Source organism: Azonexus sp., assembly GCF_041909095.1.
Lineage (GTDB): Bacteria > Pseudomonadota > Gammaproteobacteria > Burkholderiales > Rhodocyclaceae > Azonexus.
The window spans coordinates 164,982-386,440 of record NZ_JAYREB010000001.1 but is presented as its reverse complement, the minus strand read 5'-3'; the positions used below and the strand labels follow the sequence as shown (position 1 = coordinate 386,440).

The 221,459-nt window shown below is 65.2% G+C and carries 222 protein-coding genes, 2 tRNA genes and 3 pseudogenes (2 of these 227 cut by a window edge); 120 read left to right on the top strand and 107 right to left on the bottom strand.

The genetic code is table 11. The features are described 5' to 3' along the window. From ACE3OV_RS01935 to ACE3OV_RS01845, 19 genes are all read left to right on the top strand, one after another. Nucleotides 1-379, top strand: partial view of a UbiH/UbiF family hydroxylase gene (locus ACE3OV_RS01935; RefSeq protein ID WP_374324480.1) — the 3' portion only. 785 nt of this gene lie to the left of the window's left edge; the window shows 379 of its 1,164 coding nt (coding positions 786-1,164); the start codon falls outside the window, past its left edge; its stop codon occupies nt 377-379. An 11-nt stretch (nt 380-390) separates the two neighbouring features. Beyond that, a complete protein-coding gene (locus ACE3OV_RS01930) occupies nt 391-1,122 on the top strand; it encodes a DsbC family protein (RefSeq protein WP_374324478.1) in 732 nt (243 codons plus the stop codon). 333 nt (nt 1,123-1,455) lie between these two features. Further along, the gene (mraZ, locus tag ACE3OV_RS01925; protein WP_374324476.1) at nt 1,456-1,902 is read left to right on the top strand and encodes a division/cell wall cluster transcriptional repressor MraZ; all 447 of its coding nucleotides are present in this window, start codon (nt 1,456-1,458) and stop codon (nt 1,900-1,902) included. After that, nucleotides 1,899-2,825: a 16S rRNA (cytosine(1402)-N(4))-methyltransferase RsmH gene (rsmH, locus tag ACE3OV_RS01920; RefSeq protein ID WP_374324474.1), complete on the top strand. Its 927-nt coding sequence runs from the start codon at nt 1,899-1,901 to the stop codon at nt 2,823-2,825. Before mraZ ends, rsmH begins: the two co-directional genes overlap by 4 nt. Then, nucleotides 2,825-3,094, top strand: a complete 270-nt coding sequence (gene ftsL, locus ACE3OV_RS01915; RefSeq protein ID WP_374324472.1) for a cell division protein FtsL — start codon at nt 2,825-2,827, stop codon at nt 3,092-3,094. Before rsmH ends, ftsL begins: the two co-directional genes overlap by 1 nt. Continuing rightward, complete coding sequence (locus ACE3OV_RS01910) at nt 3,094-4,842, top strand: peptidoglycan D,D-transpeptidase FtsI family protein (protein ID WP_374324470.1); 1,749 nt, start codon at nt 3,094-3,096, stop codon at nt 4,840-4,842. The genes ftsL and ACE3OV_RS01910 overlap by 1 nt, the downstream gene beginning before the upstream one ends. After that, the gene (locus tag ACE3OV_RS01905) at nt 4,839-6,317 is read left to right on the top strand and encodes a UDP-N-acetylmuramoyl-L-alanyl-D-glutamate--2,6-diaminopimelate ligase (RefSeq protein ID WP_374324468.1); all 1,479 of its coding nucleotides are present in this window, start codon (nt 4,839-4,841) and stop codon (nt 6,315-6,317) included. The genes ACE3OV_RS01910 and ACE3OV_RS01905 overlap by 4 nt, the downstream gene beginning before the upstream one ends. Then, entirely contained in the window at nt 6,311-7,684 is a 1,374-nt protein-coding gene (gene murF / locus ACE3OV_RS01900) for a UDP-N-acetylmuramoyl-tripeptide--D-alanyl-D-alanine ligase (RefSeq protein ID WP_374324466.1), read from the top strand. Before ACE3OV_RS01905 ends, murF begins: the two co-directional genes overlap by 7 nt. After that, nucleotides 7,684-8,787, top strand: coding sequence for a phospho-N-acetylmuramoyl-pentapeptide-transferase (gene mraY / locus ACE3OV_RS01895; protein WP_374324463.1), 1,104 nt, complete (start codon nt 7,684-7,686; stop codon nt 8,785-8,787). Before murF ends, mraY begins: the two co-directional genes overlap by 1 nt. Next, nucleotides 8,788-10,140: a UDP-N-acetylmuramoyl-L-alanine--D-glutamate ligase gene (gene murD, locus ACE3OV_RS01890; protein ID WP_374324460.1), complete on the top strand. Its 1,353-nt coding sequence runs from the start codon at nt 8,788-8,790 to the stop codon at nt 10,138-10,140. Then, a complete protein-coding gene (gene ftsW / locus ACE3OV_RS01885; RefSeq protein WP_374324457.1) occupies nt 10,137-11,300 on the top strand; it encodes a putative lipid II flippase FtsW in 1,164 nt (387 codons plus the stop codon). Before murD ends, ftsW begins: the two co-directional genes overlap by 4 nt. Nucleotides 11,301-11,432: 132 nt before the next feature. Next, complete coding sequence (gene murG, locus ACE3OV_RS01880) at nt 11,433-12,491, top strand: undecaprenyldiphospho-muramoylpentapeptide beta-N-acetylglucosaminyltransferase (RefSeq protein WP_374324455.1); 1,059 nt, start codon at nt 11,433-11,435, stop codon at nt 12,489-12,491. Next, entirely contained in the window at nt 12,488-13,879 is a 1,392-nt protein-coding gene (murC, locus tag ACE3OV_RS01875; protein WP_374324453.1) for a UDP-N-acetylmuramate--L-alanine ligase, read from the top strand. Before murG ends, murC begins: the two co-directional genes overlap by 4 nt. 121 nt (nt 13,880-14,000) lie before the next feature. Next, complete coding sequence (locus ACE3OV_RS01870; RefSeq protein ID WP_374324452.1) at nt 14,001-14,906, top strand: D-alanine--D-alanine ligase; 906 nt, start codon at nt 14,001-14,003, stop codon at nt 14,904-14,906. 8 nt (nt 14,907-14,914) lie between these two features. Continuing rightward, nucleotides 14,915-15,655: a cell division protein FtsQ/DivIB gene (locus tag ACE3OV_RS01865; protein WP_374324450.1), complete on the top strand. Its 741-nt coding sequence runs from the start codon at nt 14,915-14,917 to the stop codon at nt 15,653-15,655. Nucleotides 15,656-15,659: 4 nt separating this feature from the next. After that, nucleotides 15,660-16,889 (top strand): cell division protein FtsA, encoded by a 1,230-nt coding sequence (gene ftsA, locus ACE3OV_RS01860; protein WP_374324447.1) that lies wholly within the window; start codon nt 15,660-15,662, stop codon nt 16,887-16,889. A gap of 35 nt (nt 16,890-16,924) precedes the next feature. After that, a complete protein-coding gene (ftsZ, locus tag ACE3OV_RS01855) occupies nt 16,925-18,106 on the top strand; it encodes a cell division protein FtsZ (RefSeq protein WP_374324445.1) in 1,182 nt (393 codons plus the stop codon). Between the two features lie 88 nt (nt 18,107-18,194). Beyond that, nucleotides 18,195-19,109: a UDP-3-O-acyl-N-acetylglucosamine deacetylase gene (lpxC, locus tag ACE3OV_RS01850; protein WP_374324443.1), complete on the top strand. Its 915-nt coding sequence runs from the start codon at nt 18,195-18,197 to the stop codon at nt 19,107-19,109. 7 nt (nt 19,110-19,116) lie between these two features. Beyond that, a complete protein-coding gene (locus tag ACE3OV_RS01845) occupies nt 19,117-19,305 on the top strand; it encodes a hypothetical protein (RefSeq protein WP_374324442.1) in 189 nt (62 codons plus the stop codon). On the opposite strand, the gene ACE3OV_RS01840 is transcribed toward ACE3OV_RS01845, so the two are convergent. Beyond that, a complete protein-coding gene (locus tag ACE3OV_RS01840; RefSeq protein ID WP_374324441.1) occupies nt 19,292-19,726 on the bottom strand; it encodes a DciA family protein in 435 nt (144 codons plus the stop codon). The two genes, ACE3OV_RS01845 and ACE3OV_RS01840, sit on opposite strands and share 14 nt — an antisense overlap. Nucleotides 19,727-19,736: 10 nt before the next feature. Between ACE3OV_RS01840 and ACE3OV_RS01835 the strand changes: the two genes are divergently transcribed. The 4 genes and pseudogenes from ACE3OV_RS01835 to ydiK all read left to right on the top strand — a co-directional run. After that, nucleotides 19,737-20,660 carry a M23 family metallopeptidase gene (locus ACE3OV_RS01835; RefSeq protein WP_374324440.1) on the top strand — a complete coding sequence of 308 codons (924 nt, stop codon included), beginning with the start codon at nt 19,737-19,739 and terminating at the stop codon, nt 20,658-20,660. A 104-nt stretch (nt 20,661-20,764) separates the two neighbouring features. Then, complete coding sequence (secA, locus tag ACE3OV_RS01830; RefSeq protein ID WP_374324439.1) at nt 20,765-23,470, top strand: preprotein translocase subunit SecA; 2,706 nt, start codon at nt 20,765-20,767, stop codon at nt 23,468-23,470. A 57-nt stretch (nt 23,471-23,527) separates the two neighbouring features. After that, the gene (gene argJ / locus ACE3OV_RS01825; RefSeq protein ID WP_374324438.1) at nt 23,528-24,754 is read left to right on the top strand and encodes a bifunctional glutamate N-acetyltransferase/amino-acid acetyltransferase ArgJ; all 1,227 of its coding nucleotides are present in this window, start codon (nt 23,528-23,530) and stop codon (nt 24,752-24,754) included. Nucleotides 24,755-24,757: 3 nt separating this feature from the next. Then, a pseudogene (ydiK, locus tag ACE3OV_RS01820) lies at nt 24,758-25,798 on the top strand (AI-2E family transporter YdiK); the annotation flags it as partial. Nucleotides 25,799-25,813: 15 nt separating this feature from the next. Here ydiK and ACE3OV_RS01815 read toward each other — a convergent pair. Further along, a complete protein-coding gene (locus tag ACE3OV_RS01815; RefSeq protein WP_374324436.1) occupies nt 25,814-26,419 on the bottom strand; it encodes a class I SAM-dependent methyltransferase in 606 nt (201 codons plus the stop codon). Nucleotides 26,420-26,555: 136 nt separating this feature from the next. On the opposite strand from ACE3OV_RS01815, the gene ACE3OV_RS01810 reads away from it, so the two are divergent. Both ACE3OV_RS01810 and ACE3OV_RS01805 read left to right on the top strand, forming a co-directional pair. Further along, nucleotides 26,556-28,646 carry an autotransporter outer membrane beta-barrel domain-containing protein gene (locus tag ACE3OV_RS01810; RefSeq protein WP_374324435.1) on the top strand — a complete coding sequence of 697 codons (2,091 nt, stop codon included), beginning with the start codon at nt 26,556-26,558 and terminating at the stop codon, nt 28,644-28,646. After that, a complete protein-coding gene (locus ACE3OV_RS01805) occupies nt 28,552-29,520 on the top strand; it encodes an alpha/beta hydrolase (RefSeq protein WP_374326244.1) in 969 nt (322 codons plus the stop codon). The genes ACE3OV_RS01810 and ACE3OV_RS01805 overlap by 95 nt, the downstream gene beginning before the upstream one ends. On the opposite strand, the gene apaG is transcribed toward ACE3OV_RS01805, so the two are convergent. Continuing rightward, nucleotides 29,517-29,900 carry a Co2+/Mg2+ efflux protein ApaG gene (gene apaG / locus ACE3OV_RS01800; protein WP_374324434.1) on the bottom strand — a complete coding sequence of 128 codons (384 nt, stop codon included), beginning with the start codon at nt 29,898-29,900 and terminating at the stop codon, nt 29,517-29,519. The genes ACE3OV_RS01805 and apaG overlap by 4 nt on opposite strands. A 35-nt stretch (nt 29,901-29,935) precedes the next feature. Between apaG and rpe the strand changes: the two genes are divergently transcribed. The 15 genes and pseudogenes from rpe (at nt 29,936) to ACE3OV_RS01725 (ending at nt 39,351) form a co-directional block, all read left to right on the top strand. Continuing rightward, nucleotides 29,936-30,637, top strand: a complete 702-nt coding sequence (rpe, locus tag ACE3OV_RS01795) for a ribulose-phosphate 3-epimerase (protein WP_374324433.1) — start codon at nt 29,936-29,938, stop codon at nt 30,635-30,637. Between the two features lie 228 nt (nt 30,638-30,865). Further along, nucleotides 30,866-32,341, top strand: coding sequence for an anthranilate synthase component I (trpE, locus tag ACE3OV_RS01790; RefSeq protein WP_374324432.1), 1,476 nt, complete (start codon nt 30,866-30,868; stop codon nt 32,339-32,341). 10 nt (nt 32,342-32,351) lie between these two features. Next, nucleotides 32,352-32,936, top strand: coding sequence for an aminodeoxychorismate/anthranilate synthase component II (locus ACE3OV_RS01785; protein ID WP_374324430.1), 585 nt, complete (start codon nt 32,352-32,354; stop codon nt 32,934-32,936). 42 nt (nt 32,937-32,978) lie between these two features. Further along, complete coding sequence (locus ACE3OV_RS01780) at nt 32,979-33,206, top strand: hypothetical protein (RefSeq protein WP_374324429.1); 228 nt, start codon at nt 32,979-32,981, stop codon at nt 33,204-33,206. Next, entirely contained in the window at nt 33,203-33,613 is a 411-nt protein-coding gene (locus tag ACE3OV_RS01775; protein ID WP_374324427.1) for a type II toxin-antitoxin system VapC family toxin, read from the top strand. Before ACE3OV_RS01780 ends, ACE3OV_RS01775 begins: the two co-directional genes overlap by 4 nt. Then, complete coding sequence (gene trpD / locus ACE3OV_RS01770; protein WP_374324425.1) at nt 33,610-34,635, top strand: anthranilate phosphoribosyltransferase; 1,026 nt, start codon at nt 33,610-33,612, stop codon at nt 34,633-34,635. The genes ACE3OV_RS01775 and trpD overlap by 4 nt, the downstream gene beginning before the upstream one ends. Nucleotides 34,636-34,665: 30 nt before the next feature. Further along, nucleotides 34,666-35,256, top strand: coding sequence for a Uma2 family endonuclease (locus ACE3OV_RS01765; RefSeq protein WP_374324423.1), 591 nt, complete (start codon nt 34,666-34,668; stop codon nt 35,254-35,256). Between the two features lie 45 nt (nt 35,257-35,301). Continuing rightward, nucleotides 35,302-35,562, top strand: coding sequence for a type II toxin-antitoxin system Phd/YefM family antitoxin (locus ACE3OV_RS01760; RefSeq protein ID WP_374324420.1), 261 nt, complete (start codon nt 35,302-35,304; stop codon nt 35,560-35,562). Continuing rightward, nucleotides 35,552-35,806, top strand: a complete 255-nt coding sequence (locus ACE3OV_RS01755; protein WP_374324418.1) for a Txe/YoeB family addiction module toxin — start codon at nt 35,552-35,554, stop codon at nt 35,804-35,806. Before ACE3OV_RS01760 ends, ACE3OV_RS01755 begins: the two co-directional genes overlap by 11 nt. A 2-nt stretch (nt 35,807-35,808) precedes the next feature. Beyond that, nucleotides 35,809-36,597, top strand: a complete 789-nt coding sequence (gene trpC / locus ACE3OV_RS01750) for an indole-3-glycerol phosphate synthase TrpC (protein ID WP_374324416.1) — start codon at nt 35,809-35,811, stop codon at nt 36,595-36,597. A gap of 64 nt (nt 36,598-36,661) precedes the next feature. Continuing rightward, nucleotides 36,662-36,853 carry a hypothetical protein gene (locus tag ACE3OV_RS01745; protein ID WP_374324414.1) on the top strand — a complete coding sequence of 64 codons (192 nt, stop codon included), beginning with the start codon at nt 36,662-36,664 and terminating at the stop codon, nt 36,851-36,853. Further along, entirely contained in the window at nt 36,853-37,161 is a 309-nt protein-coding gene (locus ACE3OV_RS01740) for a type II toxin-antitoxin system RelE/ParE family toxin (RefSeq protein ID WP_374324412.1), read from the top strand. The genes ACE3OV_RS01745 and ACE3OV_RS01740 overlap by 1 nt, the downstream gene beginning before the upstream one ends. A gap of 2 nt (nt 37,162-37,163) precedes the next feature. Beyond that, nucleotides 37,164-37,454: pseudogene (trpC, locus tag ACE3OV_RS01735) on the top strand (indole-3-glycerol-phosphate synthase TrpC); the annotation flags it as partial. 173 nt (nt 37,455-37,627) lie between these two features. Next, nucleotides 37,628-38,746: a porin gene (locus tag ACE3OV_RS01730; protein ID WP_374324410.1), complete on the top strand. Its 1,119-nt coding sequence runs from the start codon at nt 37,628-37,630 to the stop codon at nt 38,744-38,746. A gap of 101 nt (nt 38,747-38,847) precedes the next feature. Further along, the gene (locus ACE3OV_RS01725; protein ID WP_374324408.1) at nt 38,848-39,351 is read left to right on the top strand and encodes an acyloxyacyl hydrolase; all 504 of its coding nucleotides are present in this window, start codon (nt 38,848-38,850) and stop codon (nt 39,349-39,351) included. Between the two features lie 132 nt (nt 39,352-39,483). On the opposite strand, the gene proB is transcribed toward ACE3OV_RS01725, so the two are convergent. The 4 genes from proB to rplU all read right to left on the bottom strand — a co-directional run bounded on the left by proB (nt 39,484) and on the right by rplU (nt 42,337). After that, on the bottom strand, nt 39,484-40,602 hold the full coding sequence (gene proB, locus ACE3OV_RS01720; protein WP_374324406.1) for a glutamate 5-kinase: 1,119 nt from the start codon (nt 40,600-40,602) through the stop codon (nt 39,484-39,486). Further along, the gene (gene cgtA, locus ACE3OV_RS01715; protein ID WP_374324403.1) at nt 40,599-41,672 is read right to left on the bottom strand and encodes an Obg family GTPase CgtA; all 1,074 of its coding nucleotides are present in this window, start codon (nt 41,670-41,672) and stop codon (nt 40,599-40,601) included. Before cgtA ends, proB begins: the two co-directional genes overlap by 4 nt. A gap of 68 nt (nt 41,673-41,740) precedes the next feature. Further along, nucleotides 41,741-42,004, bottom strand: coding sequence for a 50S ribosomal protein L27 (gene rpmA / locus ACE3OV_RS01710; protein ID WP_076092045.1), 264 nt, complete (start codon nt 42,002-42,004; stop codon nt 41,741-41,743). A 21-nt stretch (nt 42,005-42,025) separates the two neighbouring features. Continuing rightward, nucleotides 42,026-42,337 (bottom strand): 50S ribosomal protein L21, encoded by a 312-nt coding sequence (gene rplU, locus ACE3OV_RS01705; RefSeq protein WP_374324401.1) that lies wholly within the window; start codon nt 42,335-42,337, stop codon nt 42,026-42,028. Nucleotides 42,338-42,462: 125 nt separating this feature from the next. On the opposite strand from rplU, the gene ACE3OV_RS01700 reads away from it, so the two are divergent. After that, entirely contained in the window at nt 42,463-42,807 is a 345-nt protein-coding gene (locus ACE3OV_RS01700; RefSeq protein WP_028994363.1) for an FKBP-type peptidyl-prolyl cis-trans isomerase, read from the top strand. After that, a complete protein-coding gene (locus ACE3OV_RS01695) occupies nt 42,804-44,144 on the top strand; it encodes a pseudouridine synthase (RefSeq protein ID WP_374324398.1) in 1,341 nt (446 codons plus the stop codon). The genes ACE3OV_RS01700 and ACE3OV_RS01695 overlap by 4 nt, the downstream gene beginning before the upstream one ends. A 77-nt stretch (nt 44,145-44,221) precedes the next feature. Here ACE3OV_RS01695 and ACE3OV_RS01690 read toward each other — a convergent pair whose 3' ends face one another. The 6 genes from ACE3OV_RS01690 to ACE3OV_RS01665 form a co-directional block, all read right to left on the bottom strand. Continuing rightward, entirely contained in the window at nt 44,222-44,659 is a 438-nt protein-coding gene (locus ACE3OV_RS01690) for a MaoC family dehydratase (RefSeq protein ID WP_374324396.1), read from the bottom strand. 52 nt (nt 44,660-44,711) lie between these two features. Further along, nucleotides 44,712-45,911: an ABC transporter permease gene (locus ACE3OV_RS01685; protein ID WP_374324394.1), complete on the bottom strand. Its 1,200-nt coding sequence runs from the start codon at nt 45,909-45,911 to the stop codon at nt 44,712-44,714. Between the two features lie 102 nt (nt 45,912-46,013). Further along, nucleotides 46,014-47,222, bottom strand: coding sequence for an ABC transporter permease (locus ACE3OV_RS01680; protein ID WP_374324392.1), 1,209 nt, complete (start codon nt 47,220-47,222; stop codon nt 46,014-46,016). Continuing rightward, nucleotides 47,209-47,898, bottom strand: a complete 690-nt coding sequence (locus tag ACE3OV_RS01675) for an ABC transporter ATP-binding protein (protein WP_374324390.1) — start codon at nt 47,896-47,898, stop codon at nt 47,209-47,211. Before ACE3OV_RS01675 ends, ACE3OV_RS01680 begins: the two co-directional genes overlap by 14 nt. After that, on the bottom strand, nt 47,899-49,035 hold the full coding sequence (locus tag ACE3OV_RS01670) for an efflux RND transporter periplasmic adaptor subunit (RefSeq protein ID WP_374324388.1): 1,137 nt from the start codon (nt 49,033-49,035) through the stop codon (nt 47,899-47,901). A 7-nt stretch (nt 49,036-49,042) separates the two neighbouring features. Further along, nucleotides 49,043-49,660 carry a hypothetical protein gene (locus ACE3OV_RS01665; protein ID WP_374324386.1) on the bottom strand — a complete coding sequence of 206 codons (618 nt, stop codon included), beginning with the start codon at nt 49,658-49,660 and terminating at the stop codon, nt 49,043-49,045. Between the two features lie 276 nt (nt 49,661-49,936). Between ACE3OV_RS01665 and ACE3OV_RS01660 the strand changes: the two genes are divergently transcribed. Next, nucleotides 49,937-50,299: a RidA family protein gene (locus tag ACE3OV_RS01660; protein ID WP_374324384.1), complete on the top strand. Its 363-nt coding sequence runs from the start codon at nt 49,937-49,939 to the stop codon at nt 50,297-50,299. On the opposite strand, the gene ACE3OV_RS01655 is transcribed toward ACE3OV_RS01660, so the two are convergent. Beyond that, nucleotides 50,290-50,598 (bottom strand): hypothetical protein, encoded by a 309-nt coding sequence (locus ACE3OV_RS01655; RefSeq protein WP_374324382.1) that lies wholly within the window; start codon nt 50,596-50,598, stop codon nt 50,290-50,292. The genes ACE3OV_RS01660 and ACE3OV_RS01655 overlap by 10 nt on opposite strands. Before the next feature lie 95 nt (nt 50,599-50,693). On the opposite strand from ACE3OV_RS01655, the gene ACE3OV_RS01650 reads away from it, so the two are divergent. Then, nucleotides 50,694-51,374 carry a DUF3334 family protein gene (locus ACE3OV_RS01650; protein WP_374324380.1) on the top strand — a complete coding sequence of 227 codons (681 nt, stop codon included), beginning with the start codon at nt 50,694-50,696 and terminating at the stop codon, nt 51,372-51,374. Between the two features lie 9 nt (nt 51,375-51,383). Here the strand turns inward: ACE3OV_RS01650 and ACE3OV_RS01645 are convergent, their stop codons facing one another. After that, a complete protein-coding gene (locus tag ACE3OV_RS01645) occupies nt 51,384-52,214 on the bottom strand; it encodes a peptidoglycan DD-metalloendopeptidase family protein (RefSeq protein WP_374324378.1) in 831 nt (276 codons plus the stop codon). A gap of 176 nt (nt 52,215-52,390) precedes the next feature. On the opposite strand from ACE3OV_RS01645, the gene paaX reads away from it, so the two are divergent. Then, on the top strand, nt 52,391-53,311 hold the full coding sequence (paaX, locus tag ACE3OV_RS01640; protein WP_374324376.1) for a phenylacetic acid degradation operon negative regulatory protein PaaX: 921 nt from the start codon (nt 52,391-52,393) through the stop codon (nt 53,309-53,311). A gap of 5 nt (nt 53,312-53,316) precedes the next feature. Here the strand turns inward: paaX and ACE3OV_RS01635 are convergent, their stop codons facing one another. Next, nucleotides 53,317-53,940, bottom strand: a complete 624-nt coding sequence (locus ACE3OV_RS01635) for a phenylacetic acid degradation protein PaaY (RefSeq protein ID WP_374324374.1) — start codon at nt 53,938-53,940, stop codon at nt 53,317-53,319. Nucleotides 53,941-54,004: 64 nt separating this feature from the next. Here ACE3OV_RS01635 and ACE3OV_RS01630 point away from each other — a divergent pair, with 64 nt between their 5' ends. Further along, nucleotides 54,005-54,805: an IclR family transcriptional regulator gene (locus ACE3OV_RS01630; protein ID WP_374324372.1), complete on the top strand. Its 801-nt coding sequence runs from the start codon at nt 54,005-54,007 to the stop codon at nt 54,803-54,805. Nucleotides 54,806-54,810: 5 nt separating this feature from the next. Here the strand turns inward: ACE3OV_RS01630 and ACE3OV_RS01625 are convergent, their stop codons facing one another. From ACE3OV_RS01625 to paaN, 9 genes are all read right to left on the bottom strand, one after another. Continuing rightward, nucleotides 54,811-55,593, bottom strand: a complete 783-nt coding sequence (locus ACE3OV_RS01625) for an enoyl-CoA hydratase/isomerase family protein (protein WP_374324371.1) — start codon at nt 55,591-55,593, stop codon at nt 54,811-54,813. A gap of 12 nt (nt 55,594-55,605) precedes the next feature. Continuing rightward, nucleotides 55,606-56,379 (bottom strand): enoyl-CoA hydratase, encoded by a 774-nt coding sequence (locus ACE3OV_RS01620; protein ID WP_374324369.1) that lies wholly within the window; start codon nt 56,377-56,379, stop codon nt 55,606-55,608. A 78-nt stretch (nt 56,380-56,457) separates the two neighbouring features. Then, nucleotides 56,458-57,603, bottom strand: coding sequence for an ABC transporter substrate-binding protein (locus ACE3OV_RS01615; RefSeq protein ID WP_374324367.1), 1,146 nt, complete (start codon nt 57,601-57,603; stop codon nt 56,458-56,460). A 42-nt stretch (nt 57,604-57,645) separates the two neighbouring features. After that, nucleotides 57,646-58,851 (bottom strand): 3-oxoadipyl-CoA thiolase, encoded by a 1,206-nt coding sequence (gene pcaF, locus ACE3OV_RS01610; protein WP_374324365.1) that lies wholly within the window; start codon nt 58,849-58,851, stop codon nt 57,646-57,648. A 10-nt stretch (nt 58,852-58,861) separates the two neighbouring features. Further along, nucleotides 58,862-60,187 carry a phenylacetate--CoA ligase PaaK gene (gene paaK / locus ACE3OV_RS01605; protein WP_374324362.1) on the bottom strand — a complete coding sequence of 442 codons (1,326 nt, stop codon included), beginning with the start codon at nt 60,185-60,187 and terminating at the stop codon, nt 58,862-58,864. Nucleotides 60,188-60,214: 27 nt separating this feature from the next. Then, on the bottom strand, nt 60,215-60,685 hold the full coding sequence (paaI, locus tag ACE3OV_RS01600) for a hydroxyphenylacetyl-CoA thioesterase PaaI (RefSeq protein ID WP_374324359.1): 471 nt from the start codon (nt 60,683-60,685) through the stop codon (nt 60,215-60,217). After that, nucleotides 60,678-62,201, bottom strand: coding sequence for a 3-hydroxyacyl-CoA dehydrogenase PaaH (gene paaH / locus ACE3OV_RS01595; RefSeq protein ID WP_374324357.1), 1,524 nt, complete (start codon nt 62,199-62,201; stop codon nt 60,678-60,680). The genes paaI and paaH overlap by 8 nt, the downstream gene beginning before the upstream one ends. A 2-nt stretch (nt 62,202-62,203) precedes the next feature. Beyond that, entirely contained in the window at nt 62,204-62,998 is a 795-nt protein-coding gene (gene paaG / locus ACE3OV_RS01590; protein WP_374324355.1) for a 2-(1,2-epoxy-1,2-dihydrophenyl)acetyl-CoA isomerase PaaG, read from the bottom strand. A 130-nt stretch (nt 62,999-63,128) separates the two neighbouring features. Further along, complete coding sequence (gene paaN / locus ACE3OV_RS01585) at nt 63,129-64,796, bottom strand: phenylacetic acid degradation protein PaaN (protein WP_374324354.1); 1,668 nt, start codon at nt 64,794-64,796, stop codon at nt 63,129-63,131. Between the two features lie 373 nt (nt 64,797-65,169). On the opposite strand from paaN, the gene ACE3OV_RS01580 reads away from it, so the two are divergent. The 6 genes from ACE3OV_RS01580 (at nt 65,170) to ACE3OV_RS01555 (ending at nt 71,384) form a co-directional block, all read left to right on the top strand. Further along, entirely contained in the window at nt 65,170-66,198 is a 1,029-nt protein-coding gene (locus ACE3OV_RS01580; protein ID WP_374324352.1) for a hypothetical protein, read from the top strand. Nucleotides 66,199-66,276: 78 nt separating this feature from the next. Continuing rightward, a complete protein-coding gene (locus tag ACE3OV_RS01575) occupies nt 66,277-67,335 on the top strand; it encodes a 2Fe-2S iron-sulfur cluster-binding protein (RefSeq protein ID WP_374324349.1) in 1,059 nt (352 codons plus the stop codon). Between the two features lie 157 nt (nt 67,336-67,492). Beyond that, a complete protein-coding gene (locus tag ACE3OV_RS01570; RefSeq protein ID WP_374324347.1) occupies nt 67,493-68,368 on the top strand; it encodes a branched-chain amino acid ABC transporter permease in 876 nt (291 codons plus the stop codon). Nucleotides 68,369-68,370: 2 nt separating this feature from the next. Continuing rightward, nucleotides 68,371-69,303 (top strand): branched-chain amino acid ABC transporter permease, encoded by a 933-nt coding sequence (locus tag ACE3OV_RS01565; RefSeq protein ID WP_374324345.1) that lies wholly within the window; start codon nt 68,371-68,373, stop codon nt 69,301-69,303. 1 nt (nt 69,304) lies between these two features. After that, nucleotides 69,305-70,066, top strand: a complete 762-nt coding sequence (locus tag ACE3OV_RS01560) for an ABC transporter ATP-binding protein (protein ID WP_374324343.1) — start codon at nt 69,305-69,307, stop codon at nt 70,064-70,066. A gap of 10 nt (nt 70,067-70,076) precedes the next feature. After that, entirely contained in the window at nt 70,077-71,384 is a 1,308-nt protein-coding gene (locus tag ACE3OV_RS01555) for an ATP-binding cassette domain-containing protein (RefSeq protein WP_374324341.1), read from the top strand. Between the two features lie 4 nt (nt 71,385-71,388). Here the strand turns inward: ACE3OV_RS01555 and ACE3OV_RS01550 are convergent, their stop codons facing one another. The 11 genes from ACE3OV_RS01550 to ACE3OV_RS01500 form a co-directional block, all read right to left on the bottom strand. Next, nucleotides 71,389-71,925, bottom strand: a complete 537-nt coding sequence (locus tag ACE3OV_RS01550; RefSeq protein WP_374324339.1) for a protein disulfide oxidoreductase — start codon at nt 71,923-71,925, stop codon at nt 71,389-71,391. A 1-nt stretch (nt 71,926) separates the two neighbouring features. Continuing rightward, nucleotides 71,927-72,799, bottom strand: coding sequence for a neutral zinc metallopeptidase (locus ACE3OV_RS01545; RefSeq protein ID WP_374324337.1), 873 nt, complete (start codon nt 72,797-72,799; stop codon nt 71,927-71,929). Between the two features lie 11 nt (nt 72,800-72,810). After that, nucleotides 72,811-73,623, bottom strand: a complete 813-nt coding sequence (gene pyrF, locus ACE3OV_RS01540; protein ID WP_374324335.1) for an orotidine-5'-phosphate decarboxylase — start codon at nt 73,621-73,623, stop codon at nt 72,811-72,813. Further along, a complete protein-coding gene (locus ACE3OV_RS01535; protein ID WP_374324333.1) occupies nt 73,620-74,789 on the bottom strand; it encodes an Eco57I restriction-modification methylase domain-containing protein in 1,170 nt (389 codons plus the stop codon). The genes pyrF and ACE3OV_RS01535 overlap by 4 nt, the downstream gene beginning before the upstream one ends. Then, entirely contained in the window at nt 74,789-75,217 is a 429-nt protein-coding gene (locus ACE3OV_RS01530; RefSeq protein WP_374324332.1) for a DUF86 domain-containing protein, read from the bottom strand. The genes ACE3OV_RS01535 and ACE3OV_RS01530 overlap by 1 nt, the downstream gene beginning before the upstream one ends. Beyond that, nucleotides 75,207-75,602 (bottom strand): nucleotidyltransferase domain-containing protein, encoded by a 396-nt coding sequence (locus ACE3OV_RS01525; protein WP_374324330.1) that lies wholly within the window; start codon nt 75,600-75,602, stop codon nt 75,207-75,209. Before ACE3OV_RS01525 ends, ACE3OV_RS01530 begins: the two co-directional genes overlap by 11 nt. Further along, complete coding sequence (locus tag ACE3OV_RS01520; protein WP_374324328.1) at nt 75,599-75,790, bottom strand: hypothetical protein; 192 nt, start codon at nt 75,788-75,790, stop codon at nt 75,599-75,601. Before ACE3OV_RS01520 ends, ACE3OV_RS01525 begins: the two co-directional genes overlap by 4 nt. A 1-nt stretch (nt 75,791) precedes the next feature. After that, nucleotides 75,792-77,588, bottom strand: coding sequence for a glutamine--tRNA ligase/YqeY domain fusion protein (locus ACE3OV_RS01515; RefSeq protein ID WP_374324324.1), 1,797 nt, complete (start codon nt 77,586-77,588; stop codon nt 75,792-75,794). Nucleotides 77,589-77,695: 107 nt separating this feature from the next. Beyond that, the gene (locus ACE3OV_RS01510; protein WP_374324323.1) at nt 77,696-78,703 is read right to left on the bottom strand and encodes an anion permease; all 1,008 of its coding nucleotides are present in this window, start codon (nt 78,701-78,703) and stop codon (nt 77,696-77,698) included. A gap of 8 nt (nt 78,704-78,711) precedes the next feature. Continuing rightward, nucleotides 78,712-79,356 (bottom strand): DUF47 domain-containing protein, encoded by a 645-nt coding sequence (locus ACE3OV_RS01505; protein WP_374324321.1) that lies wholly within the window; start codon nt 79,354-79,356, stop codon nt 78,712-78,714. Between the two features lie 108 nt (nt 79,357-79,464). Next, nucleotides 79,465-81,036, bottom strand: a complete 1,572-nt coding sequence (locus tag ACE3OV_RS01500) for an inorganic phosphate transporter (RefSeq protein ID WP_374324320.1) — start codon at nt 81,034-81,036, stop codon at nt 79,465-79,467. A gap of 172 nt (nt 81,037-81,208) precedes the next feature. On the opposite strand from ACE3OV_RS01500, the gene crcB reads away from it, so the two are divergent. Beyond that, complete coding sequence (crcB, locus tag ACE3OV_RS01495; RefSeq protein WP_374324318.1) at nt 81,209-81,598, top strand: fluoride efflux transporter CrcB; 390 nt, start codon at nt 81,209-81,211, stop codon at nt 81,596-81,598. Here crcB and ACE3OV_RS01490 read toward each other — a convergent pair whose 3' ends face one another. Together ACE3OV_RS01490 and ACE3OV_RS01485 are read right to left on the bottom strand one after the other, a co-directional pair. Continuing rightward, the gene (locus ACE3OV_RS01490) at nt 81,599-83,227 is read right to left on the bottom strand and encodes a nitroreductase family protein (RefSeq protein WP_374324316.1); all 1,629 of its coding nucleotides are present in this window, start codon (nt 83,225-83,227) and stop codon (nt 81,599-81,601) included. Nucleotides 83,228-83,467: 240 nt separating this feature from the next. Beyond that, nucleotides 83,468-84,451 carry a hypothetical protein gene (locus ACE3OV_RS01485; RefSeq protein WP_374324314.1) on the bottom strand — a complete coding sequence of 328 codons (984 nt, stop codon included), beginning with the start codon at nt 84,449-84,451 and terminating at the stop codon, nt 83,468-83,470. Between the two features lie 113 nt (nt 84,452-84,564). On the opposite strand from ACE3OV_RS01485, the gene hrpA reads away from it, so the two are divergent. After that, complete coding sequence (gene hrpA / locus ACE3OV_RS01480; RefSeq protein ID WP_374324312.1) at nt 84,565-88,509, top strand: ATP-dependent RNA helicase HrpA; 3,945 nt, start codon at nt 84,565-84,567, stop codon at nt 88,507-88,509. Between the two features lies 1 nt (nt 88,510). On the opposite strand, the gene ACE3OV_RS01475 is transcribed toward hrpA, so the two are convergent. Further along, nucleotides 88,511-89,287 (bottom strand): hypothetical protein, encoded by a 777-nt coding sequence (locus tag ACE3OV_RS01475; RefSeq protein ID WP_374324310.1) that lies wholly within the window; start codon nt 89,285-89,287, stop codon nt 88,511-88,513. Nucleotides 89,288-89,484: 197 nt separating this feature from the next. On the opposite strand from ACE3OV_RS01475, the gene ACE3OV_RS01470 reads away from it, so the two are divergent. From ACE3OV_RS01470 to ACE3OV_RS01460, 3 genes are read left to right on the top strand one after another with little or no spacing between them, the layout of a single operon-like run. Next, the gene (locus ACE3OV_RS01470; RefSeq protein WP_374324308.1) at nt 89,485-90,219 is read left to right on the top strand and encodes an EI24 domain-containing protein; all 735 of its coding nucleotides are present in this window, start codon (nt 89,485-89,487) and stop codon (nt 90,217-90,219) included. Continuing rightward, nucleotides 90,216-90,986: a competence/damage-inducible protein A gene (locus tag ACE3OV_RS01465; RefSeq protein ID WP_374324306.1), complete on the top strand. Its 771-nt coding sequence runs from the start codon at nt 90,216-90,218 to the stop codon at nt 90,984-90,986. The genes ACE3OV_RS01470 and ACE3OV_RS01465 overlap by 4 nt, the downstream gene beginning before the upstream one ends. Next, entirely contained in the window at nt 90,983-91,468 is a 486-nt protein-coding gene (locus ACE3OV_RS01460; protein WP_374324304.1) for a YbaK/EbsC family protein, read from the top strand. Before ACE3OV_RS01465 ends, ACE3OV_RS01460 begins: the two co-directional genes overlap by 4 nt. 66 nt (nt 91,469-91,534) lie before the next feature. Here the strand turns inward: ACE3OV_RS01460 and ACE3OV_RS01455 are convergent, their stop codons facing one another. The 5 genes from ACE3OV_RS01455 to ACE3OV_RS01435 all read right to left on the bottom strand — a co-directional run bounded on the left by ACE3OV_RS01455 (nt 91,535) and on the right by ACE3OV_RS01435 (nt 95,126). Further along, on the bottom strand, nt 91,535-92,101 hold the full coding sequence (locus ACE3OV_RS01455) for a phasin family protein (RefSeq protein ID WP_374324302.1): 567 nt from the start codon (nt 92,099-92,101) through the stop codon (nt 91,535-91,537). Nucleotides 92,102-92,182: 81 nt separating this feature from the next. Continuing rightward, nucleotides 92,183-92,734: a phasin family protein gene (locus tag ACE3OV_RS01450; protein ID WP_374324301.1), complete on the bottom strand. Its 552-nt coding sequence runs from the start codon at nt 92,732-92,734 to the stop codon at nt 92,183-92,185. A gap of 190 nt (nt 92,735-92,924) precedes the next feature. Further along, nucleotides 92,925-93,524, bottom strand: coding sequence for a lipopolysaccharide transport periplasmic protein LptA (lptA, locus tag ACE3OV_RS01445; protein WP_374324300.1), 600 nt, complete (start codon nt 93,522-93,524; stop codon nt 92,925-92,927). Further along, the gene (lptC, locus tag ACE3OV_RS01440; RefSeq protein ID WP_374324298.1) at nt 93,521-94,105 is read right to left on the bottom strand and encodes an LPS export ABC transporter periplasmic protein LptC; all 585 of its coding nucleotides are present in this window, start codon (nt 94,103-94,105) and stop codon (nt 93,521-93,523) included. The genes lptA and lptC overlap by 4 nt, the downstream gene beginning before the upstream one ends. 22 nt (nt 94,106-94,127) lie before the next feature. Next, on the bottom strand, nt 94,128-95,126 hold the full coding sequence (locus tag ACE3OV_RS01435) for an SIS domain-containing protein (RefSeq protein ID WP_374324296.1): 999 nt from the start codon (nt 95,124-95,126) through the stop codon (nt 94,128-94,130). A gap of 53 nt (nt 95,127-95,179) precedes the next feature. Between ACE3OV_RS01435 and ACE3OV_RS01430 the strand changes: the two genes are divergently transcribed. Then, complete coding sequence (locus ACE3OV_RS01430; protein ID WP_374324294.1) at nt 95,180-97,132, top strand: monovalent cation:proton antiporter-2 (CPA2) family protein; 1,953 nt, start codon at nt 95,180-95,182, stop codon at nt 97,130-97,132. Nucleotides 97,133-97,138: 6 nt separating this feature from the next. Here ACE3OV_RS01430 and ACE3OV_RS01425 read toward each other — a convergent pair whose 3' ends face one another. Together ACE3OV_RS01425 and rpiA are read right to left on the bottom strand one after the other, a co-directional pair. Continuing rightward, complete coding sequence (locus ACE3OV_RS01425; protein ID WP_374324292.1) at nt 97,139-97,687, bottom strand: hypothetical protein; 549 nt, start codon at nt 97,685-97,687, stop codon at nt 97,139-97,141. A 60-nt stretch (nt 97,688-97,747) separates the two neighbouring features. Further along, nucleotides 97,748-98,416, bottom strand: a complete 669-nt coding sequence (rpiA, locus tag ACE3OV_RS01420) for a ribose-5-phosphate isomerase RpiA (RefSeq protein WP_374324290.1) — start codon at nt 98,414-98,416, stop codon at nt 97,748-97,750. A gap of 110 nt (nt 98,417-98,526) precedes the next feature. On the opposite strand from rpiA, the gene ACE3OV_RS01415 reads away from it, so the two are divergent. After that, complete coding sequence (locus ACE3OV_RS01415) at nt 98,527-99,036, top strand: hypothetical protein (protein ID WP_374324288.1); 510 nt, start codon at nt 98,527-98,529, stop codon at nt 99,034-99,036. 22 nt (nt 99,037-99,058) lie between these two features. Here ACE3OV_RS01415 and ACE3OV_RS01410 read toward each other — a convergent pair whose 3' ends face one another. The 10 genes and pseudogenes from ACE3OV_RS01410 to ACE3OV_RS01365 all read right to left on the bottom strand — a co-directional run. Further along, a complete protein-coding gene (locus tag ACE3OV_RS01410; protein WP_374324286.1) occupies nt 99,059-99,991 on the bottom strand; it encodes an MBL fold metallo-hydrolase in 933 nt (310 codons plus the stop codon). 33 nt (nt 99,992-100,024) lie between these two features. Further along, nucleotides 100,025-100,255: a thioredoxin family protein gene (locus ACE3OV_RS01405; protein WP_374324284.1), complete on the bottom strand. Its 231-nt coding sequence runs from the start codon at nt 100,253-100,255 to the stop codon at nt 100,025-100,027. Nucleotides 100,256-100,267: 12 nt separating this feature from the next. After that, nucleotides 100,268-101,308 carry a permease gene (locus tag ACE3OV_RS01400; RefSeq protein WP_374324282.1) on the bottom strand — a complete coding sequence of 347 codons (1,041 nt, stop codon included), beginning with the start codon at nt 101,306-101,308 and terminating at the stop codon, nt 100,268-100,270. A 75-nt stretch (nt 101,309-101,383) separates the two neighbouring features. Continuing rightward, nucleotides 101,384-101,932, bottom strand: a complete 549-nt coding sequence (locus tag ACE3OV_RS01395; protein WP_374324280.1) for a sigma-70 family RNA polymerase sigma factor — start codon at nt 101,930-101,932, stop codon at nt 101,384-101,386. Continuing rightward, nucleotides 101,925-103,670, bottom strand: a complete 1,746-nt coding sequence (arsA, locus tag ACE3OV_RS01390; protein ID WP_374324277.1) for an arsenical pump-driving ATPase — start codon at nt 103,668-103,670, stop codon at nt 101,925-101,927. Before arsA ends, ACE3OV_RS01395 begins: the two co-directional genes overlap by 8 nt. A gap of 10 nt (nt 103,671-103,680) precedes the next feature. Next, entirely contained in the window at nt 103,681-104,043 is a 363-nt protein-coding gene (gene arsD / locus ACE3OV_RS01385; RefSeq protein WP_374324275.1) for an arsenite efflux transporter metallochaperone ArsD, read from the bottom strand. Between the two features lie 15 nt (nt 104,044-104,058). Further along, nucleotides 104,059-105,129, bottom strand: a complete 1,071-nt coding sequence (gene arsB / locus ACE3OV_RS01380) for an ACR3 family arsenite efflux transporter (protein ID WP_374324273.1) — start codon at nt 105,127-105,129, stop codon at nt 104,059-104,061. Further along, nucleotides 105,126-105,614 carry an arsenate reductase ArsC gene (locus tag ACE3OV_RS01375; RefSeq protein ID WP_374324272.1) on the bottom strand — a complete coding sequence of 163 codons (489 nt, stop codon included), beginning with the start codon at nt 105,612-105,614 and terminating at the stop codon, nt 105,126-105,128. Before ACE3OV_RS01375 ends, arsB begins: the two co-directional genes overlap by 4 nt. An 11-nt stretch (nt 105,615-105,625) precedes the next feature. Then, nucleotides 105,626-106,126 carry an arsenate reductase ArsC gene (locus ACE3OV_RS01370; RefSeq protein WP_374326215.1) on the bottom strand — a complete coding sequence of 167 codons (501 nt, stop codon included), beginning with the start codon at nt 106,124-106,126 and terminating at the stop codon, nt 105,626-105,628. A 180-nt stretch (nt 106,127-106,306) separates the two neighbouring features. Further along, a pseudogene (locus ACE3OV_RS01365) lies at nt 106,307-106,489 on the bottom strand (ArsR/SmtB family transcription factor); the annotation flags it as partial. Between the two features lie 152 nt (nt 106,490-106,641). Here ACE3OV_RS01365 and pstS point away from each other — a divergent pair. The 9 genes from pstS (at nt 106,642) to ACE3OV_RS01320 (ending at nt 117,399) form a co-directional block, all read left to right on the top strand. Beyond that, nucleotides 106,642-107,679 (top strand): phosphate ABC transporter substrate-binding protein PstS, encoded by a 1,038-nt coding sequence (gene pstS, locus ACE3OV_RS01360; protein ID WP_374324270.1) that lies wholly within the window; start codon nt 106,642-106,644, stop codon nt 107,677-107,679. A gap of 103 nt (nt 107,680-107,782) precedes the next feature. Continuing rightward, a complete protein-coding gene (gene pstC / locus ACE3OV_RS01355; RefSeq protein WP_374324268.1) occupies nt 107,783-108,736 on the top strand; it encodes a phosphate ABC transporter permease PstC in 954 nt (317 codons plus the stop codon). A gap of 10 nt (nt 108,737-108,746) precedes the next feature. After that, complete coding sequence (gene pstA, locus ACE3OV_RS01350) at nt 108,747-109,589, top strand: phosphate ABC transporter permease PstA (protein ID WP_374324266.1); 843 nt, start codon at nt 108,747-108,749, stop codon at nt 109,587-109,589. Between the two features lie 29 nt (nt 109,590-109,618). Next, nucleotides 109,619-110,404 (top strand): phosphate ABC transporter ATP-binding protein PstB, encoded by a 786-nt coding sequence (gene pstB, locus ACE3OV_RS01345; protein WP_374324264.1) that lies wholly within the window; start codon nt 109,619-109,621, stop codon nt 110,402-110,404. A 13-nt stretch (nt 110,405-110,417) separates the two neighbouring features. Further along, on the top strand, nt 110,418-111,107 hold the full coding sequence (gene phoU, locus ACE3OV_RS01340) for a phosphate signaling complex protein PhoU (RefSeq protein WP_374324262.1): 690 nt from the start codon (nt 110,418-110,420) through the stop codon (nt 111,105-111,107). Next, nucleotides 111,104-111,790: a phosphate regulon transcriptional regulator PhoB gene (phoB, locus tag ACE3OV_RS01335; RefSeq protein WP_374324260.1), complete on the top strand. Its 687-nt coding sequence runs from the start codon at nt 111,104-111,106 to the stop codon at nt 111,788-111,790. The genes phoU and phoB overlap by 4 nt, the downstream gene beginning before the upstream one ends. 5 nt (nt 111,791-111,795) lie before the next feature. Further along, complete coding sequence (gene phoR, locus ACE3OV_RS01330; RefSeq protein WP_374324258.1) at nt 111,796-113,076, top strand: phosphate regulon sensor histidine kinase PhoR; 1,281 nt, start codon at nt 111,796-111,798, stop codon at nt 113,074-113,076. An 80-nt stretch (nt 113,077-113,156) separates the two neighbouring features. Beyond that, nucleotides 113,157-114,290 (top strand): toxic anion resistance protein, encoded by a 1,134-nt coding sequence (locus ACE3OV_RS01325; RefSeq protein ID WP_374324256.1) that lies wholly within the window; start codon nt 113,157-113,159, stop codon nt 114,288-114,290. A gap of 4 nt (nt 114,291-114,294) precedes the next feature. Continuing rightward, a complete protein-coding gene (locus ACE3OV_RS01320) occupies nt 114,295-117,399 on the top strand; it encodes a DEAD/DEAH box helicase (protein ID WP_374324254.1) in 3,105 nt (1,034 codons plus the stop codon). Here ACE3OV_RS01320 and purT read toward each other — a convergent pair. Both purT and ACE3OV_RS01310 read right to left on the bottom strand, forming a co-directional pair. Continuing rightward, entirely contained in the window at nt 117,389-118,588 is a 1,200-nt protein-coding gene (gene purT / locus ACE3OV_RS01315) for a formate-dependent phosphoribosylglycinamide formyltransferase (protein ID WP_374324252.1), read from the bottom strand. The genes ACE3OV_RS01320 and purT overlap by 11 nt on opposite strands. Before the next feature lie 426 nt (nt 118,589-119,014). Further along, nucleotides 119,015-119,329, bottom strand: coding sequence for a hypothetical protein (locus ACE3OV_RS01310; RefSeq protein WP_374324251.1), 315 nt, complete (start codon nt 119,327-119,329; stop codon nt 119,015-119,017). Between the two features lie 209 nt (nt 119,330-119,538). Between ACE3OV_RS01310 and ACE3OV_RS01305 the strand changes: the two genes are divergently transcribed. The 9 genes from ACE3OV_RS01305 (at nt 119,539) to ACE3OV_RS01265 (ending at nt 128,623) form a co-directional block, all read left to right on the top strand. After that, on the top strand, nt 119,539-120,063 hold the full coding sequence (locus ACE3OV_RS01305; RefSeq protein WP_374324249.1) for a cytochrome b: 525 nt from the start codon (nt 119,539-119,541) through the stop codon (nt 120,061-120,063). Continuing rightward, the gene (locus ACE3OV_RS01300) at nt 120,063-121,241 is read left to right on the top strand and encodes an efflux RND transporter periplasmic adaptor subunit (protein ID WP_374324247.1); all 1,179 of its coding nucleotides are present in this window, start codon (nt 120,063-120,065) and stop codon (nt 121,239-121,241) included. Before ACE3OV_RS01305 ends, ACE3OV_RS01300 begins: the two co-directional genes overlap by 1 nt. Beyond that, nucleotides 121,238-122,431, top strand: coding sequence for an ABC transporter permease (locus ACE3OV_RS01295; RefSeq protein ID WP_374324245.1), 1,194 nt, complete (start codon nt 121,238-121,240; stop codon nt 122,429-122,431). The genes ACE3OV_RS01300 and ACE3OV_RS01295 overlap by 4 nt, the downstream gene beginning before the upstream one ends. 2 nt (nt 122,432-122,433) lie before the next feature. Then, entirely contained in the window at nt 122,434-123,174 is a 741-nt protein-coding gene (locus ACE3OV_RS01290; protein WP_374324243.1) for an ABC transporter ATP-binding protein, read from the top strand. Beyond that, the gene (locus ACE3OV_RS01285; RefSeq protein ID WP_374324241.1) at nt 123,171-124,496 is read left to right on the top strand and encodes a TolC family outer membrane protein; all 1,326 of its coding nucleotides are present in this window, start codon (nt 123,171-123,173) and stop codon (nt 124,494-124,496) included. The genes ACE3OV_RS01290 and ACE3OV_RS01285 overlap by 4 nt, the downstream gene beginning before the upstream one ends. After that, on the top strand, nt 124,496-125,218 hold the full coding sequence (locus tag ACE3OV_RS01280; protein ID WP_374324239.1) for a response regulator: 723 nt from the start codon (nt 124,496-124,498) through the stop codon (nt 125,216-125,218). The genes ACE3OV_RS01285 and ACE3OV_RS01280 overlap by 1 nt, the downstream gene beginning before the upstream one ends. Next, a complete protein-coding gene (locus ACE3OV_RS01275) occupies nt 125,218-126,513 on the top strand; it encodes an ATP-binding protein (protein ID WP_374324237.1) in 1,296 nt (431 codons plus the stop codon). Before ACE3OV_RS01280 ends, ACE3OV_RS01275 begins: the two co-directional genes overlap by 1 nt. A 126-nt stretch (nt 126,514-126,639) precedes the next feature. Beyond that, nucleotides 126,640-127,440, top strand: a complete 801-nt coding sequence (locus ACE3OV_RS01270; RefSeq protein WP_374324235.1) for a UDP-2,3-diacylglucosamine diphosphatase — start codon at nt 126,640-126,642, stop codon at nt 127,438-127,440. 1 nt (nt 127,441) lies between these two features. Beyond that, a complete protein-coding gene (locus ACE3OV_RS01265) occupies nt 127,442-128,623 on the top strand; it encodes a glycosyltransferase (protein WP_374324233.1) in 1,182 nt (393 codons plus the stop codon). Between the two features lie 243 nt (nt 128,624-128,866). On the opposite strand, the gene ACE3OV_RS01260 is transcribed toward ACE3OV_RS01265, so the two are convergent. Next, nucleotides 128,867-129,244 (bottom strand): Crp/Fnr family transcriptional regulator, encoded by a 378-nt coding sequence (locus tag ACE3OV_RS01260; RefSeq protein ID WP_374324231.1) that lies wholly within the window; start codon nt 129,242-129,244, stop codon nt 128,867-128,869. Nucleotides 129,245-129,404: 160 nt separating this feature from the next. Between ACE3OV_RS01260 and ACE3OV_RS01255 the strand changes: the two genes are divergently transcribed. Both ACE3OV_RS01255 and ACE3OV_RS01250 read left to right on the top strand, forming a co-directional pair. Next, nucleotides 129,405-129,821, top strand: coding sequence for a diacylglycerol kinase (locus ACE3OV_RS01255; RefSeq protein ID WP_374324230.1), 417 nt, complete (start codon nt 129,405-129,407; stop codon nt 129,819-129,821). Further along, a complete protein-coding gene (locus tag ACE3OV_RS01250) occupies nt 129,818-130,942 on the top strand; it encodes a glycosyltransferase family 4 protein (RefSeq protein WP_374324228.1) in 1,125 nt (374 codons plus the stop codon). Before ACE3OV_RS01255 ends, ACE3OV_RS01250 begins: the two co-directional genes overlap by 4 nt. Before the next feature lie 5 nt (nt 130,943-130,947). Here the strand turns inward: ACE3OV_RS01250 and gloA are convergent, their stop codons facing one another. The 6 genes from gloA to glyQ are packed head-to-tail and all read right to left on the bottom strand — an operon-like array spanning nt 130,948 to nt 136,419. Continuing rightward, nucleotides 130,948-131,331 carry a lactoylglutathione lyase gene (gene gloA, locus ACE3OV_RS01245; RefSeq protein WP_374324226.1) on the bottom strand — a complete coding sequence of 128 codons (384 nt, stop codon included), beginning with the start codon at nt 131,329-131,331 and terminating at the stop codon, nt 130,948-130,950. Nucleotides 131,332-131,342: 11 nt separating this feature from the next. Continuing rightward, nucleotides 131,343-132,059, bottom strand: coding sequence for a M48 family metallopeptidase (locus ACE3OV_RS01240; protein WP_374324224.1), 717 nt, complete (start codon nt 132,057-132,059; stop codon nt 131,343-131,345). Continuing rightward, nucleotides 132,040-132,789, bottom strand: a complete 750-nt coding sequence (locus tag ACE3OV_RS01235; protein ID WP_374324222.1) for a lysophospholipid acyltransferase family protein — start codon at nt 132,787-132,789, stop codon at nt 132,040-132,042. Before ACE3OV_RS01235 ends, ACE3OV_RS01240 begins: the two co-directional genes overlap by 20 nt. Continuing rightward, entirely contained in the window at nt 132,786-133,346 is a 561-nt protein-coding gene (gene gmhB, locus ACE3OV_RS01230) for a D-glycero-beta-D-manno-heptose 1,7-bisphosphate 7-phosphatase (protein ID WP_374324221.1), read from the bottom strand. Before gmhB ends, ACE3OV_RS01235 begins: the two co-directional genes overlap by 4 nt. 6 nt (nt 133,347-133,352) lie before the next feature. Continuing rightward, nucleotides 133,353-135,461, bottom strand: coding sequence for a glycine--tRNA ligase subunit beta (gene glyS, locus ACE3OV_RS01225; RefSeq protein WP_374324218.1), 2,109 nt, complete (start codon nt 135,459-135,461; stop codon nt 133,353-133,355). Nucleotide 135,462: 1 nt separating this feature from the next. Continuing rightward, nucleotides 135,463-136,419: a glycine--tRNA ligase subunit alpha gene (glyQ, locus tag ACE3OV_RS01220; protein WP_374324216.1), complete on the bottom strand. Its 957-nt coding sequence runs from the start codon at nt 136,417-136,419 to the stop codon at nt 135,463-135,465. A 372-nt stretch (nt 136,420-136,791) separates the two neighbouring features. On the opposite strand from glyQ, the gene ACE3OV_RS01215 reads away from it, so the two are divergent. Together ACE3OV_RS01215 and ACE3OV_RS01210 are read left to right on the top strand one after the other, a co-directional pair. Continuing rightward, a complete protein-coding gene (locus ACE3OV_RS01215; RefSeq protein ID WP_374324215.1) occupies nt 136,792-137,493 on the top strand; it encodes a transglycosylase SLT domain-containing protein in 702 nt (233 codons plus the stop codon). A 68-nt stretch (nt 137,494-137,561) separates the two neighbouring features. Beyond that, entirely contained in the window at nt 137,562-139,085 is a 1,524-nt protein-coding gene (locus ACE3OV_RS01210) for a YiiX/YebB-like N1pC/P60 family cysteine hydrolase (RefSeq protein ID WP_374324213.1), read from the top strand. A gap of 4 nt (nt 139,086-139,089) precedes the next feature. On the opposite strand, the gene lnt is transcribed toward ACE3OV_RS01210, so the two are convergent. From lnt to miaB, 6 genes are read right to left on the bottom strand one after another with little or no spacing between them, the layout of a single operon-like run. Continuing rightward, nucleotides 139,090-140,547: an apolipoprotein N-acyltransferase gene (gene lnt / locus ACE3OV_RS01205; protein ID WP_374324211.1), complete on the bottom strand. Its 1,458-nt coding sequence runs from the start codon at nt 140,545-140,547 to the stop codon at nt 139,090-139,092. Continuing rightward, on the bottom strand, nt 140,534-141,382 hold the full coding sequence (locus ACE3OV_RS01200; RefSeq protein ID WP_374324209.1) for an HlyC/CorC family transporter: 849 nt from the start codon (nt 141,380-141,382) through the stop codon (nt 140,534-140,536). Before ACE3OV_RS01200 ends, lnt begins: the two co-directional genes overlap by 14 nt. A 4-nt stretch (nt 141,383-141,386) precedes the next feature. Further along, a complete protein-coding gene (ybeY, locus tag ACE3OV_RS01195; protein WP_374324207.1) occupies nt 141,387-141,752 on the bottom strand; it encodes an rRNA maturation RNase YbeY in 366 nt (121 codons plus the stop codon). A gap of 55 nt (nt 141,753-141,807) precedes the next feature. Beyond that, entirely contained in the window at nt 141,808-142,788 is a 981-nt protein-coding gene (locus tag ACE3OV_RS01190; RefSeq protein ID WP_374324205.1) for a PhoH family protein, read from the bottom strand. Further along, nucleotides 142,785-143,831 (bottom strand): peptidoglycan-binding protein, encoded by a 1,047-nt coding sequence (locus tag ACE3OV_RS01185; RefSeq protein ID WP_374324203.1) that lies wholly within the window; start codon nt 143,829-143,831, stop codon nt 142,785-142,787. Before ACE3OV_RS01185 ends, ACE3OV_RS01190 begins: the two co-directional genes overlap by 4 nt. Nucleotides 143,832-143,852: 21 nt before the next feature. After that, nucleotides 143,853-145,190: a tRNA (N6-isopentenyl adenosine(37)-C2)-methylthiotransferase MiaB gene (miaB, locus tag ACE3OV_RS01180; RefSeq protein ID WP_374324201.1), complete on the bottom strand. Its 1,338-nt coding sequence runs from the start codon at nt 145,188-145,190 to the stop codon at nt 143,853-143,855. 121 nt (nt 145,191-145,311) lie between these two features. On the opposite strand from miaB, the gene ACE3OV_RS01175 reads away from it, so the two are divergent. After that, a tRNA-Met gene (locus ACE3OV_RS01175) sits at nt 145,312-145,388 on the top strand. A gap of 62 nt (nt 145,389-145,450) precedes the next feature. Here ACE3OV_RS01175 and ACE3OV_RS01170 read toward each other — a convergent pair. Continuing rightward, on the bottom strand, nt 145,451-146,620 hold the full coding sequence (locus ACE3OV_RS01170) for a multidrug effflux MFS transporter (protein WP_374324199.1): 1,170 nt from the start codon (nt 146,618-146,620) through the stop codon (nt 145,451-145,453). A 267-nt stretch (nt 146,621-146,887) separates the two neighbouring features. Between ACE3OV_RS01170 and ACE3OV_RS01165 the strand changes: the two genes are divergently transcribed. The 3 genes from ACE3OV_RS01165 to ACE3OV_RS01155 all read left to right on the top strand — a co-directional run bounded on the left by ACE3OV_RS01165 (nt 146,888) and on the right by ACE3OV_RS01155 (nt 149,830). After that, complete coding sequence (locus tag ACE3OV_RS01165) at nt 146,888-147,922, top strand: TRAP transporter substrate-binding protein (RefSeq protein WP_374324197.1); 1,035 nt, start codon at nt 146,888-146,890, stop codon at nt 147,920-147,922. A gap of 65 nt (nt 147,923-147,987) precedes the next feature. Beyond that, a complete protein-coding gene (locus ACE3OV_RS01160) occupies nt 147,988-148,512 on the top strand; it encodes a TRAP transporter small permease (RefSeq protein ID WP_374324195.1) in 525 nt (174 codons plus the stop codon). After that, nucleotides 148,505-149,830, top strand: a complete 1,326-nt coding sequence (locus ACE3OV_RS01155) for a TRAP transporter large permease (RefSeq protein WP_374324193.1) — start codon at nt 148,505-148,507, stop codon at nt 149,828-149,830. The genes ACE3OV_RS01160 and ACE3OV_RS01155 overlap by 8 nt, the downstream gene beginning before the upstream one ends. Nucleotides 149,831-149,875: 45 nt before the next feature. On the opposite strand, the gene ACE3OV_RS01150 is transcribed toward ACE3OV_RS01155, so the two are convergent. Next, nucleotides 149,876-150,748: a helix-turn-helix domain-containing protein gene (locus ACE3OV_RS01150; protein WP_374324191.1), complete on the bottom strand. Its 873-nt coding sequence runs from the start codon at nt 150,746-150,748 to the stop codon at nt 149,876-149,878. A gap of 341 nt (nt 150,749-151,089) precedes the next feature. Here ACE3OV_RS01150 and pobA point away from each other — a divergent pair, with 341 nt between their 5' ends. Beyond that, entirely contained in the window at nt 151,090-152,259 is a 1,170-nt protein-coding gene (gene pobA / locus ACE3OV_RS01145) for a 4-hydroxybenzoate 3-monooxygenase (RefSeq protein WP_374324189.1), read from the top strand. A 22-nt stretch (nt 152,260-152,281) separates the two neighbouring features. On the opposite strand, the gene ACE3OV_RS01140 is transcribed toward pobA, so the two are convergent. Together ACE3OV_RS01140 and ACE3OV_RS01135 are read right to left on the bottom strand one after the other, a co-directional pair. Further along, nucleotides 152,282-153,178 carry a LysR substrate-binding domain-containing protein gene (locus ACE3OV_RS01140; RefSeq protein WP_374324187.1) on the bottom strand — a complete coding sequence of 299 codons (897 nt, stop codon included), beginning with the start codon at nt 153,176-153,178 and terminating at the stop codon, nt 152,282-152,284. A 28-nt stretch (nt 153,179-153,206) separates the two neighbouring features. After that, nucleotides 153,207-153,710, bottom strand: coding sequence for a MarR family winged helix-turn-helix transcriptional regulator (locus ACE3OV_RS01135; protein WP_374324185.1), 504 nt, complete (start codon nt 153,708-153,710; stop codon nt 153,207-153,209). A 208-nt stretch (nt 153,711-153,918) separates the two neighbouring features. Between ACE3OV_RS01135 and ACE3OV_RS01130 the strand changes: the two genes are divergently transcribed. The 19 genes from ACE3OV_RS01130 (at nt 153,919) to ACE3OV_RS01040 (ending at nt 175,030) form a co-directional block, all read left to right on the top strand. Then, nucleotides 153,919-154,755, top strand: coding sequence for a p-hydroxycinnamoyl CoA hydratase/lyase (locus ACE3OV_RS01130; RefSeq protein WP_374324183.1), 837 nt, complete (start codon nt 153,919-153,921; stop codon nt 154,753-154,755). Nucleotides 154,756-154,820: 65 nt separating this feature from the next. Continuing rightward, entirely contained in the window at nt 154,821-156,275 is a 1,455-nt protein-coding gene (locus ACE3OV_RS01125) for an aldehyde dehydrogenase (RefSeq protein WP_374324181.1), read from the top strand. Nucleotides 156,276-156,350: 75 nt separating this feature from the next. Then, entirely contained in the window at nt 156,351-158,135 is a 1,785-nt protein-coding gene (locus ACE3OV_RS01120; protein ID WP_374324179.1) for an acyl-CoA dehydrogenase, read from the top strand. Nucleotides 158,136-158,170: 35 nt separating this feature from the next. Beyond that, a complete protein-coding gene (locus ACE3OV_RS01115; RefSeq protein ID WP_374324177.1) occupies nt 158,171-160,030 on the top strand; it encodes a feruloyl-CoA synthase in 1,860 nt (619 codons plus the stop codon). Nucleotides 160,031-160,038: 8 nt separating this feature from the next. Continuing rightward, nucleotides 160,039-160,788, top strand: coding sequence for a crotonase/enoyl-CoA hydratase family protein (locus ACE3OV_RS01110; RefSeq protein ID WP_374324175.1), 750 nt, complete (start codon nt 160,039-160,041; stop codon nt 160,786-160,788). Continuing rightward, entirely contained in the window at nt 160,785-161,675 is an 891-nt protein-coding gene (locus ACE3OV_RS01105) for an amidohydrolase family protein (protein ID WP_374324174.1), read from the top strand. The genes ACE3OV_RS01110 and ACE3OV_RS01105 overlap by 4 nt, the downstream gene beginning before the upstream one ends. After that, nucleotides 161,672-162,421, top strand: coding sequence for an electron transfer flavoprotein subunit beta/FixA family protein (locus ACE3OV_RS01100; protein ID WP_374324173.1), 750 nt, complete (start codon nt 161,672-161,674; stop codon nt 162,419-162,421). The genes ACE3OV_RS01105 and ACE3OV_RS01100 overlap by 4 nt, the downstream gene beginning before the upstream one ends. 2 nt (nt 162,422-162,423) lie before the next feature. Further along, entirely contained in the window at nt 162,424-163,356 is a 933-nt protein-coding gene (locus tag ACE3OV_RS01095) for an electron transfer flavoprotein subunit alpha/FixB family protein (RefSeq protein WP_374324171.1), read from the top strand. 443 nt (nt 163,357-163,799) lie between these two features. Further along, nucleotides 163,800-164,888 carry a 4-oxalomesaconate tautomerase gene (locus tag ACE3OV_RS01090; RefSeq protein WP_374324169.1) on the top strand — a complete coding sequence of 363 codons (1,089 nt, stop codon included), beginning with the start codon at nt 163,800-163,802 and terminating at the stop codon, nt 164,886-164,888. Between the two features lie 48 nt (nt 164,889-164,936). Beyond that, nucleotides 164,937-166,331 carry an MFS transporter gene (locus ACE3OV_RS01085; RefSeq protein ID WP_374324167.1) on the top strand — a complete coding sequence of 465 codons (1,395 nt, stop codon included), beginning with the start codon at nt 164,937-164,939 and terminating at the stop codon, nt 166,329-166,331. Between the two features lie 162 nt (nt 166,332-166,493). Further along, on the top strand, nt 166,494-167,636 hold the full coding sequence (locus ACE3OV_RS01080) for a porin (protein WP_374324166.1): 1,143 nt from the start codon (nt 166,494-166,496) through the stop codon (nt 167,634-167,636). 223 nt (nt 167,637-167,859) lie between these two features. Next, nucleotides 167,860-168,885: an amidohydrolase family protein gene (locus tag ACE3OV_RS01075; protein ID WP_374324165.1), complete on the top strand. Its 1,026-nt coding sequence runs from the start codon at nt 167,860-167,862 to the stop codon at nt 168,883-168,885. Nucleotides 168,886-168,895: 10 nt separating this feature from the next. Beyond that, nucleotides 168,896-169,591: a 4-carboxy-4-hydroxy-2-oxoadipate aldolase/oxaloacetate decarboxylase gene (gene ligK / locus ACE3OV_RS01070; protein ID WP_374324163.1), complete on the top strand. Its 696-nt coding sequence runs from the start codon at nt 168,896-168,898 to the stop codon at nt 169,589-169,591. A gap of 2 nt (nt 169,592-169,593) precedes the next feature. Then, nucleotides 169,594-170,535, top strand: a complete 942-nt coding sequence (locus ACE3OV_RS01065) for an amidohydrolase family protein (protein ID WP_374324160.1) — start codon at nt 169,594-169,596, stop codon at nt 170,533-170,535. A gap of 3 nt (nt 170,536-170,538) precedes the next feature. Further along, on the top strand, nt 170,539-170,982 hold the full coding sequence (ligA, locus tag ACE3OV_RS01060; RefSeq protein WP_374324159.1) for a protocatechuate 4,5-dioxygenase subunit alpha: 444 nt from the start codon (nt 170,539-170,541) through the stop codon (nt 170,980-170,982). Next, nucleotides 170,983-171,837 carry a class III extradiol dioxygenase subunit beta gene (locus tag ACE3OV_RS01055; RefSeq protein WP_374324157.1) on the top strand — a complete coding sequence of 285 codons (855 nt, stop codon included), beginning with the start codon at nt 170,983-170,985 and terminating at the stop codon, nt 171,835-171,837. It begins immediately after the preceding gene. Then, on the top strand, nt 171,834-172,790 hold the full coding sequence (locus tag ACE3OV_RS01050) for a Gfo/Idh/MocA family oxidoreductase (protein WP_374324155.1): 957 nt from the start codon (nt 171,834-171,836) through the stop codon (nt 172,788-172,790). The genes ACE3OV_RS01055 and ACE3OV_RS01050 overlap by 4 nt, the downstream gene beginning before the upstream one ends. A gap of 12 nt (nt 172,791-172,802) precedes the next feature. Further along, nucleotides 172,803-173,798: an aldo/keto reductase gene (locus ACE3OV_RS01045; protein ID WP_374324153.1), complete on the top strand. Its 996-nt coding sequence runs from the start codon at nt 172,803-172,805 to the stop codon at nt 173,796-173,798. Further along, nucleotides 173,795-175,030 carry an MFS transporter gene (locus tag ACE3OV_RS01040; RefSeq protein ID WP_374324150.1) on the top strand — a complete coding sequence of 412 codons (1,236 nt, stop codon included), beginning with the start codon at nt 173,795-173,797 and terminating at the stop codon, nt 175,028-175,030. Before ACE3OV_RS01045 ends, ACE3OV_RS01040 begins: the two co-directional genes overlap by 4 nt. Here the strand turns inward: ACE3OV_RS01040 and ACE3OV_RS01035 are convergent. After that, complete coding sequence (locus ACE3OV_RS01035; RefSeq protein ID WP_374324148.1) at nt 175,002-175,910, bottom strand: LysR family transcriptional regulator; 909 nt, start codon at nt 175,908-175,910, stop codon at nt 175,002-175,004. The two genes, ACE3OV_RS01040 and ACE3OV_RS01035, sit on opposite strands and share 29 nt — an antisense overlap. Nucleotides 175,911-176,031: 121 nt before the next feature. On the opposite strand from ACE3OV_RS01035, the gene ACE3OV_RS01030 reads away from it, so the two are divergent. Together ACE3OV_RS01030 and ACE3OV_RS01025 are read left to right on the top strand one after the other, a co-directional pair. Next, nucleotides 176,032-176,388 carry a protocatechuate 4,5-dioxygenase subunit alpha gene (locus ACE3OV_RS01030; protein ID WP_374324146.1) on the top strand — a complete coding sequence of 119 codons (357 nt, stop codon included), beginning with the start codon at nt 176,032-176,034 and terminating at the stop codon, nt 176,386-176,388. A gap of 3 nt (nt 176,389-176,391) precedes the next feature. Then, nucleotides 176,392-177,228 carry a class III extradiol dioxygenase family protein gene (locus ACE3OV_RS01025; protein WP_374324144.1) on the top strand — a complete coding sequence of 279 codons (837 nt, stop codon included), beginning with the start codon at nt 176,392-176,394 and terminating at the stop codon, nt 177,226-177,228. 112 nt (nt 177,229-177,340) lie between these two features. On the opposite strand, the gene ACE3OV_RS01020 is transcribed toward ACE3OV_RS01025, so the two are convergent. Further along, nucleotides 177,341-177,691, bottom strand: coding sequence for a hypothetical protein (locus ACE3OV_RS01020; RefSeq protein WP_374324142.1), 351 nt, complete (start codon nt 177,689-177,691; stop codon nt 177,341-177,343). A 403-nt stretch (nt 177,692-178,094) separates the two neighbouring features. Here ACE3OV_RS01020 and ACE3OV_RS01015 point away from each other — a divergent pair, with 403 nt between their 5' ends. The 6 genes from ACE3OV_RS01015 to ACE3OV_RS00990 all read left to right on the top strand — a co-directional run bounded on the left by ACE3OV_RS01015 (nt 178,095) and on the right by ACE3OV_RS00990 (nt 184,158). Next, complete coding sequence (locus ACE3OV_RS01015; protein ID WP_374324140.1) at nt 178,095-178,736, top strand: hypothetical protein; 642 nt, start codon at nt 178,095-178,097, stop codon at nt 178,734-178,736. 90 nt (nt 178,737-178,826) lie between these two features. Beyond that, on the top strand, nt 178,827-180,023 hold the full coding sequence (locus ACE3OV_RS01010; RefSeq protein WP_374324138.1) for a cyclic nucleotide-binding domain-containing protein: 1,197 nt from the start codon (nt 178,827-178,829) through the stop codon (nt 180,021-180,023). 70 nt (nt 180,024-180,093) lie between these two features. Next, nucleotides 180,094-181,227 carry a glycosyltransferase family 4 protein gene (locus ACE3OV_RS01005; protein WP_374324136.1) on the top strand — a complete coding sequence of 378 codons (1,134 nt, stop codon included), beginning with the start codon at nt 180,094-180,096 and terminating at the stop codon, nt 181,225-181,227. After that, on the top strand, nt 181,212-182,036 hold the full coding sequence (gene rfaP / locus ACE3OV_RS01000; RefSeq protein WP_374324133.1) for a lipopolysaccharide core heptose(I) kinase RfaP: 825 nt from the start codon (nt 181,212-181,214) through the stop codon (nt 182,034-182,036). The genes ACE3OV_RS01005 and rfaP overlap by 16 nt, the downstream gene beginning before the upstream one ends. After that, entirely contained in the window at nt 182,033-182,800 is a 768-nt protein-coding gene (locus ACE3OV_RS00995) for a lipopolysaccharide kinase InaA family protein (protein ID WP_374324131.1), read from the top strand. The genes rfaP and ACE3OV_RS00995 overlap by 4 nt, the downstream gene beginning before the upstream one ends. Next, nucleotides 182,797-184,158, top strand: coding sequence for a lipopolysaccharide kinase InaA family protein (locus ACE3OV_RS00990; RefSeq protein ID WP_374324129.1), 1,362 nt, complete (start codon nt 182,797-182,799; stop codon nt 184,156-184,158). The genes ACE3OV_RS00995 and ACE3OV_RS00990 overlap by 4 nt, the downstream gene beginning before the upstream one ends. On the opposite strand, the gene msbA is transcribed toward ACE3OV_RS00990, so the two are convergent. Continuing rightward, nucleotides 184,155-185,948: a lipid A export permease/ATP-binding protein MsbA gene (gene msbA / locus ACE3OV_RS00985; protein WP_374324126.1), complete on the bottom strand. Its 1,794-nt coding sequence runs from the start codon at nt 185,946-185,948 to the stop codon at nt 184,155-184,157. The genes ACE3OV_RS00990 and msbA overlap by 4 nt on opposite strands. Nucleotides 185,949-186,077: 129 nt before the next feature. Between msbA and ACE3OV_RS00980 the strand changes: the two genes are divergently transcribed. The 4 genes from ACE3OV_RS00980 to ACE3OV_RS00965 are packed head-to-tail and all read left to right on the top strand — an operon-like array spanning nt 186,078 to nt 190,996. Then, on the top strand, nt 186,078-186,677 hold the full coding sequence (locus tag ACE3OV_RS00980) for a toluene tolerance protein (protein ID WP_374324124.1): 600 nt from the start codon (nt 186,078-186,080) through the stop codon (nt 186,675-186,677). 2 nt (nt 186,678-186,679) lie between these two features. Next, nucleotides 186,680-188,872, top strand: a complete 2,193-nt coding sequence (locus ACE3OV_RS00975; protein ID WP_374324122.1) for a hypothetical protein — start codon at nt 186,680-186,682, stop codon at nt 188,870-188,872. 58 nt (nt 188,873-188,930) lie between these two features. After that, nucleotides 188,931-190,466, top strand: a complete 1,536-nt coding sequence (locus ACE3OV_RS00970; RefSeq protein WP_374324120.1) for an acyltransferase family protein — start codon at nt 188,931-188,933, stop codon at nt 190,464-190,466. Next, a complete protein-coding gene (locus ACE3OV_RS00965; RefSeq protein ID WP_374324118.1) occupies nt 190,433-190,996 on the top strand; it encodes a hypothetical protein in 564 nt (187 codons plus the stop codon). Before ACE3OV_RS00970 ends, ACE3OV_RS00965 begins: the two co-directional genes overlap by 34 nt. Here ACE3OV_RS00965 and hisF read toward each other — a convergent pair. From hisF to rpsU, 21 genes are all read right to left on the bottom strand, one after another. After that, the gene (gene hisF / locus ACE3OV_RS00960) at nt 190,969-191,724 is read right to left on the bottom strand and encodes an imidazole glycerol phosphate synthase subunit HisF (RefSeq protein WP_374324116.1); all 756 of its coding nucleotides are present in this window, start codon (nt 191,722-191,724) and stop codon (nt 190,969-190,971) included. The genes ACE3OV_RS00965 and hisF overlap by 28 nt on opposite strands. Beyond that, nucleotides 191,718-192,335: an imidazole glycerol phosphate synthase subunit HisH gene (gene hisH, locus ACE3OV_RS00955; protein ID WP_374324113.1), complete on the bottom strand. Its 618-nt coding sequence runs from the start codon at nt 192,333-192,335 to the stop codon at nt 191,718-191,720. The genes hisF and hisH overlap by 7 nt, the downstream gene beginning before the upstream one ends. After that, nucleotides 192,332-193,486, bottom strand: coding sequence for an N-acetyl sugar amidotransferase (locus ACE3OV_RS00950; protein WP_374324111.1), 1,155 nt, complete (start codon nt 193,484-193,486; stop codon nt 192,332-192,334). Before ACE3OV_RS00950 ends, hisH begins: the two co-directional genes overlap by 4 nt. 125 nt (nt 193,487-193,611) lie before the next feature. Further along, the gene (locus tag ACE3OV_RS00945) at nt 193,612-194,976 is read right to left on the bottom strand and encodes a hypothetical protein (protein ID WP_374324109.1); all 1,365 of its coding nucleotides are present in this window, start codon (nt 194,974-194,976) and stop codon (nt 193,612-193,614) included. Nucleotide 194,977: 1 nt separating this feature from the next. After that, nucleotides 194,978-196,045, bottom strand: a complete 1,068-nt coding sequence (gene pseI / locus ACE3OV_RS00940) for a pseudaminic acid synthase (RefSeq protein ID WP_374324106.1) — start codon at nt 196,043-196,045, stop codon at nt 194,978-194,980. A gap of 25 nt (nt 196,046-196,070) precedes the next feature. Next, nucleotides 196,071-196,571 carry a UDP-4-amino-4,6-dideoxy-N-acetyl-beta-L-altrosamine N-acetyltransferase gene (gene pseH, locus ACE3OV_RS00935; RefSeq protein ID WP_374324104.1) on the bottom strand — a complete coding sequence of 167 codons (501 nt, stop codon included), beginning with the start codon at nt 196,569-196,571 and terminating at the stop codon, nt 196,071-196,073. Nucleotide 196,572: 1 nt separating this feature from the next. Then, entirely contained in the window at nt 196,573-197,661 is a 1,089-nt protein-coding gene (gene pseG, locus ACE3OV_RS00930) for a UDP-2,4-diacetamido-2,4,6-trideoxy-beta-L-altropyranose hydrolase (RefSeq protein WP_374324100.1), read from the bottom strand. Between the two features lie 7 nt (nt 197,662-197,668). After that, on the bottom strand, nt 197,669-199,696 hold the full coding sequence (locus ACE3OV_RS00925; RefSeq protein ID WP_374324098.1) for an aminotransferase class III-fold pyridoxal phosphate-dependent enzyme: 2,028 nt from the start codon (nt 199,694-199,696) through the stop codon (nt 197,669-197,671). Next, nucleotides 199,693-200,583: an aldo/keto reductase gene (locus ACE3OV_RS00920; protein WP_374324096.1), complete on the bottom strand. Its 891-nt coding sequence runs from the start codon at nt 200,581-200,583 to the stop codon at nt 199,693-199,695. The genes ACE3OV_RS00925 and ACE3OV_RS00920 overlap by 4 nt, the downstream gene beginning before the upstream one ends. Next, on the bottom strand, nt 200,558-201,103 hold the full coding sequence (locus ACE3OV_RS00915; protein WP_374324093.1) for a GNAT family N-acetyltransferase: 546 nt from the start codon (nt 201,101-201,103) through the stop codon (nt 200,558-200,560). The genes ACE3OV_RS00920 and ACE3OV_RS00915 overlap by 26 nt, the downstream gene beginning before the upstream one ends. 58 nt (nt 201,104-201,161) lie before the next feature. Beyond that, nucleotides 201,162-202,325: a UDP-4-amino-4,6-dideoxy-N-acetyl-beta-L-altrosamine transaminase gene (gene pseC, locus ACE3OV_RS00910; RefSeq protein WP_374324091.1), complete on the bottom strand. Its 1,164-nt coding sequence runs from the start codon at nt 202,323-202,325 to the stop codon at nt 201,162-201,164. Nucleotides 202,326-202,328: 3 nt separating this feature from the next. Then, a complete protein-coding gene (gene pseB, locus ACE3OV_RS00905; RefSeq protein WP_374324090.1) occupies nt 202,329-203,327 on the bottom strand; it encodes a UDP-N-acetylglucosamine 4,6-dehydratase (inverting) in 999 nt (332 codons plus the stop codon). A gap of 11 nt (nt 203,328-203,338) precedes the next feature. Beyond that, nucleotides 203,339-204,433: a hypothetical protein gene (locus ACE3OV_RS00900; RefSeq protein WP_374324088.1), complete on the bottom strand. Its 1,095-nt coding sequence runs from the start codon at nt 204,431-204,433 to the stop codon at nt 203,339-203,341. 8 nt (nt 204,434-204,441) lie between these two features. Further along, entirely contained in the window at nt 204,442-206,193 is a 1,752-nt protein-coding gene (locus ACE3OV_RS00895; protein ID WP_374324086.1) for a carbamoyltransferase, read from the bottom strand. A 78-nt stretch (nt 206,194-206,271) separates the two neighbouring features. Next, complete coding sequence (locus tag ACE3OV_RS00890; protein WP_374324084.1) at nt 206,272-206,934, bottom strand: lipopolysaccharide kinase InaA family protein; 663 nt, start codon at nt 206,932-206,934, stop codon at nt 206,272-206,274. A 17-nt stretch (nt 206,935-206,951) separates the two neighbouring features. Further along, nucleotides 206,952-207,839 (bottom strand): lysophospholipid acyltransferase family protein, encoded by an 888-nt coding sequence (locus tag ACE3OV_RS00885; RefSeq protein ID WP_374324082.1) that lies wholly within the window; start codon nt 207,837-207,839, stop codon nt 206,952-206,954. Nucleotides 207,840-207,897: 58 nt separating this feature from the next. After that, nucleotides 207,898-207,974: transfer RNA gene (locus tag ACE3OV_RS00880), tRNA-Ile, on the bottom strand. Between the two features lie 7 nt (nt 207,975-207,981). Next, nucleotides 207,982-209,958 carry an RNA polymerase sigma factor RpoD gene (gene rpoD, locus ACE3OV_RS00875; RefSeq protein ID WP_374324080.1) on the bottom strand — a complete coding sequence of 659 codons (1,977 nt, stop codon included), beginning with the start codon at nt 209,956-209,958 and terminating at the stop codon, nt 207,982-207,984. Between the two features lie 46 nt (nt 209,959-210,004). Beyond that, nucleotides 210,005-211,747, bottom strand: a complete 1,743-nt coding sequence (gene dnaG, locus ACE3OV_RS00870; RefSeq protein WP_374324078.1) for a DNA primase — start codon at nt 211,745-211,747, stop codon at nt 210,005-210,007. Nucleotides 211,748-211,757: 10 nt separating this feature from the next. Continuing rightward, nucleotides 211,758-212,204: a GatB/YqeY domain-containing protein gene (locus tag ACE3OV_RS00865; RefSeq protein WP_374324076.1), complete on the bottom strand. Its 447-nt coding sequence runs from the start codon at nt 212,202-212,204 to the stop codon at nt 211,758-211,760. An 83-nt stretch (nt 212,205-212,287) separates the two neighbouring features. Further along, nucleotides 212,288-212,500 carry a 30S ribosomal protein S21 gene (gene rpsU, locus ACE3OV_RS00860; protein WP_374324075.1) on the bottom strand — a complete coding sequence of 71 codons (213 nt, stop codon included), beginning with the start codon at nt 212,498-212,500 and terminating at the stop codon, nt 212,288-212,290. 138 nt (nt 212,501-212,638) lie between these two features. Between rpsU and tsaD the strand changes: the two genes are divergently transcribed. After that, nucleotides 212,639-213,661: a tRNA (adenosine(37)-N6)-threonylcarbamoyltransferase complex transferase subunit TsaD gene (gene tsaD / locus ACE3OV_RS00855; RefSeq protein ID WP_374324073.1), complete on the top strand. Its 1,023-nt coding sequence runs from the start codon at nt 212,639-212,641 to the stop codon at nt 213,659-213,661. A gap of 147 nt (nt 213,662-213,808) precedes the next feature. Here tsaD and ACE3OV_RS00850 read toward each other — a convergent pair whose 3' ends face one another. From ACE3OV_RS00850 to plsY, 3 genes are all read right to left on the bottom strand, one after another. After that, the gene (locus ACE3OV_RS00850) at nt 213,809-214,090 is read right to left on the bottom strand and encodes a cupin domain-containing protein (RefSeq protein ID WP_374324070.1); all 282 of its coding nucleotides are present in this window, start codon (nt 214,088-214,090) and stop codon (nt 213,809-213,811) included. 8 nt (nt 214,091-214,098) lie between these two features. After that, a complete protein-coding gene (gene tpx, locus ACE3OV_RS00845) occupies nt 214,099-214,599 on the bottom strand; it encodes a thiol peroxidase (RefSeq protein WP_374324068.1) in 501 nt (166 codons plus the stop codon). 278 nt (nt 214,600-214,877) lie between these two features. Next, a complete protein-coding gene (gene plsY, locus ACE3OV_RS00840; RefSeq protein WP_374324066.1) occupies nt 214,878-215,474 on the bottom strand; it encodes a glycerol-3-phosphate 1-O-acyltransferase PlsY in 597 nt (198 codons plus the stop codon). Between the two features lie 67 nt (nt 215,475-215,541). Here plsY and ACE3OV_RS00835 point away from each other — a divergent pair, with 67 nt between their 5' ends. Then, nucleotides 215,542-215,892 carry a dihydroneopterin aldolase gene (locus ACE3OV_RS00835; RefSeq protein ID WP_374324064.1) on the top strand — a complete coding sequence of 117 codons (351 nt, stop codon included), beginning with the start codon at nt 215,542-215,544 and terminating at the stop codon, nt 215,890-215,892. Here ACE3OV_RS00835 and ACE3OV_RS00830 read toward each other — a convergent pair. The 3 genes from ACE3OV_RS00830 to ybaK all read right to left on the bottom strand — a co-directional run bounded on the left by ACE3OV_RS00830 (nt 215,889) and on the right by ybaK (nt 217,957). Beyond that, nucleotides 215,889-216,161, bottom strand: a complete 273-nt coding sequence (locus ACE3OV_RS00830) for a hypothetical protein (protein ID WP_374324062.1) — start codon at nt 216,159-216,161, stop codon at nt 215,889-215,891. The genes ACE3OV_RS00835 and ACE3OV_RS00830 overlap by 4 nt on opposite strands. Before the next feature lie 72 nt (nt 216,162-216,233). Next, complete coding sequence (locus ACE3OV_RS00825) at nt 216,234-217,109, bottom strand: ZIP family metal transporter (RefSeq protein ID WP_374324059.1); 876 nt, start codon at nt 217,107-217,109, stop codon at nt 216,234-216,236. A 356-nt stretch (nt 217,110-217,465) separates the two neighbouring features. Further along, complete coding sequence (gene ybaK, locus ACE3OV_RS00820) at nt 217,466-217,957, bottom strand: Cys-tRNA(Pro) deacylase (protein ID WP_374324056.1); 492 nt, start codon at nt 217,955-217,957, stop codon at nt 217,466-217,468. Nucleotides 217,958-218,262: 305 nt separating this feature from the next. Between ybaK and ACE3OV_RS00815 the strand changes: the two genes are divergently transcribed. Next, nucleotides 218,263-218,616, top strand: coding sequence for a FlxA-like family protein (locus ACE3OV_RS00815; RefSeq protein WP_374324054.1), 354 nt, complete (start codon nt 218,263-218,265; stop codon nt 218,614-218,616). Here ACE3OV_RS00815 and ACE3OV_RS00810 read toward each other — a convergent pair. Together ACE3OV_RS00810 and ACE3OV_RS00805 are read right to left on the bottom strand one after the other, a co-directional pair. Beyond that, nucleotides 218,607-220,952 (bottom strand): ATP-binding protein, encoded by a 2,346-nt coding sequence (locus ACE3OV_RS00810; RefSeq protein WP_374324052.1) that lies wholly within the window; start codon nt 220,950-220,952, stop codon nt 218,607-218,609. The genes ACE3OV_RS00815 and ACE3OV_RS00810 overlap by 10 nt on opposite strands. Next, a protein-coding gene (locus ACE3OV_RS00805; RefSeq protein ID WP_374324049.1) for a PhnD/SsuA/transferrin family substrate-binding protein crosses the window boundary here: on the bottom strand, nt 220,949-221,459 show its 3' portion. The gene runs 398 nt beyond the window's last position; the window shows 511 of its 909 coding nt (coding positions 399-909); its start codon lies off the right edge, out of view; the stop codon is at nt 220,949-220,951. The genes ACE3OV_RS00810 and ACE3OV_RS00805 overlap by 4 nt, the downstream gene beginning before the upstream one ends.

Here is a 221,459-nt window from a genome sequence, read left to right as displayed (position 1 = left end):
GGCTTTCCCGCTGCGTCTGATGCGAGTGCCGGAAATCGTCGCCCGGCGTCTGGCGCTGGTCGGTGATGCCGGGCACGGCATCCATCCGCTGTCCGGGCATGGCATCAACCTCGGTTTTCAGGATGCGCAGGCGCTCGCCGAGCGTCTGCTGGCCGCCAGGGCCTGGGAGGACATCGGCGACTTGCGCTTCCTGCAGGGCTATCAGCGGGCGCGTCGCGAGGAAATCGCCCTGTTGCAGACGACGACCGATGCCTTGCGCCGTCTTTTTGCTGCGCCATCGCCGCTGTTGCGGCCCTTGCGCAATCTGGGGCTGAACTTTACGAACCGCTTGCCGGTCGCCAAGAGTGTCCTTGTTCGTTATGCCCTCGGGGGCTTCTAGGAGAGTTTTTTATGTTGTTGAAGGTTTGGTCCACCGTATTGCTCTTGCTGATCTCGACGGTCTGTTCGGCGACTGAAGCCGAAATCCAGAAGGCCATCGAGTCCCGGCTCGGGGTCAAGGTCGAAAGTGTGACCAAGGCTGGCTATTTCGGCTTGTATGAGATCTACGCCGACGGCAATCTCTTCTATACCGACGAGAAAGTCACGGCGATCCTGATCGGCGGTGACCTGATCCGCTCCCAGCATGCCCTCAACCTGGTTGACCTGAAGACCAACCGCAACATCACCGAGGAACGCTTGCGCAAGCTGACGGCGATCAAGTTCAGCGACCTGCCGCTTGATCGCGCGATCAAGCAGGTGCGCGGCGACGGCAAGAGGGTGCTGGCCACCTTCGAAGACCCCAATTGCGGCTACTGCAAGCGTCTGGCCAAGGACATGCAGAAGCTGGAAAACGTGACCATCTACACTTTCCTCTACCCCATCCTGTCCGAGGATTCGGCAAAGAAGTCGCGTCAGGTCTGGTGTTCCGCGGATCGAGCCAAGGCCTGGAACGACTGGATCATCGAAGGCAAGACGCCGGGGGGCAGGGATAACTGCGATACCTCGGCGATCAAGGGCAATCTCGAATTCGGGCGCCGCCTCAACATCACCGGCACGCCGACGATCATCTTCGCCGATGGCGAGCGGGTGCCGGGCGCGGTGCCGCTCAATGTGCTGGAGCAACGTCTGAACCAGCAGAAGTAAGGTATTTTCCGCCGCGCATTGGCGGACGCCGCAGACGGTACATGACTCCCCGAAAAGGGAGTGATGTACCGTTTTTTTCATGCGCCTTGGGCTGGCGCGAAATGTCATCGTGATGGTGCGGCGCGGTCTTGTAAAACTCCTAATGTTTAACTTTAACTAACGTTTTTCGTGCTTTGATTTTTAAGTGTTTTTTTAGCGTTTTTACCCAGCATTTTGTCTTCAAAAACCCCGGTAAGTCATTGTTGCGTAAGAAAAAATCCCCCGTTTTTCTATTGACGCCCATCGGTGCATGCTCTAAAGTGGGAAAACGTGTTGAAAAGTGGGTAAACGGGGATGTTCGAGGGGGCTACGGCACTCAGTCTGGATGCGAAAGGGCGGCTTGCCATTCCGGCAAGGCATCGCGACGCCCTGCTCGCGGCCGGCGCTGGTTCGCTGGTCCTGACCGCGCATCCGCACCGTTGCCTGTTGCTCTATCCGGCGCCGGCCTGGCAACCGATCCGCGACCAGATCCTCAAGGCGTCCAGCCTCGATCCGCGGGCGGCCGCAATCAAGCGGGTGATGGTCGGCAATGCCCGGACCGAAGAGCCCGATAGTGCCGGGCGCCTGCTGGTTGCGCCTGAGTTGCGCACCTATGCGCAGCTGGAAAAGACGGTCTATCTGGTTGGCATGGGCAGCCATTTCGAAATCTGGAGCGAGGCCGGCTGGCAGCAACAGAATGATCTGGCGGCCGAGGCGCTGACCGGCGACCTGCCGGCGGGACTGGGGGATCTTGTCCTGTGAGTTCCGGCGGCGCCCATGTCACGGTGCTGCTCGAAGAGGCGGTGGATTCCCTGGCAATCAAAAAGGACGGCGTGTATGTGGACGCGACCTTCGGTCGCGGCGGCCACAGTCGGCGCATTCTTGAAGCGCTGGGCGAGCATGGCCGGCTGATTGCGCTCGATCGCGATCCGCAGGCGATCCGCGCCGGCGCGGCGCTGCTCGATGCGCGTTTCCGTTTGGTACACCGCGCCTTCGGCGAACTGGCCGAGGCGGCGGCCGAGGTTGGTGTGGCGGCGGTGGATGGGGTGTTGCTGGACGTAGGGGTGTCGTCGCCGCAAATCGACGATGGGGAGCGCGGCTTCAGCTTCCGCCACGACGCGCCGCTCGACATGCGGATGGATACGACGCAGGGAGAGACGGCGGCCGAGTGGCTGGCGCGGGCCGAATTGAAGGAAATAACGGAGGTCATCAGGGATTATGGCGAAGAACGGTTTGCTTTCCAGATTGCAAAGAAGGTTGTGTCTGCTCGGCTCGAACAGCCCATTGTCACGACAGGGCAGTTCGCTGCCCTCGTACGCGAGGCCGTGCGCACCCGTGAGCCAGGGCAGGACGCGGCGACGCGCAGCTTTCAAGCTCTACGGATTCATATCAATCAAGAACTCCGCCAGCTGGAGGTAGTCTTGCCGCAGGCTTTCGATCTTCTGAAACCCGGGGGGAGGCTGGTGGTCATCGCCTTCCATTCGCTGGAAGATCGCATCGTCAAGAATTTCATGCGCGCCCAGTCGACTGCCGATGCCTTGCCCAAGGGGCTGCCGCTGCGCGCCGACCAGTTGCCGCCGCCGAAGATGCGCCTGATCGGCAAGGCGATCAAACCCTCGGCTGCCGAAGTGGCGGCGAATCCGCGCGCGCGCAGCGCCGTGATGCGGGTGGCGGAGAAGCTGTGATGTTCCGCGTCAATCTCGTCCTGCTCTTCGTCGTCGTGATCTGTGCGCTGGCTGTGGTCACCGCCCAGCATCGCGGCCGCAAGCTGTTCCAGGCGCTGGAGGCGGAACAGGAAAAAGTGCGCCAACTCGACATCGAGTTCGGCCAGTTGCAGATCGAGATGTCCACCTGGGCGACCCATCCGCGCATCGAGAAGACGGCGCGTGAGCGTCTGCACATGGTATTGCCGCCGGTGGCTGCAGTGCCGGCGGCCGCGGCGGGAGCGCACTGATGGTCGTCCGCCGCCGGCCGCAACGCGGTCACCGCTACACCGAAAGTCCGCTGCTGCAACTGGCTTTGCAGGGCTGGCGTTCGCGCATGGTCGGCCTGCTCCTGATGGCGGCTTTCCTTGTCCTGCTGCTGCGCGCCTTCTACCTGCAGGTGATCAACAATGATTTTCTGCAGGAAAAGGGCGACTCGCGTTATCTGCGCGATATCGAGATTTCCGCGTCGCGCGGCAAGGTGACCGATCGTCACGGCGACATGCTCGCCGTATCCACGCCGATGCGCTCGATCTGGGCGATCCCGGCTGACGCCCGGACCATGAGTGCGGAACAGAAGCGCCAGCTGGCGGCCTTGGTTGAGCTCAAGCCGCGCGAACTCAATGCCCGGCTGGCTTCGGAAAAGACCTTCGTCTTCCTGCAGCGCCAGGTGCCGCCTCAGGTGGCCGAGCAGGTGCGGGCGCTGAAGCTGCCCGGCGTGCATCAGGAAAAGGAATATCGCCGCTATTACCCGTCGGGCGAAATGACGGCGCATCTGGTCGGTTTTACCGGGGTTGATGACAAGGGGCTGGAAGGGGTCGAACTGGCCTTCCAGCAATCGCTGCGTGGCCACCCCGGGGCGCGCACGGTGATTCGTGACCGCCGCGGCAACATCATCGAGGACGTCGGCGCCACCCGTCCACCGCGTGACGGCAACGACATCGCGCTGGCCATCGACGCCAAGATCCAGTACCTGGCCTACAGCCACCTCAAGGCGACGGTCGCCGAACACGAAGCCAAGGGCGGCGGGATCATCGTCCTCGATACGCGGACTGGCGAAGTGCTGGCGCTCGCCAACTGGCCGACCTACAACCCGAACAACCGCGCCAAGCTGTCCGGCGAGCAACTGCGCAACCGCGCGGTGACCGACACCTTCGAGCCCGGTTCGACCCTGAAGCCGTTTACCGTCGCGCTCGGCCTCGAACAGGGCAAGTACCGCTACGATTCGCTGATCGACTGCGGGCCGGGACGGATCACCGTCGGTCGCTCGGTGATCAGCGATACCCACGCCAACGGCGAATTGACCGTCGCCGAGGTGATCCAGAAATCCTCGAACGTCGGCACCACCAAGATCGCCCTCAGCCTGCCGCGCGAGTCGATGTGGGAAATGTTCGACAGCCTCGGCCTCGGCCGCCAGCCGGCGCTCGGTTTCCCGGGCGAAGCCGCCGGCCGGGTGCGGCCGTGGAAGAACTGGCGGCCGATCGAGCAGGCGACGATGTCCTACGGGCACGGCATTTCGCTCAGCCTGATCCAGCTGGCGCGAGCCTATTCGGTGTTTGCCCGCGACGGCGATCTGGTGCCGGTGTCGCTGCTGCGCGTCGATGCGCCGGTGGTACGCGGCACGCCGGTGTTCTCGGCGCAGACGGCGCGCGAGATGCGCGCCATGCTCGAACTGGTGGTGCAGCCCGGCGGTACCGCGCCGAAGGCGGCGGTGCCGGGCTACCGGGTCGGCGGCAAGACCGGTACCGCGCACAAGCTGGAAGGGGGGGCGTATGCCAACAAGTACATCGCCTCCTTCGTCGGTATCGGGCCGATGTCCGATCCCCGCCTGATCGTCGCCGTGATGATCGACGAGCCGGGGGGTAAACAATATTACGGCGGCCAGATTGGCGGCCCGGCGTTCTCGCAGGTGATGGCCGGCGCCCTGCGCACGCTCGGCGTGCCTCCCGATGCGCCGCTGCAGGTGGCTACCACCAACGACGGAAAGGGACGCCTGTGACGACGCCGCGCGCCCTGCTCGATCAACTGGAAGCCCTCGGCGTGACGCCCACCGGCGTCGCCGACGACAGCCGTCAGGTGCGGCCGGGCGATCTCTTCCTGGCCTATCCCGGCGATCTCGCCGACGGCCGGCGTTTCATCCCGGATGCGCTGGCGCGCGGCGCGCTCGCCGTCCTCTGGCAGGCCGGTGGCGACTTCGCCTGGAATGCAGCGTGGCCGGTGCCGCAACTGGAAGTCGCAGCGCTGCGCGAACTGGCCGGTCCGCTGGCGCACGCCGTGTACGGTCATCCGAGTGAGGGTTTGTCGCTGATCGCCATCACCGGCACCAACGGCAAGACGACGATCAGCCAGTGTATTGCCCACGCCCACCCGCGTCCCTGCGCCATCATCGGCACGCTCGGCGCCGGTTTTCCGGATCGTCTGGAAGAAACCGGCTTCACGACGCCCGAGGCGACGACGCTGATGCGCTACCTGGCCGACTTCCGCGCCCACAAGGCCGCCGCCTGCGCCCTCGAAGCCAGTTCGATCGGCATCGAGGAAGGGCGGATGAACGGCGCGCGCGTCGATGTCGCGGTGTTCACCAACCTGACCCGTGATCACCTCGACTACCACGGCGACATGGCCGCCTACGCCGCCGCCAAGGAAAAGCTCTTCCTCTGGCCGCGGCTGCGTACCGCGGTGATCAACCTTGACGATGAATTCGGCATCCATCTGATGCGCGAGACGACGGCGATGCGCGTCATCGGCTATTCGGCGCAGCCGCCGCGCCGCGACTTCCCGGCCCTGGTACGCGCCGAAAACCGGGCTGACACGCCCTGCGGCCAGCGCTTCGACCTCGTCCTGCCGAATGGGCGGACCCTGGTCGACACCGCGCTGGTCGGTGCCTACAACGTCTCCAACCTGCTGGCGGTAGCCGCCGTGCTGCACGACGCCGGCGTGATGCCGGCCGAGGTCGGCCGCCGTCTCTCCGAACTGCAGCCGCCGCCGGGGCGGATGGAGCGTCTGGGCGGCGTCGGCGAGCCGCTGGTCGTCGTCGACTACGCGCACACGCCGGATGCCCTGCACAACGCTCTCGCCGCGCTGCGGCCGGTCGCCGCGGCGCGCGGCGGTCGCCTGACCGTGGTGTTCGGCTGCGGCGGCGACCGCGATCCCGGCAAGCGGCCGCAGATGGGCGCGGTGGCCGAGGCCGGCGCCGACCACGTCATCGTCACCAGCGACAACCCGCGCCGCGAGGCGCCGTCGGCGATCATCGCCGACATCGTCGGCGGCATGGAAAAGCCGGAAATCGAAGCCGACCGGGCGACGGCGATCCGGCGCGCCGTGAGTGCCGCCGACATTGCCGACATCGTCCTGCTCGCCGGCAAGGGACATGAAAACTATCAGGAAATCGCCGGCCAACGCCTGCCGTTTTCCGATCTGGCCCAGGCCCGTGCGGCGCTGGCCGGACGCACTGCCCCGCAGGAGGAAGCATGCTGAACTGGTCCTTGTCCCGTGTCGCCGCCGCCGTCGATGGTCGCCTGTGCGGCGCCGACGTCGCCTTGCGCGGCGTGTCCACCGATACCCGGGCGGTTGCCGCCGGTCAGCTTTTCGTTGCCTTGCGCGGCGAGCGTTTCGATGCTCACGACTTTCTCGACGCCGCCGTTGCCGCCGGTGCCGCGGCGCTGCTGGTGGCCGACGAAAGCCGTCTACCGGCCGGCGTGCCGGCGATCGTTGTCGCCGACACGCGGCTCGCGCTGGGCCGGCTGGCGCAGGCCTGGCGGGCCGAGTTCACGCTGCCGGTGATCGCCGTCACCGGCTCCAACGGCAAGACGACGACCAAGGAAATGATCGCCGCCGTCCTCGCCGCCGCCTTTGGCGACGCGGTGCTGGCGACGCGCGGCAACTTCAACAACGACATCGGCCTGCCGCTGACCCTGCTCGGCCTCACCGCTGAGCATCGCGCGGCGGTGATCGAGATGGGCATGAACCAGCCCGGCGAGATCGCCTACCTGGTCGGCATCGGTGCGCCCAGCGTGGCACTGGTCACCAATGCCCAGCGCGCCCACCTCGAAGGCATGGGCGACCTCGACGAAGTGGCGCGCGAGAAAGGCAGCATCTTCGCCGGCCTGCCCGCCGACGGCATCGCCGTCATCAACGCTGACGACAGCTACGCCGGGTTGTGGCGCGAGATGGCCGGCGAGCGGCGCGTGCGCAGTTTCGCCATCGACCATCCGGCCGATGTGCGCGGCAACGTGCACCAGCACGGCCTGGAAATTTCCCTCGGCCTGACCGCGGCGGAAGGCGCGATCCAGTTCACGCTGGCGATTCCCGGCCGCCACAACGCGCGCAACGCGGTGGCCGCCGCCGCCGCCTGCCTGGCTGCCGGCGTGCCGCTGGCTGCCGTGGCCGAGGGCCTGTCCAGATTCGCCGGCGTCAAGGGGCGTTTGCAACGGCGCGTCGGCCGCAACGGCGCCGAAATCCTCGACGACACCTATAACGCCAATCCGGATTCGGTGCGTGCCGGGATCGACGTGCTGGCCGCGACCATCGGTCGCAAGCTGCTGGTGCTCGGCGACATGGGCGAAATCGGCGAGGCCAGCGGCCAGTATCACGACGAGATCGGCGGCTACGCCAAGAGCCAGGGCATCGACCGTCTGTACGCGCTCGGTGAGGCGAGCCAGCAGGCGGTGCGCAATTTTGGCGAGGGCGCCCGTCACTTCTGTCATATCGACAAGCTGGTTGCCGCCGTCGACAAGGAACTGGGTCCGGACACCACCGTGCTGGTCAAGGGCTCGCGCTTCATGAAAATGGAAAGGGTGGCCGATGCGCTCGCCGCCATCGCCGCCACCGGGGAGAACCACTGATGCTTCTGGAACTTGCCCAATGGCTGGCGCAGGACATCCGCTTTTTCAATGTCTTCAATTACATCACGCTGCGTACCGTGCTGGCGATGATGACCGCGCTGGTCATTTCCTTCCTTGCCGGCCCGGGCGTCATCCGCTGGCTGGCGGCCAAGAAGATCGGCCAGGCGGTGCGCACCGACGGCCCGCAGACGCACCTGGTCAAGTCGGGAACGCCAACCATGGGCGGCGTCCTGATCCTGATCGCGATCGGCGTCACCACGCTGCTCTGGGGCGATCTGTCCAACAAGTACGTGTGGACCGTGCTCGTCGTCACGCTCGGCTTCGGCATCATTGGCTGGTACGACGACTGGAAGAAAGTCGTCTACCGTGACCCGAACGGTCTGGCCAGCCGCTGGAAATTCTTCTGGCAGTCGGTGCTCGGCGCCGGCGCGGCGCTCTTCCTCGCCTTCTCGGCGACGTCGACGGCGCAGACCGAACTGATCGTGCCCTTCTTCAAGAGCGTCGCTTACCCGCTTGGCATCGTTGGTTTCATCGTCCTGACCTATTTCGTCATCGTCGGCACCAGCAACGCGGTCAACCTGACCGATGGCCTCGACGGCCTGGCGATCATGCCGACGGTGATGGTCGCCTCGGCCTTCGCCATCTTCGCCTACGTCACCGGCAATGCGGTGTACGCCAAGTACCTGCTGATTCCCTACGTGCCGGGGGCCGGCGAGCTGTGCATCCTGCTCGGCGCGATTGCCGGCGCCGGCCTCGGCTTCTTGTGGTTCAACGCCTACCCGGCCGAAGTCTTCATGGGCGACGTCGGCGCGCTGGCGCTCGGTGCGGCGCTCGGCACCGTCGCCGTCATCGTTCGCCAGGAAATCGTCCTTCTGATCATGGGCGGCGTCTTCGTCGTCGAGACGCTGTCGGTGATGCTGCAGGTGTCGTGGTTCAAGTACACCAAGAAGAAATACGGCGAGGGCCGGCGCATCCTGCGCATGGCACCGCTGCACCACCATTTCGAACAAACCGGCTGGAAGGAGACGCAGGTTGTCGTCCGCTTCTGGATCATCACCATCATGCTGGTCCTGATCGGACTGGCGACCTTGAAGCTGCGCTGAATGGAACTGACGGGCAAACGCGTACTGGTGATCGGACTCGGTGAGTCCGGACTGGCGATGGCCAAGTGGCTGCATCGCCAGGGTGCGCTGGTGCGCGTCGCCGACTCGCGCGACAACCCGCCCAACGTCGACGCGCTGCAGCAGGTCGCGCCCGGCGCCGAACTGCTCGCCGGTGCGTTTGCCGCCGCCACCTTCGCCGGCTGTGAAGTGGTCGCCCTGTCGCCGGGCGTGGCCAAGGCGACGCCGGCGATCGCCGCTTGCGGCCTGCCGCTGATCTCGGAAATCGAACTGTTCGCCGCCGGCGTGCGCGAGCAGGTGGTGGGCTCGCAGATCGTCGCCATCACCGGCAGCAATGGCAAGACCACGACCACCGCACTGACCGCGCACCTGCTCAACGGTGCCGGCGTGCCGGCAATCGCCTGCGGCAACATCTCGCCGTCGGCGCTCGACGCGCTGATGGACGCGCAGGATGCCGGGACGCTGCCGGCGGTCTGGGTCGTCGAACTGTCGAGTTTCCAGCTCGAAACGACGCATCACCTGAACGCCGCGGCGGCGACCGTGCTCAATGTTTCCGAGGATCATCTCGACCGCTACGACGGCAGCCTGGCCAATTACGCCGCCGCCAAGTCGCGCGTCTTCCAGGGCAAGGGAACGATGATCCTCAACCGCGACGACGACTGGTCGATGGCCAACGGCCGCTGCGGGCGCAAGATGGTGACTTTCGGCCTGTCGCCGGCACCGCGCGCGGTCGATTACGGTTACGTTGACGGCGCCATCGTGCGCGGCAAGGAAGTCCTGGTCGCCGCTGCCGACCTGCAGCTCTCCGGTCTGCACAACGTTGCCAACGCGATGGCGGCGCTGGCGCTGGCCGAGGCGGTTGGCGTTGCGCCGCAGCGCCTGGTCGAACCGTTGAAGGCATTCCGTGGTCTGCCGCACCGCGTCGAGACGGTGGCCGAAATCGGCGGCGTCCTCTACGTCGACGATTCCAAGGGCACCAACGTCGGCGCCACGCTGGCAGCGATCGAGGGCATGGGGCGCAAGGTCGCCATCGTCCTCGGCGGCGACGGCAAGGGCCAGGATTTTTCGCCGCTGAAGGCGGCGCTCGCCGCGCACGGTCGCGCCGTGGCGCTGATCGGCCGCGACGCGGCGGTGATCGGCATGGCCATCGAAGGCTGCGGCGTGCCGACCTGTATCGTCGGTGACATGGACGGCGCCGTGCGCTGGCTGGCCGCCCGCGCCGAGCCGGGCGACTGCGTACTGCTTTCGCCGGCCTGCGCCAGCCTCGACATGTACCGCAACTACGCGCACCGGGCGCAGGCCTTCATCGATGCTGTCGGAGGCCTGCGGTCATGATGCTCTCCGCGCTCAACTCGCCGCGTCAGCAACTGGCGGAAATCGACCACGCCCTGCTCTGGTCGGCGTTGCTGCTGCTGCTCGGCGGGCTGGTGATGGTCTATTCGGCGTCGATCGCCACCGCCGAAGCCGGCCGCTTCACCAACCACCAGCCGGCCTATTACCTGATCCGCCACGCCATCTTCCTGTGCATCGGCCTGGTGGCCGCCGCGGTCGCCTTCCAGTTGCCGCTGACCGCCTGGCAGAAGTATGCGCCTGTCCTTTTCCTGGTCGGCGTTGTCCTGCTGGCGATCGTCCTCATTCCCGGCATCGGCCGCGACGTCAATGGCGCCCGCCGCTGGCTGCCGCTCGGCTTCGCCAACCTGCAGCCGTCGGAGCTGATGAAGCTGTTCGCCGTGCTCTACGCCGCCGACTACACGATGCGCAAGATCAACGTCATGCACGACCTGAAGCAGGCTTTCCTGCCGATGTTCGGGGCGATGGCGCTGGTCGGCATCCTGCTGCTCAAGGAGCCGGACTTCGGCGCCTTCGTCGTCATCATCTCGATCGCCATGGGCATCCTCTTCCTCGGCGGGCTGAAGGCACGCATGTTCGTGCTGCTGATCGTCGGCCTGCTGATCGCCTTCGCAATCATGATCATCGTCTCGCCCTACCGGCGTGACCGCATCTTCGGCTTCATGGACCCCTGGTCCGATGCCTTCGGCCGCGGCTACCAGTTGTCGCACTCGCTGATCGCCTTCGGGCGCGGCGAACTGTTCGGCGTCGGCCTCGGCGCCAGCGTCGAGAAGCTGTTCTACCTGCCGGAAGCGCATACCGACTTCCTGCTCGCGGTGATCGCCGAGGAACTCGGTTTCGTCGGCGTCCTGACGGTGATCGCCCTGTTCGCCGTACTGGTCCAGCGCGCCTTCGCCATCGGCCGCCAGTGCGTCCAGCTCGATCGCCTTTACCCGGCGCTAGTGGCGATGGGCATCGGCATCTGGCTGGGCGTCCAGTCCTTCATCAACATGGGCGTCAACGTCGGCCTGCTGCCGACCAAGGGCCTGACCCTGCCGCTGATGAGCTTCGGCGGCTCGGGCATCCTCGCCAACTGCGTGGCGCTGGCCATTCTGCTTCGGGTGGATTGGGAAAACAGGCAATTGATGCGCGGGGGAAAATTATGAAACCGAAAGCGCAAATTCATCAATTGCCTGTTTCGTCGCAGGCTAACTTGCGCAGCAAGTTAAGCGCGCAGCGCGGCCGGAGACAAAACAGGCTGTGGCAAACCGCAGGCGCTAAATGCGAAGGGGGCTGCCATGTCTAAAACCATCATGATCATGGCCGGCGGTACCGGCGGCCATATCTTCCCCGCCCTGGCCGTCGCCCACAAGATGCGTGACGCAGGCTGGCGCGTGGTCTGGCTTGGCAATCCGCAAGGCATGGAAGCACGCCTGGTGCCGCAGCACGGTTTCGAGATGCTCTGGCTCGACTTTGCCGCGTTGCGCGGCAAGGGGCTGGCGCGCAAGCTGCTGCTGCCGGTGAACCTGCTGCGTGGTTTCTGGCAGGGCCTCAAGGCGATCCGCCAGGTCAAGCCGAACGTGGTGCTCGGCATGGGCGGCTACATCACCTTCCCCGGCGGCATGATGGCGGCGCTGAGCGGCGTGCCGCTGGTGCTGCATGAGCAGAATTCGGTCGCCGGACTGGCCAATCGGGTGCTGGCCGTTGTCGCCGACCGCATCGCCACCGGCTTCCCGGAAGTGCTGAAGAAGGGCGTCTGGCTGGGCAATCCGGTGCGTCCGGAAATCGCCGCCGTGGCGCCGCCGGTCGAGCGCTTCGCCGGCCGCGACGGGGCGCTGCGCCTGCTGGTGATCGGCGGCAGCCTGGGCGCCCAGGCGCTCAACGAGACGGTACCGCAAGGCCTGTCGCAGCTCACCGCCGAGCAGCAGCCGCAGATCGTCCATCAGGCCGGCGAAAAACATATCGACGCGCTGAAGGCGGCCTACGCAGCAGTCGGCGTGCAGGCGCACTGTGTGCCCTTCATCGAAGACATGGCCGGCGCCTTCGAGTGGGCCGATCTGGTGATCTGCCGTGCCGGTGCCCTGACCATCGCCGAACTGGCGGCGGTCGGCGTGGCCAGCATCCTGGTGCCCTTCCCGCATGCGGTGGACGACCACCAGACGGCCAACGCGAAATTCCTGGTCAATGTCGGCGGCGCCTTCCTGCTGCCGCAAAGCCAACTGACGCCGGATGCGATCGCGCTGATCCGCAACTACTCGCGCAGCCAGCTGCTGGAAATGGCCGAAAAGGCCCGCAGCCTGGCCAAGCCGGATGCCACGCTGGACGTGGTCAATCTCTGTATCGAAGCAGCCAAATGAGACACAAGGTCAAACACATCCACTTCGTCGGCGTCGGTGGCTCGGGCATGAGCGGCATCGCCGAAGTGCTCGCCCACCTCGACTACACGGTCAGCGGTTCCGACATCGCCGCCAGTGCGACGACGCGCCGCCTGGAAGGCGAGGGCGTGCGGGTGACCATCGGTCACGCCGCCGAGAACATTGCCGGGGCCGACGCGGTGGTCGTGTCGACAGCGGTCAAGGAAGACAACCCGGAGGTCGTCGCCGCCCGCGAGAAGCGCATTCCGGTGGTGCCGCGGGCGCAGATGCTGGCCGAATTGATGCGCCTGAAGCGCGGCATCGCCATCGCCGGCACCCACGGCAAGACGACGACGACCAGCCTGGTCACCAGCATCCTGGCCGAAGGCGGTGTTGACCCGACCTTCGTCATCGGCGGCCGCCTCAACGCGGCCGGCGCCAACGCCCGCCTGGGTAGCGGCGACTTCCTGGTGGCCGAGGCGGATGAATCCGACGCCTCCTTCCTCTTCCTGTCGCCGGTGATTTCGGTGGTCACCAACATCGACGCCGACCACATGGAGACCTACGGCCACGACTTCGAGCGGCTCAAGGGCGCCTTTGTCGATTTCCTCAACCGGCTGCCCTTCTACGGTGTCGCCGTGCTCTGTGCCGACGATGCCAACGTGCGGGCGATCATGCCGCAGGTGAGCAAGCAGATCGTCAGCTACGGGTTGAGCCCGGACGCCAACTTCCGCGCCGAGAATGTTGTCGCCGACGGCGCGCAGATGCGTTTCACCTGCGTTCGCGTGAACGGTTCGGAGTCGCGTCTGGAAATCACGCTGAACACGCCGGGCATGCACAACGTACTCAACGCGCTGGCGGCGATCGCCGTTGCTACCGAAGTCGGGGTCGCCGACGCGGCGATCGTCAAGGCGCTCGCCGAATTCAAGGGCGTCGGCCGCCGCTTCCAGCGCTACGGTGAAGTCGCGCTGCCGGCGGGGGGCAGCTTCACGCTGGTCGATGACTACGGGCATCACCCGGTCGAGATGGCGGCGACGCTCGCCGCCGCCCGCGGCGCTTTCCCCGGTCGTCGCCTGCTGCTCGCCTTCCAGCCGCACCGCTACACGCGCACCCGCGACTGTTTCGAGGATTTCGTCAAAGTTCTGTCGACGGTAGATGCGCTGTGCCTGGCCGAGATCTACGCCGCCGGCGAGGCGCCCATCGTCGCCGCCGACGGTCGTTCGCTGGCACGCGCCCTGCGCGTTAGCGGCAAGGTCGAGCCGGTGTTCGTCGAGGATATCGCGGCGATGCCGCAAACGATCATGGATGTCGCCCGCGACGGCGACGTGGTTCTGACCATGGGCGCCGGTTCGATCGGTGCGGTGCCCGGCAAACTGGTGGATGTGCAATGAAAAGCTTCACCGCAGAGGCGCGGAGTGCGCAGAGGGTCGCAGAGGAAATGCGGGAAGGGTTTTTGCCTTTCTCGGCGACTCCTCGCGTTCTCTGCGCGTCTGCGGTGAATGGAGAATTTGTATGACTGATTTCGGTAAAGTTGCCGTCCTTTTCGGTGGTACTTCCGCCGAGCGCGAGGTTTCCCTGAACAGTGGTTCGCGGGTGCTGGCTGCGCTGCAGGGCCAGGGGATCGACGCTCACGCCTTCGATCCGGCCAGCCAGCCGCTCGACGCGCTGAAGGGCTACGACCGCGCCTTCATCGCGCTGCACGGCCGCCATGGCGAGGACGGCACGATCCAGGGGGCGCTCGAAGTCATGCACATCCCCTATACCGGCTCCGGCGTGCTCGCCTCGGCGCTGGCCATGGACAAGTTCCGCACCAAGCTGATGTGGCAGGCGGCAGGTTTGCCGGTGCCGGAATACGCGCTGCTCAATGCGGCGTCCGACTTCGCCGAAATCGAGGAAGAACTCGGCCTGCCGCTGTTCGTCAAGCCGGCGCGCGAAGGTTCGTCGATCGGCGTGACCAAGGTCAAGGCGCGTGGTGAATTGAAGGCGGCCTACGCCGAGGCGGCCCGCCATGACCCGCTGGTGATCGCCGAAAAGGGCGTCATGGGCGGCGAATACACGGTCGGCATCGTCGGCGACCAGGTGTTGCCGATCATCAAGATCGAGCCGGCCACCGAGTGGTACGACTACGAAGCCAAGTACAACCGCGATGACACCCGTTACCTTTGCCCCTGCGGTCTGCCGGAAGCGAAGGAAATACAGATCCGCGCCCAGGCGCTGGAGGCCTTCCGCATGCTCGACGGGCGTGGCTGGGGGCGAGTCGATTTCCTGATGGACGAAGACGGCAATCATTACTTCCTGGAAGTGAACACCGCGCCGGGCATGACCGACCACTCGCTGGTGCCGATGGGCGCGCGGGCGGCGGGCATGGATTACGCCGCGCTGGTGCGCCGCGTCCTCGAACTGGCCGCCAACGACTGAGACGATGAATGTGGCACAAACCGCAACTCCTCAACGCGATCGCCGACCTGCTGCTGCTGGTCGGCGCCGCCGCCTTGCTGGCGGCCGGTGCGGTCTGGGTGGTGCGCGTGCCCTCCTTGCCGGTCAAGCAGGTGATCTTCGTCGAGCCGTTGGCGCATGTGCGGCGTGGCGAGATCGAGCAGGTGCTGCCGTCGGCGCTGCGCGGCAACTTCTTCAGTCTCGATCTGGAAGCCGTGCGCGTCGCGCTGGAACAGTTGCCCTGGGTGCGCAAGGCGCATGTCCGGCGCGTCTGGCCGGCCAGTCTGGAAGTGAAGATCGAAGAGCACCAGCCGGTGGCGCGGTGGGGCGAGGGCTATGCCGAAATGGTCAACAGCTACGGCGAGGTATTTGCCGCCTTGCTGCCAGAGAGCGAGATGGCGCGTCTGCCCTTGCTGGTCGGTCCACCGGGCACCGCCCAGGAAGTCCTGCAGCGCTTCGCGGCCTTCGGCAAGAGCTTTGCGGCGATCGGCGAGACGCCGGTGCAGGTCAGCTTGTCGCCGCGCCTGGCCTGGCAGGTCAGGCTGGGCAACGGGATGCGCATCGAGGTCGGGCGCGAGCATCCGAAATTCACGGTGGGCTCGCGCCTGCAGCGTTTTGTCGAGGTTTATCCGACGCTGGTCGGGAATTTGCCGGTACTGCCGGCAGTCGTGGATTTGCGGTATCCGAATGGTTTCGCGATGAAGGTCGCGGGCGAGGGGAAGGGAAAGTAAGACTATGAGCAGGGACAACAAGGATCTGGTGGTTGGCCTGGATATCGGAACGTCGAAGATCGTCGCGCTGGTCGCCGACATCGACAACGAGGGACGGCTGAGCGTGATCGGCATGGGCTCGCAGGATTCGCGCGGGCTGAAGAAGGGGGTCGTGGTCAACATCGAGGAAACGGTGCACACGATCAGCCGCGTCATCCAGGAAGTCGAACTGATGGCCGACTGCAAGGTGAGCAATGTCTACACCGGCATCGCCGGCAGCCACATCAAGAGCTTCAACTCGAACGGCATGGTGGCGATCAAGGACAAGGAAGTGACGCAGGCCGACGTCGAGCGCGTGATCGAGACGGCGCGGGCGATGCCGATCCCGGCCGAGCAGGAAATTCTGCACATCCTCACCCAGGAATTCGTCATCGACGGCCAGGACGGCATCCGCGAGCCGATCGGCATGAGCGGCATGCGCCTGGAAGTGAAGACGCACATCGTCACCGGCGCCGTGTCGGCAGCACAGAACATCGTCAAGTGCGTGCGCCGCTGCGGCCTCGAAGTGAATGACCTGGTGCTGCAGCCGCTGGCATCGAGCTACGCGACCCTGTCCGAGGACGAGAAGGATCTCGGCGTCTGCCTGATCGACATCGGCGGCGGCACCACCGACATCGCCGTGTGGACGCAGGGCGCCATCCGCCACACCTCGGTGATCCCGATCGCCGGCGACCAGATCACCAACGACATCGCCATGGCGCTGCGCACGCCGACGCGCGAGGCCGAGGACATCAAGTGCAAGTTCGGCTGCGCCCTGGCGCAACTCGCCGACCTTTCGGAAAACCTCGACGTTGCCGGCGTGGACGACCGGCCGAGCCGCAAGCTGAGCCGCCGTGCCCTGGCCGACGTGATCCAGCCGCGCGTCGAGGAGCTCTACGAGCTGATCCAGCACGAACTGCGCCGCGCCGGCTTCGAGGACGTCCTGTCGTCCGGCATCGTCCTGACCGGCGGCGCCAGCGTGATGCCGGGGATGGTCGATCTGGGCGAGGAAATCTTCCACATGCCGGTGCGTCTCGGTAACCCCAAGTACGAGGCCAGCCTGTCGGACGTCGTCCAGAACCCGCGCTTCTCGACCGCTTTCGGCCTGCTGCTGGAAGCGCAGGCGCAGCGCAAGCGCGGTTTGAAGATTCAGGAGAAGCAGGGCATCAAGGATGTCTTCTCCAGCATGAAGCAGTGGTTTTCCAAGAATTTCTGATTGTTTGTTGAAAAGTCTTTTCAGAGGAGGTCGTCATGTTTGAAATCATCGAGAAGGAAGAGGAACTCGGCACCGTGATCAAGGTGTTCGGGGTGGGTGGTGCCGGCGGCAATGCCATCGAGCACATGATCCGCGAAGGGGTGAACGGCGTCGAATTCATCGCCGCCAACACCGATGCCCAGGCGCTGGCGCGCAACGCCGCGTCGAGCAAGCTGTCGCTCGGCAAGACCGGGCTGGGCGCCGGCGCCAAGCCGGAAGCCGGCAAGGCGGCGGCGGACGCGCACCGCGACGAAATCCGTGAAGCGCTGACCGGCGCGCACATGGCCTTCATCACCGCCGGCATGGGCGGTGGCACGGGTACGGGCGCTGCCCCGGTGGTGGCCGAGATCGCCCGCGAAATGGGCATCCTGACCGTCGGCGTGGTGACCAAGCCGTTCAGCTTCGAAGGCGGCAAGCGGATGAAGTCGGCCGAGGCCGGCATTTCCGAGTTCTCCAAGCATGTCGATTCGCTGATCGTCATTCTTAACGACAAGCTGATGGAAGTCATGGGCGACGACGCCGACGTCGACGACTGCTTCAAGGCGGCTGACGACGTGCTGAAGAACGCGGTCGGCGGCATCGCCGAAATCATTACCTACCCGGGCCTGATCAACGTCGACTTCGAAGACGTGCGCACGGTGATGGGCGAGATGGGCCGCGCCATGATGGGGTCGGCCGCTGCGGCCGGTGTCGACCGGGCGCGCATCGCTGCCGAGCAGGCCGTCGCTTCGCCGCTGCTTGAAGGCGTGAACCTGTCCGGCGCGCGCGGCGTGCTGGTTAACATCACGGCCGCCAAGGGCAACCTGAAGATGAAGGAAGTCAATGAAGTGATGAACACCGTCAAGGCTTTCGCCGCCGAGGACGCGCACGTCATCTTCGGTGCCGTGTACGACGAACTGATGGGCGATGCGCTGCGCGTCACCGTCGTCGCCACCGGTCTCGGCCAGGCGGCAGCCAAGCGCCAGAGCTTCGAAGTGATCAACACGCCGATGGTCGAGGCAGTCGCCACCGGCACGCACGATGCCGTTTCCTTCAGCAGCGGCGCGGCGATCGACTACAACCAGATTGCCGATGTGCCGGCCGTGGTCAGGAAGCGCAACGTCACCGTCGAGGCGCTGGCCAACAGCGGGGTCGATCGTTACGACATTCCGGCATTCCTGCGCAAGCAGGCGGATTGACCTGTAACAAAAGCTCTCTCTGAAAAGGGCGGCGGCGCATTGTGTTAGAATGCGCCGCCTTCCCCAGTAATTTCAATCACTTGCCAACATGCTAAAGCAACGCACGCTGAAGACGGTCATTCATGCCTCGGGCGTCGGTCTGCACGGCGGTGTCAAGGTCAATCTGACCCTGCGCCCGGCCGCACCGGATACCGGCATCGTCTTTCGTCGCGTTGATCTGCCGCAACCGGTCGACATTCCCGCGCAGGCGGTTTTGATCGGCGACACCCGCATGTGTTCCTGCCTGGAGCGCGATGGGGTCAAGGTCGGCACCATCGAACACCTGATGTCGGCGCTCTGTGGCCTCGGCATCGACAATGCCTGGATCGACCTTGATGCACCGGAAGTGCCCATCCTCGACGGTTCGGCAGCGCCTTTCGTGTTCCTGATCCAGTCGGCGGGGATCGAGGAACAGAATGCCGCCAAGAAATTCATTCGCGTCACCCGCCCGATCGAAGTCCGCGACGGCGACAAGTGGGCGCGCTTCGAGCCTTACGACGGCTATCGCCTGAGCTTCTCCATCGTCTTCCACCATCCGGCGATCGATCGTTCGGCGCAGCAGGCGGAAATCGATTTCGCCGAACATTCCTATGTCCGCGAAGTCTCGCGGGCGCGCACCTTCGGCTTCATGCAGGAGGTCGAATATCTGCGCGAGAACGGCCTGGCGCTTGGCGGCGGACTGGAGAACGCGATCGTCCTCGACGAGTTCCGCGTCCTCAATCAGGATGGACTGCGTTACGGCGACGAGTTCGTCAAACACAAGATCCTCGATGCGGTCGGCGACCTCTACCTGCTCGGCCATCCGCTGCTCGCCGCCTACGCTTCGCACAAGGGCGGTCATGCCCTGAACAACCAGCTGGCGCGCGCTCTCCTGCAGCAGCAGGAGGCCTGGGAGCTGGTCAGCTTCCCCGAGCCGGCGAGCGTGCCGCAAGGCGTCACGCGTTGGCTGGCGCAGACCGCCTGATACCGCGATGTGGCTGCTGCGCCTGCTGGCAGTCGTTCTCGTCATCGCCGTCGGGGTCGGGGTCGTCCTCTACGCCTTCACCGGGCGCCGTGAATATCTCGCCTTCAGCTGGCGCCTGCTGCGTTACGGCATCCTCTTCGCGTTGCTCGTCTTTGCGCTGATGTTCGTCGAGCGTCTGGCCATCATTCCCGTCTAGCCGCCCGCTGCAACAGGGTGTCCAGCGCGCTGCGCAGCGGCCCCGGCGGTAGGGCGGCCGTCGTCCTGGCGAGTGTTGCCGCCGCTGCGCCGGAAATCGGCTTGATCGTGGAAGTGCTTGATCGGCCGAGATTTTGTCGAGGTTGAACTTTGACCTCGATATCGTTACACTCGGGCGCTTTCTTGGATAACTCGTCGCACAGCCGTCGGTGCATCTGGCGGATTTTGGCGGCGACCGCGCCGTTATCGGCGTGGATAACGAGCTTCCCCGACTTGTAGTTGGCGACATGCGCGGCATGGCGCAGGGCGGCGGGGGCGACCGCGTCGAACCGGCTGGACAGCTTCATCAGCAGTCGGGCATGGGCCATGATGCGGCCCGCGGCAGCATCGGCGTCGAGGTAGTCTTGCGGCGCTTTGTACATAGGAGCTTACGTGCAGATCATCTTGGTTTCGCGCCATCTCAAGTCGGCGCGCACGATTACCATTATGCCCCGTCACGTGGTGGCTGCGGTGCTGGTATTTCTGTTGCTGGTCCTCCTTTCGTCGGCATTGTTCTCGATGATGTCGCTGCATTTCCGGCTGCCGATCGTCGAGCGCATCCTGGTTTCCATCCAGCAGCAGGAATCCCGCGAAACGCGCAATTACATCACCAACAACCTGAATCTGATGGCAACCCGCCTTGGTGAGTTGCAGGGTCGTCTGCTGCAACTCGATACGCTGGGCAATCGCGTTTCCGATCTCGCCGGCATCAAGAAGACGCCGCCTACGGAAAAGGAAAGCAGGTCGGGGCAGGGCGGGCCGTTCATCCCCGCTCCCCTGTCAGCCGCCGAGCTGCAGCAGGAAATCGAGCGTCTGGCAGCGGAGGTCGATCGCAAGGCCGACGATCTTGCCTTCATGGAATTCAAGTTGCTGGAAAAACGGGTCGAGGAGCGCCTGATGCCGACCACGCTGCCGGTGAAGAATGCCGTCATGGGGTCGGCGTTCGGCTATCGCAGCGATCCTTTCTCTGGCTTGCGCTCGCGCCACGACGGCTTGGATTTCTCGGCGCCGAACGGCACGCCGGTGCTGGCGGCGGCTGATGGCGTGGTCGTCGTGGCTTCCTTTCACCCGGAATTCGGCAACATGGTCGATATCGACCATGGCGAGGGGCTGCTGTCGCGTTATGCCCACCTTTCGGAGATCAAGGTCACTGAGTCGCAGATCGTCCGCCGCGGCGAGAACATCGGTGCGGTCGGCAGTACCGGCCGTTCGTCGGGGCCGCATCTGCATTTCGAGGTGCGGATGCTGGGCGTGCCGCAGAATCCGGCGACTTTCCTCAAGCGGGGCGAGCATTTCGCCAGCCTGAAGCGGCGCTGATTCCCTCCTCGCCAATACGATGCTGTGCTGCCCGTCGCTCTCGGCGGGCATGCTAGAATCCCGGCTCCATTGCGCCTGTCGGCGCAAGAATCTATTCCAGTGCGATGATATCCGGCCTACTCAAAAAGATTTTCGGCAGCCGCAATGACCGGCTGATCAAGCAATACTCGCAGACCGTCAAGCGCATCAATGCGCTCGAACCGCAGATTGCGGCCTTGTCCGATGCGCAGTTGCAGGCAAAGACCGAGGAGTTCCGTAAGCGGCATGGCGACGGTGAATCGCTCGATGACTTGCTGCCGGAAGCCTTCGCCGTCGTCCGCGAAGCCGGCAAGCGGGTGCTCGGCATGCGCCACTTCGATGTCCAGCTGATCGGCGGCATGGTCCTGCACTACGGCAAGATCGCCGAAATGCGCACCGGCGAAGGCAAGACCCTGGTTGCTACGCTGCCCGCCTACCTCAACGCGATTTCCGGCAAGGGCGTGCATGTCATCACGGTCAACGACTACCTGGCCAGCCGCGACGCCGAATGGATGGGGCGCCTGCACCGTTTCCTCGGCCTCTCCGTCGGCATCAACCTGTCGCAGATGGATCACGAGGCCAAGCAGGCCGCCTACGCCGCCGATATCACCTACGGCACCAACAACGAATTCGGTTTCGACTACCTGCGCGACAACATGGTCTACAGCGCTGGCCAGCGTGTGCAGCGCGGCCTGGGCTACGCCATCGTCGACGAAGTCGACTCGATCCTGATCGACGAGGCGCGCACGCCGCTGATCATCTCCGGCCAGGCCGACGATCACACCGACCTTTACGTCCGGATGAAGAGCGTGGTGCCGCAACTGTCGCGCGCCGCCGAGGAAAACGCCGAGGGCGATTACTGGGTCGACGAGAAGGGCCATCAGGTCCATCTTTCGGAAGCCGGTTACGAGCATGCCGAGCTGTTGCTGGCCGATGCCGGCATGCTGGCCGAAGGCAGCAGTTTGTACGACGCCGCCAACATCACGCTGATGCACCACCTGAACGCCGCCCTGCGCGCGCTGACGCTGTTCCACAAGGACCAGCACTACGTGGTGCAGAACGGCGAGATCATCATCGTCGACGAATTCACCGGTCGACTGATGGTCGGTCGCCGCTGGTCGGACGGTCTGCACCAGGCGGTCGAGGCCAAGGAAGGCGTCGCCATCCAGTCGGAAAACCAGACGCTGGCGTCGATCACCTTCCAGAACTACTTCCGCATGTACGGCAAACTGGCCGGCATGACCGGCACCGCCGATACCGAAGCCTACGAATTCCAGCAGATCTACGGCCTGGAAACCGTCGTCATCCCGACCCATCGGCCGATGGTGCGCAAGGACATGAACGACCTGGTGTACAAGACTGCCGACGAAAAGCACGCGGCGATCATTGCCGACATCAAGGATTGCGCCAAACGCGGCCAGCCGGTGCTGGTGGGTACCACTTCGATCGAAGCGTCGGAACTGCTGTCGTCGCTGCTCGACAAGGAAAAACTGTCGCACCAGGTGCTCAACGCCAAGCAGCACGCCCGCGAAGCCGAGATTGTCGCCCAGGCCGGCCGCCCGGGGATGATCACGATCGCCACCAACATGGCCGGTCGCGGTACCGACATCGTCCTCGGCGGCAACATCGAGAAGCTGCTCGACGCCGTGCGCGGCGACGAAGCGCTGACGCCGGAAGCGCGTGAGGCCAAGGTCGCCGAGATGAAGGGCGAGTGGCAGAAGGTGCACGATCAGGTGCTGGCCGCCGGCGGCCTGCACATCATCGGTTCCGAGCGTCACGAGTCGCGCCGCATCGACAACCAGTTGCGTGGCCGTGCCGGTCGCCAGGGCGATGCCGGCTCGTCACGCTTCTATCTGTGCCTTGACGATTCGCTGCTGCGCATCTTCGCCGGCGAGCGCCTGCGCGCCATCATGGACAAGCTGAAGATGCCGGAAGGCGAGGCGATCGAGCATCCGCTCGTCACCCGCTCGCTGGAATCGGCGCAGCGCAAGGTCGAAGCCCGCAACTTCGACATCCGCAAGCAGTTGCTGGAATACGACGACGTCGCCAACGACCAGCGCAAGGTGATCTATCAGCAGCGCAACGAACTGCTGGAAACCGAAGACATCGCCGAGACCATCGCCGCGATGCGCGACGGTGTCATCACCGACATCTTCCGCAAGCATGTGCCGGCCGAGTCGGTCGAGGAACAGTGGGATCTCGATGGCTTGCAGAAGGAACTCGCCGCCGACCTGCTGATCGCGCCGCCGGTCGCCGACTGGGTCAAGGCCGAACCGACGCTGAGCGACGAGGAAATCCTTGCCCGCATCCTTGAGGGCGCGGCCCAGGCCTACCAGGCCAAGGTCGAGATGGTTGGCGGCGAAACCTTCCGCCAGTTCGAACGCAACGTCATGCTGCAGAGCCTCGACTCCTTCTGGCGCGAGCATCTGGCGGCGCTCGACCACCTGCGCCAGGGCATCCACCTGCGCGGTTACGCGCAGAAAAACCCGAAGCAGGAATACAAGCGCGAAGCCTTTGAACTGTTCGAGACCCTGCTCGACCAGGTGCGAACCCAGGTCACCCGCGTCGTGTTCACGGTGCAGATCCGTTCGCCGGAAGACGTCGAGGAAACCGCGCCGCACGCCGATGTCAGCAACGTCAAGTACCAGCATGCCGGTTACGACGAGGCGCTGGCCGACGAAGGTGGCGAGGCCAATCAGCCGGTCGAGAACGGACCCAAGGTTGGGCGCAACGATCCCTGCCCCTGCGGTTCCGGCAAGAAATACAAGCACTGTCACGGTAAACTGTCCTGAATATCGAAAACCCCAAGGCACCCTACGCGGTGCCTTGATGCTGTTGGAGCCCCTAGCATGCCCGTCAATTACGCCACCCCGACCGCCGACCAACTGTTCGCCGTGGCCGGCGTCCGTCTCGGCGTCGCTGAAGCCGAAATCCGCAAGAAGAACCGCCGCGACCTGACGCTGGTCGCGCTCGATGCCGGCTGCACGGTGGCCGGCGTGTTCACCCAGAACCGTTTCTGTGCGGCGCCGGTCCAGCTCTGTCGTCAGCATCTGGCCAGCGGCAAGGAAATCCGCGCCCTGGTGATCAACACCGGCATTGCCAATGCCGGCACCGGCGAACCCGGTCGCCAGACCGCCAGCCAGACCTGCGAGGCGGTCGGCGAACTGCTCGGCGTCGCAGCGGATCAGGTGCTGCCGTTCTCCACCGGCGTCATCCTCGAACCGCTGCCGGTCGAACGCATCAAGGCCGGCCTGCCGGCGGTCTTCGCCGACCTCAAGGCAGACAACTGGCACGCCGCCGCGCATGGGATCATGACTACCGACACGGTGGCTAAGGCGGCCTCGCGCGTGGTCGAGGTCAATGGCAGGAAAATCACGATTTCCGGCATTTCCAAGGGCGCCGGCATGATCCGGCCGAACATGGCGACCATGCTCGGTTTCCTCGCCACCGACGCCGGCATCGCCCAGTCGCTGCTCGACAAGCTGGTCAAGGAAGCGGCCGACGCTTCGTTCAACTGCATCACCGTCGATGGCGACACCTCGACCAACGATTCCTACGTGATGATCGCCTCCGGCCAGTCGGGCGCCAGCTTCGCAGCGGAAAGCGACGCCGGCTGGGCTGAGGTCAAGGCGGCGATCATTGCCGTGTCGGTTGAACTGGCACAGGCCATCGTCCGCGACGGCGAGGGCGCGACCAAGTTCATCACCGTTGCCGTCGAGGGTGGCAAGTCGGTCGAGGAGTGCCGCCAGGTCGGCTACGCGATCGGCCACTCGCCGCTGGTCAAGACCGCCTTCTTCGCTTCCGACCCCAATCTCGGCCGCATCCTCGCAGCCGTCGGTTACGCCGGTATTGCCGACCTCGACGTTGATGCCGTCAAGGTCTGGCTCGACGACGTGCTGGTCGCCGAAAACGGCGGCCGTGCCGCTGCCTACCAGGAAGCCGACGGTGCCCGCGTGATGGCGCAGGCCGAGATCACCGTGCGCGTCGCACTCGGTCGCGGCAATGCCGCAGCCAATGTTTATACCTGCGACTTCTCGTACGACTACGTCAAGATCAACGCCGACTACCGCTCGTAAGCGATGCGTGCCATTCACCGCGACCTGACGCGCAACACGCTGGCGATCTTTTTCGTTGTCGCGCTGGTTGCTTTGTCGCTATGGGTGCTGCGTCCCTTCCTGGCCGCCGGCGTGTGGGCAGCGATGATCGTCGTCGCCACCTGGCCGGCCTTCCTGGCGCTCGAAGCGCGGCTGGGTGGCCGCCGGGCGCCGGCGATCGCGCTGATGACGCTGGCCATGCTGCTGCTCCTGGTGCTGCCGCTGTGGCTGGCGGTCGATACCATCGCCGGCAACGCCGGGACGCTGACAGCGCTCGCCGATCACCTGATCGCCAACGGCCTGCCGCCGCTGCCGCAGTGGGTCGCCGAACTGCCCTTGGTCGGCGCCACGCTGGCCGGGCTGTGGACGCAGCTGGCAGCTGGCGGCACCGACGGCATCATCGCTCAGGTCACGCCCTATGCGGCCGATACCGGCAAGTGGGTACTTGCTCAGGTCGGTGGTCTGGGCGGCATGCTGGTGCAGTTCCTGCTGATCGTCACCATCGCCGCCATCATGTATTCCGGCGGCGAACCCGCGGCTCGCCTGGTGCGCCGCTTCGGTCGTCGCCTGGCTGGTGCACGCGGCGAGAATTCGGTGATCCTCGCCGGTCAGGCGATCCGCGGCGTTGCGCTTGGCGTTGGCGTCACCGCGCTGGTGCAGACGGTGTTGGGCGGGCTTGGCCTAGCGCTGGCCGGCGTGCCCTTCGCCGCCCTGTTGTCGGCACTGATGCTGATGCTGTGCATTGCCCAGGTCGGTCCGGTGCTGGTCCTGTTGCCGGCTGCCGGCTGGCTGTTCTGGACGGGCGATACCGGCTGGGCGGTGTTTCTTGTCGTGTGGAGCGTGATCGTCGGCAGCCTCGACAACTTCCTGCGCCCGATGCTGATCCGTCGCGGCGCCGATCTTCCCCTGCTACTGATCTTTGCCGGCGTCATCGGCGGCATGCTCGGCTTCGGCCTGATCGGCATCTTCGTCGGGCCGGTTGTGCTGGCCATTACCTGGACGCTGCTTCAGGCGTGGATCGCCGACGCCCTTGGCGAAGATTCAGCGACGGACCAGGCGGATGCGGCGGAACCAGCCACCGGCGAGCGCCGGACTGTCGTCACGCAGGGCGAGGTCGGGGCTGGCGTCGAGCAGGTCCTCGAAAACCACGTCGAAGCGGGTGGCGATACGCCGCGCTAGCGGGTTGAGAAGGCGCCGTAGCGGCGCCTTCTGCTGGCGGCGCAGGAACTTGTCGAGGATCAAGGCCTCGCCGCCCGGCTTCAGCACCCGCGCAATTTCCGCCAGGCACAGCGCCGGCTGCGGCACCACAGCGAGGATCAGATGCGCGACGACGGCGTCAAAACTGGCGTCGGCAAACGGTAGATGGTGCACGTCCCCCTGCACCGGACGAAAATCGAGCCGGCCAGCGCGCGGCAGGCTGCGCCGGAGCATGGCGCCGGTCAGGTCGACACCGATGTAGCGGTGCTGTGCCGGCAGATGTGGCAGGTCGAGTCCCGTGCCGACCCCGGCGAGCAGGATCGTGCCTGGCCGCGAAGGCAGACCGTGCAGGCTGTGCCGGCGCATGCCGCGCGTCGCCTGCTCCACTGCCAGGTCATAGAAGGGCGCGATCAGGCGGTAGCTGCGTTTAAGTGAGCTTGTGGCGGTCATTCCGTGAGATGGGGTATTTGATCGGCATTCCTGGTTATGCCTTTGGTCTGTCTTGTTCGAGATGTAAATCGATGCAAAAATCCTGCGGGTCTGTCGCCCGCCGGTGGCGACATTTTGCATTGATCAAGGAGTTTTCATGAAGGGTTTCAAGCGTAATCTGCTTTTTGCAGCAGTGGTTTCGGCATTGGGCGGCGCAGCGCATGCCGCGAGCACCATCGACATGGTGGTCGCGATTGACGAAAGCGGCTCGATGTCCGGAGAGCACAACCAGTTCATCGGCTCGTACATCGAAAACCTCGACAACGTGCTCAACGCCCAGAGTGTGACGGTCAACCGTTACGGTCTGGGTGGTTTCGGTGGAAGTGCCTCCCAGGGTATTTCAGCCAACGAAGCTGGGCGTGAAACCAGTAGTAGGGCGCTTTACCGGCACCTTGATCTGTCCAGCGGTGTTGATGCCGTGTGGGGGGATGCTGCCGAGTTCAAATTAGTGACGCCGCAGCTGGATACTTCTGGCGGTACCGAAGACGGTTACCGGATGATCGATTACGTGTTGCGCAACTATCAGTTCCGTAACAACGCCGGGGCATCGATTCTGCTGATTACCGACGAGGATCGGGATGTCGATGCTGGCGGTACGCCGGTTACCAGCGGATTGCCGCAAGGGCAGACGATTTACGATACGAACACGGCCAACAATACCGCAACGATGCAGCAGATGCTGGCGCAGAAGCACATCGTCCTGCACAGCGTGGTCAATCAGCGCTTCACCGACAGCCAGGGCCGCACCGCGATCGCCATCGTCGGTGCCGATCCGGCGACGGGTTTTGCTTTCGTCAAGGACCCGGTAACCGGCGTGGTGAGCAAGGTTCAGGGCTACGCCATCGTGCCCAATTCCCCCAATAGTATTGGCGCTACTACGGAAGCCGATTACACCAAACTGTCGTTGGCAACTGGTGGCACCGTGATGGATATCGACCAGTTGCGCAGCGTGTATCACGATTTGACGGCCTTGGGTTCGTTGTCGCAGGAGTTGGCCAAGATCGTGGCGGCGATTTCGCAGGGGCAGGGGACCGTGGTCGGTATCGATTGCAGCGTGGCAAGCGGTCAGGCGGCCCGGCTTTGCCGGGCGCTGGGCCAAACCAGCAATAACAGTCTGCTGACGCTGCTTCCTTCGGGCAACGCTGCTGCTGTCCGCGCCGGTCTTGATCGGATGTTGCCGCATTCCATCATGGCGGCGCGTAGTTCGGTCATCCGAGGGGCCAGCCAGTACCGGCGTCAGATCTTCAGTCGGCTGGCCAAGATTCGTGGCAATTACAACCCTTCCGCCCATCACATCTCACTGGCGCCGACTCCGATGGGCGCAACGGGGCTTAGCGGTGGTGCCGCCAGTGCCGACGACATGGATGACACCGGGTTCTTCATCCGGGGCAGTTACGGCGAGGCGCGCCAGTCGAGTGACGACGGGATCAATGGCTATCGCTCGGATACCTACAGTGTGGCAGTCGGCGCCGACCGGCGGATCAACAGCAAGCTGTTGCTCGGCGCGTCGTTCGGCTACGTGCATGGCGATTCCGATGTAAGCGGCATGTCGGGAACCGGTGCGGAGAACAGCATGTACATGCTTTCCGGCTTCGGTTCCTACGAGTTCTCGCCCTCCTGGTTCGTCGAGGGTATGCTGGGCTACGGGCGCGTTGTCATCGATACGCAGCGGACGGTTGCTGGAACCCGCCTTTCCGGCGACACCCATGCCAATCAATGGAATATTTCGCTCGGTTTGGCCAAGGAGATCGCGCTGAATGAAGCGACCACGTTGAAGCCTTTCGGTCAGTTGCACTACACCAATGTCGCGATTGATGGCTATCGTGAAAAGGGCGGTGCGCCGGCTTTGCTCTATAAGGACAATACGATCGATTCCCTGGTGTCCGAGATCGGCCTTGCTGCCGAGCGCAAGCTGAACAATGGTTGGGCGGTTAACGGCAGCTTGGCTTGGGAACACGAGTTCAGCAACGATAGCCGCTCGATCCGTACGGCATTCGTCGCCGATCCGGCCAATACCGTGTTCCGCGTCAAGGGCGTGGACGGCCAGCGTGACTATGGCCGTGTTGCCGTCGGCGTCAGCAAGGAGATCGATCGTGACCGCTCCTTCTTCGTCAACCTCGATGGCGTCGTCGGTAACAGCGATTACCGCGATTACACGCTGGAATTCAAGTATCGCCAAAGCTTCTGATCCGGCGAGCATGTCGCGGTTGAAAAATACGCTGGCGGGGTTGCTCCCGCCAGTTTTTTTGTCTCTCCTGCTGGCGTTTTCCGCCAGTTGCTTGCTGGGCGCTTGTGCCGGTTCGCAGGCACGCTTTGAAAGCTTGCGTGACAGCGCTTCCTTGCGTCAGGAAGTTGTTTCGGCGCAAGGGTTTCGCCTCTTGCTGCTCGAGCGTTCGAAGCCGATCGAGCAAGGGGGGCACGTTCATGTTTACATCGAAGGTGATGGGCGTCCCTGGATTGCAGGGGGCGAGGTGGTCGCCGCCGACCCGACGCCGCGCAAACCGATGGCGCTGGAACTGCTTGTTCAGGACGAGCGCGCCGCGCTATATCTGGGCCGGCCCTGTTATTTCGTCGGTAACGGTGATGCCGCGTGCGCGCCGCAATGGTGGACCAGCCAGCGTTATGCGGACCGAGTGGTCCAGGCAATGGCTGATGCACTTGCCGATTGGCTGAGGCGCCAGCCAGCAATCAGCAGCGTCAGTCTGATCGGGTATTCGGGCGGTGGGGTTCTCGCCATGCTGCTCGCCGAGCGCGTTCCGCAAGTCCGGCGAGTGGTGACGATCGCTTCGCCACTGGATCATGAGCGCTGGACGGCCTTGCACGGATATTCACCGCTTGCCGGCTCCCTGAATGTGGCCAAGATAAGTCACTGGCGCGCAGATGTGTTGCGGCAGGCGATATTCGGTGCCGAAGACCGGAATGTTCCCGCCGCGGCAATGCAGCATGCGCTACCGCCGGGAACGGAAGTTCTGGTCCTGCCGGGAATGGCGCATGAATGCTGCGGCGATCATGCCTGGACCAGCCTCCTGGGGCGCTTGAACAGCGCGGTCGCTTTGCCTTAGTGCAGCGCCCGCGGAATCGCCAGCACGAACTCGGGAATCTCGGCGTCGAAATGCGTGCCGTCCTCGGCCACCATCTGGTAGCTGCCTTTCATTGTCCCAATCGGTGTCGTCAGCGGAGTGCCGCTGGTGTATTCGAAACGCTCGCCCGGTTGCAGTAGCGGCTGCTTGCCGACGACGCCGAGGCCGCGCACTTCCTGTACCTGATTGTTGGCGTCGGTGATGATCCAGTGCCGTGACACCAGTTGCGCCGCCACGCTGCCGACATTGCGGATGGCGATGGTGTAGGCGAAGACGTAGCGGTTGTCGTCGGGGTCGGACTGGTCGGGGATGAATTGCGGGGTGGGGATGATTTCGATGCGGTACTTGTCGGGGGCGCTCATGGGATAATTTGGTCTCTTGTTTTCAGGGAAGCATCATGTCAGCCAGGGATTTCGTCATTGCACCGAGCATTCTGTCCGCCAATTTCGCCAAACTGGGCGAGGAAGTGGCCAACGTCATCGCCGCTGGCGCCGACTGGATTCACTTCGACGTGATGGACAACCATTATGTTCCCAACCTGACCATCGGCCCACTGGTTTGCGAGGCGATCCGCCCGTGTACCGACGCGCCGATCGACGTACACCTGATGGTCAAGCCGGTCGACCGCATCGTGCCCGATTTCGCCAAGGCGGGCGCCAACATCATCACCTTCCACCCGGAAGCCTCCGAGCACATCGACCGCACGCTGTCGCTGATCCGCGACGCCGGTTGCCAGGCCGGCCTGGTCTTCAACCCGGCGACGCCGCTCGATTACATGGACTACGTCATGGACAAGCTCGACGTCGTCCTGCTGATGAGCGTCAACCCCGGCTTCGGTGGCCAGAAGTTCATCCCCGGCACGCTGGCCAAGGCGCGCGCAGCCCGGGCCAGACTCGACGCCTACGAACGCGACAGCGGCCGGCGCATCCGCCTGGAAATTGATGGTGGCGTGAACACCGGCAACATCGCCGAAATCGCTCGCGCCGGGGTCGATGCCTTCGTCGCCGGTTCGGCCGTCTACGGCGCCGGCAAGGACAGCGATGCGCATCGCTACGACTCAATCATCGCCGCCCTGCGCGGCGAACTGGCCAAAGTCTGAGGCGCTACCGGGTGGACAGCGGCAAAGCGCATGCGCTAGACTGCGTTCCACCCGCTGCCTCCGGCCGGGACTTCTCTACACCTCACGACAAATGACTGCTTCCCGCAACTGGATCATCGAGCTTCGTTGGCGCCCCTGGCGTCCATAATCTCTCGCCCGTCTGGCGCCGAGTCTGTCGGCGCACCCAGTTGCAGCACCCCGTCATCGTTGTCGTACCCGAGGTATCCCATGACCGAAACCGAATTCAACGCGCTCGCCGCGCAAGGCTACAACCGTATTCCCGTCACGCTGGAAACGTTTGCCGATCTCGACACGCCGCTGTCGATTTACCTGAAGCTGACCAACGGGCCGTTTACCTATCTGCTCGAATCGGTGCAGGGCGGCGAACGCTTCGGCCGCTATTCCATCATCGGCCTGGCCTCGCCGACGCGCATCGTCGTCACCGGCCACGAGGTGCTGGTGCTGACCGGCAACCGCATCGCCGAGCGCGAGAACGACGCCAACCCGCTCGATTTCATCGACAGCTACATGAAGCGCTTCCGGGCGCCCGAGGCGACCGGCCTGCCGCGCTTCCTGGGTGGTCTGGTCGGCTGCTTCGGCTACGACACGATCCGCTACATCGAGACCAAGCTGACCAAGACCCAGCGCCCGGATGAAATCGGCACGCCTGACATCCAGTTGCTGCTGTCCGAGGAAATCGCCGTCGTCGACAACCTGTCCGGCAAGCTGACGCTGATCGTCTATGCCGAACCCGGCTTTCCCGGCGCTTACCAGAAGGCGCGCGCCCGGCTCAAGGAACTGCTCGCCAGGCTGCGCCAGCCGGTGAGCATTCCCGCCGAACAGCCGGCGCACTCGGAACCGGCGGTGTCGGTGTTCGGCGAGGCGGCGTTCAAGCAGGCGGTGAAAAAGGCCAAGGACTACATCACCGACGGCGACATCATGCAGGTGGTGCTGTCGCAGCGCATGACCAAGCCCTTCCACGCCAGCCCGCTGGCGCTGTACCGGACGCTGCGCAGCCTCAACCCGTCGCCCTACATGTTCTATTTCGACTTCGAGGACTACCACGTCGTCGGCGCCTCGCCGGAAATTCTGGTCCGCCTCGAAGGCGACCGCGTCACCGTGCGTCCGATCGCCGGCACGCGCAAACGCGGCGTCTCGCCGGAAGAGGATGCGGCGCTGGCCGAAGATCTGCTGTCGGACGCCAAGGAGCTGGCCGAGCACACCCAGTTGCTCGACCTTGGCCGCAACGACTGCGGTCGCGTCGCCAGGATCGGCAGCGTCAAGCTGACCGAGCGCATGGTCATCGAACGCTACTCGCACGTGATGCACATTGTCTCCAACGTCGAAGGCCGGCTGGAGAAAGGCCTCGATGCGGTCGACGTACTTAAGGCAACTTTCCCGGCCGGCACCGTCTCCGGTGCGCCCAAGGTGCGGGCGATGGAAATCATCGACGAACTGGAACCGGTCAAGCGCGGCATCTACGCCGGCTCGGTCGGTTACCTCGGCTTCAACGGCGACATGGACCTGGCCATTGCCATCCGTACCGCCGTGGTCAAGGACGGCAAGCTGCACGTCCAGGCCGGCGCCGGCATCGTTGCCGATTCCGATCCGCAGTCCGAATGGGAAGAAACCCGGAACAAGGCGCGCGCCGTGCTGCGCGCCGCCGAACTGGCCGAGCAGGGCCTGAACACGCGGATGGATTGAGGGAGCAGCCATGTTATTGATGATCGACAACTACGACAGCTTCACCTACAACCTGGTCCAGTATTTCGGCGAGCTCGGGCAGGAGGTCAAGGTCTTTCGCAACGACGCCATCACGCTGGCCGAGATCGCCCGCCTCAAGCCCGACTACCTCGTCATCTCGCCCGGCCCCTGCGCGCCGGCGCAGGCCGGCGTGTCGCTGGCGGCGATCAAGGAATTCGCCGGCAAGATCCCGCTACTCGGCGTCTGCCTCGGCCACCAGTCGATCGGCGAGGCCTTCGGCGGGCGCATCGTGCACGCCAGGACGCTGATGCACGGCAAGGTGTCGCCGGTGCACCACAAGAACGAGGGCGTTTTCCGCAATCTGCCCAATCCGCTGACCTGCACCCGTTACCACTCGCTGGCCATCGAGCGTGCCAGCCTGCCCGATTGTCTCGACGTCACGGCGTGGACCGAGGACGGCGAGATCATGGGCGTGCGTCACAAGACGCTGGCCGTCGAAGGCGTCCAGTTCCACCCGGAATCGATCCTGACCGAGCGCGGTCACGACCTGTTGAACAATTTCCTGCAGGAACATCGTCTGCCGGCCAAGGTCTGAGCGTGTAATATACGTGGGAGTATAAGTGTCTGGAGGTGAGGCATGGCGCAACTGACCCTGTATCTCGACGAAAACACGGAACGCCTGGTCAAGGCCTCGGCCGAGGCGGCCGGGCTGTCGCAAAGCCGCTGGGTGGCGGAAGTCATCCAGCGTGCCGCTGCACCCGCTTGGCCACCGGGGGTCAGCGAAGCGCTCGGCAGCTGGCCGGACTTCCCGGAAGCTGAATCCCTGCGTGCCGGCACCGTCGATTTGCCACGTGAGTCGCTGTGATCCACGCGCCTGATACCAACACCGTCGCTTATGCTTTCAAGGGCATGGGCGGCGTGCGCGAACGATTGCTGGCAACGCCGCGCGACCAGGTGGCCTTGCCCGCCATCGTCGTGTACGAAATCGAATATGGACTGGCCCGCCTGCCGGTCGGCGAGCGTCGCCGCCAGCAATGGGCTGAATTCGTCAACAGCATCCGCATTCTGCCGCTCAACGCCGAGGCCGCGCGCCAGGCCGCCCTGATCAGTGCGGAGCTGGAGGCGAGCGGCCAGGGTATCGGTCCGCAGGATGTTCTGATCGCCGGCATCGCCGTCGCCCACGGCGCCACGCTGGTCACCCGCAATCTGCGCGAGTTTGGTCGCATCGGCCGGCTCGCCACCATCAACTGGTACGAGGAACCCACCCCATGACCCCGCAAGCCGCCCTCCAGCGCGTCATCGAGCATCGCGAAATCTTCCACGACGAAATGGTTTCGCTGATGCGCCAGATCATGAGCGGCGAAGTCTCGCCGGTGATGATCGCCGCCATCGTCACCGGATTGCGCGTCAAGAAGGAAACCATCGGCGAGATCGCCGCCGCCGCCAGCGTCATGCGCGAGTTGGCGACGCCGGTCAAGGTGCCTTACGACAAGCATTTCGTCGATATCGTCGGCACCGGCGGCGACGCCGCGCACAGCTTCAATATCTCCACCACCTCGATCTTCGTCGCCGCCGCCGCCGGCGCCAAGGTGGCCAAGCACGGCGGGCGCAGCGTGTCGTCGAGCTCGGGCAGTGCCGACGTGCTCGAGGCGCTCGGCGCTAACATCAACCTGTCGCCGGAAAAAGTCGCTGCCTGCATCGAGCAGTGCGGCATCGGTTTCATGTTTGCGCCCAACCACCACAGCGCGATGAAGCACGTCGCGCCGGTGCGCCGCGAGATGGGCGTCCGTACCATCTTCAACATCCTCGGCCCGCTGACCAACCCGGCGGCCGCGCCGAATACGCTGATGGGCGTCTTCCACCCCGACCTGGTCGGCATCCAGGTGCGCGTCATGCAACGCCTCGGCGCCGAGCGCGTGCTGGTCGTGCATGGCAAGGACAATCTCGACGAAATCTCGCTCGGCGCGACGACGCTGATCGGCGAACTGAAGGACGGCGAAGTCCGCGAATACGAAGTGCATCCGGAAGACTTTGGTCTGCAGATGATGTCGCTCAGGAACCTGCGCGTTGGCAGCGCCGACGAGTCCAAAGCGATGATGCTGTCCGCGCTTGACAACCAGCCGGGCGCCGCCCGCGAGATCGTCTGCCTCAACGCCGGCGCCGCACTCTACGTCGCCAACGCTGCCGACAGCATCGCTGAAGGCATCGCCAAGGCTCGCGAAGCCATCGCCAGCGGTGCCGCGCGCGCGAAGCTGGCGCAGTTCGTCGAATGCACGCAGGCTTTGGCGGCATAATCCGGGAACCGCAGATTGCAGGAGTTCGTCATGGCCCTGGCTCAGGAAAAAGCGAAGTTCGATGCCGCCGCCTACCTTGCGTGGGAGGCGGAGCAGCCAAACCGTAACGAATACATCGCTGGCGAAGTCTTTGCGATGGTTGGCGTGCGCTTGTCCCATAACGTCGCTACCGGAAATTTGTACAACGCCTTGCGCAATGCTCTCAAAGGCAGCCCCTGCCGGGTGTACATCGAATCGGTCAAAACCCGCATCGAGGCGGCAGACTGCTTCTTCTACCCTGACATCGCGGTCACCTGCGATGCCCGCGACCGTGCCACGCCCGACTTCATCAGCCACCCGCTGCTGGTCGTCGAAGTGCTCTCCGAATCGACCGCCGCTTTCGATCGCGGCGACAAGTTTGCTGCCTACCGCAAACTGCCGAGTCTGCAGGAGTACGTCCTCGTCGACCTACCAGCCAAACGGGTGGAAATCTTCCGCCGCAACGCCGAGCAGCACTGGGTGCTGTATGAATATTTCGACGGTGACGAAATCAACTTCGCCTCGCTATCGCTGAAGCTCCCCGTCGCTACAGTGCTGGAAGATACCGAGGAAATCGTCGATCTGCCGGCGCCGCAGGCTTGACGCAAGCCAGCTATTGTACGAGTATTTGTACAAAGGAGTTTGCCCATGGAAGCCATGACCTACAGCTACACCCGCCAGCATTTCGCCGACGTGATGGATCGCGTCAATGAAGATCGTGCGCCCTTGCTGATAACCCGTCAGCAGGGCAAGCCGGTGGTCATGATGTCGCTCGACGATTTCAATGCGCTGGAGGAAACTGCCTACCTGTTGCGCAGTCCTGCCAATGCCGCCCGTTTGATCGAAGCTGTGGGGCAGTTGCGTGCCGGTGGCGGTCAGGTCCGGGAACTGCGGCCTGATGCAGATTAGGTTTTCCGATCGTGCCTGGGAGGATTGCCTGTACTGGCAACAGTCCGACAAAATCACCCTGAGGCGCATCAACAGTCTGATCAAAGAGATACAACGCAGCCCGTTTGAAGGGATCGGCAAGCCCGAACCCTTGCGTCACAATCTTGCCGGTTTCTGGTCACGTCGCATCGACGAACAGCACCGTCTGGTCTATGCCATCGAAGCCGATTGCATCCTGCTTGCCCAATGCCGTTATCACTATTGAACATGTCCGACATCCTGAACAAGATCATCGCCACCAAGCGCGAGGAAATCGCCGCTGGCCTCGCCGTCAAACCGCTTGCCGCGCTCGAAGGCGAAGCCGCGCAACAAGCCGCGCCGCGTGACTTTGTCGGTGCCATTCGCGCCAAGCTCGCCTGCGGCCAGGCCGCCGTGATCGCTGAAATCAAGAAGGCCAGCCCGTCGAAAGGCGTCATCCGCGCCGATTTCCGTCCCGCCGACATCGCTCGCAGTTACGCCGAGCACGGCGCCGCCTGTCTGTCGGTGTTGACTGATCGCCAGTATTTCCAGGGGGCCCCCGAATACCTGCAGGCCGCCCGCGCCGCCTGTACCCTGCCGGTGCTGCGCAAGGACTTCATCGTCGATGCCTACCAGGTTGCCGAAGCCCGCGCCATGGGCGCCGACGCTATCCTGCTCATCGCCGCCGCGCTCAGCCTGCCGCAAATGCAGGCACTGGAACGGCAGGCCATGGACTACGGCATGGCCGTGCTGGTCGAAGTGCACAACGGCGAAGAACTCGACGCCGCGTTGCAGTTGCAGACGCCGCTGCTCGGCATCAACAATCGCAACCTGCGCACTTTCGAGGTCAGCCTCGACACCACGCTCGGCCTGCTCGAACGCATTGGGCCGGATCGTATTGTGGTTACCGAAAGTGGCATCCTCAGGCCGGAAGATGTTGCTCTGATGCGCGGCCACGCGGTCAATGCCTTCCTCGTTGGCGAAGCCTTCATGCGTGCCGACGAGCCGGGCGAGGAGCTTGGCAGGCTGTTTTGTTGAGAAAAGACAGGTGGCTGAATATTGTTCGTATAATCAAGCCTGTCCAACGACAAAAGGAACGATCATGGATTCCAATCCTCTTGATCCCTGTGTTTCCCAGTTTGAAACCCAAGCTCAGGCTATCAGCTATGAGCAATGGTTTTGCGACAAGGTGCAGGCGGCGATTGATAGCGACAAGGCCAGACTGCCGCATGATCAGGTCATGGCTGAAATGTGGGCTGCCATTGATCGGCATCAGGGAAAAAAAGTCGCCTGATGTTACCTCTGGTCTGGTCGGAGGAGGCTCGTGGCGACTTGCTGGAAATTGTTTCCTATGTGGCTGAGCGAGATCCGCGTGCCGCTATGAGCTTGGGCCATGCAATCGAGCAAGGCGTTTGGCCGTTGTCTGAGCATCCGTTCCTGTTCAAGGCTAGTGAACGCATTGCCGGTTGTCGGGAAATAGTGATTCATCCCAATTATGTCCTGGTGTACCGGGTTACGCTGGAGTGCATTGAAATCCTTCGGGTGATGCACACACGTCGGCAATTTCCGTTTGATTCAGGTTCTCGCAAGCACCAACAGTAATCGTGCTGGACGAAGTGCACAACGGCGCGGAACTCGACGCCGCGCTGCAGTTGCAGACTCCCTTGCTCGGCATCAACAACCGCAACCTGCGTAGCTTCGAAGTCAGCCTCGACACCACGCTCGGCCTGCTGGGGCGTATCCCGCAGCAGCGCATCGTGGTCACCGAAAGCGCCATCCTGAAGCCCGAAGACGTCCGTCTGATGCGCCAAAGCGCCGTTCACGCCTTCCTCGTCGGCGAGGCTTTCATGCGTGCCGACGAGCCGGGCGAGGAACTGGCTCGGCTTTTTGCCTGAGGCTTGTTGCATCGATGCAACAGAGTTTCACAATGTGTAGGGGCTGTCCGGATTAAGCCTTGCCGCTTGCCAGTCCCCCTTGCACAATGCCCTTCAACTTCTCGATCCGAGAGGTAAAGCTTGGCTGGTTCCGCAAGGGGCGGCCAAAAACTAACCACTAAGGAGATTTTCTGATGCAAAAGAAGATTATCGCTCTGGCCGTCGCCGGCCTGGCTTCCACCGCTGCTTTCGCCCAGTCGAACGTTCAGATCTACGGCGTTGTTGATGTTGGCTACAACCGCACTTCTAGCTCCGACACCAGCACGTTCTCGAGCCGCAACGCTCTGGACAGCGGTCTGCAATCCGGTTCGCGCATCGGCTTCCGTGGTACGGAAGACCTGGGCAACGGCCTGAAGGCTTCCTTCGTTCTCGAATACGGCATCGGTGTTGACACCGGCGCTGGCCTGGCTGGCCCGGCTCGCCAGTCCTTCCTGGCTCTGTCCAACAACTACGGTACCGTTGCCGCTGGTCGTCAATACACCCCGCAATACGGCCTGATTTCCAAGGTTGATCCGTTTGGTGCCGGCACCGTTGGCGACGTGACCTACGGCCGTGGCGTTTACGGCATGGGTGCCGCTGTTGCTCCGACCACGATTCGCCTGAACAACCTGGTTGCCTACGTTTCCCCGTCGTTCAGCGGCTTCAACGTTATCGCCGGCTACACCGCCGACGGCCTGGGCGACGAAGACGCCACCTTGAAGACTGCCAAGGACGCCGACGCCGAAATCTGGGCGATCAACCCGAACTATTCGAATGGTCCGCTGTTCGTTGGTTTGAACTACCACCAAGTCAAGGTTGACGCTGCCGGTTACAAGGATCGCGTCTGGGATCTGGGCGCCAGCTACGACTTCGGTGTTGTCAAGCTTGCCGGCGTCTACGGTCAAATCAAGAACGACAACTACGGCGTTGCTGCCGCAATTCCCGGTGCGACTGGTGGTGACAACACCAAGTCCAAGCAGTGGATGATCGGTGCGACCATTCCGGTTGGTGCTGCCGGTAACGTCTTGGTTTCCTACTCGCGTAACAAGATCGACAGTGACTGGGTCGCTGCCGATGGCGCCAAGGCTTCCAAGTGGGCTCTGGGTTACACCCACGCTCTGTCGAAGCGCACCAATCTGTATGCTGTGTACGCAAAGATCAGCACCAACACCGAAGCTGAAGGCAGCTTCTCCGTCAAGGGTGGCGCTGCCATCGGCGGCGGTGCCGACGACTACACCTCGGGTCTGAACCTGGGCGTTCGTCACCAGTTCTAATCCAGTCCATCTGGTTTAGCGCAGTTAGAAGCGGCCGCTCTCCGGAGCGGCCGTTTTTCTTGTTTTGCATGGCACCTCGGGGTGCTTGATCGTTCAGTCTCATGAAGAAAAAAATCATCACTGGGGTTGCGGTCCTGGTGTCGTCGATGGCGACGATGCTGCAGGCCGAAGAATTGTTTGTGCAGGCAGGACAGGTGGTGAATCCATCGTCTGCTGGCGTGTTCGGTGCTGGCGTTGGCTTCGCTTTGCCCTGGTCCTTCCAGGAAGGGCGTCTTGCCAGTCGCCTGGACCTGTCGCTGGCGCATGCCGATACCAGGCGCGGTGGGCTGGTTCAGGTGGCGGTCATGCCGGTGTTGCGTTATCAGCCGCAGACGGTTGGTTTCTTTGCCGAGTTCGGTCTCGGGGCCGCTTATGTTTCGCGCACGCATTGGGATCGGCGTCACGATATGGGCAGTCGACTCAATTTCGCCAGCCGTCTCGGCGCAGGCTACGATTTTGGCGCTTACGCGCTTAGTCTGAATGTCTCGCACATTTCGAACGCCGGCCTGAAGCAGCCGAATGGTGGTGCGGACATCGTTGATCTGCGTTTGCTGCGCGCTTTCTGAGCGAGCTTCGCAGTAATGAAGAAGCGGCCGTCAGGCCGCTTTTTTCATGCATGAAAAGAAGGGGGGGCTTGCTCAGCCTGCGCCGTAGTCAGGCCATTCCCGGAATTTTCGTTGTTCGTGATGGGGGCCTGGTCAGGAAATGATCAGGTTGTCGCGGTGGATCATCTCCGGTTCATCGAGATAGCCAAGAATGGCTTCGATGTCGGCGGTGGTCTTGCGGGCGATCAGGCGGGCTTCGCCGCTGCCGTAGTTGGACAGGCCGCGGGCGACTTCGCGGCCGTCGGGGGCGATGCAGGCGACGGCGGCACCGCGTTCGAACTCGCCATCTACGGCAACGATGCCCACCGGCAGCAGACTCTTGCCTGATTTGAGCGCCTTGACTGCGCCGTCGTCCAGCACCAAGCGGCCGGCCAGTTGCAGATGGTCGGCCAGCCATTGCTTGCGTGCAGCCAGTGCTGGCGTCTCGGCGACGAGCAGAGTGCCGAGCGCTTCGCCGCTAGCCAGGCGCAGGATCGGGTCGGCCTCGTGGCCGCTGGCAATGACGGTGTCGGCGCCGCTGCGCGCGGCGCGCTTGGCGGCGATGACCTTGGTGATCATGCCGCCGGTGCCGACGCGGCTGCCGGCGCCGCCGGCCATCGCCTCCAGGGCCGGATCGCCGGCGCTGGCCTGGTCGATCAACGTCGCCGCCGGGTCCTTGCGCGGGTCGGCGGTGTACAGGCCTTGCTGGTCGGTGAGGATGATCAGGGTGTCGGCTTCGAGCAGGTTGGCGACCAGGGCGCCCAGCGTGTCGTTGTCGCCGAACTTGATCTCGTCGGTGATCACCGTGTCGTTCTCGTTGATGATCGGGATGACGCCGAGGCCGAGCAGGGTGTTCAGCGTGGCGCGGGCGTTCAGGTAGCGCTTGCGGTCGGCGAGGTCGTCGTGGGTGAGTAGGATCTGCGCGGTGTGCAGGCCGTGCTTGCTGAACGCGGCTTCGTAAACCTCGACCAGGCCGGCCTGGCCGACGGCAGCGGCGGCCTGTTTTTCATGCACGGTCTTCGGCCGGCGGCCCCAGCCCAGGCGCTGCACGCCGCAGGCAACGGCGCCGGAGGAGACGAGGATGACCTCGCGTCCCTGTTGGCGCAGCGCGGCGATCTGCCGCGCCCAACTGTCGATGGCGGCGAGGTCGAGGCCGTTGCCGTTGCTGGTGACGAGCGCCGAGCCGACCTTGACGACCAGGCGTTTGGCGGAAGCGAGGCGGCTGCGGCTCATTGTTCCTCGGCGGGCGTGTCTTCGTCGTCGTCGGCGATTTCCGGGCGGGCCATCTGTTCTAGGGCTTCCTGGATCGCGTAGATCAGCGGCTTGGTGCCGTCGCCGGTGATGGCGGTGATCGGGAACACCGGGCCGTCGTACTTGGTGGCCTTCTTGTAGGCCTTGAGGAAATCCTTGACAGCCTTTTCGCGGTCTTCCTCGGGAATCAGGTCGAGCTTGTTCAGCACCAGCCAGCGCGGCTTGTCGGCCAGCGCCGGGTCGTGTTTGAGCAGTTCGCCGACGATCGCCTTGGCGTCGCGGACCGGGTCGGCATCGGGATCGATCGGCGCGATATCGACCAGGTGCAGCAGAATGCGCGTGCGCTGCAGGTGCTTGAGGAAGCGGATGCCCAGCCCGGCGCCGTCGGCGGCGCCTTCGATCAGCCCGGGCACATCGGCCATGACGAAACTCTTCTCGGCGCCAACACGGACCACGCCGAGGTTCGGGTGCAGCGTCGTGAACGGGTAATCGGCGACTTTCGGCCGGGCCGACGAGACGGCGCGGATCAGCGTACTCTTGCCAGCGTTGGGCAGGCCGAGCAGGCCGACGTCTGCAAGCACGCGCAGTTCGAGGCTGACCTCGAATTCCTCGCCCGGCTCGCCCTTGGTGCACTGGCGCGGCGCGCGGTTGGTCGAGGACTTGAAGTGGGTGTTGCCGAGGCCGCCCTTGCCGCCCTTGGCGAGCAGGACTTTCTTGTCATGCACGTCGAGGTCGGCGAGGATTTCGCCGGTGTTCAGGTCGGAAATTACCGTGCCGACCGGCATGCGCAGAATGATGTCGTCGCCGCCCTTGCCGTAGCAGTCGGCGCTGCCACCGTTCTCGCCACGCTGGCCGAGGAACTTGCGGGTGTAGCGGTAATCGACCAGGGTGTTGATGTTGCGGTCGGCGATCACGTAGACGCTGCCGCCGCGACCGCCGTCGCCACCGTTGGGGCCGCCCATCGGGATGTATTTTTCGCGGCGGAAAGTGGCGATGCCGTTGCCGCCGTCGCCGGCTTTAACGTAGATCTTTGCTTCGTCAATGAACTTCATGCTTTCCGCCTCTGAAAATTAAAAAGCCCTATCCGGCGGATAGGGCTTCTGGGTTCCGCCGGTCCGAATTATTCGGCAGCCGGAACGATGGTGACCGTGCGGCGCTTCTTTTCGCCCTTGATGGCGAACTGGATGGTGCCATCCTTCAGCGCGAACAGGGTGTGGTCCTTGCCCATGCCGACGTTCTCGCCGGCGTGGAATTCGGTACCGCGCTGGCGAACGATGATGTTGCCGGCGAGAACGAATTGACCGCCGTAACGCTTGACGCCGAGTCGTTGTGCCTGTGAGTCGCGGCCGTTACGCGAACTGCCGCCTGCCTTTTTGTGTGCCATTTGCTAGCTCCTTCTCTGAACTCAGGCAGCGATCGTGTCGATGCGCAGTTCGGTGTAGTTCTGACGATGGCCCTGGCGCTTCTGGTAGTGCTTGCGACGGCGCATCTTGAAGATCTTGACCTTGTCGTGGCGGCCGTGGGAAACCACGGTGCACTTGACGGAGGCGCCAGCAACGAGCGGGGCGCCGACCTTCACCGACTCGCCTTCGCCTACCATGAGGACCTGATCGAGGGTGACTTCTGCGCCAACGTCTGCCGGTATCTGTTCTACTTTGAGTTTTTGGCCAGCGGAAACGCGATACTGCTTGCCGCCGGTTTTTATGACCGCATACATGGTTGGACTCCGGGAATGAACTAAGGGTACTACGAAGAACCGCGCATTATACGCAGAAGTTCATGAAAGTCAAAGGCTATCAATGGCTTGTGCTAGAATTTCGCGCTTTCGCAAAGGAGCTTCTCATGGCTGAAATCACCACGGCCTCCGGCCTGATCTACGAAGACACCGTCGAAGGCAGCGGCGCCGTCGCCGCCGCCGGCGCTTTCGTCACCGTGCATTACACCGGCTGGCTGACCGACGGCAGCAAGTTCGATTCGAGCAAGGATCGCAACGATCCCTTCCAGTTTCCGCTTGGCCAGGGCCATGTCATCAAGGGCTGGGACGAAGGCGTGCAGGGCATGAAGATCGGCGGCACCCGCAAGCTGACCATCCCGGCCCATCTCGGTTACGGTGCCCGCGGCGCCGGCGGCGTGATCCCGCCGAACGCGACGCTGGTCTTCGAGGTCGAACTCCTCGACCTGCAATGACCCAGCCGGACGATCCCTGGGCCAAATGGCGCAAGCCGGCGGCAGACGATGTTGCGGTCGATCGCAAGCCGTCCGCCGCCGTTGCGCCGGTAGATACCCCCAAGCCAGCCGCCGCGCCGGAGAAGTCGGCGGCGGCCAGTGCGCCGGCAAAGCCCGCGGCACCGGCCGAGCCGCAGGAGAACGTTGCGCCGACGCCGCCGACGGGGACGCTCGGTGTGCTCAAAACGCCAGGCGGCGAAACCACCGGCCGCAAACGCCCGGTGCGAGGCGGCGCGCTCGCCCGCAAGCCGCGCGAGACGCCGGCAGCGCCGTCGCGGCAACGCGAGGGGGGGCGTCCGGAAGGCGGGCGGTCAGCCTCCGCCAAGCCTCGTCAGGAACGCCAGGGCGAATGGCAGGAGAAGCGCCGGCCGGAAGGCGGACGCCAGGAAAAATTCGGGCAAGGCAGGGACGAACAGAAGCGCGATCGTCGCCCGGCCGGGGAAAATCCCTGGGCCCGCAAGCCTGCTAGCGAGGCGTCGCGCGGCAACGCCGGGGCGCGTCCGCCGCGGCCAGAGCGTGCCGAGCGGCCCGCCAGCCCGCCGCCAGCGGTCGTCGCCAGTGCTGAGGCACCGAGCGGTGTCCGCCTGTCCAAGGTGATGTCCGAGCGCGGCCTGTGTTCGCGCCGCGAGGCCGACCTCTGGATCGAGCGCGGCTGGGTCTTCGTCAATGGCGAGCAGGTCAGCGAACTCGGTTCGCGGATCGACCCCGACGCCCGCATCGAAATCTCGACCGAGGCGAAGAAGGACCAGGCCAAGGCGGTCACCATCCTGTTGCACAAGCCAGTCGGTTACGTCTCCGGGCAGCCGGAGCCGGGCTGCATCCCGGCGGTGACGCTGGTCTCCGCGGAAAACCAGCTGCCGCAGTCGGGCGGGCCCGAGTTCAAGCCGTGGATGCTGCGCGGCCTGGCGCCGGCCGGCCGGCTCGACGTCGATTCGACCGGCCTGCTGGTGCTGACCAGCGACGGTCGCGTCGCCAAACGCCTGATCGGCGAGGACAGCGAGGCGGAAAAGGAATACCTGGTGCGCGTTTCCGGACAGATGATCAAGGGCGGCCTCGAACTGCTCCGGCACGGCCTGGAACTCGACGGCAAGCCCTTGAAGCCGGCCTGGGTCAAGCAGTTGAACGAGGACCAGCTGCACTTCATCCTCAAGGAAGGCAAGAAGCGGCAGATCCGGCGCATGTGCGAACTGGTCGGTCTGAAAGTGATCGGTCTCAAGCGCGTGCGCATCGGCCGCATCCGCCTGGGCGACCTGCCCATGGGGCAGTGGCGCTTCCTGCGCGATGACGAGGCGTTCTGACGTCGCGGTGACGCAACGCCCATAAAAAAAACGCCGGCCGGGTCGCCCCGCCGGCGTTTTTCATTGGTGTAACGGGCTCAGGCCGTGCCGGTCGGAGCCGCGGCGCGGACCGGCGGCATCATCACGCATTCGCCTTCGATCACCGTCTTGCCGGCGACCGTGCACACGGTGTCGAGCGTGACGCGGTTCTTCGCGGTATTGACTTCCTTGACCGTCACCGTGGCCGTGACGGTGTCGCCCGGGCGCACCGGTGCCTTGAACTTGAGCGTTTGCGACAGATAGATGGTGCCCGGTCCGGGCAGCTTGTTGGCGAGTACCGCCGAAATGAAGCCGGCCGACAGCATGCCGTGCGCGATACGGCCGCCGAACATCGTGCCCTTGGCGTATTCCTCGTCGAGGTGGGCCGGGTTGACGTCGGTCGAGATGCCGGCGAAGAGGATGATGTCGGCTTCGGTCACGGTCTTGGCGGTGCTGGCGGACATGCCGGGTTCGAGTTGGTCGATGTGATACGACATTGCTGGGCTCCTGTCAGGTTGTTATTGGCTTGGGAAGCAGAACTCTAGCACGTCATTCCGTCCGTAATGCGGCAACTGGATCGAGGCGCGCCGCATTGCGCGCCGGCAGGACGCCGGCCAGCAGCCCGATGGCGATGGCGATGCCTTCGGCGAGCAGGACGAAGCTGAGCGGCGTATGCACCGGCAGCGCTGGCACTGCGACGTGGATCAACTGGGCGAGGCCGATGCCGAGCGCCAGGCCGAGCGCGCCGCCGAGCGCCGACAGTGCCACCGCCTCGCCGAGGAAGAGCCCGAGAATGGTCCGCCGCGAGGCGCCGAGGGCGACGAGCAGGCCGATTTCCGAAGTCCGCTCGCTGACCGCGATGGTCATGATGGTGACGATGCCGACGCCGCCGACGAGCAGCGAAATACCGCCGAGCGCGCCGACCGCCAGCGTCAGCACGTCGAGGATGCTGGACAGCGTCTTCAGCATTTCCTCCTGGGTGACGATGGTGAAATCCTCGCGGCCGTGGCGCTCGATCAACTGGCGGCGGATGCGTTCGGCGACCTGCGCTGCCGGCACGCCCTCGGCGGCGGCCAGGTTGATCTCGTCGCAGCCTTCGCGGTTGAACAGCTCCTGGGCGCGACCGGCCGGGATGAAGGCGGTGTCGTCGAGGTCGATGCCGAGGAATTGCCCCTTCGGCGCCATCACGCCGACCACGCGGAAATGCAGGCCGCCGATGCGCAGGCGCTGGCCGAGCGGGTTGTCGGCGCCGAACAGTTCCTCCTTCAGCTTGCTGCCGAGGACGACGAAGGCGCGCGCGTTGGCCGGGTCCTCGTCGGGCAGGAACTGGCCGCTGCGCATGGTCGACCGGAAGACGATGCGCGAATCGGCATTGACGCCGTAGATCAGCGTCCGCCGCGTGCGTCCGTTGCCCTCGACCTCGGCGTTGCCGCGCACGTTGGGCGTTACCGCCACGACATGCGGCAGGCGTTCGAGCGACTTCGCGTCGTCCAGCGACAGCGGCCTCGCACTCGACGGCAGGCCGGACGGTGCGCCGCCGGTCTTCGTCTTGCCCGGGGCGACGGTGATCACGTTGGTGCCGAACTGGGTGAACTCGCCGAGGACGTAACGGTGGATGCCTTCGCCGATCGAAGTAAGGAGGATCACCGAGGCGATGCCGACGGCGATGCCGAGCAGGGTCAGGAAGCTGCGCAGGCGCTGCGCGGTGATGGCGCGGCTGGCTAGCGAGAGGGCGTCGGGCAGGCGCATGCTAATTATTCACCGCAGAGGCGCGAAGGGCGCGAAGGTACGCAGAGAAAATCCGGGGGGCTCTGCGGAATGCGACGTCTCTGGAGGGAATCGTCAGCATCTTCAATGTCTCATCAGCGCCTGCACGGGGTCGAGCCGGGCGGCGCGGCGGGCCGGCAGAAAACCGAAGAGCAAGCCGGTGGACAGCGCGGTCAGAAGGCCGGCGATCACCGCCCAGTCCGGCGGGTAGGCCGGGAACACCGGGAATAGCTGGCGCAGTGCGAAGGCGCCGGCTTCGCCGAGGCCGTAGCCGACCAGGGCGCCGCTCGCCGACAGCATCGCCGCTTCGGTCAGGAAGGCTAGGCGGATGGTGCGGGCCGGCGCGCCGAGCGCCTTCAGCAGGCCGATTTCGCCGGTACGCTGGGTGACGGCAACGAGCATCACGTTCATCACCAGGATGCCGGCCACCGCCAGGCTGATCGCGGCGATCCCGGCGACCGCCAGGGTCAGCGCGCCGAGCAGCTTGTCGAAGGTGGCGAGCACGGCGTCCTGGGTGATCACCGTGACGTCCTCCTCGCCGCGGTGGCGCTGCTTGAGGATTTCCAATGTCTGCGTGCTGGCGGCGGGAATCGCCTCACGGCTGCGTGCTTCGACCAGGATGCGGAACAGCGTGTTGGAGTTGAACATCGCCTGTGCCAGGGCGACCGGCACGACGACCAGTTCGTCGGTGTTCATGCCCAGTCCCTGGCCGGTCGGGCGCAGGATGCCGATCACCCGCAGCCGGCGGTCGCCGACGCGGACCAGGCGGCCGAGCGCCGGCTCGCGGCCGAATAGCTCTTCCTGCACCTTGGCGCCGATCACCGCCACCGGCGCGGCGCGCTGCCAGTCGTCGTCGGGCAGCGCCTCGCCCTGCGCCAGTTCGAAATTGCGGATGGCGAAGAAATCGCGGTTGGCGCCGGCCACCATGACTTCGCGCAGGCGCCCGCCGGCGCTGATTTCCGAGGTGCCGACGGCGAGCGGGCCGACCCGGCGCACGGCCGGCGCACGCAGCAGCGCCTGGGCGTCGGCGATGGTCAGGTCGCGCGGCGTGCTGGTGATCGCGGTGGCCGGGTTGAAGCCGCCGGTGCCGGTACGGCCGGGCAGGACGATGACCAGGTTGGTGCCGAGCGAGGAGAACTGGCCGACGACGTAGCGCCGCGCGCCGTCGCCGAGCGCCGTGAGCAGCACGACGGCGGCGACGCCGATGGCCATGGCCAGCACCGACAGCGTCGTCCGTAGCGGATAGCCGGTCGCCGCGTCGCGCGCGAAGCGCAGGATGTCAGCCGGGCGCACCGGCGCTGTCCGATTGCAGGCGGCCGTCTTCCATCACCAGTCGGCGGCGGGCGCGCTCGCCCATGCCCGGGTCGTGGGTGACGACGATCAGCGTGACGCCGCGCGCGTTGAGCGCTTCGAGCAGATTGACCACGTCCTCGCCGGTGTGGCGGTCGAGGTTGCCGGTCGGCTCGTCGGCGAGGATCAGCGGCGGCTGCATGATCGTCGCCCGGGCGATGGCGACGCGCTGACGCTGGCCGCCGGAGAGCTGGTCCGGCTTGTGGTCGGCGCGGTGGTCGAGGCCGAAATCCTTGAGCGCCGCCGCCACCCGCCGCTCGCGTTCGGCCGGCGCGATGCCGGCCAGCGTCATCGGCAGGGCGATGTTCTCGGCGGCGGTCAGCCGCGGCACCAGGTGAAAACTCTGGAAGACGAAACCGATGCGGGCACTCCGCACCTTCGCCTGCTCGTCGGCGCTGAGCGTCGTCACGTCGCGCCCTTCCAGCCGGTAATGGCCGGCGTCGGGTCGGTCGAGCAGGCCGAGCAGGTTGAGCAGCGTCGATTTGCCGGAACCGGACGGGCCCATCACGGCGACGTACTCGCCGGCGTCGATGGCGAGGTCGATGCCGGCTAGCGCCCGGACCGTGGTGTCGCCGAGCTGGAAGCGGCGCTCGATGCCGGCGAGTTCGATCAGCGCCATCTACTTCGCCGCGCTGTCGGCAACCGCCTTGACCCCGGCCTTGACGCCGGCCCGTTCGAGCGAGGTGACGATCTGCTCGCCTTCCTGCAGGCCGTCGAGCACCTCGGCGTATTCCCAGTTGGCCAGCCCGGTTTTCACCGGCCGCGCTTCGAGCACGCCGTCCTTCAGCACCAGCACCTGGCCACCTTCCTGCAAGGCGGCGGCCGGGATGCGCAGGACCTTGTCGCGGCCGGCGAGGATGATCTCGACGTCGGCGCTGTAGCCGACCAGCAGCTTGCCGGCCTGTTCCGGTTGCGCGAAATCGACCTCGATGTCGACCGTGCGCGCCTGCTTCTCAACCGCCGAGACGTAGGGCGCGACGCGCCGCACCTTGCCCGGCAGCGACTGCCCGGGCAGCGCGTCGAGGGTGATGCGCACCGGCTGGCCGGCGGCGATCTTCGGCGCGTCGACTTCGTCCATCGGCGCCTTGACATAGAGGCAGGAATCGTCGATCAGGTCGATCGCCGGTGGCGTCGGCACGCCCGGCGGCGAGGGCGTCGAGTATTCGCCCAGTTCGCCGACGATCTTGGCAACGGTGCCGGCGAACGGCGCGTAGAGCGAAACGCGGCCCTGCTCGACGCGCGTTGCCTTGAGTTTGGCTTCGGCCTGGGCGACGTCGGCCTTGCTGGTGTTGCAGGCGGCACGGCGCACCGCCGCCTCGGTGCGGGCAGCCTCTTCCTTGCTCGGCGAGACGAAGCCGCGGGCGCGCAGGTCGGCCTGGCGCTTCGCCTCGCTTTCGGCATTGGCGGCGGCGATGCAGGCTTCGTCGCTGCGCCGCGTGGCCAGCGCAATCTGCGTCTGCGCCAGATTGGCCTGCGCCTGCTGGTCGTCGTTCCACAGCTTCATCAGCAACTGGCCCTTCTCGACCCGGTCGCCTTCCTTGACACCGAGGTACTCGATGCGCCCGCCCATGATCGTCGACAGCTTGGTGCGCTGGCAGGCCTCGACCGTGCCGGCGCGGGTGTTGGCGAGCGTCGCCTCGACCTGGCCGCGGCCGACTTCATGGACGACGACGGCGAGCGGTTTGGGCCGGCTCAGGGCGAAAACAGCGACGCCGAGCAGGACGATGACGACGAGGGCGATGGCGAGACGGCGCATGATGTACCTAGCGGAAGCCGGGCAGCCAGCCCGATTGTTCGTGACCCCAGACCGGTTCGAGTGCGCCCTGGAACAAGGCCTCGATCACCGGCGTTTCCCGCCAGGGCTCGTCCATGAAAGTGAGGCCGATTTCCTCGACGGTGTGACCCGACCAGTAGTGATCGGCGACTTCGTCGAGGGTGCTGAGCGAGAGGCTGTGCGGCAGGCGCAGGTAGTCGAGCCAGCTCGCGTCGTGGAAGGAGCAGATGTAGGCGCCCTTGGTCCGCGAGCACGACAGGTTCTTGCCGAAGACGCGGTCGGGGTGCTTGAAGCGGTAGGTCATCGCGTCGGTGCGGGTGGCGAACTGCAGCAGCGCGTGCAGGCGGCTGGGGAAGTGGTTGTAGCGGCGCTGGCGAAAATATTCGAGGTGATATTCGGCAAAGTAGTTCTGCACCGACAGCAATTGGTCGCCGGCGCTCGGCGCGCCGCCCTGGGGCGCCGACAGCGTCGCGCCGAACGGGCTGCCGCGCAGGATGTCCCAGCCCGGTAGCTCGGCCCCGGGGTCGAGCCAGCAGAACAGTTCCAGCGTGGCGGTGTCCTTGATCAGGTTGTCCATGTCCCGGTCGGCGGCAGCGAATCCAAACATTATGACCGATTGCGCGATGAAAGAAACGGCTTGGTTTTTTTGCCGAAAGTGGTAATCTGGGCTCGTGTCGGGTGTGCAGCAAACCGGGCATGCAGTGGCAGTCGAAGCTGCGTTGCAGGAGATTCTATGGACGTTGTCACAGGAAGTTTTTCTTGAGATTGCCGTGTAGTACTCCAGATTCGGCGTAACGCCGATTGCCCCAGCCGCCGTGCCGGGGTTGCTGTAAACCGAAGCCCATGCCAGTCGCGCGTGGGCTTCCTGCTTTTGGGGATCACCTTGTCCACGACTCACATTCAGCGCCACGGCTGCTGCCAGCGTTATTCCGACAGCGTCGTCCATGCCGGTACCGTTTATCTGGTCGAAGTTGCCGCCGACACCTCTTGCGATGCCGCCGGCCAGGCCGCTTCCATGCTGGCCGGCGTCGACCGCCTGCTGGCGCAGGCCGGCAGCGATCGCCGTCATCTCCTGATGGCCACCCTCTACCTCGCCGACATGGCCGACTACGACGCGGTCAACGCGGTCTGGGATGCCTGGCTGCCAGCCGGCTGCGCGCCGACGCGGGCCTGCGTGCAGGCGCGGCTGGCGAAGCCGGAATACCGGGTCGAGATCGCGCTGACGGCGGCTGTCGCTCAGGGCTGAACGTCGGCGTCGCAGTCGCAGCCGCTGCCGGCTGAAATCCAGCGGGCGGTGAGACGGGCGGCGAGCGGCGCCAGGGCGGCGGAGAAATGCTCGGCCGGCGCGCGCAACAGGCCGCAGTGGTAGCGCATCTCGGCGGCCGACCAGCGCAGCGCCGGGCAGGGGCCGCGCCGCTGCAGGAAGCGCAGGCGGCCGAGCGGACAGGTTTCGAGCGCGCAGCAGACGCCGCAGCCGTTGCATGGCGCGTCCACCGGCGGCTTGGTTGGGGCGTCGGTGTGCAGTTCGATGACGGTGTGGGACATGGGCGGATCATGCGCTGTCCCGGCAAAGCCGCGCAAGCCCGGCCCGGGCGGGGCTGCGCTATAGTCGACCCTTCATTCCACCGCCTTGCCCGACCATGAACGAAAAAAATTCGCCTGTCGTCTTCGGCACCGAAGACATCCTGCGCAGCCTGTGCAATTCGGTCACCGACGTGCTCAACGTCGCCACCTGCAGCCAGGTGCGTTATTCCGGCATGGTCCAGCGCATCACCAAGACCTGCCTGAAACCCGATATCGGCTGTTTCGTGCTGTTCGACGGCGGCTTCACCGGGCTGGTCGTGCTCAATTTCTCGGCCGCGGCGGCGATGGAAATCTACGAGGGCTACCTGCTCAGCATGGGAATGGCGCGTGACGACCTGGCGACCTCGCATACCGCGGACGAGGTGAGCAACGTGATGGGCGAGCTGATGAACCAGATCGTCGGCAATTTCACCGGCAAGATCGGCCGCGAACTGCAGACCCACATCACGCAGAACCAGCCGAAGATGCTGGTCCTCAACAAGCAGGTCATCCTCAGCGTCGACACCAACCTCGATCGCCCGGAAGCCCGTCGCGTCACCTTCTATACCGCGCGCAACAACATCTTCTACCTCGAGCTGGCGATCGACCACACCGAGTTCATCCAGATCAACGAGTTTGACGCCCAGGAGATTCCCGACCCTGACGCGCTGATCGAGCAGGTCGGCGCCAACGCCATGGGGGTCCCGGCAGCGGTCGCCGACGAGCAAGAGGATCTGCTGCGCTCGCTCGGCATGTAAGCCGCCGGCTCAGGGGCGGCTGAGGAAGAGCAGGGGATCGACTGGTGTCGCGTTGAGGATCACCGTCCAGTGCAGGTGCGGTCCGGTGGCGCGGCCGCTGGTACCGACCGCGCCCAGCCGCTCGCCGCGCTCGACGCGCTGGCCGACGGCGACGTCGATGCGCGACAGGTGCATGTAGGCGCTGATCAGCCCCTGGCCGTGGTCGAGGAAGACGGTATTGCCGTTGAAGAAGTAATCGCCGGTGTCCACCACGCTGCCGGCCGCTGGCGCCAGCACCGGGCTGCCGGCGGGGGCGGCGAAATCGAGGCCGCTGTGTGGCAGGCGTGATTGGCCGTTGAAGAAGCGGCGCAGGCCGAAGCGTGACGACAGGCGGCCCTGGCTCGGCCGGGCGAAGTCACTGTCCGGCGTGGCAGCGCTGAAACTTGCCTTGATCGCCGCCGTGTGTGCCTGTTCGCGTTCGATGCGGCGCAAATCCTCGGGCGTCGGTTCGACCTGGCGCCGGTTGCGCAGGCGCAGCCGCTGCTCGCCATAAGCCCAGGGGGCGACGGTGAATTCCAGCGCTGCCGTGCCGCTCCCGGTCTCGACGCGGATCGCTTGCGTTCCCGGCGGCGTATCGAGCGGAATGCCGACCAGTGCGTGCCAGCGCCCGCTCTCGGCGATCACCGCCAGCCCTTGTTCGCCCAGGAAAGCACGCGGAGCCGGCTGTTCGCTGCTGCCAAGGTCGATGATGGCAACGCCGCCAGGAACCGGCCGGTGTTCCGGTAGCGCTGCCTGCAGCAGCGGGCTGCTGAGGGTGAAAGCAATACAGATTAATTGTTTTGCGAATGAAATTCGTGTCACGTTGCTGTTCTGGTTTTGAGTTGTGGCGGCTGTCCTGTTGCCGGGGTTTTAAAAAAGTCATTTGGAATGATGGGCATGGATCGGTTAAGATGGGCAATTCCCAATCCAGTTCCGGCTTTTTTCTGCCGCTGCTTTGACAGGATTATGATTCTGTGGGCAATGCAATACAACAAAGGTTGGCCGATTTTCGGCAAAAACGCCGCGTCCAGGCCGGTTCCCTGATCATCACCGCCTTCGGCGACGCCGTGCTCCCGCGCGGCGGCAAGATCTGGCTGGGCAGCCTGATCCGCCTGCTCGAACCGCTCGACCTCAACGAGCGGCTGATCCGCACCTCGGTGTTCCGGCTGGTCAAGGAAGAATGGCTGCGTACCGAAACCCTCGGCCGGCGTGCCGACTATGCACTGACCGCGGCCGGGCGCCGGCGCTTCGAGGAAGCGGCCCGGCACATCTACGCGTCGCGGGCGCCGCTCTGGGACCGCCGCTGGCGCCTGATCCTGGTGGTCGGCGAATTGCCGCCCAAGGAGCGCGAGCAGGTGCGCAATGCCTTGCTCTGGCAGGGCTTCGGCGTGCTCGGCGGCGAGTGCTTCGTGCATCCTGGCGCTGAATTGTCGACCGTGCTCGACGCGCTGGTCGCCGAAGGCCTGGCCGACGCGCTCGGCGCGCTGCTGCCGCTGTTCGCCGCCGATGCCCGGTCGGCGCTGTCGGCGAGCGACGCCGATCTGGTTGCCCGGGCCTGGAATCTCGACGCCTTGTCAGGCGCCTACGGGCATTTCGTCGATCGCTACCAGCCGGTGCTCGACGAACTGCAGCGCGACGCCTCGCTCGAACTCAGCGACGGTGACGCCTACCTGCTGCGCCTGCTGTTGATCCACGACTACCGGCGCATGCTGCTGCGCGACCCGGAACTGCCGGAAGTGCTGCTGCCGGCGCAATGGCCCGGCCAGCAGGCACGTCTGCTGTGCAAGGAAATCTACAAGCGGCTGGAAGCCGCCTCGTCGCGCCATCTCGACGCCATGCTCTGCGTCGCCGACGGCAGCACGCCGGGCGAGGACGGCACCTTGGCCCGCCGCTTCAGTCAGGACGATCCGCTGGCTTGATGGAATCAGTCGGCGCCTGCGCGCTGCTTCAGGGTTACCAGCGGCACCACTTCGGGCATCTCGATGCGCTTGCGGTCGGCCTCGACAGCGGTCAGCGGCGCGGTTTCGACGAGCGTCGCCAGGCTGCGCCGGGCGAGGTCCTGGTAGGTCTTCGTGCCTTCGATCTTCCAGGCGATTTCCTCGTCGCGCAGCGGGCGCACGACGCGCCCCGGGACGCCGGCGACCAGCACGCCGTCCGACACCTGCTCGCCGGCCTTGATGAAGGACGAGGCGGCGACGATGCTGTTGGCGCCGATGGCGGCGTTGTCCATGATCACCGCGTTCATGCCGATCAGCGCGTTGCGCCCGATGCGGCAGCCGTGCAGTACCGCGCCGTGACCGATGTGGCCGTCTTCCTCGACCACCGTGTCGGTGCCGGGAAAACCGTGCATGACGCAGGTGTCCTGCAGGTTGGCGCCGCGTTCCAGGATCAGCCGGCCGAAGTCGCCGCGCAGGCAGGCGCAGGGGCCGACGTAGCAGCCGGGGCCGACGATTACGTCGCCGATCAGGACGGCGCTCGGATGGACGTAGGCGGTCGGATCAACGACCGGCGTGATGCCGTCGATGGCGTAGACGCGAAGGGATGTCATGAAAGGTGCTCGCTGGGTTCAGGATGCTTTATTATAGAACTCATTTTGCTATGAGGAATTCTGGATGAACGACGAAATCGACAGCCGGCACGGCGTACAGTCGCTGGAGATCGGCATGAGCATCCTGCGGGCGATGGTCGACGGCCAGCGCTCGATGATGCTCAAGGACATCGCGGCGGCGGCCGACATGCCGCCGTCGAAGGCGCACCGCTACCTGGTCAGCCTGATCCGCGCCGGCCTGGTCGAGCAGGACCCGATGAGTTCGCGTTACGACCTCGGGCCGTTCGCGCTCAACGTCGGCCTCGTCGCGCTCGACCGACTGGATCGCGTGCGCCTCGGCCTCAACGTCATCGCCGAGCTGCGCGACGAGATCAACCAGACGACGGCGCTCGCCGTCTGGGGCGACAAGGGGCCGGTCGTGGTGCGCTGGGAACGGCCGCGGCGGCCGATCACGGTCAATGTCATCACCGGCACCGTGCTCGATCTGCTGTCGTCGGCAACCGGCCGCATCTTCGCCGCCTGGATGCCGCGCAAGGTCGTCGCGCCGCTGCTCGCCGCCGAACTGAAGGCCGCCGACCTGCCGGCCGAATTGCGTAGCAAGGCCGCTGTCGAGGCCATGCTGGCCGGCATTCGCGCCCAGGGTTTCGCCTCGACCGAGGGCTTTCATCGCGTGCGCGGCGTCGCCGCGGTGGCGGCGCCGGTCTTCAACTTCCGCAACGAAATCACCATGGCCCTGGTGGCGGTTGGCGTTCAGGGCATGTTCGACATGGGTGCCGAGGGCGAGCTGGTGCAGCGCGTGCGTCATCACGCGGCGGCCTTGTCGCTGCGTCTGGGCGCCACCGGCGAGCCGAAGCCGCCGCAGTAGCGGCCTCAGGCGAGCCAGGCCGGCGGCTGTTTGTCGAGGAAGGCGGCGATGCCGTTGCGGGCCTCGGCGGTCGCCCGCTGGCGGGCGATGCGGCCAGCCGTTTCCTCGCCCAGGGCGGCGTCGATGGGCCGCCCGGCAACGGCGGCAATCAGCTCCTTGGCGGCGTTCTGGGCGAGCGGCCCGCCCTGCAGCAGCGCCGCGGTCAGCTGGTCGACCGCGGCGTCGAGCGCATCGGGGGCGACCACCTCGCCGACCAGACCGATTGCCAGCGCGCGTTCGGCGCCGATTTTCTCGCCGCTCTGGAAGTAGCGCAGCGCGTGGCGCGGGCCGATGGCGCGCAGCACGTAGGGGCTGATCACCGCCGGGATGATGCCGAATTTCACTTCCGAGGTCGAAAAGCTCGCGTCGCTGGCAGCAATCGCCATGTCGCAAGCGGCGGTCAGGCCGGTGCCGCCGCCCAGCGCGGCGCCCTGAACGCGGGCGACAGTGGGCTTGCGCAGGCTGGCCAGGGCGTTGAGCATGGCGGCGAAGTTGCGGGCGTCGGCTAGGTTCTGTTCGGCGCCGAACTGCGCTGCCCGCTTCATCCAGTTGAGGTCGGCGCCGGCCGAGAAATGCCGGCCGCGGCCGCCGAGGACGACGATGCGCACCCCGGCATCGCCTTCCAGCTCGCGGCAGGCGGCGGCCAGTTCGGCGATCAGCGTTTCGTCGAAGGCGTTGAAGACGGCCGGACGGTTCATCCAGATCGTCGCTACCGGCCCCTTGCGTTCGATTTCCAGGGTTTCGTACATGCAAATTCTCCCTCAGCGGTTCCTGAACGCCGGCTTGCGCTTCTCGACGAAGGCGGCCATGCCTTCCTTCTGGTCTTCGAGGGCGAAGACCGAATGGAAGACGCGGCGTTCGAACAAGAGGCCCTCGTTGAGCGAGGATTCGAAGGCGCGGTTGACCGATTCCTTGATCATCATCACCACCGGCAGCGAATAGCCGGCGATGGTCGTGGCGGCCTTCAGCGTTTCGTCCAGAAGCTGCTCGGCCGGGATGACGCGGGCGACCAGGCCGGCCTTCTCGGCTTCGGCGGCGTCCATCATGCGCGCGGTCAGGCAGAGGTCCATCGCCTTCGCCTTGCCGACGGCGCGCGGCAGGCGCTGCGTGCCACCGGCGCCGGGCAGCGTGCCGAGGCGGATTTCCGGCTGGCCGAACTTGGCCGTATCGGCGGCGAAGATCATGTCGCACATCATCGCCATTTCGCAACCGCCGCCCAGCGCGAAGCCGGCCACCGCCGCAATCACCGGCTTGCGCGTGGTCTTGATGCGCTCCCAGTTGCGGGTGATGAAGTCGGTCTGGTAGGCGTGCATGTAGTCGAAGTCCTTCATGAAGCCGATGTCGGCGCCGGCAGCGAAGGCTTTCTCGTTGCCGGTGAGGACGATGCAGCCGATGTTCTCGTCGGCTTCGTAAGCGTCGATGGCGGCGGCGATGCCGTCGACCACCTCGTTATTCAGCGCGTTCATCGCTGCCGGCCGGTTGATGCGGATCAGGCCCACCTTGCCGTGGACTTCGCTCAGTACGACATTGCTCATGGCAAAAATCCCCAAAAAAAGGCCGCCCAACCCCGGGGCGGCCCGAAGTGCAGTGATCGTTTGCGGGTCGGGAACGGCTTACTGGGCCAGTGCCCAGTCGCCGTTCTTCACTTCCAGCATGCGGAACGCGGACAGGTCGAGCCCCATGTGGTCGGTCGCCGACATGTTGAAGGTGCCGCTGGTGCCGATGAAGCCCTTGGTGGCTTCGAGGGCGTCGCGGACCTTGGCCTTGTCGGTGCTGCCGGCGCGCTTGATCGCGTCGAGCGCCAGCATCAGGCCGTCGTAGGCGTAGCCGCCGAAGGTCGACACGTCGGTCTTGTAGGCCGCTTTGTAGGCGGTGGCGTAGGCGGTGACGACGGCCTTCTGCGGGTCGTTGGCGGGCAGCTTTTCCGGGATCAGCTGAGCCGGCGACGGCAGGCGGACGCCTTCGGCGGCCGGGCCGGCGAGCTTCAGGAACTCGTCGGAAGCGACACCGTGCGACTGGTAGAGCGGCAGGGCGATGCCGAGCTGCTTGTAGTTCTTGGTGACGATCGCCGGACCCTGGCCGAGACCGAACACGAAGACGGCCTGGACGCCGGCGCTGTTCTTGATCTTGGTCAGCTGCGGGCTCATGTCGGTATCCTTGGGCCCGTAGGTTTCATTGGCGACCAGGGTGATGCCGTACTTGCCGGCGACCGCTTCGGTCTCCTTCTTGCCGGAGGCGCCGAAACCGGAGGTTTCGGAAAGCAGGGCGACCTTGCTGATGCCGCGCTTCTTCATGTCCTCGAAGACCTTTTCGGCGGCCATGCGGTCGGTGTGCGGGGTCTTGAAGACGAACTTCTTGACCGGCTCGATGATGACGACGGCACCGGCGAGCGAGACGAAGGGAATGCCGGCCTTCTCGGCGAGCGGCACGGCGGACATCGTCGAGCCGGTGGTGGTGCCGCCGACCAGGACGTCGACCTTGTCGTCTTCGATCAGGCGCTTGGTGAAGCCGTTGGCCTTGCCGGCATCGCTGCCGTCGTCGTAATGCACCAGTTCGAGCGGGCGGCCGAGGACGCCGCCCTTCTTGTTGATCTCGGCGACGTAGAGCTGCAGCGTCTTCAGTTCCGGGTCGCCGAGGAAGGCGGCGGGGCCGGTGACCGAGAGTACCGAACCGATCTTGATCGGCTCGGCGGCCAATGCGCCGAGGGCGCCGAAAGCCAGGGCGGCCCCGGCGACGAGTTGTTTCAGGCTGGTCTTCATGGGTGGGTCTCCTCCTTCGGGTTGTTGTCGATTGCGGTGGGGTCAGACACGCTCGATGATCATCGCAATGCCCTGTCCGACACCAATGCACATGGTACACAGTGCGAAGCGTCCGTTGCGCCTTTTCAGCTCGTAGGCGGCGGTTGTCACCAGGCGGGCGCCGCTCATGCCGAGCGGGTGGCCGAGGGCGATGGCGCCGCCGTTCGGATTGACGTGCGCCGCGTCGTCGGCCAGGCCGAGGTCGCGCAACACGGCCAGCGCCTGCGCGGCAAAGGCTTCGTTGAGTTCGATGACGTCCATCTGTTCGAGTGTCAGGCCGGTCTGCGCCAGCACCTTGCGCACCGCGGGCGCCGGGCCGAAGCCCATGATGCGCGGCGCGACGCCGGCGGTCGCCATGCCGACGACGCGGGCCAGCGGCGTCAGCCCGTAGCGGCCGGCGGCGGCTTCGGAGGCGAGCAGCAGGGCGCAGGCGCCGTCATTGACGCCGGAGGCGTTGCCGGCGGTGACGCTCAGCTCGGGGCCGTTCACACCCTTCAGCTTGGCCAGCTGTTCGAGCGTGGTTTCCGGGCGCGGATGCTCGTCGGTATCGACCACCCTGGCCTCGCCCTTTTTCTGCGGGATCAGCACTGGCACCAGTTCGTCGGCAAAACGGCCGGCGGCGTGGGCGGCGGCCCAGCGCTGTTGCGAGCGGACGGCGAAGGCGTCCTGGTCGGCGCGGCCGATGTTGAAGTCGGCGGCGACGTTGTCGGCGGTCTGCGGCATCGAGTGCGTCTCGTACAGCTGCTTCATCGCCGGATTGACGAAGCGCCAGCCGATGGTCGTGTCGAAAATCGCCGCGTTGCGCGAAAACGCCGATTCCGCCTTGCCCATGACGAAGGGCGCGCGCGACATGCTCTCGACGCCGCCGGCGATCATCAGCGTCGCTTCGCCGGCCTTGATCGAACGGGCGGCGAGGCCGACGGCATCCATGCCGGAGCCGCACAGGCGGTTGACCGTGGTGCCCGGTACTTCGAGCGGCAGGCCGGCCAACAGGCCGGACATGCGGGCGACGTTGCGGTTGTCTTCGCCGGCCTGGTTGGCGCAGCCGTAGATAAGGTCGTCGACGGCGCGCCAGTCGACCTGCGGGTTGCGTTCCATCAGCGCCTTGAGCGGGATGGCGCCGAGGTCGTCGGCGCGTACGCTGCTGAGGGCGCCGCCGTAGCGGCCGATCGGGGTGCGGATGGCGTCGCAGATGAAGGCTTGGGTCATTGTGCTTTCCTCAGTTCTGCTTCGGCCGTTCGTCGAGCACGCGCTTGGCCTTGCCGACCAGGGTGCGCGGGATGGCGTCGAATTCCATGACGGTGATCCGCGTCGATACGCCGATGATGGTCTTGATCCGGTGCTGCAGTTCCTTGCCGATCGCCTGGGTATCGGCGGACGACAGCTTGCCCGACAGTTCGCGTTGCACTTCGCAGCGCACTTCGAGGTTGTCGAGGTGGCCGTCGCGCGTCACCACCAGCTGGTAGTTGCCGGCCAGGCGCGGGTCGCGCAGGATCTGCTCCTCGATCTGGGTGGGGAAGACGTTGACGCCGCGGATGATCAGCATGTCGTCGGTGCGTCCGGTGATCTTGCCGATGCGGCGGAAGGCGCGGGCGGTCGGCGGCAGCAGGCGGGTCAGGTCGCGGGTGCGGTAGCGGATGACCGGGAAGGCTTCCTTGGTCAGCGAGGTGAAGACGAGTTCGCCTTCCTCGCCGTCGGGCAACACCTCGCCGGTTTCCGGATCGATGATCTCGGGGTAGAAATGATCTTCCCAGATCACCGGGCCGTCCTTGGTCTCGATGCATTCGCAGGCGACGCCCGGGCCCATGACTTCGGTCAGGCCGTAGATGTCGATGGCGTCAATGCCGAGCTTCTTCTCGATCTCGTGGCGCATGCCTTCGCCCCAGGGCTCGGCGCCGAAGATGCCGACCTTGAGCGAGATTTCTTCCGGCTTGATCCCCAGGCGCTCGAATTCCTCGGCGATCACCAGCGAGTACGAGGGGGTGACCATGATCGCGTCGGGGCGGAAATCGACGATCTGCTGCACCTGCTTTTCGGTCTGTCCGCCGGACATCGGCACCACGGTGCAGCCGAGGCGCTCGATGCCGTAATGGGCGCCGAGGCCGCCGGTGAACATGCCGTAGCCGTAAGCGTTATGCACCATGTCGCCGCGCCGCACGCCGGCCGCGCGCAGCGAGCGGGCGATCAGCTTGGCCCAGTTATCGATGTCGTTCTGCGTGTAGCCGACCACCACCGACTTGCCGGTGGTGCCGCTCGATGCGTGCAGGCGGACGACCTGCTGGCGCGGCACGGCAAACAGGCCGAAGGGGTAGTTGTCGCGCAGGTCGGCCTTGGTCGTGAACGGAAACTTGGCGAGGTCGGCGAGGCAGTGCAGGTCGTCCGGATGAACGCCCTTTTCCAGGCATTTGCGGCGGTAGGGCTCGACGTTTTCGTAGGTGTGGCGCAGCGACCATTTCAGGCGTTCGAGCTGCAGTGCCGAGATTTCGTCGCGGCTGGCGGTTTCGATCGCTTCGAGGTCGCCCGGCGCGGGGGTCTTGACGGTCATGGTGGTCTCCTCCGTTCTAGGGTGGTTTCAGGCTCGGTCGGCCTGTTGCAGTCCGGCGATCACCTCGCCGGCAATGCGGTAGCTCTTGCCCCGGAACAGGGCGATGGTGGTGCCGTGGTTGTTGCGCACGGTGATGTCGTAGACGCCGGTGCGGCCGGCTGCCGAGCGTTCGACGGCTTCGGCTTCGAGTGTTTCGCCTTCGCGGGCGGGGGCGAGGAAGTCGATGTGGCAGGCCGAGGCGACGGTGTTCTTGTTGTAGCTGTTGCAGGCGTAGGCGAAGGCGGTGTCGGCCAGCGTGAAGATCATGCCGCCATGGCAGATGTGGTGACCGTTCACCATGTCGGGGCGGACCGTCATCGTCAGCAGGGCGGCGCCCGGCTGGACGCGCACGATGCGGATGGCGAGCGTCTGGGCGGCGGCGTCGCGGGCGTACATCGCGGCGGCGGTGGCTTCGGCGAGCGCTTGTGCCTCGGCGGCACTGAGTCGGGTTTCAGTCATGGAGGTTCTTTCCAGCAAAAACGGCGCGGCGGATCAGCGGCGAGACGCGGTAGCGGTCTTCGCCGTAGCTGGCGCCGAGGTTGGCGAGCACGTCGCGGATGGCGGCGACGCCGACCTGGTCGGCCCAGGCCAGCGGGCCGCGCGGGTAATTGACGCCCAGGCGCATCGCCGCGTCGGCGGCGCTGGCGGCGCAGACGCCCTGGTTGACCGCGTCGGCGGCCTCGTTGGCGAGCATGGCGACGGTGCGCATGACGGCCAGGCCGGGCACGTCGGCCAGCTGCGAGACGGCGTAGCCGGCGGCCTGCAGCAGGCCGATGGCGGCTTCGGCGGCAGCCGGCTCGCACTGTGCGGCGACGGCGACGGCGAGGCGGCCGGCGGTGTCGTAATCGAACGCCAGGTCGACCAGCACGCAGTTGGCGACGCCGTCGCTGGCGGCACGCTCGGTGGCCGAGCGGCCGTCGGTCTGGAAGAGTGCGGCGCGGCCGATTTCGGCGACGCGGCCGTCGCTGGACGGCGCCCGGCTGAACGACAGCTTGCCGTGCTGCAGCCGTTCGGCCAGCGCTTCGGCGAGCGGCGATTCGCCGCAGACGACGATCTTGCCGGCCGGCGTGCAAGGTGCTTCGGTCTGCGGCGCCGGGCGGGCGGCGTCGGCGGAATAATCGTAGAAGCCGCGCCCGCTCTTGCGGCCGTAGAAGCCGGCGTCGACCAGTTCCTGCTGAATCAGCGAGGGCAGGAAGCGTTGGTCGTTATAGAAGGCGCGCCACACCGAGTTGGTGACGGCGAAATTGACGTCGTGGCCGATCAGGTCCATCAACTCGAACGGTCCCATGCGGAAACCGCCCGCTTCGCGCAGCACGGCGTCGAGCGTCGCCGGGTCGGCGGCGCCTTCCTGCAGCAGGCGCAGTGCCTCGGCGTAGTAGGGGCGGGCGACGCGGTTGACGATGAAGCCGGGGGTCGATTTGGCATGTACCGGCGTCTTGCCCCAGGCGGTGGCGGTGGCGTACAGCGTGTCGGCGACGGCGCAGTCGGTAGCCAGGCCGGAGACGATCTCGACCAGGGCCATCAGCGGCGCCGGGTTGAAGAAGTGCAGCCCGGCCAGGCGCTGCGGGCGCTTGAGGGCGCTGCCGATGGCGGTGACCGAGATCGACGAGGTGTTGGTGCCGAACAGGCAGTCGTCGCCGACGATGGTTTCCAGTTCGGCGTACAGGGCCTGCTTGGCGGCGAGGTTTTCGACGATGGCTTCGACCACCAGCGCGCAGCCGGCCAGGTCGGGCAGCGTCTCGACGGCCTGCAGACGCCGGCCGGCGGCCTCCGCCTCGACAGTGCTCAACTTGCCCTTGGCGGCGAGCTTGGCGAACTGGGCGCGAACGCCGTCGATCGCTGTGGCGGCGGCGCCTGGCCGGTTGTCGAGCAGGCGCACGACATGGCCGGCCTGCGCCGCGACCTGGGCGATGCCGGCGCCCATGGCACCGGCGCCGACCACGGCGACGACCGCAGTTTGAGGAAGGGCGGCCATCGTCAGTCCCCGGTGAACTTCGGCGCGCGTTTTTCCATGAAGGCGGCGACGCCTTCGGCGTAGTCGGCGCTCCAGCCGAGTTCGCGCATGAAGCCGCCCTCGAAGGAGAGTTGCTGCTCCAGCGTGTGGCCGGGGGCGGCATGCATCGCCTGGCGGGTGCGCACCAGGGCCTTGGTCGGCAGCGCGGCGAGCTGGGCGGCGAGCGCGTCGATGCGGGCGGCAAAGGTGTCGTCGGCGACGCATTCCCAGATCAGCCCCCACTCGGCGGCCTTCGCTGCCGGCAGCTTGTCGGCGAGCAGGGCCAGCCCCATGGCGCGCGCCATGCCGACCCGTTGCGGCAGGAACCAGGTGCCGCCGGTGTCGGGAATCAGGCCGATCTTGGAAAAGGCCTGCAGGAAGGACGCCGACTGCGTCGCAACGACCAGGTCGCAGGCCAGCGCTACCGAGGCGCCGGCACCGGCGGCGATGCCGTTGACCGCGGCAAGGGTCGGCACGCGCAGGTTCTGCAGGCGCAGCACCAGCGGTTTGTAGTTCTTCTCGACGATGTTGCCGATGTCCGGCTGGTGACCGTCTATCGCCTGCATGTCGGGATCGGCCAGGTCCTGGCCGGCGCTGAAGGCGCGGCCAGCGCCGCTGAGCACCAGAACGCGGATGCTGCGGTCGGCCTGGACGCGGTCGAGGGCGACGCGCAGTTCGGCGTGCATCTCGCCGGTGAAGCTGTTCAGCTTGTCGGGACGGTTCAGGGTCAGGCGGGCGACGCCGTCGCTGACTTCAAAACGGATGGTGGTGAATTCCATTCAATTCTCCCGAACTCGTGCAGAAATCGTAGCGAGCCCGTTCAGGCCGGTCCGAGAAGCGCAGTCGTACAACTGTACGGCGAGCATCGCAGGGCCGGGATGGGCGGGCGCAGTAGATTTATGCATGAGTTCAAATATGGTAACGACGCTGGACAACAACGAAGCGGTTGGCGACGAAGGCGGCGTCGGCGTAGGACGCGTTCGCTGCCGGGTTGCCGCCGGTGCCATGGTAGTCGGAATAGGCCGCCGACTGATTGACGAAGACGCCGCCGGTCAGGTTGATCGACAGGGCGACCTTGGCGCGCATCGTCGCCGCCGTCATTGCGTCGATGACCTCCGGGCGGGTCGAGTAGATGCCGGCGGTCAGCGCGCCGTGCGTGGACACGATGCGTTCGGAGAGGGCGATGGCGGCCGGCGTGTCGGCGACCTTGACGATGAAGCTGATCGGCCCGAAGCGTTCTTCCATGTAGGCTGCCTCGTCGGCGGCGTCGCAGGCGAGCAGCACCGGGGTGCGTACTTCGGCGGCCGGGAATTCCGAGTTTTCCAGTTTGCTGGAGGCGAGCACGACGCGGCCGAGGGCACCGCTGTCGGCATCCTTGATCCGTTGCAGGGTGTCGGCCGACTGCACGGCGCCGAGCACGGCATGCGCGACTTCCGGCTTGCTCAGGAAGCCGGAGACGGCCTTGGCCAGGTCGGCGCAGACCTCGTCGTAGGACTTGTGGCCGTCTTCAGTGTCGATGCCGACGGCCGGCACGAAGATCGCCTGCGAGGTGGTGCACATCTGGCCGGAATAGAGCGACAGCGTGAACGCGAGGTTGCGCAGCATCGGCTTGTAGGCGTCGGTGGAGTCGATGACGATGTTGTTGACGCCGGCCAGTTCGGCATAGACGCGGGCTTGACGGGCGTTGTCGACCAGCCACTGGCCGAAGGCGTTGCCGCCGGTGAAGTCGACCGATTTCACCGCCGGGTGGGTGACCAGCTTCTGCGTGGCGCTGCGGTCATTGGCAACGCACAGGGTGACCAGGTTGGGGTCGATGCCGTTTTCGGCGAGCACGGTGCGGATCGTGCGCACGGTGATCGCCGCCGGCAGGATGGCGTTGCTGTGCGGCTTGACGATCACCGCGTTGCCGGTGGCGAGCGCCGCGAACAGGCCGGGATAGGTGTTCCAGGTCGGGAAGGTGGCGCAGCCGACGACAACGCCGACGCCCTGGCCAAGGATCTCGAAGTGCTTCTTCATGACCAGCGGCGGGTTCTTGCCCTGCGGCTTTTCCCAGACCGTCTCGGCCGGTACGAAGCTCTGTTCTCGGTAAGCATAGGCGAGCGCTTCCAGGCCGCGATCCTGGGCGTGCGGGGCGCCGGCCTGGAAGGCCATCATCCAGCCCTGGCCGGTGGTCATCATCACCGCGTGGGCGATTTCGAAGCTCTGCTGGTTAAGGCGCGACAAAATTTCCAGGCAGACGCCGGTGCGACCATCGACGCCGGCCTTCTGCCAGCCGTCCATGGCCTTCTGGCCGGCGGCGATCAGCACTTCCGGGTCGCACACCGGGTAGCTGACGTTGAGTTCGATGCCGTAAGGCGAGCGCTCGCCGCCATGCCAGCCTTGTTCGCCTGGCTGGTCGAGAGCAAAGCGCTGGCCGAGGTGGGCGTTGAACGCCGCCTTGCCGTCATCGGCGGCAGTTTCACCATAAGTCCTGGGGCTCGGCATCTCGTTATAGGCGGACCAGTAACCGCGCGTGCGGATGGCTTCCAGGGCGCCGTCGAGGGCGGCGCGGTGCTTGTCGAGCAGATGTTGGGGCATCGGATGTCTCCTTGTTCTTGGTGTCTTGTCGGGCGGCACCGGTTCGGGCCGTCTTTCTGGTTTCAACGATACGAATCAAATAATAAAAAGTCAATCAAAAGTATCGAAAATTTTGTCGTTTTGTAATGTTCTGTTTAGAGAAATGAGTTGTTGACGTTTTGTAAACATCAATAAAAACATTAGATAACCATGATTAAGTTTCGGTTCGTCTGTTGAAATTTTGGAATGAGGAACTGGTTACGATAAAAAATTCAAGTATTCCGATACAAAAAATGTTGACACAAATTGTGTATCGGTATCATGATTGTCTCAACGCCGCCCGGAAGGCCGGGCGACTGTTCAACGATCACGAAAATCCACTGAAGGAGGAGCCATGGCCAACCACAAGGAAAGATTCGCAGACAAGATGGAGTTCCCGCCGGAAACACCGCAGCCCAACGTTTATCCGCTGTCCTGGAACAGCAAGACGAAGAAGCTGCAGGAGGTCTGGGAAGCCGCGCTGCGCGAGAACTGGGACCCGGAGAAGCTGCCCTGGGACACGCTGGACGTCGAGAGTTACTCTTGGGAAGAGCGCGAATCGATCGCCTACTGGTGGAGCCTGCTGTCGGTGTTCGATGCGTCCGCGCCGCCGGTCTTCGCCGAGGCGCTGATCAAGACCTACGAGGTGCATGAGGAAGACCCGGTGCGCAAGTGCTTCTTCTCGGTCACTCGCGACGAGCAGAACCACGAGATCATGTGCGGCCTGGCCATCACCAAGCTGCTTGGGCACTCCGATCCGCTGACCTACCAGCCGAAGACCGAACTCGGCAAGCGCTTGCAGAAGAACGTCGCCTGGCTGTACTTCAACGGCGGTCGCTACTGGACCGGCTACAAGCAGGCGGTGCCGAAGTATGACCTGGCAGTGCTGTTCTCTTCCTTCCTGATGGGTGAGATCGCCGCTGCGACGATCTTCAAGCAGATGTACGAGAACTCCCGCGAAGCCGTCTTCAAGGAGGGCTTCAAGAACATCGGCCGCGACGAAGGCCGCCACATGGCGATCTGCATGGCGGTCATGGAACGCGACTATCCGGGTCTCGACGACGCGACCAAGAGCATCGTCACCAAGCAGATCCGTGCCGGTTACCTGTTCCTGTCCGCCGTGCTGTTCGAGCCGCCGATGGAATTCTGGGACCTGCCCGCCGACTTCATCGCCAACCAGCGCGAGGCCGAGGAAGTTGCCCGGGGCGCCGGCTTCGGCATCCCGAGCTACGAGGCCAAGCTGCAGAACTGGAAGAACGCGATGATCAACCTGAAGGGCGTGCTCGACCGCTACAACATCCCATTCCCGGCGATTCCGGAAGTCGGCATCACCGGCGAGGAAATCAGCGACATCGCCATGGAAGACATCATCCCGGTCTTCTGACCCTGCCGGCCGGCGCCTGCTCCCGGGCGCCGGCCTTGCCGCAACAGAGAAACCAATAAGAACGAAGAGGAAGACAACATGGCCCGCATCATCATGCAACCCTCGGGCAAGTCGGTCGATTGCGCCTATGGCGACACCGTGCTGATGGCCCTGGAAAAGGCCGGCTACGCGCTCCCCAACAACTGCCGCGCCGGTGCCTGCGGCGAATGCAAGGTCAAGGTCACGCAGGGTCAGTTCGACCAGGGCATGGTCCTCGACATGGCGCTATCGCAGGAAGAACGTAAACAGGGCTACGGCCTGATGTGCATGGCGAAGCCGATTTCCGACGAAATCACCATTGAATGGGGGACCGAGGACGCCAAGCCGAAACTCTTTCCGCCGCGCGAGGATGCGCTGTTCGTCGTTGTCGACAAGAAGGCGCTTGCCGCACGCGTTGTCGAACTGCGCCTGCGCCCGGTCGGTCAGCCGATCCGCTACTGGCCAGGGCAGTACGTGACGCTTGGCAACCCGCGCGCCGATGTGCCGGTGCGGGCCTATTCGATCGCCAATGCGCCGCGTCCGGACGGCGAACTGGTGCTGCAGGTGGCGCGCGCCGAAGGCGGCGTGACCAGCAACTGGATTCATGACGCCCTGGCGGTTGGCGAGAGCGTCAAGGTTTCCGGTGCCTACGGCACTTTCATCGGCGACCCCTCGGTCGATACGCCGGTGCTCTGCCTGGCTGCCGGCACCGGTCTGGCGCCGGTCATGGCGCTGGCCGAGGCGGCGCTGCGCCGGGGGTTCCGCAAGCCGGTGACGATGCTGTTCTCGGCGCGCAGCGCCGACGACGTCTACGGCACCGGCATGATGGCCTGGTGGCGCACCAAGCACCGCAACTTCGACTACCAGGTGACGCTGACCCGCGAGCAGCGCGAAGGCTATCGCCACGGCCGGATCGACGTCGTGCTGCCGCAGATGTTCAGCGACCTGTCGAAGCACACCGTCTTCGTCGCCGGCAGTCCGGAATTCGTCGATAGCTGCGTTGCCACCGCCAGGGCGCTCGGCGCCCGCGACGAGCTGATCCACAGCGAGGGCTTTTTCGCCCAGCAGCAGCCGGCCAAGGGCGACGACGATCCGTGGGCGCACTCGCCGCTGGCATGAAGGAAGTCCCGCCGCAGCGGCACACAGAACGCCGCCGGCGGGGCGCGATGGCAAGCGGTGCGGTTCCGGTTGCCAATCAGGGTCATCGCCCTTGACAATGTAGGGCTATCGGAGGAGACAACATGAGAATGACCAGCCTGCGGGCAGGGGGACGCTGATGCTCGCCCAGTTCCTGCAATTCCTGTTTTCCGGGGTCACCGTCGGCGCGACGTACGCGCTGGCCGCCCTCGGCTTCACGCTGATCTACAACGCCAGCAACGTCATCAACTTCGCGCAGGGCGAGTTCATCATGCTCGGCGGCATGCTCGCCGTCTTCTTCGCCCAGATGGGGCTGCCGCTGCCGGTAGTTCTGCTGCTCGCCGTCCTGGTGCCGGCGGTAGTTGGCGTCCTGGTCGAGAAGCTGGCGATCGAGCCGGTCAAGGGCGCCGAGACGGTGACGCTGATCATCATCACCATCGGCGCCTCGCTGGTCATCCGCGGCATCGTCCAGGTCTGGCTGGGCAAGAACACCTTCAGCCTGCCCGCCTTCTCCGGCGACGCGCCGATCGAGATCCTCGGCGCCACGCTGCTGCCGCAGAGTCTATGGGTGCTCGGCATCACCGCGCTGGTGGTGGTCGCGCTCTGGTACTTCTTCAACCGCACGCTGCAGGGCAAGGCCATGCTTGCCACCTCGTTCAACCGGACGGCGGCGGAACTGGTCGGCATCAACACCAGCTGGGTGCTCTTCCTCAGCTTCGCCATGTCGGCGGCGCTCGGTGCGCTGGGCGGCATCCTGATCACGCCGATCACCCTGACTTCCTACGATGTCGGCATCATGCTCGGCCTCAAGGGCTTCGTCGCCGCCGTCGTCGGCGGGCTGGGCAACGGCCTGGGCGCGGTGGTCGGCGGCCTGCTGGTCGGCATTCTCGAGGCGATGGGCGCCGGCTACATTTCGTCGGCGTACAAGGACGCGATTCCCTTCGTCCTCATCCTGCTCATCCTGTTCTTCATGCCGCGCGGCCTGTTCGGCGGCAAATCGACCGATCGGGTGTAAGCATGAAAAAGACACCGTTTCTCGGCCTCGGGCTGCTCGCTGTCATTCTTGCCGTGCTGCCCTTCGTGCTGCCCAACAGTTTCTACATCGACCTCGCGGTACGGATGGCGATCAACGCCATCATCGTCATCGGTCTCAACCTGCTGATCGGCTTCGCCGGCCAGATCAGCCTCGGCCACGCCGGTTTCCTCGGCATCGGCGCCTACGCCTCGGCGGTGCTGCCAACCCATTTCGGCTGGCATCCGCTGCTCGCCCTGCTTGCCGGCGCCGTCGCCTCGGCGCTGCTGGCGGCGCTGGTGGCGCGGCCAATCTTCAAGCTGAAGGGGCATTACCTGGCGATGGCGACGCTTGGTCTCGGCATCATCATCAACATCGCGCTGCGCAACGAGGCGCAATGGACCGGCGGCCCGGACGGCATGGCGGTGCCGGCGATGGCGCTGTTCGGCATCGAGATCAGCAGCGACCGCCAGTGGTACTGGGTGGTCGCCGCGCTGCTGCTGGTCACCGTCTGGGCTTCGCTCAACCTGATCGACTCGCCCTTCGGCCGCGCCCTGCGCGCGCTGCACGGCTCCGAGGTGGCGTCGCAGGTGGTCGGTGTCGACGTCGCCCGCTACAAGGTGGCGATCTTCGTCATGTCCGCCTTCTCGGCCAGCGTGATGGGCAGTATCTCGGCGCATTACATCGGTTTCATCAGCCCCAACTTCGCCGACTTCTTCCACTCGATCGAACTGGTGACCATGGTCGTCATCGGCGGCATGGCCTCGGTGTACGGATCGGTGGTCGGCGCCGTGCTGCTCACCGCGTTGCCGCAGGCGCTGGCCACCTTCGAGGGCTGGGAGACGGTGGCCTTCGGCGCCATCCTGATGCTGTGCATGATCTTCCTGCCGCGCGGCCTGGTGCCGACGCTGGCGGCGCGCTTCGGCAAGGGGGAGTGAGATGAGCTTGCTGCAAGTGCGCAACCTGTCGATCCATTTCGGCGGCGTCAAGGCGGTGCAGAACGTCAGCTTCGACATCGACGCCGGCATCGTCTACTCGGTGATCGGTCCCAATGGCGCCGGCAAGACCACGCTGTTCAACCTGATCACCGGCGTGTACAAGCCGACCAGCGGGGAAATCCTGCTCGACGGCGAGGCCATCCACGGCCGCGCGCCGAGCGAACTGGCGCGGCGTGGCGTCGCTCGCACCTTCCAGAACCTGCAGATCTGCATGAACATGAGCGCCATCGAGAACGTCATGGTCGGCGCCCATCTGCGCCTTGACCGCAACCCGTTCAAGGCGGCGCTGCGCCTGCCTTCGCTGCGCCGGCGCGACCGCGAACTGCGCGCCGAGGCGGCGCAGCTGATGGACTTCGTCGGCCTCGGCCAGTACGTCGAAGCGCGCGCCGACGCGATGTCCTACGGCGCCCTCAAGCGTCTGGAGATTGCCCGCGCGCTGGCGATGAAGCCGCGCCTGATCTTCCTCGACGAGCCGGCCGCCGGCCTCAATCCCAAGGAGACCATCGAGGTCGACGCGCTGGTGCGCAAGATCGCCGATGCGGGCGTCACCGTCGTCCTCGTCGAGCACGACATGAAGATGGTCATGAACTTGTCCGACCGCATCCTCGTCCTCGACTACGGCAAGAAACTGGCCGAAGGCAGCGGCGCCGAAGTGCGCGCCAACCCGGACGTGATCGCCGCCTATCTCGGCACCCATGCCTGAGGGAAACGCCATGGAAGCATTGCGCATCATCACCGAAGAACACCAGAACCTGTGGCGCGTCGCCGTCACCCTTGACCTCGTTGCCGGCGAAATGGATGCCGGCGAGCCGGTCGATCCGGCCTTCTTCCACTCGGTGTTCGACTACATCGAGCACTTCATGGACGCCTGCCACCATGCCAAGGAGGACGAATACCTGTTCCCGGCGCTGCGCCAGCGCAGCCCGGAAGCGGCGGCGGTGCTCGACCGCCTGCAGATCGAACACCGCAACGGGCCGGAAATCCTGCGTTCGCTGCGTCGCCAGCTGGCGGCGCCGGCCACCGCACCGGGCGAATTCGCCGGCAACTTGCGCATTTTCGCCGAGAGCCTGAAGTCGCACATCCGCACCGAGGAAAAGGATGCCATGCCGCTGGCCCGCGAGGTGCTCCTGCCCGAGGACTGGGCGGTCATCGACCGTGCCTTCCTCGACAACGCCGATCCGGTGTTCGGCGAACAGGCGCGCGTCGAGTATCGCCAGCTCTTCCACCGCATCGCCAGCCTGGCGCCGGAATCGGTCGGCCTCGGCGCGCACAGCGGCGGCGACCTGGAGCCGGCGGCGCATGCCGTGGCCGGCGACACCATGCTGCGCGTCAGCGGCCTGGAGAGCTGCTACGGGCGGATCAAGGCACTGAAGGGGATCGACCTCGAAGTGCGCCAAGGCGAGCTGGTCGCCCTGGTCGGCGCCAACGGCGCCGGCAAGACCACCTTCCTGCGCGCCCTGTCGGGCGTCCAGCCGATCAGCGCCGGGCGCATCTTCTTCAACGGCGACGACATCACCAAGCTGCGCGCCGACCAGCGCGTGCGCCGCGGCATCTGCCAGAGCCCGGAAGGGCGGCAAGTGTTCGGCCCGCTGTCAATCGAGGACAACCTGCGCCTGGGCGCCTTCACGCAGCCGAAGGGGCAGGTCGAGGGCGACCTCGACAAGGTCTTTGCGATGTTCCCCATCCTCAAGGAAAAGCGCCACCTGCCGGCCGGCACGCTGTCCGGCGGCCAGCAGCAGATGCTGGCCATCGGCCGGGCGTTGATGGGGCGGCCGAAGATGCTGCTGCTCGACGAACCGTCGATGGGCCTGGCGCCCCTGCTGGTCGAGGAAGTGTTCAACGTCGTCAAGTCGCTGAAAGCGCAGGGCATGACCATCCTGCTGGTCGAGCAGAACGCTTTCGCCGCGCTGGCCATCGCCGACCGCGGCTACGTGCTGGAAACCGGCGCGGTGACACTGACCGACAGCGGCCAGGCGCTGATCGCCAACGAACAGGTGCGCGCCGCCTACCTCGGCATGTAAGGGTTCAGGTGGTGGCGCCGATACCGGCCCACCACAGGCGCAGGCGCAGGCCGAGCTCGCTGGTGTAGCCGACTGAAACGAAGCGGATGTGGCCGTCCGGCGCCAGCACGACGAAGCCCGGCGTGCCGGGCAGGCGGTAGCTTTGCATGATCGCCCCGTCGCTATCGGCCAGGGCCGGGAAGCGGTAGCCCTTTTCCGCCATGAAGCGGGCCACTGCCGCGCCGTCGCCGCTCTGCGTGGCGACGGTGATCGTCGGATGGTCGGCGGCGATGCTGTCGACGCTGCCGGCGGTGGTCTTGCAGATCGGGCACCATTCGGCCCAGAAGTAGATCAGCAGCGGCTGGCCGGGGTGGGCGGCGCGCCAGGCGGCGAGGTCGAAGGCCTGGCCGTCGGTGTGCACGCCGGCGAATTGCGGTGCCGGGCCGCGCGTCGTGTCGCGCAACTGCCAGGCCTGGAAGGCGAGGAAGGCGGCGACGAAGATGGCGATCTCCAGCGCCCAGCGGCGCCAGCGCGGCGGCTTGCGGCTTGCGTCGGCGCTCATCTCAGAGCCGTACGCTCTTGTCGAAGGTGTTGCACTGCCTGAAGTCGCCGCTGTCGAAACCGCGCTGGAACCAGCGCATGCGCTGCGCCGAGCTGCCGTGCGTGAAGCTGTCGGGGACGATGCGGCCCTGCGCCTGTTGCTGCAGGCGGTCGTCGCCGATCGCCGAGGCGGCGGTCAGCGCGGCCTCGACGTCGCCAGGTTCGAGCACCTGGGCCATGCTGTCGGTGCGCTTGCCCCAGACGCCGGCCAGGCAGTCGGCCTGCAGTTCGAGGCGCACCGACAGCGCGTTGGCCTGCGCTTCGCTCGCCCGCTGCTGCGCCTGATGCACCTGATCGGAAATGCCGAGCAGGTGCTGCACGTGGTGGCCGACTTCGTGGGCGACGACGTAGGCCTGGGCGAATTCGCCGGGGGCGTTGAAGCGCTCGCGCAGTTCGCGGAAGAAGGCGAGGTCGATGTACACCTTCTGGTCGCCCGGGCAGTAGAACGGCCCCATCGCCGCCTGGCCGGTGCCGCAGGCGGTCGGCGTGACGCCGGTGTACAGCACCAGGCGCGGCTCCTGATACTGCTTGCCCATCTCGCGGAAGGCTGGAATCCAGGTGTCCTCGGTCGACGCCAGCACCTTGGAGACAAACACCGCCGTCTCGTCGTTGGCTGGCGGGCGCTGCGCTGGTGCCTGCTGCTGGACGACCGGCATGCCGCCGCCGGAGAGCAGGTTGAGCACGGTCATCGGATTGACGCCGAGGAAATAGCTGGCGACCAGCGCGATGACGATGCTGCCGATGCCCAGCTGGCCGCCGCCGAAAGAGATGCCGCCACCGCCGCCGCCGCGGCGGTCCTCGACGTTGTCGCTTTCCCGGTAATCGTCCATGCGCATCTGGCGTCTCCTCAGCGGTGCTGGTTGATCTCGGCGCGGGTGGCGAGCGCCGCCCGGCGGGCGGCGTCGGCGTAGTCCTCGCCCTGGCCGGCGTAAAGGATGGCACGCGAGGAGTTGATCATCAAGCCGGTTCCGGCCGCGGTTCGGCCGGCCTTGACGGTGGCTTCGACATCGCCGCCCTGGGCGCCGATGCCCGGCACCAGCAGCGGCATGTCGCCGACGATTTCGCGCACGCGAGCGATCTCGGCCGGGAAGGTGGCGCCAACGACGAGGCCGATCTGGCCGGTGCTGTTCCACTTTTCGGCGGCCAGGCGGGCGACGTGCTCGTACAGCTTCTCGCCGTTGGTTTCCAGGAACTGCAGGTCCGAGCCGCCCGGGTTGGAGGTGCGGCAGAGCAGGATCACGCCCTTGTCGGGGAAGGCCAGGTAGGGCTCGACCGAATCGCGGCCCATGTAGGGATTGACCGTCACGGCGTCGGCCTGGAAGCGCGCGAAGGCTTCGACGGCGTACTGTTCGGCGGTGGAGCCGATGTCGCCGCGCTTGGCGTCGAGGATCACCGGCACGCCGGGGTGTTGCTCGTGGATGTGGGCGATCAGCGCTTCCAGTTGGTCCTCGGCACGGCGCGCCGCGAAGTAGGCGATCTGCGGCTTGAACGAACAGACGAGGTCGGCGGTGGCGTCGACGATGCTTTTGCAGAATTCGAGAATGGCGTCGTCGCGCCCCTTCAGGTGCGCCGGGAACTTGGCCGGATCGGGGTCGAGGCCGACGCAGAGCAGCGAGTTGTTGCGCTGCCATGCGGCGGCGAGTTGTTCGGTAAAGGTCATGTTTCTTCCTTCGGCAGATAACGGGAAAACTTGTCGGGCAGCAGGCAAGTCTGCAGGCTGCGCTGGGTGAACAGGAAACGGCCGTCGCAGACGAAACCGAGCTGCTGCCAGTCGACTTCGTGGTTGAGCATCATCGTGCATTCGATCAGGTCGCGCCGGCGCATCCGCCGGTTCTTCGGGAACAGCGCCAGCACCGAACCGTCGAAGTTCGGGCAGTCGTGCAGGAAGAAAGGCTCGCTCTTGCGCGTGCGGCCATTGACGTAGATGCGTGGGTCGTCGTTGATCGGGAAATGGCGGCCCCAGTGCCACCAGTTGCTCTCGTCGAACTTGCGCACGCGGCGGGCGAGCAGGCGCTGTTTGTGCGGCAGCAGGGCCGGGTGTTCGATGCCGTAGATCATGCGCCGCGTCTCGCCGCTGTCGGCAGTCTTCGAGCAGACGAAATCGAGGTTGCCCTCGGCGTGGCGGAACACCGGGTCGGCGCCGGAAACGCCGCCGACACGAACGTCGAACAGGTCGGAAAGGCGCACGCCGTGATCGTCGCGCAGGAACATCAGCTGCCCGTCGACTTCGGTGAAGACGCGGCCGTCGGCCATGCGGCGGTCGAAGCGACCCTTCTCGAAGCGGAAGATGCAGCAGTTGGGATTGGCGCCGGCGAAGACGCGGACGTCGCCGGTCTCGAAGAAATGCGTGATGCTGCCCTGGCCGAACAGCCAGGCGTTGAGCTTCCTGGCCGAGGTCAGCTTGATGAACTCGCGCGGCACGATGAAGACCAGCTCGCCACCCGGCTCGAGGTGGCGGATGCACTTCTCGATGAAAAACAGGAACAGGTTGCTGCGCTTGTCGAATAGCGGCGATTTCAGTTTCTTGCGGGTCGGTGCGGCGATATCCTGGTAGCGCACATAGGGCGGATTGCCGACGATGGTGGCGAAACTTTCGCTTTCCGGCAGGTCGAAGAAATCCATGACCCGCGCGCCGGCCGGGGCGACCCGGGGGTCAAGCTCGACGCCGGTGACATCACGGCCACGCCGCCGCAATTCGTTGAAAAAAGCGCCGTCGCCGGCCGAAGGCTCAAGCACGCTACCCGTGTTGGCACACAGGTCGAGCATGAATTCCACCACCTTGGGCGGCGTGAACACCTGACCGAGGCGGGCGACGTCGAGCGGCATCAGACGGTCGCGTTCCCGGCGTCCTTGCGCAGCAGGGTGCTGCTGTATTCCAGGAATTCGTCGAGATGGGTTTCGATGATGCGCACGGTGATCGGCAGTTGCAGGCTGGCGTAATCGTGCACAGCGAGGTTGCGGAAACCGACCATGCGTTTGAGTGCGTCGGCCAGTCCGTCGTCGATCCAGCCGCCGCGCGCGAGCAGTGCGAAAACGTCGCGGGCGCTTTGCGGTATGCCCAGGCGTTCGCGCCGGATCAGGTGCTGCCCCATGTCGAGGGCCGCCTCGCAGGCCCGCTGAATGTTGAGGATGGCAGCGTCCTGGCGGCTGAAGTTGCTGGCGAAACCGGCCGGGTCGGCGGCATATTCCTCGCGGGCGCGCCGTACGCAACGTTCTATCGTTGCCGCCTTGTTGAGCAGCACGTCATCGGCCATGGATGCGTCCTTCGCGTTGGATGTCGGCGAGCAGCGGCGCCCGCGCAATGTCGAGCTCGGTCTTGTCGCTGAGAATTCCCGCTTCGTAGGCGTCAACCGTGGCGTCGCACGCCCACCAGCGTTGCCCGGTAGTCAGGATGCGGTACTGCATGACGGTCGATGCAGCGCGGAAATCGAGTAGGTCGACCGGGCAGCCGGCGAGATCGGCGAGTTCGCCGGCGAGATCCCACAGTTCGAGCGGCGCGGCGTAAGCCGGCAGGAGGACTGCCAGGTCAAGATCACTGTCCGGCCCGGCGCTGCCTTCGATTCGGCTGCCGAAGGCGTAGATGGCGAGCAGGCCGGGCAGCCTGGACGTGATCTGCGCTTCGATGGCCGGGCGGTTCATTGCGTCGGTCCCGTCGGCTTGTCCTTCTCGCGCGCCTTCTTTTCCCAGTAGCGCTCGTTCTTGCTCTCGTCGACGAAGCGGTAGCGGCCGGCCAGCTCGCAGCCTTTCATGCCCGGGTTGCACGGCAGGTTGTTGATCTTCGTGCAGCGGTCATTGACTTCGTGCGGACAACCCCAGCTGCCGGCCATCTCAGTGCCCCTTGCCCCACGAATCCTTGAGCGTCACGGCGCGGTTGAAGACCGGGGCGCCGGGCTTCGAGTCGACGCGGTCGGCGACGAAATAGCCGTGGCGTTCGAACTGGAAGCGCTGTTCGGGCTGGGCGTCCTTGAGCGAGGGTTCGAGCATGGCGGTGATGACGCGTACCGAATCCGGGTTGAGGTCGTCGAGGAAGTTGCGTTCGAGCTCCGGGGCGTCGCCTTCGCGCCGGGCGCCGGGGGCGGGGACGCGGAACAGGCGGTCGTAGAGGCGGATTTCGGTCGGGCAGGCGTGGGCGGCGGAAACCCAGTGCAGGTTGCCCTTGACCTTGACGCTGTCGGCGCCCGGCGTGCCGGACTTGGTGTCGGGCAGGTAGGTGCAGTGCACGGCGGTGACCTTGCCGTTTTCATCCTTGTCACAGCCGGTGCATTCGACGATGTAACCGTACTTGAGGCGCGCCTTGTTGCCGGGGAAGAGGCGGCGGAAGCCCTTTTCCGGGACTTCCTGGAAGTCTTCGGCTTCGATCCACAGCTCGCGGCCGAAGGGCATGACGCGGTTGCCCAATTCAGGATGCAGCGGGTGGTTGGTGACTGCGCAGTCCTCGAACTGGCCTTCGGGATAGTTGTCGATGATCAGCTTGAGCGGGTCGAGGACGGCGACGCGGCGCTGGTCGGATTCGTTCATCACCTCGCGCTGGGCGTCTTCGAACAGGGCGTAGTCGATCAGCGAATCGTTCTTGGTGACGCCGACCCGTTCCATGAACAGCTTGAAGCCTTCCGGCGAATAGCCGCGGCGGCGGGCGCCGACCAGGGTCGGCAGGCGCGGGTCGTCCCAGCCGCTGACGTGTTTTTCGTCGACCAGCTGGATCAGCTTGCGCTTGGAGAGGACGATGTAGGTCAGGTTGAGACGCGAGAATTCGATCTGTTGCGGCAGCGGGCGCTGCAGCAGGCCGCCTTCGGCGAGGCGTTCGAGCAGCCAGTCGTAGAACGGGCGCTGGTCCTCGAATTCGAGCGTGCAGATGGAGTGGGTGATGCACTCCAGCGCGTCCTCGATCGGGTGGGCGAAGGTGTACATCGGATAGACGCACCACTTGTCGCCGGTGTTGTGGTGGGTGGCGTGGCGGATGCGGTAGATCGCCGGGTCGCGCAGGTTGATGTTGGGCGAGGCCATGTCGATCTTGGCGCGCAGGATGTGGGCGCCGTCGGCGAATTCGCCGGCCTGCATGCGCTTGAACAGGTCCATGTTCTCGGCGACGCTGCGCGTGCGGAAGGGCGAGGGCTTGCCGGCTTCGGTCAGGGTGCCGCGGTTGGCGCGCATTTCCTCGGCGCTCTGGCTGTCGACGTAGGCGTGGCCGGCGGAGATCAGGTATTCGGCGAACTGGACCATCCAGTCGAAGTAGTTCGACGCGTAGTAGAGGTTGTTCTCGCGCTCGTCGGCCCAGCTGCAACCCAGCCATTTGACGGCGTCGACGATGGAATCGACGTATTCCTGCTCTTCCTTTTCCGGGTTGGTGTCGTCGAAGCGCAGGTGGCAGCGGCCGCCGAATTCCTGGGCGAGGCCGAAGTTGAGCAGGATCGACTTGGCGTGGCCGAAGTGCAGGTAGCCGTTCGGCTCGGGCGGGAAGCGGGTGCGGATCTTCGCCGCATCGAGCGGCGCCGCCGCGTGCTCGGCGGCGAGGCCGGGCTGGCCGGCCCAGCGGCGCTGGGCGTGCTTGCCGGCGGCGAGATCGGCGTCGACGATGTTGCGGATGAAATTGGCGGCGGGAGCGGGAGTCTTGTTATCGGATGACATGGGTGGCCGGCGTGGGCGATTCGGTAAAGCGACATTCTAACAGCGCCGCGCCTCCTGAAAACGAAACGGGCCGGCGCTTGGCCGGCCCGTTCGTGCGTTGGCGCCGATCAGAGGATCAGGCGGCCGACGTACCAACCGATGGCAGCCATCAGCGCGCTGCACGGGATGGTCAGGATCCAGGCCCAGACGATGCCACCGGCAACGCCCCAGCGCACGTGGCGGGTGCCGCGCGTGGTGCCGACGCCGGCGATGGCGCCGGTGATGGTGTGCGTGGTCGACACCGGGATGCCGAAGGCGGAAGCGAGGAACAGGGTGACGGCGCCGCCGCTGTTGGCGCAGAAGCCGCGCGCCTGATTGAGCTTGGTGATGCGGTTGCCCATGGTCTTGACGATGCGCCAGCCGCCGAACATGGTGCCCAGCCCCATCGCCGTGTAGCAGGCGAAAACGACCCAGCTGGGGATTTCCGATTCCGTGGTCGACATGCCGGCGGCGATCAGGATCAACCAGATGATGCCGACCGTCTTCTGCGCGTCGTTGCCGCCGTGGCCGAGGCTGTAGGCGGCGGCGGAAAGTAGCTGAAAGCGGCGGAAGTGCTTGTCCACCTTGCGCGGCGCCATGTTGCGGCAGATCCACGAGACGCCGACCATCAGCAGACCACCGATGAAGAAACCGAGTAGCGGGGCGACGAAGATGAAGGCGATGATCTTGAGCACGCCGGCGGTGACCAGGCTGCCGAAACCGGCCTTGGCGACGGCGGCACCGACCAGGCCGCCGACCAGCGCGTGCGACGAGGACGAGGGAATGCCGTAGTACCAGGTGATGATGTTCCAGGCGATGGCGCCGACCAGGGCGCCGAAGATCACGTAGTGATCGACGATGCTCGGGTCGATGGTGCCCTTGCCGATGGTCGCGGCGACTTTCAGGTGGAACAGGAAGTAGGCCAGGAAGTTGAACGAGGCGGCCCAGATCACCGCGTGATGCGGCTTGAGGACGCGGGTCGAGACGATGGTGGCGATCGAGTTGGCGGCGTCGTGAAAGCCGTTCATGAAATCGAACAGCAAAGCGACGACCACCAGGGTAACGACGACCCCGAGGCTCATGTGGATGGCTTCCATGCCTGGACTCAGGAGTTTTCGAGGACGATGGCCTCGACCGTGCCGGCGACATCCTTGCAGCGGTCGGTGACGGACTCCAGCAACTGGTAGATTTCCTTGAGCTTGATCACTTCGCGGACATCCGGCTCCTCGCGGAAGATGCGCGACATCGAGACGCGCAGCATGCGATCGACTTCGGATTCGTGTTCGTCGATTTCATGGCAGAGCTTGAGGATGCTCGGGCCGTTGTCCATGTTGTGCAGCAGCTTCACCAGTTCGGTGACCTTCTGGCAGCTGCGCTCGGTGATCTCGGCCATGGCGCGGGCTTCGGCCGGAATGCGGTGAATGTCGTAGAGCGCCATCGCTTCGGCAACGTCCTGGGTCATGTCGAGGATGTTGTCCATGCCGTTGATCAGTTCGTGGATCTCGTCGCGGTCGAAGGGCGTGATGAAGGCGCTGTGCAGTTGCGCCAGGACCTCGTGGGTGATCTTGTCGGCTGCGCTTTCCAGGCGGTCGATCTCGTCGGCCAGGGCCTGGGCCTTCCCTTCCTCGGCACCGTTGGAGAGGGCGTCGATCAATTGGCGGAGCGTGCTGCCGCCCTGGGCGACGAGGGCGCCGTGGGCATTGAAAAAGTCGAAATATTTGCCCTCTCTGGGCATCAAGGCGCCGAACATGACGGTTTTGTTTAGCTTTTGTGACAAAGCGTCATTTTAGCACCTGGGCAGGAGGCGGGTTGCGCTGGATCAGGCCAACGCGAGATTTCCCGCCCTGCTGTCCGCTGCTCAGGCGTGCACGATGCCGAAGATCATGTAGTAGATCATCGCCGCCATCAGCGCCGAGGCCGGCACGGTGATGATCCAGGCAGCGGCGATCTTGAACACCGCCGAGCGCTTGACCAGTTCGTGGCGGTATACCTTGCGCATCTGCTTGCGCTCGTATTTCGACAGGTCGGCCTGGGCGGTACGCGCCTTCAACTGCTCGAGCATTTCCCGCTTTTCCTTGACGCCGGCCTTGTTGAAGCGGTTGAGGTAGGCTTCGACCACTTCCTTGTCCTCGCCGAGATGATGCTCCTTGATTTCCTCAAGCATCTGCGAGTAATTGGTTTTCAGGAACTCGCGCAGGAAACCGACACCGAAGACGCCGCCCAGCGCGATGTGCGTCGAGCTGACCGGCAGCCCGAGCTGCGAGGCGACAATGACAGTGACGGCGGCCGACATGGCGATGCAGAAGGCGCGCATCTGGTCGAGTTCGGTGATCTCGCTGCCGACCGTGCGGATCAGCTTGGGACCGTAAAGCGTCAGGCCGAGCGAGATGCCGATGGCGCCGACCAGCATGACCCAGAGCGGAATGCCGGCCTTGCTCGACAGTTTGCCGTGGATCACGGTGTCGGCGATGGCGGCCAGCGGCCCGACGGCGTTGGCGACATCGTTGGCGCCATGGGCAAAGCTGAGCAGGGCGGCGGCGAAGATCAGCGGGACGGTGAACAGCGTGTTGATGCTGGCCTTGGTGTTGCTGATGCGTCCAGAACGGCGGCGCAGCGAGCCCGCCATCAGCCACCAGGTCAGGATGCCGATGCCGGTGCCGATCAGGCTGGCGGTCAGGAAGTCGAGCTTCCAGACCTTGTTGAGGCCCTTGAGGATCAGGTAAGTGCTGAACGAGAAGGCCATCAGGCCGATCAGGATGGGCACCGTACGCTGGGCGGCGGCGACCATGTCGGACTGATAGGTGATTGCCCGCTTGATCCAGAACAGGAAGGCGGCGGCGACGATGCCGCCGAGCACCGGCGAGATCACCCAGCTGGCGGCGATGCCGCCCATTGTCCCCCAGTTGGCGGCGCCCATGCCGCCGGCGGCAACGCCAGCGCCAAGGACAGCGCCGACAATGGAGTGGGTGGTGGACACCGGGGCGCCGATGGCGGTGGCGAAGTTCAGCCACAGTGCGCCAGCCAGCAGCGAGGCGGTCATCAGCCAGATGAAGCGGTTGTTGTCGAGGATGGCGTCCGGCCGGATGATGCCGCCGCGGATCGTCGACACGACTTCGCCGCCGGCAATCAGGGCGCCGGCCATTTCGAAGATGGCGGCGATGACGATGGCACCGGTCATGGTGATGGCGTGCGAGCCGACCGCCGGGCCGACGTTGTTGGCGACGTCGTTGGCGCCGATGTTCATCGCCATGTAGCCGCCGATCATCGCTGCCACCACCAGCATGACCCCCTGGGTGCCGGTGACGCCGATGGCGAGCGCGGTGTAAATCATGATGCAGACAACGAACAGCAGGCCTATGCCCAGCCGGCTGAATTCCCGACGGCCACGCTTGGTCGCCTTTTCGATGTCGGCAAAATCCTGAAACTCCATGCGTTCTCCCGTGCCCTGCGTGGGCCAATGCTGCTGGCGCCGGTTTTTGCTTTTGTCGGCGCACCCCTGTCGTGAAGGCGTTATTGTGACATCGAAGTGGCCAAATTGTTACGCTTGCTCACCGCACGTGATGGCCGCTGAGTCGCGGTAGAATCCGGCGAAAGGAGAGGCTATGAATGCTATCGGATTCGCTGCCGTTGGTCTGGGGGCGGCCTGTGGCGCCTGGGCGCGCTGGTTGCTCGGGCTGGCACTCAACCCGCTGTTCGTCGCCTTGCCGCTCGGCACGCTTGCCGCCAACCTGATCGGTGCTTACCTGATCGGTGTTGCTGTCGGTGTTTTCCATCTCAATTCCGGCCTGCCGCTGGCCCTCAAGCTGTTCGTGATCACCGGCTTCCTCGGTGGCCTGACCACCTTCTCCACCTTTTCCGCCGAAGTCGTCGAGCGCCTGCTCGCCGGCCAGCCGGCGCTGGCCATCGGGCTGGCCGCGATCCACCTCACCGGCTCGCTGACGGCGACCTGGCTCGGCCTGCTCAGCGTCGGCGCGACGCGGATCTGGGGCTGATCAGCGCTTTTCCCGCCAGGCTGGCGGGTAGGGCGGCGCGCTTTCGATCCGTTCGTCGATGACCGGGGTGCCGACGGTGAAGTGATAGATGCTCTGCCAGCGTGCGTCCGCCAGTCCGGCAACTTCGTGCACCGGGTCGTCGAAGAAGCAGCCGATGCCGGTACCGCGTACGCCGGCAGCTTCGGCTTCGAGATAGAGCGCCTGGCCGAGGCGCCCGGCCTCGCGCAGCAACTCGCGGTAGCCGGCGCCGTCGGCGGTGCTGAAATCGGCGAGCATGCCGAGCGAGAAGGCGCTGGTCGCGGCGATCTCCTGATGGCAGTTGAGGGCGCGCGCCAGGCGCTGCAGTTCCGCCAGGCTGGCCCGGGTCAGGCGGCGCAGGCCGAGGTGCGGCGGGCAGTCTTCGACTGCGCCGGCATCCGGGAAGCGGGCGGCCAGCGTTGCCGCCAGTGCGTCGCCGGCGCCGCCGCGCGGCAGCAGGTAGAGGCCGCTGTCGAGCCCGTCGACGCGTAGCACGAAGAGCAGCAGATGCACCTGTGCCGGCCCCGTCTGCCCGGTGAACGGGGCGCGCGGGCGCAGCAGCGTGGCGTCGAGCAGGCGCAGGAAGGCGGCGCGCGGCAGCGTCCGGCGCGGGTCGAAACGCTGGCCGCTGCGCCGCTGGCGGATCAGTTGTGCGGCACCGGCAGTGGTCGGGTGGGGCGGCAGCGGCGGAAACTCGTCGACCTTTTCCGCCGACGCCGAAACCGGGATGCTCTCCGGGGCGCGGCTGGCCGCCGCCGCCTGGTCGACCAGCGGCCAGCGGTAGCCAGGGGCCGGGTCGATCCGGCTCGGCCGGCCGAGCCAGCCGGTGCCGTCATGGCGTGTCCGCAAGTCGGCCACTGCGGGCGGCGCAGCGAGGCCGGGAGCGTCGATGGCGAGCAGGATTTCTGCCTCCTCGCGCTCGGTGCAAGCGTCGCCGCCAGCCGGGAAGTCGCTTGTGCGGTCGAGCCCGAGCAGGCCGGCGAGGGCGTCGCTGCCGACAGCGAGCGGACGCAACCGCCAGCCGAGCAGCTCGGCAGCGTAGGCCAGGGTGCCGAGGGCGTGGCCGACGTCGAGCTGGCAGTAGCGGAAGGCGCGCTCGCCGTACTTCCAGGCTTCGCGCCACATTGCCGACGATAGCGCGATGGCCAGCCAGGGCGCGGCGTCACCGGGCGGGACGAGGACGCGATGTTGCAGCGCGTGGCGCTCGGGGTCGTAGTGATGCAGGCCGTCGGGCACGTCGCTCAGGCTGCCGCACAATGCCCAGGCCTCGACCGGGTGGAGGTTGCCGGACGAGGGGTTGCAGCGCAGCGCCCAGCGGTTCGGCCCCCAGCTTTTCCAGGCCGAAATCGCCAAAGACAGCTCGAGCAGCGCGCCCAGGCTCTCCCGCGTTGCCGCTATCGGGCTTGCGGGCGCTACGCCGAGCTGGCCGTAGGCGCGCTCGTAGCGGTCGGCGGCCAGCGGCAGGTCGAGTACGGGTGCGCCGGGGTAATGGCGGAACGGTGCCGGCTGGGCGTCCCAGTCGAGCTGGCCGGGGCCTGCGGCGTAGGCGTCGAAACGGTGCTTGGTGCGAGCGTGGTAAAGACGGAGCAGGTTGGGCGGGTGATCCGGCACAGCGGCGATTTTTCCTGGTTGGGTTGGCGCGGGAGGGGTTGCCGTTTAGACCGGTCAGTGCCGCAAAGGCTCCCGGAAAGGAAAATGAAACATTGATCACCGATAATCGTCGGCAACAACAAACAACAACCCCAACAGAGATGGCGAGCCTTTCCGGTCGCCAACGCCATGGCAGCGGCTGGTCCGCGATGCCTGTTGCAGACGCCGCCCGCGGGCGGCGCGTTTTTTGGGGCGGCCGGCTCAGAAAAGGCGGCTCAGATGTCCGGCGAGTCCGCGTTCGTTAACGAAGCTCAGGTCGTACATGGCCGAGAAGGCCTTGGCGTTCTCGTCGCTCAGTCCGGCGATGCACATCACGAACTGCTTTCCCGCCAGGCCCAGGCGTTTTTTCAGCGCCAGATAGCGGTCGATGTTCTGGCGGAATTCACCGCTCTTGCATTCGATGCAGATTGGCGTCTCGCCGTCGATCAGCATGAAGACGTCGATTTCGTACGGGTCGCCGTTGGTCAGCGTCAGTTCGAGGCCGCGCGTGCAGGAAAAGCGGCGCTGCCGTTCCTTTGCGTAGCGCAGGCAACTCATCAGCGCATGCCATTCCAGCCACTCGCCGTTGAAGAAATTGCGGATGGTCGGTGCCGTCTGCAGGATCAGCCGGACGTTGTTTTCCGGCTTGTTGTGGAAGCACTTGGCGACAAAGGAGAAGTCATAGAGTTGCTGGCAAAAGGTGGAGATGGCTTTGGCCTCTTCCGGTGACTTCTTGTCGAGGTTGATCGTCGCGCTGGCGTGCTCCTTCTGCTGCGACCAGCGGATGCGCTCGAGCACTTCCTTGAGTACCGGCAGGTTGGCGCCGATGGCTTCCGCCACCTCGTCGAAGAAGCCGCTGGTGTCGACGCCGCGCGTGTTGGCCTGGACCTTGATCTGCTTCTTGCGGAACCAGTCGTAGATCGGACCGTGCTGCAACTCGCTCGCCAGGAAATCGGTATTGGCGAGGTCGATGCCGGCCAGTTCGGGGTTGGCTGGCTTCGTTTCGGTTTGGGGGGCGGTCGTTCCCTTGAGCCGGATCACCTCGCGCTGGGCGGTGAAGTATTTGTCGAGCAGCTTCTCGATGAAAAAGAGGGTCGGGTAGACGGTGGTCGCCGCGCCACACTTCGGGCAGGCCAGCTGTTTGCCAGCGAGGTTGTCGGGTTGCTCGGCGAGCAGGGTGCATTGGTTGCAGCGGATGATGGCCATGGCATGCGGCGGGAGTCTTTTATGGCGCGAGTATAGCGGGCGCCGCCGGGGCTTGTCCCGCCGCCAGGGCGCCGGACATGGTGTTTGCCGGGGTGGCGATATAATCCGCTCCCATGTCCACGCCATCCAGCAAGCGCGCCTCGCGCGACGACGTTTCCCTGTCCACCCTGACTGCCGATGCCCGTCGCCTGCGCACGCTGCAGCGCGAATTGCCACGGTCGACCGGCGACAAGCGGCAAAAACTCCAGGCTGACCTGGAAAAGCTGCTCGCCGCCTCGCAAGCCGCTGTAGCTCAGCGGCGCGGCAAGCTGCCGCAACCCGAGTTTCAGCCCGACCTGCCGGTCAACGAGCGGCGCGACGAGATCGCCAAGCTGATCGCTAGGCATCAAGTGGTCATCGTCTGCGGCGAAACCGGTTCGGGCAAGACGACGCAGTTGCCGAAGATCTGCCTCGACCTCGGTATCGGCGCGCGTGGCCTGATCGGCCACACGCAGCCGCGCCGGCTTGCCGCACGCTCGGTGGCGACGCGCCTGGCGCAGGAACTGAAGACGCAGGTCGGCGCCGGTGTCGGCGTGAAAATCCGGTTTCACGATAAATCGACGCCGGAGAGCTGGGTCAAGCTGATGACCGACGGCATCCTGCTCGCCGAATCGCAAAGCGATCCCTACCTGAACGCCTACGAGGCGATCATCATCGACGAGGCGCACGAGCGCAGCCTGAACATCGACTTCCTGCTTGGCTACCTTAAGCAGTTGCTGCCGCGCCGGCCGGACCTGAAGCTGATCATCACCTCGGCGACCATCGACGCCGAGCGCTTCTCGCAGCATTTCAGTGGTGCGCCGGTGATCGAGGTTTCCGGGCGCCTGTACCCGGTCGAAGTGCGCCATCGCCCGGTCGAGGACATCGACAAGAAGGACGACGAACGCGACCTCTACGATGCGATTGTCGATGCCGCCGACGAGCTGGCTCGCCTCGGTCCCGGCGACATCCTCGTCTTCCTGCCCGGCGAGCGCGAAATCCGCGAGGCGGCGGAAGCCTTGCGCAAGCATGCCTTGGCGCGTCCCGGCCTGAGCACCGCGCACGCGCCTGAAATCCTGCCGCTGTTCTCGCGACTTTCGGCTTCTGAGCAGGACCGCATCTTCAAGCCTTCAGGTGGCCAGCGGCGCATCGTGCTGGCGACCAACGTCGCCGAAACCTCGCTCACCGTGCCGGGCATCCGCTACGTCATCGACACCGGCCTGGCGCGGGTCAAGCGCTATTCCTACCGCAACAAGGTCGAGCAGTTGCAGGTCGAGCGCATCTCGCAGGCGGCGGCGCGGCAGCGCGCCGGCCGCTGCGGCCGCGTTGCCGCTGGCGTCTGCATTCGCCTCTATGACGAGGCCGATTTCAACGCGCGGCCGCCGTTCACCGACCCGGAAATCCTGCGTTCCTCGCTGGCCGGCGTCATCCTGCGCATGAAGTCGCTGCGCCTGACCGACGTCGAGAGCTTCCCCTTCATCGAACCGCCGCCGGCCAAGGCGATCAGCGACGGCTACGCGCTGTTGCAGGAACTCGGCGCGCTCGACGACGAAAACCGGCTGACCAAGGTCGGCGAGGCGCTGGCCAAGCTGCCGCTCGACCCGCGCATCGGCCGCATGCTGGTCGCCGCGCGCGACCTCGGCTGTCTGAAGGAAGTGCTGGTCATCGCCGCCGGGCTGTCTACGCAGGACCCGCGCGAACGGCCGCAGGAACGCCAACAGGCGGCGGACGAGAAGCACAAGCTGTTCGCCGACGAGAAGTCCGAATTCCTCAGCTGGGTCAAATTGTGGGCCTGGTTCAAGCAGGCGGTCGAGCACAAGAAATCGAACAAGTCGCTGGTCGATACCTGCCACGCGCACTTCCTCTCCTACCTGCGCCTGCGCGAATGGCGCGAGGTGCACGGCCAGTTGCACGCGATGGTCACCGAACTCGGCTGGAAGGAAAACGACATCCCCGGCACCTACGACGCCATCCACATGGCGCTGCTCTCCGGGCTGTTGGGCAACATCGGCTGCAAATCGGACGAGTCCGGCTACTACCTCGGCGCGCGCGGCATCCGCTTCCTCATCCACCCGTCGTCGCCGCTGCAGAAAAAGGCCGGCAAGTGGATCATGGCCGCCGAGATCACCGAGACGACGCGCCTCTTCGGTCGTTGCGTGGCGCGCATCGAATCGGAATGGATCGAGAAAGTGGGCGCTCACCTCATCAAGCGCCAGTACTTCGATCCGCACTGGGAGAAGAAGGCGATGCAGGTTGCCGGCTGGGAACGGACGACCCTGTACGGTATCGTCATCAACCCCAAGCGGCGCATCCATTACGGCCCGCTGGCGCCGGCCGAGGCGCGCGACATCTTCATCCGCCAGGGGCTGGTCGGCGAGGAGATCGAGGAGTCGTTTGCCAAGCGTTGGCCCTTCTTCCTGCACAACCAGAAGCAGATTCGCGAGATCGAGAAGATCGAACACAAGCAGCGCCGCCAGGATGTGCTGGTCGATGACGAGCTGATCTTCGCCTTCTACGATCACCTGATCCCGGAAGGCATCCACAACGGCGCGACCTTCGACCACTGGCGCAAGACCGCCGAGCAGGACAACCCCAAGCTGCTCTTCCTGGCCAAGGACGACCTGATGCGCCATTCGGCGGCCGGCGTGACCACCGAAGCCTTCCCGCACAAGCTCAAGGCCGGCGGCGTGGAGTACGCGCTCACTTATCACTTCGAGCCGGGCTCTCCACGCGACGGCGTCACGCTGACGCTGCCGCTGGCGCAGTTGAACCAGATTCCGGCGGCGCGCATGGAATGGCTGGTGCCGGGGCTGATCAAGGAAAAGCTGGTGCAGTTGATCAAGACGCTGCCGCAGAAAATCCGCGCCAAGCTGGTGCCGGTGCCGGAATTTGTCGAAGAATTCCTGTCGACCGTAGAGGGCAACGACCGCAAGCTCAACCAGGGCATCGTCAACCCGCTGATCGAATTTATCCTCGAAGCGCGCGGGCTGAACGCGCGCGGCTGGGCGGTGACGCCCGACGCCTTCCGCCCCGATGCGCTGCCACCGCACTTCTCGATGAACTACAAGCTGATCGACGAGCACGGCCGGCAACTCGACATGAACCGCAGCCTGGTCGCGCTGCGTGGCGAATGGGGCAAGGAAGCCAAGGAGGAATTCGCCGACCTGCACGAAACCCCGTCCGAATACACGAAACTGACCGACTGGACCTTCGGCGAGTTGCCGGAACTGATGGAAGTCCCGGTCGGCAAGCAAACCGTGATCGGCTATCCGGCGCTGATCGACGACGGCGAAACGGTCAGCCTGAAGGTCTTCGATTCCGCCGAGGAAGCCGCCGATGCGCACCGCAAGGGCCTGTCGCGCCTGTTCATGCTGCAGTTCAAGGAACAGGTGAAGTACTTCGACAAGAACGTCCCCGGCCTGACCCAGATGGCGATGCAGTTCATGGCGCTGGGCAGCAGCGACGACCTGAAGCGGCAGCTCGTCGAATTGACGTTCGAACGCGCCTGCCTGACCGAACCGCTACCGACCACGCCTGACGCCTTCAAGGCGCGCTGCGCCGAAGCCAAGGCGCGGCTCGGGCTGATCATGCAGGAAGTCTGCCGCCTGGTCGGCACCGTGCTCACCGAATGGCAGGCGGCGGTCAAGAAGCTGCCGGCGTTCAAGGTACACGCGGCGGCCGTCGCCGACATCGATGCGCAGTTGAAGCGGCTGATCGGCAAGACCTTCGTCGTCGACACGCCGTTCGAGCGCCTGCAGCATTATCCGCGCTACCTGAAGGCGGTCGGTGTCCGGCTCGACAAGCTGAAAGCCAACCCGGCGCGCGATGCGCAATTGATGGCTGAATACGCGCCGCTATGGACCAACTACGAGCGGCGGGCGATCCAGTTGGCGAAGATGGGCGCGGTCGACCCGCAAATCGAGCAATTCCGCTGGCTGCTCGAAGAGCTGCGCGTCGGCCTTTATGCGCAGGAACTGCGCACGCCGGTACCGGTGTCGGTCAAACGCTTGCAGAAACAGTGGGAAGGCCTGCAGCGTTGAGTCAGACCTGCACGTTGATGTTGCCGGTCGCGCCGATGCTTGCCACGGCCAGCGTTGGTGCGATTCCGGCAGCAGAGCCAAGGCCGCTGTAGAGATCGCTGCCGCCACCGAGCGCGGCTTCGACCTGATGCAGCGCGCTTTCCGCTTGCCTGACCTCATCCTTATCGTTCTTTTCGTGCTGGCGGGCTTCGCGCATCCTCGCCTTGACCTGTTCGAGCAGCGCTTTCAACTGCTTGGCTGCTTCGCGCAAGGAATCCTGTGCCGACCCGGTGCTGGCGCTGTTGCCAGTGCTGCGCGCGAACGGTTCGCTCGCCGCTGCGTTCGGGGTATCGGGTTGGTCGTCCTCGTCTGAAGACGTCTCGTCGCCCTGGGCGCTTGCCGTTGGCGGCGCGGCGAGTGCAGCAACGTCGGCCGCCACGTCCGTAGAGGCGCCGGCTGCTGCAGCACCGGTCGAGGCATCTCCGGCGGCATTGGCTGCTCCTTCTGCCGCTCCATTGCCCGCCATCCCGCCGCTTGCCGGCGTCTGGAGTCCAACCCCCGCGCCGCCTCCACTGCCACCTCCGACCGCCTTGGCCAGGCCGGACAGTTCCTTGGCAATGGCGCTGATCTGGCGAAGAATCGCCTTGGCTTGCTCGGGCGGCAGGCCAATCAGCATCGCCCTGAGCTGTTTGATCCGTTCCTTGATCTGCTCGGCCCGGGATTGCGCCTGCGCCTTGGCGGTTTCCTGCGGGCTGGGCATGGCGCGCAGCCGCTGCAGACCTTCCTGCAGGTTCTGCAAGCGCGCTTCCTGACGCTGTTGCCAGCGTTCCCTAGGGCTTGTGGGGGCCGATGTCGCCGAGGAGGGAGGGGCGTAATCCGTGGTTCTGGTGTACAGCTTCATTTTCGTTGCAGTATCGTGCTTACACCCAGCTCTACGGCCGGGGCGCCGAAAACTTTAAAATGCAGGGTGAATGATCTTGCTCGGGAGAAGCCTGGATGGAAATCGTTGTTCTGGCCTTGAGTCGCTCGTTGCTCAATTTGCGCCACGGCCGGGTCTGGTTGTACATGTTGACGCCGGCATTATGCGCTTTGGCGCTCTCCGTTGTACTGGCGGTCTGGGTGCTGGGCAACGTCGTCGAGCAACTGCTGGCCTTTCCGCCGATGACCTGGCTCGCCGCCTGGGGCCTGCTCTGGCTGGCCAGCTTTCTGGCCTGGATCGGCGGCTGGTTGGCAATCTTTGCCGTGGCCTACCTGAGCGCTTCGCTGCTTGCCGCCATCGTCATCATGCCGCTGTTGCTCAAGCACCTTTCGCAAACCGAGTATCGCGACCTGGCGGCGATGGGGCGCGACAGTTTTGTCGCCGCCACGCTCAACAGCCTGGGCGCGGCGGCCTTCTTCATCCTGGCCTGGACGGTGGCGATTCCGCTGTGGCTGATTCCCGGCCTGTCGCTGCTCATTCCTTTACTGTTGATGGGCTGGCTCAACTGGCGGACTTTTGCCTACGACGCCTTGTCGCTGCACGCGACCGATGCCGAATGGGCCGCGCTGCGGGCGCAACACAGGCTGCCGTTGTTCCTGCTCGGCCTGCTCATGGCGCTACTGGCCCATGTGCCGGTGATCGGCTTGCTGGTCCCGACACTGGCCGCGCTATCATTTGCCCATTATGGGCTGGAAGCCCTGCGCCGCTCGCGTGGCGGCGCCATCGTCAGCATTCAGGGAGAACAAGCATGAGTCGAACCTTCGGCGCCGTCATCATTGGCGACGAAATCCTGTCCGGCAAGCGCCAGGACAAGCACTTCGCGAAAATCGCCGAACTGCTCGGCGCGCGCGGTCTACAGCTTTCCTGGGTCGAATACCTGGGCGATGACCGCCAGCGTCTGAGCGAGACCTTCAAGCGCACGATGGCCGCCGGTGACGTCGTCTTTTCCTGCGGCGGCATCGGCAATACACCCGACGACCACACCCGGCAGGCGGTGGCGGCGGCGCTCGGTGTCGAGCTTGAACTGCACCCGGAAGGTTTCGAGGAGTTGAAGGTGCGCTTCGCCAACGAGGAAATCACCGACCAGCGCAAGCTGCTGGTCACCTTCCCGCGCGGCGTGCGCATCGTGCCCAATCCGTTCAACCGCATTCCGGGTTTCATGGCCAACGATCATTACTTCGTGCCCGGCTTTCCGCAGATGGCCCACCCGATGATCGAGTGGGCGCTCGATACCTTCTACCGGGACGAGTTCAAAGCGGTTGGCGACAAGGTCGAAAAGGCCTACCTGCTCACCGGGCCGAACGCCTATGAAAGCGCGCTACTCGACCTGATGGAGCGCATCGTCGCCGATTACCCGACGCTGCGCCTGTTCTCGCTGCCGTCGCTGGTCGGTCAGGAGCGCAGGCATCTCGAACTGGGCGTCGAAGGCGCGCCGGCACTGGTCGAGCGGGCAATGGAAGAAATTCGCGTCGATATCGAAAAACGCGGCATCACCTGGCGCTGGAGGGATGCAGCATGAAGCCGGCCGAACACGCTACCGCGAAACGGACCCAGCAGTTGCTCACCGAGGCCGGGCTGGCGACGACGGTCGTCGAATTCGAGCAGCCGACCCGGACCAGTGCCGAAGCGGCAGCGGCAATCGGCTGTTCGATCGCCGAGATCGCCAAGTCCATCGTCTTTCGCGGCAAGGAAAGCGGGCAGGCGGTGCTGGTCGTTGCCAGCGGCGACAACCGCGTCTGCGAGCGCAAGGTGGCAGCCCTGGTCGGCGAGAAGCTCGGCCGTGCCGATGCCGATTTCGTCCGCGCAGCAACCGGCTACGCCATCGGCGGCGTCGCCCCGCTCGCTCACGCGCAGCCGGTCCGCCTACTGCTCGACCGCGATCTGCAGCGGTTTAAGCAGGTCTGGGCGGCGGCCGGTACGCCGTATTCGGTTTTCCCGCTGACGCCGGCGCAGCTTGCCACGATCACTGCCGCCGACTGGCTGGACATCCGCCAGGACTGATTTCCAGGCAATAAAAAACCCGCGACTGGCGCGGGTTTTCGGGGTTGGGGTTGGGTGGCGCCTGTATTATTTGGCGGCGCTCTTGCGTGCAGCGGCGGTGGCGCTGGTCTTGGCCGGCGCGGCAACCTTGCTGGCAGCCTGCATGTTGGCTTCGGCGATGTCAGACAGCTGCTTGGCCATCGAATTCATCTGGCCGAAGGCCTTGGTCGAGGCGTCAAGCATGGTCTGCATGGTCGCCGCGAACACGTCGCCGCCGACCGGCGTTGCCGTCTTGGCCTTTTCCACTGCGCTGGCGGCGGTCTGCTGGAAATTGCTGTACTGGGCTTCCATCACCGAGGTCACTTCCTTCTGCATGTCGGTGACCAGATCGTAGAGGCTGCGGGAATAATCCATCAGCTTCTCGGTGCTCGGCTGGGTCAGTTCGCTGCCCAGCTTGGCGACGGCGTTGGCATCCTTGGCGGCGAGCAGTTGCTGGGTGCTGGCAACCGTGGTGTTGAAGAACTCGCGGGTCGCTGCCATGTTCAGCGCGGTCAGGCGCTCAAGGCCGTTGAAGGCGGTGCGCATGAGGGCGGTCATCACTTCGGCGTTGGCTTTCTGTGCTGCGGTCAGTTGCTCAAGGTTCGGGTTGCTCATCGGTATCTCCAGCGTGTGTGTTATAGGTGGTAGGGATGAAACAAAGCCTCCGCCCGAGGGCGGAGGCCTGGATGCAACAACTTACTTCTTCTTGGGCGCGGCGGTGGCGCTGACTGCCTTGACCGTGGCGTTGGTGGCGGCGGCAACGTTGGCTTCGGCGATTTCGGCAACCTGCTTGGCAGCCTTGTTCATGTTGTCGAAGGCCGAGTTGGCGGCGGCGATGGCGCTCTTGACGGCGGCGACGGCAACATCGGAACCGGCCGGGGCGGACTTGGCGGCTTGATCGAGCAGGCCCGAAACGTTCTTCTGGAAGTCGGCGAACTGGGCTTCGACCATCTTCGACAGTTCTTCCTGGGTTTGGGCAGAGATTTCGTAGACGCTACGCGAGTAGGCAACGGCCTTCTCGACGTTCGGCTGGGCCAGCGACGCCTGGATCGACAGGGCTTCCTGGACATCCTTGGCGCCCATCAGCGCCTTGGCGCCGGAGACGGAATCTTCCATCAGCGAACGGGCGGTGTTCAGGTTCAGGGCAGCGATGCGCTCGGCGGAAGCCAGCGCGGTATTGGCGAGGGACAGCAGGGAATCGACGGTGGCTTTGTTGGCGGCGGCGAATTGCTCGGGCGTCTTGAACATGGGAATCTCCGGAAAGAAAAGTCTTGCAGAACAGGGGTGGCCTTGGCGGTGTACTTTCGCATCGCGTTGCTGCACCGCACCATGTCTTTGATTATAGACGAGCGTGTCGACTTGTCAACAATTATTTTGTGCACTGCACAAACCGGATAAATCCTTTTGAATCAGCGATGTGTTTGATGCTTTTGGCATATTACCGAGGGTCTTTCGGGTCGATGTCGCCGGCGCTGCGCAGTTGCAGGTTGTCGCCGCGAGCACTCGGGCGGCTCGGTTCGCTGCCCTTGCTGCGCGGCTGGATCACCGCCCGTACGCGCGGCGTGGCGCCCTTCGGGTCGCTGGCTTCGCCGGCGCTGGCGAGGAATTTTTCGCTGACTGCGTCGTACCAGATGTAGTCACCGCGGACCTCGTCCTCGCCGGCGCGAATGTGCGCGCGATGGAAAAGTTCGGCGATTTCGCTGTTGCTGTCGTATTCGATGCGCTCGGCTTCGCCTTCGACGTAGTCTTCGCGGCCTTCGCGCTTCTGGCGGAAGCTGGCCTTACCGCCCGGCGGGGCGAAAGCGATGCCCTTCTGGAAGCCGTAACGGTCCTCGCTGACGATGATGCGCGCCGCCTTGATCATCAGCGTGCCCTTGCTGATGACGACATCGCCTTCGAGGATCTGCTGTTTCTTGGCGTCGTCGATCGAGATGCGGTTGGCTTCGAGCAGCATCGGTTTGTCGCGGTCGGCTTTTTCGGCGAAGGCGGGCGGGCAGCCCAGGACGATGGCGGCAAGCAAGGCGGGGCGAAGGATCATGGCTTGGCTCTGGCAGATAGGTAGCGACCGCGGACCTGCGAGCGCAGTTCGAAGGTCGAAGCCTTGTTGTCGATGCGGGCGCCGACGCCGGTAAGTTGCGAGGCGCCCAGGGTGATGGTCATGGCCTGGTCGGTTTGGGCTTTGCCGGTTTCCGGTTCGACGGTCAGCGTCGAGGTCCGGGCATTCAGTTCGGGGCGCTTGTCGGTGGCGGCGCGGGTGATTTCCACGGTGTCGGCGAGGAGGATCGTTTCGCCGCGGGCGGTGACCGTCGCCTGGCCGGCGGTCAGGGTGAGCGGCGGCGTGCCGTCGCGATAGGCGAGCAGGCGCGGTGAGGTGATCAGCGAACTGTCGTCGTCGGGGAAATGGCGCAGTTGCGGCGCGCTCAGGCGGTATTGCAGTTTGCCTTGCTCGTCGAGGCGGCGGATTTCGAAATTCTCGACGATGGCGTCGGTTTCATGGGCTGTCGCGCGTTTTCCCGGGCGCGCCTCGTCGGCGGTGAGTATCGCCTGCAGCCAGAAGCTGAGTCCTGCCAGCAGCGCCAGCAGGGTGATCGGGAAGATTTGGCCGGACCAGTTCTTCATCGCAGGGCGTCGGCGGCGGTCATCAGATGACCTTGGCAGTGAACAGGTCGTGCATGTTGAGCGCGCCCTGCAGCTTGCCCGCTTCGTCGCAGACGAGCAGGGCATTGATGCGCAGGCGCTCCATCATCTCGACGGCTTCGACGGCGAGGCGGTCGGTGCCGATGGTGCGCGGGCTGGCGGTCATCGCTTCGGCGATCCTGGCTTCCTGGAAGTCGATGCGTTTTTCGAAGGCGCGGCGCAGGTCGCCATCGGTGAAGATGCCGTTGGGGCGGTCCGCTTCATCGACGACGGCGACCAGGCCGAGGCCGCCGTGCGACATGGCGACGATGGCCTCGCTGATCGGCGTTGCCGGCGTCACCGCGGGGACCCGGTCGCGCGGCCGCATGACGTCGCGGACATGGGTGAGCAGGCGACGGCCGAGCGAGCCGCCGGGGTGCGAGCGGGCGAAATCCTCCGGGCCGAAGCCGCGGGCGTCGAGCAGGGCGACCGCCAGCGCGTCGCCGAGGGCCAGCGCGGCAGTGGTCGAAGCGGTTGGCGCCAGGTTGAGCGGGCAGGCTTCCTGGGCGACGCCGGCGTCGAGGTGGACGTCGGCTTCGCGAGCCAGTGTCGAGGCCGGGCTGCCGGTCATCGCGATGACTCGGGCGCCCTGGCGCTTGAGTGCCGGCAGGATGCGCAGCAGTTCCTCGGATTCGCCGGAGTTGGACAGCGCCAGCAGGATGTCGTGGCGGGTGATCATGCCGAGGTCGCCGTGGCTGGCTTCGGCGGGATGGACGAAATAGGCCGGCGTGCCGGTACTGGCCATGGTGGCGGCGATCTTGCGCGCGATGTGGCCGGACTTGCCCATGCCGCTGACGATCAGCCGGCCGCAGCTGTCGAGGATGAGGCGGACGGCGGCGGCGAAGCTGTCGTCGATCCGGGCCTGCAACGCCGAGACTGCCGCCGCCTCGATGGCGAGCGTCTGCCGCCCCAGTTGCAGGGCGCGTTCCGGCGAAAAGCAGGCGGGCGACGGATTTGGGTTCATGGGCGGGCAGCGGTTATGATGGCCGGAGTATACCTGACTTCATCAAGCCCAATTTGAGCGCCCTTTCCCTCGTCCTGCTGCTGCTCGGAGCCTCGGTTCTCGCCGTGGTCATCTTCCGGCGTTTCAACCTGCCGCCGGTGCTCGGCTATCTGGCGGTGGGCAGCATCATCGGGCCGCACGCGCTCAATCTGATGTCGGACATCCATCGCGCCGAATACCTCGCCGAATTCGGCGTCGTCTTCCTGATGTTCTCGATCGGCCTCGAATTCTCGCTGCCCAAGCTCTACGCGATGAAGCGCATCGTTTTCGGACTGGGCCTGCTGCAGGTGCTGCTGAGCATGCTGGTCGTGCTGCTGCTGGTGGTTGCACTGGGCATCGGCTGGCAACTGGGCATTGCGCTGGGCGCGGTATTCGCCATGTCGTCAACGGCGGTGCTGAGCAAATTGCTGGCCGAGCGGATGGAGCTCGATTCGCCGCATGGCCGGCAGATCGTCGGCGTGCTGCTGTTCCAGGACCTGGCCGTGGTGCCGTTGCTGGTCCTGCTGCCGTCGCTGACCGAATCGCCGGAGAAGCTGGCGATGCTGATGGGCGTCGCCTTGCTCAAGGCGGCGGCGGTGCTGGCGCTGATCCTGGTGTTCGGCCAGAAGCTGATGCGCAAGTGGTTCCATTTCATCGCCCGCGCCAAGTCGGCCGAGGTCTTCGTCCTCAACGTGCTGCTCATCACCCTCGGCCTGGCGACGATCACCGAGCACGCCGGCCTGTCGCTGGCGCTCGGCGCCTTCGTCGCCGGCATGCTGATCGCCGAAACCGAATTCCGCATGCAGGTGGAAGAAGACATCAAGCCTTTCCGTGATGTGTTGATGGGGCTCTTCTTCGTCACCATCGGCGTCAAGCTCGACCTTCACATCCTGGTTGGCCTGTGGTGGCAGGTGATGCTGGTGCTGGTCCTGCTGCTGGTGATCAAGGCGCTGATCGTCGGCCTCCTGTCGTGGAAGCTCGGTGCCTCGTCCGGCAACGCCATCCGCTCGGGCTTGTGGCTGTGCGCCGGCGGTGAATTTGGTTTCGTGCTGCTCGGCGTGATCACCCACCTGCCCAAGGGAATCGAGCAGGTGGTGCTGACCGCGCTGGTGCTGTCGATGCTGATCGCGCCCTTCATCGTCCAGTACAGCGAGCGTCTGGTGATGCGTTTCGTTGCCAGCGAATGGCTGCTGCGTTCGATGCAGGTGACGCAGATTGCCGCCCAGTCGATGACGTCGGAGAAGCACGCGATCCTCTGCGGCTTCGGGCGCAACGGCCAGTACCTGGCACGCTTCCTGGCCCAGGAAGGGATTCAGAGCATCGCCCTCGACCTCGATCCGGACCGCGTGCGCGAGGCGGCAGCAGGCGGCGAGAGCGTCGTCTTCGGCGACGCCGGGCGCAAGGAAGCGCTGATGGCGGCTGGCCTGATGCGCGCCAGCGTTGTCATCGTGACGATGAGCGATACACCGCTGGCGGAGAAGGTGCTGCATCACGTCCAGGAAATGCGTCCTGACCTGCCGGTCGTCGTGCGCACCGCCGACGAGAAGGACATGAGCCGGCTGGCCGGCGCCGGCGCCGCCGAAGTCGTCCCGGAAACGCTGGAGGCCAGCCTGATGCTCGCTTCGCACGCGCTGGTACTGGTCGGCGTGCCGATCAACCGCGTGCTCAAGCGCATCCGTCAGGTACGCAGCCAGCGCTACCGGCTGTTGCGCGGCTTCTATCGCGGTTTCACCGATCGCGATGACGACGAGAGCAGCCAGTCGCGCCTGCATTCGATCTGGTTGACACCGGGTGCCGCGGCAATCGGCCAGACGCTCGGCGAACTCGGCCTGGAACTGCTCGGTTGCGAGGTCAGCGCGATCCGCCGGCGCGGCATCCGCGCCCTCGAACCGGCACCGGAAACCCGACTCGACGAGGGCGATGTCGTCGTCGTGCTCGGCACGCCGGGCGCTGTGGCGGCGGCCGAGGACCGCCTGCTCAAACGCTGACCCGGATCACGCTGCCGGTCTGGCCCGGGAGCGCACGCGGCGCGGCGTGGCCGGCGTCACTGCCTGCTGCATTTCCTCTTCGACCCGATCCACCTGTTCGATGGCTGCGGCATTGATCTCGTGCAGGGTCTGTTCGGCACCGTCGAGCGTCGTGCGCAGCGCGTCGAGGACGATCACCGTTTCCCACGGGCTGCTGCGACCGGCACGCCGCAGATAGGCGAAGACGATGCCGTCAAAGACGCGGACCTGTGCCTCGGCGCTGCGCAGCAGCGCCTTGTGCGCCTCGCCGAGCAGGTGCAGCGACTGGTCGAGGAGTTCGCCGGTGCGCGGCAGGGCATCAAGCCAGAGCGAGGCGGGGAATTGGGTCAGGGCGTCGAGCTGGCCGTGGGCGAGCTGGTGCCAGCGGCGGCTGGCGTGTTCGATGCTGTCCCGGCTGGCGCCGGTGGCGATTTCGCAGGCGCGCTGGCTGCTGGCCAGGCAGTGCGAGGAAAAGGCGAGCAGGTTGTTGAGTGCCTGCTCGCGGCTGGCGGCAATTTCCTTGGCGGACAAGAACATGGGGCGCTCCCGGCTGTCGAATGCCGGCAGTCTGGCGCCCCGATGTGACAGGCCGATGACTCAGCCGATGCGGCGCACGCCTTCGCTGGTGCCGAGCAGCAGCAGATCGGCCGGGCGCATCGCGAACAGGCCGTTGGTGACGACGCCGACGATCTGGTTGATCTTCGCTTCCAGACCTTTCGGATCGTGGATCAGCAGGCCGTGCACGTCGAGAATCTGGTTGCCGTTGTCGGTGACGAAGCCGGTGCGCAGCACCGGCTGGCCGCCGAGCTTCTCGAGTTCGCGGGCGACATGGGCGCGCGCCATCGGAATGACCTCGACCGGCAGCGGGAATTTGCCCAGCGTGTCGACCAGCTTCGAGCCGTCGGCGATGCAGACGAAACGGTCGGCGACGGCGGCGACGATCTTCTCGCGGGTGAGCGCGCCGCCGCCGCCCTTGATCATGTTGAGGCCGTCGTCGATCTCGTCGGCGCCATCGACATAGACCGGAATCCGGCTGACCTCGTTGAGGTCGAGTACCGGGATGCCGTGCCCGGCAAGGCGTTGGCGGGTGGCCTCGGAACTGGCGACGGCACCGCCGATGCGGTCCTTCAGCGCAGCCAGCGCGTCGATGAAGAAATTGGCCGTCGAGCCGGTGCCGACGCCGATGATGGCGCCGGCCGGCGTGCTTTCCGCGATGTGGTCGGCGGCAGCCTGGGCGACCGCCTGCTTGAGTTCGTCCTGCGTCATTGGGGAGTCTCCTGAGATGGTTTGCCGCGATTCTACTGTCAAAAAAGTTTAACCATGTGACAGTTTGAATTCGTCTAAACTGGATATACCGTTTTTAGGGAGAGCCCGCAGTGACTACCAAAGAAAACCCGTCCCCGTCCCCCGTCGTCCAGCCTGCTGAAGCGCCTGCCGAAGCCGTAGCGCCGGCCAAGGCACCGGCCAAGGCTCGTGCGCCGCGCAAGGCAACGTCGGTCGAACAGACCGTCGCCAAGCACCAGCAGGCGCTCGCCGAAGCGCTGGAAAAGGCCGAAGCCATCAGCTATGACCCGCCGCAGGCCCCGAAGGCGGCAAAGCCGACCAAGGCCAGCGCCAAGGCCAAGGTGGAAAAGGTCGAGAAAGTCGAAAAGCCGGCCAAGCCGAAGAAGCCGCGGCTGGTGCGCGACAGCTACGCAATGCCGGAAACCGAATACGCGCAGATCGCCATGCTCAAGAAGCGGCTGGTCGCGCTCGGTGCGGAAGTCAAGAAGAGCGAACTGCTGCGCGCCGGCATCGCTGTCCTCGCCGCGCTCAACGACGCCGAACTACAGGCGGTGATGGGGCGCATCGAACGGATCAAGACCGGCCGGCCGGCCAAGAAGTGAAACCCGAGGCCGGCCGCTTTGCTTACTGGCCGGCTTCGATGCGCAGGTAGGTACGGTTGACGTTGCCCCGGTGCAGATCGGCGAAGTTCTTCAGGCCGGCGAAGGCCGGGGCATCCTGCAGCGCGGCGACGGCAGCGTCGACGCCGGCCATTTCCTCGGCCAGCTTCCGGCTGTCGTTGACCACGAAAGCCAGGTAATCGCCGGTTTCGCGTTGCGCTTGCGCCACGTCGCAGACCCGGCCGTGACCGGGAACGATGCGTTGCGGCTGCAGGGCAATGGCCTGCCTGAAGGCCTTGAGCCAGGTTTCGGCGTTGCTTTCGGGCAGGATGCCGAGCAGGCGGTCGACGTAGATGTGATCGCCGGAAAACAGGATTTTCTCCTGCGGCAGCCAGACCACGGCGTCGCCGGCAAAGTGGGCGTGGTCGAAATAACGCAGTTCCAGCGTCCGGCCACCCAGCGTCAAGGTCTGGGTGTCGCCGGCCAGCGGCTGGGCGGCGGGCGCGGGGACGGTGCCATCCATCTGTTCCTTCAGGTCGCGGGCCAGCGCTTCGATCTGTCCCTTGCCGAGACGGGCTTGCGTCGTCGCCGTGCGTTGCAAGGCGATGATCTGCGCGCCTTGTGCACCAAAGTAGGCGTTACCCAGCCAGCGGTGGTCCTGGCTGCCGGTATTGATCACCCACTTGACCGCTTTGCCGGTCAGTTCCCTGACCTCTGTCTCAAGCACCTTGGCGGCGACGGACGAGGCGCCGGAGTCGATCAGGATGCTTCCCTGCGGGGTGTCGATCACGCCGTAATTGGCGTTCAGCCCGTGGTTTTCGTACAGGCGGCCGCCGGTCTGGCCGATCAGCGCGAAAACGCCGTTGCCCAGGGCGTCGACCGTCAATACCGCTTCGGCACGAAGCGTCTGGGCGAACAGCATCAAGGCGCCAGTCAGCGCCAGCAATATTTTCTTCATTGTCTCTTCCTCCTCCGTTGGGGTTGAATCAGTTTATAACCAGCTACTGATTTTTGATCGGTCGGGAACGCCGCCAGCGTGCACCACCTTGCCGTCGACGACCACGCCCGGCGTCGACATCACGCCGTACTTCATGATCTCCGGCAACTCCTCGACCTTGCTCAGGGCAATGGCGACGCCCTTTTCGGCGGCGACTTCCTCGATCAGCTTGACGGTGTTGCGGCAGTTGGCACAGCCGGTGCCGAGAACCTTGATGTCTTTCATGCGTCTGTCTCCTTAAAGGACGAGGTTGAACACGTAGCCGACGAGCAGGATGCCGGTGGCGACGACGCCAGCAAAGGTGGCGATGAGGGTGGGTTTGAGCGCCTTGCGCAGGATGATCATCTCCGGCGCCGACAGGGCGATGACGCTCATCATGAAGGCGAGCACGGTGCCCAGCGCGGCGCCCTTGCCGATCAGCGCCTCGACGACCGGGATGATGCCGGCGGCGTTGGTATACATCGGCACGCCGAGCACGACGGCGGCCGGCACCGCCCACCAGGCATCCTTGCCCATGAACGAGGCCATGAAGTCTTCCGGCACGTAGCCGTGGATGCCGGCGCCGAGCGCGATGCCGACGAGAATGTAGGGCCAGACCTTGGCAACGATTTCGCGCACGTGACGCCAGCCGGCGGCGAAGCGCGCCGGCCAGTCGCCCGTCGCGTCGCCGGCCCAGGCGGCTTCGCCGCGCTGGATCTGCTGCACCCAGTCTTCCAGATGGCGCTCCATCTTCAGGTGGCCGATGACCAGCCCGGCGACGATGGCGACAGCCAGTCCGAGGCCCAGGTAAAGCGCCGCCACCTGCCAGCCGAAGAGGCCGAAAAGCAAGGCCAGCGCCACCTCGTTGACCATCGGCGCCGAGATCAGGAAGGAAAAGGTCACGCCGAGCGGCACGCCAGCCGACAGGAAGCCGATGAACAGCGGCACCGCCGAGCAGGAGCAGAACGGGGTGACGATGCCGAGCAAGGCCGCGAGCACGTTGCCGACCCCCTGACGGCGCCCGGAGAGCAGGGCACGGGTGCGTTCCGGGGCAAAGAAGGTTTGCACCACGCCCATCACGAAGACGATCCCGGTGAGCAGCAGGAGCACCTTGGGCGTGTCGTAAAAGAAGAAATGCAGGGCTTCGCCGAACTGCGTCCTGCGGTCGAGGCCGAAGAGGCCGATCAGGCCTTCAGCCAATGGGCTCAGGTTCTGGTAGAGCGCCAGCCAGAGGGCGGCGCCGATGGCGCTCAGGAGCAGCCAGCCGGTGGTGGTCGAAGGTTGTCGCAGTAGGGGCATGGTAATTTCCTGAATCAAGCGGTCGACCGCGTAGACGGATGATCCCGGAAAAAGACGCAGGTCGTCGGCCGGCACTCACCCCGGAGGCGGACGCGGGACGAAGCCCGTCACCTGCCCGGCTTCATCGAAACTGACCTGGCAGCCTTCGATCAGGCGCGCCCGCAGGCGCAGCCTGGCCCGTTGCAGGCGCGACTTGGCGCCGGACAGCGAGATCCCCAGGCGCTCGGCGAGCGCCTGCTGCGGCTGGCCGGCGATGTCGCACAACTCGATTGCCAGACGGTCGGCGGCCGACAGTTCGGCGAGGACGCGCGGCAGACACTGGCAGAGCAGATCGACCGGCGCTGGCGGTTCGTTCTCGACGGCGGGCAGGTCGTCGCCCGCTTCAATTTGCGGATGCCGGGTGCGCAGGCGGTCGGCCAGTGCATTGTGCGCCACCCGGAACAGCCAGGCGCGAGGATTGTCCAGGCGGCAGAAGGCCTCGCCCTGGCGCAGCGCGCGTAGGAAGACCTCCTGCAGCAGGTCGTCGGCCTCGGCCTCGCCATTGAGCCGGTGGCGCAGCCAGCCCTGCAGTTCACCGCGTGTTTCGCGCCAGGCGCGGGTCAGGCAGGGGCGGTCGTCAGCCATCGAGCTGCTGCAATCCTCTGCTGCCCACCGGCGCTTGCGCCAGCCACGGCACCAGCGCGCAGCGCGGCGCCAGGGCGTCGGCAACGCGCCGTATGTAGGGGATTTCGTAAACCCCGCGCTGCGCCAGCAGCGGATCGCGGCTGCCGCTGGCGAGCAGGCTTTGCTCGATGACCCAGGCCCAGGGCTGGATGCCGGCGCGGGCGAGGTCGCCTTGCAGGCGTTCGGCCTCGTGCACCGGGGTGGCTTCCGGCAGGGTGACGATCAGTACGTGAGTGAAGGCCGGGTCGCGCAGGCGCGGCAGCAGTTGCGTCACCGCTTCCGGCATCTCGCCCCGCGTGCGCAGCACCTCGCGATGGTAGGCCTCGGCGGCGTCGAGCAGCAGGATGGTATGGCCGGTCGGCGCGGTGTCGAGGACGACGAAGCCGTCGGCGCCGCGATCCACTTCGCGGGCGAAGGCGCGGAAGACGGCGATTTCCTCGGTGCAGGGCGAGCGCAAATCCTCTTCCAGAAGCGCCAGCGCGCTGGCGTCCAGGGTTCCGCGTGCCTTGTCCAGCACCTCCGCGGTATAGGCGGCGACTTCCGCTGCCGGGTCGATGCGGCTGACGCCGAGGCCGGCGATCTCGCCGTCGATGGCGGCGGCGACATGGGCGGCCGGGTCGGTGGTGGTCAGTTGCACTTTGTGGCCGCGGCGCGCCAGGGCGACGGCGATGGCGGCGGCGACGGTGGTCTTGCCGACGCCGCCCTTGCCCATGGTCATGATCACGCCGTGGCCGGCGCTGGCGAGTTCGTCGATCAGCCGGCCGAGACCGGCGGGCAGCGGCGTGCTGGCCTCGGCCACGGCCGGTGGCGCGCTGGCGCTGGCCGGATCGACGATGGCGCGCAAGGCGTCGAGGCCGACCGTGCCGCGCGGCAGGAAGGGCACGCTCAGGCGGGGCAGCGTGGCGAGACCGTCGGCCATCGTCGCCAGCGCCGCGTCGCCGCGCTGTTCCATGGCCAGGGCGAGCGGATCGTCGGAACTGGCGGCAAAGCGGCCATTGATCGCCAGTTGCAGGTTGGCAACGCCGAGTTCGGCCAGTTCGCCGCGGGTGCGCTCGGCTTCGCGCAGCGCCGCGCCGTCGGCACGCGCAACCAGGACGACGCGCGTCTGTGCCGAATCGGACAGGCGGCGCACGGTCGCCGCGTAGAGCGCCTTCTGTTTTTCCAGCCCGGCCAGCGGTCCGAGGCAGGAGGCGCCGCCGTGGCTGCTGTCGATGTAGCCGCTCCAGGCCGAGGGCAGCGTCAGCAGGCGCAAGGTATGGCCGGTCGGCGCGGTGTCGAAGATGACGTGATCGAAGTATTCCGTGGCCTCGGCGTCGCCGAGCAGTTTGGCGAACTCGTCAAAGGCGGCGATCTCGACCGTGCAGGCGCCGGAGAACTGCTCTTCCATGCTGAGGATCGCCGCCGCCGGCAGGATGCCGCGGTAGGGGGCGACCATCCGCTCGCGGTAGGCGGCGGCTGCCGCTTCCGGATCGATGTTGAGCGCCGCCAGACCGGGCACGCCGCGTATCGGCGTCGGTGTGCCGGCGAGCGGCGTCTCCAGGACCTCGTCGAGGTTCGATGCCGGATCGGTACTGACGATCAGCACCCGTTTCCCCTGTTCGGCCAGGGCCAGTCCGGTCGCGCAGGACAGCGAGGTCTTGCCGACGCCGCCCTTGCCGGTGAAGAAAAGATGACGCGGCAGGCCGTCGAGGTCGAGCATCGCCTTCTCCTCAGCAGCAGCCGGACTTCGGCGAGCAGCAGGACTGTTTCGGCGCGGCCTCGCCAGCCGTCAGCGTCAGGCCGAGCTTTTGCGCCAGTTGCGCGCGTGAAGGATAGAGACCGGTGCTGACGATCTGGCCGTCGATGGCGATGATCGGCAGGCGGTCGATGCCGGCTTCCATTTCCTTGACCACCGCCGGGTTGGCGGCGAAGGCCTGCGGTTCCTGGCCGAGGTTGTAGCGCTGCACGCTGACGCCCTGCTCGCCGACCCAGGCGAGGTCGGCGGCGAACTGGACCAGCACCGGATCGACATCGACGCCGCAGACGCCGGTCGAACAGCACATCGCGGGATCGTAGATTTCGAGTTTCTGCATCTTCATCTCCTCAGTTCAAAGGGATTTCTCATACCAGGCCTTGGTCGAATTGACCATCTTCACCAGCCACAACATTACCGGCACCTCGATCAGCACGCCGACCACGGTGGCCAGCGCGGCACCCGAATCGAAACCGTAGAGGACGATCGCCACCGCTACCGCCAGTTCGAAGAAGTTGGAGGCGCCGATCATCGTCGCCGGGCCGGCAACGTCGTGCTGGACGCGAAACTTGTGGCAGAGCCAGTAACCGATGGCGGCGATCAACAGGCCCTGCAGGAAGATCGGTACGGCCAGCATGCCGATGATCAGCGGTTGCCTGACGATGGCTTCGCCCTGGAAAGCGAAGAGCAGCACCAGCGTCGCCAGCAGCGCCATGATGGTGAACGGGCCGATGCGCTCCTGAGCCGCCTTCAGTGCCGCCTCGCCGCCGCGCAGGAAATGCTGGCGCAGCCCCTGGGCGATGGTCAGCGGGATGACGATGTACATCACCACCGACAGCAGCAGCGTGTCCCACGGCACCGGGATCGCCGAGACGCCGAGCAGCAGCGCGACGATGGGGGCGAAAGCGAAGACCATGACCAGGTCGTTCAGTGCCACCTGCGAGATCGTGAAGTTGGCGTTGCCGCGGCACAGGTTGCTCCAGACGAAGACCATCGCCGTGCACGGCGCGGCGCCGAGCAGGATCAGGCCGGCGATGTAGCTGTCCAGTTGTTCGGCCGGCAGGTAGGGCGCGAAGACGTGGCGGATGAACAGCCAGCCGAGCGCGGCCATGGTGAAGGGCTTGATCGCCCAGTTCACGAACAGCGTGATGCCGATGCCGGCCTTCTGGTCCTTCACTTCGTGGATGGTCGAGAAGTCGATCTTCATCAGCATCGGCACGATCATCACCCAGATCAGCAGGCCGACCGGGATGTTGACCTGCGCATATTCCATCCGGCCGAGCGCCTGGAAGGCGGCCGGGAACCACTGGCCGAGCAGGATGCCGGCGACGATGCAGAGCACCACCCAGACGCTCAGGTAGCGCTCGAAGAAGCCCATCGGGGCGCCGGCCGCCTGTTTTGCGGCAACACCGCATTGGGCGCTCATTGTTCGCATTCCTGATGAATGCGCTGTGCCGCCGTCTTGATTTCGGCGGCGCTCATGGTTTCCAGCGGCAGTTGGAGAAAAGCCTCGACGCGTTGGCGCAGCAGTTGGTAGGCGCGCTCGAAGGCGATTTGCCGGGCCGCCAGCGGTTCGACGTGGGCCGGGTCGGCAATGCCCCAGTGGGCAGTGGTCGGGTGGCCGGGCCAGATCGGGCAGGTTTCGCCGGCTGCGGAAGCGCAGACGGTGAAGATGTAATCGATGGCCGGCGCGCCGGGGGCGGCGAACTCGTCCCACGACTTGCTGCGCGCCTCGGGCAGGGGAACACCGTGCCTTTCCAGGGTTTCCAGCGCCAACGGGTTGACCTTGCCGGTCGGCTGGCTGCCGGCCGAGAAGGCGTGGACGCGAGCAGCACCGAGGTGCTTGAACAAGGCCTCGCCGAGGATGGAACGGGCGGAGTTGCCGGTGCAGAGAATCAGTATGTTTTTCATGGTCGGGGTCTTCAGTCCTTCTGGCGGCCAATCTGATCGAGATTGTCCTGCAGGGTCATGGCATCGAGTTTGTCCATCGGCAGGGCAAGGAAAAGTTCGATGCGCCGTTTCAACTGGATGCTCGCCTGCATCACCGCGCTACGCCGCGTCTCCGCGTCGCCGCCGACCGCCGCCGGGTCGGCGACGCCCCAGTGGGCGGTCATCGGCTGGCCGGGCCAGACCGGGCAGACTTCGCCGGCCGCGTTGTCGCAGACGGTGAAGATGAAGTCGAGGTGGGGGGCGTCGGCCTGGGCGAATTCGTCCCAGCTCTTGCTGCGTAGTTGCGCGGTGGGGAGCTGTTGGCGTTCAAGCAGTTCGCGGGCGTAGGGATTGACCGTGCCGGTCGGCCGGCTGCCGGCCGAGAAGGCGCGGAAACGCCCTTGGCCGAGGTGGTTGAGCAGGGCTTCGGCAATGATGCTGCGCGCCGAATTGCCGGTGCACAGGAAGAGCACGTTGTAGATGCGGTCGTTCATTGGGGGTTCTCCGTCGGGTTGGGGGAGCGGGCGGCGTTTCTCGATGCTGTCGCAGGCGCTCGTCAGCGGCAGGCAGTTGTTGCCCTGGCAGCAGTTGTGGGTGAGGAAGGCGAGCAGCTCGTCCATCGCCGGGTAGCAGGCGGAATAGATGATGCTGCGCCCGTCGCGCCGGCTTTCGATGAGGCCGACCCGGCTCAGGTGGGCGAAATGGAAGGAAGCGGTGGCCCCCGCCAGGTCCAGCGTGCGCCCCAGCGCGCCGGCGCTCAGGCCGGCGGGGCCGGCTTCGACGAGCAGGCGGAAGATGGCGAGCCGGGATTCGTTGCCGAGGGCGGCGAGCTTTTCGGTGGCGTTCTTGATTTCCATATTTCCAATAATATCGAAATGTCCGGCGAAATGTTATTTCGGCAAGGTGACATTTTTTTGACGGAAAAATCGCGCCAGGGTCTTTGTCATCCGGCTGTAACAAAAGCTTCCTAGACTGCGTCCGTCCATTTCACCCACAGAAGGAACCAGACATGTTGCAATCCCGTATCTTCCGCGCTTCCCTGCTCGCCCTGTCGCTGGGTCTTGCCGGCTTCGGTGCTCAGGCCGCTGAAATCACCGGTGCCGGCGCTTCCTTCCCGGCCCCGGTCTACGCCAAGTGGGCCGATGCCTACCAGAAGGCGACCGGCAACAAGGTCAACTACCAGTCGATCGGCTCCGGCGGCGGCATCAAGCAGATCAACGCCAAGACCGTCGATTTCGGCGCTTCCGACATGCCGCTCAAGCAGGAAGTGCTGGCCAAGGACGGCCTGGTCCAGTTCCCGACCGTGATCGGCGGCGTTGTGCCGGTGGTCAACGTGACCGGCGTCAAGGCCGGCGACCTTCGCCTGACCGGTGAGATCGTCGCCGACATCTACCTCGGCAAGATCACCAAGTGGAACGACAAGGCGATCGCCGAGCTGAACCCGAACGCCAAGCTGCCTGGCGACGACATCGCCGTCGTCCGTCGCGCCGACGGTTCGGGCACCACCTTCATCTTCACCAACTACCTGGCCAAGGTCAGCAGCGACTGGAAGACCAAGGTCGGCGAAGGTACGGCCGTGCAGTGGCCGACCGGCATGGGTGGCAAGGGCAACGAAGGCGTCGCCGCCTTCCTGCAGCGCATCCCGAATTCGATCGGCTATGTCGAATACGCCTACGCCAAGCAGAACAACCTGGCCTGGGCCTGGCTGAAGAACCCGGCCGGCGAATTCGTCCGTCCCGACGACGAAACCTTCAAGGCTGCCGCCGCCGGCGCCGACTGGAACAAGTCGGCCTTCGGTGAAATCCTGACCGCGCAGGCGGGCAAGGGTGCGTGGCCGATCAGCGGTGCCACCTTCATCCTGATGCACAAGGTTCAGGACAAGCCGGCGCAGGCTGCCGAAGTGCTGAAGTTCTTCGAGTGGTCGTACAAGAACGGCGCCAAGCTGGCTTCCGACCTCGACTACGTGCCGCTGCCGGATAGCCTGGTCAAGCAGATTGCCGCTTCCTGGGCCAACATCAAGGACGCTTCCGGCAAGGCCGTCAAGTAAGCGGGGCCAGCGTTGAACCGGACGCCTCCGGTCCTAGTGGCTGGAGGCGTTTTCTTTCGCCGGACGCGAAAACTGCAAGACCCAATCAAAACGGACAACCGTCATGAGTGATACGCAAGCCAAAGGCAGGCTGGCCGACCTGCTGTTCTTCAACCTGACGCGCGGCGTCGCTTTCATCACCCTGGCCCTCATGGCCGGGATCGTGATTTCGCTGACCTGGAGCGCCCTGCCGTCGATCGAGAAATTCGGCTTCAGCTTCCTCACCAGCTCCGCCTGGAACCCGCCGGCTGACGACTTCGGCGCCCTGGTGCCGATCTACGGCACCATCGTCACCTCGATCATCGCCCTGGTCATCGCGGTGCCGATCAGCTTCGGCATCGCCCTTTTTCTTACCGAAATGGCGCCGGCCTGGCTGCGCCGCCCGCTCGGCATCGCCATCGAACTGCTCGCCGGCATCCCCAGCATCGTCTACGGGATCTGGGGCCTGCTCGTCTTCGCGCCGATCTTCGGCCAGTACGTGCAACCCTTCATCGCCCAGACGCTGGGCAAGCTGCCGTTGATCGGCGCGCTGTTCTCCGGGCCTTCGCTCGGCATCGGCATCCTCGCCGCCGGCATCATCCTGGCGATCATGATCATTCCCTTCATCGCCTCGGTGATGCGCGACGTCTTCGAACTGGTGCCGCCGATGCTCAAGGAATCCTGCTACGGCCTGGGCGGCACGACCTGGGAGACGGTCAGCAAGGTGGTCCTGCCCTATACCCGGGTCGGCGTCATCGGCGGTGTCATGCTCGGTCTCGGACGTGCGCTCGGCGAGACAATGGCGGTCACCTTCGTCATCGGCAACGCCAGCCTGCTCGGCAGCTTCTCGCTGTTCATGCCGGGCAACAGCATCACCTCGGCGCTCGCCAACGAATTCGCCGAAGCGACGCCCGGCTTGTACACGGCGGCGCTGGTCGAACTCGGCCTGATCCTGTTCGTCATCACCTTCATCGTGCTCTCGCTGTCCAAACTGCTGCTCCTGTCGATGGAAAAGCAGAACGGCGGCGGCGCCCACTAAGGAATCGGTCATGGACCTGAGAACCCGTCGTAAAACCACCAACGTCATCGCCCTCAGCCTGTCGCTGGCGGCCATGGCCTTCGGCCTGTTCTGGCTGATCTGGATCCTCTGGATGGTCTTCGAGCAGGGCATCGGCGCCCTGTCGCTTGATCTGCTGACGCTCGACACGCCGGCCCCCGGTAGTGCTGGCGGCCTGCGCAACGCAATCTTCGGCAGTGCGGTGATGGTCAGTCTGGCGATGCTGATCGCCACGCCGGTCGCCATCCTCGCCGGCATCTATCTCGCCGAATACGGCCGGCGCACGGTGCTTGGCCAAGTGACGCGCTTCGTCAATGACATCCTGCTGTCGGCACCGTCGATCGTCATCGGCCTCTTCATCTATGCGATCTACGTCGCCCAGGTCGGCAAGTTCTCCGGCCTGTCCGGCGCGCTGGCCCTGGCCCTGCTGGTGATCCCGGTTGTCGTGCGCACCACCGAGGATATGCTGGTCCTGGTGCCGAACACGCTGCGTGAAGCCGCTTTCGCCCTCGGCGCGCCGAAGTGGAAGGTGATCCTGATGGTTACCCTGCGCTCGGCCAAGACTGGCGTCATCACCGGCATCCTGCTGGCGCTGGCGCGCATTTCCGGGGAAACCGCCCCGCTGTTGTTCACCGCCCTGTCCAACCAGTTCTGGAGTGCCGACCTGTCCGAGCCGATGGCCAACCTGCCGGTCACCATCTTCAAGTTCGCGATGAGCCCCTTCGCCGACTGGCAGGAACTCGCCTGGGCCGGCGTCTTCATCATCACGATGGGCGTGCTCTTCCTCAACATCCTGGCGCGCGTCGTCTTCCGCCAGCAATCGGCCAACCACTGAGACGCAGATCAACTCTTATGGAATCCATCATGATGCCCGTCGAACCCGTCGTTCAGAAACTGACTCCCGAGATCAGCATCCGCAATCTCAACTTCTACTATGGCAAGGCCATCGCCCTCAAGAACATCAACCTCGAGATCTACAAGGGCAAGGTCACCGCTTTCATCGGCCCGTCGGGCTGCGGCAAATCGACCCTGCTGCGCACCATCAACCGCATGTACGACCTTTACCCGGGACAGCATGCCGAGGGCGAGTTGATCGTCGCCGGCAAGAACATCCTCGAAAAGGGCGTCGATACCATCGAACTGCGCGCCAAGGTCGGCATGGTCTTCCAGAAGCCGACGCCGTTCCCGATGTCGATCTACGAGAACATCGCTTTCGGCGTGCGCATGCACGAAAAGCTCAGCCGCAACCAGATGGACGATCGCATCGAGTGGGCGCTGACCAAGGCGGCGCTGTGGAACGAGGTCAAGGACAAGCTGAACAAGCCCGGTACCGGTTTGTCAGGCGGCCAGCAGCAACGCTTGTGCATCGCCCGCGGCGTTGCGGTGAAGCCGCAGGTGCTGCTGCTCGACGAACCGACCTCGGCGCTCGACCCGATCTCGACGATGCGCATCGAGGAACTGATCCACGAACTGAAGCGCGAGTTCACCATCGCCATCGTCACCCATAACATGCAGCAGGCGGCGCGGGTGTCGGACTACACCGCCTACATGTACCTGGGCGAGCTGGTCGAATTCGGCAAGACCGACGAGCTGTTCATCAAGCCGCAGGACAAGCGCACTGAAGACTACATCACCGGCCGCATGGGCTGATCGGAGACCAGAAATGAACGAAACCCTGCACGTATCCAGCCAGTTCGACGAGGATCTGGCGCGCCTGCGCACCCATGTGCTGCAGATGGGCGGCGTCGTCGAAACCCAGATCTCGGCGGCGATCGAAGCCTATTCCAGCGGCGAGGTGGCGAGCGTCAAGACCATCGTCGAGACCGACCGCCGGATCAACCAGCTGGAGCGTTCGATCGACGAGGATTGCGCCCACATCATCGCCCAGCGCCAGCCGGCAGCGTCCGACCTGCGCCTGGTGCTCGGCATCAGCAAGATCGTCACCGACCTCGAACGGACCGGCGACGAAGCCAAGAAGATCGCCAAGAGCGTCCGCCGCATCTACGAAGCCGGCCATCAGCCGACGCAATATGGTGTCGGCATCCGTCACCTCGCCGAAGCGGTGCTCGCGCTGGTGCGTCGCTCGCTCGACGCCTTCGCCCGCCAGGACGCGGCTCAGGCAATCGAGGTGATCCGCGCCGACCAGGACGTCGACCTCGAGTTCAAGTCGATCATCCGCCAGTTGATCACGCACATGATGGAAGACCCGCGTACCATTACGACTTCGCTCGAAATCATGGCCATTTCGCGGGCCATCGAGCGCATCGGCGATCATGCCAAGAACATTTGCGAACAGGTGATCTACGTGGTCGAAGGCCGCGATATCCGTCACGACAAGGAGGCGATCAAGTGACACCGACGATACTGGTCGTCGAAGACGAACCGGCCATCCAGGAACTGGTTGTCATCAACCTCAAGCACGCGGGCTTTCTCGTCGTCCGCGCCGGCAGCGCCGAAGAAGCCGATTCGGCGATCCGCGCCGCGCTGCCCGATCTGATCGTCCTCGACTGGATGCTGCCCGGCCAGTCCGGCGTGGCGCTGGCCAGGAAGCTGCGTGCCGACGAGCGGACGCGCGAGATTCCGATCATCATGCTGACCGCACGCGTCCATGAGGAAGACAAGGTGCAGGGCCTCGACGCTGGCGCTGACGATTACGTGACCAAACCCTTCTCGCCCAAGGAACTGGTCGCCCGGGTGCGTGCCGTGCTACGCCGCCGGGCGCCGCACCTCGCCGGCGAAGCGGTCGAGGTCGGCAGCCTGCAGATCAACCCGGCGACGCACCGGGTGGTCGCCGCCGGCCAGCCGATCGATCTCGGGCCCACCGAGTTCCGCCTGCTGTTCTTCTTCATGACCCACGCCGAGCGCGTCTACACGCGCGCCCAGTTGCTCGACGAAGTCTGGGGCGACCACGTCTTCATCGAGGAGCGCACGGTCGATGTCCATATCCGCCGCCTACGCGCCGCGCTGGAAGCAAGCGGCCATCACGAACGGGTGGAGACGGTGCGCGGTACCGGCTACCGGTTCCGGGGAGCCTGAGCGGCGTGCAGCGGGCCCTGTTTTATGGCGTGTTGACGGCGGCGGTGGCCCTGCCGCTCGGTTACTTCGTCGAGGCCTGGATGGGCTGGGTGCTGTTCTACGCCGGCCTCAGCCTGCACCTGGCGATGCACTACCGCAACTTTTCGCGCCTCGAACGGTGGACCCGCAAGCCGGTTCTCGACGCCAGCCTGGAAGGCGACGGCGACTGGGACCGCATCTTCCGCCGCCTCTACCGCCACGAGAAGGAACTGCTCGAGAAGATCGAACTGCGCGAGCGCGACATCGCCCGCCTGATCGCCGCCGTCCATGCGATGAACGACGGCATCGTGCTGCTCGATGGCAACTTCTACATCCAGTTCTGCAACAAGACCGCCGAGCGTCAGCTCGGTCTCGATTCAACGCGCGACCGCGGCGCCTCGATCGCCAACATCCTGCGCCAGCCGGAATTCGTCGCCTACCTCGCCGAGGCCGATTTTTCGCGCCCACTGACCCTGCGCCTCGACCGCTACTTCGAGCGCGTGCTCTCCCTCTACCTGATCCTCTATGCCGAGGACTGCTGGTTGCTCCAGGTCAAGGACATCACGCAGACCGATCGCCTCGACAGCATGCGCCGCGACTTCGTCGCCAACGTCTCGCACGAGTTGCGCACGCCGCTCACCGTGCTCTCCGGCTTTGTCGAGACCCTGCAGGAAATCGACGTCGACGCCGAATCGCGCCAGCACTACCTGCAACTGATGGGACAGCAATCGACGCGCATGCTGTCGATCGTCCAGGACCTGCTGACCCTTTCATCGATCGAGTCGGCGCCGCCGCCGCACGACGAAGTGGTCGATATGGCGACCCTGGTCGACAAGCTCTACCGTGACGCCGAAGCGTTGTCCGCCGGCCGCCACACCATCCATCTCGAAACCGAGGGCCAGGGCGACCTGCTCGGCGCCGAATCGGAACTGATCAGCGCCTTCGCCAACCTGGTCGCCAACGCCGTGCGCTACACGCCGAACGGCGGAACGATCACCCTGAGCTGGAAGGTGTCGTCCGAAGGCGCCGAATTCGCCGTCCAGGATACCGGCATCGGCATCGACGCCAAGCACATCCCGCGGCTGACCGAGCGCTTCTACCGCGTCGACCGCGGCCGCTCGCGCGACGCCGGCGGCACCGGCCTCGGCCTGGCGATCGTCAAGCACTCGCTGAGCCGCCACCAGGCAACGCTGGAAGTCACCAGCAAGCCGGGCGAAGGCAGCCGCTTCGCCGCCAGGTTTCCCGCCTCGCGCATTGCCGGGGTCTGAGCGACGCAGTGGCGGCTGTCCCGGCGCCGGCCGAGCGGCTAGAATGACGCCTTTGGCATAACGCGCGGGGTCGGGCTTTCATGGCAACAACAGTCGAAGTGTCGTCGGTGCAGCAATGGCTGCCGTCGCCCTTGCTCGATCATCTCGGCGAGCAAGGCGCCGGCGATGCTGAGCGGGTCGCCGATCATCTGCTGTTGCTGGCCGAGGGCGATGCCCCGGGGCGCGGCGAAATCGAGGCGCATCTGCGCGCTTTCGGGGAAAAGCTGCAGTTCAAGGCGGCGCGTCAGAGTGCGCTGCTCAAACAGCCCTTGCGCCAGATGGCGGTGCAGAGTGGCGAGGGCTCGGGGGTGGCGGCGACGCTGATCGATCTCAAGGTGCAGATCGAAGCGCTCGATCCGGCCGGCGTCGATTTCCAGCCCGGCTGGTTTCCCCGCCTGCTCGGCTACCTGCCCTTCGTCGGGACGCCGGCCAAACGCTATTTCTCGCGCTTCGAATCGGCCTCGGCGACGCTCGACGCCATCGTCAAGTCGCTGGAAAAGGGCCGCGAATCGTTGAAACGCGACAACATCAGCCTGCGCGCCGACCAGACCGAATTGCAGGCGTTGGTCGACGAACTGAACGGTGCGCTGGCTTACGCGCAGGCGATCGACGAGCGCCTCAGCCAGCGCCTGGCCGAGGAAATCCCGGCCGACGACCCGCGTGCCGCGATCGTTCGCGACGAACTGCTGTTCGCCTTGCGCCAGCGCATCCAGGACCTCCAGCAGCAATTGCTGGTGTCGCAGCAGGGCGTGTTGACCAGCGCCCTGATCGTGCGCAACAACGACGAACTGATCCGCGGCGTCAACCGCGCCCTGACGGTGACGGTCAACGCGCTCGGCGTCGCCGTCACGCTGGCGCTGGCGCTGGCCAACCAGCGCATCGTTCTCGACAAGGTCGAGGCGGTCAATCGCAGCACCGAGAAGATCCTCGCCGAGAGCGCCCGCCAGTTGCGCGCCCAGGGGGCGGCGATCCATCGCCAGGCGGCGTCGGCCCAGCTCGATGTCGGGGTGCTGCGCCAGGCCTTCGTCGACCTCCGGGCGACCATCGACGAAGTCGCCAGCTTCCGGCGCCAGGCGCTGCCCGAGATGGCGCGCAGCATCGAGGCCCTCGACCAGTTGACCGCCGAGGCCGCGACGTTGGTGCAGCGCCTGCCGGCCGATCACGGGACGGTCTGAGGCGGTGGCACTGGCCGGCGACGGCATTGCCGGGTTGCTCCGCTATTTTCGCGACTGCCTGCTGGCCGACAGCGGCGGGCGCGAACTCGACGATTTTCTGGCCAGCGGCGAGAAGGAACACTGGCTGACGCCGCTGGCCGAGACGGCGGACGGCCTGCCGGCGGAAATCGTCCTGCCGGAAACGGTCGGCCGCCGCCTCGCCAGCCTGGTGCAGATCCAGCGCCAGGAGCGGCAATTGTTGTTGGGCGCGCGCATCGTCTGCGCCCGTTCGGCGAACGAGGCCAGGCGCTGGCTGCGGGCGCCGCTGTTCCTCGCCGAGGCCCGTCTCGAGCAGCGCGCCGGCCAGTTCTACGCCAGCCCGGAGCGCGACAGCCTGCGCCTCAACCCGGCGATCCTGAGCGCCCTGGACCTGCCGCGCGACTGGCTCAGCGTCGGCGCCGACGATAGCCGCCTGGCCGAGGTGCTGGCGCGGGTCGAAGCGCTGGCGCCGCTGCCGCCTTTCGTCGCCGTTGCCGATTTTCCCGGCCTGCGCGGCGACGCCGCCCGGCGCGCCGATACGGCGGTGCTCTGGCTCAGCGAACGCAGCCGGACGGCGGCGACGACCGCCTTCGAACTGGAAGCGATCGCCGCCGGCGGGGTGTTCTCGCCCTGTCTGACGCAACTCCTGGGCGGCGCCGCGCCGGCCGGCGATGGGCCGCCCCCGGTGCCGGAGTCGCTGCCCAGCCGGCTCAGCGCGGCGCAGGAGAAGGCGCTGTACAACGCCGCCAGCGAGACCTTGAGCGTCATCCACGGCGCGCCGGGGACGGGCAAGACCTTTACCATCGCCGGCATCGTCGCCGACCGCGTGCTACGCGGCGAAAAAGTGCTCGTCGTCTGCGCCAACGAACACGCCGCCGACGTCGTGCACGACAAGCTGGCGGCTGCTTTCGCCGACGCGGCGCGGCAGGTGGTGCGCGCCGGCGCCGGCGGTTACCGGCAGCGCCTGCTGCAGCAACTCGACAGCCTGCTCGCCACTGGCGCGGAGGCGCCCGCAGCCTCGGCGGCGCAGGCCGGCCGCGCCTTGCAGCGGGCGGTCCGCCGCCAACGGCGCAGCGCGGCGGGCTTCCAGCGCGCCCTGCAGCGGGCCGAGCGCCAGGGCGGCCAGCTTGCTGCCGGCGATGGCGGTCTGTGGTCGACGTTGCGCCTGCGCTGGCTGGCCTGGCGCAGCCAGCGCCAGCCGCTGCTCGGCGAGGTCTGGGCCGCCTACCAGCAGGAGTTGCAGGCGCATCAGGCGCTGGCCCGGCGTCGTCTGGCGCTTGCCGCGCAGGATGGGCATGCCCGCCTGCTGGCCAGTCACCGGCGGCAACTGGCGGCGCTCGCCGTCGCCTTGCGTTCGCGCAGTTCCGGCCACCGCAGCGATCGTCTGGAAGCCATCGACTGGCCGACGCTGACCCGGGCTTTCCCGGTCTGGGTGGTCGCCGCGCCGGCGCTCGATCGCGCCCTGCCGCTCAGTTGCGGCCTGTTCGACCTGCTGCTGATCGACGAGGCGACCCAGTGCAACCTGGCGCTCGCCCTGCCGGCGCTGCAGCGCGCAAGGCGCGCGGTGGTTGTCGGCGATCCGCGGCAGTTGCGTCATTTCTCCTTCCTGGCGGTGGCCCGCCAGGAGCAACTGGCGCTCGAACACGGCGTCGCCCATCTGCCGGTCAGCCTCGACTACCGCCAGCAATCGCTGCTCGATTACGCGATCAACGCGCTCGTCCGGCCGGCGGCCCAGGTCTGGCTGGACGAGCATTTCCGCAGTCACCCCGAACTGATCGATTTCAGCAATCGCCATTTCTACGAAGGCCGTTTGCGCATCGTCACTGACACCCATCGCCTGACCGAAGCGCCGCCGCTGCAGGTGGTGCGCTGCCCGGTGCAGGTCGAGGGCGACCTCAACCGCGGCGAGATCGACGCCGTGCTCGCCAGCCTGCGCCGCCTGGTCGAGCAGAGTCGCGGCCTGCCGCCCGAAGACTGCCCGAGCATCGGCGTGCTGGCGATGTTTTCGGCGCTGGCGCAGGCCTTGCAGAAACGGGTGATGGCCGAGTTCGACCTCGCCACCCTGACCCGCCACGATCTGCTGGTCGCCACGCCCTATGGCTTCCAGGGCGCCGAGCGCGACATCATCCTGCTCGCCAGCGGCGTCTTTCCTGGCCGCGCGCGTGCCGCCTGGAGCTACCTCGAACGCCGCGACGTCTTCAACGTCGCCATCACCCGGGCCCGCCGGCGCCAAGTGCTGCATGTGCCGGAAACGCTCGACGACGCGCCGGCTGGCAGCCTGCTCGTTGCCTACCTGCAGCATCCGCCCGCGGTGGCAGCAACGCCGGCGGTGGCGCCGGCCTTCGGCAGCCTGCGTCAGGAACTGGTGGCGGCGCTGGAGGCCTTGGGCTGCCGCTGCTGGATCGATTTCGCCGTCGCCGGGCAGGCGGTCGACCTCCTGGTGCAGCGCGAAAGCCGCGTCCTGGCGATCGATCTGGTGACGAACGGCGACGCGGCGTGGAGTGCCGGGCGCTACGCCTTGCTGGAACGGGCTGGCCTGCCGCTGTTGCCGCTGGCGCTCGGCGAATGGCGCTGGCGCCGGGAAGCGGTGATGGCCCGTATTGTCGACCTGCTGGGGAGCCTTGAAGCGGCGCCCGAACTCGCCTGGCAGCGGCGGATCGATGCCCTGCGCTGGCGCTTCGAAAAACTCGGCAACGCCGACGCCGCCGCCTTGCTCGATACCCTGGGCGAAGCCGCCGGTCAGGCCGGGCGCTGGCTGGCGCGGCGGTTCACGGTCGGCGAATTGAGCTACCAGCGTTACGCGGCGGCGGTCGAACAACTGGTGCACAGCGTGCTCGGCGAACTTGGCGGGCTCTGCCTGCTGCTCGAGGAGGGGCGGGCGCTGGACATCGACGACGGCGAACTGGCGCAGCGCAGCGCCGCCGATCTCGAACGCGCGGCGGCGGCGGTGACGGCGCTCGCTGCGCTGGCCCGCCAGTTGGCGCTCGCCGAAACGCCGCAGACGGGCGCGCTCGATGCGGCGCTGGAGGAAATGGCCGGTCTGGAGAAACGCCTCGCCGCCTATCGCGGCAGTCTCAAGCCTATGCCTTGACCGGCCGCACCCGGCTCGCCGCCAGCTTGGCGCGGGCGCGTGCTTCGTCGGTGTCGGCGCCGTTGGAGACGGCGACGCCCATGCGTCGTTTGCTGAAGGCTTCCGGTTTGCCGAACAGGCGCAGGTCGCTGCGCGGCACGGCCAGCGCGTCGGCAACGCCGGCGAAGGCGATGCCTTTTTCTTCCATGCCGCCGTAGATCACCGCCGAGGCGCCCGCCTCGCGCAGCGCGGTGTCGACCGGCAGGCCGAGGATGGCGCGGGCGTGCAGTTCGAATTCCGAAAAACGCTGCGAACACAGCGTCACCAGCCCGGTGTCGTGCGGGCGCGGGCTGACTTCCGAGAACCAGACCATGTCGCCCTTGACGAAGAGTTCGACGCCGAACAGGCCGCGACCGCCGAGGTTGCCGGTCACCGCGCCAGCGATTTCTTGCGCCCGCGCCAGCGCCGCCGGGGTCATCGCCTGCGGCTGCCATGATTCGACGTAGTCGCCGGAAACCTGAATGTGGCCGATCGGTTCGCAGAAACGGGTGACCACTTCGCCGCTGGCATCGCGGGCGCGCACCGTGAGTAGCGTGATCTCGTAATCGAAATCGATGAAGCCCTCGACGATCACCCGCCCCTGATTGACCCGGCCACCGCTCGCCGCGTAGTCCCAGGCTTTCTGCACGTCGTCCGGGCAGCGCAGCAGCGACTGGCCCTTGCCCGACGACGACATCACCGGCTTGACGATGCACGGGTAGCCGATGCCGCCGTCGATTGCCGCCTGCAGCTCGGCGAGCGAGTCGGCGAAGCGGTAGGGCGAGGTGGGTAGCCCCAGTTCCTCGGCGGCCAGGCGACGGATGCCTTCGCGGTTCATGGTCAGGCGGGCGGCGCGGGCGGTCGGGATGACTTCGGCCAGGCCTTCGGCTTCCAGTTCGACCAGAGTGTCGGTGGCGATGGCCTCGATCTCGGGGACGATCAGATGTGGCTTCTCCAGCTCGACCAGGCGGCGCAGCGCGGCGCCGTCGGTCATCGCGATGACGTGGGCGCGGTGGGCGACCTGCTGGCCGGGGGCGTTGGCGTAGCGGTCGACGGCGATCACCTCGACACCCAGGCGCTGCAGCGCGATGACGACTTCCTTGCCGAGTTCGCCGGCACCGAGCAGCATGACGCGGGTGGCGGAAGGGGAAAGCGGGGTGCCGATCTGCATGGGAGTTCCTCGGGCGGTGGTCGCGGGTCAGCGGCGAATTTAGGGGGGCGGCGGCGGAAATGCAAGTCGCCGCTTGATCCTCGCTGTCATTCCGCTGTCGCGCATCGCTCACAAAGCCTTCTTGCAGTGCGGCGATCATGCGCGCATGCCAAACCTCAGAAGCTTTCCGCAAGGCACCGATCCAGGATTGCCGACTGAGAAATGATGCATCGAAATGAACCAGGCATTTACCTCCCCTGAAAACAAAACAGACCGGGGCGAGGTGAAAACGGTCCCAGGTCTGGTTAGGGGCTTCTGGCACGCCACTCAGCCATCCATCCCGGGGCCGCGGCGGTCAAGCAGCTTGCGCTGATCAGGGTTCAGAACCTCGTACAGTGCGCTCCGGCCGCGTGCTGGGTGTATCCCACATCGTTTCGCGCATCTCGCTCATGCGCTTGGCCTGTTTTTCACTGTCGTGGCGAAGTTGGTCCAGGCTTGTTCCTGTTCTGTGCCGAGTTGCAGCGAACGCTTGAGGCTGTCGAGCTGATACCCGACATTGTCCTCGACGATGAAGGCCGCGCGATGTGGACCGCCCCAGCCGTGACCCATCATGCCCAGTCCGAAATTGCTGCCCATCCAGGCAGCGGGGCCCTGACCGCCACGGCCACCACAGTCGGAGCCACCAGCCAGTGCCAGTGAGCCGCAGATCAGTGTGACGCCGGCAACACCGGCAAGAATCAGATTGCACACCGTCTTGTTCATGAGAATTTCGCTTTTGCGAAGTACAGTTGATGCCGATTGGCAAGACGAATGTTGCGCGCCGGATGCAAGCCAGATGTGTCCCGGAACTGCGCTTTTGGTAAGCCAGGATGACAGGCGGGCGGCTTGACATACTGTGTTACCAAGTCGCCGGGACAGGCAGTCGCAGCACTCCCAGAATGCACACACATTCACATTTCGGGAGTCTCACGATGTCATCCATTCGTTACGCCAAATCCCAGATTGCCATTCACTGGCTGGCGGCGGCATTGATCATCTTCCTGTTGGTCACGGGCAGTCTGGTGCTGGCCGATCTACCCAATACCGCCGAAAAAATTGGCAACCTGCGCATCCACATGATCCTCGGCATCCTCGCCGGGATTCTGGTCTTCGCCCGGGTCATTCTGCGCAAACGCCTGCCGGCACTTCCGGCGGTGCGCGGGGAGATGTTCGCCCGGCTCGGGCATATGGCGCTCAACCTGATCATCCTGCTGCCGGTATTCAGCGGTGCCATGCTGATGCTGCAGAGCGGCGCGCTGGATGCCTTGTTTGGTGGCGCGGCCTTGCCGGCTGACTTCAAGGAGTTCTCGCCACGCCGGATTCATGGCCTGGCCTCACGGGCTGCCATGGCCCTGATCGCCCTGCATGTTCTGGCTGCCCTTTACCATCAGTTCATCGTCAAGGACGGGCTGCTCGCCCGCATGGGTATCGGTTCGAACAAGATCGGGCGGCAGTGATGAAACTGCATCTCGAAAAGCGATGGAAGATCGCCATCGGCATCCTGGTGCTGGCCGGGATGGGCCTTCTGATCTTGCGCAACAGCCCGCTGGCGCCGATGACGAAAGTGACGACGGCGCCTGTGGAACGCGTCAGCTTGCAGGTTTCGCTGTTTGGCATCGGCATTGTCGAAGCGCGCCGCAATGTCCTGATTGGCCCGACGACCGCCGGACGTGTCGCCCGCGTGCTCGTCGACCAGGGCGAAACGGTTGCGGCTGGTCAGGTGCTTGCCGAAATCGACCCTATCGATCTGCAGGCACGCTTGGCTGCGGCTCGTCATGGGCAGGCCAGAGCCGACTCGGCGCTGGCCGCAGCCGAAGCCATGGGCCGCGAGGCGGAAAGCCGGCAGGCGACCGCCGAGGCCAGCGCCCGGCGCTATGCCGCATTGCGGGAGCAGGGCTTTGTCAGTACGGAAGCGGAACGTGTCAAAGGTCATGAGTTTCGTGCCGCCGAGGCCGCCCGGGCGGCCAGTCTGGCCAATGTTGCGGCGGCTCGCGCCGAGGGTGAGCGTTCAAGGGCAGAGGCTGAAGCATTGGCGCGCCAACTGGGCAACATGCGTCTGCTGGCGCCGGTGGCCGGCCTGATCGTCGCCCGTGAGCTCGAGCCGGGCAGTACGGCAGTTGCAGGGCAAGCGGTCGTGCGCCTGGTTGAAACGGATTCCTTCTGGTTACGGGTACGTATCGACCAGGGGCGTTCCGCCGGGCTGGCAACCGGCCAGACGGCCAGCATTGTGCTGCGTAGTCGCCCGGGAGAGACATTCACCGGCAAGGTCGCGCGCATCGAACAGTTGTCGGATGCGGTGACCGAGGAGCGGATTGCCATGGTGGCATTCGACAGCCTGCCGGCGGGGTTGACCTTGAACGAGATGGCCGAGGTTACGGTGCACATGCCAGCACGGCCGCCAGCGCTGGCTGTACCGCCGGCTGCGCTGGTGCGTCAGGACGGCCGCAGCGGTGTTTTCCTGGCAATCGATGGCAAGGCGCAGTTCGTGCCGATCAGGGCCGGTTTGCGTACGGCAAGCGGAGTCGAAGTGCTCGAAGGTTTGCGTGGCGGCGAGGCAGTCATCGTCACCCGTGCCCGCCCGCTTGCCGACGGCGACCGGGTACGCGTGACGGATGCCGGGGGAGCGCAGTCGTGATCAATCTCGCTGCCCGGGATATCGGTCATCACCTCGGCCGCTTCATATTCACCGGTATCGGCCTCGGGCTGTTGATCGGCGTCACTCTCACCATGGCTGGTGTCTATCGCGGCATGGTTGCTGACGGCCGCGCCGTGATTGCCGCTTCTGGCGCCGACATCTGGGTCGTACAGAAGGATACGCTGGGTCCGTGGGCCGAGCCTTCGTCGATCCGTGACGACCTCTACCGCAGCCTGGCCGGGCTGGTTGGTGTCGCCGAGGCGGCCAACGTCGCCTACCTGACCATGCAGGTGCAGATCAATGGCAAGGATGTGCGCGTCATGCTGGCCGGCATCGAGCCGGGGGCGCTCGGCGAACCGGCGCAGGTGATCGCCGGGCGCCCCCTGTTGCGCAGCCATTACGAAGCTGTAGCCGACGAGAAGGCAGGGCTGCTGGTGGGTGATACGGTGCGCATCCGCCGCCACGACTACACGGTGGTCGGGCTGGCTCGCCGGGCGACCTCGTCCTCTGGCGACCCGATGATCTACATTCCGCTCAAGGATGCCCAGGAAGTCCAGTTCCTCAAGGATAACGACAGCCTGATTGCCGAGCGGGCGCGCACGACAGCGAATCCGGCCATCAATCGCCCGGGGGCGCCGGGCCTGCTCGATGCCGTAGTGGCTACGCAGACCAGCAGCCGCAACGTCAATGCCGTGCTGCTGCGTCTGGCCCCGGGCTATCCCGCAGAAGAAGTCAAAGCCGAGATCGGCCGCTGGAAACATCTGACCGCCTGGACCCGCGCCGACATGGAAGAGATCCTGGTGGCCAAGCTGATTGCCACCTCCGCCAAGCAGATCGGCATGTTTCTGGTGATCCTGGCGATCGTCAGCGCGGCCATCGTCGCTTTCATCATTTACACCATGACCATCAACAAGCAGCGGGAAATCGCCGTGCTCAAGCTGATCGGCGTGCGTGACCGGAGCATTGCCACGATGATCCTGCAGCAGGCGCTGGCCCTGGGCCTCATCGGCTACGTCGTCGGTCAGGTTTCGGCGAGCTTGTGGGCGCCTTTTTTTCCTCGCCATGTCCTGCTTGAATCGGGTGATGCCCTGCGCGGCCTTGTCGTCACCCTGGTGGTTTGTGCCCTGGCCAGCGTCCTGGCGATTCGGGCCGCCCTGCGCATCGACCCGGCCGATGCCATAGGAGGTTGATCATGCTGAATCCAACAGCAAACAAGGAAGTTGCCATCCGTCTGAGCGGCCTGACCAAGACCTACGGACGGGGCGCGAATGCGGTGCATGCATTGCGCGGTGTCGACATGACCATCCGTCGCGGCGAAGTCGTCGGGCTGGTTGGCCCCAGCGGCTCGGGCAAGAGCACCTTGCTCAAATGCCTGGGGGCCGTGATCGAACCGACCGGTGGTCACATCGAACTCGGTGGCGAACGCATTTTCGACGAGCAGGCCGGCGGCTGGCAGATCGATGATTTGCGTGCACTGCGCCGTGACCGCATCGGTTTCATCTTCCAGGCTCCGTACCTGATTCCTTTCCTCGATGTGACCGACAACGTTGCCCTGCTTCCCATGCTTGCCGGCACACCAAACGAAAAGGCCCGGCAGCGAGCCCGTGATCTGATCGAAGCGCTCGATGTCGGCCATCGCGTCGGGGTCCGCGTTTCCATGCTTTCCGGCGGCGAGCAGCAGCGGGTGGCAATCGCCCGCTCTCTGGTCAATCACCCGCCCGTGATTCTTGCCGACGAACCCACCGCGCCGCTGGACTCGACCCGGGCGCTGGCGGTGATGCGGATACTCAACGACATGGCGCAACGCTACGGGGCCGCCATCATTGTTGTCACCCACGACGAAAAGATCCTTCCGACCTTCAAGCGCATCTATCACCTCCGCGATGGCCGTACTGAAGAGGAAGCCGGTGAAGGCCGGGAAATCACATCATGACCCTACGCAAGCTTGTTTTGTCACTCACCCTGCTGGGCGGTGTTTCGCTGACCCAGGCCACCGATTTGCTCGAGGTTTACCGTGCGGCCCGCAATTACGATGCAGGCTACGCGGCGGCCGGTGCCGCGCGCGATGCCGAGCGCGAGAAAGCCCCGCAGGCATGGGCCAGCCTGCTGCCCAGCATTGGCCTGGTAGCCAGCACCACCCACAACCGGGTGGAATCCACGCCGCGTGTCGGCGGGCTCGCCAGTGATGCCGAATACAACAGCAATGGCTGGACGATTTCCCTGAGCCAACCGCTGTTCCGCTGGCAAAACTGGCAGGGCTACCAGCAGGGCGAACTGCTGGCGGCGAACGCCGAGGCCAGGTTTGCGCAAGCCGGGCAGGAACTGCTGCTGCGTGTCACCCAGGCCTATTTCGACATGCTGCTGGCGCAGGAAACTGTGGCCAGCGTTCAGGCGCTGAAGCTGGCCACGGTCGAACAACTGGCATCAGCCAGGCGCAATTTCGAGGTCGGCACTGCCACCATCACCGATATGCACGAGGCACAGGCGCGTCACGACCTGATCGTGGCCCAGGAAATCGCCGCTGCCAACGACCTGGCGGTCAGGCAGCAGTTTCTCCTTAGCTTGACGGGCGAAACGTACTCACAACTCAATGGATTGAAGCAGGACGTCAACATCGGCCGACCGGTGCCCGACGACATGGCGCAATGGGCCAGTCTGGCCGAACGGGGAAACATCGCCGTACAAGTTGCCGAAACCGCAAGGGAGGTTGCCCGTCGCGAGGTGGAAAAGCAGAGCGCCGGACACTATCCGACTGTCGATCTGGTCGCCAGCCATGGCCGGAGTGCGACGGGCTTCAGTCCGACAGTACCGGGCGGCCTGGATAGCCGTACCACGACCATCGGGCTGCAGTTGAATTTGCCAATTTTTGCCGGCGGGTTTGTATCTTCAAAAAGCCGGGAGGCGGCCGCCCTGCACGAGAAATCACGGGCCGAACTGGAGAACGCGCGCCGCCAGGCGGTGTTGGCGGCACGCCAGGCCTATCTTGCCTTCAGCAATGGCCAGGCTCAGATCAAGGCATTCGAGGCCGGGGTCACTTCCTCGCAGTTGGCCCTGGATGCCAACAAGCTTGGCTACGAGGTCGGCATTCGCATCAACATGGATATCCTGAACGCCCAGAGTCAGCTATTCGATACCCGGGTCAAACTGGTCAAGGCACGTCTGGATACCATGCTATCGTTGCTGCGTCTGAAACAGGCGGCAGGGATTCTCGCTGAGGAAGACCTGGCGGCGATCAACACCCTCCTGAAACGATGATGACAGTACGTAGCGAGCACCTGCTGGTCGTCGATGACGACCGCGAAATCCGCCGTTTGCTGGAAGAATATCTTGAACAATCCGGCTACCGGATAAGCAGCGTTGCCGATGGCAAGGCGATGCGCAAGGCTCTGGAGAATCACCGGATCGATCTGGTGATTCTCGACCTGATGCTGCCCGGCGAAGATGGTTTGAGCCTGTGTCGCGAACTGCGGACCCATTCGAACCTGCCAGTCCTGATGCTGACGGCCCGTGGTTCTGAAATCGATCGCATCATCGGCCTGGAAATGGGGGCCGACGATTATCTGGGCAAGCCATTCAATCCACGGGAACTGCTGGCACGGGTCAGGAGCATCCTGCGGCGCGCGCATTCGCTGCCGCCAAATCTGCAAACCAGCGAAGCGGCAGCTTACCGTTTTGCCGGCTGGACTCTGGATGTTTCGGCACGCAACGCCATTGCCCCGGACGGTCTTGTCGTCCCGTTGTCAGGGGCGGAGTTCCGCTTGCTGAGTGTCTTCCTCGAACACCCTCAGCGTGTCCTGTCACGGGACCAGATTCTTGAACTGATCGCCGGGCGGGAATCGCTCCCCTTCGAACGCAGCATCGATGTGTTGATCGGGCGCTTGCGCAAGCGCCTGCAGGATGATGGCAAGGAACCCGCCCTGATCAAGACGGTACGCGGTGAAGGCTATGTGCTGGCGGCGCAGGTGGAGGTCGTCTGATGCGCTGCTTGCCGCGCTCCCTGTTCGGACGTCTGCTCCTGCTGATGACAGCGGGACTGGTTCTCGCCCAATTGGCCGGAACTGCCATCCATTTACGGGAACGGCAACGTTCGCTGGGCGATATTGTCAGTCAGGAAATGGTTCAGCGCTTTGCCGCCATTCATCGAGCGATTGATGGCGAGCCCGGAGCGGTACGCCAGCGGCTGGCCGATCGCCTGTCGACTCCAAGGCTGGCCCTGACTATCGAAGCATCGGCGCCGCAGGCGGGTCAGGCCCGGACCATGCTGACCGATTTTGTCCAGCGGATGCGCGAGCAGCTGGGCCCCGGTATCGAGGTCCGAACCGTGGCCCTGCCGCGATTCGGTACTTTTGCCTTCGACATGTATCTGCAACTTTCGGATGGGAACTGGCTGCGCATTAATGGCAGCGCACCCGATGACATTCTCGCCCAGCCCTGGCATATGCTGATCAACCTGGGGGTGATGTTGCTGGCGATTGTCGTCCTGGTTGCCTTTGTTGCGCGCAGCACGGTGCGCCCCCTGACGCGATTGGCTGCCGCAGCCAACGGCCTGGCAGAGGATCTGAAACATCCGCCACTGGCGGAAGAAGGGCCGAGCGAAGTGCAGGAGTCGGCGCGGGCTTTCAACCTGATGCAAACCCGCATCCGCTCGGGTATCGAGGAACGCGAGCGCTTCCTTGCTGCGGTATCCCATGATCTCAAGACCCCGATCACGCGATTGCGCCTGCGGGCCGAAATGATGGCCGACAAGAACCTGCGCGAGGATATCCGGCGGGACGTGAACGACATGCAGCAGTTGATCGACGATGCCCTGGATTTCCTGCGCGGCAAGGCAGTCGATGAAGCGATTCAGCCCATCGACCTGGTGGCGCTGGTCGAAAGTGTGGCCGACGACTTTTCGAATAACGGCCTTGTCACCCTGGAAGCCCCCGAGCAACTGCGTTTCAATGGGCGCCCCAGGGCACTGCAAAGGGCATTGCGCAACCTTGTCGACAATGCGGTGAAGTACGGCGGAAATGCTCGTGTCGCCCTCGGAACGAATGGCGGGGAGATTGTCCTTGGTGTGGAAGACGACGGCCCCGGTATTCCCGAGTCCGAGCTTGAATCGGTGTTCGAACCTTTCCACCGCGTCGAGAGCTCCCGCTCTCGCGAAACCGGGGGCACCGGTCTAGGTTTGGCCATCGTCCGCCAGGTGGTGCATGGCCATGGGGGTAGTGTCATGCTTTGCAATCGTCCGGAAGGGGGGCTGCGGGTCGAAGTGAGGATTCCTTCCTGAAGACCTCTGATAAGCAGGATTTAGGCGGCCAGCGCGGGAATTGCAAGCCATCGCACCGGTGTGTCTGTCATCCTGCAGTCACGATCCGGTCACCAAGACTTCACGGAGGGCGGCGATGATGCGCCCATGCCAAAAGTCAGAAGCCTGTTTCTCTCGGACATCCACCTCGGCACCCGGGCGTGCCAGGCGGACCGACTCCTCGATTTCCTGCGCGAATATCCGGCCGACAACACTTTCCTGATCGGCGACATCGTTGATTTCTGGGCCATGAGCCGCAGCATCTGCTGGACCCGGGCGCAGAACACCGTGGTCCAGAAACTGCTGCGCCGGGCGCGTTCCGGTGACCGCGTGGTGTTCATTCCCGGCAATCACGACGAAGTGCTGCGCGAATACTGCGGCATCGTTTTCGGCGACATCGAAGTCGCCGACGAGATGGTGCACGAAACGGCGGCCGGCAAGCGCTACCTGCTCATCCACGGCGACCAGTTCGACCAGGTGACGCGCCACCACCGCTGGGTCGCGGTACTCGGCGACAAGGCCTACGACCTGCTGGTCAGCCTCAATCACTGGTTGTCCTGGGGCCGGCGCAAGCTCGGTCTGGCCGGCTACTGGTCGCTCGCCGGTTACGCCAAGCGGCGGGTCAAGACGGCGCTCAACTTCATTTTCGATTTCGAGACCTCAGCCGTCCATCACGCCCGCGAGCGCGGTCTCGACGGCGTCATCTGCGGCCACATCCACTGGGCGACGCTGCGCCAGATCGATGGTCTCGACTACATCAACTGCGGCGATTGGGTCGATTCCTGCACGGCCATCGTCGAACATGGCGACGGTCGCCTGGAACTCGTCACCTGGACCGCGTCGTCGCCCGCGCCGCGGCAACTGGCGGCACCGGTCGAGCCGCTGGCGAACGAAACGGCGGAGGCCTGAAATGCGTGTCCTGATGGTGTCTGATGTCTATTTTCCCCGCATCAACGGGGTGTCCACGTCGATCGAAACCTTCCGTCGCGGGCTTGCCGCGCATGGTGTCGAGGTCCGTTTGGTGGTTCCGCGCTACGCCGACGAAGCCGACGAGCCCGGTATCGTCCGGGTTGGTGGGCGGCCGGTCGTCGGCGATCCGGAAGACCGCCTGGTCGGCTGGCGGGCGATGCACCACGCGGTGTTCGAGGCCGCTGCCGATTGTGACCTGATCCATGTCCAGACGCCTTTCGTCGCCCACTACGCCGGCCTGCAGGCGGCGCGCCGCCGCGGCCTGCCCGTCGTCACCACCTATCACACGCTGTTCGAGGAGTACCTCGAACACTACGCGCCCTGGCTGCCGGGCGGCTGGCTGCGCGCCGCAGCGCGGGGCTTTTCGCGGCGCCAGTGCAATGCGCTCGACGCCGTCGTCGTGCCATCGACGGCGATGCGCCAGCGGCTTGCCGACTACCGCGTGACGGTCCCCTCGCACGTGCTGCCGACTGGCATTCCGCTGGCGCAATTCACTGGCGGCGACGGCGCCGCCTTCCGCGCCGCCCACGGCATCGCGGTGCAGCGGCCGGTGGCGCTGTTCGTCGGCCGTGTTGCCCACGAGAAGAACATCGAATTCCTCTTCCACGCGCTGCGCGAGGCGCAACGCCGTTGCCCGGAGATTCTCCTGATAGTCGCCGGCGAGGGGCCGGCGATGGGCGATTTACAGTCCCGCGCCGCGGCGCTTGGCGTCGCCGCCGCGGTCCGCTTCATCGGCTACCTCGACCGTAGCCGGGATCTGCCCAACTGCTACGCCGCCGCCGACGCCTTCGTCTTCGCCTCGCGCACCGAAACCCAGGGCCTGGTCCTGCTCGAAGCGATGGCCGCCGGCCTGCCGGTGATCGCGCTGTCGGCGATGGGCACCGCCGATATCCTGGAAAATACCGCCGGCTGCTTCACACCGCCCGACGACACGCAGGCCTTCGGCGAAGTGCTCGGCCACGTCATGGCCAATCGCGACGCCTGGGGCTACCTCGGCACGGAAGCCCGGCGCGCCGCCGAGGCCTGGTCGGACAGCGCGCTGGCCGGCCGCCTGGCCGGACTCTACCGGCAGCTCGTCGCCGCCCGCCAGCCGCTTGCCGTGCCGCTGGCGGTGGATACCTGAGCGCTCAGCCTTGAAACCTCAGCTGACCGCTTGTTTCTCCTTGTGCCGCCGCATTAATGCAGACCTCAGTGCCCACGATACGGCTCACCGTTGGCTGATGGCGCTACGCGGCCGCTGGCACGTCCGGACGGGCGCCCGGCTTTATCGCTCCGCCTTGCAGGCACGGGCCTGCTGCGTCGTCGCTTCGCGCCGGTCATCCCGTCCAAACGCGCCATCGGCCGCGTCCAACTGAGGTTTCAAGGCTCAGACTTCCTCGAGCACCGGCATCAGCCGGTCGGTTGCCCGCAGGCGTTCGGCCATCACCCGCATCACCTGCATCGCGAAGAAAGGCGTGTTCTGGATCAGGAACTGGAAGCGCGCTTCGTCGATGGCGACGAACTCGCAATCGCTGGTCGCCAGCACCGTCGCCGAGCGCGCTGCGGGCGAAACCAGCCCCATTTCGCCGACGATGCCGCCGTGCTGCAGGTGTTCGATGACCCGGCCGGCAACCACGATGTCGGCGTTGCCGGCGCTCAGGACATACATCAGGCCGCCGCCAGCATCGCCTTCCTGAAACAGGGTCTGGCCGGCGGGAACGCGGAGGATGATTGGGTTGTGCGCGAACAGTTCGAAGAAAACCATGATGCTTCCCATGAGGTTGAAATCAACGCGGTTTTAGCACGAAGGCCATAACCCGCTTATTTCAGCCAGGTTGCAGCGGGGTTTCAGGTCAGTCCGCTGGACGCTGTCATGAAAGCTTAGCGAAGGCCGATTACCTTGGGCGCATTTCAGGGAACTTGCGATGCGACGACCACTGCCCGAAGAACTCGGACTCGACCCCGCCAACGAATCGCCGTTCAAGGGCAAGACCGGCCTGCGCCGGGTCTGGAATGCCTTCCGTTATTCGCTCGACGGCCTGCGCGCCGCCTACCTGTGCGAGGACGCCTTCCGCCAGGAAACCTGGCTGGCCCTGCTGCTGATCCCGCTCGCCTTGTGGCTGCCGGTCGGCTGGCTGGCGAGCGCGCTGCTGATCGCCAGCCTGTTGCTGGTGCTGGTCGTCGAACTGCTCAACTCGGCGATCGAGGCGGTGGTCGACCGCGTCGGTCTGGAGAACCACCGTTTGGCCAAGCGCGCCAAGGATATCGGCAGCGCCGCCGTGCTCGTTTCGCTGTGCCTGGTCGTCGTGGTCTGGGGCGGCGTCTTGCTGGAGAAGTTATGAAACTGGAGATTGCCTTCGTCACCGAAACCTATCCGCCCGAGGTCAATGGCGTGGCGATGACCGTCGGCCGCCTGGTCGACGGCCTGCGCCAGCGCGGCCACCGGGTCGAGGTGCTGCGGCCGCGCCAGGGCGCGGCGGATGCCGGAGGCGAGCACGAGGTGCCGTTCGCCGGCGTCGCGCTGCCCGGCTATCCCGGCCTGCAGTTCGGCCTGCCGGCCGGTGGTGCCCTGCGCCGGCGCTGGCGGCAACGGCGGCCGGACCTGGTGCACGTCGTCACCGAGGGGCCGTTCGGCTGGTCGGCGGTGGCCGCCGCGCGTCGCCTGGGAATTCCGGTGACTTCCGGCTTCCACACCAATTTCGACCGCTACAGCGTGCATTACGGCATCGGCTGGCTGCGCCCGGCAGTCGCCGCCTATCTGCGCATCCTGCACCGACGGACGCGGGCGACGCTGGTGCCGACCGCGGCGCTCGCCGCCGAACTGGCCGGCGAGGGCGTGCCGGGCGTGCGCGTCGTCGGCCGCGGCGTCGATACCGTGCTCTTCGACCCCGCCCGGCGCAGCGCCGAACTGCGCAGGCGCTGGGGCGCGGACGGCGACGGGCCGGTCTGTCTCTACGTTGGCCGGCTGGCGCCGGAAAAGAACCTGGCGCTGGTCGAGAAATGCTTTGCCGCGCTCCAGGTCTGGCATCCGGCGGCGCGCCTGGTGTGGGTCGGCGACGGGCCGTCGGCGCGCAAGCTGGAGCAAGATCACCCGGATCAGTACTTCGCCGGCATGCGGATCGGCGAGGACCTGGCGGCGCATTTCGCGAGCGCCGACCTCTTTCTCTTTCCCAGTCTCAGCGAGACCTACGGCAACGTGGTGGCGGAGGCGATGGCCAGCGGCGTGCCGGTGGTCGCCTACCGCAGCGCGGCGGCGGCCGAACTGGTGGTCGATGCTGACAACGGCCGCGTGGTGGCGCCCGGCGACGAAAAAGCCTTCGTCGAAGCGGCGCTGTGGGCGCTGGAAGACGGCGAACGCCTGCGCCGGATGGGTGTACAAGCGCGTTCGGCGATGCTGTCGCGCGGCTGGCCGGACGTCGTCGTCAGTTTCGAGCGGGCTGTGAGCGAGGCCTTGGCCGGCTGAGCGCGCTACTGGCGCTCGATCAACTCGACCTTGTAGCCGTCGGGGTCCTCGACGAAGGCGATGATCGTGCTGCCGTGCTTCATCGGCCCGGCTTCGCGCACCACCTTGCCGCCGCGCGCCTTGATCGCGGCGCAGGCGGCGGCCGCGTCGGGAACGGCGAGCGCGATGTGGCCGTAGGCGTTGCCCAGCTCGTAGCTGGCGGTGTCCCAGTTGTGCGTCAGTTCGAGCACGGCTTCGCTGTCCTCGCTGCCGTAGCCGACGAAGGCCAGCGTGAAGCGGCCTTCCGGGTAGTCCTTGCGGCGCAGCAGTCGCATGCCGAGAATCTCGGTGTAGAAGGCGATGGAACGGTCGAGATCGACGACGCGAAGCATAGTGTGCAGGATGCGCATGGGGTGTCCTTTCAGAATTGCGGCAGTTGCCGGCCAAGGTGGCGCAGTTCGAGGCGCCGCGCCTTCCAGTCCGGGCAGAGTCGTTCGACGACAGACCAGAAACGCGAGCTGTGGTTCATTTCCTTGAGGTGCGCCAGTTCGTGGCAGACGACGTAATCGACGATCGCCGGCGGCATCAGGATCAGCCGCCAGTTGAGCGCGATGTTGCCGCGCGCGCTGCAACTGCCCCAGCGCGTGCGCGCCGACGACAGGCGTAGCGGCGGCGCGGCGACGCCGAGCTGCGGCGCGAAGTGGGCGAGGCGTTTGGCGAACAGCGCGCGCGCCTGTTCGCGTAGCGCGCCTTCGAGTACCCGGGCGGGGTCGGTGGTGGCCGGTACGGCGAGGTGGATTTCGCCAGCGGCGAAGCGGGCGCCGGCGCGCGTTGCCGGCACCAGGCGGAGAACGGTCGGGCTGCCCAGGAGGTCGAGCACGGCGCCATCGACGACGGCGAAGCGGGTGGCGGCCGGGCGTTCGCGCCAGGCGGCGAGCTTGTCGAGCACCCAGTCGCCGTGCTGGCGGATCAGCGCCTCGATGTCACGCAGCGCGGCGCCTTGCGGGGCGCCGACGCGCAGGCCGCGCTGGTCGATGCGCAGGCCGATGCTGCGCCGGGCGCTGCGGCGCAGCGTGTACTCGAGCGTCTGGCCGGCGACGACGATGCGCCGGGGCGTTTCAGTCGGCTTTGCCGGCATCCGGGTAACGGTGCGGCGAGAGGCGGCGCATCTCGGCTTCGATCCAGTCCTCGACGCGCTGATTGACTTCCGCATCGCTCATGCCGCTGGCGTCGAAGGCCGGGCCGATGCTGATGGTCGCGGTGCCGGAGCGCTTGAGGAAGGCCTGGCGCGGCCACAGTTCGCCGGCGTCGTGGGCAACCGGCACCACCTGGCAGCCGACGTGCGTCGCCAGGTAGGCGCCGCCCGGTTTGTAGCGGCGCTTTTCGCCCGGCGGCACGCGCGTGCCTTCGGGGAAGATGATGACGTAGAAGCCCTGCTTGAGGCGCTCGCGGCCTTGCGTGACGACCTGGTCGAGGGCGTTCTTGCCGGCGGCGCGGTCGATCGAGATCATCTTCATCGCCGCCAGCCCCCAGCCGACGAAAGGCAGCTTGAGCAATTCCTTCTTCAGGACGAAGACGCAGTAGGCGCCGTCGGGCACGCAGTCCTGCAGGGTCATCGTCTCCCACGCCGACTGGTGCTTGGACATGATGACGCAAGGTTCGGCCGGCATGTTCTCGCGGCCGATGATGCGCGGCCGGATACCGAGCAGGTTCTCGACGCCCCATTGCGTGCCGAGACGCCAGACGCGGCCGAAGCGGTAGGCCCAGATACCGCCGAGCAGCGGCCCGGCGATCACCACCAGCGGCGCGCTGAGCACCGACCAGACGATGGCGTAGGCCATGAACAGGGTGGAACGGACTGCACTCATTTCTTTTCCTTGGCGGCGGGAGCCAGCAGATGATCGACGGCGGCGGCCAGGGTGGCGAAGATCAGCGTGCCTTCCGGCAGGTTGCCTTCGTCGCGGGTTTTTTCGCCCTTGCCGGTGAGGACCAGGATCGGCTGGCAGCCGGCGGCGGCGCCGGCCTGCAGGTCGCGCAGCGAATCGCCGATGGCTGCAACGCCGCTGAGGTCAGTGTTGAGGGTTTCGGCGATGCGCCGGAACATGCCGGGTTTCGGCTTGCGGCAGTCGCACTTCGAATCGGCGGTGTGCGGGCAGTAGAAGATGGCGTCGATGCGCCCGCCAACTTCGCAGGTCGCCCGGTGCATCTTCTTGTGGATGCGGTTGAGCGTATCCATGTCGAACAGGCCGCGGCCGATGCCCGACTGATTGGTGGCGACGACCACGCGGTAGCCGTTCTGCTTCAAACGGGCGATGGCTTCCAGGCTGCCCGGGATCGGCTTCCACTCCTCCGGGCTCTTGATGAACTGGGCGGAATCGAAATTGATCACGCCGTCGCGGTCGAGAATGATCAGCTTGCCGGGCATGGTCGTTTACGCCGAGAGCCGGGAGAGGTCGGCGACGCGGTTCATCGCCGCGTGCAGCATGGCGAGCAGACCGAGCCGGTTGGCCTTGAGCGCCGGATCGTCGGCATTGACCATGACGCCGTCGAAGAAGGCATCGACCGGTGCGCGCAGCGCCGCCAGGGCAAGCAGCGATTCGCTGTAGTCGCCGGTGAGGAAGGCGGCGTCAGCCTGCGGCACGACGTCGACCAGCGCCGCGTGCAGCGCGCTTTCGGCGGCTTCGCGCAGCAGCGTCGCATCGACGCGGGCTTCGACGACGCCGTCGGCCTTCTTCAGGATGTTGCCGACCCGCTTGTTGGCGGCAGCCAGCGCGGCAGCTTCGGGCAGCGCCGAGAAGGCGCGCACGGCGGCCAGGCGCTTGACGATGTCGCCCAGGCGCTGCGGCCGCTGGCTGACCACGGCATCGACTTCCTGCGCCGTGTAGCCCTGCTCGCGCAGGCTGCCGGCGAGGCGGTCGTAGATGAAGTCGGCGAGCGCCTGCGGGTTCGGGGCGAAGCCCTCGATGCCGTTGAATTGCGCGAAAACACCGTTGAGCAGGCTGTCGACCGCGAGGTTGAGGTCGCCCTCGGCGAGCATGCGGATGACGCCCAGCGCGTGGCGGCGTAGCGCGAACGGGTCGCGGTCGCCGGTCGGGATCTGGCCGATGCCGAACATGCCGACCAGGGTTTCCAGCTTGTCGGCCAGCGCGACGACCGTGCCGACCTTGCCGCGCGGCAGGCTGTCGCCGGCGAAGCGCGGCTTGTAGTGGTCTTCGATGGCATCCGCCACGTCGGCATTCAGCCCGTCGTGCTGGGCGTAGTAGCGGCCCATGATGCCCTGCAGCTCCGGGAACTCGCCGACCATGTCGGTGAGCAGGTCGGCCTTGGCGAGCAGCGCTGCCTGTTCGGCGTGCTGCACCAGTTCGCCGCCGCCGAGATGTTCGGCGATGGCGCGGGCAATCGCCGCGACGCGCTGGACGCGCTCGCCCTGGGTGCCCAGCTTGTTGTGATAGACGACCTTGGACAAGCCGATGACGCGGCTTTCCAGCGACTTCTTGCGGTCTTGATCGAAGAAGAACTTGGCGTCGGCCAGGCGCGGGCGCACCACGCGCTCGTTGCCGCCGATCACCGCGCTGGCGTCTTGCGGCGAGATGTTGCTGACGACGAGGAACTTGTTGGTCAGCTTGCCTGCCGCGTCGAGCAGCGGGAAGTACTTCTGGTTGGCCTTCATGGTCAGGATCAGGCATTCCTGCGGCACGGCGAGGAATTCTTCCTCGAACTGGCCGACCAGCACGTTCGGGCGCTCAACCAGCGCGGTGACTTCGTCGAGCAGGGCGTCGTCGTCGATCGGCTTGCCACCCGCTTGCGCCGCAGCGGCAGCGAGCTGGCGGGCGATCTCGGCGCGGCGCTCGGCGAAGGAGGCGATCACGGCGCCATCGCGCTTGAGCGTTTCGGCATAGCTGTCGGCATCCGCGATCACCACCGGATCGACGGCCGCTTCGAAGCGGTGGCCCTTGGTGGCCTTGCCGGATTGCAGGCCGAGCACGGAAACCGGCACCACGTCGCCGCCGTGCAGGGCGACCAGCGCATGCGCCGGGCGCACGAAATTGACGCTGCTCCAGCCGTCGGCCAGTTGGTAGCTCATCACCTTGGGGATCGGCAGCGCGGCGAGCGCGGCTTCGATGGCCTTCTGCAGGCCGTCGGCGAGCGTCGCGCCCTTGGCCAGGCTGTCGTAGAAAAGGATGTCGGCCTTGCCGTCGTTTTCGCGGCGCAGGCAGGCAACGGCAGATTCGTCGGCGCCCAGCGCGGCAAGTTTCTTGAGCAGGGCGGGCGTGGCGTTACCGCTGGCGTCGAGGCCGACCGCAACCGGCATCAGCTTCTGCACCACCGGCTTGTCGGCGGCGACAGCGGCCACGTCGGTGACATGCGCGGCCAGACGGCGCGGCGAGGCGTAGGCGGTGACGGTGGCGCCATCGGCGGCCAGCCCGTCCTTCTTCAGCGAAGCGGCGAGCGCGGCGGCAAAGCTTTCGCCGAGTTTCTTCAGCGCCTTGGGCGGCAGTTCTTCAACGAACAGTTCAACGAGGAGGTTCTTGGCAGTCATCTCAGGCGGCTTTCTTGGCGTTCTGTTCTTCGAGCTTGGCCAGCACTTCGTTGGCCCAGTCGCGCGGGGCCATCGGGAAGCCGAGGCGGGCGCGCGATTCGAGGTAGGCCTGGGCGACGGCGCGGGCGAGGTTGCGGATGCGGCCGATGTAGGCGGCGCGTTCGGTGACCGAGATGGCGCCGCGCGCGTCGAGCAGGTTGAAGGTGTGGGCGGCCTTGAGCACCTGTTCGTAGGCCGGCAACGCCAGTTGCGCGCCCATCAGGTGCTGCGCCTGCTTCTCGTGGGCGGCGAAGGCGTGGAACAGGAAATCGACGTCGGAGTGCTCGAAGTTGTAGGTCGATTGCTCGACTTCGTTCTGGTGATAGACGTCGCCGTAGCTCAGGCCATCGGTCCAGGTCAGGTCATAGACGTTCTCGACGCCCTGCAGGTACATCGCCAGGCGCTCGATGCCGTAGGTGATTTCGCCGGTGATCGGCTTGCAGTCGATGCCGCCGACCTGCTGGAAGTAGGTGAATTGCGTCACTTCCATGCCGTTCATCCAGACTTCCCAACCCAGGCCCCAGGCGCCCAGCGTCGGGTTTTCCCAGTCGTCCTCGACGAAACGCACGTCGTTTTTCTTCAGGTCGAAGCCGAGCGCTTCGAGCGAACCGAGGTAAAGCTCAAGGATGTTGTCCGGCGCCGGCTTCAGCACCACCTGATACTGGTAGTAGTGCTGCATGCGGTTCGGGTTCTCGCCGTAGCGGCCGTCCTTGGGGCGGCGCGAGGGCTGCACGTAAGCGGCCTTCCACGGCTCCGGGCCGATCGCACGCAGGAAGGTGGCGGTGTGGCTGGTGCCGGCGCCGACTTCCATGTCGTAGGGCTGGAGCAGGGCGCAGCCCTGGGCGCTCCAGTATTGCTGCAGACGCAGGATGATTTCCTGGAAGGTCGGCTTCTTCGCGGATATGTTGCTGGTCGTCATCGGACGCACTCGGTAAGACGGAAAGCGGCGATTTTACAGGCTTTTGCCAGCCCCGGCAGCTTGCCGGCCGGTTGCCTGCCTGGGCGGGCTTTGCCGCCGGAAAGGGGAGGCCAGGGCGGGATGACCTTGTCTTAAGTGTTGCGCCGGGACAACAGCCGGTTCGGCTTCGCTGCCGGCGCTTTGTTGACTTGTTCAAATAAATCAATAGAATGCGCGCTGATTGTTGCGGTGCAACACCGGGGTTTCCCCGCCCTACGGCCAGACTCGGCCTGGTGGAAACCTTGCTTCCTCCCACGGAGGAATGGCCCGGTGTCGTACCCCCCGTAACCGTTCGCCGATGTTTTCTGTCGGCGGCACAGTGAAGGAGGGCGCATGTTCGCTTCGCAGTTCCTTTCCCCCGCAGTGCAGCGGGTAGTCGCGGCCGTCTCGCACGTCGTCCGCAAGTTTCTGATGTTGGCCGGGCTGGTTTTCGTGCTCGGTCTGGCCGGTTCCTTCCAGGGGCAGGCCGGTTTCCTGCTCGGTCTGCAGGCGATGTTCCCGGCTGGAGTCAGTGCCAGCGAGCCTGCTGTATCGGCTGTTACGCAACCGGTGGCGCTGGTTGACGACGGTCGCCTGGTGCCGTCAATGCAGAAGGCGCTCGATTACGTGGCGCGGCGCTATCGGGTGTCGCACGAAGCCTTGTTGCCGATTTTCCTCGCTGCCCAGGGCAGCGCCCGCGAGCAGGGGCTCGACCCCTTGCTGGTGGTGGCGGTGATCGGCGTCGAGTCGGGCTTCAACCCGTTTTCGCAGAGCGTCGTCGGCGCCCAGGGCCTGATGCAGGTGATGCCGCGTTTCCACAGCGACAAGCTGCCGCAGGACGCCGGCGAGCTGCCTTTCTTCGACCCGGTGACCAACGTCCAGGTCGGTACCCGCGTCCTGCGCGAGTCGATCGCCCGTAACGGCGGCCTGATTCCTGGCCTGCAGCAGTTCGGCGGGGCGATCGAGGATCCGGCGCAGCGTTACGCGAACAAGGTGCTCGCCGAGCGACGCCGGCTCGAGGCGGCGATCCGCCAGGGAACGCAGCAGCGGGCCTGAGCCTTGGTCCGGGCTGTCGGCTGGGGGTATTTCAATGTAATATCTGAGCCCTCTTTCCGGGGGTGATGATGAAATCCGTATCGCTTGCTGTGGCTGCGCTGCTTTGTTGCGGCGTCCTGGCCGGGGTGCCGGCGCAGGCCGAGGATGCTATTGGCATCGGTGTGACGCCCTTGCCGCAATGTGGCGCGCCGCTGGCCCTCGATGCGCCGTTCGAGATGGCGACCCGAATCGCCGAGTACCAGGCGCTGACCGAGGAAGTGCTGAGTTTGCGGGCGCGCGCGATCGATTACCTGGAGGTGCTGAAAGCCCGCGACGCGCGCGGCGAGGCGCTGTCCGGCGCGGACCTGCGGCGCCTCAACGAGGGCGCGGCGACCCTGCTCGACCAGCGGCGGCGCCTGCTGGCGGTGGCCACCGAGCGCGAATGCTGGCTCGATCAGCCGATTCCCGCCGATCCGGCGCGGGCGCGGGTGCTGGCGGCCGGGGTGGCGATGTCGCTGTCGGCGGCCTTGCTGCTCTACGACAATTATCTGTCGGCGGTCGGCCTCTACCGCGCCAACCCCTTCCTGCGCCAGCATCTGAACAGCCGCGACAGCGGTTTCGCGATTCCGAGCGGGGCCTTGAATCGCATCTCGCTGTCCTTCAATTCGGCGGTCAACCGCGCCCGCACCCGGCGCGCCCTCGAGTGGTACGAGGCGCACGGGCGCCAGCTCGCCAGTTCGCCGATTGACGGCGAGCGCTACCTGGCGGCGCTGATCGAGCAGAGCCCGTCCTACCAGATGGTGCGCCAGGTGCAGCCGCTCGGTTACGTCGGCAGCATGCTCAATTTCTTCAGCGCCTTCTCGATCGATACGCTGAACCGCCTGAAGAAGGAAGGTGTCAATCTCTCCAGCCTGCTGTTCGGCAACGCCGCCGGCCTGGTCGAGACCCGGCGCGGCAAGCTCGATGGCCAGGCGCCGGTGCTCGAGAAACTGGCGGGCACGGTGCAGGCGGGCGACGTGCTGCTTGAGAAGACCCCCTTCCGCCTCACCGACGCCTTCATTCCCGGCCATTACGGGCATGTCGCGGTCTGGGTCGGCAGCGAGGCGGAACTGCGCCGCCTCGGCATCTGGGAGCATCCGGTGGTACGCCCGCACCAGGCCAGCATCCGGGCCGGTCGCGGCGTCGTCGAGGCGCTGCGTTCCGGGGTCAAGATGAACACCCTGCAGCACTTCCTCAATATCGACGATCTCGCCGTCCTGCGCCCGCGCCAGATGGCCGACGCGGCGCGCGCCGAGGCCGTGCTGCAGACCCTGCGCCAGGTCGGCAAGGCTTACGACTTCAACTTTGACGTCGAATCGACCGATCGCATCGTCTGTTCGGAACTGGTCTATCACGCCTACGGCGAGGTGCGCTGGCCGACCCAGCGCCAGCTCGGACGGGTCACCATCAGTCCCGACAATGTCGCCGCCGAAGCCACCGGCAACGGCGCCTTCGCCGTCGAACTGCTCTACCACGACGGCAAGGAGCGGACCGGCGAGCGCGGCGAATTCGTGCGCAGCCTGCTGAAGTCCGACGTCGTCAGGATGGCGCGCGGCGACGCCGGCGCCCGCTGAGTCTTCAGCCGCGCCGGCGCGGGCGGGCGATGAGCCCGAGCAGGACGATGAGGACGAGGGCGCCCAGGTTGCCCCAGCGGCTGTAAGGCGTGGCGCCTTGATGCGCCCGCACTTCGCCTGCGAGAACGGCGCTGGTGAAGGGCTCCAGTACGCCGCTCAGGCTGCCGTCGGCGGCGATGATCGCGGTCATCCCGGTGTTGGTCGCGCGCAGCATCGGGCGGCCGGTTTCGACAGCGCGCAGGCGGGCGATCTGCAGGTGCTGCGGCTGCGCCAGCGAGCGGCCGAACCAGGCGGTATTCGACAGGTTGGCGAGAATGCCGGCAGCGGGCAGGGCGCCGATGATCTCCTCGCCGAAAACGTCCTCGTAGCAGATGTTGATCGCCACCGCGCTGCCAGCGACGGCGAGCGGCGCCTGGCGCGCCGGGCCGGCGCTGAACGACGACATCGGGATGTTGGCCTGGGCCATGAACCAGGCGAAGCCGGGTGGGATGAATTCGCCGAAGGGCACCAGGTGCTGCTTGCTGTAAACCTGCAGCGCTGAGCTGCCGAGGCTGACGGCGCTGTTGTAGTAGGCGCCTTCGGGGTCGCCGCTCAGGGTGCCGACGATCAGGTCACCACCGCCGCGGGCCGCCAGCGTCTTCAGTTCGTCCACGTATTCAGCCGGCAGGCGGTCGACGAAGGTCGGCAGCGCGGTTTCCGGGAGCAGGATCAGTTGCGCCGGATGGGCGGCAATCAGGTCACGGTACAGGTTCAGTGTGCGGAAAAAGGATTCCGGTCTGAACTTCATGTCCTGCGGGATGTTGCCCTGGATCAGCGCGACGCTGACCGGTGCGCCGACCGGCGTCGTCCACGCCACCTGACGCAGGCCGAAGCCGACGGCGGCAAACGCTGCCAGCAGCAGGAGGCCGCTGCGCCAGCGGGCGAGGCTGGCGGCGATCAGGGCGACGATTAGCGTCAGGCCATGGACGCCGAGCAGCGGCGCGAAGCCGGCCAGCGGACTGGGTGGGGCCTGGCTGTAACCGAGCGCCAGCCAGGGAAAGCCGGTGAACAGCCAGCCACGCAGCCAGTCGGCAGTGGCGACGAGAACGGCGAACCACAGCACCTGGCGCCAGAAGGCGGCCGGCTGCCAGCGCCGGAAGGCCCAGCCGGCGGCGGCCGGGTAGAGGGCGAGCGCGGCGCAGAAGATGAGCGTCGCCGGGCCGGCCAGCCACCAGGGCATGCCGCCGAAGACCGAAAGGCTGACGTAGACCCAGGAGATGCCGGCGAGGAAGAAGCCGAGGCCGAACAGGAAACCGCTCAGCGCCGCCTGGCGCGGACCGGCGGCGCGGCGCAGCAGCAGGAAGAAGGCCAGCCAGGGCAGCGGCGCCAGCCAGAACAGGCCGAACGGGGCAAAGCAGAGGACGCCGCTGGCGCCCGCCAGCAGCGCCGCCAGGTGGCGGCGGGCCGCCTCAGTCAGCGGCATGGGCGGTGACGGGGCCGGGTTTCGGCAGGTCGACGAGCAGGGTGTACAGGCGGCGGCTGTCGGCGCGCAGCACCTGGAAGCGGACGCCGTCGATCTCCAGCGTCTCGTTGCGCTTGGGCACGCGTCCGAGGTGGCGCAGGACGAGGCCACCGATGGTGTCGAACTCCTGATCGGAGAAATCGGTCGAGAAGGCGGCGTTGAAATCCTCGATCTCGGTGCCTGCCTTGACCCGGTAGCGGCCGGTGGAGTCGAGGCGGACGTTGTCGTGCGCCTCGTCGAAGTCGTATTCGTCCTCGATGTCGCCGACGATCTGTTCGAGCACATCCTCGATGGTGACCAGGCCGGCAACGCCGCCGTATTCGTTGACGACGATCGCCATGTGGTTGCGCGAGACGCGGAATTCGCGCAGCAGCACGTTGAGGCGCTTGGATTCGGGAATGAAGACGGCCGGTCGCAGCCAGTCGCGCAGTTCGAAATTCTGCTCGGTGTGCAGGCGCAGCAGGTCCTTGGCGAGCAGGATGCCGAGGATGTTGTCACGGTCGCCGTCGATGACCGGGAAGCGCGAGTGGGCGGCTTCGATGATTTCGGGCAGGGTTTCGCGCAGGGGGTCGTCGATGTTGATGACGTCCATCTGGGCCCGCGGCACCATCACGTCGGCGACGCGGGTTTCCGAGGCGGCGAGCGCGCCTTCGATGATGGTCAGCGCGTCGGCGTCCATCAGGTTGCGCTCGTAGGCGGCGTGGAGGGTCTGCATGAGCTGCGTGCGGTCTTCAGGTTCGCGTAGCAGCAGGGAAGTCAGGCGTTCGATGAAACCGGGTTTACTGTCACTATCCATGATGTCAATCCGCATAGGGGTCGGCATAACCCAGCGCGGCTAGAATTTTCCTCTCTTCGTCTTCCATGGCGCGGGCTTCCATGTCATCTTCATGGTCCCGACCCTGAAGGTGCAGCATACCATGCACCGTCAGGTGGGCGTAATGCGCCGCCAACGGCTTGCCCTGCTCGGCGGCCTCGCGGGCGACGACGGCGGGACAGATGACGAGGTCGCCCATGACCACGGGTTCCGTCTCGTAGGGAAAGGACAGGACATTGGTCGCGTAATCCTTGCCGCGGTACTCGGCGTTCAAGGCCTGTCCCTCGTCGGGTTCGACCAGGCGGATCGTCACCTCGCCGCCGCCGTCCAGCGCCGCCCTTGCCCAGCGCACGAAATCCGCTCGCAAGGGTAGGCCATCGCGGTTACAGGCATATTGCACGGAGAGGTTAAGTCGTTTGCTGGCGGTTTTCATAGGCTTCGACGATGCGGGCGACCAGCGGGTGGCGCACGACGTCTTCCTTTCTGAATTCGGTGAAGGCGATGCCGCGCACGTCATGCAGCACGTCGACGGCTTCCTTGAGGCCGCTCTTGTGACCGCGCGGCAGGTCGATCTGGGTGACGTCGCCGGTAACCACGGCCTTGGCGCCGATGCCGATGCGGGTCAGGAACATCTTCATCTGCTCCGGCGTCGTGTTCTGCGCTTCGTCGAGGATGATGAAGGCGTGGTTGAGCGTACGCCCGCGCATGAAGGCGAGCGGGGCGATCTCGATGGCGTGTTTCTCGTAAAGCTTGGCGACGCGGTCGTGCCCCATCAGATCGTAGAGCGCGTCGTAGAGCGGCCGCAGGTAGGGGTCGATCTTCTGCGTCAGGTCGCCGGGCAGGAAGCCGAGCCGTTCGCCGGCCTCGACCGCCGGCCGGGTCAGGATGATGCGCTGCACCAGGTCACGCTCGAAGGCGTCGACGGCGGAGGCGACCGCAAGATAGGTCTTGCCGGTGCCGGCGGGGCCGATGCCGAAGGTGATGTCGTGTTCCTGGATCGCCTTCAGGTAGGCCACCTGGCGCGGCGTGCGGCCGTGCAGTTCGGCCTTGCGGGTGACCAGTTGCGGGCCGTCGCCAGCATCGGCGACAGCGCCGACGCGGCGCACCGGGGCGTTGGTCAGTTCGATCAGGCCGAGCTGGATCTCGTCGACCGATAGCGGCTCGCGGGCCAGCGCGTAGAAGTGGCGCAAGGCGTCGGCGGTAAGCTGGGCCTGGTCGCCGGTGATCGAAAAACGCTCGTTGCGGCGCCGGATGACGACGTCGAAGCCGGTCTCGATCTGCCGGATGTTTTCGTCGAGCGGCCCGCACAGGTTGGCGAGCTGGGCGTTGTCGACCGGTGCGAGGGCAATCTCGACCGGCCGAGCGGGGCGCGGGCGCCGGGTATTCACTGTTTGCGCAGCATGGTCTTGTCGATCCAGCCCTCGAAGTTGGCGCCCTGCACCTTGACGAACTTGTCCTGTTCCTCGCCCAGGGCGACCATTTCGTCGGTCTTGGCCAGCGTTTTCAGTGGCTTGCCCTGGCCGTTCGGGGCGGCGTAGAGCTTGATGCCGCCGATCTTCGGCAGCAGGACGTCGCCAGCGGCAAAGACGGCGCCGGCCTGGCGGACGTTGCCGGCCTGCTGCGCGGTGGTCGTCGCCGTGCGCTTGAGCGCCGGGTTGTCGCGCATGGCGATGACGATCTTGTTGTAGTTGTCGAGGAAGGAGGTGGCGACGACCTTGCCCTGCGCCGTGTTGGCGTAGCCGCCAAGGGCGCCGAAACCGCCGGCGCCGGCACCGAGGAAGCCGAGGCCGAAATCGGACTTCTCGGCGCTGCCCGAGGCGGCGGTGATCTGCACGCCGGAGCGGGCGTCGGCGACCAGCATCGAGGTTTGCGCCTGCTTGAACTTGACGCCGCCGACGATGGCGCCGGCGATCATGCCGCCCACGCCGAAGACGCCGCCGATGCCGCCCAGCGCGCCGCCGACGCCGCCGGCGTCGCTTTGCGAGAAGACGACGTCAGGCGTCAGCACGTAGTCGGCAGTCAGCATCTGGCCGCCGCCCATGTTGTTGCCGCCCTGCAACATGCCGCTCTGCGCCAGTTGGCGCTCCTGCATCAGGTTCTGCATGGCGACGCCGCGTTCGACGACGACGAAGCAGTTCGACTGCTGGATCATCAGCCGGATCAGCCCGGTCGGCGAGGCCAGGCCGACCTCGTTGAGTGCCTTGCCGACGTATTCCTGTGGTTCGGCGACGGCCAGCGCGCCGATCGGCGCGCTGCACTTCTCGAGCTGCATCGCTTCGCCGCTGGCGCCTTCGGTGCTGGCCGAGCCGCTGACCGGCACGTCGCCGCCGCCCAGCTTGTAGCCGGACGGCTGGGCGCCGACCGGGGCCGCCAGCAGGGCGGCGATGACAAAGGCCGGTGCGGCCTTGACGGTAGTACTTTGAATGATCATCTGCATTGGTATCCCCCCGGATCAGTCTTCCTTGATGATGATTTCGCCCCGCAGGCTGTGTGACAACGACTGCAAAATCCTAACATCGACGAATTGATTGACCAATCGCGGGCTGCCCCGGAAATTGACGATCCGGTTGTTGTCAGTGCGCCCGGCCAGCTCGTTCGGGTCCTTCTTCGACGGGCCTTCGACCAGCACCCGCTGGACGCTGCCGACCATCGCCTGGCTGACCGCCTGCGCCAGTTCGTCGATCCGCTTCTGCAGGCGGGCCAGGCGCGCCGACTTGACCTCGGCCGGCGTGCTGTCTTCGAGTTCCAGCGCCGGCGTGCCCGGGCGCGGGCTGTAGATGAAGGAGAAGGAGGCGTCGAAGGCGACCTCGTCGATCAGCTTCATCGTCTTCTCGAAATCCTCGTCGGTCTCGCCCGGGAAGCCGACGATGAAGTCGGACGACAGCGAGATGTCGGGGCGCGCGGCACGCAGCTTCCTGACCGCCGACTTGTATTCGAGCGCCGTGTAGCCGCGCTTCATCGCCGCCAGCACGCGGTCGGAACCGGATTGCACCGGCAGGTGCAGGTGCGAGACCAGCTTGGGCACCTTCAGGTAGGTGTCGATCAGGCGCTGGCTCATCTCGCGCGGGTGCGAGGTGGTGTAGCGGATGCGCTCGATCCCCGGCACCTCGGCGATGTACTCGATGAGCAGCGCGAGGTCGGCCTTTTCATCCGTGCCTTCCATGTCGCCGCGGTAGGCATTGACGTTCTGGCCGAGCAGGGTGACTTCCCCGACGCCATGGGCGGCAAGGTCGGCGACTTCGGTGAGGATGTCGGTGAACGGCCGCGATACTTCGCCGCCGCGGGTGTAAGGGACGATGCAGAAGGTGCAGAACTTGGAGCAGCCTTCCATGATCGAGACGAAGGCGCTGGCGCCCTTGACCTCGGCCGGCGGCATGGCGTCAAACTTCTCGATTTCGGGGAAGGAGACGTCGACCGCCGCCTTGCCCTTGGCCTTGCGTTCGGCAATCAGTTGCGGCAGCCGGTGCAATGTCTGCGGTCCGAACACGACATCGACGTAGGGCGCGCGGGCAACGATGGCGTCGCCCTCCTGGCTGGCAACGCAACCGCCGACGCCGATCACCAGATCGGGATTCTTCTGCTTCAGGTGGCGGACCCGGCCGAGGTCGTGGAACACCTTCTCCTGCGCCTTTTCGCGCACCGAGCAGGTATTGAACAGGATGATGTCGGCTTCCTCGGGGTTGTCGGTCTTGACGATACCTTCGGCGGCGTTGAGCACATCGGCCATCTTGTCCGAATCGTACTCGTTCATCTGGCACCCGAAAGTGCGGATGAATAGTTTCTTGGGCATGGGGAAAATCTTTTTAAAATCAGAGGCGCCGCTTAGGCAAGCGAGGCGCGAAAAAGTTGCGCATTATAACGCGGTTGACCGCGCCGCCGGCCGCCAACTATAATTCGCGCCCTCCAAGCGTGGTGATGTAGCTCAGACGGTTAGAGCGGTGGATTCATAACCCACAGGTCGGCAGTTCGATTCTGCCCATCACCACCAAAGCTTCAACGAAAAGGCCCCGGTTTTCCGGGGCCTTTTCGTTTTTGTTCCTTCGGGAATGCCTATTGGCCGAGGCTCAGCGTCTGCTTGTGCTGGCTGCGGCGCAGCAGTGTCCATTGCAGCAGCCCGCTGCCGGCGGCCAGTAGCGCGAGCGGCAGCACGCTGTCGTGCAGCAGCAGGCCGACCAGATTGCTGACGCTCAGCGCGCCGATCATGCTGATTGCGCCGAACAGTCCGGCCGCGCGTCCCGCCGAGCCGGGAAAGGGCGCCAGCGAGCCGATCTGGGCGCAAGGGAAGATGATGCCGTGCGAGAACATTGCCAGGCATTGAAAGGTGACCAGCAACCCCCAGTTCATCACCCCGAGCAGCGCGCAGGCGGCGAAGCTGAGTCCGGCCAGGGCCATCACCGTGCCGCCGGTCAGCAGGGTTTTCTCCGTGCCCAGCGCGACGAGCAGGCGTCGGCAGAGGAAGGCGCCGCCGAGATAGCCGGCGCAGCCGCTGGCGAAGCAGTAGCCATAACTGGCGGTCGATACGCCGAGCAGCTCGATCAGCACGAAGGCCGAGCCGGAGATGAAGACGAAGATGTTGCTGTAACTCAGGGTGCCGGCCAGCGCATAGCTGCGGAAGACCGGGTGGGCGAGCAGGCTGCGATAGCCTGCGGCCTGCCCGCTGGCGCGGGGCAGCGGGGCTTCCTGCCAGCGCCAGGCCAGCGCCAGGAGCAGGGGGGTGGCGCAGCTGAGGAAGACGAAGGCCGCCTGCCAGCCGAAATGGACCTGTAACTGGGCGCCGATCACTGGCCCGGAGACGACGGCGAAGGCCATGTAGCTCGATGCCTGGGCCAGCTTGCTGGCGCCGATGGCGGGCGGGTAGAGGTCGCGGATCAGGGCGCGCGCGGCAACGATCGCGGCGCAGCAGCCGCAGGCCTGGGCGAAGCGGGCACCGATCAGCAGGTAGATGTTCGGCGCCAGGGCGCAGGCCAGGCTGGCGAGCAGATAGAGGCTCAGTCCGCCGAGCATGACGCGACGCCGACCGAAGCGGTCGGACAGGGGGCCGCCGAGCAACTGGGCGAGGCCGAAGCCCACCGAAAAGAAGACCAGCGTCTGCTGGACCAGGATCTTCGGTGCCGTGAAGGCTTCGGCGAGCCGCGGCAGCGACGCCAGATAGAGGTCGGTCGATAGCGGCTGCAGCATCAGGCAGCCGGCGATCAGGAGGATCAGCAGGCGTTCGCTCACGAAGATTTCCGGAAAGAGGTCCGCGCCAACTTTAGCCGTTGCCGGTGCTTTGCACTATGCCCCAAACCGACTAGGTGCTATTCCGCATTTGGCTAGGCGCTGCTGCTATTCATGGATTGATAAACAAATATCGCAATATTCAATACCTGATATGGCGGCGCCTCCCTAGGCGGGGGCGGGAGGCGTTGACGACAATCCGAACCGCTAATGGGCATTCTAGCGGTGTGTTTTTAGCGACTCGATAACACTGATTTACGGAGACAAAACATGAAAGCCAAACATCTGCTGGCGCTTGCCGCCCTGTCAGCGCTGATTCCCGGGGCCGTTCTGGCCCAGGAAGTTGTCCTCAAGGTTGCCCACTTCGTCCCGCCGACGGCACCCGGTCATACCAAGTTCATCGCCCCGTGGTGCGACAAGGTGGCGAGCGAGTCGGCCGGGCGCATCAAGTGCCAGATCTATCCCGCGATGCAACTGGGCGGGACGCCGGCGCAACTGCTGTCGCAGGTTCGCGATGGCGTTGCCGATGCGGCGTGGACGCTGCCGGGATACACCCCGGGGCGTTTCCCGGTGACGGAAGTTTTCGAATTGCCGTTCATGACCCGCGAGCAGGAAGGCTCGTCGCGCGCGCTCTGGGATTTCGTGCAGAAGAACACCCTGAAAAGCGAATTTTCCGGCCTCCACCCGCTGGCGACCTGGGTGCCTGGCCCTTATACCCTGCACCTGCGGGCTGCCCAACCGAAGGTCATGGCCGACCTCAAGGACATGAAGATTCGCAGCTCTTCCCGTCTCACCACCCGCCTCTTGTCGGCGCTCGGCGCCAGCCCGGTCGGCATGCCGGTGACGCAGATGTCCGAGGCGCTGTCCAAGGGGGTGATCGAGGCCACCATGCTGCCCTGGGAAGTGGTGCCAGCGATGAAGGTGCATGAGCTGACCAAGTTCTCCGCCGAGTTCGGCGGCGACCACACACTGACGACGACGACCATGGTTTTCGTCATGAACAAGAAGAAATACGACAGCCTGCCGGCCGATCTGAAAAAGGTGATCGACGCCAACAGCGGCCGCGAGACCTCGGCCTGGGTCAGCGGCCAGTTGAAGAGTGCCGACGCCGCCAGCCGCGCCGCGACGTTGAAGAACGGCAACGTGATCTACCAGATTCCGGCGGAAGAGACCACCAAGTGGAAGAAGACAGCCAGCACGGTCAACGACGAATGGGTCAAGGAAGTGTCGGCCAAGGGCGTCGATGGCAACAAGCTGCTCGCCGAGGCCAACGCCCTGGTCGATCACTACGCCGGCAAAAAATAATCCGTGGATGGGGCCGGCGGCACAGATGTCGCCGGCCCGCAGTCGCGAAGGAAGCGGAGAGTGAAATGGCTGAAGTAATGGATGAGCCCCGGACGCGCAAGCTGGGGGCGGTGGGGCGGATGATCGAGAAGCTGTGTCAGGCGATGGCGATCATGGCCGGTGCGGCGTTCGTCATCGAGATGCTGCTGTCGGCGGTCAGCGTGCTGATGCGTATGGTCATCGGGCGCGGGATCGGCGGCGACTTCGAGTTGGTGCAGGTGCTGTCGGCGGTGGGCATCGCGCTTTGCCTGCCGTACTGCCAGTTTCATAAAGGGCATGTGTTCGTGGATTTCTTCACGCTCTGGGCGCCGGCATCGCTGAAGCGGCTGCTCGACGCGATTGGCGCCCTGCTGCTGGCGCTCAGCGCCTTTTTCCTGGCCTGGCGGATCGGGGACGGGATGAGCGAATTGCGCGAATACGGCGAGGCGAGCATGGTGCTCAACCTGCCGATCTGGTGGGGTTACGTTCCCGTGGTTCTGGCTTTCGTCATGCTCGGCATCGCCGCGCTGCACACCGGCTATGGGGAATTGCTGGGAGAGCGCGATGAGTAGCACGACAATCGGTCTGATCATGGGCGGGGTCATGATGTTCTTCATGGCGGCGCGGATTCCCGTCGGCATCACGATGTTCCTGACCGGGGCCATCGGCTATGTCTGGGTGTCCGGGCTCGATCCCCTGCTCGGCTTCCTGAAGAATGCCCCTTACGGGCGGTTTTCGCTGTACGACCTGTCGGTGGTGCCACTGTTCCTGCTGATGGGACAGTTCGCCACGCATGGCGGACTGTCGCGCTCCCTGTTCAAGGCCGGCAATGCCTTCATCGGCCACTGGCGCGGTGGCATGGCGATGGCCGGGACGGCCTCCTGCGCCGGTTTCGGTGCGATCTGCGGTTCCTCGCTGGCGACGGCAGCGACCATGGCCCACGTCGTCCTGCCCGAACTCCGGCGTCACCAGTACAGCCATTCGCTCGCCGCCGGTTCGCTGGCCGCCGGCGGCACGCTGGGCATCCTGATTCCGCCGTCGGTGCCGCTCGTCATCTACGGCATCCTTGCCGAGCAGAACATCGCCAAGCTCTTCCTCGCCGCCTTCGTGCCGGGCGTGCTCGCCGCGCTCGGCTACATGGTGGTGATCTCCATCGTCGCCCACCTGAATCCGGGTGCCGCCGGTCCCGGTTCGCCGCGTCACTCCTGGCGCGAGCGCATGCTGGCGCTGGTCGAGACCTGGCCGGTGCTGCTGGTTTTCCTGGTGGTGATCGGTGGCATCTATGGTGGCTTGTTCACGCCGACCGAGGCGGCGGCGATCGGCGCCCTGGCAACCGGTGTCGTCGCCTGGAAATCCGGCGGCCTGAAGGGCAAGGGGCTGCTCGAGTGCTGTTTCGGCACGGCCAAGGGGACCGGCATGATGTTCCTGATCCTGCTCGGCGCCGATACGCTCAACTCTTTCATGGCGATTTCCCAGCTTCCCGCCGAGGCGGCCAACTGGGTGCAGCACATGGGCTTCGGACCATGGACGGTGTTGCTGGCGATCATCGTCGTCTACCTGCTGCTCGGCTGCGTGATGGACAGCCTGTCGATGATCCTGCTGACCATCCCGATCTTCCTGCCGATCATCCTGGGCATGGATTACTGGGGCTTGAGCGCCGACGACAAGTCGATCTGGTTCGCCATCGTCGCCCTGGTCGTCATGGAGGTCGGGCTGATCACGCCGCCGGTCGGGATGAACGTCTACATCATCGGCGGCATTGCCCGGGACATCCCGATGTCTACCATTTTCCGCGGCGTGGTGCCGTTCATCGCCTGGGACGTCGTGCGCATCGGCATCCTGCTGGTCTTCCCCAGCATTTCCCTGGTGGCGCTGCGGGTCTTCGGCTGAGCGCGCCTCCCGCATGACCGAACGGCCGCCCTGGGCGGCCGTTTTTCATTGCCGGTTGCGGCCACGGAAGTTGCCGGGAGACTGCCCGGTCAAGCGCTTGAAGAAGCGGCAGAAATACGGCGGATCGGAAAATCCCAGTTCATAGGCCAGTTGGGAGACCGGAGCGCCGGTGTAAATCAGTCGGCGCTGGGCCTCCAGTAGCAGGCGTTCCTGCACCAGGGCGAATGCCGTGCGGCCGTAGCGTTTTTCGCACAGGCGGTTGAGCCGGCTTTCGCTGAGGTTGAGCTGCCGGGCGTAGCTGCTGACCGGCCAGTGGTCGAGATAGTGCTGCTCGATCAGCAGGCGAAAGCGTTCGGCCGTTTCGCGCATGCCTTCGTCCGGTTGCGCGTCTGCCTGGCGCAGCGTGGCGCGCACCAGGAGCAGCAGCAGCGAGCGCACCAGCCAGACGTAGAGCGTCGTGCTGCCGGCGCCCGGCTGCGCGAACTCGGCCTTGATCTGTTCGAGGATGCCGTGGACCCGGGCCGCCGTATCGTCGCGCGTCAGGGCGAGGACTTCGGCGTTTCCCCGCAGCACCGAAAACATCTGGCTGCCGTCCGGCGAGGCGCTGGCCAGTCCGGCGGCGTCGAGCGTCAGCACGCAGCCCGCGGTGCCGGGCTGGAATTTGAAGGCGTGGATGACGCCCTCAGGAATGACCACGGCAAACGCGGCGTCGTAGTCCTTTTCCTCGCTGTCGAGGCGGATGCGGGCGCTGCCGGAAAAAACGAAGAGCAGTTGCAGCAGTCCGTTGTGCACATGGGTGTCGATCTGCCAGTTGCGCGCCGCGCTGCGCGCCGAGATTTCCTCGACATGAAGAAACTCGCGGGTGGTTTCGCGCTGGCGTTCGCCGTAAAGCGAAAACTCGGGAACCAGAATGCTCATGGTCGTCGCTGTCCTCTCGTTCCTGGCGGGTTGTTGCTGGAATAGTGCAATTGGTTCCGGTGCTCGGGCGGGCGGTGGCCAGGCCTGGCCGGAAACCGTGGCTGTGCCTTTGTTTGATCTTCCTGGCGCCGCTTCGGGAATGCAATCAAGGTTTTCTGTATAGCAGATATACCGATTTCAGTAAAAGAAAAGTCCAATTCATTGCCGGGATCGTCCAAGGCTTTGATGCCGCCAGCCCCTAGTCTTGTAAGCAGTCCGGAGCCACGGACATGACGATTCGAGCGCCGAGGAATTCCCGGCTGGATGTTCGGGCGCTCGATCCCATCCAACAGGAGACAAGAATGAAAACCAGCGTTTGTATCATCGGCGGCGGCCCTTCTGGCCTGATGCTTTCCCAGTTGCTGCACCTGCAGGGCATCGAGACGGTCGTTCTCGAACGGCAAAGCCGCGAATATGTGTTGAGCCGCATCCGGGCCGGCGTTCTCGAGCATGGTTTTGCCGAGCTGATGCGCGAGGCGCAGTGCGGCGAGCGCATGGACCGCGAGGGGGAAATCCACGAGGGTTTCATCATCGCCCACAACGGCAGGCAGAGCCGCGTCGATCTGCACAAGTACAGCGGCGGCAGCTCGGTCGTCGTCTACGGTCAGACCGAACTGACCCGCGACCTTTATGAAGCGCGCGACCGGATGAACGGCATCGTCATCCACAACGCCGAGGATGTGCAGCCGCACGACCTCACTGGCACGCCCTACGTGACCTACCGGCAGGGCGACGAGATCGTCCGCATCGACTGCGATTACGTGATCGGCGCCGACGGCTTCCATGGCGTCAGCCGCAAGTCGATTCCGAAAACCGTGCTCAAGGAATACGAGAAGGTCTATCCCTTCGGCTGGCTGGGCGTGCTGTCGCGTACCAAGCCGGTGTCGCCGGAACTGATCTACGCCCGCCACGAACGCGGCTTCGCCTTGTGCTCGCTGCGCTCGCAGGTGCTCAGCCGTTACTACGTTCAGGTGCCGCTCAGCGACTCGGTCGAGGACTGGTCGGACGAGCGCTTCTGGGAAGAACTGAAGCGCCGTCTGCCGGAAGACGTGGCCGGACGCCTGATCACCGGCCCGTCGATCGAAAAGTCGATCGCCCCGCTGCGCTCATTTGTTGCCGAGCCGATGCGCTACGGCAATCTGTTCCTCGCCGGCGACGCCGCCCACATCGTGCCGCCGACCGGCGCCCGCGGTCTGAACAGCGCGGCTTCCGACATCTATTACCTGTATCACGCGCTGGTCGACCACTACAAGAAGGGCGACGACAACGGTCTCGGCAACTATTCGGCCAAGGCGCTGGCCCGGGTGTGGAAGGCGCAGCGCTTCTCGTGGTGGATGACGACCATGCTGCACACCTTCCCGGACAGCCTGCCTTACGACCAGAAGCTGCAGCAGACCGATCTCGACTACCTGTTCTCGTCGGAGGCGGCGCAGCGCTCGCTGGCCGAGAACTACGTCGGCCTGCCGTTCTGAGCGGCGAGTTGCCGCCCGCCGGCTACTGCGCCAGGCGGGTGGCGACGACGCGCTGGATCAGTTCGATCAGCGCCCGCTGCGTCGCGGTGATCTGACGGTGCGAGTTCATGCCCAGCGACAGCTTGGCCTTCAGCCCGTCGCCCTGCACCGAGCGCAGCCTGAACTTGCGCTCGCCGGCCAGGTTGGCGACGGCGGTCTGCGACAGGATCGCGTAACCGAAGCCTTCGCCGACCAGGTCCAGAATGGCGTTGATGCCGTCGACCTCGAAGGCGATGCTCGGCCGCAGCCCGAGGTTGGCGAGCGCGCTTTCGATCAGCATGCGGATCGCGTTGGGGCGGCTGGGAACGATCAGCGGATAGTCGGGCAGTTCGCCGATGGCGACCGGGGTGGTCGGCCGGCTGTCGGTTTCGGGGCTGACCAGGAAGAGTTCTTCTTCGAGTAGCGGCGTCAGGTCGACATCGGGCGATGGCGTCGCGTTGTAGAGCAGGGCGACGTCGAGGCGGCCGGAAACCAGCGATTCGTGCATGCCGGTGCTCATGCCCTCGCGGATCGCCAGCTTGGCCGCCGGGAAGTTTTCCTTGAACTCGCGGAAGATCGGCACCGCCAGGATCTTCAGCAGGCTGGGCGGCAGGCCGAGGGCGACGTGGCCGACCAGTGCGCCGCGCGCCCGGCCGAGTTCCTCGCGCATGCGTTCCACCTGGTAGAGGATGCCGCGGCCGTACTCGAGCAGCAGCTTGCCGGCGTCGGTGGTGACGACGCCGCGGCCGTTGCGCAGGAGCAGGTTCTGTTCGAACTCCAGTTCGAGCATCCGGACCTGGCGACTGAGCGCCGGCTGGGCGATGTCGAGGAGGATCGAGGCGCGCGTGAAACTGCCGAGTTCGGCGACGCGGACAAAGTACTCCAGTTGTTTGAGGTCCATTCAGGTGACTCCGGTGATGGCGGGCAGCTCAGTTGTCCTTGCCGGTTTCGCCGGCGAGCGCGGGGTCGATCATGATCGCGCTCAGCGTGTGCAGCACCTGCCGCAGGTTCTGCTGCAGCGCGCCGCGCTGGCTGGCCGAGAGCTTGGTCAGCATGGCGCCTTCCAGGCGGGCGACCTGTTCGTGCGCCTGGTCGAGCAGCGCCTGGCCGGCGGCGGTCAGGCTGAGGCGGACGATGCGGCCGTGCGAGGGGTCGGGCGCGCGCTCGACCCAGCCCTTCTTCTCCATCAGCTTGATCATCTCGTTGGCCGACTGCGGCGAGATCAGCGAGCGCTCGGCGAGCTGGGCGTTGCTGATCTGCGACTGCGATTCGAGGAAGGAGAGCGCGGTGTACTGGGCGACGCTCAGGCCGAGCGGCGTCAGCGCGTCGCGGATGCGCCGGTTGACCGCGTGGTCGAGGCGGCCGATCAGGTAGCAGAAGCCGCTGGGACGGAGCTTGTCCTGGCTGGTCGGGCCGTCGATCAGTGAGTTCATGGCGATTCTCGGTGCGGGTCTGGGAAGTGAGGGTTGGCAGGTTGCCTGATATCGAAGGGCGATCTTACCGCAGCCGGCAGCCGTCTGGGGAGTGCTAAAAATTAATCATTGAGAAACCGGTTGCAGGGTATTGCGTTTTTATTTTTATCCCTTATTATTCGTTTCATATCAGGTAGCCTGATATTACCAACCACTAAGGAGACGCAATATGTCTAAGTATGAAGGCCGCTGGAGCTGCGTTAAGGTCGAGCTCGAAGAAGGCATCGCCTGGGTCACCCTGAACCGCCCGGAAAAGCGCAACGCGATGAGCCCGACGCTCAATCGCGAAATGATCGATGTGCTGCAGACGCTCGAACTCGACGAAGAAGCCGTGGTCCTGGTGCTGACCGGCGCTGGCGATTCGTGGACCGCCGGCATGGACTTGAAGGAATACTTCCGCGAGACCGACGGCAAGCCGGAAATCTTCCAGGAGCGCGCCCGTCGCGAAGCCTGCGAATGGCAGTGGAAGCTGCTGCGCATGTACAACAAGCCGACCATCGCCATGGTCAACGGCTGGTGTTTCGGCGGCGGTTTCTCGCCGCTGGTCGCCTGCGACCTGGCGATCGCCGCCGACGAAGCGACCTTCGGCCTCTCCGAAATCAACTGGGGCATCCCGCCGGGCAACCTGGTCAGCAAGGCGATGGCCGATACCGTCGGTCACCGCGAATCGCTCTACTACATCATGACCGGCGAGCCGTTCAGCGGCCAGAAGGCGGCCGAAATGGGCCTGGTCAACAAGAGCGTGCCGCGCGCCCAGTTGCGCGACGAAGTCGTTGCCCTGGCCAGGAAGCTGCTCGCCAAGAACCCGGTCGTGCTGCGCTACGCCAAGAACGGCTTCAAGCGCTGCCGCGAGCTCGACTGGGATCAGAACGAGGACTACCTGTACGCCAAGCTCGACCAGTGCATCGGCCGCGATCCGGAGCAGGGGCGCAAGGAAGGCATGAAGCAGTTCCTCGACGACAAGACCCTGAAGCCGGGTCTGCAAACCTACCAACGCGCCAAGTAAGCGCCAGCGTGCAAAAAATACCGGTGGCCCTGCGGGGCGCCGGAATTCCTATCCAGGAGGAGACGATGAGAAAAGTTGAATTGCTGATCGGCGGCGAAAGCCGCCCGGCCGCCAATAGCGCCTGTTTCGAGCGGCGCAATCCGGTGAGCGGCGAAGTCGCCACGCTGGCCGCTGCCGCCACCTTGGCTGATGCCGATGCCGCGGTGGCCGCTGCTGCCGCCGCCTTCCCGGCCTGGGCGGCGCTGGCGCCGAGCGCCCGCCGCGCGCTGCTCCTGAAGGCGGCCGAGATCATGGACCGGCGGGCGCCGGAGTTCGTCGCCACCGGCGTTGATGAAGCGGCCTCGACGCCGATCTGGTACGGCTTCAACGCCATGCTGGCGGCCAACATGCTGCGCGACGCGGCCGGTCTGGTCACCCAGGTCGGCGGCGAGGTGATTCCCTCCGACATCGACGGCAACCTGGCGATGGCCGTGCGCCAGCCGGCCGGCGTCGTGCTCGGCATCGCGCCGTGGAACGCGCCGGTGATCCTTGGCACGCGGGCGATCGCCGTGCCGCTCGCTTGCGGCAATACCGTCGTGTTGAAGGCGTCCGAACTGACGCCGGGCCTGCATCGGCTGATCGGCGAGGTCCTGGTCGAAGCCGGTATTCCGGCTGGCGTGGTCAACGTCATTTCCAACGCGCCGGCCGACGCGCCGGCCATCGTCGAGCGGCTGATCGCCAACCCGGCGGTCAAGCGCGTGAACTTCACCGGTTCGACGAACGTCGGCCGGATCATCGGCCAGCTTGCCGCCAAGTACCTGAAGCCGGCGGTGCTCGAACTGGGCGGCAAGAACCCGATGCTGGTGCTCGACGACGCCGACCTCGACGAGGCGGTGACGGCGGCGGCCTTCGGCGCCTACTTCAACCAGGGCCAGATCTGCATGTCGACCGACCGCATCATCGTCTCGCGCAGCATTGCCGCGAGCTTCGTCGAGCGGCTGGCGGCCAAGCTGGCGACGATGCGGGCCGGCAAGCCGGGCAGCGAGGGCTGCATCCTCGGCGCCATGGTGACGCCGGAAGCGGCGGCGCGCGTCGAGCGCCTGGTCGCCGATGCCGTCGCCAAGGGCGCCAGCCTGCCCACCGGCGCGGTTTGCGCCGACGGCGCCGTGCTGCAGCCGGTGCTGGTCGACGGCCTGACGCCGGAGATGGAGCTGTACCGGGAAGAGGCTTTCGGTCCGGTGGTCACGGTGCTGCGCGTCGATAGCGACGAAGAGGCGATCCGCCTGGCCAACGACAGCGAGTATGGTCTGTCGGCGTCGGTGTTCTCGAAGGACATCGGTCGCGCATTGGCGCTGGCCAAGCGCATCGAGTCGGGAATCTGCCACATCAACTCGTCGACCGTGCATGACGAGGCGCAGATGCCCTTCGGTGGCGTCAAGGCGTCCGGTTACGGCCGCTTCGGCGGCAAGGCCGGCGTTGCCGAATTCACCGACCTGCGCTGGATCACCATCCAGACCACGCATCGCCATTACCCGGTGTAAGGCACTGCCTCAAGGGTGGGGCGGTCCGTTGCCGGGCCGTCCCGTCGCGTCAAACGATCAATTCTGGAAACTCGTATGGACAGTTACGCTGCGCCCCTGCGCGACATGCGCTTCATCCTCGACCACCTGGTCGGCATCGACCGGATCGCCGCCCTGCCGGGTTGCGCCGACGCCGAACCCGAGCTGGTGCATAGCATCCTTGAAGAAGCGGACAAGTTCGCGGCCGGCGTGCTGGCGCCGCTCAACAAGGTCGGCGATGGCGAAGGCTGCCGCCTCGACGGCGAGCGGGTCGTCGTGCCGAACGGCTGGCAGGAAGCCTGGGACCAGTTCGTCGCCAGCGGCTGGTTGGGCCTGTCGCTGCCCGCCGAGTACGGCGGGCAGGGGCTGACCAAGTCCTTGTGGGCGCCGGTCTGGGAGATGTGGTTCTCGGCCAACCTGGCCTTCACCATGCTGCCGCAGCTCACTCTCGGCCAGACCGAGGCGCTCGAAGTGGCCGCCGACGAAACGCTCAAGGCGCTTTATCTGCCGAAGATCGTCTCCGGCGAATGGGCCTGCAACATGAGCCTGACCGAGCCGCAGGCCGGTTCCGATCTCGCCGCCGTGCGCATGCGCGCCGACCCGGCCGGCGACGGCAGCTACCGGCTGTCCGGCCAGAAGATCTTCATTTCCTACGGCGAGCATGAACTGGCCGCCAACATCGTGCATCTGGTGCTCGCCCGGCTGCCCGACGCGCCGCCCGGCATCAAGGGCATCTCGCTGTTCCTGGTGCCGAAGTTCCTGGTCAATGCCGACGGCAGCCTGGGCGAGAAGAACGACGTGCGCGCCGTCGCCCTCGAACACAAGCTCGGCATCCACGGCAGCCCGACCTGCACGCTGGCCTACGGCGATCATGGTGGCGCCGTCGGCTATCTGGTCGGCGAGCTGAACCGCGGCATCGAATACATGTTCGTGATGATGAACGACGCCCGCTTTGGGGTCAGCGTCCATGGCGTCGCGCTCGCCGAGCGCGCCTACCAGATGGCCTTGCGCTACGCCGGCGAGCGCGTCCAGGGCAAAGTGCTGGGGGCGGCCGGTCTGCCGATCGCCGCGCATCCCGACGTCAAGCGCCAGTTGCTGGCGATGCGCACGCGCATCTTCGCCATGCGGGCGCTGGTTTATACCGCCGCCGGCTGGTTCGACCACGCCCGGCACAATCCCGATCAGGAAGCCGCCGCCCGCTGCCGTCGCTACATCGACCTGCTGATGCCGGTGCTCAAGGCCTGGAATACCGAAACCGGCAACCTGGTCTGCGACGACGCGATTCAGGTCTTCGGCGGCATGGGTTTCGTCGAGGAAACCGGCATCACCCAGCATTACCGCGACTCGCGGGTAACCCGGATCTACGAGGGAACAACCGGCATCCAGGCCAATGACCTGGTCGGCCGCAAGATCCTGCGCGAGAACGGCGCCACCCTGCGCGAACTGCTCGCCGACATCCGCGCCGAGACCACCGCCCTGGCGCTGGTAAGCGACCTGGCCGGCCATGCCCACGCCCTGTCGGTCAATCTTGCCGACCTCGAGCGCTCGCTCGACTTCCTGCTCGCCCAGGGGCAGGGGGCGCCGGCGCTGGTCCAGGCCGCCGCCGTGCCCTTCCTGCACCTGAGCGGTCTGGTCTGTGCCGGCTGGCAGGTGGCCCGGGCGGCGCGCGCTGCGCACGCCGGGCTGGCCACCGGCGCCGACAACGCCGATTACCTGCGCGGCGTGCTCGCCATCGCCGACTTCTGGTTCGCCACCTACGCGCCGCAAGTCCGCGCCTGGAGCGAGACGGTGCAGGCCGCGGCCTGCGTCGTCGCGGCGCCGGAAGCGGCGCTGCACGGCTAGCCGGCGCCAGACCCACAGAAAAAAGAGGAGACAACATGAACAACCCAGCCTTTCAAACCGTCGTCGACAGTGACTTCCGCCCGGTCAGCATCGGTCATCCGCCCCCCGAAATCCATCACGACGCCGACGGCGTCTGGCATGTCCGGCCGCTCGAAGCGCTCGGCGATTACCCGCCGCGCCTGACCGACCGCCTGGTCGACGGCGCCCGCGATTTCCCGGAGCGCACGCTGATGGCCGCCCGCGGTCCGGACGGCGAGTGGATCCGCATCGGCTACGGCGAGATGCTCCAGCGCGCGCGCCGCATCGGCCAGTGGCTGCTCGACCGCGGCGTCTCGGTCGAACGACCGCTGCTGGTGCTGTCCGGCAACGACCTCGAACACATCCAGCTGATGCTCGGCGCGATGTACGCTGGCGTCCCGTATTCGTCGGTGTCGCCGGCCTATTCGCTGGTCGCCACCGACTTCGGCAAGCTGCGCCACATCGTCGGCACGGTTACCCCGAGCGTCGTCTATGCCGCCGCCGGCGAGCCCTTCGCCCGGGCGATCGCCGGCGCGATCGACGGCGACGTGACGGTCGTTCTCGGCAAAGGCGAGTTGCCCGAGCGCGCCAGCGTTCCGTTTGCCGAACTGCTGCAGGCCGAGCCGACCACGGTCGACGCCGCCAACGCCGCCGTCGGTCCCGACACCATCGCCAAGTTCCTGTTCACCTCCGGTTCGACCAAGTTGCCGAAGGCGGTGACGACGACCCAGCGCATGCTCTGCGCCAACCAGCAGATGCTGCTGCAGACCTTCCCGGTGTTCGCCGAAGAACCGCCGGTGCTGGTCGACTGGCTGCCCTGGAACCACACCTTTGGCGGCAGCCACAACGTCGGCATCGCCTTGTACAACGGCGGCAGCTTCTACATCGACGACGGCCAGCCGACGCCCAAGCGCTTCGCCGAAACCCTGCGCAACCTGCGCGAGATTTCGCCGACCGTCTATTTCAACGTGCCCAAGGCCTGGGAAGACCTGACCGTCGTTCTCGAGAGCGACGCCGAGTTGCGCGAGGTCTTCTTCGCCAAGCTCAAGCTCTTCTTCTTCGCCGGCGCCGGCCTTTCGCAGGCCGCCTGGGACCGGCTCGACCGCGTCACCGAGGCGCATTGCGGGCACCGCATCCGGATGATGGTCGGCCTCGGCATGACCGAGACCTCGCCGTCCTGCCTGTTCTCCACCGGCGGCGTCATCGGCGCCGGCTACGTCGGCCTGCCGGCGCCCGGCTGCGAGGTCAAGCTGGTGCCGACCGACGGCAAGCTGGAGGCGCGCATGCGCGGCCCGCACGTGATGCCCGGTTACTGGCGCAATGCCGAGCAGACGCGGGCGGTGTTCGACGCCGACGGCTATTTCTGCACCGGCGACGCGCTGAAGTTCGTCGACGAGGCCCGGCCCGAGCTGGGGCTGGTCTTCGACGGTCGCATCGCCGAGGACTTCAAGCTGTCGTCCGGTACTTTCGTCAGCGTCGGGCCGCTGCGCGCCAAGGTGATCACCGAGGGGGCGCCCTACGTTCAGGACATCGTCGTCGCCGGCATGAACCGCGACGAGATCGGCGTGCTGGTTTTCGCGCGGGTGCCCGAGTGCCGGCAACTGGCCGGCCTCGGCGACGATGCCGACCTCTTCGCGGTGATGACCCACGCGAAGGTGCGCGAACATTTCGCCGGCCTGCTGACGCGCCTCAACCGCACGGCGACCGGCTCGGCCAACCGCATCGCCTGGCTGCGCCTGCTCGAAACCCTGCCGTCGATCGACCACAGCGAAGTCACCGACAAGGGATCGATCAACCAGCGCGCGGTGCTGACCCGCCGCGCCGAGCTGATCGAGGCCTTGTACGCCGGTCAGGACCCCTTCCTGATCGCCGGCTGAAGCAAGCCATGCTCGACGTCGATTTCAGCGACCGCCTGCTGCGCCTGACGCTGGCGCGGCCGGCCAAGCGCAACGCCATCGACAGCGCGCTGCTCGGCGCGCTGGAGGAAGCCGTTGCCGAGCTGCCGGCGGCGACCGGAGCGATCCTGATCGCCGGCCAGGGGCCGCATTTCTGCGCCGGGCTCGACCTCGCCGAACACCGGGCGCGCGATGCGCAGGCGGTGCTCGCCATCTCGCAGCGCTGGCAGCGGCTGTTCAACCGGCTCCAGGACTGTGGCTTGCCGATCGTCGTCGCGCTGTCCGGCGCGGTGATCGGTGGCGGCCTCGAACTGGCGGCGCTCGCTCACGTCCGCGTTGCCGACCGCACTAGCTTCTACCAGTTGCCGGAAGGGCGTCACGGGGTGTTCGTCGGCGGCGGCGGGTCGGTGCGCATCGCCCGCCTGATCGGCGCCGACCGCATGGGCGAGATGATGCTGACCGGGCGCCGGCTCGACGCCGATGAAGGCGCCCGCCTCGGCCTGTCGCACTACCTGGTCGGCCCCGGCGAAGCCCTGGCCCGGGCCGAGATGCTGGCGCGCCAGGTGCTGGAAAACGCCAGCCTGGCCAACTGGGCGATCGTCTCGGCGCTGCCGCGCATTGCCGAAATGAGCGCCGGTAACGGCTTTTTCGTCGAATCGCTGACCGCGGCGCTGACCCAGACCGGGCCCGAAGTCGCCGGGCGGATCGGCGCTTTTCTGGACAAGGGGGCGGCGTCATGAATTGCGACGAACTGATCGCCATCGATTTCCACACCCATGCCGAAGTCTCGTGCTGCCAGGGTCACGACCCCTTCGGCGACGAATTCGACCGCGCCGCCGACAAGTATTTCGGTTCGGACCGCCGGCCGACCATTGCCGAGACCGTCGCTTACTACCGCGAACGCAAGATCGGCCTGGTCATGTTCACCGTCGATGCCGAGGCGCAGATCGGCCGCCGACGCATTCCCAACGAGGAAATCGCCGAGGCGGCGCGGGCCAACGCCGACATGATGATCGCCTTCGCCAGCATCGATCCGCACAAGGGCGTCATGGGCGCCCGCGAGGCGCGGCGGCTGATCGAGGAATACGGCGTGCGCGGCTTCAAGTTCCACCCGACGGTGCAGGGCTTCCAGCCCTACGACCGCTTCGCCTGGCCGCTCTACGAGGTGATCGCCGAGTACCAATTGCCGGCGATCTTCCACACCGGCCATTCCGGCATCGGCAGCGGCATGCGCGCCGGCGGCGGGCTGCGTGTCGGCAATTCCAACCCGATGCTGCTCGAAGACGTCGCCATCGATTTTCCCGACATGCAGATCGTCATGGCCCACCCCAGCTGGCCTTGGCAGGACGAGGCGCTGTCCTTGTGCCTGCACAAGCCGAACCTCTGGATCGATCTCTCCGGCTGGTCGCCGCGCTATTTCCCGCCGCAACTGGTGCAGTACGCCAATACCCTGCTCAAGGAACGCATCCTGTTTGGCTCCGATTTTCCCCTGATCACTCCCGACTGCTGGCTGGCCGATTTCGCGAAGGCCGGCTTCCGGCCCGAGGTCGCGCCGCTGATCCTGAAGCAGAACGCGATGCGTCTGCTCGGTCTCGGTCGCTCCCAATCCACGGAAGGAAAGCCATGAAGATACTCGTGCCCGTCAAACGGGTTGTCGACTACAACGTCAAGATCCGCGTCAAGGCGGACGGCAGCGGCGTCGACCTGGCCAACGTCAAGATGAGCATGAACCCCTTCGACGAAATCGCCGTCGAGGAAGCGGTCCGTCTCAAGGAAGCCGGCATCGCCAGCGAGGTGGTCGTCGTTTCCTGCGGCGTCGCCGCCTGCCAGGAAACCCTGCGCACGGCGCTGGCCATCGGCGCCGATCGCGCCATCCTGGTCGACAGCGCTGCCGAACTGCAGCCGCTGGCCGTCGCCAAGCTGTTGAAGGCCCTGTGCGACCGGGAACAGCCGCAACTGGTGATCTGCGGCAAGCAGGCGATCGACGACGACGCCAACCAGACCGGCCAGATGCTGGCCGCGCTCACCGGCTGGCCGCAGGCGACCTTCGCCTCGAAAGTGGTCGTCGCCGACGGTCTGGCCACGGTCACCCGGGAAATCGACGGCGGCCTGGAAACGCTGCGCCTCGCGCTGCCGGCTGTGGTCACCACCGACCTGCGCCTGAACGAACCGCGTTACGCGACCTTGCCCAACATCATGAAGGCGAAGAAGAAACCCCTCGCCACGCTGACGCCCGCCGAACTGGGCGTCGACGTGACGCCGCGCCTCAACACACTGAAAGTCGCCGAACCGCCCTCGCGCAGCGCCGGGGTCAAGGTGGCGGACGTCGCCGAACTGCTGAGCAAGCTGAAGAACGAAGCCAAGGTGATCTGATCATGCGCATTCTCGTCATTGCCGAACACGACAACGCCCACCTCAAGGCGTCCACCCTCAATACCGTCGCCGCCGCCAGCAGGATCGGCGGTGAAATCCATGTGCTGGTTGCCGGTGCCGGCTGTGCCGCCGTCGCCAGTCAGGCGGCCAGCCTGCAGGGCGTGGCCAGGGTCCGCCTCGCCGACGCCGCGCATTACCAAAGCCAGACGGCGGAAAACCTGAGCGCCCTGGTGCTCGCCCAGGCTGCCGGCTACTCCCACATCCTGGCGCCGGCGACGACCTTCGGCAAGAACCTGCTGCCGCGCGTCGCCGCCTTGCTCGACGTGGCGCAGATTTCCGAGATCGTCGGCGTCGACTCGGCCGATACCTTCGTGCGCCCGATCTACGCCGGCAACGCCCTGGCAACCGTGCGCAGCGCCGATCCGGTCAAGGTCATCACGGTGCGCAGCACCGCCTTCGACCCGGTCGCCGGCGGCGGCGTGGCGGTCATCGAGAACCTCGCTTACGCGGCCGACACGGCGCAGTGCGCACTGCTCGGCCGCGAGTTGAGCAAGTCCGAACGTCCCGAACTCGCTGCCGCCAAAACCATCGTCGCCGGCGGTCGCGGCCTGGGCAATGGCGAAAACTATCGCGCCCTGCTCGAACCGCTGGCCGACAAGCTCGGCGCCGCGCTCGGCGCTTCGCGCGCCGCCGTCGATGCCGGTTTCGTGCCGAACGATTACCAGGTCGGCCAGACCGGCAAGATCGTCGCGCCCGATCTTTATCTCGCGGTCGGCATTTCCGGCGCCATCCAGCACCTGGCCGGGATGAAGGATTCGAAGGTGATCGTCGCCATCAACAAGGACCCGGATGCGCCGATCTTCCAGGTCGCCGATTACGGCCTGGTCGCTGACCTCTTCGAAGCCGTGCCGCAACTGCTCGCCGCGATGCCCTGATTTCTCTTCTCCTCTGGAACCCGGGACGCTTTTCCGGTCCCAGCTTGCCGGCTCGGCGCCTCAGCGCCGAGCCGGTTTTTTTTCGGTTGCCGTTCGCCGCGCCAGGTCGGCCCGGTGCGCCGATGTTGTGTTGGTTGATTACTGATCGGTGGATGATTTCACTATTGTGTTTTATCGGTGATGGCGTAACATCGCCTTTGTGTCAGGGTTCCTGATAACAAACTGACTCAAGCCTTTGTCATTTCCGGGGCCCGGAAAAGATTGGTTGAAAGCCCGAAAACCTAGAGCAGGAGAGGAAATGGAAGGATTGCATGGAAGGCCGGAAGGGCTGGGCGAGGCCTCGCCGCAGTGCTGTTCTGGGGCTGGCCCCATAACGAAAGCGTATAGCTGCTAGTCGTTCCCTTTCCTGTTCCACCGGAAAAGCGAAGTTCACAATGAATTCCATGCAAACTCCGATCAAAACCCTGTTCATGCGCGGCGGCACCTCGCGCGGCCCCTTCTTCCGGGAGGCCGATCTGCCCGCCGACATCGCCAGCCGCGACCGCGTGCTGCTGGCCGTCATGGGCTCGCCCGACAGGCGCCAGATCGATGGCCTGGGCGGCGCCCATCCGCTGACCAGCAAGGTCGGCATCGTTCGCCCCAGCCAGACCGCCGGCGTCGATCTCGATTTCCTGTTCGCCCAGTTGCAGCCGGAGAAGGACAGCGTCGATACGACGCCCAACTGCGGCAACATGCTGGCCGCCGTCGTCCCCTTCGCGCTGGAAACCGGCATGGTCGCCGCCCAGGGCGAAACGACGACGCTGCGCGTGCTGACGCTCAACACCGGCATGCAGTGCGACATCACCGTCGAAACCCCGGGCGGTCGTGTCAATTACGCCGGCGATGCGCACATCGACGGGGTGCCGGGCGCTTCGGCACCGATCACCATCAACTTCCTCGATACCGCCGGTTCGGTCTGTACCGGCCTGCTGCCGACCGGCCGCGTGCGCGACACGATCGACGGCATCGAGGTCACCTGCATCGACAACGGCATGCCGCTCGTCATCCTGCGCGCCGCCGATGTCGGGTGCAGCGGCTACGAGAGCGTCGCCGAACTCAATGGCGATGCGCCGCTGAAAGCGCGCATCGAACGCTTGCGCCTGGCCTGTGGCGAGGCGATGGGGCTGGGCGACGTCAGCGCCAGGAACTACCCGAAGATGACCCTGGTCGCGCCGCCGAAGGCGGGCGGCAGCATTTCGACGCGCAGCTTCATCCCGCATGTCTGCCACGACGCGATCGGCGTCCTGGCGGCGGTGACGGTGGGTACCGCCTGCGTCCTCGACGGTTCGGTGACCGCCGGCATCGCCGTCGTCGCGGCCGGCCACAGCAAAAAGATCTCGGTCGAGCATCCGACCGGCGAATTCAGCGTCGAGCTCGAACTCGACCCGGAAAACCCGCAGAACGTCCGCCGCGCCGCGCTGCTGCGCACGGCGCGACTGATCATGCGGGGCGAAGTGATGGTGCCAGCGGAGGTCTGGCCAGGGAAGGCATAAGCGCAATTTCGACATAACAGACCGCCAGCCAAGGCGGAGGAGACTTTCATGACAACGCAGAACCGAGCGCTCGATGTCCAGCAGTTCATCGACGACAACAAGTTTTCACGCTTCCAGTGGCTGGTCTTCGCCGTCAGCTTCCTGGTCATCCTGCTCGATGGCTTCGATACCGCGGCCATCGGCTATATCGCTCCGTCGCTGTTGAAGGAGTGGGGCATCGCCAAGCCGCAACTGGCGCCCGTGCTGAGCGCCGCGCTCGCCGGCCTGGCCGTTGGCGCCGTGCTGATCGGACCCTTTGCCGACCGTTTCGGCCGCAAGTACCTGCTGACCGGCGCCGTTGCCCTGTTCGGCGTTGCCAGCCTGGCCTCGACGACGTCCGGCTCGCTCGACGAGCTGGTCCTCTGGCGTTTCGTCACCGGTCTCGGCCTCGGCGCCGCAATGCCGCTGGCGGTGACGCTGGCCAGCGAGTTCGCGCCGACCCGTCGGCGTGCCGTCCTGACCAGCGCGATGTTCACCGGTTTCCCGCTCGGCGCCGCGCTGGGTGGTTTCCTCGCCGCCTGGATGATTCCGCACTGGGGCTGGCGCAGCGTGCTGGAACTCGGCGGCGTTCTGCCGATCGTCCTCGCTCTGTTCATGCTGTTCGCGCTGCCGGAATCGGTGCGTTATCTGGTCACCCGCGGCGCCCCGGGCGAGCGCATCCGTGCCGTGCTGGCGCGCATCTCGGCGAGCATCGGCAATGCTGATCGCTTCGTCCTCGGTGAGACCGTCGTCGCCAGGGTGGCGAACGATCAGGGCAAGTCCGGCGTCGCGCTGATCCTGTCGCGCTCCTATGTCGTCGGTTCGGCGATGCTGTGGCTGACCTACGGCATGGGCATCGTGATTTTCTATGCGCTGATCAACTGGATGCCGATCCTGCTGAAGGATGCCGGCCTCGAACCGCAGACGGCGCTGCTCGTCACCTCGCTGTTCCCGCTCGGCGGCGTCGGCGCGATCGCCTTCGGCCTGCTGATGGACAAGTTCAACGCCAACCGCGTGATCATGATCGGCTACCTGATCACCGCCGCCTGCGTCTATGCGATCGGCCAGGTCGCCGGCAACCTCGGCTGGCTGGTGGTCATGGTCTTCGTCGGCGGCGCCGTGATGAACACCACGCAGACCAGCATGCCGGCGCTGGCGGCGGCCTTCTACCCAACCGCCGGGCGCGCCACCGGGGTCGCCTGGATGATGGCGATCGGCCGTATCGGCGCCGTTGCCGCGCCCTTCCTGGTTGCCGAACTGCAGCGCCGTCATTTCGACTTCGCGCAGATCTTCGCGGTGCTGGCGATTCCCGGCGTGATCGCGGCGATTGCCCTGTTCGTCAAGAACGCCTCGCACCCGGAAAAGGTTCCCGCCAACGCGGAGCCGGAAGAGGCGCCGGCCGTCCCGGTCACCAGTCAGCCCTGAACGAAAAGGAAAATTGCGACCGTCGCTGCACGATGTTCGTGCAGCCGGGGAGGTCGCATTGCCGGTTGCCGGAATCCGTCCAGCAACCGGAGGAGGGCGGACGTCGTTCGCCGATGCTTTCCGTGCTGCGGAAGGTCAATTTGTCTGAGGAGGAGTACTCAATTGAAAAAGAAAATCATCGCCCTGGCAGTGCCCGCGGTGCTTTGCGCACCGGTTCTGGCACAGGAGAATGTCCAGGTCTACGGCGTCTTCGACGTTGGTGCCGCCAGGATCGATGCCGGCGGCAAGGAGACGCGCTACAAGGTCGATAGCGGCGTGCTGCGCACTTCGCGCCTCGGCTTCAAGGGCAGCGAGGATCTCGGCAACGGGCTGAAGCTCAACTTCGTGCTCGAGTACCGGCTCAACGTCGATCTCAACGACGGGATCGGCGGCAATTATCGTACCGATGCCGCCGGCATCCAGGGCAGCACCTCCGGTCCGGCTCGCCAGCAGCTGCTTGGCCTGAGCGGCAGCTTCGGTACCTTCGCCTTTGGCCGCATGAATACCACGGCCTTCGACTGGGCGGTCAGATACACGGTGCTCGGGGCCTCCGCCTTCGACGTCACCGGCAACAACGCAATGGCTGCCGGCAGCCGGATCAATCCGCTTGGCGACATCCGCCTGTCGAACGTGATCGCCTACAAGTCGCCGGCGTTTGCCGGCTTCCGGGTTGATGCCAACTACTCCCGCCCGATCGAGGAGGCCGCCGCTGGCAACGGTCGCGTCGAGGCCGCCCAGCTAGGCCTCTACTACGACAACGGCCCGCTGTCGATCGGTGCCGTCTTTGAAAACGTCGACGGGCGCGGCAGCGCCAACCTGACCCTGAGCTCGCTGGCTTTCGCCCGTGGTGCCGGCTTCCCGCCGGGGGCGACGGTGGTGCGCTACGACGATCTCGAGATGAGGAGCCAGAACCTTGGCGTCGCCTACGATTTCGGCGTACTGAAGGCGAAGGCGACCTATCAGCGCGACAAGTTCATGAAGCTCTCGGCCAACAAGGTCTGGGGCGTCGGGGTGGAAGTGCCGGTGTCCGCCAAGGGCACGGTGCATGCCGTGTACTCCGCTTCCTCGGTCAATACCCAGAACAAGGCGGATGCGCAGGGCTTCTCGCTGGCTTACACGCACAACCTGAGCAAGCGTACCATCGCCTACGCCGGCATCTCGTGGCAGGACAACGAGCGCAACGGCACTTCCGGGATCTGGGCGACTGCGCCGGATGCCGGCAAGGACGTCAAGATGCTCGCGGCCGGCGTGACGCACATGTTCTGAGCGTCGTTCCCGGCATCGCCTGCGGCCCGTGTTCCGTCATTGCAAGCTGGCGGAACACGGGTTTTTTGCAATTTTCGCCGCTTTCATAACGAAAAGGCATAGCAGCTAGTCGGGGCCTTTCCTGTTCAGTGGCCGGGCGCTTGCGCAGAATCGTTTCCTGAAATCACTGCGGCGCCGGCCTGTCGGCGCACGACGGACGACAACGAACGAAAGGGAAAACAACATGATCATCGACATCCACGGCCACTACACGACGGCGCCGAAAGCGCTGGAAGAATGGCGCAACCGCCAGGTCGCCAGCCTCAAGGACCCGGCGCTGGCGCCCAAGGTCAGCGAACTGCAGATCAGCGACGACGACCTGCGCCAGACCATCGAGCAGAACCAGCTCCGGCTGATGAAGGAACGCGGCGCCGACCTCACCATCTTCAGTCCGCGCGCCAGCTTCATGGCCCACCATATCGGCGACTACCAGACCTCGGCGACCTGGGCGGCAATCTGCAACGAACTGTGCTTCCGCGTTGCCGAACTGTTCCCGGACAACTTCATCGGCGCCGCGATGCTGCCGCAGTCGCCGGGTGTCGATCCGAAAACCTGCGTCGCCGAACTGGAAAAGTGCGTCAAGGAATACGGCTTCGTCGGCATCAACCTCAATCCAGATCCCTCGGGCGGCCACTGGACCAGCCCGCCGCTGACCGACCGCCACTGGTACCCGATCTACGAAAAGATGGTCGAGTACGACATCCCGGCGATGATCCACGTCAGTACCAGTTGCAACGCCTGCTTCCACACCACCGGTGCGCACTACATCAACGCCGACACGACGGCGGTGATGCAGTTGATCCAGGGCGACCTGTTCAAGGACTTCCCGACCCTGAAGTTCGTCATCCCGCACGGCGGCGGCGCCGCGCCCTACCACTGGGGCCGTTACCGCGGCCTGGCGCAGGAACTGAAGAAGCCGCTGCTCGACGAGCACCTGCTCAACAACGTCTTCTTCGACACCTGCGTCTATCACCAGCCGGGGGTCGACCTGCTGACCCGCGTCATCCCGGTCAAGAACGTGCTGTTCGCGTCCGAGATGATTGGCGCCGTGCGCGGCATCGACCCGCAGACCGGCCACTACTACGACGACACCAAGCGCTACATCGAGGCCGCCGACCTGACCGCCGAAGAGCGCTACATGATCTACGAAGGCAACGCCCGTCGCGTCTATCCGCGGCTCGATGCCGCCCTGAAGGCCCGTGGCCGCTGAGGAGAACACCATGACCCAACCGATGAACCAGCTTGGCATCGTCAAGCGCAATATCCAGCGCGCCGAGCGTGCCGCCGTTGAAAAACTGTCGCGCTACGGCGTCGCCACCATCCATGAAGCGATGGGCCGGGTCGGCCTGATGAAGCCGACGATCCGCCCGATCTACGCCGGCGCCCACCTGTGCGGCACGGCGGTCACCGTCCTGCTGCAGCCCGGCGACAACTGGATGCTGCACGTCGCCGCCGAGCAACTGCAACCGGGCGACGTCTGCGTCGCCGGCTGCACCGCCGACAGCACCGACGGCTTCTTCGGCGACCTGCTCGCCACCTCCTATAAATCGCGGGGCGCCGCCGGCCTGATCATCGACGGCGGCGTGCGCGACGTGAAGGACCTGACGGCGATGGGCTTCCCGGTGTTCAGCCGGGCGATCCACGCCAAGGGCTGCACGCGGGCGACGCTCGGTTCGGTCAACATCCCGGTGGTCTGCGCCGGCGCCATCGTCAATCCCGGTGACGTGGTGATCGCCGACGACGACGGCGTCGTCGTCGTGCCGGCCGCCCTCGCCCAGCAGGTGGCCGACGCCGCCGAAGCGCGCGAGAACAACGAGACCGCCAAGCGCGCCCGTTTCGCCGCCGGTGAACTCGGCCTCGACATGTATTCCCTGCGCGAACCGCTGGCCAAGGCCGGCCTCAAGTACATCGACTGAACATGAACGCACCGACGCCCAAGGAAATCATGGAATTCACCAAGACCCCCGGCTGGCTCGACTGGTACGCCGCTCCCAGCCTGCCCGCCTTCAAGCTGCCGGCCGGCGCGGTCGACGCGCACTGCCACGTCTTCGGTCCCGGCGCCGAGTTCCCCTACGCCCCGGAACGCAAATATACGCCCTGCGATGCCTCGAAGCAGCAGCTCTACGCGCTGCGCGACCACCTCGGCTTCGCCCGCAACGTCGTCGTCCAGGCCACCTGCCACGGCGCCGACAACCGGGCCATGCTCGATGCGCTGATTCACAGCGAAGGCAAGGCCCGTGGTGTCGCCACCGTGCGCCGCGCCGTCAGCGACGAGGAGTTGCAGGCGATGCACGACGCCGGCGTGCGCGGCGTGCGCTTCAATTTCGTCAAGCGCCTGGTCGATTTCACGCCGAAGGACGAACTGCTGGAAATCGCCGGCCGCATCGCCAAGTGGGGCTGGCATGTTGTTATTTACTTCGAGGCGGTCGACCTGCCCGAACTGTGGGATTTCTTCACCGCGCTGCCGACCACCGTCGTCGTCGACCACATGGGCCGGCCGGATGTGTCCAAGCCGGTCGACGGCCCGGAATTCGAACTGTTCCTCAAGTTCATGCGCGACCACCCGAACGTCTGGAGCAAGGTCAGCTGTCCCGAGCGCCTGTCGCTGAGCGGCCCCAAGGCGCTGAACGGCGAACGCAATGCCTACGCCGACGTCGTGCCCTTCGCCCGCCGCGTCGTCGAGGAGTTTCCCGACCGCGTGCTGTGGGGAACCGACTGGCCGCACCCGAATCTCAAGGACCACATGCCGGACGACGGCCTGCTCGTTGATTTCATCCCGCACATCGCGCCGACCGCCGAACTGCAGCAGAAGCTGCTGGTGGCCAACCCGATGCGCCTCTACTGGCCCGAGGAGGTCTGAGCCATGGCGCTCGACAAACCCTATCAGGACATTCCCGGGACGATCATTTTCGACGCCGAGCAGTCGCGCAAGGGCTACTGGCTCAACCAGTTCTGCATGTCGCTGATGTCGGCCGAGAACCGCGCCCGCTTCAAGGCCGACGAACGCGCCTATCTCGACGCCTGGCCGATGAGCGAGGAGCAGAAGCAGGCGGTGCTGGCGCGCGATCTCAACTGGTGCATGCGCACCGGCGGCAACATTTACTTCCTGGCCAAGATCGGCGCCACCGACGGCAAGAGCTTCCAGCAGATGGCCGGCTCGATGACCGGCATGAGCGAAGACGAATACCGCGCGATGATGCTGGCCGGTGGCCGCTCGGCCGACGGCAACCGCCGCCTCGGCGAGGACGGCGACGCGCAGCCGCAACACCAGCCGCAAGGCGCGGCCGGCAAGAAAGGAAACGCATAAATGGCCCGCATCACCGCTTCCGTTTACACCTCGCACGTGCCGGCGATCGGCGCCGCGCTCGACCTCGGCAAGACCGGCGAGGACTACTGGCAACCGGTATTCGCCGGCTACGATTTCGGCAAGCAATGGATCGCCGAGCAGAAGCCGGACGTCGTCTTCCTGGTGTACAACGACCACGCAACCGCCTTTTCGCTCGACCTGATCCCGACCTTCGCGCTCGGCACCGGCAGCGAGTTCAAGCCGGCCGACGAAGGCTGGGGGCCGCGGCCGGTACCGACCGTTTACGGCCACCCGGAACTCGCCGCCCATATCGCGCAATCGGTGATCCAGGAGGATTTCGACCTCACCCTGGTCAACAAGATGGACGTCGACCATGGCCTGACCGTGCCGCTCTCCCTGATGTTCGAGCAGCCCGAGGCCTGGCCGTGCCAGGTCATCCCGTTCGCGGTCAATGTCGTGCAGTACCCGGTGCCTTCCGGCCGGCGCTGCTTCCAGATCGGCCAGGCAATCCGCCGCGCGGTCGAGTCCTTCGACGAGGATTTGAACGTTCACATCTGGGGCACCGGCGGCATGAGCCACCAGTTGCAGGGGGCGCGTGCCGGCCTGATCAACAAGGAATGGGACAATCGCTTCCTCGACCGGCTAATCGACGATCCCGCCGGACTGTCCCAACTGCCGCACATTGACTACGTGCGCGAAGCCGGTTCCGAAGGCATCGAACTGGTCATGTGGCTGATCGCCCGCGGGGCGATGGCCGATATCGCGGGCGGACCCAAGCCCGTACTCAGGAAACGCTTTTATCATGTACCGGCGTCGAACACCGCCGTCGGCCATCTGATTCTGGAGAACCCATGAAACAAACCATCAAGGTCGCGCTGGCCGGTCCCGGCGCATTCGGCATCAAGCATCTCGACGCCATCAAGAACATCGCCGATGTCGAGGTCGTCTCGGTGATCGGCCGCGATCCCGAGCAGACCGCCAAGGTTGCCGCCCAGTACGGCATCCCGCACGTCGCCACCGACCTCGCGCAGTCGCTGGCGCTACCCGAGGTGGACGCGGTGATCCTGTGCACGCCGACCCAGGTCCATGCCGCTCAGGCCATTGCCTGCCTGCAGGCAGGCAAGCACGTCCAGGTCGAGATTCCGATGGCCGATTCCTGGGCCGACGCGCAGGCGCTGATCGACGCCCAGAAGGCGGCCGGCAAGGTGGCGATGGTCGGCCACACCCGTCGCTTCAATCCCAGCCACCAGTGGGTGAACAAGAAGATCGCGGCCGGCGAGTTCAACATCCAGCAGATGGACGTGCAGACCTATTTCTTCCGCCGTACCAACATCAACGCGCTGGGCCAGCCGCGCAGCTGGACCGACCACCTGCTGTGGCACCACGCCGCCCACACGGTCGATCTTTTCGCCTACCAGTGCGGTTCGCCGATCGTCAAGGCGAACGCCATCCAGGGGCCGATCCACCCGACGCTGGGCATCGCCATGGACATGTCGATCCAGTTGAAGGCCGCCAACGGCGCGATCTGCACGCTGTCGCTGTCCTTCAACAACGATGGGCCGCTCGGCACCTTCTTCCGCTACATCGGCGACAGCGGCACCTACATCGCCCGCTACGACGACCTCTACAACGGCAAGGAAGAGAAGATCGACGTCTCGCAGGTCGATGTCTCGATGAACGGCATCGAACTCCAGGACCGCGAATTCTTCGCCGCGATCCGCGAGGGCCGCGAGCCGAACGCCTCGGTCGGCAAGGTCTTCGACTGCTACCGGGTGCTCGGCGAACTCGAAAAGCAGCTTGCCGACTAAGCGGGGTTGAGCGTGCTGCGGAGAAAAGTCGGGCCGTTCGAGGTCGGGGCCATCGGCCTTGGCTGCATGAACCTGAGCCACGCCTACGGCCAGCCGCCGAGCGCCGAGGCGGCAGCCGCCCTGCTGCGGCAGGCGCTCGATAGCGGGGTCGATTTCTTCGACACCGCCGCGCTCTACGGCTTCGGCGCCAACGAGAGCCTGCTCGGCCGGGTCCTCGGCCCGCATCGCCAGCGTTTCGTGCTGGCCAGCAAGTGCGGCATGACCGGGGTCGATGGCAAGCGGGTGATCGACGGCCGCCCGGCAACGATCAAGGCGACCTGCGAGGCGGCGCTACAGCGTCTGCAGACCGAGGTGATCGACCTCTACTACCTGCATCGGCGCGACTTCAAGGTACCGATCGAGGACAGCGTCGGCGCCCTGGCCGATCTCGTCGCCGCCGGCAAGATCCGCGCAATCGGCCTTTCGGAAGTCTCGGCCGAAACCCTGCGCCGGGCGCATGCCGTACATCCGGTCAGCGCCGTGCAGAGTGAGTATTCGCTCTGGTCGCGCGAGCCGGAAATCGCCGTGCTCGAAACCTGCCGCGAGATCGGCGCGGCCTTCGTCGCCTTCAGCCCGCTGGCGCGCGGCTTCCTCGGCGGCGAGCTGAACGACCCGGCGGCGCAGTTGTCGCCCGGCGACCTGCGCCTGGCGATGCCGCGTTTCGCGCCCGACAACTACGCGCGCAACCGGCGCCTGCTCGACGGCTACCGCGCCATCGCCGAGGAGGCCGGCTGTAGCCCGGCGCAACTGGCGCTGGCCTGGGTCCTGCACCGGCAGCCGCATACGCTGGTCATCCCGGGCACCCGTTCGCCGGCGCATCTCGCCGACAATCTCGGTGCCGCCAACGTCAGCCTGGACGCCGCGCTGCTCTCCCGCCTCGACGCCCTGATCAACCGGCATACCGTCAGCGGTCCGCGCTACAACGCGGCGACGCTGGCCGAGATCGACACCGAGCGCTTCCCGGAATGAGCGCTGCGGGCCTGGCCGGGCGCATCGTCGAGCGCGCGCCGGCGCTCGGCCAGCCGAATTTCCGGCGTTATTTCTACGGCCAGATCTGTTCCGTCCTCGGCACCTTCATCCAGGCCGTCGCCATGTCCTGGCTGGTGTACCGGATCAGCGGTTCGCCGGTGCTGCTCGGGCTGACCGCCTTCCTGTCGCAGGCGCCGCAACTGGTGGTGGCGCCGCTGGCCGGCGTGATGATCGACCGCTACGACCGGCGCCGGCTGATGATCGGCCTGCAGTGCGTGTTTGCCGCGCAGGCCCTGGTCCTGGCCGGGCTGGTCTTCTTCGACGCGGTCGCCGTCTGGCACCTGCTGCTGCTCGCCGGCCTGCTCGGCGTCCTCAACAGTTTCGACCTGCCGACCCGGCAGAGTCTGCTGCTCTATCTGGTCGATGACCGGACGACGCTGCCCAACGCCGTCGCGCTCAATGCCGCGGTGGTGCACAGCGGGCGTTTGATCGGCCCGCCGGTCGCCGGGCTGCTCCTCGCGGTCGCCCCCGAAAGCCTGTGCTTCCTGATCAACGCGCTGTCCTACCTGGGGCCGATCTCGGCGGTGCTGGCGATTCGCGCCGAGATTCCCCGGCAGCGCGGCCTGAAGACCGCCAGCGCGCTGGTCGAGGTCGCCGCCTTCGTTCGTGCCACCGTGGACGCCAGGGTCGCCCTGCTGGCGGTGGCGATGGTCAATGTCACCGCGTCCTCCTACGTCGTGCTGATGCCGGTCTTCGCCAAGGAAGTCTTCGCCGGCAGCGCCCAGTCGCTGGGCTGGCTGCTCGGCATGGGCGGCGCCGGCGCGCTGACCGCTTCGCTCTATCTGTCGACCCGGGCGCGCAGCGAGATCCATCGGGATTTCGCGCTCGCCAGTTGCGCCGTCGCCGCCGTCGGCTTGCTCGGTTTCGCGCTGGCCGGCTACGTCGGCAGTCTGGCGCTGGCGCTGCCCATGGTCTGCCTGATCGGCGCCGGCATCGGCGCCACCAACATCGCCGCCAACACGCGCTTGCAGCAGCTCGCCCCGGAAGGATTGCGCGGCCGGGTGATCTCGATTTTCGGCTCGACCCGCTTCGGCTTCGATGCGCTGGGCGGTTTGCTTGCCGGCGCGCTGGCCTCGCTGCTCGGCGTCCTGCCGGTGGTCGCGGCGCTCGGCCTGCTCCTGCTGCCGGCCAGCCTGGCGCTGCTCAGGCGCTCGCCTCGACCCCCTGGCTAACCCGGTACAGCTTGTCGAGCAGCCAGCGCATCATCGGGTCGTGCTGGTAGCGCTGGTGCCAGATCGCGTACATCGGCATCTCCGGGCCGGCGAAGGGCGTCGCGGTGCGGGCGAACCCGGCCAGTTGGTTGCCGCCCAGGCGATGCGGCAGCGTCGCCAGGTAGTTCGATCCCTTGAGGAAGGCGCGGATGCCGCCGAAGCTGGCGACGCTGACGGCAAAGCGGCGCTGGATGCCGCGACGCTGCAGATGGTCGTCGATGTCCAGGTTGCGCTGCGGCTCGTAGACCACGGTGATGTGCTCGGCCGCCAGGTAATCGGCGAGATCGGCGGGGGGCGGGCGCACTGCCGGGTCGAAGAAGACCGCGTAGCTGTCGTTGAACAGCCGGCGCTGCAGGATGTCGGCGCCTTCCGGTGGGCGCGGCGAAATCGCCAACTGGCAGCGGTCCGAGCGCAGCAGTTCGGCGCTCGGGATATTGGACGGAATGACGCGCAGGCTGATCCCCGGCGCTTCTTCCTTGAGCAGCCCGAACAGCGCCGGCAACAGCAGGTCGCGCTGCAGGTCGTTGGCGGCGATGGTCAGCGTGCGTTCGAGGCTGGCCGGCGTGAAGCCGGCCTTGCTGCCGAACTGGTGCAGGCGGTCGAGCAGTTCGCGCGCCTCGGCGACCAGTGCGCCGGCCTGGGCGGTGGCGACCACCGAGCGGCCGGACTTGACGAACAGCGGGTCGCCGACGATGCCGCGCAGCTTGTCGAGCATGTGGCTGACCGCCGACTGGGTGACGCCCAGACGCTGCGCGGCGCGGGTCACCGAGCCTTCTTCATGGACGGCGATGAGCAGGCGCAGCAGTTTTCCGTCGAGGTCCAAATAATCGAAATCGTTCATGAATTGCATTATAAGCAATCTGTTTATTTTGTTGTTTGCTGGATGGAGAATCCCTCTCGGGCTAAGGGTTATCGCAGTCCGTCAGCAAGCAGCGATTCACAACACTTACAGGAGACGCAACATGAGCATTCGTCCGCCGAAGCGAACGATTCCCGGCGCACCGATCTTCGATCACGAGGCCGCCCGTCGCGGTTACGCGCTGAACAAGATGTGCTATTCGTTCAACAGCAAGGCCAACCGCGACGAGTTCGTCAGCGACGAAGCCGCCTATTGCCGCAAGTTCGGCCTCAGCCCGGAACAGACCCAGGCCATCCTCGGCCGCGACGTGCTGTCGCTGATCCGCGTCGGCGGCGGCGTCTATTTTCTCGGCAAGCTGGCCGGCGGCGTCCTGGGCCTCGACATGCAGGACATTGGTGCCCTGCAGACGGGGATGAGCAAGGAAGAATTCAAGGCCAAACTGGTCGCGGCGGGGAACTGAATCATGGCAAAAATCGTAGGCATCCTGACCACTTCGCACGTGCCGGCACTGGGCAAGGCGATCCATCTCAACCTCCAGCAGGACCCGTACTGGAAGCCCTTCTTCGACGGCTTTCCGGCGATCCGCGAATGGCTCGACCGGGTCAAGCCGGACATCGTCGTGTCCTGCTACAACGACCACGGCCTGAATTTCTTCCTCGACAAGCAGCCGACCTTCGCCATCGGCACCGCGCCGGAATACGTCAGCGAGGACGAAGGCTGGGGGATTCCGACGATGCCCAGCTTCCCGGGCGCCGAAGACCTTTCCTGGCACATCCGCGACAGCCTGGTGCGCGACGATTTCGACATGGTCACCTGCCAGGAAATGCTGGTCGACCACGCCTTCACGCTGCCCATGGCACTGCTCTGGCCGGAACAGAAGTGGCCGGTGAAGAGCGTCCCGGTCTGCGTCAACACCGTGCTCTTCCCGCTGCCGTCGGCGCGTCGCTGCTACCGGCTGGGCGAGGCGATCGGCCGCGCCATCGCCGCTTTCCCGGAAGACGCCAAGGTCCTGGTGATCGGCTCCGGCGGCTTGTCGCACCAGCTGGAAGGCGAGCGCGCCGGCTTCATCAACAAGGACTTCGACCTCAAGTTCATGGACAGCATGGTGAACGACCCGACCTGGGCCACCCAGTTCTCCGACGTCGATCTGGTCGAGCAGACCGGCAATGAAGGCGTCGAGCTGCTCAACTGGCTGGTCGCCCGCGGCACCGTGCCGGGCGCGGTCAAGGTGGTGCATTCCAATTTCCACATCCCGATCTCGAATACCGCGGCGGCGACCATGCTGTTCGAGCCGGTCTGAGACGGCGCGATCGTGGATTAACGAAGGGCGGGCAACCTTGCTCCGCCCTTTCGTCATTTTGGCCGCCCGTGCGCACAGGCCGGTCGTCCTCCTGCCGCTGCCTGCGCGGCGCTCAGGCCTGGCTATGCCGCTGGCCCATGACATCCTCGATGGCATTGATCTGCAACTCGAGCAGGCGTGCCGGCATTTTCGGTTCGCCCTGGGCATCGACTTCCCATCCTTCGAGTAGCATCACTTCAATGAGCGACTGTTCGAGGATCGCGGAGACCCGTTCGGTGGCGCGGGCGATGGCGGCATGCACCAGCTGCTCGGTCTGGCTTTCTTCGAGGCAGGAACTCTGGTATTCGTGCAGGAAGCGGGTGTCGGAGAGCAAGCGGGTCAGCAGCGAGGGGCATTGACAAAGGCGTACCACGCCCTGGTCCATGATACGGTTCAGCTGGTCCTGGGAGAATTTTTGTGCCATCGCCGCTTTCCTTTCCGTTGTCGTGTCTGCATCGTATGAGGGAAATGATTGCGGATATATCCGTATCATCCCGGATGTTGCTAGGTAAAACGACGGATCGAGCCTGAGCGCGGCGCTGCTGCCGGCTGGCGGAAGGGGGCCCGGAAGGGGGGAACAATGGAGGCTGGACTGAGTGCTTGATGCGGTATCGATCTTTTTTGCCGAGCGGGTGGAACCGCTGATTTTCGCTTTCAGGCGTCGGAAACGCCTGCGTGAATTCGGAATTGACGATCTCCGGGCTTTGCCCGCGGTGGCGGTCGATCTTGGCGATCCGGGCTGCCGTCGCGGTCGTCTCTGCGAACGGCTGATCCGGCTGTACCGGCGGTATTACGCCCGCTATTTTCAGCGCGGAGCGGATGGCAGCGTGATCCGGCGAGGCGGGGTAGCGGCGGTTCTGGCGCTCGACGACTACGCCGATTTCGCCGCTTACCAGGCGGCGGTCGGCAGGAAAGCCAGTTTTTTTTCGCGCAAGGCCAAGAAGGCTGCGAAACTCGGTTACAGCGTATCGCTCTTCAACCGCGCCAACCACACCCCGGATCTGCTGGCGCTGAAGAAATCGATGAAGTTCCGGGCCTTCGGTCCGGTCCTGGATGCCTTTTTCCTGACCCTGGGGCGACTGGGCGGGGCGCCGGTCAAGCTGCGGCCGCTGCGGCCAGTGGATTGCCCGACGCACTGGGAGCTCTGTCTCGGGGTTTTCCAGGACAGCCCGGGCTACCGTCAGGGCGCGCTGACGGTGGACCGCCGGCTGGTTGCCTACGTGCGTCTGCATCGCGTCGGCAGTCTGGTGCGCTACGCCGATTTCATGGGGCATCATGAGCAGCTGCCGGATGGCGTGATGATGCTGCTGCAACAGGAGATCGTCCGCTGGCTGATGCGAGGCGACGATCCGGCGGTGGCGGGAATCCGTCATGTCACTTACGGGGCAATCGAGCAGGGTAGCGCGGGCTTGCTGTTCTGGAAGCGCAAGGCCTTGTTTCGGCCGGTGCTTTTCGACTTTTCCGGGTAAGAGGTGGCGCGGGATACGGAAGATTTATTTACAAAAACAACAAAATAATAAAAAATGCTGTTTTTGTTAAATTCTCTTCCGGAGTTGCTCATGCGCGCTCATGCTTCCCCACTTCTCGCCGCCGACCTGCCGCTCGATGAAAATCTGCCTGCCACCCAGTTGCGTGCCTATGCCGGCGACGTCCTCTACACGGAAGGCATGCCGAGCAGCCATCTGTACGTGATCAAGGAAGGCGAAGTCGATCTGTACATGGTGCGCGAGGAAAAACGGGTGGTGATCGATACCCTGACGCGTGGCCATGTGTTCGGCGCGACGCCGCAACTGCTCAATGGGCGGCGTACCGACAATGCGGTGGCAAAGACCTACTGCGAGTTCTATCTGGTTGATGCCGAGGGCCTGGAGTCGGTTCTCGACAATACGCCGAAGCTGCTGCGCGGCATTCTCAAGACGCTGGCGATGCGCGCGTCGCGGGCCAGCGAAGTGATCGCCTCGCGGGTCAATTTCCAGCCGGAGATCGTCACCTACGCCCAGTTGCTCAGCCTGATCGGTGCCGCCCAGGTGCCCATGCAGGCGCGCAAGGCGGACGCCCGGAGCGCCGCACAGCCGGTCATCGCGCGGCCGGCGCTGGCCGCGGTTTTTGCCCAGGCACGCCAGTTGTTCGGGCACTCCGACGTGCATATCCGGCACATCCTGGGCAAGTTGCTGATGCTGCACCTGATCCAGCTCGACGAGGATCGCGACGGGGCCAAGTGCGTCGTCTTCTCGCCCGGCGAAATCGTCGCCAAGGCGCGCAAGGCGGGTGAGGCCGATCCCGATAATGGCAAGCTGGAGTACGAGTACATCAGCGTCGACGATTTCGCGGCGATGGTCGATCTCGATCGCAATCGCGTGTTGCAGAAGCTGGCGCGCAACGAGCTGAGCGAAGACCTGTTCACCTTCCGCAAATCGGAGGTGATCCGTCTGCTCGACGAGAAGGGCAAGAAGTTCTTCCAGGAGCGACGGGTCAAGGCGCCGGAAGAATTCTGCGACATCAGCGACATCGAGTTTGCCGATGCCAATTCGATCCAGGCCGTGCTGTCGCGCATCGATTCCTACGACCTCGGCAAGCTGCTCCATGTCGTTGAGGAGGCCGCTGTGCGCGATCGCATCCTCGGCAACCTGCCGCGTACCAAGCGCGCCGAGATCGAGAGCGAAAAATTCGACCGCGTCGATGAAATCGAGGTGCGGCTGATCGGCGAGGGCATCATCAAGGCGATCCAGGAAAAGATGCTGGCCCGCCGTAGCTGATCGCCCGGCGTGACCAGGGGGCGGGTTTGCCAGTAAAATCCGCCGCCTGATCTATGCGGCTTCGGCGCCCATGCAACTGGCTTTCTGCCTCTACAAATACTTCCCCTTCGGTGGCCTGCAGCGCGATTTCCTGCGCATTGCCCTGGCCTGCCAGGCGCGCGGTCACGCCATCCGCGTCTACACCTTGTCCTGGCAGGGCGAGGTGCCGACCGGCTTCGAGGTGGTCACGGTGCCGGTGCGGGCGCTGACCAACGCCCGCCGCTATGAAAAATTCTCCGCCTGGGTCGCGCGCGACCTGGCGCAGCGCCCGGCAGAACGCGTTGTCGGCTTCAACAAGATGCCCGGACTCGACGTCTATTTTGCTGCCGACCCCTGCTACGAAGAGAAGGCGCAGACATTGCGCAACCCGCTCTACCGGCTGTCCGGGCGCTACCGCCACTTCGCGGCGTATGAGCGGGCGGTGTTTGCGCCGGACAGCCGCACCGAAATCCTGATGATCTCGCAGGTGCAGCAGCCCTTTTTCGAAAAGCACTACGCGACGCCGAAGTCGCGTTTCCACCTGCTGCCGCCGGGCATCGCCCGCGACCGCCGGGCGCCGCCCGAGGCGCCGGCGATCCGCGCCGCCTTCCGCGCCGAATTCGGCCTTGCCGACGACGACCTGCTGCTCCTGCAGATCGGTTCCGGCTTCAAGACCAAGGGTCTGGATCGCTCGCTGCAGGCGCTGGCGCATCTGCCGGCGGAGTTGCGTGGGCGTACCCGGTTGATCGCGATCGGCCAGGACGAGCCGAGCCAGTTCAATCGCATGGCTGCTGGCCTTGGCCTGGCCGGGCAGGTCGACATCCTGGCCGGCCGCGGCGACATCCCGCGCTTCCTGCTCGGTGCCGACCTGCTGGTCCATCCTGCCTACAACGAGAACACCGGCACGGTGCTGCTCGAAGCCCTGGTCGCCGGGCTGCCGGTGCTGTGCTCGGCGGTCTGCGGTTACGCACACTACATCGACGAGGCGGCGGGTGGCCAGGTGATCCCTGAGCCTTTCGCGCAGGCGACGCTGGACGCTTTGCTCCGGGAAATCCTGGTCGACCGTGAACAACGCGCCGTCTGGCAGCGCAACGCCCTGGCCTGGGCGGCGCATGCAGACATCTACAGCAACGCCGAGCGCGCTGCCGAGATCATCCTGAAGGACGGGCCGTGCGCGACGAACTGAGTCTGGCGTCGCCCTTCGACAGCCTGTGGGCCGGGCAGGATGCCTTTGCCGCGGTCGACCGGCTGGAGGGTGAGGTGTTCCGCGAGCTCGACGGGCGTCGTACCTTCCGCACTGAAGTTGCCGGGCGCGGCTATTTCGTCAAGATTCATCGCGGCGTCGGCTGGGGCGAGATCGTCAAGAATCTCGTCTCGTTGCGCCTGCCGGTGCTCGGTGCCGGCAACGAATGGCGGGCGATCCGTCGCCTGGAAGAACTCGGCGTCGACACCATGCGCGCCGTCGCCTACGGGCGGCGCGGCGCCAATCCGGCGCGCGAGCACTCGTTCATCGTCACCGAGGAACTGGCGCCGACGGTCAGCCTGGAAGATTACTGCCGCGAGTGGCCTGGCACGCCGCCCGCCCCGGCGCTCAAGCGCGCGCTGATCCACCGCGTCGCCGCCATGGTCGGCAAGATGCACCGCGGCGGCGTCAATCACCGCGACTGCTACCTCTGCCACTTCCTGCTCCATCTCGACCCGGCGCCGAGCGCTGCTGCGCTGAAGCTCTCGCTGATCGACCTGCACCGCGCCCAGATCCGCGCGCAGACGCCGCGCCGCTGGCGCGACAAGGACCTCGCCGGACTCTACTTCTCGGCGCTGGAAATCGGCCTGACGCAGCGCGACTGGCTGCGCTTCCTGCGCGATTACTTCGCCCGGCCCTTGCGCGAAGTGCTGCGCGACGAGCAGGCGCTGCTCGCTCATCTGCACGCCGAAGGTGAGCGCTTGCTTGCGAAATATCACCGGAAATACGTGCCGACCGGAGGCGGGGCATGATCGACTGGCAGCGCAATCCCGACTACGCGGCGGGCCAGGCCGGCGCCGCCTTTGCCTCGCTCGATGCGGTGTTCGAGCTGCAGGGCGAGCGGGTGACGATCGATCCCGAGTCCGAAGTGATCCGTCTGCGCTGCGACGGCATCCTCTACTACGTCAAACGCTACACCATCGGCCGACGCAAGCTGGCACGACGCTGGTTCGGCCTGCGCGACATCTTCGGGCCGCAGCGGGCGGTCAAGGAATGGCGCAACCTGCAGCGCTTCCACGCCTGGGGACTGCCGACCGCGACGCTGGTGGCCTGGGGGCAGGAACGGCAGGGCGGACGCTTCGTGCGCGCCGCGCTGGTTACCGAGGAATTGCGTGACACGGTCGATTTGTCGAAGCTCTATTACGACGCTGATCCCAGATTGCGCGATGCGCGCTGGGTCGCCGCCGTGTCGACGCAGGTCGCCGCCTGCACGCGCGCGATGCACGCGCACGGCTTCGTGCACAACGACCTGAAGTGGCGCAACCTGCTGGTCACCAATGGGGAAACGCCGCAGCTCTACCTGATCGACTGCCCGAACGGCGGTTTCTGGATGCAGCCTTTCCTCGGCTACCGCATCGTCAAGGACCTCGCCTGTCTCGACAAGGTCGCCAAGTGCGCGTTGAGCCGCACGCAGCGGCTGCGCTTCTATCTCGATTACGCCGGCCGCTCGCGACTGACCGCAGCCGACAAGCGGAAAATCCGGAAAATCCTGGATTTCTTTGCGGGGCGGGAGTGAGCGCAGCGCAATTCACCTTCCTCGAGCGGGCCGGCTGGCCAAGCCCCGCGCCTTTCGTTCTCGCTTTGCCGGGGGGCGGCAGTCTGCAGTATCGAAACATACTGCGCTGGCTGCCCGGGCGCCGGGTCTCCGGTGAGGCCAGTTGGGATGGCCGCCCGGTCTTCGCCAAGCTGTTTTTTGGTGCGGCTGCGAGGCGTCATGCCGAACGCGAGCAGCAGGGGCTGGCAGCATTGCAGTCAGCCGGTCTGCCGACGCCAGCGCTGCTGGCTGTCGTCGATTTCCCCAGGGGGGAGCGGCTGCTGCTCAGCGAGTTCATGCCGGCGGCCCGTTCGCTGGAGGCGGCGCTCGGCGATCCCGCCAAGCTCTCGCCGGCGCTGGCGCTGCTCGGACGCCTGCATGCGGCCGGTCTGGTGCACGATGACCTGCACCTGGGCAATTTCCTGCTGGCTGAAGAAAAAATGCTCTTGATCGACGGCGACGGGGTGCGTCCGGGCAGCGCCGAGCAGCAGCGCGATAACCTGGCGCTGCTGCTGTCGCAATTGCCTGTTGCCCTCGATGGCTGGCGCGCTGGCCTGCTTTCCGCTTACGGAGAGCTGCCGGGAAGCGGCGGCCTGGACGATCTGGTCGATGCCTGGCGCCAGCGTCGCCGGCAGCGTTTTCTGGCGAAGACGCTGCGCGATTGCACGCAGTTTTCCGTCGTGCGGGAAAGCGGTCGATTCCTGGCCGTGCTGCGCAGTGCCGGGACTTCGCTGCTGCCTTTGCTGGCAGCGCCGGACCAGGCAATCGAACAGGGGCGACGGCTGAAAAGTGGCGCCACCTGTACCGTCGCTGCGCTCGCCATGGACGGCGGGCCGCTCGTCGTCAAACGTTACAACCGCAAGAACTGGCGCCATGCCCTGTCCCGGGCGTGGCGTCCAAGCCGGGCCTGGCATTCATGGCGGGAAGCGCATCGGCTGGCGTTTTACGGCATCGCGACGCCAAAGCCGCTGGCGCTGCTGGAAGAACGCTGGGGCCCGTTGCGCGGCCGGGCTTTTCTGGTCACCGAGTTTTGTCCCGGCGTCAGCCTGGCCGATGCGCTGCTTCCGGAACGCGTGCCGGAGCCAGCCCTGGCGCAATCCCTCGAGGTGTTCTTCGCCGTCCTGTGCCGGTTGCGCATTACCCATGGCGACCTCAAGGCGACCAATCTGCTCTGGCATGAGGGACAGCTGTGGGCGATCGATCTCGATGCAATGACCCAGCATCGCTCGGCGTCGGCCTTCCGCCGGGCCTGGCGGCGCGATCGCGCCCGCTTCTTGCGGAACTGGCCGGCGGGCTCCCCGCTGCACGACTGGCTGGCCCGCATCCTGCCGCCGGTTTAGGCCGTCAGTGGTATTTCCTGGAACTGCATGGCGTGCAGCCGGGCGTAGTGACCGTTCATTGCCAGCAACTGCGCATGCGTGCCGCGTTCGATGATGCGTCCCTGGTCCATGACCAGAATCAGGTCGGCCTTTTCGATCGTCGATAGCCGGTGCGCAATGACGATGGTCGTCCGGTTGGCGGTGGCGCTTTCCAGGGCCGCCTGGATGTGCCGTTCGGATTCGGTATCGAGAGCCGAGGTGGCTTCGTCGAGGATCAATAGTGGCGCGTTCTTGAGTATCGCCCGGGCAATGGCCAGGCGCTGGCGTTGCCCGCCGGAGAGCGTCACCCCGTTTTCGCCGATCAGCGTGTCGTAGCCTTGCGGCAGGCGTTCGATGAATTCGTGGGCATAGGCGGCGCGGGCAGCCTGTTCGATCTGTTCGCGGGGGAGTCCGGCCAGGTCGCCGTAAGCGATGTTGGCGGCGACGGTGTCGTTGAACAGGGTCACTTGCTGCGTGACCAGCGCGATATGGCGGCGCAGGTTGCGCAGCGTGTAGTCCTCGATGCTGACGCCGTCGAGCAGGATGGCGCCGTCCTCGTGCTGGTAGAAACGCGGGATCAGATTGGCCAGGGTGGATTTTCCGCTGCCGGAACGACCAACCAGGGCGACCATCTGGCCGGGTTCGACGCTGAAGCAAACGTCGTTGAGGACGCGCTGTTCGCTGCCCGGATAGCGGAAGTTCAGATTGCGTACCTCGACGTGTCCGCGAATGTCTTCACGCTCGACCTTGCCGTCGTTGATTTCCGGTGCTTCGTCGAGTTGGGCGAAGATGCTTTCCGCGCCAGCCAGGCCTTTCTGTATGGTCGAACTGACTTCGGACAACTGGCGGATCGGTTTGGGCAGCATGCCGGCGGCGGTGATGTAGGAAACCAGGTCGCCGACCGAGGCATCGCCGCGCAGCAGCAGAACCAGGAACAGGATCAGGGCCATCGTCGTGAAGGTGACGAATTGCAGGGCTGGCGTGAAGGTGGCGCTGGTCTTGACCATGCGCAACTGCTTGGCCATGTTGGCTTCGCTGGCCTGGCGGAAACGGGTGGATTCGTAATCCTCTCCGCCGAAACTGCGGACTACCCGGTAACCCTGTATGGTTTCCGAGGCGACATGGGTCAGATCGCCCATTGCCACCTGTATCTGCTTGCTCTGCTTGCGAAAGCGCCGGCTGGCCTTTTTCACCATCAGGCCGATGATCGGCAGTATCGCCACCATGACCAGCGTCAGCTTCCAGTTCATCCACAAGAGGTAGGCCAGCAGGAAAATCACCGTCATGCCTTCACGGATCACCACCTTGATGGCGTCGGTGGCGGCGCCGGTCACCATGGTCACGTTGTAGGTGATGCGGGAAATCAGGTGTCCGGAGTTGTGGTGGTCGAAATAGCTGTTGGGCAGGTGTAGCAGGGTATCGAACAGGGCCCGGCGCAAGTCATGGATCAGTCCGAGGGAGACCCGGGCGAGATAGTAGTTGCCGAGAAACGAGCCCAGTCCCTGCCAGCTGATGATGATCACCAGGAGAATGGGGACGCCGTAGGTCAGTTCAACCTGGCCAATGACCGGCAGCAGGTGGGTGGCCGATTCGGGCGTGCTCAGGCCGTCGACGAAGTACTTCAGGACGACTGCCATCATCGGTTGCGAGGAAGCGAAGATGGTATGGCCAAGAAGGCTGATGACGAACAGGCCGATGAAGGGCCGCAGGTAAGCGAGCAGGCGGAAGTAGATCTGCAGCGAGGAGTCCGGGTTGTGGCCGTTATGCGGCATGGGGCGTTTTCTGCGAGCGGGTGTGAATCAGGGTGGGCGGCAGTTTAACATGGTGCATTATTCGCGCCGGTGAAGTCACAAAACGGTAAACTGGCGGATTTTTCGGGGGCAGGGGCAGCCGTGAGGACGATGACGCAGCAGGATTTTCTTGCCTTGAGCGAGGGGGCCAGGCGTCTGGAGAGCGATGGTTTCGGTCCCAAGGTGCTTGCCTTGGCGGACGGCACGATGATCAAGCTGTTTCGTCGCAAGCGCTTGATCTCTTCGGCGGCCTTGTTTCCCTACGCCAGTCGTTTTGCCAGGAACGCGCAGAAATTGCACCAGCTCGGCATTCCCGCGCCCGTGGTGATCCAGGTGGCGCGCATCGACGGGATGGCGCGGGACATGGTGCATTATCGCCCCCTGCCCGGGGAAACCCTCCGCGAGCTGCTTGAGGCAGGGCTTGCCGCAGAGCGTTTGCAGGCGCTCAAGGCGCAATTCACCCGCTTCGTCATCCGCCTGCACGACGCAGGGGTCTACTTCCGCTCCCTGCATCTCGGAAACGTCGTGCTGACGCCAGAGGGTGAGTTGGGGCTGATCGATTTTTCCGATCTCCGGGTTTATCCGTGGCGTCTGGGGTCCTATCTGCGTGCCCGTAACATGCGCCGGCTGCAGGGGATCGACCGCGAGCGCGAATGGTTTGATCGGGCAGTGGTCTTGGCGGCTGCCAGGAAACGTCGGGGAGGGCATTGATCGTGAGCGTCGCCCGCTTTTTGCCACATCTGCTGGCCTATCTGCTGCGCGGCAGATTTTCCCTGCCCCGCGGGCATCTGCCGCCGGCAGGCCACGTCGTTCCGGAAGGTTTTGCGGGGCTTGGTGTCGCCGCTGCGGAAGATCCCGCGGTTGACGACTGGCTGATCGAAACGCTGGAGTGCGCCCGACTGCGCAATGTGCGCCTCGATTTTTCCTATGGCGATACCGCGGGGGCGACGGCGCGCCTGCTGGATCGTTTGCTGGCCCGGGGATTTCGGGTTGTCCTGCATCTGCTGCAGCCAGCCGAGGCGGCGCGGGCGATGCCGGAGGCGGCGGCGAACGAGGCCTGGCGCGCGTTTCTCGGGCAGGTGCTGGACCGCTACGGCGCGCGGGTGGCGATGATTGAAGTCTGCTCGACGGTGAATCGGCGGCGCTGGGCGGGTTATTCCATCGACGGCTTCCTGGCAGCCTGGGAGATTGCCTGGGGCGAAACGCGTGCCCGCGGGCTGACGCTGGCCGGGCCCAGCATCACGGATTTCGAACCGCCGTGGACGGTTGGCGTGCTGGCGCTGCTGCGCGAGCGGGGGCTGTTGCCGGACATTCATACGGACAATCTGTTTGCCGAACGTAGCACCGAGCCGGAACGCTACGATCACAAGGTTTTTGGCCATTTTCTGGCGCCCTTGGCCAAGGTGAACCTGATCAAGAAGGCCCGCCTGTTGCGAAGGATTGCTGGCGATTTCGGGGTGCCGCGCCTGTTTTCCCCGGCCGCTTTCTGGACCTTGCCCCGCATCGAGCGCTCCTTGCCCGATAGCGAACAGAAGCAGGCCGATTACCTGGCCCGCTACATGGTGCTTTGTGCTGCCTCGGGGGCGCTTGAGGGGGCGTGGTGGGGGCCGTTGATCTGCCATCGGGAAGGCCTGGTGGACGATGCCGTGACCGCCTACCCGGTGCTCGAGAGAATCACCCATTACCGTTCGGTGACCGGGGCGTTGGCAGATTTCCGCGTCCGGCCGGCCTTCGCCGCGCTGCGCACCTTCAATCAGCTGATTCCCGGGGCGACTTACGAAGGCCGGCTGAATTCGGGGCAGGGGCTGGAAGTGCATGCCTTCCGCAACGCGGCGCAGCTGATTCACGTCGTGTGGACCATCAACGCAGGCGCAGCGGCCTTGTCGGACATCTATGCAGCGGACGATTGGGCTGCCGCAGCTTGTGTCGACCGCGATGGGGAGGCGCTGGCCGAGCGGCCGACCCTGGCGACCGAGGCGCCGATCTATCTGTGCTGGCCAGCCTCGCGTTCAGTCAGCATCAATGCCGCAGCGGCGACCTTGCCCGGGGTGCGCCTGCATCGTCACCTGCCAGGAAAGCAGCCCTACTTCTTCCGCGAGCGGGGGTTGAGAGGCATCGTCCTGGCCGGGGGGGAGGCTGAAGCCACCCGCCTTTTCGCCGCCCTCTCGCCGGCGGAGCTGCAACAGCCTGGTCGCCAGGGCAGTCTCCGCCATGCCCGGAATGCCATCTGGACGCTGACCGATCCCACTGACGGAAAGCGCCTTCTGGTCCTGAAGCAACCTGTCAGAATGCCGCTTCACAAGCGTTTGCTGGATCGCAACAAGCCGTCCAAGGCGCTCAGAAGCTGGTCGGGAACGCACGAACTGCTGCGTCGCGGACTGGGGGCTGCACCGCCGGTGGCCTGGATCGAGCAGGAGAACGATCCCGGGCGCAAGGAAAACATCTACGCCTGCGAATATGTATCGGCCGATTTCTCGGCCCGCGAACTGATGGCGGCTTACGCCACCGGTGCCGAGGAATATCAGGGAGTTGCTGCTGCCGATGCCTATGCTGCACTCAGCCGGTTTTTGCGGACCATGCATGGATCGGGCATCTTTTTCCGCGATCTGTCGGGGGGCAACATCCTGATCCGGCGCGGTAACGCAGGCGAACTGCAGTTCAGCTTGATCGATACCGGGCGCATCCGGGTTTATCCGCGCGGTCTCACCGCCGGGCGGCGCATGGCGGACATGGTCCGGGTGGGGAACAAGCTGGACCGGGTCGGCCGGGAGCGCCTGATGGAACACTATCTGGGACAGCCCATGAATTGGTTGCAGCGTCTGCAGTTCCGCCTGTACGACTGGAAAGTCGGGGCCAAGCGCCGGTTCGGGCGCAAGGCGGTGAAGCGTTTGTTCCGTGCCAGATGAAGCGCCACCCCGGATTGCAACAAGTAACTGAAAACACGGTACGACCGGAGTTGGGCCGATGATCGCTTACAGACGGGAAATTGACGGTTTGCGCGCACTTGCCGTGCTGCCCGTCATTCTTTTTCACGCCGGTGTTGAGGTATTGCGCGGTGGCTTTGTCGGGGTTGATGTTTTTTTCGTCATCAGCGGTTATCTGATCACTTCCATCATCCTTTCGGAGCAGGAGGCAGGCGTTTTTCGCCTCTCCCAGTTCTGGGAGCGGCGGGCACGAAGAATCCTGCCGACCCTTTTCCTGGTTATTGGCGCGAGCATTCCTGCCGCCTTTTTTCTGCTTGATCAGTTCGAACTCCACACTTACTCCAAAAGCGTGGTGGCTGCCTCCTTGTTCTTTTCGAATTTCCATTTCTGGAAAGACGGTGGCTATTTCGAGACAGCGGCCGAGCTGAAGCCGCTGCTTCATACCTGGAGTCTGGCGGTTGAGGAGCAGTACTACATCTTTTTCCCGCTCTTGATCTTGCTGGCCTGGCGCTTCGGGAAAAGAGGCATGCTGCTCCTCCTCTCACTGCTCGCCACCGGCAGTTTTGGCTTGTGCCTGTGGGCTTCCCGGGCCAGCCCCGACGCTGCCTTCTTCTTGCTGCCAATGCGCCTGTGGGAGCTCGCCATCGGGGCGTTTATCGCCTTGTACTGCTTCAGGAACGAGGTGAAGAAGGATCTCGGGCTTTTCGGCGAGCTCCTTGCCATCGCGGGGCTGTCGCTGGTCCTTGGCGCTGTCCTGACCTATTCCAGTGCCATTCCCTTTCCCGGGGTTTATGCGCTGGTGCCGACGCTGGGCGCGGCGCTGCTCATCCTGTTTGCGACCCCTTCGACCCTGGTCGGGGGCTTTCTGGCGAGTCGGGTCATGGTTGGGATAGGTCTTGTCAGTTACAGCGCTTACTTATGGCATCAGCCAGTATTTGCCTTTCTGCGACACGTTCATGAGGCCTTGAGCCCGGCGGCGATACTGCTGGGGGCGGGCTTGGTTTTCTGCCTGTCTTTCCTCTCCTGGAAATATGTCGAGCTGCCGTGCCGGAACCGCTTGAGCCTTCCCCGGGCGAGATTCCTCAAATTGATCGGCGCGCTTGGCGTGAGCGTCATCGTCGTCGGTCTGTCGGGGGCGAAGCTGTTTTCTGCCAAGGCCAAAACCGGTGCCGAGTTGGCACTGGCGACGGAGCTCGTCGGGAGAGGCGCAGTTTATGCGTCCAATATGGATGAAAGGTGGTTCGTCAAAAGCCGGATCGCCGTTGAAGAGATGACTCCGGATACGCTGGTCCTTGGCTCGTCAAGAATCATGCAGGTTGGTGAGGGGGTTTTGGGCGGTAAGCCGCTCAACCTTGCCGTGAGCGGGGCTGGGCTTGAGGATGGAATTGCCCTGCTGGGCCTGGCTTTCGCGAAGTTTGAACCGAAAACCGTGCTGCTCGGCGCCGATCCCTGGCTGTTCAACGCTGCAGCCAGCAAGAAACGCTGGCGCAGCATCGCCGATGACTACCAGCCGGATTGGCTGCCATCCGGGATGGGCGGTCCTTGCCCACGGCTGAACAAAACCTGGATGCGGTGAGGAATGAAAAGGTGGCGGGGTTCTACGCTTTCTACCGGGCGCTGAATCTGAGCTACAAAAGCTTTCCCGCTCATGATGGCCATGAGACTCGTGCCAAGATCAGGGCAGATGGTTCCCGGGTCTATGGGCTGGCTTATGTGAGCAGGACGCCAGAAGAGGTGATGCGTGGCATTGGCAGTGCGCTGGATTACTCGATGCAGGACTATGTCTTCGATGCTGCCCGGCGCGATGACTTTGAGCGACTATTGAACTACTACAAGGGCAAGACGAATCTGCTGCTCGTGCTGTCTCCCTATCATCCGGCGGTCTATGCCCTGATGGAAAAAGAGCGGCCGGAATTTTTGGCGATCGAAAATTCCTTTGTCGAGATGGGGAGGCGACAGGGGGTCAAAGTCGTCGGCTCTTACAACCCTGCGGCGGTGGGGTGTTCCGCCGCTGATTTTTATGATGGCATGCACCCCAAGGATTCCTGCATGAAAAAGGTCCTGAGAGAGCTTGGCGCTCAGACCCGTTTCAACGGGATGCCGTAGTTTTTCAGGAAGGCCTTTGCCCGAAGGGGGTTGTTGTCGCCGAAATTGAACAGGCTGCCACAGGCTGCGCCATCAACCCCGGCATCGAAGGCTTCCTTCAGATGCAGGAAGTGTCCGGCGCCGGCGGCAGCGATCAAGGGCACGGGACTGAGCTGGACGGCACGCTGCAGCAAGTCCAGGTCGTAGCCTTGCATGACGCCATCGAATTCGATGCGCTGCAGGAGTATTTCCCCGGCGCCAGCTGCCACCACCCGGGATATGTGGTCTTCAAGGGAGAACGCTTCTTTGTTTCGCCCGCAGTTCGAGTACAAGACGTACTCGCCGTCTTCCTTTCGCACATCGATGCCGACGATGATGGCCTGGCGCCCATAGTGCTCGGAGATTTCGGTGATCAGCCGGGGAGTGGAATAAGCGGCGCTGTTGATCAGTACCTTGTCGGCGCCTGCCTCAAAGAGTTGGGCTGCATCTTCGACGTTCCAGATGCCACCGCCTGCTGTCAGGGGGACGAAACAATGCTCGGCAATCCGCGCGACAGCCGAGACGAGTTGCGCGATCTGTTGTCCATGGCGATCGATGTTCAGCAGCACCAGTTCGTCGGCATCCTGGTCGCTATAGACTTTCGAGCTTTTTACCGGGTCGCCGACGTCGCGTGCGCTGTCGAAAGCCTTTGTCTTGATCAGACGCCCTTCCGAGAGCAATTCGATGGGGATGATTCGTCGTTTCAGCATGTCCCGTCCCAGATGCAGAAGTTGTCGAGTAAGCGTAATCCGTTTGCCTGGCTCTTTTCCGGGTGGAACTGGGTGCCGATGACGTTTGACTTGCCCACGATCGAGGGAAAGGTTTCGCCGTATTCGGTCTGGGCAATGACGGCGCTCGTATCGGCGGCGACGAATCGATAGCTGTGAACGAAATAAAAGTCCACATCGTCCCTGATTCCGTCAAGGACCGGATGTTTCCGTGACTGATGGGCGTTGTTCCAGCCAACATGAGGCAAGCGCAAGTCGCTGACGGCAAGTGGGACGACTCGACCTGGCACCAAGCCTAGCCCCTCGGTTTCCCCCCCTTCGCTACCGAATTCGGCAAGCAGTTGCATGCCGAGACAAATCCCCAGTATCGGTCTGCCCGATGCTGCAAAATCGCGGATTGCTTCGAGTAAACGGCTTTGGCTCAGGCGCTGCATTGCCGTAGCGAATGATCCTACGCCGGGTAAGATCAAATGGCTGATCTCGTTGAATTCGTCCGGGGTCCTGACCGGCTGGGTATCCCAGCCCTGGCTGTAGAGCGCGTTGCGCAGGGACCCCAGATTGCCTATCCCGATGTCGATGACGCCGATGCTCAAGCTTTACGCTCCCGGTACCAGCGATCAAAGTCACTGGTGCGCGGGCCCCACTGTATGGTCTTGAAGTCGGGGCTATGCGGCGGTACGGCGAGCTTGGCGACGATCTCGTTGAATTCGTTCTCGTCCATTTCAAGGAACTCGAGGAAAAGTTCCAGGGAAGGGGGCTTCTTTCCTTCCCATTCGGCGACGAGTCGATCGGCTTCTTCCTTGGTCAGCCGGCCATTGCGGATGTCAAGCGCGGTCATCTGGGTGACCCGCGAATAGCCGCGCTTGGCAAATTTCAGGTAGTCGCGCACCCCTTGCATGGCGCATTCGATTTTTTCATAGGAGTAAAGGTGTGGCGGCAGGCCTTCCACCTCGTCGCCCTGCCAGCCGAGTTCGTCCATGATGAGCCTGGATTGCCGCTTGACGTCCCAGGGGATGAATGAGCCCAGACAAACCGAACGGTAGCGAAGCTTCTTCAGGTCGCGCAGGGCGGGGTAGGTATAGGGCGTGAGATCGCGCGGATCGAGGTCGAAATCCTTTTCGATCATGCCCTTCATGTCTTCGGCAGTGATTCCAAGGTTAACAAAGCGATTGAAGCGTGCTTCATCGACCTCCTCGACGACATCGTCACGGTAGTCGTAGTAGGCGGTGTATTCGGATGATGGCTCACCCCAGAAAACCAGCGGCACATTGAACTTGATCGCCAGATGCATCGGGTAGGCAAAGATGCCGGTGTGGCAGTGCCAGCAGAAGTCGCCCTTGCGGATCAGTGCCTCGCGCATCAAGCGTTTCACCACTTTCCAGTTGGGCGTGAAGCTGATGACATCGACCCCCAGTTTCTTGAAGGTGCGCTCGTTGTTGGCCAGCAGGTTCGGTCGCATGAAGCCGTGGTTGAACTGGACGACCAGGGGCTTCAGCTTGTATTCCTTGATCAGGTGGTAAAGCGTGAAGGTTGAATCCTTGCCGCCGGAAAAGGGGACCAGGCAGTCGTAATCGTATTTGCCGCGATATTGCTCGATCAGGTCGTCAAGCATGGTTTTCCGGGCAGACCAGTCGATGGCGCCTTGCTTGAACTGCTGCTGGCGACAGATATTGCAGACACCATTGGCATCGAATTCAATGGTTTCGTAGGTTTCCGGCAGGCCGCAGCGGGTGCATTTTTTCATTCGTCGATCTCCAAGGTATCCGATGTTGCCCGTGCGGCAGTGGCAGCGTTCATGAATCGCACGGGCTTGTTGATATCCGGTTTGTTTGTTGCTGGAGGGGCAATTCGCCTCTCTCGCGGGGGACGCTAAATTTCCAGCTGGTTCGATAGTAGCTGATTCATTCCGTTGATGACGGAGACCGACAGGTAACTGAGTCTCGAGCTTTCGTCATAGTGCTTGTCGATGTCTCTTATCCCGGTGAAGGCGGTGTTGCAGACGTTATCGTAGTAGCTGTCCGGGCCCTCGTTTTCAATGCCAGCCACCTGGCCAAGGAAGCTTCTCAGGGCGTCCATTGACTGGTAGCGATGGAAATTCGGTGAGTCGATCGCCTGCATCAGTCCGGCGCCGAAAGCGATGCAGGCTTTCCCGCGGACCAGCGCTTCGCCGATGACGGTGCCGGTGATGGATGCTGTGGCGATGCTGTTGTCGATGATTTCGTAGGGGTTGCCGGAAATCGGTGCGATGACGACACGATCAAGCGATGCCAGCAGTTCGTAGAATTCCTTGTTGCGATAGTTTCTGCTGAAGTTGTAGGTGTAGGTCGAGGGATGTTCCCGGACGACCAGGTAGGTGTCGTCGGGCAAGGCTTGTTGCAGCGCCAGGACCGCTGCGAGTTGCAGGCCGAAGCCGTATCCCTCGGGAATGGTGCTGCGCTCGGGCTGGTAATGCAGGAACAGGGCAACATATTTCAGTCCGGCGATATCCCGGCTCAGTTTTTCGTAGGTCAGGTAGCTCTTGACCTTTTCGGTCGAACTGAGGGGTTTCCTCAGGAAGTTTCTGAACTCGCTTTTGACTCCGATCAGTTTCCAGTTGTTTTCCTTGAGCCGCTTCAACTCGTAGATCGGCATCGCGTCTTCGAGTTTGCCGATCTTTTTGCCGATGTATTCCTTGTAGATTTTCCGGTCTTTTTCCGAGTGATCCTGGATCGCCGGCGTGATCACCTTGGGATTTCTGCTCAAGCCACGCAACAGGAACTGGCGCCAGGGGAAAAAACTCTCCTGGAAATATACGACGGGTATGCCGATTTGTTCTGCTACTTGGGACAGCACCCAGGTTTTCACGTTATGGGGGGTGACCGTATAAACCAGTAGGTCCGGGGCTTCCTGCTCAAGCCAGTTCTGGTAGCAGCAGCACATCAGCAGCAGTTCATTGAATTTGAAGACTTCGCTGCTGGATTCTGTGGTTCTGTCGAAAAGGATGGAGGTCTGGTGGTCATTGATGATCGCCGACCAGGTTTTTACGATGTCGTGCTTTAAAACCCGGGAAAGCTTTTCCTTGGTGTGGTCAGGATAATTCCGGATGTCCAGACCCCGCGCCTGATAGACCGCCAGGTCCTTCTTGCGGTGGCGGATCAGTTTCAGACACGAAAAGCGATCCATCAGGTCGGCGACCTCGTCGGTGGAAAGGTAGCCCGGATCAAAGAATACTTTGGTGAATTTTTTACTGGTCATTTCACTGCTCGCCGTTATCCACGTGCTCGAAGGAAAGCGGGGTGCCGGCCTTCAGGGCGCATCTGGTTTTCTTGTTGAGGATCGCGTGGAGGTGCCTGGGCTCCAGTCCGTAGCCTGGACGGATGCTTCTGATGTTCTGCTCGGTCAGTAATTCGCCAGCCTCGATGTCGCGCACCACGTAGAGTGACCGTCTGAATTTCAGGTTGGCCCGTTCGCTGGATTTCTGCTGGTAATTGATGGTGCCCAGGGCCGACCAGGCGGTCTTGCTGTCGGCGCACAGGGCGCGCAGTTCTGCAGGCTCAATGGAAAAGCTGTCGTCAGGCCCGCCGCCATTTCGGTCGAGGGTGAAGTGTTTCTCGATGATCGAGGCGCCCAGCACGACGCTGGCAATCGCGGTGGTGTTGTCGAGGGTGTGATCGGACAGTCCGGTCACCAGACCGAAGCGCCGGATCATGTCCGGAATGGTGCTGAGGTTGTAGTCTTCCGCCGGGGCAGGGTAGCCGCTGACGCAATGCAGGATGGCGAGTTCCTGGCAGCCTCCGCTGCGGGCGGCATCGATGGCCTGCTGGATTTCTTCGGCGTCGGCCATGCCGGTGGAGATGATCATGGGTTTGCCGGTACTAGCCACGTACTGGATCAGTGGGAGGTCCACAGCTTCGAAGGAGGCAATCTTGTAGGCCGGCGCGTTGAGATCTTCGAGCAGGTCCACTGCGCTATTGTCGAACGGCGAACTGAAGATGGTGATGCCGAGTTTCCTGGCGTGCTCGAACAGGGGTTTGTGCCATTCCCAGGGCATGTGGGCTTCCTGGTAGAGCTGGTAGAGCGTCTTGCCGTCCCACAGGCCGCCGTGAATCTGGAATTGTTCGCTGGCGCAGTCGAGCGTGATGGTGTCGGCGGTGTAGGTTTGCAGCTTCACCGCATCGGCGCCAGCCTTCTTGGCTTCCTCAATGATCCGCAGGGCGGTTTCGAGCTTGCCGTTATGGTTTGCGGAGAGTTCGGCGATGACGTACGGGGGGGCGTCGGCGGCAATGCGGCGCCCGGCAATATGGATGCAGGGGGGATTCGGCATGTGCGGTTTTCTCATGGGTTCAATGCTAATCGCTGGCAAGCAGACCGAAACACACCACGTCGTGGTAGCGTTGGCCGTCGAAATGCTGATGACGCAGGATGCCTTCCTGCGTGAAGCCTAAGGCAAGATGGTATCTGACGGAGCTTTCGTTAAAGGCGAGGACCTGGCCGCAGAGCTTGTGCAGCCCGGCTTCGGCAAACGCATAGTGTAATGCAGCCTGACCGAGCCGGCGGCCGGTCCCCTTGGGGGCGTCAGGTGCCGCATAAAAACCCCAGTCGGCAATGCCGCCAGCGGCGATCTGGTGGATGTTGATGAACCCCAGTGAACAGCCTTCCGCTTCGAAGATCAGGAGATGGAAGTCGGGATCGATGGACTTTCTCTCGAACCAGCGGCTGTGCTCTTCCAGCGTGATGGCGTGCTGGGTATACATGTAGCGCCGGATTTCCGGGTGATTCCGCCAGCCCAGAACCAGTTCGAGATCCCGTGACTCCATGGGACGTAAGCGAGTGAGGGTGAGGGGGGGCATCTCAGGCCTCCAGAAGCTTGGCGACAAGCCGGGCACCGGTGCCGTCGACCACCCGACCTGCAGCCAGGCTCATGGCCTGGAGCGCCGCCGGGTCGGCGAGCCGGGCTAAGCGTTCGGCAAGTTGCGGGGCGAGATCCCCGCCTCTCTGGATAACGGCCGCCGCACCGATTGCCGACAGGCTTTGCGCAACCTTGAGCTGGTTGTCCGCCAGAATCAGCATGATCGCCGGCAAGCCCAGGCAGCAACGCTCCCATGCTGTCGTTCCGGCGGCGCCAATCGCCAGATCGCTGTCGGCCATGAGGTTTGCCATATCGCTGACGCCAACCAGGAGACGGTTTGGCCAGGGCAATCGCCGTGCCTGGTTGCGCACTTCGTCCAGCCAGGGCGCGGTACTCCCCATCACCACGGTGATCCGGCTGTCATCGGGCAGAGGGCAGGTGTGCAAGGCGGCGATTACCTGTCCGGTGACGTTCTCCTGGTCGACTCCGCCCAGATTGATCAGCAATTCGCGTAAGGGGGCGCCTGCGCGACGCCGCAGGCTGGCCGGGCGCTCGGCCGCAAATTCCGGGCGTAACAGGGCGTAGGCCGAGCCACAGAGCAACTGGCAGCTGTCCGGTACCAGGGGAAGGTAATCGGCGCGTTCGCGCCCCAGGGTCTGGTCGAGCAGAAGGTCGCAGGCATGCGGTCTGTCGGCCAGATCATCAATCACCATCAGTTTCCGGTAGTGAGGCGCCAGGGCCTCTTCCCAGCAGCTGTCCAATGCATAGTGGTCGGTGATCAGCCAGTCCGGACGAAGTTCCGCCAGAAGTGGCTGGCAGGCAGCGGCGTCCTGCTGCTGCGTGCCGCCTAGCCAGTGACGATGGGCTAGCCCGCTGCCGGAAACCGTCGCGCCGGCGTCGGGCAGCAGGGGGAGGGGGTGGGCGATAAAGCCCTGACTGCGGATGAACTCGATGAGATTGCCCGGGTGCTCGCGGCAGATGAATTCGCATGCCATCCCGTCTGCGGCCAGGGCTTTCGCCAGGGTAAGGCAGCGCATGACATGGCCGGTCCCGATCTGCAGGGAAGCATCGGTGCGAAAGGCAATTCTCATGGCGGGGTCAGTTGAGTCGCTTGAATCCGCCGTGGCAAACCGGGCCTTGCAAGAGGCCGGAAATGTCGCGCCCGTCCTCGCATTCCCTGATCAGGCCGAACACCGGGTCGAGGGCAGCGAAGTAGGCTTCAACGACTTCGGGCGTGTGTTCGGTGCATACATAGACGCTGTTGCCGCCGAGGTAGCCCTTGGCCAGCATTTCCTGGGTGATCAGGGTCTTGTAGGCCAGTGCGTTGTCACTGCGGAACGTGAAGCCGGTCAGCGCGGGCAGTCCCCAATGGTCGATCGACAGGCCGTGCTTGTCGGCAAGGCGCTGCCAGTGGGCGCGAATCTGCAGTCCGGTGGCGGTGATGGTTTCCCAGGCGCGGGTACGTTCCATCACTTCCAGGGTTTTGAGGGCTGCCGTGGGGCCGATGCGCTCGGTCCAGAAGGTGCTGCTGATGAAGGTACTCTGGGCGGCCTCCATGATCTCCCGGCGACCGATGGTGGCGGTGATGGCATAACCGTTGCCGAGGGCCTTGCCGAACATCGCCATGTCCGGCTCGACATCGTACAGCTTGTGCAAGCCGCCGAAGGACTCCCGGAAGCCCGAGGTGCACTCGTCAAAAATGAGCACGATGCCGCGCGCCGTGGCGAGTTGGCGCACCTTGTGCAGGAAGCCATCCTCGGGACCCTTGTTGCGCACCACTTCCATCTTGATGACGCCGATGTCGTGGGTGTTGACCAGCGCTTCCAGTTCGGCAAAGTTGTTGTAATTGAAGGGGAAGACGGTGCCCCGGAGGTTGCGCGGCACGCCGTTCGGTTCCAGGCCAGGCAGCAGATGGCCGGCGAGATTTTCGTCATCCCCGAGATTGGCCGAGAGATACCAGTCGTGCCAGCCGTGATAGCCGCAGACGGCGACCTTGTCCTTGCCGGTGGCTGCCCGGGCGATACGGATGGCGATGGCATTGGCCTCGCCACCGGAGCGGGCGAAACGGGCCATGTCCGCCCAGGGGTGAAGCTCGATCAGCTTTTCAGCGAGATAAACCTCTTCCGGGCAGTTGAAGGTGGACATGTTGCCGGCGTTGATGGTTTGCCGTACCGCCTCGTCCACTTCAGGGTGGCCGTAGCCCAGGATGTTGGTGCCGATCCCCATGATCGACATGTCGATGTAGCGGTTACCGTCCAGGTCCCACACCTCGCAGCCCTTGGCCTTGCTGAAGTAGGCCGGCCACTGTTCGGGCAGGAACATCTCGGCGCGCTTGGAGAGCAGCATGTTGCCGCCAGGGATGACTTGTTTGGCTCGTTTCCAGAGTTTTTGACCGGTGCCCATGGTGGCTCCTTCATTGCGTATCAGTTGATGGTTGGCGGCGAACAGATCCGGGCGCTGCTGCCGCAGTTCGAGGATCTGTCGCCAGCCGAAATGGATGTCCGGTGCGAAGTGGGCGAAGATTCCCGCCACCACGTCGAGGTCAGCCTGCTCGTCTACGGTCCAGCGCAAGGCGGAAAAATCCTCATCGGCCTGCATCGAGGCTTGGCTGAACAGGCCGGATTCACGCAGGTAGGGGGTGACGTGCTCGTGGTCGTAGGTGGACTGCGTTTCCCGGGCGGCCTTTTCCAGTGCCGCCATGGTGAATACTTCGATATCCAGGCCGTCCGGATAAGAGGGCGGCTTGACGTTGCTGAAATAATCAACGCCTGCCGCCTTGAAGCGGCACACTGCCTCGTCGACGAGGGCGGGATCCACCAGTGGGCAATCGCCGGTGATGCGGACGATGGCGCTGGCGCCATGGGCGCGTGCTGCCTGCAGATAGCGCGCCATGACGTCGGACTCGCTGCCCTGCGCGCAGGCGTATCCCAGTTTCCGGACGTGCTCGGCAAGGACCTGGTTGCGCGGATCGGTCGATGTGGCGACGATGATCTGGTTGAGCTCCCGGGCTCGAGCCAGTCGGCTGAGGAGGAGCTCGATCATGGGGACGCCGCCGATTTCCCTCATCACCTTGTTGGGAAGGCGGGTCGATCCCATGCGGGCCTGCACGATGGCTATGATCTTCATGAACGGTTCCAGAATGCGGGATTCAACAGGTTTGTGTCGTCAGTGGGCAGTTCGGCGGGCGGCGTCGGCACATCTCCTGCGGCCGCGGCCAGAATGTCTGCAAGATGCGTGGCATTATCGACGCCCAGCACGACCTTGGCGATACCGGGCGTTTGCAGCGCGTGGCGCAAACAGGCCTGCAGCGGGGTCAGCCTGATTTCCTTCAGCCAGCCCTCCCAGGTTCTCCAGAGGGCGTTCCAGCGCGAAAAATAGGCGGGTCGGGCTGCGGCTTGCATCAGTAGCAAGCCTTGCAGGAAGATCGAACGGACATGGAGTTCGCAGCCGGCATCCTGGAGCCGGGAGATCCAGCCGGAGCGGGCCATGCGATTGTCGATGATGTTGAAGGGGGCTTGCACGATGTCGAAGCGCATCGCCGGGGGGAGTTGATCGAGCTCATCCGGCCCGTAGATCGAGATGCCGATCTTGCTGACACGTCCGCATTCACGAGTTGCCAGCAAGGCCCGGTAAAGGGCCTGACCATCGGCGCCGAGCAACTGGGCGGGGCGATGCAGGAGCAGGCCATGGAGCGTTTGGCAGCGCAGACGGGCGAGCGATTCGTCAACTTGGGTGTGAACCCAGCTTGAAACGGCTGCCGCGCCGGAAACAGGCATTTCCGGCAACTTGGTGATGACCTGCCATGCCGAGACGTCGAGTTCGCCCAGGGATACTTCGCTGTTGCCATAGGCAATCGCGGTGTCCAGGGTGCGAATGCCGGCGGCGTGGGCCAGGGTGAGGATGGCTCGGGCTTCAGCCAGCGGCGTTTGTCCCGCGGTATTGGAAATGCCGTAGGGCAGTCCGAACTGTGCTGTGCCGAGGGCGATCTTAGTGGTGATTGCCGGTCCATTCATCCTTGAGGGCCCCTAACAGAAAACAGCCGGTACGTTTGCCATCGATCGTGTATTTCTTGCGCAGGAAGCCTTCCACGGCGAAACCGGACTTCAGGAAAGCGCGCAGCGAGCCGAGGTTGTCCTCGTAACAACCGGCTTCCAGTCTGGCGAGATTCAACTCGGCAAAGGCAAAGCGGGTGATTTCCGCAATGGCTTCCGCGGCATAGCCGGCCCCCCAGTGCGATTTCTCACCGATGAACAGGCCGATTTGCCCCACGCTGTAAAGCTGGTCAATGGGGCCCAGTTTGATGTTGCCGATGTGGGTTTGCCCGTGGTTGACAAAGATGCCGTACAGGAAACATCCCGTGTCGGCATTGCAGGCATCGATGAAAGAGCGACAGGTCTCGATACTGTGCTGCGCATGCCGGGTTTCCAGAAAACGATTGATGGCAGGATCGTTCAGCCATTTTGCATAGGTTTCGGTCGCGTCATTCTCGGACAGCTTTTTCAGAACCAGGCGTTTAGAGGTGAGTTCCTGCATGGTGACTTGTGTGATTGTCGATGCCCGGTTTGCATACCGGATTGACCAGAGGGTGAGCCTATGGCGTGAGTGCGTTGCTCAATGCGACAGAAACTGCGTCCTGTTGCGCCAGAGTCATGGTCTGGAACATCGGCAGACTGATGGCTTCGGCGTAATAGCGCTCGGCTTCGGGATAGTCTCCCGCGTTGAAGCCCATTGCCTGATAGTAGGGTTGCAGGTGCACCGGAATGTAGTGCAGGTTGACTCCGATGCCCTGCGCGCGCAGGGATTCGAAGACTTGCAGATGGGTTTTGCCGATCTGTTCCAACTGCAGGCGAATGACGTAGAGGTGCAGCCCGGAATAACTGTCGGGGTGCTGCCAGGGCCGGGTAACTGGCAGGGAGGCAAGCAGGCTGTCGTAACGGGCGGCCAGTTGGTGACGGCGGGCGACGTATTGATCCAGGCGCGTCATCTGGCTGATGCCCAGCGCCGCCTGTAACTCGGTCATGCGATAGTTGAAGCCGAGGTCGATCTGCTGGTAGTACCAGGGACCGTCGGCGGGGTGCGTCATTTGCCCGGGATCGCGGGTGATGCCGTGACTTCTCAGCAGGGCCATCTTTTCGGCGAGTTGCGGATCATTGGTGACAGCCATGCCGCCTTCGGCCGTGGTGACGATCTTGACCGGGTGGAAGCTGAACACGGTGATGTCGCTGTAGCGGCCATTACCGATGAATTCCCCCCGGTACTTGCCGCCGATCGCGTGCGAAGCATCTTCGATGATCCGGAAGCCGAAGCGTTGCCCCAGAGCGTGAATGGCCGCCATGTCGCAGGGCTGGCCGCAGAGGTGGACCGCTACCAGGACCTTGGGCAGCCTCCCGGCGGCCTGTGCTGCCAGCAGCTTCTGTTCCAGGGCCTGCGGGCAGAGGTTGTAGGTACGCGGGTCAATATCGACGAAATCGACCCGGGCGCCACAATACAAGCCGCAGTTGGCGGATGCGACGAAGGTGATCGGCGTCGTCCACAGCCAGTCTCCCGGTCCCAGCCCCAATGCAAGACAGGCGATATGTAGGGCCGACGTGGCGCTGTTTACCGCAACCGCGTGGGCTGCTGCGCCCACGTGCTGGGCGACCGCTGTCTCGAAAGCGGGGACACAGGGGCCCTGGGTCAGAAAGTCGGACTGCAGGACTGCCACGACGGCGTCGATGTCCTGCTGGGTGATGTCCTGGCGGCCGTAGGGGATCATGGCTCAGATGCTTCCGATTTTTTCCCGGTTGATCTCAATCCAGGCTTGCAGTTCGGTGGGGGACATCCACTCGGGGTTGTTGTCGCTGGTGTAGCTGAAACCTTCCTGTACCTTCTTGCCGTTCTTGATCCGGTTCTTGTCCCGGTCCCACTCGTGGATCGCCGGGAGAATCTTGAAGTGCTCGGGGTATTCATAGGTGTGAAAGGAGTCTTCCTCGCCGATCATCTGCTCGTGCAGCTTCTCGCCCGGACGGATGCCGACGTAGTCAAGCTGGGCTTCCGGGGCAATGACCCGGGCCAGGTCGGTGACTTTCATCGAGGGGATCTTCTTGACGTAGATCTCGCCGCCTTCCATGTCGTCGAAGGCGTGCCAGACCAGTTCGACGCCTTGCTCGAGCGAGATCATGAAGCGGGTCATGCGTTCATCGGTGATCGGCAGGACGCCCTTGTCGCGGATCGACATGAAGAACGGGATCACCGAGCCGCGCGAACCCATCACGTTGCCGTAGCGGACGACGGCAAAACGGGTTTGGTGGCCGCCGGCGTAGGAATTGCCGGCGACGAACAGCTTGTCGGAGGCCAGTTTGGTGGCCCCGTAGAGATTGACCGGGCTGCTCGCCTTGTCGGTGGACAAGGCGACAACACGCTTCACGCCCTTGTCGATGCAGGCATCGATGAGGTTCATGGCACCGTTGATGTTGGTTTTGACGCATTCGAACGGGTTGTATTCCGCGGTCGGCACAATTTTGGTTGCGGCAGCGTGCACGACGTAGTCAACACCGTCCAGTGCGCGGTAGAGGCGTTCCCTGTCGCGGACATCGCCGATGAAAAAGCGGACCCGGTCATCCCCCTGGAATTTCTTCGCCATCTCCCACTGTTTCATTTCATCGCGGGAATAAATGATGAGTTTTTTCGGGTTGTACTTGGCCAGGGTCATCGGCACGAAGGTGTGGCCAAAGGATCCGGTGCCGCCAGTGATGAGGATGCTGGTGTTGTTGAGCATGGTGTGGTCGATCAGGAGAGCAATTGGGTTCTTATGGCTTGGGCAACGCGTTGATGGGCACATTGGTCGCGTTCGCCAAATACCCATGAAAAATAGCTGGCGCGCTGTCTGGCATAAGTAGGGGCTTCGGCGATGGCGCGTTCAATCAGTTCTGCGTAATTGATCGGGCCAGCGACGAACTGACGGGGGCCGCAGGCGTACAGCGTCTGCATCTGGGCCGTGTCTTCTTCGTGCATGGCCTCCCTGACCGCCTGCTCACGGATCAGGTCGGCGTTGTAAAGGGCAGTTTCTATGAACAACTGGGGAACGTCATAGAACAAGGATTCTTCGGCCGGGGAGTTGGCATCGGAGATCAGCAGGTCAGCAACCGAGAGGAGCGAAGGCAGGGGGTGCGAGGTCAGGTCGACCAGCGTGTTGGGGCGGGCGGCGGCGAGCTGGATGACCCGGCGGAAACTGGCGCGGTCGGCCCGTCGGGGCGTGAGTGATTGGCTGGGGTGGGGGCGGAGTACCAGATTGAACGAACTCGGGGTGGTCCTGACCAGTTGCTCGGCGACCAGATCCCACGAACCTTCACCGCGACGGCTGGAGGTGTAGACCACCGTTTTCAGTTCGGGGGTGAGTTTCAATTTGGTCAGGGTGTGTTGGCGCTGTTCGGCGCTGGCTGCTGGAAATTCGCAGAAGGGGAGAAATCCGGTCGCCACCGTGTTCAGCGAGATTTCCGGGGCAAAGCGCTGGATCATCTGCTGCATGCGCGGGCCTGTCACGCAAAGCAGGTCGAAATGGGAATTCGCCAGCAACGCCTGTTTGCTGAGCATCATGTAGGTGCCATGAAAGACCGTGCATTTCTTGGCGCCATAGGGTTGCAGGAAACTTCGATAGGGCGAGCCTGTGACAATGACGTCAGCCTTCTTGAGCAGGCGGGCGCCCTGGCTGAAGGGGCCCAGCCAGCGCAGGTAACGGGCGGTGTCCAAGGCGGGGTAGAGGCGACGGGTGGCTTGCAGGGTTGATCTTCTGGTCGATACGAAGGTGCCGGGCAACTGTGAGGCAACCTGTGCCAGATGCGGTACCGCCTGGAACATTTTCGAGAAATAGACGACGTTGCTCATGAGCTTGATCAGTTCCCCCGGGCTTTCACCACCAGCACGTCCTGCATGATCAGGTACTGCAGGTCGGAGCCGTAGAACATGTTCAGCGCGTCGGTCGGCGAGCAGATCATCGGTTCGCCACGGCGGTTGAGCGAGGTGTTGAGCACGACGCCGTTGCCGGTCAGCTTTTCCATCGCCTTCATCAGGTCGTAGTAGCGCGGGTTGTGCTCGCGCTTCAAAACCTGGGCGCGCGAGGTGCCGTCTTCGTGGACGACTTCCGGCACGCGCGTCTTCCATTCGTCGGCGACTTCGAAGGTGAAGGTCATGAACGGCGCCGGGTGGTCGCTGCCCAGCATCTGCGGGCCGACCGTGTCGAGCATGCTCGGGCAGAAGGGGCGCCAGCGTTCGCGGAACTTGATCTGTTCGTTGATCCGGTCGGCGACACCGGCGGCGCTCGGGCAACCGATGATGGAGCGCCCGCCCAATGCGCGCGGGCCGAACTCCATGCGTCCCTGGAACCAGGCGACCGGGTTGCCGTCGGCGAGAATCTGCGCGATGCGCTCGGGCACGGCGGTGTCGCCGTCGGCGATGACTTCGAATTGCGGCTTGGCCGGGTGGCGGGCGCAGGCGGCGATGACGTCCTCGTTGCTGTATTGCGGGCCGAGGTAAACGTGCTCCATCTTCTCGACCGGCACGCCGCGTTCGACCGAAACGTAAGCGGCGGCGCCGATGGCGGTGCCGGCGTCGCCGGAAGCCGGCTGGACGAACAGTTCCTTCAGTTCCGGGCGGGCGATGATCTTCTGGTTCAGCTTGACGTTGAGCGCGCCGCCGCCGGCAAAGGCGAGGCGGCCGGTTTCCTTGAGGATGTCGCCGAGGTAGTAGTCCATCATCTGCAGCGACAAGTCCTCGAACAGCTTCTGCATGCTCGCCGCGTAGTGGATGTAGGGGTCGTCGGCGATGTCGCCGTGGCGCATCGGGCCCAGCCATTCAATCAGCTTGGGCGAGAAGTAGTAGCCCTTGCCCTTTTCCTTGTAGCGGCGGAAACCGATCACGTTGGCGTAGTCGGTGTTGATGATCAGTTCGCCGTTCTCGAACTTGGCCAGGCGCGAGAAATCGTATTTGGTCGGGTCGCCGTAGGGCGCCATGCCCATCACCTTGTATTCGCCGTCGAGCATCTCGAAGCCGAGGTATTCGGTGATCGCGCCGTACAGGCCGCCGAGCGAATCCGGGTCGTAGAACTCCTTGATCTTGCGGATCTTGCCGTTCTCGCCGACGCCGAAGAAGGTGGTAGCGTATTCGCCCTTGCCGTCGATGCCGAGGATCGCCGTTTTTTCCTTGAAGCCGGAGCAGTGATAGGCGGAGGAAGCGTGCGTCAGGTGGTGCTCGACCGGGATGATCTCGGTCTTGGCCAGGTCGAAACCGAGCTGCGCCAGGCACCATTCGATGCGCTTCTTGTAGCGCTTGAAGCGGCGGTTGCCGGTGAGCAGCGCGTCGAGCGCGCGGTCGGGGGCGTACCAGTAGCGCTTGGCGTAATGCCAGCGCGCCTTGTCGGCCAAGCTGATCGGCGCGAAGGGAATGGCGACGGCGGTGACGTCCTTCGGTTTGATGCCGGCGAAGTCCAGGCAGAAGCGGGCGGCTTCGTAGGGCATGCGGTTCTTGGCATGCTTGTCGCGGACGAAGCGCTCCTCTTCGGCGGCAGCGACGAGCTTGCCGTCGATGTAGAGGGCTGCCGAAGGGTCGTGGGTGAGGGCGCCGGAAAGGCCGAGGATGGTCAGTGCCAAAGTGGGTGTCTCTTCGTGAAATACCTGCCGGAACAGCAGGCTGCCGGCTTAAAGTTCGCAGTATACCCGCTCGTTGCTTCAGCTGCCGAGCGCTGCCGCATGCGCTGCGAGTAGGGTATCCCAGTCGTCGGCATTCCAGACGGCCTGGTGTCGGCGCAACTGGTCGAGGTCGTGGCGGGCGGCGCGCCAGGGTAGGTAGGGGCGGCGCAGCTTTTCGAGGTCGATCAGGGCGATTTCCGGCTTGCCGTCCTGCCAGTGGACCATCACGTGTTTGTCATAGAGGCAGCTGTGCTGCAGGCCGGCGCGGTGCAGGCGGCCGATGGTGCTGCCAACGGCGATCGCCAGTTGGCGCTTTTCTTCGGCGGTGAGGTCGCCGCCATCGGCGATGGCGCGAAAGCCTTCGAGTTCGCGGGTGACCAGCAGGCCGAGGTGGCCGTCGGCGGTCTGCCGGCTACCGTGGAAGACCGGCGCCGGAACGATGATACCGAGCGCCTGCAGGCGCTGGATGTTGGCGAACTCGCGGCTGGTGGTGGGAATGCCGAAGGGGTGACGCAGGCTGCGGCAGAGGTGGTTGCTCTGCTTCTTGATGAAGTACAGCGTGTCGCCGTAGCGGCAGGTGACCATGCCGCTCCAGCCGGCGCGGCGGACGTTGGGCTCCTCGAACCAGTCGCCCGGCGCGTTCCACCAGCCGTCGAAGTCGTCGGGTGGGGTGTTGCCGGCGGGGGCGCGGGTATCTGGCATGGTCGGTCCTGAGCGGGTCAATAGGGGCGGGGTTCGCCTGGCGGGCGGGTCTTGAAGCGGCGGTGTACCCAGTAATACTGCTCGGGCATGCTGCGGATCGCGGTTTCGATCCAGGCGTTCATGCGTGCGGCGTCGGCAAGCGGGTCGGGGCCGGGGAAATCGGTCCAGGCGTCGCCAATCGTTACTTCATAACCGGTGCTGCCCGGCAGCATGCGGGTAACACAGGGCAGGACGGCGGCGCCAGCCGCTTTGGCCAGACGCGGCAGGCCGGTGATGGTGGCGGTCGAGATGCCGAAGAAGGGTACGAAAACGGCATCGCGGCGGCGCGGGTTGAGGTCGGGCAGGTAGTAGAACGGCCGGCCGGCCTTCATCGCCTTGACCGTCGCCCGCACGCCATCCTCGCGCGAAAGCAGCAACTGGTCGCCGAAGCGGCTGCGGCCAGCGAGCAGCACCTGGTTGAACACCGGGTTGGTCTGCGTCGAGTAGATGCTGACGATGTCAAAGCGCATGGTGATCGCCACCCCGCCGGCATCAAGGCCGAGAAAGTGCGGGGCAAGCAGGATCACCGGGCGGCCGGCGGCCAGCTCGGCGCGGATCTTTTCCTCGCCGTTGACGCGGACCAGGCTTTCGATCCGGGCACGGCTGCCCCACCACAGGATGCCGCGTTCGAGCATGCTGCGGCCGAGCAGGGCGAAATGCTCACGCACCAGCTGGCGCCGCGCCTCGCTCGTCAACTCGGGAAAGCAGAGATCGATGTTGATGTCGGCGACCCGCCGCCGGCGCCGGCCGAAGCGGTGGAGCACACCGCCCAGCGCGCGTCCGAGCGGGGCGAGCAGGGGCAGCGGCAGCAGGTGCAGCAGCCAGAGCAGTGCGACGGCGAGCAGGCTGGGCAGTCGGGTCAGCATGGCGGAGGCGGTGGCCGAAGTTCGGGAAAGCCTCCCGGCGGCTGCCGGGAGGTGAGTTTGGTGGGACCGCAGGGGCTCGAACCCTGGACCAAAGGATTATGAGTCCTCTGCTCTAACCGACTGAGCTACAGTCCCGTGAAACTTAGTTGCCGGTCGGGTCGAGGAAGCTGCGCAGCTTGTCCGAGCGGCTCGGGTGGCGCAGCTTGCGCAGCGCCTTGGCTTCGATCTGGCGGATGCGCTCGCGGGTGACGTCGAACTGCTTGCCGACTTCTTCCAGCGTGTGGTCGGTGTTCATCTCGATGCCGAAACGCATGCGCAGGACCTTGGCTTCGCGCGTCGTCAGGCTGTCCAGGATGTCCTTGGTGACGCCACGCAGGCTGGAGAACATCGCCGCGTCGGCCGGGGCCAGCGTCGTTTGATCCTCGATGAAGTCGCCCAGGTGCGAGTCGTCGTCGTCGCCGATCGGGGTTTCCATGGAGATCGGCTCCTTGGAAATCTTCATGATCTTGCGGATCTTGTCTTCCGGCATGTCCATCTTCTTGGCCAGCGTCGCCGGATCGGGCTCGGCGCCGGTTTCCTGCAGAATCTGGCGGGAGATGCGGTTCATCTTGTTGATCGTCTCGATCATGTGCACCGGGATGCGGATGGTGCGCGCCTGATCGGCGATCGAACGGGTGATCGCCTGGCGGATCCACCAGGTGGCGTAGGTCGAGAACTTGTAGCCGCGCCGGTATTCGAACTTGTCCACTGCCTTCATCAGGCCGATGTTGCCTTCCTGGATCAGGTCGAGGAACTGCAGGCCACGGTTGGTGTACTTCTTGGCGATCGAGATCACTAGGCGCAGGTTGGCTTCGGTCATTTCGCGCTTGGCGCGACGGGCCTTGGCTTCGCCGGTGGACATCTGCTTGTTGATGTCCTTCAGTTCCTTGAGCGAGATGCCGATGCGTTCCTGCAGGGCGAGCAACTTCTTTTGTTCTTCCTGGATGTCCGGTGCGCTGCGCGTCAGGATGGCGACGTAGGTCTTCGGTGCGGCGGCGATTTCAGCCTCGACCCAGTCGAGGTTGGTTTCGTTGCCCGGGAAGGACTGGATGAAGTGCGGGCGCGGCATGCGCACGCGGTCGACGCAGATCTGCTGGATCTTGCGTTCGCAGCCGCGCACTTCCTCGACCATGGCGCGCACGCTGTCGCACAGGCGCTCGATGCTGCGCGAGGTGAAGCGGATGTTCATCAGCTCGTCGGAGAGTTGCTGCAGCAGCTTGGTGTAGGCCTTGTCCTGCGAGCCCTTGCTGGTCAGCGTCTTCTGCATCTTGGCGTGGATTGCGCGGATCGACTTGAAGCGCTCGCAGGCTTCCGTCTTCAGCTGCAGTAGCGAGGCCGAGGCGGCACCGCCGCCTTCGTCGCCGTCTTCATCCTCGTCCTCGTCGCTTTCTTCGTCGCTTTCGATGGTGGCGGCTTCGGCGGCCGGCGCTTCCTCGACCGCGTTGGGGTCGATCAGGCCGTCGATCAGTTCGTCGATGCGCATTTCATCGGCTTCGACCTTGGTTGCCATGTCGAGGATGTCGGCAATCGTCGTCGGGCAGGCGGAAATCGCCTGGATCATGTGCTTGAGGCCTTCCTCGATGCGCTTGGCGATTTCGATTTCGCCTTCGCGGGTGAGGAGTTCGACCGAGCCCATTTCGCGCATGTACATGCGCACCGGGTCGGTGGTGCGGCCGAATTCGGAATCGACGGTGGACAGCGCCTGCTCGGCCTGCGCCTCGACTTCCTCGTCGTCGGTGGCCGTGGCGGCGGCGTCCGACATCAGCAGGTCTTCGGCAGCCGGGGCTTCGTCGAAGACCTGGATGCTCATTTCGCTGAAGGTCGAGATGATTGCTTCGATCGACTCGGCATCAACCACATCGTCCGGCAGGTGGTCGTTGATTTCGGCGTAAGTCAGGTAACCGCGTTCCTTGCCCAGCTTGATCAGCGCCTTCAGCCGCATCTTGCGGGCTTCGGCGTCCAGCGGTTGCGGGGTTTCCGTCAGCGCGCCTTCGAGCAGCGCCTTTTCGGCAGCCTTGTCCTTGGCCTTGCTGCTGCGAGCCTTGGGAGCATCCTTAGCGGTGTCTTTTGCCTTAGCCATGAAAACGATCCGTTAGATTGGAGAAAACCGTAAATTTTACCACAACTTAGATACGTTTTCCCCGGGTGGTGAGAAACTGGATGTACGCCTGTTTTTCCATCGCCGACAGGCCAGCGACGCCACACTGCTGCGCTTTCGACTGGAGCTGGGCGAAGTCGCGCATCTCCGCGGCGTCTTGCAGCTTTTCCACGGCGGCGCGAAATTCCGCTTCAGCCTCGCCGTCGTCGCCGTCGTCGCCGTCGAACGGCAGTTCGAGGGCTTCCGAGGCAGCCGTCTCGATCATCTGTTCTTCGGGCAGGCCGCGCAGGCGCTCGCGCAGGGCGGCGTAGCTTTGTCCTTCACCGCCGCCGGAAAGTTCGTGCAATTTCAGCAGCGCCGGTTTTTCCGGGGTGTCGGGCAGCAGGCCGACCGGCAGTTCGGCGGCCAGTTGCGGTTTGTGCAGGACGATGCGCAGCAGCGTCCGGCTCAGCGACGGCGCGCTGCGCTTGGCACGGGCCGGTGCCGGCGGCGCGTAGGACTTGAGTTCGCACAGGCGCTCGACTTCCTGCTGGGCGAAGCCGCTGGCTTCGGCCAGGCGCTTGACCAGTTGCAGGCGCAGCAGCGGCGTCGGCAGCTTGTGCAGCAGCGGTTTGGCTTCGTAGATCAGGCGCGCCTTGCCCTCGGCGTTGGTCAGGTCGCAGCGCTGCGCCAGTTCGCGCAGCAGGAAGTCGGAAAGCGGCATGGCCTGGGCGACCAGGCGTTCGAACTCGGCCTGGCCGCGTTCGCGGACGAAGCTGTCGGGGTCATGCTCGGGCGGCAGGAAGACGAAGCCGATGCGCTTGTTGTCGGCCAGTGCCTCGAGCGCATTTTCCAGCGCCCGCCAGGCGGCCTTGCGACCGGCGGCGTCGCCGTCGAAAGCGAAGACGACGCGGTCGACCTGGCGCAGCAACTTCTGCACGTGGGTCGGTGTCGTCGCCGTGCCCAGCGTCGCCACCGCGTTGCCGATGCCGTGCTGGGAGAGGGCGATGACATCCATGTAGCCTTCGGTGACGATCGCCGTGTCGGTGGCGCGCATTGCCTGGCGCGCCTGCGGCAGGCCGAACAGCTCGCGGCCTTTTTCGAACAGCGGGGTTTCCGGCGAGTTCAGGTATTTCGGTTCGCCCTGGTCGATGACGCGACCGCCGAAGGCGATGATGTCGCCCTTGGGGTTGATGATGGGAATCATCAGGCGATCGCGGAAGCGGTCGTAGCGGCGGCCGGAGTCGTTGTCGATGACCAGGCCGGCCTGTCTCAGGGCGTCGCTGTCGTAATCGGCGAACACCGCCTGCAGGTTCTGCCAGCCGTCCGGGGCGTAGCCGATGCCGAAGCGGGCGGCGGTTTCGCCGGTCAGGCCACGCCGTTTGCAGTAGTCGATGGCGCGCGGCGACTGGCGAAGTTGTTCCTTGTACCAGGCGGCGGCGCGGCCCATGACCTCGATCAGGTTGCGCGTGTTGCCGCCGCTGTGCGGGGTGTGGCCGCCGTCGTCGGGGACGGTCATGCCGGCGCGTGCGGCCAGGTCGCGCACGGCGTCGACAAAGCCCATGCCCTGGTATTCCATGACGAAGCCGATGGCGGTGCCGTGGGCGCCGCAGCCGAAGCAGTGGTAGAACTGCTTGCTCGGGCTGACCGTGAACGAAGGCGTCTTTTCGTTGTGGAAGGGGCAGCAGGCGGCGTAATTGGCGCCGGCCTTCTTCAGCGGTACGTAGCTGTCGACCAGGTCGACGATGTCGACCCGGGCCAGCAGATCCTGGATGAAGTCTTCCGGGATCATGGTCTGCGCATCAGCCGGCGAGGGCGGCCTTGACCAGTCGGGAGACTTCCGCCATGTCGGCCTTGCCGGCCAGACGCGGCTTCAGCACGGCCATCAGCTTGCCCATGTCGGCCGGGCCGGCGGCGCCGGTTTCGGCGACGGCGGCGGCCACTGCTGCGGCAACTTCAGCGCTGCCCATCTTCTCGGGCAGGTAGGCGCCGAGGATGGTGATTTCCGCCTGTTCGGCGTCGGCGAGGTCCTGGCGGCCGGCGGCCTGGTACTGGGTGACGCTGTCCTTGCGCTGCTTGACCAGTTTTTCGATGACGGCGACGGTCGCGTTGTCGTCGAGTTCGCAGCGCTCGTCGACTTCCTTCTGCTTGATCGCTGCCAGCAGCAGGCGGATCGCGGCGAGGCGGGCGGTTTCCTTGGCCTTCATGGCCGTCTTCATGTCTTCGGTAATGCGTGCTTTGAGGGTCATCGTCGTTGCTGTGGCGGAAAAAGGACAAAGCCGCCGGCTTTTGAGGGCGGGCGGCTTGGTGTTTGCTGCGAAAGCGTACTCGATCAGTACATCTTCGGCGGCAGGGTCAGGCTGCGGAGACGCTTGTTCTGACGCTTGACAGCGGCGGCGGCCTTGCGCTTGCGTTCGGCCGTGGGCTTCTCGTAGAACTCACGGGCGCGCAGCTCGGTCAGGAGACCCGTCTTTTCGACCGTGCGCTTGAAGCGGCGAATCGCCACCTCGAACGGCTCGTTTTCCTTGACACGAATGCTCGGCATAAAAATCACCCCCTTCCGTCAGGCGCCCGCCAGGTCAAGTAATCGGCGGTGCGCGCAAATTTGTATCCGCGGATTGCGGAAAGCTCGAGATTCTAAGCCAGATATCCCCGCCCGATCAAGTGTTAAAATGCGCCTCCCATGCTGATCCTCGGTGTCGAATCCTCCTGCGACGAAACCGGTATCGCGCTCTACGACAGCGCGGCCGGCCTCGTCGCCCATGCCCTCCATTCGCAGGTGGCGATGCACGCCGAGTACGGCGGCGTCGTTCCCGAGTTGGCCTCGCGCGACCACATCCGGCGCGTCGTGCCGCTGCTGCGCTCGGTGCTGGCGCAGTCCGGCAAGGTGCTGGCCGACATCGATGCCATCGCCTACACCCGCGGCCCCGGCCTCTCCGGCGCGCTGCTCGTCGGCTGCGCCTTTGCCGAGGCGCTGGCGCTGGCGCTCGACAAGCCGACGCTGCCCGTGCATCACCTCGAAGGCCACCTGCTGTCGCCGCTGCTGTCGGCCGACACGCCGACCTTTCCCTTCGTCGCCTTGCTCGTTTCCGGCGGTCACACCCAGTTGATGCGGGTGAGCGCCGTCGGCGACTACGAACTCCTGGGCGAAACCTTGGACGACGCCGCCGGCGAAGCCTTCGACAAGAGCGCCAAACTGCTCGGCCTGCCCTATCCGGGTGGCGCGCTGCTCTCGAAACTGGCCGAAGCGGGCACGCCGGGCCGCTACTCGTTGCCGCGGCCGATGCTGCATTCGGGCGATCTCAATTTCAGCTTTTCCGGACTGAAAACGGCGGTCCTGACGCTGGTCCGCGAGCACGCCGACGACGCCGACGAGAGCTTCCGTGCCGATGCCGCCTGCGCTTTCCAGGAAGCGATCGTCGAGGTGCTGCTCAAGAAATCGCTGCTCGCCCTCAAGCAGACCGGCCTGCAGCGCCTGGTCGTCGCCGGCGGCGTCGGCGCCAACCGGCAGTTGCGGGCGAGTCTGGACGCGGCGGCGAAGCGCAAGCGCTTCCGGGTCCATTACCCGGAACTCGAATTCTGCACCGACAACGGCGCCATGATTGCCCTCGCCGGCTGCCTGCGCCTGCAGGCCGGCGCCGTCGCCAAGCCGGCCGGCAGTTTCGCGGTGCAGCCGCGCTGGCCGTTGAGCGATTTGCAGCGCTGAGTTTCAGCGCTGCGCCAGCAGCACGACAATCTTCCGCCTGCACCGGTCGTCGGCAAGCGCCAGCGTTTTGTCCCGCTTCTTGCGCAAGGGGCAGTTCCGGCAGCGCGGTCGGCTGTCGCAGCAAGCTTTGCGGGCCATCGCTGCGTCTCAGTGGCGGCGGGCGACCCAGTAGGTCGCTCCGCTGGCGCCGTAACGTTCGGCATGCGGCTGCCCGGCGGCGAGCGTGAATTCGTCGCCGGGGCGCAGGTGGCGGGTGGCGCCTTCCGCCGTCAGCCACATCTCGCCGGCGACGACGCGGGCCAGCACGGCAAACGGGTGGTCGTGCTGGTCGACGACCGCAGCGGCCGGCCAGTCGCGGACCTGCGTTTCGTCGTAGCCGGCGGCTGCAGCCGCCGCCGCGAAGCGCGCGAAGTCGTCGGCGCCGGCCATCGCCGCTCTCAGAGCACCGCCAGCGCGGCGGCGTAGTCCGGTTCCTGCTTGATTTCCGGCACCAGTTCGGCGTGCAGTACGCGATCGTTCTCGTCGAGAACGACGACGGCGCGGGCGGCGAGACCGGCAAGCGGGCCGCTGCCGATGGCGACGCCGTAGGCTTCGAGGAATTCACCGCCGCGCAGCGTCGACAGGGTCTTCACTTGATCGAGACCTTCGGCACCGCAGAAGCGGTTCTGGGCGAACGGCAGGTCGGCCGAGATGCAGAGGACGACGGTGTTGGGCAGCGAGGACGCCTGGGCGTTGAAGCGGCGGACCGAGGTGGCGCAGACCGGCGTGTCGATGCTCGGGAAGATGTTGAGGATCTTGCGCTGGCCGCTGAACTGGGCCAGCGCCACGTCGGCGAGGTCGCCACCGACCAGGGTGAAGGCGGGCGCGGTTTCGCCGGCTTGCGGGAAATGGCCGGCAACGGTGATCGGGTTGCCGGCGAGGGTGACGGTCTGGCTCATGCGCTTGTTCCTGTTTTTGTGGTGGAGCGGGTCAGACGCTGCCGCTGCCGATTGGTTCAGCCAATGCCCGTCAGAAGTTGTCGGGCAGCGTGGCCAGCACGTCGATGCCCGACTCCCAACTGATGAATTCCTCGAACCAGCGATCGATGAAACGCGAAATCATGACGACCTCCCGAAAGCGCGATTGAGCCGCCAGGGCCCGATGGCTGCAGTCTAGGCAGTGGCCGGCGGGCGATCCAATCGGCAAGATTGATCGCGGCGATGCGGGCTGGCTATCGTCAGGCTTTCTTCTTGCTGCCGATCTTCGATTCCTGGCCGGCCATCAAGCGTTGCAGGTTGGGCCAGTGTTTGGCGATGAGGGCCAGGGCGATGGCCATGATGACGGCGAAGTGGCCGTCAGCGCCGTGCAGCAGCACCATGTACAGCGGTGCCGAAACGGCGGCGAGCAGCGCCGCCAGCGATGAATAGCGGGAGACGTAGGCAACCAGCAACCAGGTGGCGAGCACCGCCAGACCGAGCAGCGGGTCGAGCGCGAGCAGGACGCCGGCGGCGGTGGCGACGCCCTTGCCGCCCTTGAAGCCGAGGAAGACCGGAAACAGGTGGCCGAAGAAGACGGCCAGCGCGACCAGGCCGACCGCCAACGGGGACAGTCCGGCCTGCTGCGCGACGAAGACGGCGACCCAGCCCTTGAGCGCATCGCCGATCAGCGTGAACAGCGCAGCTTTCTTGTTGCCGGTGCGCAGCACGTTGGTCGCGCCCGGGTTGCCCGAACCGAAGGTGCGCGGGTCGGCGAGCCCGAACAGCTTGGCGGCGATCATCGCGAAGGGAACGGAGCCGAGCAGGTAGGCGGCGACGACGGCGGACAGGATGAGCATGGGCGTGGACGATCTCAAAGGGTACAATCGCGGCGGATTTTAACCCCGGGCCGGGCTTGGCTGCCAAATGGACATCATATTCATCGAAGAACTGCGCGCCGAAACCTGGATCGGCATCTATCCGCGCGAGAAGGCGGTGGCGCAGACGGTCGAGATCTCGCTGCAGATCGGCGTGTCGACCACGTCCGCCGGGGCCAGCGACGACATCCGTGACACCGTGGACTACGCGGTCGTCGTCGAGCGCCTGCGCGCCGACCTCGTCGCCAGCCATTTCAACCTGCTGGAAAAGCTGACCGAGCACATCGCCACCTTCCTGCTCGAGAACTTTGCCGCGCAGTGGGTCCGCGTCTCGGTCGCCAAGCTCGGCATGATGCCCGGCGTCAAGCGCGTCGGCGTCGTCATCGAGCGCTCGATCTAAAGCCCGGATACCGTGGCATAGGCCGCCAGTGCCCGCGCGCTGGCTGGCGACAGCGCCTCCTCGCGCGCCCGACGCAACCCTTCCGGCGCCGCGGACGCCGCCTCGACGATGACTTCGTCGCTCAGACTGACCCGGTACGACTCCTGGATTTCCGGGCGATCGATGCGTTCGTCGCGGGCCGGCCGATCGCCGCGCAGCATCGGCTCGCGCAGGTAGTCGGGGCGTGTCAGGCGGGGAGCGGGCGACAGTGGCAGGAAGGTGATCGGCATCCGGGTTCTCCTCGGGCGGCGTCTCTGCCGGTTGAGACCGGCTGGCCGTCGCCCGGTTCGTTACCGTTGGTATCAGATTGCGACGGCGAGCGTCGTCATCACCGCGAAGCCGGCGAGCAGGCCGGCAGTGCCGGCGGCTTCGCGGCCCGCCCGGTGCGAGGCCGGGATCAGTTCGTGGCTGACCACCCAGAGCATGGCCCCGGCCGCGGCGGCGAGCGCCAGCGGCAGCGCGGCGCCGGCAAGGCTGCTGGCGATCACCCCGAACAGGCCGCCGAGCGGCTCGACCAGGCCGGTGGCCAGCGCCATCAGCGCCGCCCGTCCGGCACCGGCGCCAAGGGCGAGCATGGCGCTGGCGACGATCCAGCCTTCCGGCACGTTCTGGATGGCGATGCCGAGCGACATCCCGTGATCGACGCCGGAAGCCGCGGCAACGCCGACGGCGAGACCTTCCGGGACGTTGTGCAAGGCGATCGCGGCGACCACCAGGCCGAGCTGCGGCAAGCCCCTGCGATTGTCGATGTCCTCGACGTGGGCATGCGCGGTGCGCCGGTCGATGCCGTGCATGACGGCGGCGCCAGCCAGCAGGGCGAGCGCGGTGAGACTGCCGAGCGTCCACGGCGCGCCGCTGGCGGCGACCGTCTGGACAGCCGGCACGAGCAGCGAAAAGAGGCTGGCGGCGAGCATCATGCCGCCAGCGAGGCCGAGCATCGGCGCCATCAGGCGTTCGTCCGGGCGGCGCAGAAAGAGCACCGGCAGCGCCCCCAGTCCGGTGGCGAGACCGGCCAGCAAACTGGCCTGGAGACCGTGCCAGGCCATCGGGTGGGCGGCGAACCAGATGAGCGCCTGGTCGATGCCGAGCAGCAGAGGGCCGGCGGCAAGTGCGGCGCCGGCCCACAACGGGCGGCGGACGCCGCTGCGGGCAAGCTGACGGGCGACGAGTTGGGTCATGGCAGTTCTCCGGTGGCTGACGGGAGAACTTTATGGCCGGTGCGGCTATAGTTCCAATCGATTGCTTAAATCGTTTTGATAGCTAGGGCGTGTTCACAGTAACCAGCGGGACGGCGTTTGCCGTGGCGGGAAGGGCGCCAAGGCGCGAGGCGCTGGGAATGGTTGTTCCATTCCCGAGCCGAGTAACGCCGGCGACCGCCCGCCACGGCAAACCCGAAGGGCAAGGGGTTGGCGGGGCGCATTGCCGCGTTGCCGCTCGCTTGTGCAGATCACTGCACGGCGCGACCGGCGCCTTGCACTGCCTCCCCGCCAACCCCTTGCGCCGCCCGCTGCTTATTGTGAACACGCCCTAAAAATCAATCAGCGAGGGCGGCATCAACGCACTTCGGGCGCAGCGTGCGCAGGATTTCCTGCGGGTCGAGGGCGAGCAGGAAGCCGCGGCGGCCGCCGTTGATGTAAATCAGCGGCAGGTCGAGGATGCTCTTCTCGATGAACACCGGCATCGCCTTTTTCGTGCCGAAGGGGCTGGTGCCGCCGACCAGGAAGCCGGTGTGGCGGTTGGCCACCTCGGGCTTGCACGGCTCGACCTTCTTGCACGGAATCTGCCGCGCCAGCTCCTTGGTCGACACCTTGCAGTCGCCGTGCATCAGCACGATCAGCGGCTTGCCGCTCTCGTCCTCGAAGATCAGCGTCTTCACCACGGCATGCTCGTCGACGCCGAGTTCGCGGGCCGAGACGCGGGTGCCGCCGTGTTCCTCGTAAGCGTAGAGATGCGGCGCGTAGGCTACCTTGTTCGCCTTGAGGAACTGGGTGGCCTGGGTTTCGGGGGCATGGGCGGCTTTGCTCATCGGATAGCGCTTCGGGTCGGGAGGCGCAATTCTAGCAGCCTGTCAGACTTGACCAAGTCGGCTGCAAAAAGAGGGAAGACGGTTCATTTTTCCCCGTGTTTCTGCGCGAATAGAACGCTATTCGCTTGAAACCCGTGAAAAACTGCCCTCGTCTCCCACTTTTTTCGCTGCGACCCATCAAGTCCGACAGGCGGCTAGCTCGGCCAGCGGGCCGGTGCTCTTTACCTGCTTTTACCCGCTGATGGCATAAGCCGCGCTTGCCGATGCCGTAAATGTAGACAGGAAAAGGACACAGGGAGAACACCATGGCATCGATCAGTGCGGTTGGCGGCACGACTGCGGTCAGCGCCAGCGTCGCCAGTTCGGGGAATGCTTCGGGGTCGCGCATCGCTGCGCTGCAGAAACAGCTGTCGGCGCTGCAGAAGGAATTGAGTCGGTTGCTCAAGGAACCGTCCGAGGAAACCGAAAAGCAGGCTGAAATCCTGCAGGCACAGATCGCCGCCCTGCAAGCGCAGATCGCCCAGTTGCAGGCACAGGAGGCGCGGGAGGCCGCACAGGCGCAGAGCGAACAAGCGAAGAGCGAACCGGCTGGCGCGGCAACGGGGGCGACGGCGAGCAGTGACGACAGCCTCGGCACGCAGGTCGATCTCTACGTCTGAAGCGGCGTTTCTGCGTCTTCCGGCAGCCAGCGCAGCAGGGTGGCGAACAGCCGGTCAGGGTCGATCGGCTTGCTGATGTGGTCGTTCATGCCGGCGGCCAGGCAGGTCTGGCGATCCTCGTCGAAGGCGTTGGCGGTCATTGCCAGGATCGGCGTCTGCGCATGCTGCGGCAGGCGGCGGATGGCGCGGGTGGCGTCGAGGCCGTTCAGCTTCGGCATCTGGATGTCCATCAGGATCAGCGCGTAGGCGTTCTGCTCGGCCAGCGCCAGTGCCTCTGCGCCATCCTCGGCGACGTCGACGGTGAGTGCTACGTCTTCGAGCAGCGCCAGCGAGACCTCGCGGTTGATCGGTTCGTCCTCGGCGAGCAGGATGCGGGTGCGCTGGCGCCGCTGGCGCAGTTTTTCCTCGGGGGCTTCGGTCGCCTGGGGGGCGATCGCTTCTCCTGGCGCCGCAGTTGCGAGGTCGAGGCTGAACCAGAAGGTGCTGCCGACGCCCAGCGTGCTGTCCACGCCGAACTGGCCGCCCATCATCTCGATCAGCCGCTTGCTGATCGCCAGGCCGAGACCGGTGCCGCCATACTTCCTGGTCATCGAGTTGTCGGCCTGCTCGAAGGCGGTGAATAGGCGCTGCTGCGCTTCCGGCGCGATGCCGATGCCGCTGTCGATGACGGCGAAGCGCAGGCGGGCGCTGCCGTCCCGCTCGGCGAGCTGCTCCAGCTGGAGGCGGACCTCGCCGTGCTCGGTGAACTTGACGGCATTGCCGGCGAAATTGAGCAGGATTTGTTCGAGGCGCAGCGCATCGCCGAGGAATTCGCGGCGCGCCAGTTCCGGCGGTGCCTCGCTGACCAGGCGCAGGCCCTTGTCGGCAGCGCGCTGGCCGATCAGGCTGCTGACGTTCTCCAGCACGCTGCCCAGGCGGAACGGCAGATGGGCGATTTCCAGGCGGTTGGCCTCGATCTTGGAGAGGTCGAGGATGTCGTTGATGACGTGCAGCAGGTGGCGCGACGCCTGGTCGATCTTGCCCAATTGTTCGTTGAGCGCCGGGTCGTGGCTGCGGCGCAGGAGGACGCTGGTCATGCCCATGATCGCGTTCATCGGTGTCCGCAGTTCGTGGCTCATGTTGGCCAGGAAGGTGCTCTTGGCGTGGCTCGCCGCTTCCGCCGCATCGCGTGCCTGCGAGAGGTCCAGGGTGCGCTGGCGGACCTCCGCTTCGAGCATCTCCTTGTGGCGGGCGAGCACCAGTTCGGCCTGCTTGCGTTCGCTGATGTCGGTGGAGATGCCGCAGAGCGCGTAAATCTTCCCTTGTTCGTCGCGTAGCGGCAGTTTGACGGTCCAGTAGAAGGTATGTTGCTGGCTGTTCTGATCGACGTTGTCCTCCTCGATGCGGATCGTCTCCCCGTCGCGCAGGACGCGGGCGTCGTTGGTGCTGAGCTGGCGGAAGGTTTCGGCATCGAAGAAGCGGCTGTCGTCGTGGCCGACCAGCTCGGCGAGCGAGCAGCGGAACAGTTCGCGGACCGGGCGGTTGGCATAGAGATAGCGGCCCGCCGTGTCCTTCAGGTAGATGTAGGCGCTCACGTTGTCGAGGATGGTGGCATGGCGCGATTCGCTGGCGCGCAGGGCGTCGCTGCGCTCGGCCAGGGCGTCGAGCATGGCGTTGACGGCCTGGCCCAGGCGGGCCGCCTCGTCGTTGCCGTCAAGATGAACGCGAGGTGCGGGATCGCCACGCTGGACGGCGTCGGCAACGCGCTGGATGGCGTGCAGGCGGCGCGTCAGGTAGCGCGCGGCAAGGGTTGCGAAGGCACTCGCCAGAAGGATGGCGAACAGCGTATAGATCAGGCCGTCACGCCGGATGCGGGCGATTTCGCCGGCCAGCGCCGGATCGCTGATGCCCAGGCGCAGCCAGCCGACACTCTTGTCCTGGAGCAGGATCGGCGTCGCCAGGTCGATGGCGAGGCGGGTCTGGCGCAGCACGGTTGGAGCGGGCTGACTCGGCAGGTCGTCGAGGTAGAGACCGCGCTTGTCCGGCACGTTGTGGGCGAGGACCTGGCCGCGCCGGTCGAGGATGATGGCGTGCTGCAGCCCGGGATAGCCGGCCAGGCCGTCGACAATTTCCTGCAGGCCGGCAAAGTCGCGCGCCGCCACCCAGGGCGCCGCCGAGACGGCAAGACTGTGGGCCAGCGCGCTGCTCCGCACCCGGTGCTGGTCGATCGCGAAATTTTCCTGGCGGCGGCTGGTTTCGAGGACGAACAGGGTCATCAGCAGTGCGACCAGGACGGCGATGCCGATTGCCAGTTGTCGGCGCAGGTTGCCGAGCAGCAGGTGGCGAAGCTGCGTCATCGCTGTTCCACCGGTCGGACTTCCCGTTCGAAACGGCGGATGTAGGCGTCCACCACCTGGTAGGTGGCGTCCTCGGCGAAGTGGAAGCGGGCAGTGGCCATCGCAGCCAGGATGCGCCGGCCGTTTTCGCTGTCCTCGAGCTTGAGCAAGGTGTCGCGCACCGCGTCGACGACAGGATTGGGGACGTTGTCACGCACCATCACCGAATTGTTGAGCAGCGGCGTGGTTTCCCAGAGCACGCGCAGTTGTGCGGCCTCGGCGGGATGATCGCGCTGGAACAGGTGCCACGGCGGTGGCCAGGTGGCGGCGGCGGCCGTGTCGCCGAGATAGGCGCTCATGATCGCCGACTCCTGCGAGCCGACGTAGCGGTTTTCGATGTCGCGATTGACGTCGATGCCGTGCTCGTGCAGGAAGTACTGCGGCATGATGCAGGCGGCGAGGGCAGTCGGCGACGGGTAGCTGACCTGCTTGCCCTTGAGATCGGCGGGCAGACGGATCGGGCTGTCG

Bases quoted from the DNA above. Each gene is read 5' to 3' on its own strand.
- ACE3OV_RS01930 (WP_374324478.1), top strand. From the start codon at position 391: ATGTTGTTGAAGGTTTGGTCCACCGTATTGCTCTTGCTGATCTCGACG.
- mraZ (WP_374324476.1), top strand. From the start codon at position 1,456: ATGTTCGAGGGGGCTACGGCACTCAGTCTGGATGCGAAAGGGCGGCTT.
- ftsL (WP_374324472.1), top strand. From the start codon at position 2,825: ATGTTCCGCGTCAATCTCGTCCTGCTCTTCGTCGTCGTGATCTGTGCG.
- ACE3OV_RS01910 (WP_374324470.1), top strand. From the start codon at position 3,094: ATGGTCGTCCGCCGCCGGCCGCAACGCGGTCACCGCTACACCGAAAGT.
- murF (WP_374324466.1), top strand. From the start codon at position 6,311: ATGCTGAACTGGTCCTTGTCCCGTGTCGCCGCCGCCGTCGATGGTCGC.
- mraY (WP_374324463.1), top strand. From the start codon at position 7,684: ATGCTTCTGGAACTTGCCCAATGGCTGGCGCAGGACATCCGCTTTTTC.
- murD (WP_374324460.1), top strand. From the start codon at position 8,788: ATGGAACTGACGGGCAAACGCGTACTGGTGATCGGACTCGGTGAGTCC.
- ftsW (WP_374324457.1), top strand. From the start codon at position 10,137: ATGATGCTCTCCGCGCTCAACTCGCCGCGTCAGCAACTGGCGGAAATC.
- murG (WP_374324455.1), top strand. From the start codon at position 11,433: ATGTCTAAAACCATCATGATCATGGCCGGCGGTACCGGCGGCCATATC.
- murC (WP_374324453.1), top strand. From the start codon at position 12,488: ATGAGACACAAGGTCAAACACATCCACTTCGTCGGCGTCGGTGGCTCG.
- ACE3OV_RS01870 (WP_374324452.1), top strand. From the start codon at position 14,001: ATGACTGATTTCGGTAAAGTTGCCGTCCTTTTCGGTGGTACTTCCGCC.
- ACE3OV_RS01865 (WP_374324450.1), top strand. From the start codon at position 14,915: ATGTGGCACAAACCGCAACTCCTCAACGCGATCGCCGACCTGCTGCTG.
- ftsA (WP_374324447.1), top strand. From the start codon at position 15,660: ATGAGCAGGGACAACAAGGATCTGGTGGTTGGCCTGGATATCGGAACG.
- ftsZ (WP_374324445.1), top strand. From the start codon at position 16,925: ATGTTTGAAATCATCGAGAAGGAAGAGGAACTCGGCACCGTGATCAAG.
- lpxC (WP_374324443.1), top strand. From the start codon at position 18,195: ATGCTAAAGCAACGCACGCTGAAGACGGTCATTCATGCCTCGGGCGTC.
- ACE3OV_RS01845 (WP_374324442.1), top strand. From the start codon at position 19,117: ATGTGGCTGCTGCGCCTGCTGGCAGTCGTTCTCGTCATCGCCGTCGGG.
- ACE3OV_RS01840 (WP_374324441.1), bottom strand. From the start codon at position 19,726: ATGTACAAAGCGCCGCAAGACTACCTCGACGCCGATGCTGCCGCGGGC.
- secA (WP_374324439.1), top strand. From the start codon at position 20,765: ATGATATCCGGCCTACTCAAAAAGATTTTCGGCAGCCGCAATGACCGG.
- argJ (WP_374324438.1), top strand. From the start codon at position 23,528: ATGCCCGTCAATTACGCCACCCCGACCGCCGACCAACTGTTCGCCGTG.
- ACE3OV_RS01815 (WP_374324436.1), bottom strand. From the start codon at position 26,419: ATGACCGCCACAAGCTCACTTAAACGCAGCTACCGCCTGATCGCGCCC.
- ACE3OV_RS01810 (WP_374324435.1), top strand. From the start codon at position 26,556: ATGAAGGGTTTCAAGCGTAATCTGCTTTTTGCAGCAGTGGTTTCGGCA.
- apaG (WP_374324434.1), bottom strand. From the start codon at position 29,900: ATGAGCGCCCCCGACAAGTACCGCATCGAAATCATCCCCACCCCGCAA.
- rpe (WP_374324433.1), top strand. From the start codon at position 29,936: ATGTCAGCCAGGGATTTCGTCATTGCACCGAGCATTCTGTCCGCCAAT.
- trpE (WP_374324432.1), top strand. From the start codon at position 30,866: ATGACCGAAACCGAATTCAACGCGCTCGCCGCGCAAGGCTACAACCGT.
- ACE3OV_RS01785 (WP_374324430.1), top strand. From the start codon at position 32,352: ATGTTATTGATGATCGACAACTACGACAGCTTCACCTACAACCTGGTC.
- ACE3OV_RS01780 (WP_374324429.1), top strand. From the start codon at position 32,979: ATGGCGCAACTGACCCTGTATCTCGACGAAAACACGGAACGCCTGGTC.
- trpD (WP_374324425.1), top strand. From the start codon at position 33,610: ATGACCCCGCAAGCCGCCCTCCAGCGCGTCATCGAGCATCGCGAAATC.
- ACE3OV_RS01765 (WP_374324423.1), top strand. From the start codon at position 34,666: ATGGCCCTGGCTCAGGAAAAAGCGAAGTTCGATGCCGCCGCCTACCTT.
- ACE3OV_RS01760 (WP_374324420.1), top strand. From the start codon at position 35,302: ATGGAAGCCATGACCTACAGCTACACCCGCCAGCATTTCGCCGACGTG.
- ACE3OV_RS01755 (WP_374324418.1), top strand. From the start codon at position 35,552: ATGCAGATTAGGTTTTCCGATCGTGCCTGGGAGGATTGCCTGTACTGG.
- trpC (WP_374324416.1), top strand. From the start codon at position 35,809: ATGTCCGACATCCTGAACAAGATCATCGCCACCAAGCGCGAGGAAATC.
- ACE3OV_RS01745 (WP_374324414.1), top strand. From the start codon at position 36,662: ATGGATTCCAATCCTCTTGATCCCTGTGTTTCCCAGTTTGAAACCCAA.
- ACE3OV_RS01740 (WP_374324412.1), top strand. From the start codon at position 36,853: ATGTTACCTCTGGTCTGGTCGGAGGAGGCTCGTGGCGACTTGCTGGAA.
- ACE3OV_RS01730 (WP_374324410.1), top strand. From the start codon at position 37,628: ATGCAAAAGAAGATTATCGCTCTGGCCGTCGCCGGCCTGGCTTCCACC.
- ACE3OV_RS01725 (WP_374324408.1), top strand. From the start codon at position 38,848: ATGAAGAAAAAAATCATCACTGGGGTTGCGGTCCTGGTGTCGTCGATG.
- proB (WP_374324406.1), bottom strand. From the start codon at position 40,602: ATGAGCCGCAGCCGCCTCGCTTCCGCCAAACGCCTGGTCGTCAAGGTC.
- cgtA (WP_374324403.1), bottom strand. From the start codon at position 41,672: ATGAAGTTCATTGACGAAGCAAAGATCTACGTTAAAGCCGGCGACGGC.
- rpmA (WP_076092045.1), bottom strand. From the start codon at position 42,004: ATGGCACACAAAAAGGCAGGCGGCAGTTCGCGTAACGGCCGCGACTCA.
- rplU (WP_374324401.1), bottom strand. From the start codon at position 42,337: ATGTATGCGGTCATAAAAACCGGCGGCAAGCAGTATCGCGTTTCCGCT.
- ACE3OV_RS01700 (WP_028994363.1), top strand. From the start codon at position 42,463: ATGGCTGAAATCACCACGGCCTCCGGCCTGATCTACGAAGACACCGTC.
- ACE3OV_RS01695 (WP_374324398.1), top strand. From the start codon at position 42,804: ATGACCCAGCCGGACGATCCCTGGGCCAAATGGCGCAAGCCGGCGGCA.
- ACE3OV_RS01690 (WP_374324396.1), bottom strand. From the start codon at position 44,659: ATGTCGTATCACATCGACCAACTCGAACCCGGCATGTCCGCCAGCACC.
- ACE3OV_RS01685 (WP_374324394.1), bottom strand. From the start codon at position 45,911: ATGCGCCTGCCCGACGCCCTCTCGCTAGCCAGCCGCGCCATCACCGCG.
- ACE3OV_RS01675 (WP_374324390.1), bottom strand. From the start codon at position 47,898: ATGGCGCTGATCGAACTCGCCGGCATCGAGCGCCGCTTCCAGCTCGGC.
- ACE3OV_RS01670 (WP_374324388.1), bottom strand. From the start codon at position 49,035: ATGCGCCGTCTCGCCATCGCCCTCGTCGTCATCGTCCTGCTCGGCGTC.
- ACE3OV_RS01665 (WP_374324386.1), bottom strand. From the start codon at position 49,660: ATGTTTGGATTCGCTGCCGCCGACCGGGACATGGACAACCTGATCAAG.
- ACE3OV_RS01655 (WP_374324382.1), bottom strand. From the start codon at position 50,598: ATGTCCCACACCGTCATCGAACTGCACACCGACGCCCCAACCAAGCCG.
- ACE3OV_RS01650 (WP_374324380.1), top strand. From the start codon at position 50,694: ATGAACGAAAAAAATTCGCCTGTCGTCTTCGGCACCGAAGACATCCTG.
- ACE3OV_RS01635 (WP_374324374.1), bottom strand. From the start codon at position 53,940: ATGACATCCCTTCGCGTCTACGCCATCGACGGCATCACGCCGGTCGTT.
- ACE3OV_RS01630 (WP_374324372.1), top strand. From the start codon at position 54,005: ATGAACGACGAAATCGACAGCCGGCACGGCGTACAGTCGCTGGAGATC.
- ACE3OV_RS01625 (WP_374324371.1), bottom strand. From the start codon at position 55,593: ATGTACGAAACCCTGGAAATCGAACGCAAGGGGCCGGTAGCGACGATC.
- ACE3OV_RS01620 (WP_374324369.1), bottom strand. From the start codon at position 56,379: ATGAGCAATGTCGTACTGAGCGAAGTCCACGGCAAGGTGGGCCTGATC.
- ACE3OV_RS01615 (WP_374324367.1), bottom strand. From the start codon at position 57,603: ATGAAGACCAGCCTGAAACAACTCGTCGCCGGGGCCGCCCTGGCTTTC.
- pcaF (WP_374324365.1), bottom strand. From the start codon at position 58,851: ATGACCCAAGCCTTCATCTGCGACGCCATCCGCACCCCGATCGGCCGC.
- paaK (WP_374324362.1), bottom strand. From the start codon at position 60,187: ATGACCGTCAAGACCCCCGCGCCGGGCGACCTCGAAGCGATCGAAACC.
- paaI (WP_374324359.1), bottom strand. From the start codon at position 60,685: ATGACTGAAACCCGACTCAGTGCCGCCGAGGCACAAGCGCTCGCCGAA.
- paaH (WP_374324357.1), bottom strand. From the start codon at position 62,201: ATGGCCGCCCTTCCTCAAACTGCGGTCGTCGCCGTGGTCGGCGCCGGT.
- paaG (WP_374324355.1), bottom strand. From the start codon at position 62,998: ATGGAATTCACCACCATCCGTTTTGAAGTCAGCGACGGCGTCGCCCGC.
- paaN (WP_374324354.1), bottom strand. From the start codon at position 64,796: ATGCCCCAACATCTGCTCGACAAGCACCGCGCCGCCCTCGACGGCGCC.
- ACE3OV_RS01580 (WP_374324352.1), top strand. From the start codon at position 65,170: ATGGCCAACCACAAGGAAAGATTCGCAGACAAGATGGAGTTCCCGCCG.
- ACE3OV_RS01575 (WP_374324349.1), top strand. From the start codon at position 66,277: ATGGCCCGCATCATCATGCAACCCTCGGGCAAGTCGGTCGATTGCGCC.
- ACE3OV_RS01570 (WP_374324347.1), top strand. From the start codon at position 67,493: ATGCTCGCCCAGTTCCTGCAATTCCTGTTTTCCGGGGTCACCGTCGGC.
- ACE3OV_RS01565 (WP_374324345.1), top strand. From the start codon at position 68,371: ATGAAAAAGACACCGTTTCTCGGCCTCGGGCTGCTCGCTGTCATTCTT.
- ACE3OV_RS01560 (WP_374324343.1), top strand. From the start codon at position 69,305: ATGAGCTTGCTGCAAGTGCGCAACCTGTCGATCCATTTCGGCGGCGTC.
- ACE3OV_RS01555 (WP_374324341.1), top strand. From the start codon at position 70,077: ATGGAAGCATTGCGCATCATCACCGAAGAACACCAGAACCTGTGGCGC.
- ACE3OV_RS01550 (WP_374324339.1), bottom strand. From the start codon at position 71,925: ATGAGCGCCGACGCAAGCCGCAAGCCGCCGCGCTGGCGCCGCTGGGCG.
- ACE3OV_RS01545 (WP_374324337.1), bottom strand. From the start codon at position 72,799: ATGCGCATGGACGATTACCGGGAAAGCGACAACGTCGAGGACCGCCGC.
- pyrF (WP_374324335.1), bottom strand. From the start codon at position 73,623: ATGACCTTTACCGAACAACTCGCCGCCGCATGGCAGCGCAACAACTCG.
- ACE3OV_RS01535 (WP_374324333.1), bottom strand. From the start codon at position 74,789: ATGCCGCTCGACGTCGCCCGCCTCGGTCAGGTGTTCACGCCGCCCAAG.
- ACE3OV_RS01530 (WP_374324332.1), bottom strand. From the start codon at position 75,217: ATGGCCGATGACGTGCTGCTCAACAAGGCGGCAACGATAGAACGTTGC.
- ACE3OV_RS01525 (WP_374324330.1), bottom strand. From the start codon at position 75,602: ATGAACCGCCCGGCCATCGAAGCGCAGATCACGTCCAGGCTGCCCGGC.
- ACE3OV_RS01520 (WP_374324328.1), bottom strand. From the start codon at position 75,790: ATGGCCGGCAGCTGGGGTTGTCCGCACGAAGTCAATGACCGCTGCACG.
- ACE3OV_RS01515 (WP_374324324.1), bottom strand. From the start codon at position 77,588: ATGTCATCCGATAACAAGACTCCCGCTCCCGCCGCCAATTTCATCCGC.
- ACE3OV_RS01510 (WP_374324323.1), bottom strand. From the start codon at position 78,703: ATGGAAGCCATCCACATGAGCCTCGGGGTCGTCGTTACCCTGGTGGTC.
- ACE3OV_RS01505 (WP_374324321.1), bottom strand. From the start codon at position 79,356: ATGTTCGGCGCCTTGATGCCCAGAGAGGGCAAATATTTCGACTTTTTC.
- ACE3OV_RS01500 (WP_374324320.1), bottom strand. From the start codon at position 81,036: ATGGAGTTTCAGGATTTTGCCGACATCGAAAAGGCGACCAAGCGTGGC.
- crcB (WP_374324318.1), top strand. From the start codon at position 81,209: ATGAATGCTATCGGATTCGCTGCCGTTGGTCTGGGGGCGGCCTGTGGC.
- ACE3OV_RS01485 (WP_374324314.1), bottom strand. From the start codon at position 84,451: ATGGCCATCATCCGCTGCAACCAATGCACCCTGCTCGCCGAGCAACCC.
- hrpA (WP_374324312.1), top strand. From the start codon at position 84,565: ATGTCCACGCCATCCAGCAAGCGCGCCTCGCGCGACGACGTTTCCCTG.
- ACE3OV_RS01470 (WP_374324308.1), top strand. From the start codon at position 89,485: ATGGAAATCGTTGTTCTGGCCTTGAGTCGCTCGTTGCTCAATTTGCGC.
- ACE3OV_RS01465 (WP_374324306.1), top strand. From the start codon at position 90,216: ATGAGTCGAACCTTCGGCGCCGTCATCATTGGCGACGAAATCCTGTCC.
- ACE3OV_RS01460 (WP_374324304.1), top strand. From the start codon at position 90,983: ATGAAGCCGGCCGAACACGCTACCGCGAAACGGACCCAGCAGTTGCTC.
- ACE3OV_RS01455 (WP_374324302.1), bottom strand. From the start codon at position 92,101: ATGAGCAACCCGAACCTTGAGCAACTGACCGCAGCACAGAAAGCCAAC.
- ACE3OV_RS01450 (WP_374324301.1), bottom strand. From the start codon at position 92,734: ATGTTCAAGACGCCCGAGCAATTCGCCGCCGCCAACAAAGCCACCGTC.
- lptA (WP_374324300.1), bottom strand. From the start codon at position 93,524: ATGATCCTTCGCCCCGCCTTGCTTGCCGCCATCGTCCTGGGCTGCCCG.
- lptC (WP_374324298.1), bottom strand. From the start codon at position 94,105: ATGAAGAACTGGTCCGGCCAAATCTTCCCGATCACCCTGCTGGCGCTG.
- ACE3OV_RS01435 (WP_374324296.1), bottom strand. From the start codon at position 95,126: ATGAACCCAAATCCGTCGCCCGCCTGCTTTTCGCCGGAACGCGCCCTG.
- ACE3OV_RS01425 (WP_374324292.1), bottom strand. From the start codon at position 97,687: ATGTTCTTGTCCGCCAAGGAAATTGCCGCCAGCCGCGAGCAGGCACTC.
- rpiA (WP_374324290.1), bottom strand. From the start codon at position 98,416: ATGACGCAGGACGAACTCAAGCAGGCGGTCGCCCAGGCTGCCGCCGAC.
- ACE3OV_RS01410 (WP_374324286.1), bottom strand. From the start codon at position 99,991: ATGAAGAAAATATTGCTGGCGCTGACTGGCGCCTTGATGCTGTTCGCC.
- ACE3OV_RS01405 (WP_374324284.1), bottom strand. From the start codon at position 100,255: ATGAAAGACATCAAGGTTCTCGGCACCGGCTGTGCCAACTGCCGCAAC.
- ACE3OV_RS01400 (WP_374324282.1), bottom strand. From the start codon at position 101,308: ATGCCCCTACTGCGACAACCTTCGACCACCACCGGCTGGCTGCTCCTG.
- ACE3OV_RS01395 (WP_374324280.1), bottom strand. From the start codon at position 101,932: ATGGCTGACGACCGCCCCTGCCTGACCCGCGCCTGGCGCGAAACACGC.
- arsA (WP_374324277.1), bottom strand. From the start codon at position 103,670: ATGCTCGACCTCGACGGCCTGCCGCGTCATCTTTTCTTCACCGGCAAG.
- arsD (WP_374324275.1), bottom strand. From the start codon at position 104,043: ATGCAGAAACTCGAAATCTACGATCCCGCGATGTGCTGTTCGACCGGC.
- arsB (WP_374324273.1), bottom strand. From the start codon at position 105,129: ATGAGCGCCCAATGCGGTGTTGCCGCAAAACAGGCGGCCGGCGCCCCG.
- ACE3OV_RS01375 (WP_374324272.1), bottom strand. From the start codon at position 105,614: ATGAAAAACATACTGATTCTCTGCACCGGCAACTCCGCCCGTTCCATC.
- ACE3OV_RS01370 (WP_374326215.1), bottom strand. From the start codon at position 106,126: ATGAACGACCGCATCTACAACGTGCTCTTCCTGTGCACCGGCAATTCG.
- pstS (WP_374324270.1), top strand. From the start codon at position 106,642: ATGTTGCAATCCCGTATCTTCCGCGCTTCCCTGCTCGCCCTGTCGCTG.
- pstC (WP_374324268.1), top strand. From the start codon at position 107,783: ATGAGTGATACGCAAGCCAAAGGCAGGCTGGCCGACCTGCTGTTCTTC.
- pstA (WP_374324266.1), top strand. From the start codon at position 108,747: ATGGACCTGAGAACCCGTCGTAAAACCACCAACGTCATCGCCCTCAGC.
- pstB (WP_374324264.1), top strand. From the start codon at position 109,619: ATGATGCCCGTCGAACCCGTCGTTCAGAAACTGACTCCCGAGATCAGC.
- phoU (WP_374324262.1), top strand. From the start codon at position 110,418: ATGAACGAAACCCTGCACGTATCCAGCCAGTTCGACGAGGATCTGGCG.
- ACE3OV_RS01325 (WP_374324256.1), top strand. From the start codon at position 113,157: ATGGCAACAACAGTCGAAGTGTCGTCGGTGCAGCAATGGCTGCCGTCG.
- purT (WP_374324252.1), bottom strand. From the start codon at position 118,588: ATGCAGATCGGCACCCCGCTTTCCCCTTCCGCCACCCGCGTCATGCTG.
- ACE3OV_RS01310 (WP_374324251.1), bottom strand. From the start codon at position 119,329: ATGAACAAGACGGTGTGCAATCTGATTCTTGCCGGTGTTGCCGGCGTC.
- ACE3OV_RS01305 (WP_374324249.1), top strand. From the start codon at position 119,539: ATGTCATCCATTCGTTACGCCAAATCCCAGATTGCCATTCACTGGCTG.
- ACE3OV_RS01300 (WP_374324247.1), top strand. From the start codon at position 120,063: ATGAAACTGCATCTCGAAAAGCGATGGAAGATCGCCATCGGCATCCTG.
- ACE3OV_RS01290 (WP_374324243.1), top strand. From the start codon at position 122,434: ATGCTGAATCCAACAGCAAACAAGGAAGTTGCCATCCGTCTGAGCGGC.
- ACE3OV_RS01285 (WP_374324241.1), top strand. From the start codon at position 123,171: ATGACCCTACGCAAGCTTGTTTTGTCACTCACCCTGCTGGGCGGTGTT.
- ACE3OV_RS01280 (WP_374324239.1), top strand. From the start codon at position 124,496: ATGACAGTACGTAGCGAGCACCTGCTGGTCGTCGATGACGACCGCGAA.
- ACE3OV_RS01275 (WP_374324237.1), top strand. From the start codon at position 125,218: ATGCGCTGCTTGCCGCGCTCCCTGTTCGGACGTCTGCTCCTGCTGATG.
- ACE3OV_RS01270 (WP_374324235.1), top strand. From the start codon at position 126,640: ATGCCAAAAGTCAGAAGCCTGTTTCTCTCGGACATCCACCTCGGCACC.
- ACE3OV_RS01265 (WP_374324233.1), top strand. From the start codon at position 127,442: ATGCGTGTCCTGATGGTGTCTGATGTCTATTTTCCCCGCATCAACGGG.
- ACE3OV_RS01260 (WP_374324231.1), bottom strand. From the start codon at position 129,244: ATGGTTTTCTTCGAACTGTTCGCGCACAACCCAATCATCCTCCGCGTT.
- ACE3OV_RS01255 (WP_374324230.1), top strand. From the start codon at position 129,405: ATGCGACGACCACTGCCCGAAGAACTCGGACTCGACCCCGCCAACGAA.
- ACE3OV_RS01250 (WP_374324228.1), top strand. From the start codon at position 129,818: ATGAAACTGGAGATTGCCTTCGTCACCGAAACCTATCCGCCCGAGGTC.
- gloA (WP_374324226.1), bottom strand. From the start codon at position 131,331: ATGCGCATCCTGCACACTATGCTTCGCGTCGTCGATCTCGACCGTTCC.
- ACE3OV_RS01240 (WP_374324224.1), bottom strand. From the start codon at position 132,059: ATGCCGGCAAAGCCGACTGAAACGCCCCGGCGCATCGTCGTCGCCGGC.
- ACE3OV_RS01235 (WP_374324222.1), bottom strand. From the start codon at position 132,789: ATGAGTGCAGTCCGTTCCACCCTGTTCATGGCCTACGCCATCGTCTGG.
- gmhB (WP_374324221.1), bottom strand. From the start codon at position 133,346: ATGCCCGGCAAGCTGATCATTCTCGACCGCGACGGCGTGATCAATTTC.
- glyS (WP_374324218.1), bottom strand. From the start codon at position 135,461: ATGACTGCCAAGAACCTCCTCGTTGAACTGTTCGTTGAAGAACTGCCG.
- glyQ (WP_374324216.1), bottom strand. From the start codon at position 136,419: ATGACGACCAGCAACATATCCGCGAAGAAGCCGACCTTCCAGGAAATC.
- ACE3OV_RS01215 (WP_374324215.1), top strand. From the start codon at position 136,792: ATGTTCGCTTCGCAGTTCCTTTCCCCCGCAGTGCAGCGGGTAGTCGCG.
- ACE3OV_RS01210 (WP_374324213.1), top strand. From the start codon at position 137,562: ATGAAATCCGTATCGCTTGCTGTGGCTGCGCTGCTTTGTTGCGGCGTC.
- lnt (WP_374324211.1), bottom strand. From the start codon at position 140,547: ATGCCGCTGACTGAGGCGGCCCGCCGCCACCTGGCGGCGCTGCTGGCG.
- ACE3OV_RS01200 (WP_374324209.1), bottom strand. From the start codon at position 141,382: ATGGATAGTGACAGTAAACCCGGTTTCATCGAACGCCTGACTTCCCTG.
- ACE3OV_RS01185 (WP_374324203.1), bottom strand. From the start codon at position 143,831: ATGATCATTCAAAGTACTACCGTCAAGGCCGCACCGGCCTTTGTCATC.
- miaB (WP_374324201.1), bottom strand. From the start codon at position 145,190: ATGCCCAAGAAACTATTCATCCGCACTTTCGGGTGCCAGATGAACGAG.
- ACE3OV_RS01165 (WP_374324197.1), top strand. From the start codon at position 146,888: ATGAAAGCCAAACATCTGCTGGCGCTTGCCGCCCTGTCAGCGCTGATT.
- ACE3OV_RS01160 (WP_374324195.1), top strand. From the start codon at position 147,988: ATGGCTGAAGTAATGGATGAGCCCCGGACGCGCAAGCTGGGGGCGGTG.
- ACE3OV_RS01155 (WP_374324193.1), top strand. From the start codon at position 148,505: ATGAGTAGCACGACAATCGGTCTGATCATGGGCGGGGTCATGATGTTC.
- ACE3OV_RS01150 (WP_374324191.1), bottom strand. From the start codon at position 150,748: ATGAGCATTCTGGTTCCCGAGTTTTCGCTTTACGGCGAACGCCAGCGC.
- pobA (WP_374324189.1), top strand. From the start codon at position 151,090: ATGAAAACCAGCGTTTGTATCATCGGCGGCGGCCCTTCTGGCCTGATG.
- ACE3OV_RS01140 (WP_374324187.1), bottom strand. From the start codon at position 153,178: ATGGACCTCAAACAACTGGAGTACTTTGTCCGCGTCGCCGAACTCGGC.
- ACE3OV_RS01135 (WP_374324185.1), bottom strand. From the start codon at position 153,710: ATGAACTCACTGATCGACGGCCCGACCAGCCAGGACAAGCTCCGTCCC.
- ACE3OV_RS01130 (WP_374324183.1), top strand. From the start codon at position 153,919: ATGTCTAAGTATGAAGGCCGCTGGAGCTGCGTTAAGGTCGAGCTCGAA.
- ACE3OV_RS01125 (WP_374324181.1), top strand. From the start codon at position 154,821: ATGAGAAAAGTTGAATTGCTGATCGGCGGCGAAAGCCGCCCGGCCGCC.
- ACE3OV_RS01120 (WP_374324179.1), top strand. From the start codon at position 156,351: ATGGACAGTTACGCTGCGCCCCTGCGCGACATGCGCTTCATCCTCGAC.
- ACE3OV_RS01115 (WP_374324177.1), top strand. From the start codon at position 158,171: ATGAACAACCCAGCCTTTCAAACCGTCGTCGACAGTGACTTCCGCCCG.
- ACE3OV_RS01110 (WP_374324175.1), top strand. From the start codon at position 160,039: ATGCTCGACGTCGATTTCAGCGACCGCCTGCTGCGCCTGACGCTGGCG.
- ACE3OV_RS01105 (WP_374324174.1), top strand. From the start codon at position 160,785: ATGAATTGCGACGAACTGATCGCCATCGATTTCCACACCCATGCCGAA.
- ACE3OV_RS01100 (WP_374324173.1), top strand. From the start codon at position 161,672: ATGAAGATACTCGTGCCCGTCAAACGGGTTGTCGACTACAACGTCAAG.
- ACE3OV_RS01095 (WP_374324171.1), top strand. From the start codon at position 162,424: ATGCGCATTCTCGTCATTGCCGAACACGACAACGCCCACCTCAAGGCG.
- ACE3OV_RS01090 (WP_374324169.1), top strand. From the start codon at position 163,800: ATGCAAACTCCGATCAAAACCCTGTTCATGCGCGGCGGCACCTCGCGC.
- ACE3OV_RS01085 (WP_374324167.1), top strand. From the start codon at position 164,937: ATGACAACGCAGAACCGAGCGCTCGATGTCCAGCAGTTCATCGACGAC.
- ACE3OV_RS01075 (WP_374324165.1), top strand. From the start codon at position 167,860: ATGATCATCGACATCCACGGCCACTACACGACGGCGCCGAAAGCGCTG.
- ligK (WP_374324163.1), top strand. From the start codon at position 168,896: ATGACCCAACCGATGAACCAGCTTGGCATCGTCAAGCGCAATATCCAG.
- ACE3OV_RS01065 (WP_374324160.1), top strand. From the start codon at position 169,594: ATGAACGCACCGACGCCCAAGGAAATCATGGAATTCACCAAGACCCCC.
- ligA (WP_374324159.1), top strand. From the start codon at position 170,539: ATGGCGCTCGACAAACCCTATCAGGACATTCCCGGGACGATCATTTTC.
- ACE3OV_RS01055 (WP_374324157.1), top strand. From the start codon at position 170,983: ATGGCCCGCATCACCGCTTCCGTTTACACCTCGCACGTGCCGGCGATC.
- ACE3OV_RS01050 (WP_374324155.1), top strand. From the start codon at position 171,834: ATGAAACAAACCATCAAGGTCGCGCTGGCCGGTCCCGGCGCATTCGGC.
- ACE3OV_RS01040 (WP_374324150.1), top strand. From the start codon at position 173,795: ATGAGCGCTGCGGGCCTGGCCGGGCGCATCGTCGAGCGCGCGCCGGCG.
- ACE3OV_RS01035 (WP_374324148.1), bottom strand. From the start codon at position 175,910: ATGAACGATTTCGATTATTTGGACCTCGACGGAAAACTGCTGCGCCTG.
- ACE3OV_RS01030 (WP_374324146.1), top strand. From the start codon at position 176,032: ATGAGCATTCGTCCGCCGAAGCGAACGATTCCCGGCGCACCGATCTTC.
- ACE3OV_RS01025 (WP_374324144.1), top strand. From the start codon at position 176,392: ATGGCAAAAATCGTAGGCATCCTGACCACTTCGCACGTGCCGGCACTG.
- ACE3OV_RS01020 (WP_374324142.1), bottom strand. From the start codon at position 177,691: ATGGCACAAAAATTCTCCCAGGACCAGCTGAACCGTATCATGGACCAG.
- ACE3OV_RS01010 (WP_374324138.1), top strand. From the start codon at position 178,827: ATGCGCGCTCATGCTTCCCCACTTCTCGCCGCCGACCTGCCGCTCGAT.
- ACE3OV_RS01005 (WP_374324136.1), top strand. From the start codon at position 180,094: ATGCAACTGGCTTTCTGCCTCTACAAATACTTCCCCTTCGGTGGCCTG.
- ACE3OV_RS00995 (WP_374324131.1), top strand. From the start codon at position 182,033: ATGATCGACTGGCAGCGCAATCCCGACTACGCGGCGGGCCAGGCCGGC.
- msbA (WP_374324126.1), bottom strand. From the start codon at position 185,948: ATGCCGCATAACGGCCACAACCCGGACTCCTCGCTGCAGATCTACTTC.
- ACE3OV_RS00980 (WP_374324124.1), top strand. From the start codon at position 186,078: ATGACGCAGCAGGATTTTCTTGCCTTGAGCGAGGGGGCCAGGCGTCTG.
- ACE3OV_RS00970 (WP_374324120.1), top strand. From the start codon at position 188,931: ATGATCGCTTACAGACGGGAAATTGACGGTTTGCGCGCACTTGCCGTG.
- hisF (WP_374324116.1), bottom strand. From the start codon at position 191,724: ATGCTGAAACGACGAATCATCCCCATCGAATTGCTCTCGGAAGGGCGT.
- ACE3OV_RS00950 (WP_374324111.1), bottom strand. From the start codon at position 193,486: ATGAAAAAATGCACCCGCTGCGGCCTGCCGGAAACCTACGAAACCATT.
- ACE3OV_RS00945 (WP_374324109.1), bottom strand. From the start codon at position 194,976: ATGACCAGTAAAAAATTCACCAAAGTATTCTTTGATCCGGGCTACCTT.
- pseI (WP_374324106.1), bottom strand. From the start codon at position 196,045: ATGCCGAATCCCCCCTGCATCCATATTGCCGGGCGCCGCATTGCCGCC.
- pseH (WP_374324104.1), bottom strand. From the start codon at position 196,571: ATGCCCCCCCTCACCCTCACTCGCTTACGTCCCATGGAGTCACGGGAT.
- pseG (WP_374324100.1), bottom strand. From the start codon at position 197,661: ATGAGAATTGCCTTTCGCACCGATGCTTCCCTGCAGATCGGGACCGGC.
- ACE3OV_RS00925 (WP_374324098.1), bottom strand. From the start codon at position 199,696: ATGAAGATCATAGCCATCGTGCAGGCCCGCATGGGATCGACCCGCCTT.
- ACE3OV_RS00920 (WP_374324096.1), bottom strand. From the start codon at position 200,583: ATGAATGGACCGGCAATCACCACTAAGATCGCCCTCGGCACAGCACAG.
- ACE3OV_RS00915 (WP_374324093.1), bottom strand. From the start codon at position 201,103: ATGCAGGAACTCACCTCTAAACGCCTGGTTCTGAAAAAGCTGTCCGAG.
- pseC (WP_374324091.1), bottom strand. From the start codon at position 202,325: ATGATCCCCTACGGCCGCCAGGACATCACCCAGCAGGACATCGACGCC.
- pseB (WP_374324090.1), bottom strand. From the start codon at position 203,327: ATGCTCAACAACACCAGCATCCTCATCACTGGCGGCACCGGATCCTTT.
- ACE3OV_RS00900 (WP_374324088.1), bottom strand. From the start codon at position 204,433: ATGAGCAACGTCGTCTATTTCTCGAAAATGTTCCAGGCGGTACCGCAT.
- ACE3OV_RS00890 (WP_374324084.1), bottom strand. From the start codon at position 206,934: ATGCCAGATACCCGCGCCCCCGCCGGCAACACCCCACCCGACGACTTC.
- ACE3OV_RS00885 (WP_374324082.1), bottom strand. From the start codon at position 207,839: ATGCTGACCCGACTGCCCAGCCTGCTCGCCGTCGCACTGCTCTGGCTG.
- rpoD (WP_374324080.1), bottom strand. From the start codon at position 209,958: ATGGCTAAGGCAAAAGACACCGCTAAGGATGCTCCCAAGGCTCGCAGC.
- dnaG (WP_374324078.1), bottom strand. From the start codon at position 211,747: ATGATCCCGGAAGACTTCATCCAGGATCTGCTGGCCCGGGTCGACATC.
- ACE3OV_RS00865 (WP_374324076.1), bottom strand. From the start codon at position 212,204: ATGACCCTCAAAGCACGCATTACCGAAGACATGAAGACGGCCATGAAG.
- rpsU (WP_374324075.1), bottom strand. From the start codon at position 212,500: ATGCCGAGCATTCGTGTCAAGGAAAACGAGCCGTTCGAGGTGGCGATT.
- tsaD (WP_374324073.1), top strand. From the start codon at position 212,639: ATGCTGATCCTCGGTGTCGAATCCTCCTGCGACGAAACCGGTATCGCG.
- ACE3OV_RS00850 (WP_374324070.1), bottom strand. From the start codon at position 214,090: ATGGCCGGCGCCGACGACTTCGCGCGCTTCGCGGCGGCGGCTGCAGCC.
- tpx (WP_374324068.1), bottom strand. From the start codon at position 214,599: ATGAGCCAGACCGTCACCCTCGCCGGCAACCCGATCACCGTTGCCGGC.
- plsY (WP_374324066.1), bottom strand. From the start codon at position 215,474: ATGCTCATCCTGTCCGCCGTCGTCGCCGCCTACCTGCTCGGCTCCGTT.
- ACE3OV_RS00835 (WP_374324064.1), top strand. From the start codon at position 215,542: ATGGACATCATATTCATCGAAGAACTGCGCGCCGAAACCTGGATCGGC.
- ACE3OV_RS00830 (WP_374324062.1), bottom strand. From the start codon at position 216,161: ATGCCGATCACCTTCCTGCCACTGTCGCCCGCTCCCCGCCTGACACGC.
- ACE3OV_RS00825 (WP_374324059.1), bottom strand. From the start codon at position 217,109: ATGACCCAACTCGTCGCCCGTCAGCTTGCCCGCAGCGGCGTCCGCCGC.
- ybaK (WP_374324056.1), bottom strand. From the start codon at position 217,957: ATGAGCAAAGCCGCCCATGCCCCCGAAACCCAGGCCACCCAGTTCCTC.
- ACE3OV_RS00815 (WP_374324054.1), top strand. From the start codon at position 218,263: ATGGCATCGATCAGTGCGGTTGGCGGCACGACTGCGGTCAGCGCCAGC.
- ACE3OV_RS00810 (WP_374324052.1), bottom strand. From the start codon at position 220,952: ATGACGCAGCTTCGCCACCTGCTGCTCGGCAACCTGCGCCGACAACTG.